The organism is Streptomyces sp. NPDC100445 (genome assembly GCF_044759735.1).
Classification (GTDB): Bacteria; Actinomycetota; Actinomycetes; order Streptomycetales; family Streptomycetaceae; genus Streptomyces.
In genome coordinates, this window is the sequence record NZ_JBIVZV010000001.1 from 793,135 (window position 1) to 1,023,820 (window position 230,686).

The window sequence follows — 230,686 nt, forward strand, 5'->3', positions numbered from 1 at the left end:
GTCGTGGGCGTCCGGGACCGTGCCCTCGCCCGCGCCGTCCTTGGGCCGCCACTGCTTGGCGCCGGCCGGGGACTCGGTCAGCTCCCACTCGTAGCCGAAGAGGTTGTCGAAGAAGCCGTTGCTCCAGCGGGTCGGCGTGGTGGTCCAGGTGACCTCCAGGCCGGAGGTGATGGTGTCGGCGCCCTTGCCGGTGCCGTAGGTGTTGCGCCAGCCCAGGCCCTGCGCCTCGAAGCCCGCGGCCTCGGGGTCGGCACCGACGTGGTCGGCGGGACCGGCGCCGTGGGTCTTGCCGAAGGTGTGGCCGCCGGCGATCAGGGCGACGGTCTCCTCGTCGTTCATCGCCATGCGCGCGAACGTCTCGCGGATGTCGCGGGCCGCGGCGAGCGGGTCCGGATTGCCGTTGGGGCCCTCGGGGTTGACGTAGATGAGGCCCATCTGGACGGCGCCGAGCGGGTTCTCCAGCTCACGGTCGCCGGTGTAGCGCTTGTCGTCGAGCCAGCTGGTCTCGGGACCCCAGTAGACGTCCTCCTCCGGCTCCCACACATCCTCGCGGCCGCCACCGAAGCCGAAGGTCTCGAAGCCCATGGACTCCAGCGCGACGTTGCCGGCCAGTATCAGCAGGTCGGCCCAGGAGATCCGGCGGCCGTACTTCTTCTTCACCGGCCACAGCAGGCGGCGCGCCTTGTCGAGGTTGGCGTTGTCGGGCCAGCTGTTCAGCGGGGCGAAGCGCTGCTGGCCGGCGCCGGCACCGCCACGGCCGTCACTGATGCGGTAGGTGCCCGCGCTGTGCCACGCCATACGGACGATCAGCGGACCGTAATGGCCGAAATCGGCCGGCCACCAGTCCTGGGAGGTGGTGAGCACCTCCTCGATGTCCCGCTTCACGGCCGGCAGGTCCAGACCGCGGAACGCCTCGGCGTAGTCGAAGTCCTCACCCAGCGGGTTGGCGACGGCCGGGTTCTTGGCAAGGATCTTCAGGTTGAGCCGCTCCGGCCACCACTGACGGTTGCCTCCGCCCTGGGTCGGGTGCAGGGCACGGTCGTGGGCGACGGGGCAGCCGCCGCCCGCCCCGTCCGCCTTCGCGTCTGTGACGATCGCGTCGTGGTTCTCAGTCATGGCAATCCTTCCGAACTGTGCGGAACGTGGTGCTCAGGAACTGCGGCCGGTGGAACAGTCGGGGCAGGTGCCCCAGTACACGACCTCGGCCTCGTCGATGGCGAAGCCGTGGCCGTCCGAGGCGGTCAGGCAGGGCGCGTCGCCGACGGCGCAGTCGACGTCGGCGACGGCGCCGCACGACCGGCACACGATGTGGTGGTGGTTGTCGCCCACGCGTCCCTCGAACCGGGCCGGGTGACCGGCCGGCTCGATCCGGCGCACCAGACCCGCCGCGGTCAGCGCGTGGAGAGCCTCGTAGACGGCTTGCAGGGAGATGTGGCCCACGCGCTCGCGGACTCCGGAGGCGATCGCCTCGGCGTCGAGGTGGTCACCGTCCCGGACGGTTTCCAGCAGCGCGACGCGGGCCGCCGTCACGCGCAGGCCGGCACCGCGGAGTTGTCCGGCGGTGGTCGGGGCCGGGGAGGCGGTCATGGCGCTGAACCTACCGGCACAAACACGAGGGATTCAAGGAAACGAACGATGCAATTCTGGCCGCGTACCGGCGCCGGAGCGTTCCCCCGCGGTCACTCGCGGGGCGGGGTGGCCGGGTCAGCGGGCGGGGCGGCCGGCGGGCCGCGCGGACCGGTGGCGGCGGGCCAGGGCGCGGAACGCCTCCTTCGGCTCCCAGTGCCAGTCGGAGGCGGGGTCGTCCGGCCGGTCCTTCACGGTCCGGGTGAGGGCGTAGCTCACCATGTCGAGGTCGTGGCGCGGGTCGTCCGCACGGTGCGGGGCGTCGGGTGTCACGAACTCGAAGGCCATCGCCGCGCACAGGTCCACCGAGTCGAACGCGTCGAGCAGGCGCACGAGCCAGTCCGCCTGGGTCCGTTCGCTGCGCACCAGGTCACCCTTGATCTCCTCGGGCTCCTTGTCGTGGTCCACGACGTCCCAGCCCATGCCGGCGGTCCGGGGCGCCCCGACGTGGGCGCAGGTGCCGAACTCGGTGACGACCAGCGGTTTCCCCCACCGCAGGTACCGCCTCGACTCCCGCACGTGATCGGGCCGGTGGGGGAAGTACGAGTAGTGGTCGATGCCCACGACGTCGAACAGGTCCCGGTCGACGCGGTCCTCCTGGGCGGCGGCGTAGCCCAGCCGGCCGCCGAAGACGGAGCGGCCGACCGCGGCGGCCTTCGCCGTGACCAAGGGCGCGAGCGGCGCGGGCGGCTGCGCCAAGCGGAGGCACTCGCGGGGAACAGCGGGCACGGGAGCGGCAACAGCACGCCGACCGAGCCACGCGCGAAACTCGACGCCGGAGCGCGTCAGCCACCGAACGGACGGAACCGGTCCGCGACGACTCACCCCCGGAGGGCGACGGGCGGGCCCGCTGTCGTAAGGCCGCAGGGGCGCGCGCTGGGGCACGGGCGGGAACGGCAGGCCGAACCGGGCCGCGCGCAAGGCCGGCACCGGGCCACGTCGGCCACCGAGCGGACGGACCAGGCCCGCGACGACCGGCCGCGGGCACCGGCAGCGGGCGCGGCTGTCGTACGGCCCCGAGGCGCGGGCTGCTGCCGCAGGCCGCGGCACGCGCCGGGGAACAGCAGGCACTCGAGCGGCAACGGCATGCCGACCGGGCGGCGCGAGGCCCGGCACCGGAGCGCGTCGGCAACCGAAGGACGGGACCGGCCCGCGACGACTGGGCCCGGCTGGGTCCACTGTCGTACGGCCCAGGGGCGCGAGCGGAACGGAAGCGTGGCGGCAACGCCAGGCCGACCGAGCCACGCGTGAAGCCCGCCGCCGGACCCACGTCAGCCACCGAACGGACCGGACCGGCCCCCCGATCGGCCCCCGGGCGGGACCGCGGCGGGCCCGGGTTCGTCGTCGTACGGCACCGCGGACGGCGTCCGGGACCCTGTTCACTCGTGCGGGCGCGACCCGGGCCGTCGGGCGTGGTCCGCACGGTGGGCCCTCGGTCGGCAGCCGTGTGAAGTTCGGTGTGCGGCGTGACGGTCCGGGGGTGGACGGGCAAAGGTCCCTTTCATGCCCCACGCGAATTCCCTGCGGCAGGTGATGTGATGACCACGGCGACGACCCGGACGCCCCGGACGCCGCCCGCCAGAAGCGGCGCCCCGACCGTCCGGCACTCCCCACCGGCCGGCCGGCCCTCCCTGCCGTCGCTCACCGGCCTGCGCTGGATGGCGGCGCTGCTCGTGTTCGGCCTGCACGTGCACAACTTCGGTTACTTCGGCGGTACCGGTGGCCGCCTGGTGGCCTGGGGCTTCGGCGCCGGCGCCAACGGGGTGTCGTTCTTCTTCCTGCTGTCCGGATTCGTGCTGACCTGGTCGGCGCGGCCCCGTGACCGCGCGCTCGCCTTCTGGCGGCGGCGGGTCGCCCGGGTCTACCCGGTGCACCTGGTCACCCTGGCCGTCGCCCTGGTCATGGCGTACACGTCGGCGCGGCTGGCGCGGCCGACCGCGCACCAGACCCTGGCCAACGCGCTGCTGCTGCACTCCTGGTGGCGCCCGTGGTGGCAGACGCTGAACCCGGTGAGCTGGTCGCTGGCCTGCGAGGCGTTCTTCTACGCGGCCTTCCCGGCGCTGATCCTGTTGCTGCGGCGGCTGGGGCCGCGCGGCTCGACGGCGCTGGGCGGGCTGTCGGTGGCCGCGGTGGTGGTGCTGGCCTGGGCCGACGCCCACCACTGGTGGGACCGGTCGGTGTACTCGTTCCCCGCCGCGCGGCTGCCCGAGTTCGTGCTGGGCGCGGTCACCGCGCGGCTGGTGCTGCTGGGCCGCTGGCGCGGGCCGGGGCTGGAGGCGTCGCTCGCTCTCGCGGTGATCGGTTACTTCCTGGTCGCGCAGGCCCCGCCCGGCTACTCCGCGACCGTGTGCACCGTCGTCGGGTTCGCCCTGCTGATCCCCGCGGCGGCCGTCGCGGACCTGCGCGGGCTGCCGTCCCTGTGGCGGCACCCGCGGATGGTGCGGCTCGGGGAGCTGTCGTTCGCCTTCTACATGATCCATCTGCTGGTGCTGCGGGCCGCCACGAGCGTGCTGGGTGCCAAGCCCCGCTTCGGCGTCCTGACCGGTGCGGCCGTCACCACGGCCGCGTTCGCCGTGGCGCTCGCCCTGTCATGGGCGCTGTACGAGGGGGTGGAGCGCCCCGCACGCCGGTTGCTGCTGCGCCGTCGGTCGGCCCGGCGCGCGCGGGCGGTCCCGGCGTCGGCGGAGGCGGCCCCCGTACGGCCGCCGGAGCCGGAGGGGGTGGCGGTACCCGGGCCGCAGCCGGAGGGGGTGGCGGCCCCGCCGGGAGGCCACGGCGCCGGCGCGTGACCGACGGGGTGCCCGGGGCGGGCCGGCGTGACCCGAGTCGTCCTGTTCCTGCGGGTCGGTGCCGTCCGGGCGGGCGGGGCGGATCGCACGCGCGGGTGACGTCGGCAACAGCGAGGAAAGTCCGGAGGGTTTCGGGGTAAGCGGCTCCAGACGCCGTCCCGGGGCACAGGCCGCCGGTGCGGCACCGCTCGACCACACCGAAGGAGCCGTGTCGACGTGCGCGGGAAACACACCGGGGTGAGCCGGGGGCCGGGTGCCGGCCCGTCCGCCGCCGCCCCCGCCCACCACCGGTCCGCGCTGTCGCCCGCCGGGATGCGCCCCGGTCACCGCTCGAGGTCCCGGCCGGGGGCGGGGGAAGGATCGCCGGTGCGCTGAGGGACGGCGCGACGGCGGCCGGGACGACGTTCCGCGACCGCCGCTGCCGGTGTCGTAGGGGGGCGTGGCCCGGGGGCTGTCCGAGGGTTTGGCCAGGTCGGACGCCGAGGGCTACGGTCGGCATTGTTCGGCTCAGGTGAGCCGGCCGACCGGCGTCGGCACCTGGCTGTGTGAGAGGAGAGGATGAGAGTGCCGGAGCAGGACGTGGCCGAGTCGGCGCCGCGGGTGGTGAGCGCCTTCCTGGAACGGCGCCGGGAGCAGATCGCCCAGCGCTGGGCCGACGCCCCGTTGTTCCGCTCGGTCTTCACCGTCTCCCGCGACGAGGCGGTCGAGGCGTGCAAGGCCGTCGTGGACGCGCTGTCCGAGGTGGCCGTCAGTGGCCGGCTGGAGGACGTCGAGGCACCCGGGTACGCGTCGGTGCGCGACCAGTTGGCCCGGATGACCCACACCCGTACGCGCGCCGGATCGACCCCGGCGCAGATCGCCGACGAGGTCGCCGTGCTGCGTGTGCCCGCGGTCGAGCTGCTGCGCGAGGAGTTCACCGACCCCGCCGGGCCACAGGTCCAGGAGAGCGTCCTGGCGCTGACCCTGCTCATGGGCACGCTGCGCCTGGTGGTGATGGAGACGGCGCTGGACGCCAACGCTGAGCTGATCGAGCGGCAGCGGCAGCAGCTGCTGGAGGTCGCCACCCCGGTCATCAACCTGTGGGAGGGCACGGTCGCCGTGCCGCTGATCGGGACGCTGGACAGCGCGCGCAGCCAGGTGGTGATGGAGTCGCTGCTGGAGGCCATCGTCGACCAGCGGGCCCGATACGCCATCCTGGACATCACCGGTGTGCCGACCGTCGACTCGCTCGTCGCGCAGCACCTGATGAAGACGGTCGCGGCGGCCCGCCTGATGGGCGCCGAGTGCATCGTCTCCGGGATCCGCCCGGCGATCGCGCAGACCATCGTGCAGCTCGGCATCGACCTCGGCTCGGTGCTGACCCGGGCGTCGCTGGCCGACGCGCTGGCCTACGCGCTGGGCCGGCAGGGCATAGAGGTCTCCCGTACGGACGCGGGTGCGAGCGTCCGGTGAACCAGCCCGCTTTCCGTCACTCCCCCCAGGTGCCGGTGCTCGCGCTGGGCGACGTCCTGCTGGTCTCCCTCCAGGGCGAGCTGCACGACGGCATGGCCGAACAGCTCCAGCACGACATCACCCACCGCATCTCCACGAGCCGGGTGACCGGTGTGGTGCTCGACATCTCCGGGGTGGACATCGTCGACTCCTTCCTCGGGCGGGTGCTCGCGGAGATCGCCTCCACGGCCCGGCTGCTGGCCGCCCGCACGGTGCTGGCCGGCATGCGGCCCGCCGTGGCGATCACCCTGGTCGAGCTGGGGCTGACGCTGCCCGGGCTGGTGACCGCCCTGGACGTCGACCGTGCCATGGAACTGCTGTCCCAGGAGGGGAGCTGATGCAGGTGTCCGGCCAGGCGCCGGCGACGAGTCTGCCCATCGGCTCGGACGCGGATCTGGCCTGGGTCCGGCAGGAGGTGCGGCAGTGCGCGGCGCAGCTCGGTTTCGGTCTGGTGCAGCAGACCAAGCTGGTCACGGCGGCGAGTGAGCTGGCCCGCAACACGCTGGTCCACGGCGGGGGCGGGCGGGTGGAGATCACTCCGCTGGACAACGGCCGCGGCCGGGGGCTGCGGATGCGGTTCATCGACAGCGGTCCCGGCATCCGCGACCTGGAGCTGGCCATGACCGACGGCTACACCTCGGGCGGCGGTCTGGGGCTGGGACTGAGTGGGGCGAAACGCCTGGTGCACGAGTTCGACGTCGACACCGAGCCCGGCCGGGGCACGACCGTCACGGCCGTCGCCTGGGTGGCGCAGGTCCCCACGTCCCGTCCGGTGACCGGATGAGCCGGGTGTGGGAGGTCCCGGTGCACGACTCCACGCGGGTCCGGGACGCCCGGACGGCGGCCCAGGAGGCGTGCGCTGAGGCGGGTTTCGCGCCGGCGCGCACCGCCGCCGCCGAGCTGGTCGCCACCGAGCTGGCCACCAACCTGCTCCGGCACGCGGGCGGCGGCCGGATGGTGGTGAACCTCGTGGCCGCGCCGGCCGGTACGGGCAGGTCGGTGCAGGTGTTCTCGCTCGACCACGGGCCGGGCTTCGCGGACGCCGACACGGCCCTGCGGGACGGCTACTCCACCGCCGCCGGTTCGCTCGGCGCGGGCCTGGGCAGCTGCCGGCGCAGCGCGAACGCGTTCCACCTGTACAGCGTGCCGGGCCGGGGCACGGTGGCGGCGGCCCGGATCGATCCGGAGCCCCGCCCGCGCGGCGGTGTGACGGAGCGGGTGCCGGCGGGCGGGATCACGACCGCGCTCGCCCAGGCGGAGCACTGCGGCGACGCCTGGGGCTGGGCACGCTCCGGCGGCCTGGTGACGCTGCTGCTCGCCGACGGTCTCGGGCACGGCCCGAAGGCCGCGCACGCCTCCACGGCGGCGGTGGCGGAGCTGCGGGGCGCGGCGCACCTGCCCCCGGCGGAGATCCTGCGCCGGCTGCACGTGGCACTGCGGCCCACCCGGGGCGCGGCGGTCACGGTGGCGCAGGTGGACACGGACCGGGCGGAACTGTCCCTGGCCGGCGTCGGCAACGTCGCCGCCCGGGTGCGGAACGGGGACGGCTGGCAGTCCCACGTCGCCCACCCGGGGATCGTCGGGGCCTACTTCCCGGCGCACGTCCCCGTGCGCCGGCTGCCGTGGCGCCGGGACAGTCTGCTGGTCATGCACAGTGACGGGCTGCCCAGCCGCTGGACGCCGCCGGAGGACCCCCGGCTGCTCGCCCACGACCCGTCGGTGGTGGCCGCGGCGATCCTGCGTGAAGCGGGCAGTCCCGCCCGCCCCGCACGCGACGACACCAGTGTGGCCGTACTGGCCCCCGACCGCCGGACCGACCCTCATGACAGCCGCCTCTGACTCCTGGACCATCGCCCGCGCCGCCGACGCGGCCCGCGTCCGCGCCCTGCTGGCGCGGCTCACGGCCGACGCCGGTGTGCCCGCGCTCGACCGTGCCCGCTTCCTGTCCGCGCTCGGCACCCGGCTGCGCCGCGCTGTCGGCGGCGGCCGCGCGGAACTGACGGTGACCACCGGGGAGGGCGGGGCGCTGCGGGTCGTGCTCGACGGGCCGGAGCCCTGGCAGCACACGCTCCCCTGCCCGGCGCCGCCCGTGACCGGGCCGCTGCCCGGACCCGGCGAGGCCGGGCTCGCCGAGGCGCTGCTGGACGCCGACGAGAGTGCCGCCGGCCTGCTGGCCCACCTGGACGAGACCGAGGAGCTGGTCCGGTTCCACCGGGAGGAGCTGCACCAGACCAACCAGGGTGTGCTGGCGCTCCACGCCGAGCTGGAGGCCGCCGCGCTGGCGCAGCGCGAGCACCTGGAGGCCGAGCGGGCGGCGCGCGCGGAGGCGGAGAACGCCCGTCGGCTGCTGACCTTCCTCGCCGACGCCAGCGCGGCCCTGAACGCCTCCCTCGATCATGAGGACATCCTGCGCCGGCTGCCCGGACTGCTGGTCCCGGAGCACGCCCGGCACGTCGACATCTGGCTGGTGGACGACGCGGCGATCCCGCCGGGGGCGCGGACGACGGCCACGGTGACCGCGGCCCGTACCGGCCGCCCGCAGCACGCGGGCCCCCACCCCGGCGGGCTGCCGGGCGTGGACGACCTGCCGGCCTCGCCGCTGTACCCGGACCGGCCGCTGCTGTGCCTGCCGCTCGGGGCGCGCACGGTGCGGGGTGTGCTGACGCTGGTCGCGCCGGGTGACCGCTTCGACGCCGACACCACCGTGATGCTGCTCGAACTGGCCCGGCGCGCGGGCATCGCCCTGGACAACGCCCGCGCCTACGAGCAGCACCGGGACGTCGCCGAGGCCCTCCAGCGGGCCCAGCTCACCGAGCTGCCCGACACCGCGGGGCTGGCGCTGGCCGCCCGGTACCTGCCGGCGACGTACGGGCTGAACATCGGCGGCGACTGGTACGACGCGTTCCCGCAGCCCGACGGCAGTGTGCTGACGGTGATAGGGGACGTCACGGGGCACGGGCTGCGCGCGGCGGTCATCATGGGCCAGCTGCGCACCGCGCTGCGCGCCTACGCCGTCGAGGGCAACGGGCCGGCGCGGATCCTGACCCTGCTGCACCGGATGCTGCGCCACCAGGAGCCGGAGCTGTACGCGACGTGCGCGATCGCCCGGTTCACCCCCGGCGAGAGCGGGGTGGTCTGGGCGGCGGCCGGGCACCCGCCCGCGGTGGCCCGCGACCCCGGCGGCGAGGTGCGGGTGCTGGACGCCCGCCCCGGGATCATGCTGGGCGTCCCGATGCCGTACGAGTACGAGGAGTACGCCCTCGACCTGCCGGTGGGCTCCACCCTGGCGCTGTACACGGACGGTCTGGTGGAGCGGCGCTCCGCGGGGATCGACGCGGGCATCGACCGGCTGGCCGGGGCGATGGGCGCGCTCGGCGCGGTGGAGCTGGAGGACCTGGACGCGGCGGCCGACTCCGTGCTCAAGCCGATGCTGTACGACTCCGAGCACGACGACGACATCTGTCTGCTGCTGTGCCGCACCACCGGGGGCGGCGCGCCGGAGTGACCGGCGCCGGGCCGCCGGGCACGGCCCCCCGGAGACCGGGGGGCCGGCACACGGTCAGGCGGCGGACGGGAAGCGTTCCCACACCCGGTGGCCGCCGAGCAGCTGGGTGAGCTGCTGGAGCACCGCGGAGGCGGAGTCGGCGACGACGACGCCGGGCGCGTCCAGCGGGATGCCGACCGCTTCCAGCGCGCCGCGGCCGGCGCTGGTGGCGCCGATGGCCTTGCCGTGCCGGTACGCCTCCGCCAGCAGCAGGCCGACCCGCGGGTCGGGGGTGGTCTGCTGGACGGTGGGCCGGCCCGCCTTGGCGTCGCGGGCGCCGTAGGCGTCGGCGCCGACCCCGGGGACGCCGGCCACCAGGAGAGCGTCGAACTCGACGGAGCGGGCGGTGGCGTAGGTCCGCTGGACCGTCACGGCGGAGTCGCCGTCACCGAGGGTGCCGCCGGCCGGTGCGACGACCAGCGGGACCATGCCGCCGTCCAGCACCTCCTGGCGCACGGCGCGCACGCCGTCGAGGTCGCCGTCGGGACCGGTGACGATGCCGATGATCCGGCCGTCGGCGGGCCAGGTCCGTCCCACCTGCGAGAGGGCGGGGCTGGGTTCGACGTCGGCCAGGGGCACGGTGGGTTCGGGGGCGGGCAGTCCGAGACCGGTGGCGACGCCCGCGCACAGCTCCGGGTCGATGTTCGCGAGGGTCTGGAGGGCCCGTTCCCGGATGGCCTGTTCGTAGCACTTGGCGAGTTCGAAGGTGTAGGCGCCGATGATGTGCTCGCGCTCGACCGGGCTCATGCTGAGCCAGAACCGGCGGGGCTGGCTGAAGTGGTCGTCGAACGACTCGGGGGCCTCGCGGACCTTGGTCGCCTCCGGCACCCGGACGGGCGTCTCGACGTACGCGCCCATGTCCGCGCCCGCGGTGAACGGGCAGCCGCCGTCCAGGGAGTTGGGCCGGTAGGGGGCGACACCCCGGTGCACGGCCGTCTGGTGGAAGCCGTCGCGCAGCATGTCGTTGACGGGGCTGTGCGGGCGGTTGATCGGCAGCTGCGGGAAGTTGGGGCCGCCCAGGCGGGTGATCTGGGTGTCGAGGTAGGAGAAGAGACGGCCGGCGAGCAGCGGGTCGTCGGTGACGTCGATGCCGGGGACGAGGTGGCCGACGTGGAAGGCGACCTGCTCGGTCTCGGCGAAGAAGTTCGTCGGGTTGCGGTTGAGCGTGAGGAGCCCGATGGGCTGCACGGGGGCGAGCTCCTCGGGCACGATGTTGGTCGGGTCGAGCAGGTCGATACCCTCGAAGGTCTGGTCGGGGGTGTCGGGGAAGGTCTGGATGCCGAACTCCCATTCGGGGTGGGCGCCCGCCTCGATGGCGTCGTACAGGTCACGACGGTGGAAGTCGGGGTCGACGCCGCCCGCGATCTGCGCCTCCTCCCACACCAGGGAGTGCACACCCAGCTTCGGCTTCCAGTGGAACTTCACGAGGGTCGTCTCGCCGGCCGCGTTCACCAGCCGGAACGTGTGGACGCCGAAGCCCTCCATCGTGCGGTACGAGCGCGGGATGCCCCGGTCCGACATGTTCCACAGGGTGTGGTGGGTGGCCTCGGTGTGCAGGGTGACGAAGTCCCAGAAGGTGTCGTGGGCGCTCTGGGCCTGCGGGATCTCCCGGTCGGGGTGCGGCTTGCCGGCGTGGATGACATCGGGGAACTTGATGGCGTCCTGGATGAAGAACACCGGGATGTTGTTGCCGACCAGGTCGAAGACGCCCTCGCTGGTGTAGAACTTCGTCGCGAAGCCGCGGGTGTCCCGGACGGTGTCCGCGGAGCCCCGGGAGCCGAGCACGGTGGAGAAGCGGACGAACACCGGCGTCTCGACGTCCTCGGCGAGGAACGCCGCCTTGGTCACGTTCGCCGCGGTGCCGTAGCTGCGGAACACGCCGTGCGCGCCGGCACCGCGGGCGTGGACGACGCGCTCCGGGATGCGCTCGTGGTCGAAGTGCATCACCTTCTCCCGCAGGTGGTGGTCCTGGAGAAGGACCGGGCCGCGGGGGCCCGCCTTGAGCGAGTGATCGGTGTCGTACAGCCGGGTGCCCTGGGCGTCGGTCAGGTAGCTGCCGCTCTGGGCCACCCGCGCCTGGTCGGCGCCGGTCGGCTGCCCGGTCGGCGACACGGTGGCCGGGGCGCCCTGGTCGGGCTTGGGGGGCAGCGGCTCGCGGGGCTCGGTCGGCTCGGCGACCGACGGCGACTCGGGGGCCGGCTTGCCGGGGACGCCGTCCTCCGGGCCCGTGGGCCCGCTCTGAAGGGCGTCGGTCACCTTGTCCGCCGCTCGCTTCAGGGGGTTCGTCTCGCTCATCAACACCAATTCCTTCACTGGTCACGGGTGGGCCCGCCCGGGGGGCGGTGTCCGTGCGCGGTGGTCGGGCCGGGACGTGCGGCCGGCAGCGGGTGCCGGCCGCAGGGCAGGTCGGGGCTGGAGCCTTGGCGGCCCGGGGACCGGGGTTCCCGGGCCGGGGCGTCCGAAACCGGTGATCGCGAGGATCTCCGGTCGGGGGGTGAAGTCGGGCCGTCTCTTGTCGAGTTGCCGGGACGGCGGCCCGCCGGACGCGCTTTCCCGGACCCGGGAACCGTCAGCGGGGCCATACGCCCGCCCACCGGCGACAGGTGCGCCGGCGGGGCGGGTGTCCCGGCCCCGGGTCGGGCGCGTACCGCTCCGCCCGCGTACGCCACCCTAGGCGCCGGTGCCGGTTCCCGCAGTGCGGGGCGGACCCGGGGGCGGGGGGTCAGGGGCGCGCCGTGACGCGCAGGGTCTCCAGCGACGGGTCCGCCGAGTCGGAGACGAGGAAGCCGTGGGCGATGCCGCTGCGCAGGTAGTCGAGGACCTCGGCGGTGATCACCTCGCCCGGCGCCACGACGGGCACGCCCGGCGGGTACGGGCTGATGGTCTCGGCGGCGATGCGGCCCACCGCCTGTTCGGCGGGCACCTGTTCGGCCGGGCCGAAGAAGGCGTCGCGGGGCAGGAGCGCCTGTTCCAGTTCGAGCTCGTGCGGCTCGGGCAGGTGCACGGCCGGCCGCCGCTCGATTGAGTCGGCGTGCTCGACCAGCGCGGCCACGGCCTCCAGGAGCACCTTCTCGGTGTCGTCGCCGTCGGCGTGGGTGATGGAGGCGCTGATGCGGCAGGTGTCGGAGCCGCCCACGTCGACGTGGCGGTGGGCGCGCAGCCACTCGGCCGCCTGCATGCCGCTGATGCCGAGTTCCCGTACGTCGACGACGATCTTGAGGGGGTCGAACTCGGCGGCCAGGCCCTGTTCGATGATTTCGCCACCCATCACCCGCAGGCCTGGCATGTCGCGCAGCTGGGCGCGGATGCGCTCGGCGCGGTGCCTGGCGTCGCCGAGGAGTTCGCGTCCCTGCTCGACCATCTGCCGCCGCCAGCCGTCGAGGCTGGCGTAGACGAGGCTGGAGGCGCTGGTCGTGCCGAGCAGGTCCTCGCGCTGCTTGAGCACGTCGGGCGAGACCCGGTCTCCCTGGAGGTGGAACACCGAGCTCTGCTCGATGGCGCCGCCCATCTTGTGCACGCTGGTGACGACCACGTCGGCGCCCGCGTCCATGCCCCAGGTGGGCAGGTCCGGGTGGAAGGGCAGGTGCGCGCCCCAGGCCTCGTCCACGATCAGCGGCACGTCGAACTCGTGGCAGGCGTCGGCCACCCCGCGGATGTCGGCGCAGGTGCCCCAGTCGGTCGGGGTGATGAGCAGCATGCCCTTGGCGTCCGGGTGCTCGCGGAGCCGGTTGCGGACGTCGTCGGCCTCCGGCGGATGGGCCAGGTGCCGCTCGGTGTCGAACTTGGGGTGCACCCAGATGGGCACCACGCCGTTGATGATCACCGCGGCGATGACCGACTTGTGCGCGTTGCGGGAGAGCAGCAGCTTCTCGCCGGGGCCGGCGACCGACAGCATCGCCGTCTTGACGGACAGGGAGCTGCCGCAGGTGGAGAAGAAGGCGTGTTCGGCGCCGACCGCGTCGGCCATCAGTTCCTGTGCCTGCGCCAGCACGCCCTGGGACAGGCGGCGGTCGTCCAGCCCGTTGAGGCTCAGCACGTCGGAGCGGAAGACGTCCATACCGAGGATCTCGGCGACCCGCGGGTCGGTCCCGCGGCCCTGCCTGTGCCCGGGTGGCCCGAACACCACGTCTCGACGTCGCCGGAACTCCTCCAGAGCTTCCAGGACGGGTACGCGCGAGTGGTCCATGGCTGTCCTCCCGAACTGTCGATCCGCATCCACCCTGTTGCACCCCTCGCCGTGCCCCAAACCCACCGGGCCGGTGTCAGGGGGCCGTTCGGTGGAACCCGGCCGCGGCACGGAGCACGCCCGCCGAGCCGCAGGAGGTCTTGTGTCGTCGTTGTACCAGCGGGTCCGGGAGGAGGTCGCACGGCGCGCGGAGGCGCTGTGGGCCGTGGCGTCGGCCCTGCACGCCGATCCGGAGACCGCGTTCGCCGAGCACCGGGCGGTGGCGCTGCTCACGGGTGAGCTGGAGCGCGCGGGTTTCGAGGTGCGACGGGGGACCGCGGGTCTGCCGACCGCGTTCACGGCACGCGCGGGCCGGGGCCGGCCGGTGGTGGCGTTCCCGCTGGAGTACGACGCCCTGCCCGGGCTGGGCCACGCCTGCGGGCACAACCTGATCGCGGCGGCCGGCCTCGGGGCGGCCCTGGTCACGGACGCGGTGCTGGGCGGTGCGGGGGGCACGGTGCTCGCGGTGGGCACGCCGGCCGAGGAGGGCGGCGGCGGGAAGGCCCTGGAGGTGGAGGCCGGGGTCTTCGACGGGGTGGACGCCGCGCTGATGTTCCACCCCGGGGTGTACGACTGGGCGCGGGCCACGCTGACCGCGCAGGAGCAGTACCTGGTGGCGTTCCGGGGCCGGGCCGCGCACCCGACGGGCAACCCGACGGAGGGGATCGACGCCCTCGCGGCGCTGATCGAGCTGTTCAACGTGGTCTCGGCGCTCGGCCGGCGGCTGCCGGAGGGGTCCCACGTCCAGGGCATCGTGACCCACGGCGGTACCGCCACCAACATCGTCCCGGAGTTCGCCGAGGGCCGGTTCGGGCTGCGCGCCCTGACGACGGCCGCCCTGGACGACCTGGCCGAGCGGCTGCGCACGGCCGCCGAGGGCGTGGCGCTGGCGACCGGCACGACGGTCACGGTGGAGCGGGCCGGCGTGCGCTACGAGCACTTCCGGGACAGTACCGTGCTGTCCGAGCGGTTCGCCGGGCACCTGGACCGTGCCGGGATCACCCTCACCCCGCCCGCTCCGGGCGTCTACCTGGGCTCGTCCGACATCGGCAACGTCAGCGGCCGGGTGCCCGCGATCCACCCGTTCGTCGCGGTCATGGGGGCCGACGGCTCCGACCACACCCCGGAGTTCGCGCGGGCGGCGGCGTCGGAGCGGGCCCGGCGTGTCCTGCCCGCGGTCGTGGAGGCGCTCGCGTGCACGGCCGTGGACGTACTGGGCGACGAGAATCTGCGCGGGCGCGCCTGGGAGGGCCTGCGCCGGACCGCGGCCTGAACCTCCCTCGCGCACCGGGCCGGCCCGCGGCGCGGCGGGCTCAGGGCGCGGCGGGGCTCACAAGGTGGGCGGGCTGACGGCTGCCCCGCTCAGGGCGTGGCCGACCGCACCTCGACCACGTCGCTCGGCCCGTCGGCGGCGCGCACCTGCCGTACGGCCGCGCCCAGCGCCCGGCGGATCGCCTCGGGCAGCCGGCCGGTGGAGGGCCACTCCACCAGGCAGCGGGCCACCTCCCGCATCTTGGTGTTGGTGTGCTGCGACACGTGCTTCAGCACGTCCCAGCCCTGCTGCGGGCGCAGCCCGGCCGCGGCGATGACGACGCCGATCGCCTGGTCGACCAGCTCGTGCGAGACGAGGGCCCGGCGCAGCTGGGCGACCTCCTCCCGGAGCGCGTCCAGCTGGTCCGCCTGCTCGTCACATCCGATCATGGGATCCCCCTGCGCAGCGGGCCCCCTCCCAAACGGCCACCCGGCGAACGACTTCGCGCGTCGCGGTACAGAAAACGAAAAAGGGCTGGTCAGCCGGGACATGCAGGGGCGTATCAGGGGCAAGTGGGCAGAATGGAATCGCTCACTTTCGACAGCGACGACCTGGATGTGACGGAGGACTTCCTCAGCCGGGCCTACGCCAGGATGCGCATCGCCAGTGCCACCCCCGGCGCCAACCACGCCCGGGTCCACCGCGCCGGACTGTCCTCGGTGAGCGTCGACGAGCTGGCGCTGGACTTCGAGATGCGCTACTCGGTGTCCCCGCTGGGCCGGATCTGCCTGTGCGTCGTGCACGAGGGCACCGTGCGGGACCACGGCTTCCGGGGGGTCGAGGACGCCTTCGGGCCGGGTGACGTGGTGCTGTTCGCGCCGCCGGACCTGCCGTACACCGGGCGGATCTGCAACGCCCGGTACAACATCACCATGCTGGACCCGGAGCTGCTCGCCCAGGTGGCCTCGGGTCCGGCCGGCTCGCCGCCGGTCCGGCTGACCGGCCACCGGCCCCGCTCGGCGGCGGCGGCCCGTCACCTGAGCGGGACCATCGCCCACCTGCGGGACCACGTGCTGTCCGACCCGCAGATCGCGGACCAGCCGCTGGTCGCCGCCACGGCCGCCCAGTACCTCGCGGCGAGCGTCCTGGCCGCCTTCCCCAGCACGGCGCTTGTGGAACCGACCGGGACCGATCGTCACGACGCGCACCCGGCGGTGCTGCGCCGCGCGCTCGCCTACATCGACGACCACGCCGACCAGCCCGTCACGGTGGCGGACATCGCCGGCGCGGCTCATGTGACGGTGCGCGCGCTCCAGTACGCCTTCCGCCGGCACCTGGACACGACACCGCTCGCCCATCTGCGCCGGGTGCGGCTCGCGCACGCCCACCGGGAGCTGGTGGAGGCCGACCCCGGCAGCGGGGTCACGGTGACCGCGATCGCGGCCCGCTGGGGTTTCCACCACCCGGGCCGCTTCGCCTCCCTGTACCGGCAGGCCTTCCGGCGCTCCCCGCACCAGTCGCTGTCCGGCTGACGGTCGTCCCGGGCGGGGCGCCCGCCCCGCCCGGGACGCGGGACGGCCTACGGGAAGGACGTCACCTTGGACGGTACGGTGCTGGTCCCGGAGGTGGGCGCGCCGGTGCTGTTGACGACGTGGGCGTACTGCCCCTGGCCGCCGAGGGAGATCACCAGCAGGTCGTGCATCCGGATGCCGGAGGTGGTGGGCACCTGGAAGCCGTGGGCCTGGACGATCGAGGGATCGGCCGTGAAGTTGCAGTAGCTGCCCAGGCCCCACGCCTCGTGCGTGCCGACCGTGTCGGCGACCTTGTAGGCCGCGTAGCCGACGATGCCGTCGTGGGTGACGGCGGCGGCGTTCGGGACGTCGTACGCCTTCTCGTTCTGGAAGAAGATCGTCCGGCCGCGTTCCCCGGCCCAGTAGACGTCGTACTTGTTGAAGTGTTCGACGAACAGGCCGGTGGCGAGCACGTCGTTGCCGTTCACGCGCAGCCCGTAGTCGGCGCGGTTGGTGTTCCAGCCGACGCCGCTGCCGTGGTCGGCGCGCCAGAGCCAGGTGTGGTCGATGACGACGTTGTTGCTGTTCACCACGACCGAGTTGGTGGCGAGGCCGGGTCCGGCGCCGCCGATGCGGACGAACACGTCCTGCATGGTGGTGGGGTCGGCGGAGTGGTCGGCGGTGGAGCCGGGCGTGCCGATCCGCAGGAGGATGTCAGAGTTGACCGAACCCGCGTCGATGAGGAAACCGGCGAGCCTGACGCCGTCCACGTCGGCGACGTGCACGGCGTCGACGCCGTTGTCCGGGACGAGGGTGGCGAGACCGAGTCCCAGGACGACCGTGTCGGCGCGGGTGACGTCGAGGGTCCGGTCGAGGTGGTAGACGCCGGGTGTGAACAGCAGGTTGAGGCCCTGGGCGAGGGCCGCGTTGATGGTGGTGGCCGTGGCGCCCGGCTTGACGACGTAGAACTGGTCGAGCGGGAGGGACGTGCCGGCGTTCGCGGGCCAGGAGACGCCCCGGGCGTTGGTCCGCTTGGCCGGGACGAACACCTTGTAGGCGGAGCCGTCCAGGTAGAGGAACGGCTTCTCGCGGGAGACGGGGGTGGTGTCCAGGGTGGTGTACGGGCCGTTGTCGAAGTTGGTCGCGGGGGCGCCCTGGACTCCGGAGAACGTCATGTTCCACACGCCGTTGCTCCATCCGCCGACCGAGCTGTCGCGGGTGTACCACTGCTGCTGGGAGTACGGGCCGACGGTGCCGTCGACCTTGGAGTCCGCGATGTAGCCGCCGGAGGCCCAGCCGTAGCCGTTCGGGGCGAGGTTGAGGCCGCCCTGGACGTGGATGCGGCGGAAGGGCGCGGCCTGGGCGACGGCCCAGCGGTCGGTGCCGTTGGACGGCTTGATCGCGAGGTTCTCCGCCGAACGCCAGAAGTTCTGGGTGGCGTTGCCGTTGAACCAGCCCGCGTCCACGGTGACGTCACCGTTGATCTGCGTGTCGTCGGGGTTCAGCCCGAGTCCGGAGATCGAGGTGTAGAAGCCGATCTGGGCGTTGATGCCGTTGTACGTGCCGGGCTTGAGCAGGAACTGGTAGCGGCCGCTGCCGAACTGGGCCGACTCCTGCTTGGCGAAGACGTCGTCGAACTTATGCTGGAGGTTGGGGGTGGAGGGGTCGACGACGATGACGTTGGGACCGAGGTCGCCGCCGCCCTGGACCGGCGGGACACCGGTGGAGCCGGTGTGCACGGCGACCTCCCACAGCGAGTAGCCGTATCCGGTGCCGCGCGCGGTGCCCAGGACGCGGACGTACCGGCCCGAACCGCTGACGTCGTACGAGGCGGTGCCGCCGGTGGCGCCGGTGACGGTCTTGAGGGTGTTCCAGCTCTGTCCGTCCGACGAGGCCTGGAGCTGGAAGTCCTTGCCGTAGGCGGCCTCCCAGTTCAGGTCGATCTTGCACAGGTCCTGGACGGAACCGAGGTCGACCTGGAGCCACTGCGGGTCGGCCGCCTGGCTGGACCAGCGGGTCGTGGTGCTGCCGTCGAAGGCGGCGGAGGCGGGGGTGCCGGCGTTCTCGGTGGAGGAGGCGGTGGCGGTCCGGCCCTGGGCGGCGTTGGCGGTGCCGCAGCCGGTCCCGCCGGTGCCCGCGGTGCCGAACACCTGGAACTCCCAGAGGGAGTAGCCGTACGAGGTGGCCCGGTGGACGCCGAGCATGCGTACGTAACGGCCCTGACCGGACACGTCGAGCGCGTCGACACCGCCGTCGGAGCCGGTGACGGACTTCAGGTCGGTCCAGGTGTTCCCGTCGGCGGAGATCTGGACCTTGTAGTCCTTGCCGTAGGCGGCCTCCCAGTTGAGGACCACCCGGCTGACGGCGGCGGTGCCGCCCAGGTCGACCTGGAACCACTGGTCGTCACCGGTGGCCGAGGACCAGCGGGTTCCGGTGTCGCCGTCGACGGCCAGGCCGGCGGCGGTGCCGTTGTTCTCCACGGACGACGCGGTGGCCGTCCTCCCCTGGGACAGGGGGGTTTCGGCCGCGGCGGCCGAGGGATGGGTGGCGGGAAGGGCGATCAGCGCTGCCACGGCGGACAGCGCTATGCCCAGGGATCTGAGTCTCATTGCGGCGGCTCCAGACGGCTCGAGGGTCAAGCGGCTGACCCCACGGCTTAGTTCATGTTTTGATTTAAGTGATGAGTCAAGCCGGCCACAAGCCTTGTGACGCCACATCCTTCAACTACCGCGCGGAGACCGCGGAGCCGGGCACCGCTGCGCGGAGCGGACGGAACGGATATCGGTACCGGCACCGGTACCCGTACTGGTACCGGCCGGGGACACCGGTCATGACAGCGGTTCCCGCCAGGACAGCAGGCGGACCAGTTCCGCGTCCGGGGTGCCGGGGCGGCCGGCGACGGCGGCAGGGCGGGAAGGGGCGCGGGTGCCGCGCGAAAGACCGCCGCTGACGGTGATGTTGTGCTCCACCCGGGGGCGGCGCAGCCGCTCGTACCCGGCCAGCGCGGCCGGCAGACCGGGCAGGTCACGCAGCGCCTTGGCGAGTACGACGGCGTCCTCCAGGGCCATCGAGGCACCCTGGCCGGTCGCCGGCGAGGCCGCGTGGGCGGCGTCACCGACGAGCAGGACGCGTTCCCCCCGCCAGACGGTGCCGAGCGGCAACTCCGTCGCGTCGGTGACCATGATGCTGTCGCCGGCCTCGACGAGACCGGCTGCGGGCGTGTCGTCCGCCCGCAGCAGCGGCAGCAGGTGCGCGCGCAGCACGGCGGACGGCCCGGCGGCCGCTCCGGCGGGCAGCGGGTCGCCGGCGGCGCGGGCGAACCAGTACGTCTCCCCCGTCGGCGAGACCGCGTACCCGAAGGCGGTCGAGCCGCCCCGCACCATGGTGATCGCCCCGGCTGCGGCGGACTCGGGCGCGGCGCCGGTGCGGCCGTAACCGTAGTAGACACGCTGGCCCGCGTACACGGGTCGGACGCTCGGCGCCAGGAGCCGGCGCACGGCCGAGTGCAGGCCGTCGGCTCCGACGAGCAGGTCCCCCGTGGCGGTGGTGCCGTCGGCGAAGCGGGCGGTGACGGCGTCCGGGCCGTCCGTCAGAGACACCAGCCGCGCGCCGTGGCGCAGCCGGATCCCGCGCCGGACCGCCTCGCCCTGGAGGGCCGCGCTCAACTCGCCGCGCCGCAGGCAGCGGTAGCGCAGCGCGGGGTCGTCGGCCTCGCCGAGCGGTCCGCGCGTCACCTCGGCGCCCCGGTCGTCGAGCAGCCGCAGGGAGGTCAGCGGGAAACCGACGGCGGTGACGGCGTCCGTGGCGTCCAACTCGGCCAGGGCGCGCATGCCGTTGCTCGCCAGCGTCAGGAAGGCGCCGATGTCCTCGGCCGTGTCCGGGTGGGCCTCGAACACCGTGACGTCGTGTCCCGCCTTGTGCAGGCCCAGCGCGGTCGCGGTACCCGCGATGCCGGCGCCCACCACCAGAACCTTCATCGTGTCCGCTCCCTCGCTCCCGGGTCGCCGCACCCGCTCACCGCGCCGGAGTCGCGGGGCCGGCCCCCTGGCGGCACCGTCCCGGGATGACCCAGGCTGACCGGCATGGACTGGTCGCCACTGCTCTCCACCCTCTCCGGGGCCGCGATCGGCATCGTCGCCACTCTCATCGCCGATCGGAACCGGTGGAGGCACGACAATGCCAACGAAGCGCTCCGGCTGCGGCTCGACATCTATACGCAGTACACCACCATCGTGAAGGTCCTCGGTGAGACCCTGCGGGCTTTGGCCGAGCGGGACCACCCTTCCGCCGACGAGCGGGCGCTGGCGCTGCGCGAGGCCTTCCGGGAGTCAGGCATAGGCATCGCGTCGGAACGGATGTGGCTCATCGCGCCCCAACCTGTGGTCAAGGCCTCCAACAGCGTGTTCCACTGCCTGCGACGCATCTGCGACGGCTACGTCGACGGCACCGCCGTCAGCGATCCGGAGGATCGCGCCCGCTGGGAGGCACGCGGCAGGGCAGCCGCCGAGATGCGCAAGCTCATGCGTGAGGACCTCGGTGTCGGTCCACTCACCGAACGCCACAGCCCCCTTCTCGACGACCACGACAACCCGGCCGCGCGGTGAACCGATGATCACCTCCCCCTGGTCGGAGTGCTCTCCAGGAGGGGGAGCAGGCGATCCCAGTGACGCTTCAGCCCGGAGGCGCTGAAAGCATCGGTGTCGGACATGGTGAAGCCGTGGACGGTGCCGGGGTAGATCTCGGAGGTGTAGGCGATACCCGCGGCGTCCAGGGCCTGATTGAGTTCGCCGAGTCGCTCAGGCGTCATGTCGCCTTCGGCGTGGCCGAGGTGGACCCGGGCGGTGAGCTTCGAGAAGAGGTGGGGCCCGTCGACGCCGACGGGGCCGTGGAATGCGGCGACGGCGGCCACCTGGTCCGGATGGGCCGCGGCGGTGCGCATCGCGTAGAGACCGCCTACGCAGTAGCCGGTCACCGCGACCGGACCGGTGCCGACCTGGGGCTGGCTGGTGAGGAACCTGAGGTAGGCGTCGGCGTCGCTCAGAACCCGTTCGACGGTGTGCGCCTCGATCAAGGGCATCAGCCGGGCGAGGACGGCGGGTCGGTCCTCCTCTCCGATGTGCGCGGGAAGCTCGACCACCGGTGCCGGGCCGTGCCGGTGGAAGAGGTTGGGAACGAGCACGTAGTAGCCGTGCCCCGCCAGTTCGCGGGCCATCTCCCGCAGCACGGGCCGGATGCCGAAGCCGTCCGCGTACATCAGCACCCCCGGGTGCCGCGCGCCACGGTCTGGGAAGGCGGCGAACGCATCCGCCTGACCGTCAGCGGTGGGGATGTGCAGCGGCAACGTCTTGATGGGCATGGACTCTCCTGTCGTGGTTGATGTGCCGAGCCTGTGATCAACACGACGGAGGAGGAGCTCGCGCACCAGCGGAGGCTCCTCGGTCCAGCAGCGGGCCCGCACCGGCCCGTACGGCGCTCAGAGAGGCACCGGGTCACCGATCCGTGTGTGGCGCGAGGCCGTCCCGGTCATCATGGTCGCGCAGCGTAGTCCACCGGTCCGAGCGGACGCCAGCACGCGACTCCGCAATGCGGCAGGTCGACCGCGGCACAACTCAGCAGCCGGGAGTGCCCGTTGTCATCCGTCACCGCCGCCTCACCGAGTGCCCTGGCGGAGAGCCGCCGTGCCGCCCTCCCCCTCCTGGTGGCTCGGTCCGGCCGCGTATGCCAGCGGAGGGGCGATCGCCTGGGCGTCCACTCCCTCGCCGACCCATAGCGCGATGAACAGCGCAGCGGTCGCTTCCAGGAGTCCCGCACGTTCGAGACCGCCGCCGGCCACGGCTTCACAGCCCAGGTCCCGTACCAGCTCACGCACGCGCGCGAGGGCGCTCTCATCGTCTCCGCAGACCGGGACGGCCAGTGGCCGCCCGTCGAAGACCGGCGACCGCATGCGCCACACGTCCTCGTGGCAGAGGTTGAAAGCCTTGATCACATGGGCTTCCGGTGCCGCCGCGGCCAGTTGCTGCGCGGCCGAGGGGCCTCCTTCCGTCAGCAGCCGGAAGCCCGGCCCGACCGGGTTGGAGCAGTCGAGCAGCACCTTGCTCTCCAGGGCCGCGCGCACGTCCCGTACCACCTCCGCTCCCGCCCCGAAGGGCAGCGCGGCCAGCACCACTTGACCGAACTCGGCCGCCGCGCGCAGAGAGGCGGGCCTGGCGCTGCCTCCGATGCGCGTCGCGAGTCGTTCCGCCTTGTGTGTGTCCCGTCCCCCGATGGTGACGTCGTGCCCGGCCCGCGCCCAGTGGGTGGCGAGCGCGTCGGCCATGTTGCCCGTTCCCAGTACGCCGATTCTCATCACGTGGTCCCTTTCCGTGCCTGGTTCGATCGTTCACACCGACGCTAGACAGCCGTTCGGGCACCATTCGGTACGTGACGACCGATGCCTTCCTCGCCGACTGCCGCGCCCGCCTCGCCTTCGACCTGTTCTCCAACACCTGGAACGCCGTGGTGCTCTGGGCACTGCGCGACGGTCCCTGGCGTCCGGTCGAACTACGGGAACGGATCGGGGGCATCAGTTCCAAGGTCCTCACCGAGACTCTGCGCCGACTCCAGTTCAACGGACTGGTCGACCGGCAGGCGGCCCCCGACGCACCGTCACGGGTCGAGTACCGACTCACAGCTCTGGGCCGGACGTTGTTGGTGCCCATCGACGCCGTCGGCGCCTGGGCCTTCGAGTACGGCGATGAGGTCATGGCGGCCCAGGAAGCGGCGTGCGCCCCTGATCCACAGTCCCCGCCCCCTGCACGCTAGTGGCTCGTCCCGGACCCTTGGTCGGGAATCCACAGGCTGCCGGGATGGCGACGATCACCGCTCCGGACGTGCGGTTCGCTGCTGCGGAGAGGCACGCGCCGCGACCTCCGTGCACCGGCACGCCCCCCTGGGGGACGGATGACCGGCCGTCGAACGGGTACGTGCCGGCCATGCGGGTGAGCGTGGTGGACGCGGGATCGAACACGGTGCGACTGGTGATCGCGGACGTGGTGGGCGGCGTTCCGCTGCCGGTGCACACCGTCAAGTGGAAGCTGCGCCTGTGCGAGCACGCCGGCACGGACGGCACCATCGCCGACGAGGCCGTGGACCGGCTGGTGAAGGCGGTGGCGTCGGCCGGCGCCACGGCCCGCAGGTGGCGGGCGGCCGGGCCGCTGGCCTTCGCCACCACGGTGGTGCGCAACGCCCCGAACCGGGCGGACGTCCTCGGGCGGGTGGCGTCCGGGACCGGCATCCGCATGTGCACGATGCCGGGTGAGACCGAGGCCGAGCTGACCTTCCTCGCGGCCCGCCGCTGGCTGGGCTGGAAGGCCGGCCCGCTCGCACTGCTCGACATCGGCGGGGGCTCGCTGGAGGTCGCGTTCGGCCGGGGGCGGCTGCCCGACTTCGCCGCGTCCCTGCCGCTCGGCGCGAGCCGGCTGACCCGGGAGCACCTGGGCGTCCAGGACCCGCCGGGACCGGGCGAGCTGAAGGAGCTGCGCCGCCGCATCCGTCACGAGCTGCGGGACGTCGCCTCGCGGATCCGCTGGGAGCGGCCGCGCACCGCCGCCGTCAGCTCCCGTACGTTCCAGCAGCTGGCCCGGTTGTGCGGGGCCGCGCCCGGGCGGTACGGCCCGTTCGTCGAGCGGGAACTGGCCTGCCGGGACCTGCGCGAGGCGGTGCGCTCGCTCGCCTCGCTGCCCGCCGCCGAGCGGTCCCGGCTGCCCGGGATCTCCGCACCGCGCGCCGCGCAGAGCCTGGCCGGGGCGGTCGTCGGGCACACGGCGCTGAAGCTGATGGGCCTGCCCCGGGCCGTCGTCTGCCCCTGGGCGATCCGCGAGGGCGTCCTGCTGCGCTACGCCGAGGACGGCGTCGACTGGTGGACGGACATCACCGACACCGGCGACCCCACGGCCCCGCCCCCGGCGACGACCCTGCGCATCGCGGCACCACCCGCGTGACACTGCGCCGGCCGCGTGACACCGCGCCGCCCGCGCCGGCGCACGCGAAACCGGCCGCGACGCAAGGCACCCGTGCCGGTGCCCGGCGATCAGCGGGCGCGGGTGCGGAGGGTGCCGGCCGTTCTCAGCAGGCGGTCGGCGGGGACGCGCAGCCCCGGGTGGGCCAGCACCGTGTTCCGCAGGCCGCGCACCGGGCGTCGCCACAGGCGCCGGGCCAGCGCGACGGGGTGGGGGCGGGCCGCGAAGCCCTCACCGACGCGGAGTTCACGGGTCTTGAGCCAGTCCTTGTACTCCTTGTCGCCGCGCCCCAGGTCCACCAGGGCCACCCCGTGCCGGGCGGCGGCCTCGGCGGTCCGCAGGTGCATCATCAACCCGGGCGAGTAGGCAGGGAGTTCCGGGTCGTAGGCGGTGAACCAGGCGGCCAGCACGGTGCCCGACCGGGGGCCGAAGTGGGCCGCGACCGGCCGGTCGCCGGCGTACAGCACGGACAGCACTCCCGTGAGGTGGTCCTCCCGGACGTGGAACAGGTGGTCCACCAGGCCGACGATCCAGGGCCGGGAGAAGCGGTCCATGCGGCCGGTCCTGCGGTACTGCGCGGACTTCCACCGCATGAGGGTGCGCAGCGCCTCCGGGTCGCGTTCGTCGAAGACGAACCGCACCTCGCCGACGTCCCGGCCGAGCCGGCGTTCCTTCTTCAGCGTCGTCTTGGCCAGTTTGGGGTATGTCGCGCGCAGCCACTGCGCGTAGGTGCCGTCGCCGGGTTCCACGTCGATCACCGGTGAGGCGAAGGTGCCGGTGACGTGGGGCCCGAACGGCGCCTGTTCCCGGACGAGATGGTCGAACTCGAAGACACTGAGGCCGCAGGCGCGCAGCAACTGTCCCACGTCCCAGGTGACTCCGGGCAGGTGCACGAGGGCCTGGCAGTCGGAGAGGCCGAGTCCGACGGCCCGGCCGGTGCCCAGCGGCCCCCGCTCGTAGGGCAGGAAGCCGACCGGTTCCCCGCCGTCGCGCAGTACCGCCACCTGTACCCCGGGCCGGAACCGGCCGACCCCGGCGGCGAACTCCGGGGCCAGGAACGGATTGGCGTACTCGGGCGACTCGTCCATCGCCCGGTGCCACGCTCCGCGCAGGGCGGGCGTCAGGTCGCCGGGCCGGTGGACGGTGATCTCCACGTCAGTGATCCCCCCGTGCGCGCGTCCGTCCCCAGGGCGGCGGCGTGCCGGGGGCCGCACCGCCCGGTGCGGCGTGCGGACCGTGGTTGGTGCACCCCATGCGCCCCCTCCCCCGTGCCTTCATGAGCGCGCCGGACGCGCCACCGGAGCCCAGTCCCCCGCGCATGGCTCGAACCTGGCGAAACAGTACGCCGCCTGTCAAGGGTGCCCCGGGTGCCCGGCGGCCCGGCCGGGGGTGGGGCACGGCACCGCGGTATTGACATGAACCTGGAACGACCTCGACGCTGCGTGCGTGAAGTTGCTCGTTCGACGCCCTTTCCGAGCGTCTCCGAGCAACATCGCGTACGAACAGTCGGTCCGCGAAGATGCGAGAGGAGCTGTTCCGCCGTGCGAAGACTCCGACACCGTGTGCCGTGGCCGGCCCGGATACCGCTGGGGCTGGTCACCGTCCTGGCCGGGACCGCGCTGGCCGTCCCGGCGCCCGCCCGGGCCACCACCGCCCCGTCCGGCGCGGCGCTCGACCCGGCCCACACCAGCGTCACCTGGCACAGCCCGGTCTACGCCAGGGGCACCGGCGCCGGGCCGGAGAAGTGCCCCGGCGCCGCCGACGACCCCGGCGGCGAGGTCTGCGGCCGCTTCGACCTCACCGTCTCGGTGCCGGACGGCTACTGGGACGACAATCCTGAGGGCGGTGTCCCGCTGTCGGTCGGCTGGGAGCACCCCTCGGACGACTTCGACCTGTACGTCTACGACGACCACGGCAAGCAGGTGGCGTCCGGCGCGGGCACCGCCGACCCCGAGGCCACGGTGATCCCACGGGCGTCGGGGACGTACCACGTCGTGGTGGTGCCGTACGACGTGCACGACAACTCCTTCACCGGCACCGCCTATCTCCCGGCCACCGAGGACGCCGGTGACCTCACCTCCTTCTCGGGCGGCGCCGGCCGCTACACCATCGGCGCCGGCCGGCTCACGGCCCGCGCCGACTTCCTGGTGGACGGACAACTGCGGCTCCGGGCGGACCCGTCGGGCACGCCGAGCGACCCGGCCGGTACCGCGATCGTGCGCCGGCAGCCGGCTCGGCAGTGGCACACCTCGTCCTTCGACGCGGGCGCGTACTACGGCATCCGGTCTCCGCAGGCGGTGCTGCGCGTGTACAAGAAGCCGCTGCGGTTCGGGCTGTACGAGCCGGACGACCGCACCCGGATCTGGCAGGAGGACAAGCCGCTGCGCTGGTCGACCGGCGGGATGCGGCAGAGCCTGCTGCGGGGCGCGGACGAGCAGTTCTTCGGCGGCGGCGAGCAGAACGGCGGCTTCTCGCACCGCGGGCGCACCGTCCACGTGGCGAACAGCTTCGACTGGAACGAGGGCGGCTACAACAACTCGCAGCCGTTCTACCTCTCCAGTGCGGGCTACGGCGTCTTCCGCAACACCTTCGCACCGGGCGTGTACACCTTCGGCTCGCCGGTCACCACGGGCCAGCAGGAACGGCGCCTGGACGCCTACTACTTCCTCGGCGACGCCAAGCATGTCATCGGCCGGTACACCGCGTTGGTGGGCAGACCCTTCATGCCGCCGGTGTACGGCCTGGAGCCGGGTGACTCGGACTGCTACCTGCACAACGCCAACCGCGGCGAGCGGCACACCCTGGACGCGCTGAGGACCGCCGACGGGTACACCGCCAACGGCATGCCGCTCGGCTGGATGCTCGTCAACGACGGGTACGGCTGCGGCTACGAGGACCTGGAACGGACCGGGAAGGGCCTGCGCGACCACCACGCCCAGCTCGGCCTGTGGACCCAGGACGGCATCGGGAAGCTGGCCGAGCAGGTGCGGGCCGGGCAGCGGGTCGCCAAGCTGGACGTGGCGTGGGTCGGCAACGGCTACCGGTTCGCGCTGGACGCCTGCGACGCGGCGAAGCGGGGGATCGAGGACAACAGCGACGCCCGCGGTTTCGTGTGGCTGCCGGTCTCCTGGGCCGGCGCACAGCGCTGCGGGGTGCTGTGGAGCGGCGACCAGAAACTTTCCTGGGACTACATCCGCTGGCAGATCCCGACGTACGCCGGGGCTACCCTGTCCGGGATCGCCTACGACACCGGTGACGTGGGCAGCATCTACGGTCACGACGCCGCCATGTACACCCGTGACCTCCAGTGGAAGACGTTCCTGCCGGCCGTCATGACGATGGACGGCTGGGCCACCGACCTCACCACCGGCAGGCCCGCCGACCAGCAGCCCTGGCGCGACGGCGAGCCGTACACCTCCGTCAACCGCAGGTACCTCCAGCTGAAGGAGCGGCTGCTGCCGTACATGTACACCCTGTCCGCCGGGGCGGCGCGGACCGGAGTGGGCGCGGTGCGCCCGCTGTGGCTGGAGTACCCGGACGACCCCGGCACGCTCGGCGCCGGTGCGGCGTACGAGTTCCTGTCCGGACCGGACTTCCTGGTCGCGCCGGTCTACCGGGACGCGGACACCCGCGACGGGATCTACCTGCCGAAGGGCACCTGGACCGACTACTGGTCGGGCCGTACCTACCGGGGCCCGACCACGGTCGACGGCTACCACGCGCCGCTGGACACCCTTCCGCTGTTCGTCCGCGAGGGCGCGATCGTGCCCATGTGGCCGAAGGGGACGACGAGTTGGCAGACCCGCGACCGGCACGAGCTGGACTGGGACCTCTACCCGGCCGCGCACGGCACCAGCCACTACACGCTGTACGAGGACGACGGCGTCACCCGTGACTTCGCCCGGGGCTCCGCGGCCCGCCAGCGGGTGTCGCTGCGCCGGGACGCCCGGGGCACCACCGCGGTGGTCGGGGCGAGCCGGGGCCACTACGCGGGCAAGGTGGCCGCCCGGTCGTACCGATTCACCGTGCACGGCGGCACGGCGCCCGTGCGCGTCCTGCTCGACGGCCGCCGACTGCCCCGCCACGCCTGGTCGTACGACGCCGACCGCCGGGTCACGACCGTCACCACGGCGCGGCTGCCGCTCGACCGCGGTTTCACGGTCCGCTTGGTCGACGAAAGGTAAAGAGATCGTATGGTCTAGTCCAAAGAGCAAGTTGGTCTAGTCCAACTTATTGACGTGATCGCGACCACTCCCGGAGGGTGGGGCTCCCCGTTCCCGGGTCCCCACCCTCTGGAGGCACGCATGAGACGTCTTCGGGCATGTCTGGGCGCGGCGGCAGCCGTCACGCTCGCCGCCGCCGGCAGCACCGCACTGGTCGCGGGCAGCGCCTCGGGCGCGACGACCGCGCTCAGCAACCGCTGGTACGCCGCCGCCCCTTACCTGATGCCGCTGGACAACGAACCGCCGGACCCGGCCGCCATCATGGACGCCACCGGCCTGAAGGCGTTCCAGCTCGCCTTCATCCTCGCCCCCAACGGCGGTGGCTGCGCGCCCACTTGGGGCGGCACGTCGTCCGTCTCCTCCGACACGGCCGTGCAGTCGGTCATCAACACCATCCGCGCCAAGGGCGGCGACGTCTCGGTCTCCATCGGCGGCTACGGCGGCACCAAGCTCGGCCAGGCCTGCGCGGACCCGGCCTCGACGGCCGCGGCCTACCAGCAGGTCATCACCAAGTACGGGCTGCACGCCATCGACTTCGACCTGGAGGAGCCGGAGTACGAGAACACCGCGGCGATCAGGAACGAGATCGGCGCCGCCAAGATCCTCCAGCAGAACAACCCGGGACTGTACGTCTCCGTGACCACGGCCGGCACCGCGGACGGCACCGGCTGGTTCGGCAAGCAGATGCTGCTGGAGGCCAAGTCCCAGGGCTTCACCCCGAACAACTTCTCCATCATGCCGTTCGACGGCGGCTTCAACGGCGCGGCGAGCCAGACCAGCGCGCTCACCAACTTCAACTCCATCCTCCAGTCCACGTTCGGTTGGAGCCAGGCGACCGCCTACGCCCACGAGGGCTTCTCGGGCATGAACGGCCGCAGCGACACCGGCGAGTACTTCACCCAGGCCGACTTCCAGACGGTGCTGGACTACGCGACGAGCCACAACATGGACCGGTTCACGTTCTGGTCGCTCAACCGCGACCGGCAGTGCACCCCGGCCGACAACGGCGGCCGTACGTCCGGGACCTGCTCCAGCGTGGCCCAGAACTCCTGGGACTTCGCCAAGTACTCGGTGAAGTTCGCGGGCGCCACCCCGCCGAGCACCACCCCCACCCCCACCCCGACGCCCACGCCCACCCCGACGCCCACGCCCACCCCGACACCCACCCCGGGCGCGTGCAAGACCGCCTGGAACGCGACGACGGCCTACACGAGCGGCAACGAGGTCTCGTACAACAAGCACAACTGGAAGGCCAAGTGGTGGACCCAGAACGAGGTGCCCGGCGCCTCGGAGTGGGGCGCCTGGCAGGACGAGGGCGCCTGCTGAGCTCCCGGCCGGCCGTGACCTCTCGCGGACGGTGACCTGACGTGACCGCGTGTGACCGCTCGTGCCACTGTCCGTACGACCGCTGGGGACGGAGCGCCGGAACACCACCGGCACCCGTCCCCACCTGCGGGACTGGTGGAAACGGCGCGACGGTCGTAGCGTCGAGGGCACGCGGTCGGACACAGCACGACGGGTGGGAGCGGCCATGCGCGGATCATTGGTGGGAACGACGGTCTCCCTTGCGGCGGGCGTCCTGCTGACAGCGGCGATGACGACGGCCTCGGCCAGTCCGCCGCCCCCGACGCACCGGACGGCCCCGCCGCCGCGGCCGATCCTCGTCGACTGCCTGTGGCACCGCACCGTGCGCCCCGCCGACTTCATCCTGGCCTGCGGCGACGGCAACAGCCGCCTCACCGCGATGCACTGGTCGCGGTGGAACGGCCGGGCGGCGACCGCGGCGGGCGTGAACCTGCTCAACGACTGCAAGCCGTACTGCGCGGCCGGCACCTTCCGCCGCTACCCGGTGACCGTGCGGCTGGACGGCGCCCAGCCCTGGAAGAAGGACCCCGGCGTCCGGCACTACACCCGGATGAGCCTGACCTACACCGGCGCCCTGCCGGAGGGCTTCCAGCGGGTCATGACCTACCCGCTCTGGGACTGAGCCGGCCGGCCGTCACCCGGGCGCGCCGCGTCCGGGGCCGGCAGGTGGGCCGCGCGGGCGACGTCCCGGCCCCGGCTCCCGCCACCGGCCGCCCGCGTCCCCCCATGGTGGTGTGACCCCGCACGTCGGCGCCCCGCGCGCCGACCGAAAAGAGGTCACATGCCCCCGCTCCTCCGCCTGGCCGCTGCCGCCACGGCCGTGCTCGCGCTCGGCGTGGTCGCCGCGGCGCCCGCACCCGGCACCGACCCGGTCGTCACCGCCGCGCGCGTCCTCACCCACTTCGACCCGGCCGGCCGGCAGACGCCCGAGAACATCGCCCTGGAACCCGACGGCTCCGCCGACCTGACCCTCGCCCTCGCCGGTCAGATCGCCCGCGTCACCCCCGACGGACGGACCCGCGTCCTCGCCACCCTGCCCGCCGTGGCGGATCCCGCCACACCGCTCGTCCACAGCGCCGTCGTCACCGGCATCGCCCGCGCCCACGACGGCACGCTGTACGTCGACTACGCCACCGGCACCGGCGCCACCGGCATCTGGCGCCTCTCCCCCACCGGCGGAGCACCCGAGTTCATCGCGGCGCTGCCCGCCGACGGGCTGCCCAACGGGCTCGCCCTCGACGAGCGACGGGGCGTGCTGTACGCGGCCGACTCGGTGCACGGCACCGTCTGGAGCGTCCCGCAGGCCGGTGGCACGGCCACGAACTGGGCGACGGGCACGGCGCTCGCTCCCCTCTCCACGCCGTCCGCCTCGGGTTTCGGCGCCAACGGCGTCAAGGTGCACCGCGGCGCGGTCTGGGTGTCCAACACCGACCGGGGCACGCTGCTGCGCCTCCCCGTCGGCGCGGACGGCGCCGCGGGCCCGGTCGAGACGCGCGCCACCGGCCTCGACGGCATCGACGACTTCGCCTTCCCCGGCCAGGGCAGGAGCGTGCTGGCCGCGCTGAACGCCGGCAGCAAGGTCGTCCTGGTCCAGCCGGACGGCACCGCCACGACCGTGCTCACCGCGCGGGACGGGCTCTCCAACCCGACCGCCGTCGCCGTGCTCGGCCGGACCGTGTACGTGCCGAGCGGCGCGTACGTCACCCGGCGCGACCCCAACCTGCTCGTCGCCCGCCTGCGCCACCTCGTCGACCACCGGTGACGGGCGGCGCGCACACGCGCCGTCCCGGCCGGCCGGGTGGTGGCCGGCCGGGACGGCGCCGCGACCGGGTCAGGCGAGTTCGGCGAGGAGGTCGCCGCCCTCGACCTGCTGGATGCGGTTGATCGCGAGGCGTGACACCCGGCCCGCCTTCTGGGCGGTGATCGTGGCCTCCATCTTCATCGCCTCGATGGTGGCGATCGTGGCACCGGCCGCCACCTCGTCGCCCTCGGCGACCGCGAGGGTCACCACACCGGCGAAGGGCGCCGCGACATGCCCGGGGTCACCGCGGTCGGCCTTCTCGGTAGCGGGGATGTCGGAGGCGGCGGCCCGGTCGCGGACCTGGATGGGCCGCAGCTGGCCGTTGAGCGAGGACATCACGGTCCGCAGCCCGCGCTCGTCGGCCTCGCCGACCGCCTGGAGTTCGATCAGCAGCCGGACGCCGGGCTCCAGGTCGACGGCGTACTCCTTGCCCGGGCGCAGGCCGTAGAAGAACGCCTTGCTGTCCAGCACACTGGTGTCGCCGAAGGACTGCCGGTGGGTGTCGAACTCGCGGGTCGGTCCGGGGAACAGCAGCCGGTTGAGGGTGGCCCTGCGGTCCTTGGCCAGCCCGTCGCGGTCCTCGGCGGACAGCTCGGGCACGGGCCTGGCCGCGGCCCGGCCCTGGAGCGCCTTGGTGCGGAACGGCTCCGGCCAGCCGCCGGGCGGGGTGCCCAGCTCGCCGCGGAGGAAGCCGATCACCGAATCGGGGATGTCGAACCGGTCCGGGGTGTCCTCGAATGCCTCCGGGGAGACACCGGCGCCGACCAGGTGCAGGGCCAGGTCGCCGACCACCTTGGAGGACGGGGTGACCTTGACCAGCCGGCCGAGGATCCGGTCGGCGGCGGCGTACATCGCCTCGATGTCCTCGAAGCGGTCGCCGAGCCCGAGCGCGACGGCCTGGGTGCGCAGGTTGGAGAGCTGGCCGCCGGGGATCTCGTGGTGGTAGACGCGGCCGGTCGGGGACGCGAGGCCCGCCTCGAAGGGGGCGTAGATCCTGCGGACGCCCTCCCAGTACGGCTCCAGGTCACCGACGGCCTGGAGGTCCAGGCCGGTGGGCCGCTCGGAGTGGTCCGTGGCCGCGACGATCGCGGACAGCGACGGCTGGGAGGTCGTGCCGGCCATGGAGGCCACGGCCCCGTCCACCGCGTCGGCACCCGCCTGGATCGCGGCGAGGTAGGTGGCGAGCTGGCCGCCCGCCGTGTCGTGGGTGTGCAGGTGCACGGGCAGGTCGAACTCCCGGCGCAGCGCCGAGACCAGCTTGGCGGCGGCCGGCGCGCGCAACAGGCCGGCCATGTCCTTGACGGCGAGGACGTGGGCGCCGGCGTCCACGATCTGCTCGGCGAGGCGCAGGTAGTAGTCGAGGGTGTAGAGCCGCTCGGCCGGGTCGCTGAGGTCGGCGGTGTAGCAGAGGGCGACCTCGGCGACGGCCGTGCCCGTCTCCCGTACGGCCTCGATGGCGGGCCGCATCTGGCCGACGTCGTTGAGGGCGTCGAAGATGCGGAAGATGTCGATGCCGGTGGCGGCGGCCTCCTGCACGAAGGCGTCCGTCACCTCGGTCGGGTACGGGGTGTAGCCGACGGTGTTGCGGCCGCGCAGCAGCATCTGGAGGCAGATGTTGGGGACGGCCTCGCGCAGGGCGGCCAGCCGTTCCCAGGGGTCCTCGGCGAGGAAGCGCAGCGCGACGTCGTAGGTGGCGCCGCCCCAGCACTCCACGGAGAGCAGCTCGGGCAGGGTGCGGGCGACGGCCGGGGCGACGGCCAGCAGGTCCTTGGTGCGCACCCGGGTGGCCAGCAGCGACTGGTGGGCGTCGCGGAAGGTGGTGTCGGTGACGCCGATGGTCGGCGAATCGCGCAGGTGCCGGGCGAAGCCCTCGGGGCCCAGTTCCACCAGCCGCTGCCGTGATCCGGCGGGCGGTTCGCCGGCGGGCAGCGGCGGCAGCTTGGTCAGCGGGTCGAGCACGTCGGGCCGGGCGCCGTGTGGCTTGTTGACGGTGACGTCGGCGAGGTACGTGAGCAGCTTGGTGCCCCGGTCGGCGGAGGAACGGGACGTCAGGAGGTGCGGGCGCTCTTCGATGAAGGAGGTGGTTACCCGGCCCGCCTGGAAGTCGGCGTCGTCCAGGACGGCCTGGAGGAAGGGGATGTTGGTCGCCACGCCCCGGATGCGGAACTCGGCGACCGCGCGCCGGGCCCGGCCGATCGCGGCCTGGAAGTCCCGGCCCCGGCAGGTCAGCTTGACCAGCATCGAGTCGAAGTGCGCGCTGATCTCCGTACCGGCGTGGGTGGTGCCGCCGTCGAGCCGGATGCCCGAGCCGCCGGGCGAGCGGTAGGCGCTGATCCGGCCGGTGTCCGGCCGGAAGCCGTTGGCGGGGTCCTCGGTGGTGATGCGGCACTGGAGGGCGGCGCCGCGCAGGGTGACCGTGTCCTGGGACAGGCCGAGGTCGGCGAGGGTCTCGCCGGAGGCGATCCGGAGCTGGGCCTGGACCAGGTCGACGTCGGTGACCTCCTCGGTCACGGTGTGCTCGACCTGGATGCGCGGGTTCATCTCGATGAAGACGTGGTTGCCGTCGCGGTCGAGGAGGAACTCCACGGTGCCGGCGTTGCGGTACCCGATCTCGCGGGCGAAGCGGACCGCGTCGGCGCAGATCCGGTCGCGCAGGGCCGGGTCCAGGTTGGGGGCGGGCGCCAGCTCGATGACCTTCTGGTGGCGGCGCTGCACCGAGCAGTCCCGCTCGTACAGGTGGATGACGTCGCCCGCGCCGTCGGCGAGGATCTGCACCTCGATGTGGCGCGGGTCCACGACGGCCTTCTCCAGGAAGACCGTCGGGTCGCCGAACGCGGAGGCGGCCTCGCGGGAGGCGGCCTCGATGGACTCGCGCAGCTGGGCCGGGTCCGCGACGCGGCGCATGCCGCGTCCGCCGCCGCCCGCGACCGCCTTGACGAAGAGGGGGAAGCCGATGTCGTCGGCGGCGCGCACCAGTTCGTCCACGTCGTTGGAGGGCGCGGAGGAGCCGAGCACGGGCACTCCGGCGGCGCGGGCGGCGGCGACCGCGCGGGCCTTGTTGCCGGTCAGCTCCAGCGTGGCCGCGTCCGGGCCGACGAAGGTGATGCCCGCCTCGGCGCAGGCGCGGGCCAGTTCGGGGTTCTCCGACAGGAAGCCGTATCCCGGGTAGACGGCGTCGGCGCCGGCCCGTCGGGCGGCGGCCACGATCTCCGCCACGGACAGGTAGGCCCGTACGGGGTGTCCGGGCTGCCCGATCTCGTACGCCTCGTCGGCCTTCAGCCGGTGCAGCGAGTTGCGGTCCTCGTGCGGGAAGACGGCGACGGTACGCGCGCCCAGTTCGTAGCCCGCCCGGAACGCGCGGATGGCGATCTCTCCACGGTTGGCGACCAGCACCTTTCGGAACATCCTGGATTCCCTTCAGCTGCCTGCCGGCGACGAACACCCTGGTGTCGGCCACGCCTGCCGTATCTCGCGGCCACCCTAGGGGGTGACCGCGCGGGTCGAGGTGCGAAAACCGTCACACCGGCGGGGTGGGCGACGCCACACGCGAGCGCCGGCCCGACCCGACGGAGGGCGGTCACCACGTCACCAGTACAGCAGCCCACGCCCCGGCACGGCAGCCGACGACCCACCCTGCCGGGCGCGGGGTCCCGGGGCGGTCGGCGGGGACGGGCAGGGCGCGGGTCGGCAGGGGTGGCGGAACCCGGACGTCCGCCGGGCCGGGGCACGCGGGGTGTCGGGGTGCGGCGGCCGGGGCCGTCGGGGTGTGGGGGCCGGGGGTCCCTCGCGGCCAGCTACGACCCGACCGAGGCCGAGAGCATCAGGAACCGCGCCGGAACCTTCGGCCGGTCCCGGGGCGGTCGGCGGTGGTAGGCGGAGGCCGGCGCGGGGCCGGGCCCGGACGTCCGCCGGGCCTGCGCGCGCGGGGTGTCGGAGGCGGCGGCCGGGGGCCCCTCGCGGACAGCTACGACCGGACCGAGGCCGGGAACCGGCCACCGCGGTGACGCGGCAGCCGGCCGCGCCGGTTCAGGAACCGCGCCGGAACCCCCGGCCGGTCCAGGGCGGTCGGCGGAGACCGGCGCGGGTCCGCGCGGGGCTGGGCCCGGGCGTCCGCCGGGTCCGGGCGCGCGGTGTGTGGGGGGCGGCGGCCGGGGGTCCCTCGCGGTCAGTTACGACCCGTACGGAGGCAGAGAGCTGGTCACCCGGTGGCGGCAATCGGCCGCATCTGTCCAGGTACCACGCCGGAACTTTCGGCCCGTGCGAGGGCGGTCGGCGGTGGCGGGCGGAGGCCGGCGCGAGGCCGGGCGCCGGGAGCCGGGCCGCGGTGGGGCGGCAGACGGTGGACGGCCCTACCGGGCGCGGTGCGGCGGCGCCCCTGGGCGGGCGGTTCCTGACGCTGTGCGAGGCTGCCGCCCCGCCCCGCTCCGGCGGCCGGTCCGGCGGCCGGTCCGACTACGGCATCCGGGCCGTCGGACTCGACGGCGCCCGACCGCCCGCGTCGGACGCGGCGTCCATGGGCGCTTCCTGATCCCGGGACCGCGCCGGGACCTCCGGCCGGGTCACGGGCCGGCGGCGCGGGGCCGGAAGTCGGGCCGGCGGCGCGGGGCCGGAAGTCGGGCCGGCGGCGCGGGGCCGGAAGTCGGGCCGGCGGCGCGGGGCCGGAAGTCGGCCCGGCGGCGCGGGGCCGGAAGTCGGCCGGCCTTCCCGGGCACAGGTACGGCCGCGCGGCGGCCGGTGGACGGCCTACCGGTCGAGGGACCGCGCCGGGACCCTCGGCCGGCTGCCGGGGCGGTCCGCGGTGGCGGGCGAGGGTGTGGGGGACGGCACGGTGCGGGTCGGCGCGGGACCGGGGCGCGGGTGGGCGACGGGGCCGGCCGTAGGGGGCGCGGTGGGGCGCGGGACGGCAGCCGGGACCGTCGAAATCCGGGGTGCCGGGCGGGTGGGCCACCGCGCCGACAGCCAGGACCGTGCGGCGGCGCGGAGCCGGGCGCCTCGTCCGTGCAGGAGCCCGAGGACGATCGCGCCGGCCACCGCGACCAGGTGCTCGCGGCCGGCCAGGTTGGGCACGGCGACGGACTCCCACACCATCGAGCCGCCGGTCATGGTGAACACCACCGGCGCCCGCCGGATCACCGCGAGATAGGTGAACAGGCCGACGACGGCCGCCGAGGGCCCGGTGTCGAGGATGTGCCCGGCCTCGGGCGGCAGCCCGAACCCCCACCAGCCGGGACCCAGCGCGATCATCAGGCGGGCGGTGAGGGTACCGGCCAGGGTGGTGGCGTAGGCGATCGCCAGCGTCCGGGCCCGGCCGAGGGTCAGCTCGGCCCAGGCGAAGGCGAGGAAGAGCTGGGTGATGCCCGCCCACACCGGCAGGTCGAGGGCGGGGACGTACAGCGACACGGGGGTGCGCAGCAGGGACAGCCACAGCGGCAGGTCGGCCTGGACACCGCCGAGGCGCCGCACCCACACCGCTCCGGTGGGGTGCTGGGCGATGTCGTGGAAGAAGACGACGCCGAACGCGGCGACGAACGCCAGCAGCAGCCCGGACAGTCCGCGCCGCGCGAACCGCCGTACGGGATCGACGACGATGGCCCGCCACTCGCCGCGCAGGGTGCGCCCCGTGAACCGGGCGAGCCGCACGAGGCGGGAACGGTACCGGCCGGCGCGCGGTTCAGTGGTCATGAGGCACGGCAGCCCATCGCCTTCGCTTCCCCCGTCATCTCCATCGCCCCTTTCACCTCGCTCCCGGTGGTCCGGCGGGGCGAGGCGTTTGTCCGTCCTGCGTCCGTTTTCAGGCGCCATCGTATAGACGTACGAAGCTCCCCCGGCCGACGGCTCCCGAGCCGGGCCGGCCCCTCCCGGCTCGTCTACCCCGTGTCCCCCGGGATGCGGCCACCGACAGTCCAGCGAGCGGCGGGAGGGGCGTCAAGGGCCGCAGGGAGCGGACCCCGGGCGGGCGGCCGGAAACCGTGCGAACCGTCCCGTTCCCGGCGAAGACACCGTTGTGACAGCCCAGTTGCCGGAACAGACAAGGAACCTTTCTGTTTCGATCACGAATTCTCGTATAGTGACCGCCAGTTCACCACCGGTGTCACCGCACATCGGCCGTACGCTTCCCGACCGCACGTTTCCAGCCCCACTGCCCGCATCTGCCGCGAGGACCAGACCGGACCGATGACCGCGCCCACCCATCCCGGCGAACGACCTTCCCTCCGCACGTTCGTGTCCGCCCTCGCCGTGACGGGAGTGCTGTCGGCGCTCGTGGTCTGCGCGGCCGTGGCGGTGGCCCCCGGTCCGGTGCGCGCGCCGCTCGCCTGGGGCGCCGGCACGGCGGCGGTCGTGCTCAGCGCGGTGGTGGCCACGGCCGCGCACGCCCTGCGGACCGCGCGGGACACCCGGCGCAGGCTGGAGGGCGCCACCCAGGACATCGGCCGGCTGCTCCAGCAGCAGGCCCGCGCGACCGAGGAGGCACGCCGGGAACAGCAGCGCCTCATCGACGAACTGGCCCGGCAGCGAGCCGAGTTCACGGAGTCGTTCACGGCCCGGCAGGCACGCCGCGAGGAGGAGGCCGCGCGGGAGCTGGACCGGCTCGGCCTGGAGAACGCGAGGCTGTCGGCCGAGTTGGACCGTGCCCGCCGGGAGCGGGCCGCCGCGGTTTCCGCGACCTCCAACGCCGCCGCGCGGATGCAGGCGCTCGCCACGGCCACGCTCGCCGACCTGCGGGCGATGGAGGAACGCCACTCCGACGAGGACGTACTGGCCGACCTCCTCCACCTCGATCACCGCACCGCGCAGGCCGGCCGGCTCGCCGACTCCGTCGCCGTCCTCACCGGGGCCCGTTCGGGCCGCCGTTGGGCCCGGCCGATCGGCATGGAGTCCATCCTGCGCGGGGCGATGGGCCGGATCGCCGGGTACCGCCGGGTGCGGGTGCACTCGGTCAGCGAGGCCGCCGTCGCCGGGCACGCCGCCGAGGGCGTGATGCACGCCCTCGCCGAACTGCTCGACAACGCCGCGAACTTCTCGCCGCCCAACGCGGAGGTCCACGTCTACGTCGAGGAGGTGCCGGCCGGCGCCATCGTCTCCGTCGAGGACAGCGGGCTGGTGATGGGCGAGGTGCAGCTGCGCCGCGCCGAGCGGGCGGTCTCCGGTGACGTCTCGGAGCTGGGCGGCCTGACCGGCACCCGGCTCGGGCTCGCCGTGGTCGGCCGACTCGCCCGCAAACACGGCTTGAAAGTGTCGTTCCGCCCGTCGGCGCGGGGCGGCACGGGCGTCCTGCTGCTCATCCCGCAGGACATCCTCACCGGCCCCGCCCCGGCCGCACCGGCCGTGACGGCCGCACCGGCCCCGCGCCAGAGCACCGGCGGACCCGTCCGGGCGCAGGCGCCGGCCGCCGTCGACGCCTCCCCCGTCCACGAGTCCGCCGCGCCGCCGCCGGAGGGCCCGACCGGGCTGCCCAAGCGGCGCCGGGGCCGTACCCTCGCCGAGGCCGAACGCGCCCGGTCCGCGCACGCCGCCCCCGCGGCCGGCACCGCACCGGGCGCCGACGAGGCCAGGACCCGCGCCGCCCGCTTCAGCAGCTTCCGCCAGGCGGTACGGCCGTCCGCACCGGGCACCGCACGGCCCGGCCCCGCGCACGGAGGCCCGGCGGGGGACTACGGCTCCGGAACCGCGCCGCAGGACCGCGACACCACCGGCGCCGCACACTCCGCCGCACCGGACGACCGGGCCGCGGACTCCCCGCGGGGCGCCGCCCACCACGGCTCCCCCGCCACCCCGTCAGACCCGCACCAGCACCAGCACCAGCACCAGCACCCGGAAGGCGACTCCCCCTCATGACCGGCCCGACCACCGCCGACGACAACCTCACCTGGCTCCTGGAAGGCCTGCTGGAGCGGACCCCGGGTGCCCGGCACGCGCTCGTGCTGTCCCGGGACGGGCTGAAGCTGTGCCGGACGCCCGAGCTGAGCGTCGACCAGGCCGACCAGCTCGCGGCGATCGCGGCCGGCATCCAATCGCTCTCCCACGGCGCGTCCGTGGAGTTCGGCGACGGGAGCGGGGGCGTGCGCTCGGCGATGGCGGAGTTCTACGGCGGTGTGCTGTTCATCGTGGAGGCGGGCGCGGGCGCCCATCTGGCCGTGATCGCCACGGAGGACGCGGACGCCGGTGTCGTCGGCCACAACATGAGCGAACTGGTCGAGCAGCTCGGCGCCTACCTGACCGCTCCGCCCCGTACCTCATGAGCCGTCCGGGCATGAACCGGCCGGGCCGGGACGACGCCCCCGACCGGCTGTACACCCTCACCCAGGGACGCAGCGGGACCGGCCCCGACACACCGTTCGACCTGGTCACCCTCGTGGTGGCCGAATCGGGCCCGGTGGCCGGGATGCAGTCGGAGCACGTGGCGATCCTCGAACTGACCCGGTCCCCCACGGCGGTGGTGGAGATCGCCGCCGAACTGCGCCTGCCCGTGAGCATCACCCGGGTGCTGCTCTGCGACCTGCTCGCGGCGGGCCGCGTCAGCGCCCGTCATCCGCACCGGCCGGCCATCACCGACCCCGACATCCTGGAACAGGTGCTCGTTGGACTCCGCAACCTCTGACGCCCGCGCCCCGCTGGGTGCCTCCGCCGACCAGGGTTTCAAAATCGTGGTCGTGGGCGGATTCGGCGTCGGCAAGACCACGCTGGTCCGCTCGGTCAGCGAGATACGTCCCCTCACCACCGAGGAGACGATGACCCAGGCCGGTGAGGCGGTCGACGACATCCGCCAGGTGCGCGGCAAGACCGCCACCACGGTCGCCTTCGACTTCGGCCGCATCAGCCTGGACGCCCGCAACGTGCTGTACCTGTTCGGCGCGCCGGGCCAGGAGCGGTTCTGGTTCCTGTGGGACCGGCTGTTCTCCGGCACGCTCGGCGCGGTCGTGCTGGTCGACACGCGCCGCATCGACGACTCCTGGTACGCGATCGACCGGCTGGAGCACCACGGCACGCCGTTCATCGTGGCCTGCAACGACTTCGGCGGTCCGGTGCACGCCGGGGCGGACGTCCGCGAGGCCCTCGACCTTGATCCGCGGGTGCCGCTGATCGACTGCGACGCCCGTTCCCGGGAGTCGGGCAAGCAGGTGCTGATCACCCTGGTGCAGCACGTGAAGAACCGGTACGCCGACCCGTCCGCGCGGGTCGGCCTGCCCCGACAGGAGCTCGTGTGACCACCCCCGACGCCGTCCCCCTCAGCGGACCCCGGTTCCAGACCGAACCCGCCCGTCTGTACCGGGAGATGCGGCGCGACCACGGCGCCGTCGTACCGGTGCTGCTAGACGGCGACGTACCGGCCTGGCTGGTCCTCGGCTATCGCGAACTGCACCAGGTCACCGGAGATCCGGTGCTGTTCAGCCGGGACTCGGACCTGTGGAACCAGTGGGACGACATCCCCGCGGACTGGCCGCTGCTGCCGATGATCGGCCGCAAGCAGCCGTCGATCCTCTACACCGTCGGTGAACGGCACCGGCAGCGGGCGGCGATGGTCGGCGACGCGCTGGAGGCCGTCGACCCGTCCGAACTGCGGCGCCACGCCGAGCGGTTCGCGGACGAGCTGATCGACGCGCTGTGCGCCGAGGGCGAGGCCGACCTGATCGCGCAGTACGCGATGCTGCTGCCGGTGCGTGTCCTGGCGCGGCTGTACGGCTTCCCCGACGAGGACGGCCCGGGACTGGTCACCGCCCTGAACGACATGATCGACGGGCGGGAGCGGGCCCTGGCCGGACAGGCCCATCTGGCCGATTCCATGGGCCGGTTGCTCGCGGACCGGACGAAGGAACCCGCCGACGACGTGGTCTCCCGGATGCTCGCCGACGGCAGCGGGTTCAGCGGCGAGGAGATCGCGCAGGACCTGATGGTGATGATGGCGGCCGGCCATCAGCCGACGGCCGACTGGATCGGGAACTCGCTGCGGCTGATGCTGACCGACGACCGGTTCGCCGCCTCGCTGTTCGGCGGCCGGCACAGCGTCGCCGAGGCGATGAACGAGGTGCTGTGGGAGGACACGCCCACCCAGAACGTGGCGGGCCGCTGGGCCGCCCGGGACACACACCTCGGCGGCCGGCGGATCCGCGCCGGCGACCTGCTGCTCCTCGGCCTCCAGGGCGCCAACTCCGATCCGCTGGTGCGCACCGACGCCTCCGCGCTGACCGGCGGCAACAACGCCCACTTCTCCTTCGGCCATGGTGAGCACCGCTGCCCGTTCCCCGCGCAGGAGGTCGCCGAGGTGATCGCGCGGACCGGCATCGAGGTGGTCCTGGACCGGCTGCCCGACATCGACCTGGCGGTGCCCGCCGAGTCCCTCACCCGCCGGCCCTCGCCCTGGCTCGGCGGCCTGACCCGGCTGCCCGTCCGGTTCACGCCCGTACCCGCCCTGTGAGCGGACGGGCGCTGTACCCCGACCCCGCCCTGGGAGGCACGTCACGATGACGACCGGTACCGAAGCACCCCGTATCGCCCTCGACCCCTTCGTGGGCGACCTGGACGCCGAGAGCGCGGCGCTGCGCGCGGCCGGCCCGCTGGCCGCCGTCGAACTTCCCGGCGGCGTCCCGGTGTGGGCCGTCACCCACCACGCCGAGGCGAAGGCGCTGCTCACCGACGCGCGGCTGGTGAAGGACATCAACGTGTGGGGGGCCTGGCAGCGGGGCGAGATCCCCCCGGACTGGCCGCTGATCGGCCTGGCCAACCCGGGCCGCTCCATGCTCACGGTGGACGGCGCCGACCACCGCCGCCTGCGCACCCTGGTCGCGCAGGCGCTCACCCCGCGCCGGGTCGAGCACATGCGCGGGCGGATCGAGAAGCTGACCGAGGGCCTGCTGGACGCGCTGCCCACGGACGGCTCGACCGTCGACCTGAAGGCGGCGTTCGCCTACCCGCTGCCCATGTACGTCGTCGCCGACCTCATGGGCATCGAGGAGGCCCGGCTGCCCCGGCTGAAGGTGTTGTTCGAGAAGTTCTTCTCCACGCAGACCCCGCCGCAGGAGGTCGTGGCGACCCTCACCGAGCTGGCCGGGATCATGGCGGAGACGGTCGCGGCGAAGCGGGCCGAGCCGGGTGACGACCTGACCAGCGCGCTGATCCTCGCCTCCGAGGACGGTGACCGCCTCACCGACGAGGAGATCGTCTCCACCCTCCAGCTGATGGTGGCGGCGGGCCACGAGACGACCATCTCGCTGATCGTCAACGCCGTCGTCGCCCTCTCCACCCACCCCGAGCAGCGGGCCCTGGTGCTGTCCGGCGGGGTCGGCTGGCCGGCGGTGATCGAGGAGACCCTGCGCCACGCCACCCCTACCTCGCACGTCCTGATCCGGTTCGCCACGGAGGACGTACCGGTCGGCGACCGGGTCATCCCGGCCGGGGACGCGCTCATCGTGTCGTACGGCGCGATCGGCCGGGACGAGCGGGCGCACGGGCCGACCGCCGGGGAGTTCGACATCACCCGCGAGTCACCGGCCCGTCACATCTCCTTCGGGCACGGCCCGCACGTCTGTCCGGGCGCCGCGCTGTCCCGCCTGGAGGCCGCGGTCGCCCTGCCGGCCCTCTACGCCCGCTTCCCCGACCTGGACCTGGCGGTACCCGCGACGGACCTGCGCAACAAGCCGGTGGTCACCCAGAACGACCTCTTCGAACTCCCCGTACGCCTCAACCCGTAACCCGGCGCGGAGCGCGCTCGCCTCCCGAGCGCGCTCCAGCTGGTGACACTGCGAGGCCCCGCCGTCCGTCACGGGCGAGCGGACGAGCGGGGCCGCTCAGGCGCTACCTGGCCGCGGCTACGACCGGCGTCATGCTCCCCTCCTTTCCGTGGGCCGGGAGCCCGGCGTCTCGACCACTTGACCTTCGCGAGAGTGAGGGTGGTCGGGCGTCGGTCCGCGTAGTGGGGACAGGCGGTCGGCTTGGGCGCGATCTGCTCATCGGTGAGCATCGGCACAGGCCTGGGCGGTGATCCACTTGGCCTTCTCCGTCTCGGTGTCCCTTTCGCGGCAGCACCGGTCGACGATCTGCCACAGCTTGCGCCACGAGACGCCGGGCAGGGGAGCAGCGGCCGGGGTTCTTGGTGGTGCGCCATCGGCTACGGCAGCCGGGCGATGCTCTTCGGCTGTCCGGGTGTGCCTGCCGTCTCGCTCTCCTGCTGGAAGGCCACCAGTTTCCCCGCCAGTCCGCTGACCTCTACGTCGCGGCCGGCTACCTGTGCGGGTTGCTCGCCTGGATGTCCTCCGATCTCGGACAGCCACGGGATGCCGACACCCAGGGCCGCACCGCATGGCTCTGCGCGGAATTGTCCGGTCACAACGACCTGCGTGCCTGGGTGCTTGCAACGCGGTCGAAGGTGGCGTTCTGGGACGGCAGGCTGCGCGAGGCCATCAACTTCGCCCGCCGCGGGACCGCCTACCGAACAACAGGTTCCGTCGCTGTCCTGCTGGCCTGCCAGGAGGCCGATGCTTGGTCGGAACTCGGCGCCGCCGGTGAAGCGATGGGAGCGCTCACCCGCGCCGTGGACGCTCGGGAGGCTGAGACGGGCCACGACGAGGTGGGGGGCATCTTCGCCTGTCAGCCCGCCCGCCAGGAGAACTACGCCGCGGCGGTGCGGCTGCGGGTGGGCCGCCCGGCCGATGCCCTGCACGCCGCGGACAATGCTCTGTCAATGCTCTCCATGCAACGGATCCGGGCATACGGCACCGAGGCGCAGATCCGTATCGTCCAGGCGGCAGCACATCTCGCGACGGGCGAGGCGGCGGGCGCGCTCGAAGCCCTCGCGCCGGTCCTCGCCCTCCCGCCGGATCACCGCCTGGCCCCCGTCACGCGCCGTCTCAGCGAACTGCTTTCGGATATGGGCCGGTGGCACGACTGCACCGGCACTGCGGCGACCGGACTACGCGCGGCCATCGAGAGTTTCTGTGTGGACTCGGCGCCTCGTCAGCTCGCGCTCTCGCCAGGGAGCGGGTCCCACTGATTGGATCGAGAGCTATGAGGACTCCGTTCGACAGCATGCGCAACCACTGGTGGTGGCGACCCGGCTGGAGTGTGGGCCGCCGCTTCTACACCTGGCATCTGACCTTCGAGGGGCAGGAGGACGTGCACCGTCTCGCCGCCCAGTACCGGGACGCGCTCGCTCCCCTCGGCGACGCTCTGACGCCCATCCCGGACCAGTGGCTGCACCTGACCATGCAGGGCATCGGTTTCGTCGGTGAAGTGCAGGAGCAGGACGTCCACGCCATCGTCGACGCGGCCAAGCTCAGGCTCGCCTCCGTACCCGCCTTCGACGTCCAGATCGGCCCTCACGTCCCTGACCCCGAAGCCATTTTGATGCACGTCCACCCCGACGGTCCCGTACATGCCGTCCGCAGCGCGATCCGCAGCGCCATCGGTGATGTTCTCGACGAGGTGCCGGAGAACACTGACGGCTTCACACCGCACGTCTCCGTCGCCTACAGCGCGAACGACGGCCCCACCGAGCCGATCACCCGAGCGCTGAGCGGTCTGGACCTCACTCCGGCCTACGCCCGGATCTCCAGCGCGGAGCTCATCGTGATCCACCGCGACAACCAGATGTACGAGTGGGATTCCCTCGCAACCGTGCCCTTGGGGTAGGTGGGCACTTGGGGCCCCTGCCGCCCCGCAGGAACGGCAGGGGCCCACGCCGCTTCTTGCACCTGCCAGCGCAAGGACGGCACGTCACCGCCTCCGGGCGGCGCCGGATCACAAGAGCTCCGGTGAGGCGATGGGCACGGGCCCGGATATGCCAGAGCTCGGCCCCGCAGAGACGGCGGGGGTCATGTAACTGTTCAGGCGTACTGACGGCGTTGCGGGTCGAATCCGAGGGCCTTCGGTGCAGTCGGTGAGCCCCTGTCGCTGGGCTGCGGTGTGTCGTCCTTCCGGCAGACCAGGGCGTTCGGGTCGCCCGGGGGCGCCGAGCGCGGTCATAGGCGACGATCGCCGCCGAGAAAGCCCGGGACGGCGTCCCGCGCCTGCGGGTCTGCGGGGCCCCGGTCGTGGCGCAGACGGACCGGATCAACTCCGAGTGTATCGGCGACCGTTCGGAGGGGGCCGTCCGTACGCCTTCCTGCCACGCTCGATCTTGCGGATGTGCCCAGTGAGACGCAGGCGGCATCGGCCAGTTCCTGCTAGGAGGATTCAACGGAGCCTAGACAGGTCCGGCGGACACCGTGGGAATGACGGTCTGTTCGGCCCGGACCAGGTCGCGGTGAGCGTCCGTCGACGCCGCGCGGGTGCGTCGAGGAGATCGTCGTCGCGCTCGTCGGCCGGGAGAGGCTGACGCTCGCCGCGGGCCTGGAGGTGCTGCCGCTGATCACCCAGGACTGGCAGATATATTTCGTAGCTCGATATATGCTCGGTGCATGACCAGACAGAATCCGCCCTTGACGGAACCGCAGTACTTCATCCTCGCTGCACTCATGGATGGTCCGTTGCACGGTTACGGCATCATCAAGGCTGCCGAGCAGGCCACCGACGGGAGGCTGCGGATCGCTGTCGGCACTCTCTACGGCGCGTTGGAGCGGATGGAGCGGGCCGGGCTGGTGGCCGCCGGCCATGAGGAGATCGTGGACGGGCGGGCGCGGCGCTACTACCGGCTCACCGAGGACGGCACCGAGGCACTCGGCCGGGAGGCGCTGCGGATGCAGCAGGCGGCGGCCGTCGTCATCGGACGCTCGCGGGACGCCGGAGCGGCCCCGGCATGAATCGTCTGCTGCTTGCGGTCTATCCCGAGTCCTACCGTTCCCGGCAGGGAGAGGAGGTGCTGGCCTGTCTGTCCGAGGCGTATCCCGGCCGCTCCTGGCCCCCGCCGCGGGAAGTCGCCGCCCTGGTGCGCGCCGGGGTGCAGGCCCGCGCCCGTGCCGTCGTCGACGACACGGCCCGGCCGTGGTGGCTGGACGGCATCCATCTGGCCGCCCTGGCCCTCGCCGCGCTGGCACTGGTTCCGTACTTGCAGGATGTGTGGCACTGGGCACTGCACATCGACCCCGGACAGCACGCCATCGCCTTCCACTTCTCCGGCTGGTACCCGTGGGCCGAAGGTCCCACGCGGATACGGCTGCTGCCCTACGGGCTGCTCCCGCTGGGCTGCCTGATCGCCCTGCTGCGCGGCAGACCGTGGATCGCGTTGCCGGCCGCGGCAGTCATGATGTGGGCCGGCGCCACGTCCCACGGCCGCGCCCTCTTCGGCGACGAGGGCAAGGCGGGTCTGGGCTACTACGGTCTCGGCGCCCCGATAACGGCCCGTGACCTGGTGCTGTCGGGGGCACTGTGCGCCGCGTGCGCCGTGTTGGCGCTCTGCCGTCCCAGCCGTCCGCGACGCCGCTCGTACCGCTGGCTGGCCCCCGTCGTGCTCGCCATGTTCGTGGCCGGGGGCCTGCACATCACCTCCGTCAGTCCGGCTTTCCAGCGCGGTCTGTTCGTCCTGGAAGTCGCCGCGCTGATCGCCGCGTGGGTGGCGACGGCCGCCACCGGCGACCACCGGTGGCTGATACCCGTCGCGGCGTTCGCGATCGTCCGCACGCAGGCGATCGTCGTCCGTCCGGACGCGTTCATGCAGTCCTTTCCGGACCTGGTCGTCCTCGTCCTGCTGATCGCACCCCTCCCCGCCCTGGTGATCGCCGCCCAGCGCCGACAGAGGCAGGCACTCGCCGAATAGGAGCGGCCCTCCGGTGGGCCGGCCGAGCCCGGCGGCCCACGTCGTGCCGGAAGACGTGCGTGACCCAACTCCCCCCGACGGAAGAAACCGAGCGATGACTCAGCACGATTCTCAGTCCCTGCCCGCGCACCGTCCGGGGGCCTCAAGGCAGGCCCCCGAGGCTCTTGAGGCCCCCGACGACCCCAGCTCGTCGCGTACGACACGGCCGTGGATGCCGGTTCTGCTGTACACCCTGGGGTTCCTGACGGTCTACCTGCTCGCCATCTGCACCCCGTGGGGGCAACGAGCTGAGAACGCCCTGTTCGGTCTCGGTGAACAGGGCGGCGAAGAAGCATGGATCTACCCCCTGTCAGGAGCGGCCTACGGCTCGACGCCCCTGCCGCCGATGGAACTGAGCGCCAAGCCCACCCTGATGGTGGGCCTGGCCGTCATCGTGGTCCTCACCCTGGTGCGGCGGTGCTGGCGGCAGGGGTGCGCGGCGCTCGGGGTCGTCATTCTCACGACCGGAGGCAAGGAGGTGCTCAGATCGACCGTCCTGCCCCGCCCCGATCTGGTGGGCGCGCCGGAGAATCTCCTCGATCAGGGGTTCCCCAGCGGGCACACGGCCATCCCCGCCGCGCTGACCCTCGCCGCCGTCCTCGTGGTCTCCCCCCGCGTCCGCCCCTACGTCGCCATGGCCGGTGTGCTGTGGCTCGCCTGCATCGCCGCCGCCAGCGCGACCATGGGCGGCCACCGGCCCAGCGAAGTGCTGGGAGCCACACTGTTGGCCTGTGCCTGTTACGGCCTCGCGACCTGGCTGCTGCCGCCGGCCGCCGTGCCAGGCGCCACGCGGAGCCCCCGTGCGCTGCCCGTCATCACCCTGACGCTGGCACTGGCCGTCGCCCTCGTTTCCGGCGCACGGAACGACACCCTCACAAGGTCACTGGTCTCCGCGGCGACGGCCTTCATCTGTGCGGCCGTGGTCTGGTACGCCGCAGTCGGGCGGCCCGCACACACCGCACGCCGCACACGACCCGCCCTGGACTGATCACCGGCCGGCTCCGGGCGGGAACCGTGTTCGCCTTCGGCCCCGGTCCGATACCTCGCGGGCTTGACTTCGAGCGCGCTCCAGCTCGTAGCGTCGCGGACAGCCGGTGCGGGAGGGACCGTTCGCACCCGGGGTCCCGTACGGGATGCCGGGGGGCGGAATCCGTCGCTAGATGGAGGGAGGCCCTCGTGCCGGGCGGAAATGACGATCGAGTGTGGAGGAAGGGATCTCGCATGCGGAAGCGCAGGCTAGGGGAGCTCGAGGTATCGGCCATCGGGCTCGGGTGCATGGGGATGTCCGCCTTCTACGGCTCCGCCGACCGGGAGGAGGGCATCGCGACCATCCGGCGCGCCCTCGACGTCGGTGTGAACTTCCTGGACACCGCGCAGATGTACGGGCCGCTCACCAACGAGTCGCTCGTCGGCGAGGCGGTCCGGGGCAACCGTGACGCGTACGTGATCGCCACGAAGTTCAACTACCGGATGGACGACGCCGTCCCCGGCGACATGAGCACGGTCGGCCCGCAGGACGGCTCGGCCGAGCACGTCCGCAGCTCGGTCCACGGCTCGCTCCAGCGGCTCGGTACCGACCACATCGACCTGTACTACCAGCACCGGGTCGACCCGAACGTGCCCATCGAGGAGACGGCCGGGGCGCTGGGCGAGCTGGTCGCCGAGGGCAAGGTGCGCTACATCGGGCTGAGCGAGGCGAGCGCGGAGACCATCCGGCGGGCTCACGCGGTGCACCCGGTCACCGCGGTGCAGAGCGAGTACTCGCTGTGGTCGCGGGACGTGGAGGCCGAGGTGCTGCCCGCCTGCCGGGAGCTGGGCATCGGCTTCGTGCCGTACTCGCCGCTGGGCCGCGGCTTCCTCGCGGGCCGCTTCTCCTCGCCGGAGGAGCTGGACGAGAACGACTTCCGCCGCACCAACCCGCGGTTCACCGACGCCAACCTGGAGGCCAACCTGCGGCTGGCGGCCAAGGTGAAGGAGATCGCCGCCGAGAAGGACGTGACCCCGGCCCAGCTGGCCATCGCCTGGGTGCTGGCCCAGGGCGAGCACCTGGTGCCCATCCCGGGCACCAAGCGGCGCTCCTACCTGGAGCAGAACGCCGCCGCGGCCGATATCGAGCTGACGGAGGAGGACCTGTCCCGCATCGACGCCGAACTGCCGGAGGTGGCGGGCGAGCGGTACGACGAGGCGGGGATGCGGACGGTCAACCGCTGACCGCCCGAGGGAGCGGGGCGCCCGCGGTGCGGGGTGGTGCGCGTGCGGGGTGGTGCGCGTGCGGGACACACGCCTTCCCCGGCCGCCGCCCCGGCCGTCGTGTGGCGGGCACGCTCGGTCGTCTGTGAGCAAACCCACCCGGCGGCGCAACGCTGCCTGGCGGCCCGCCGTTTGACGCGGGGAGGCGGGCGGCGGCCGGACGCGGTGGTGCGAGGCCACCCGTGGCGTCTGCCAGCATGGTCGACGCCCTGACCAGGCGGCCCGGCCGTGCAACGCAGTCGGACCGACGGGATCCGCCGGTCTCCTCCCCGCCACCTGGTTGTCGAGTACCCCGCCGTGTCCCGTGTCTCCGCCCTGCCCGCTTCCCCGTCCCCCACCGCCTCCCCGCGTTCACCGTGGCGGTCCCTGCGCCATCGGGGCATGCGCTGGTGGTCGGCCGCGAACTTCGTCTCCAACGCCGGTACGTGGATGCAGCTCACGGTGCAGAACCTGCTCGTGCTGCACCTCACCGGCTCGGCCGCGGCGACCGGTCTGTCGATCTCCGTCCAGGCGGCGCCCGCGCTGTTCGTGAGCCTGTTCGGCGGTGCGGCCGTCGACCGCTGGCCCCGGAAGCTGACGGTCACCGTGAGCCAGGCCCTGCTGGGCGCGGTCGCCTTCACCACGGCGCTGCTCGTCGCGCTGGACCGGATCGACCTGACGGCGCTGCTGGTACTGGCCGCCGTGACCGGTGTCGTCGCCACCGTCGACGGCCCGGCGTGCGCGCTGCTCGGCAACGACCTGGTGCCCGTGGAGGACGTGCCGTCCGCGATCGGGGTGGGCGCGCTCGTGCACAGCGCGGGTCGGCTGGCCGGCACCGGTCTGGCCGGGATCACCGTCGGTTTCTTCGGCACGGCCGCCGCGTACGCAGCCAACGGACTGTCGTTCCTGTTCGTCGCCTCGGTCGTGCCGCTGCTGCGGCCGGTCGCCGGGACCGCGGTGGCCCGGCCGGCGGCCAAGGTCCGGGCCGTCCCGGCGCGCGCGGAGCTGACCGTCCGGGAGGGGCTGGCCTTCTTCGCGCGCCGTCCGCGTCTGGTCGCCCTCGCGGGCATCACCGGGATCAGCTCCGTCTTCGGCCGCAACTACAGCCTGACCCTCGCCGTCCTCGTCGCCGGGCCGCTCGCGGGCGGCGCCGGCACGTTCGGCACGGTCTCGTCGGTGCTGGCCGTCGGCGGCATCCTGGGGGCGGTGCTGGGCGCGCGGCTGCGTAGGCCGTCCGTGCGGACCGTAGGCCTGCTCGCGGCGGCGGGCGGGCTGCTCCAGGTGGTGGCGGGTCTCGCGCCGTCGGTGGCCGTACTGCTGGTGCTGGTGCTGCCGATGGCGGTCGTGGAGTCCGTCTCGGACACCGCCGGGACGGCCGTGCTCCAGACCGATCCGCCGCCGCACCTGCGGGGCCGGGTGCTCGGCGTGTGGAGCAGTGTCGGCACGGTGTGGAGTCTCGGCGGACCCCCGCTGCTGGGCCTGCTGATGGAGTGGGCCGGCGCGCGCGGCGCCCTGGTCGCCGGCGGGCTGATCGTGGCCGGTTCGATCGGCGCGGGCCTGCTGGTGCGCCGGCGCGGCGGGCTTGCGCCGGTGAAGCCGGCGGTCGCGCGGCACCGTGACGTGACCGGCCCGGAGGCGCGGCACCTCGACGTGACCGGCCGGGAGGCGCTGGGCACCGCCGCCTGAGGCGCCGCCCGCACCGCCCCGCCCCGGACTCCGTCGGCACCGCCCCGGACCCCGTCGGCAGCGGCTCGACGGCCCTGCGGGTGCCCGGCCCGGTTCAGGTCTGCCGGCCGGGCAGGTGGTACACGTGGAAGGCCTGCCCGATCACCGGCTGGGCGACGTTGCGCACGCGGACGCCGCCGCTGGTCATCCCGTGCTCGGTGCCGGCGTGGGCGTGGCCGTGGACGGCGAGGTCGGCGCCGCCGGTGTCGACGGCCTCCGCGAGCAGGTAGCTGCCGAGGAACGGGTAGATCTCCAGCGGCTCCCCGGCGAGGGTGTCCGGGACGGGCGAGAAGTGGGTGAGCGCGACGCGTACGTCGCAGTCCCGCTGTTCCAGGTCCTTCAGGGCGCCGTGCAGGCCGTCGGCGCACCGGCGGCTGTAGCGCACGAACTCCTTCATGAGCGGTTCGCCGAACTCCCCGGCGCAGCGCCCGACGAAGCCGCCGCCGAAGCCCTTGGTCCCGGCGACCCCGATCCGGGCGCCGTCGGCGCCGGTGACGACGGTGGCCTCGCCCTCCAGGACGTGCGCGCCCGCGTCGCGCAGGATCGCGGTGACCTCCTCGGGGCGCTCGTCGTGGTGGTCGTGGTTGCCGAGCACGGCGACGACGGGCACTCCGAGGTCCTTGATCTCCCGGGCGACGACGGCGGCCTCCTCGGGGGTGCCGTGCCGGGTGAGGTCGCCGGCGAGCAGCAGGACGTCGGCGCACTCGGGCAGCGTCTCGAAGGAGGGGCGCAGGGTGCCCTGGCTCTCGGGGCCCATGTGGATGTCCCCGACGGCCGCGACGCGGATCATGTCAGGTCCTCTCCGTGGTCGGGGGAGGTCGTGCCGGCGACGAGCAGGTCGCAGTGGACCGGGTGCCCCGCCAGTTCCTCGCGGGCCGTCCGGAGGATCTCGTCCCGGCACTGGGTGGACGGCACGGTGCCGGTCAGCAGGACGGCGTCGCCGCGCATCTCGAGCCGGACACCGAGTTCCCCCAAGGTTCCGGAGGCCAGGTGTTCGGCGAGGTGGGCGACGCGGTAGTCGAGGCTCCCCGCGGTGGGCGAGGGCGGGCCGGTGTCGGTCATTGCTGGTCCTCCTGGGCGTCGATGACGTTCAGCCGTTCGAGGAGGAAGAGGAACGCGGCCGCCATGGGCTGGTCGCCGCAGGCGGCGCGGACGTCCTCCCAGTCGACCTTCTCGCGGACTGCCCGGGCCACCGGGAGGACCGAGCCGAAGTCGCAGTAGTGCTCGGAGAACGCGCTGATCAGACTGCGGATCAGGTCGGTCGGGGACAGCACGGGCATGAGCACCGAGTCGACCGGCAGCACGTGGGCCCGGTCGAGCATCTCCCGGGTGACGGGCCGGTGGGCCAGCGAGAAGATGATGTCGACGTTCTGCCCGTGGCACGTGGTCTTCAGCAGCCAGTCCTCCGGCGGGGTGAGCACCGCGAGGCCGGCCTCCCGGATGGTGGCGGCCACCGCGTCGGCGTCGTCGGGCAGTACGCAGAAGTCGGCGTCGTGCTGGAGGTAGCGGCTGCCGCCGTGGGCATAGACGGCGACGCTCCCGGCCAGCGCGAACGGGTGGCCCGCGCGTTTGAGGAGGGCGCCGATCTGTTTGGCGGCCTCGAGGATCGCCTGGCTACGGTCGTGCGGCAGGTCCGCGGGTTCCGCGGCGGGCCCGGCCTGCCGGTCCGGTCCGTCCGTGGCGAGGCGGATACCGGAGGCCTCCGGTCGCCGGACGGGCACGGCTTCCTCCCCGTTGTGCGTCATGACCTCTCCATTCGGCACCTTTCGCCCCGGGCCGGCCTGATCGGTTCCGGGAGCCGTACGGGTACCCTGCGGGCCGCCACCGACACCGCGCCACCGCGAGGACCGGCCGTCTTGCGCGGTGGCCGCCCGACCGGCCCGGGAGCAGGCTGGTAGGCATGGCATCCCGGCTCGGGCGCGCGGGGACGTGGCGACCGTGGCAGTCGGTTCCCGTACTGCTGCTGTTCCCGGTCCTGCTCATCGTGGTGATCACGCTGGTGGACATGCGGGCCCCCTACGACGTGCACTTGGGGCCGGCACTGGTGATCGCGCCCGCGCTGACCCCGTCGTTCGCCGGGCCCCGGACGACCGCCGCGGTCGGGGGGCTCGCGGTGGCCGCCCAGATCCTCATCGGGATCACCCACGGCGGACTCGGCACCACCAACCACATCGTGCAGATCATCACGCTCGCGGTCCTCGTGGTGCTCACCGTTCTCTACAGCGCCCTACGGGAGCGCCGGCAGGCCCAGCTGGCCCAGGTCCGCACGGTCTCGGAGGCCGCGCAGCACGTCCTGATGTGGCCGCTGCCCGAGCGGATCGGCCCGCTGCGGATCGCCTCGCTGTACCTGGCCGCGGAGGACGAGGCGCAGATCGGCGGGGACCTGTACGCGGCCAGCCGGTCGGGGGACGCGGTCCGCGTCCTGATCGGCGACGTCCGCGGCAAGGGCCTGTCCGCCATCGGGGAGGCGGCGCTACTGCTCAGCGCCTTCCGGGAGAGCGCGCACCGGCATGTCGCGCTGGCCGGGCTGGCCGGCGCCCTGGACCAGAGCGTCACCCGGTACGCGGCCGAGCTGGACGCGCCGGACGAGGTCGGCGAACGGTTCGCCACCGCGCTGCTCGTGGAGATCCCGGACCGGGATCACGTGACCCGGATGACCAGCTGCGGCCACCCGCCGCCGCTGCTGCTGAGCCCCGGTCACGTCGTCACGGTGCCGAGCCTTCACCCGTCGCCGCCGCTCGGCGTGCAGGCCGGTGACGAACCCACCCTGGACGTGTTCTCCTTCGAGCCGGGAGACACCCTGCTGCTGTACACGGACGGGGTCGTGGAGGCGCGGGACGACCGTGGCCGGTTCTACCCGCTCACCGACCGGGTCGCGCGCTGGACCGACGACAGTCCCGAGGCGCTGCTGCACCATCTGCGACGCGATCTGCTCGCCCATGCCGGCGGGCGTCTGGGCGACGACGCCGCGCTCATCGCCCTGCACCGCACCGCCGACGACGGCCAGCACGGCCACGGCCACGGCCACGGCCACGGCGGTACGGTCCGGCACGGGTGAGGGCGCGCGTTCATCTCCTGCGGACCGCGGTGGCCGGCGCGGACGGCCACGGCGGGGAGGTGCGGGGGGCATGGGGCCCGCCCCGAATGGGGCGGGGCGGGGCCGCACGCCCGGTGCCGCCGGTCAGGCGACCGGCTTCAGGCCGGTGATCTTCAGGGTCTTCAGGTCCGACCGGACGTCGATCCGGCTGACGGTGGGGTGCGGTCCGTCGTTCCAGGTGAGCGTGACGCGGCTGGTGGCATGGCCCGCGCCGGACCCGGTGTAGGCGACCTTCCACTTCACCGGCACGTTCTGCGCGAAGAGGATGCCGTCGGCGTGTTCCTTCTTCTCGTAGGCGGCGACCGCCTTCTTGGCGGCCGCGGAGAGGTAGAAGCCGCGCAGGGCCTTCGCGCTCGCACCGGCGGTGGAGTCGTCGGTGGCCCAGACGGCGTCGATGTAGGCGCCGTAGAAGTCGGTCACGTGCTGGGTGACGTTGCGCGGGTCACCCTGGGCGGACGACACGGCGGCGGCGCGGGTGGTGTGGCTCGCGCCCGCCCCGGCGAGGGCGGGCGTCACGGCGGCCAGTGTGAGGCCCGCGGTGAGCGCCGTGGCGGTGAGCAGGGTCTTGCGGCTGCGTACGGACATGTGTCTTCTTCCCCCGGTTTCTTCGCGACCGGCCCGGTCCCGGCCGTCGACAGAGGCTAAGACCGCTTCTCGCGCGGCTTGGTTCCGCCGCTCCCCCGTCGGTTTCCGGTCGTTCGCCGCCGGCCGTGGCCGACCGTCCCCGGCACTCGCGCGCGGGGCCGCGCGGGTGCCCGCGGGACGGGCGACGGGGTCTCATGGTGTCGGCCGTCCGGCCGTGGTGCGGGCAGGGCGGGGCCGGGGTCCGGGAGGTGGGGCGGACCCCGGCCCCTGGTCCGTCAGGGCTTGCGGGCGACCGCGCCGTACATGGCGATGTCCTCGTCCCGGACGTCCTTCTCCCCGGTGCCGTCGGGATGCCACTTGTGCACCTGGACGACGCCGGGCTCGACCAGCTCCAGGCCGTCGAAGAACGCGTGGGCCTCGTCGAGGGTGCGCAGCCGCATCGGCATGTTCCGGGCCGCGTACTCGCGGGCGACGCGGCCCACCTCCGCGGGCGCGAAGTCGGCGGTGCCGATGGACATCGCCAGGTAGCTGCCGGACGGCAGCGGTTCCAGCAGCCGGCGGACGACACCGACCGCGTCGTCCTCGTCCAGCATGAAGTGGACGATCGCGATGACGGTGAGCGCGACGGGCCGGCTCAGGTCGAGGGTCTCGCGCAGCTGTGGGGCGTCCAGGATGGCGGACGGGTCACGGAAGTCGGCCTCGACGTACGAGGTCCGGCCCTCGGGGGCGCTCGCGAGCAGGCCCTGGGAGAGGGTGAGGACGATCGGGTCGTTGTCGGCGTACACGACCCGGGACCCGGGGGCGACGGCCTGGGCGATCTCGTGCAGGTTGGGCGAGGTGGGGATGCCGGTGCCGATGTCCAGGAACTGGCGCACGCCCGCCTCCTCGGCGAGCCAGCGCACGGCGCGGTTCATGAAGTCGCGGTTGGCGCGCATGTGCACCGGGAGCGCGGGCCACTCCCGTGACATGGCGTCACCGGCCTCCTGGTCGGCGGGGTAGAAGTCCTTGCCGCCGAGTATGTAGTCGTAGATCCGGGCGGAGTGGGCGTTCTCGGTGTCGATGCGGTCGGCCGGCCATCCGTTGTCGGGCAACGCCGTGTCTCCCATTCGGTCGGGGTTCTGCGGGACGGGGGTTCGCGTCACGGGTGCGGTCACAGCTCCTCGCGCAGCGCGCCGAGCAGCGCCTCGGTCTTGTGCGCGGGTGCGGCCTGGGCACTCAGCCGGTCCAGGGCCTCCCGGTACACCACGACCTCCTCGGCCTTGTCGAGGTAGCCCGCCCCGACCAGTCCGCCGAGGTAGGCGATGTCGGGGAGTTCGCGGGCCCGGAAGCGGAACAGGTCGAAGGCGCCGGCCCGCAGGGCGGGATGGGGGCCGTTGCGGAACGGCATGAGCTGCACGGTGACGTGGGGCAGCCGGCCGACCTCGATGAGGTGGTCGATCTGCGCGCGCATCACCTCGGCGCCGCCGACCGGCCAGCGCAGCACGGTCTCGTCCATCACGACCCACAGCCGCGGCGGGGCCGGCCGGGCGAGGAGTTCCTGGCGGCGCATGCGCAGCGCGACCCGGCGTCCGGTGGCCTCGGCGGAGGCGTGCGGGTCGGTCGCGGTGAGCAGGGCGCGCGCGTAGTCCTCGGTCTGGAGCAGGCCGTGCACGAACTGGTTGTCGTACCCGCGGATGTGGAGGGCGGCCTGTTCCAGGCTCAGGTAGGCGGCGAACCCGTCGGGCATGACGTCGCGGTAGGTGTGCCACCAGCCGCGCTGGTTGGCCTCCCGCACGGACCGCAGGAAGGTGTCGATCTCGTCCTGGTCGGTGACGCCGTAGACCTGGAGGAGTTTCTCGGCGTCCGCCAGCCGCAGCCGGGCCACCTTCGCGGCCTCCATGCGGCGGATCGTGGAGTGGCTGACCCCGATCGCCGCGCCGGCCTCGGCGTACCCGAGTCCGGCCCGGGTGCGCAGTTTCTCCAGCTGCCGGCCGAGGATCATGCGCAGTACGGACGGGGCGCCGCCCCAGTCGGTCTCCGCGGTCACGCCCACCCCCTCGTCCGGTACCCGCGTCACTTTCCTCCGGGACCGGTTCGTCCGCGACCGGTTTCCCCACCCATTCGATCACGATCTGGCCGATGCAGCATGCACTTGGCCACTTGCAAATTTCAACTTGCTGGTTGCGAGGTGTTGTTGGCAGGTGCCAGAGTGGGCCCACCGCTCCGGTCGGCCGAGGAGCGGGCGGCGCGGCCGGCTTGGGGGAGACGGACCGCACCACGGCCTCCAGGGAGGCGGTGTGCCGCCCACCGCTCCGCGGCCCGGCCGACAGTGCCCCCGACACGCGAGGCCAGGAAAGGCGCACGGCGATGGCTCCGCCCTCTCTCCCCCGGCCGTCCGAGGACCGGGGACCCGACCGGGTTCCCCGGGCGCAGGCGCCGTCGCTCCTGTCCGCCGCGCCACCGGTTCACCGGCCGGCGGACACCGAGGCACCCCCCTGCCGGACACCGGACGGCGGGCAGTCACTGTGCCGACTGCCCGCCCCGGCCGGCATCCCCGGCCCCGGAGGTGAGCACACCGGTCGACTCCCCGGGCCCGACGGCCCCGACCGGTTCACCTCCGGGGCTCACCTCCCCGGCACCGCCGCCTTCGACCTGCCGGCCCTGCCGTCGGCCGTGGGTACCGCCCGTCATGTCGTACGGGACCTGCTCACCGCCTGGGGGCTGCCCGGCGACGCCCGGGACGACGTGGTCCTGGTGGTCTCCGAGCTGGTCACCAACGCCCTGGTGCACTCGGCGGGCCGGCGGATCGGCTGCCGGCTGCGCTCCACCGCGGACCGGATACGCGTGGAGGTCGAGGACCAGGCCGGCGGCCCGGCCCTGCCGGTCGCCCGCCGTCCCGGCCCCGACGACCCGCACGGGCGCGGCCTCCTCCTGGTCGGCACCCTGAGCCGCGACTGGGGGGTGACCGCCGTCCCCGGCGGGGGCTCCCGCGTCGTCTGGGCGGAACTGCCCGCCGGCCCCGCCTGACCCCTCCTCCCCCGCACCCCGCCTGACTCCCTCCTCCCCCGCAGACACGCCCAAGGACCGTCCCCCACTCGTCCGAAGGACCCCCCATGCGCCACACGTCACCCCTCCCCTCCCCCGCCCCGGCCGCCGACCCGTCCTGGACCCGGACCCGCCCGGGCCCCGGCTCCCAGGAGCAGCCCGCCTGAGCCGCGTCCCGCTGCCCGCGGACGCGACCACCGGGCCGCCGCACACCCCACCGGCACGGCAACCGCCCCCGGACCCGCTAGATTCACCGCCGGTGCGGATCGCCCGCGCCGGCGGCGGCGCGCGGCCCGTACCGGGTCCGGGTCCGCCGTGTGTGCCGTCGCGCCGGGGGTCCCATGGTCTGGTCGCTGTTCCGCCGGGGCCCGGCCGCCGGCGGGCTGCCCGTGCCGGGACGGTGCGCGCCCGGCCGGCACGTCCTGGCCACCGAGCGCCTGCTGCTGTTCACGCCCCGGACCCGGCTGGACGTGGTGGCCGCGCTCGCCGCCGGCGCGGACGCCGAGGCACAGCGGTGGCTCGGCACCCAGGCGGACCAGGTGGTGCCCGGCCCCGACGCCCGCCGTCGTCTGCTGGCGTGGCGGCCCGCCGGGGACGACGGCCGCCGCATCCCCCGCCACCTGGCCGAGCCGTACGCGGCCGGGCCGGACGACCCGCTGCTGCTGGTGTGCGTGCGCAGGTCCGACCTGACGTACGCCGGCGCCCTCGAACTGGAGCACCGGGCGGGCGAGATGGGAGGCTGGCTGGCGCCGGCCTGCCGCGGCCAGGGCCTGGGCGCGGAACTGTTCCGCGCGGGCGCCCGCCTGGCCCACACCCACGCCGGGCTGGCCACGGTGCGGGCCGGGGCGGAGACCGGGAACACCGCGAGCCGCCGCGCCCTGGCCCGCGCCGGCTTCGTCCCCGACCAGGGGCCGCCCCGGCACACACTCCCCGACGGCCGCGTGGTCACCATCGTCTGGCACCGACACGACACCCCGACCCCCTCCCACTGCCACTGCCACTGCCACTGACCGGACGGACACGACGCCGGGCGGGCCCGATCAGCAGGACCTCGGGGCCGCTGCCGGACCGCGCCGGCCCACCAGGGCCCGCCCCGGCACACACTCCCCGACGGCCGCGCGGTCACCATCGTCTGGCACCGACACGACACCCCGACCCCCTCGCATGGCCACTGACACGCCGGACAGCCGGGCGAGCGCGATGAGCACGGCCACGGAGCCGGTGCCCGGGCCGTCCCGCCGTGGCCGCCGTGCCCGGCCGCCGCGGCGGATCTATGCTGCGAGATGCCGCCCCGCGAAGGGAAGCCCCCATGGCCGACGCCCCCACCGACCCCCCGCCCTCCCGGGGCACGCCCCCCGGTCGGCCCGCCGGTCCGCCGGCCGCCCCCGGTGCGCGTCCCGGCTCCGGGGACGTGGCCCCCGCCCCCGAGCCGGTGCTCCGGCCGCTCGGGTTCGAGCACCTGGCCGCCGTCCTGGAGCTGGGCCACCGGGTGTACGACACCGACGCGATGCCCTACACCGGCTGGTCGCTGTCGGCCGTCGCGCGGCACCTGGACGCGGCCGACCCGGCCTGTCTGGTGATGCTCGACGGCGACCGGGTCGCCGGGTTCGTGCTCGGTTCGCTGGAGTTCGAGCAGCGCGCCGACTGGGGCTACCTGGAGTGGATCGCCGTCGACCCCGCCGACCAAGGGCGCGGGGTCGCCTCCCGGCTGGTGACGGAATGCTGTGCGCTGCTGGCCGCGGCCGGCGCGACGTGCGTGGTCACGGACGTGGAGCGCGGCAACACCGCCTCGGCCGGGCTGATGCGGCGCAACGGGTTCACGGAGGAGGCCACCGTCAGCCTCTTCGTACGGCCGCTCACCGACGTGCCCGCGGCCGGCGCCGACCGGGGCCGGGGCACCTCCGCGCCGCGCCGCCACCTCACCCGCGCGGCGGCCGAGCGCGTCCGCTGAGCCACTGAGGCGTACGCCGGGCCCGCTCCCCCGGCTCGCGCCGCGCCGTGGTCCGGCGGGGCCGGGCCAGCGCACGTCGTAGCCCCAGCCGAGCCGTTCGAACCAGCGGATCAGCCGGACGCCGGCGTCCAGCTGGCCGGTGAGCACACCGTGCCGGGCGCTGGTGGGGTGGGTCGCGTGGCAGATGGAGTCGATGGACCAGGTCACGTGGTGGACCAGCGAGACCCGGACCGGTCCCGCCCGGAAGAACGCGGTGAGCGCGCCCTGCCAGGACCGGGTCTGGGCGGTGCCCAGCACGGCGGGCAGGGCGAACGAGGCGAGACCAGGAGGCCGAAGCGCCGGGAGACGAGCATCAGGGCGCGGTCGCGGACGAGGTCGGGCGCGTAGCGGCGGGGTGAGGCGTGCTCGGTCTCGAACAACCGGCCGACGTGGGCGTGGAGCATGCCCTTGGCGAGGGCGCGGGGCGAGTGGCCGTACCGCCAGGGCGAGTGCGGGTCCCCGTCGCGGTCGGAGTACCGGTGGTGTTTGCGGTGGTCGGCCACCCAGGTGAGGAGCGGTCCCTGCCCGGCGAGGCCGCCGGCCAGGGCGAGCAGGAGGCGCGGCGGCCGGCTGGCCTTGAACGAGCCGTGGGTGAAGTGCCGGTGGAAGCCGACGGTGATGCCGAGACCGCTGACCAGGTAGAAGGCGAGCGCGAGGGCGGTGGGGCTGAGGCCGTGCCGCCAGGCCAGCGGTACGGCGGCGAGCAGGGCGAGGAACGGTACGGCGACGAAAACGCCGATCAGCATCTGTTCGCCGGTCGGCAGGGACCGCCGGCCGGTCACCGTGGCGGGCGCGTCGAAGATCTCCGTGGACATGGCGACCCTTCTCGGCCGGGGGCCGGGCTAGTCGACGGCGGTGAAGGCGAGGACGGCGTTCTGCCCGCCGAAGCCGAAGGAGTTGCTCACGGCGGCTCGCATGCGGTGCGGGCGGGGTGCCTTGGCGACGACGTCCAGGTCCATCGCCGGGTCGAGGGTGTCCAGGTTGGCGGTGGGCGGGATCAACTGGTGGCGCAGGGTGAGGACGGTGGAGGCCGCCTCGATGGCCCCGGCGCCGCCGATGGCGTGCCCGATGGTGCCCTTGAGGGCGGTGACCGGCGGGGGCCGGCGGAAGACCCGGTGCAGCGCGTTGTGCTCGGCGGCGTCACCCTGCGGGGTGGCGGTGCCGTGCGCGTTGACGTGGTCGATGTCCTCGGGGGCCAGTCCGGCGTCGGCGAGGGCGGCGCGCACGGCGCGGGCGGCGCCGTCGCCGTCGGGGCGCGGGGCGGTGAAGTGGTGGGCGTCGCAGGAGGATCCGAATCCGGCGAGCAGCGCCGCGGGCCGAGCGGCGCGGGCGCGGGCGTCCTCGGTGCGTTCCAGCACGAGGACGGCGGCGCCCTCGCCGAGGACGAAGCCGTCCCGGTCCCGGTCGAAGGGGCGGGAGGCGGCGTGCGGGGCGGCACAGCGGCGGGAGAGGGCGCGCATCTGGGCGAAGCAGGCGGCGGTCATCCGCAGCCGGGCGGACTCGCTGCCGCCGGCGAGGACGAGGTCGCACCGGCCGGAGAGCAGCCAGTCCCGGGCGAGGCCGATCGCGCTGGTGCCGGAGGCGCAGGGGGTGCTGACGACCATGTTGGGGCCGAGCGCGCCGAGGTCGAGGGCGATCTCGGCGGCGGCCATGTTGGGCACGCTGCGGGGCAGCGCGAGCGGGGAGACGCGTTCGGGGGTGTGGTCGGCGAGCCGGTCGAACTCGGCCTGCCAGCCCTGCATGGAACCGGTGCCGACTCCCATCACCACGCCGACGCGGGTCCCGTCCCAGCCGTCCGGGGCGAGCCGGGCGTCGGCGACGGCCTCGCGGGCGGCGAGCAGCGCGAAGGTCGTGAACCGGTCGAGGCGGCGGGCGAGCCGGTGCCCGAGCACACCGGCCGCGTCCAGGCCGGGCACCTGACAGGAGAAGGCCACGGGCAGTCCGTCCAGCGCGGGGTCGGCCGCGGCGGTGGACTGCCCGGCGCACAGGCCCGCCCAGGCCGCCTCCCTGCCGATGCCCGCCGGGGTGACCAGGCCCAGCCCGGTGACGGCGACCGGGGCCCGTCGTACGCCTGCTCTCGCCTGCTGCATGAGGCGTGATTATCCGGGCCGTACGGGGCCGGCACGGACCGCGGCAACTCGATCGGCCCAGGACGGCGGCCGCTACCACCCGGATGCGCGAATCGGGGCCGGCCGGCCGGCGCCGGCGCGGGTCCCCGAGGTCAGTGCCGCCCGGCGGGCAGACGCTCGTCCCCCTCGGGCGTGCCGTCCCCGCCGGGCCCGCCGTCCAGGGCGTGGACGGCGCCGGCCCAGGCCCGGGCCAGCGCGGTCTCCAGGTCGTCCAGCGGGCTGGCGGAGGTGTCCAGGCGGACGGCGGGACCGAAGTGCACGTGGACGCGGGGGCGGCGCACCGGGGCGGTCGCCCAGCCCGCGAGCTGTTTCCCGCGGCCGCCGGAGGAGACGCGGCGGGCGCCCGCGTGCCCGACGGGGACGCCGGTGGACAGGGCGAGCCGGACGACACCGGACTTCAGGCGCCCGGGCGGGCGGTCCTGGGATGCGCGGTAGCGGGGCAGTCCGCCCTCGGGGTAGACGAGCACCCCGCGGCCGGCGGAGAGGGCGTCGGCGGCGTGCCGCAGGGAGTCGGCGGCGCGGCGGCTGCCCCGGTGCACCGGCACGTACCCCTCCCTGGTGAGGGCTGGGCCCAGCAGGGGCACCCGCCACAGTCCGGCGGTGGCGAGTACGGCGGGGCGCAGGCCGAGCCGGTGCAGGGTGCCCACGAGGAGCACCGGGTCGAAGAAGGAGGTGTGGTTGGCGGCGAGGACGTAACCGGTGCCGGCCGGCTCCGGCAGGTGGCCGGTGCCGCTCACGGTCGTGTCGCTGAGGACGGGCACCAGGGCCCCGGCCCACGCGGACAGCATCGGCCGCTCCTCTCCGTCGTACGGTGCTGGGACGATCATGCCGAATCCGGGGGCGGGGCGCACGCGCGGGATGCCCCGAACGCCCGCCCGGGGTGCGGGGGCCGCCGGCCGGTGGCTGAATGGCCGTCATGGACTTTCTCGCCGCGTACGACGCGATCGCGGAGGACGACGTCCCGCAGCGGGTGGCCCTGCTGCGGCGGGCCATGGCGACCGGCAGGGCGGAACTCTTCGCCGAGCTGCGCGCCCACCGGCCGGTGTTCAGCACCCCGGCCGGGGTGTTCGTCACCCGGCACCCCGACGTCCTGGAGGTGCTGTCGGCGCCCGGGACGTTCACCGTGGGGGTGTTCGGACCGGCGCTGGAGGACGTCCTCGGAGCGCCCTTCGTCCTCGCCCGGGACGGCGACGACGTGTACTGGCGCGAGCGCGGGTACGGGCAGGTGATGCTGGCCGCCGAGGACGCGCCGCGGGTGCGGGAGCTGACCGCGCGGATCGCCGACGCGGTGCTGGATGAGGCGATGGCCGGTGACGCGGACACCTTCGACCTCGTCCAGGACTACGCCCGGGTCGCCGCCGCCCGGGTCGCCGCCGCCTACCTGGGTTTCACGGGCATCGAGGAGGACACGCTGCACTCCTGCACCCGCCGGATGCAGTGGGCGTTCGCCGTGAACCCCGACCGGGACCCGGAGGTGCACGCGGCCGGTGTGGCCGCCGGACGGGAACTGCACGACCGGGTAGCCGAGTTGATCGCGCACCGCCGGAGGGGGGAGGTCGGGGACGGCCCCGACGACGTCCTCGGCCGGATGCTGCGCACCCGGCTGCCCGCCGAGTACGGCTTCGACGACGAGCGCGTCAACGCCAACCTGATCGGATACCTGGCGGGCTATCAGCAGAACGCCACCCAGTGCACGGTCACCGCGCTGAAGGAGCTGGCCGTGCGGCCCGGCGTGCTGGCCGAGGCGGAGCGGGCGGCGGGCGCGGGCGACCCGGCTCCCTTCGACGCCTATGTGTGGGAGGCGCTGCGGTTCCACCCGTTCGTGCCGGTGACGCCCCGGTTGTGCGTGCGCGAGCACGTGCTGGCGGCGGGCACCCCGCGGCAGACGGTGATCCCGGCCAAGAGCGTGGTGCTGGCCTGCTTCGCGTCGGCGATGTTCGACGAGGAGGTGGTGGACGCGCCGGCCGAGTTCCGCCCCGGACGCCCGCCCGCGCACAACCTGGTCCTGGGCTACGGCGCCCACGACTGCCTCGGCCGGTACGCGGCACGGGTGATCGTGCCGGAGCTGGTGCGGCGGGTGCTGCTGCGCCCCGGCGTGCGCCCGCTGCCCGGCGCGGAACGCGACCTGGACCACGCGGGCACCCCGTTCCCGCAGCACTACCGGGTGCGGTCCGGACGTACCGCCGTGTCCACGGCCTGACACCGGGAGCCGCACCGCACGCCGGAGCCCCACCCCGGGAGCCGGCCCGGCTCCCGCACCCCGCGAACCAGCCCCGCGACCGACCGGAGGACCCATGACCGTCACGCCCCGCCCGGCCCGCGCCCGCGCCCGGACCGTGCCGTGGTCCGGGGTCAGGGACAGGTCCCGGGACGGCGTGCGCAACCGCTTCGAGACGCATCTGCTGACCCATTACGGCCCGGTCTGGCAGGCCGCCCAGCGCAGCAGGTGGCTGCACCGCAGGCTCAACTCCACCCTCACCGACCTGGCCGTGCTCAAGGTGCCACCGCGCCCCAACCCCCTGAGCACCAAGGCTCCTTACACCTCCTGGGATTCCTTGACCGACCGCTCCTGGGTGGGCCGGCACCTGCCGCCGGTGACCGCCGCGCGCCCGGACCTGCCCGAGCCCGAGAAGGTCGCGGAGCTGTTCCGGCGGGAGGGCGCAGGCCGCCCCTGCACCCGGTCCAGCGCGCTGCTGCCGGCGTTCGCCCAGTGGTTCACCGACGGTTTCCTGCGCGGTCACGCCTCCACCGGAGACCCGCGCCGCACCGATTCGCCGCACACCCTGGACATGTCCCAGCTGTACGGCGACCGCGAGGAGGTCACGGCCTGCCTGCGCTCCTTCGAGGGCGGCCGGCTGAAGAGCCGGATCATCGGCGGGGCCGAGTTCCCGCCCGCCCTGTGCGAGGGCGGGCGGATCACGGAGGAGTTCCGCGCGATCAGGCCGGTCCGGTTCGACGAGGTGCCCGAGGGTTACGTGGACACCCTGTTCGCGTGGGGCGGGGAACGCGCGCACGCGCACATCGGGCCGATGGCGATGAACGTCCTGTTCCTGCGCGAGCACAACCGGGTCGCCGGCATCCTGGCCGACGCGCATCCCGGCTGGGACGACGAGCGCGTCTTCCAGACCACCCGCAACACGCTGATCGTGACGATGATCCGGGTGATGCTGGAGGAGTACATCAACCACATCACGCCGTACCACTTCGGGTTCGTCCTCGACCCGGTCCGCACCGACCGCGGGGTGTGGCACCGGGAGAACTGGGCGACGATCGAGTTCAGCCTGGTGTACCGCTGGCACAGCCTCGTCCCGTCGGCCTACGTCCTCGGCGGACGGGAGGTGCCGCTCGCGCACACCGTCGCCAACGGGCAACTGGTCCTGGACCGGGGACTCGGCCCGCTCTTCGACGACCTGTCCCGGCAACCGGCGGGCCGGGTGGGCCTGTTCAACACCGACGAGCTGCTGCTGCCGCTGGAGGCGCACAGCGTCGCCGTGGGCCGCGACCTGCGGCTGGCCTCGTACAACGACTACCGCGCCCATTACGGGTTCCCCCGGGTCACCGACGTGCGGCAGATCTCCGGCGACCCCGTGGTGCGGGAGGCGCTGCTGGACATGTACGGCGACGTCGACGCGATCGACCTGTACGTCGGGCTGTTCGCGGAGGAGCCGGAGCCCGGTGCCGTCTTCGGGCGGCTGCTGGAACGCGTCATCTCCGTCGACGCGTTCTCCGAGGCGCTGAACAACCCGCTGCTGGCGCCGCGCCTGTTCACGTCCGAGACCTTCTCCCCCGAGGGTCTGCGGGTCGTCCGGGAGACGCGCGGTTTCTCCGATCTGGTGCACCGCAACCTGCCGGAGTCGAAGACGCGTCCCCTGGTGTCCCTCGGCAGGGCCGCCTCGGACACCCGGACCGCACTCCGCTGAACGCGATCCGGCCGCCGGTTCCGCCGGTTCAGTCGCCGGGCCGCGCGTGCGTGTCCAACGCCTCGGCGGCGGTGCGGAGTTGATCCGCCGCCGTGACGCAGGCGGCGGCCTGCCGCTCCAGGGTGGGGCGGCTCCACTCCGGCGCCGCCCGGCAGCCGCCGAGCGTGGCGGCGGTGGCGCGCAGCCGCCTCGCGTACTCCTCCATCAGCACGGCGTCCGACCGCAGCGTCTCGGCGCGGTCGAGCAGCGCGGTGTCGTACGTCGTCATTCCGGGGGACTCGGTCACCATGGCGTGCTCCTGCTCTGCGGGGTGTGCGGGGCGGGGGGTCAGCGGGGAAGGAGGGCGCCGGCGCTGCGGTGCAGCATGAACTGCGGGCAGGTCAGGACGAACAGCGGCCGGGCCGTGTCGATGCCGAGCCGGCGCAGTTGCCCGGCGAAGGGTTCGGCCGCCGCCGTGTCCAGCCGCAGCCCGATCCCGGAGCCGCGGTGCAGCCGGAGCCTGCCGTGCGCGCGGACCAGGGTGCGGACCGTGCTCCGGCCCCGGCGGCCGTAGAGGATCCAGTCGGCCTCGGGGCAGGGCACGCCCCGGCCGAGACGGCCGGTGACGGTGATGCCGAGGTCCGGTGAGCCCACGCGGATGTCCCGGCCCATCAGGTCGGCGTCGGCGGTCACGCGCAGCGCGGGCTGGCCCCAGATCTCCTGGGCGACGACACGGGCGTCCTCGCTGGTGACGGCGAGGGAGAGGACGTGACGGCCGGTGCGGCGCAGGTCGACGCGGCGCAGCAGGTCCAGGGCGACGTCGTAGGGGCTCGGCCGCCACAGGTCGTCCACCAGCACGGACAGCGCGATCTCGGTGTACGGGCCGATCGTGGTGCAGCGGTGCTCGTACACCGAGAGGACCGCGACGGCCCGCCGGCCCAGCCGGCTCGGCGTCAGCCAGGTGACGTCGGGCAGCAGGGTCCGGGCCGTACCGGCGTCGACGGCGAAGCACAGGTGCGCGGCGGAGGAGTCGTAGTAGCGCACGGGTACGTCGACAGGACCGGCCGCGGTGGGCACGGAGGCGGTGGGCAGGGTGAGGAACGGGTAGCCCTCGGGCGGGTTGGCGCGGTCCTTGAGCTGGTAGGCCTGGCTGCGTACGACGGGACCCCGGTAGGGGGTGAGCGCGTCGTCGATGCGTTCACGGGCGTCGGGGATCACGGTCCTGAGGTGCTCGATGTACTCGTGGATCATGTGGCAGAGCGGGAACTCGTGGCCGGGGCCGATGTAGTCGACCTCGTACCAGGAGGGGTGCGGGTCGAACGCGGTGCCGGCGCCGCGGCCGTCGAGGACGGGCACGATGTCGTGCTGGTTGGTGACGCTGGCCACCCAGGTGCGCGGGTCGGCGGGTCTCTTGCTGTCGACCGGTGAGCCGACGGCGACGACGTGGGTGACCCGGTAGGTGCGGCAGAACTCCTCGTCCTGGGCGAGGTTCATCAGGGCGATCCCGCCCTCGCTGTGCCCGATCAGCGCGAGTTCGGCGCCGCGCGGGATGCCGTAGTCGTCCAGGGCGAGGAGGATCGAGCGGGTGTACGGCGAGTCCGTCAGGAAGAGGTTGCGCCAAGCGCCGACGAAGTCCTGCGGGGAGTCGTTGCGGGGGCGGCCCGGCGCCATGCCGGGCGCCTGGACGACGTAGCGGACCACGCCGTCCGGACCGCGCACGTTCTGCACGAGGATCCGGCCGTCGGTGGAGAGCATCTCGATGTTGCGCAGGAAACCGAGGAAGGAACCCTCCGGCGCGACGACCTGCCGCTCCTGGTCGGTCAGTTCGACGGCCTCGGCGGCGCCCTCGCCCTTGTCCAGGCCGGCGATGCGGGCGGCGCTGACGCCGTGCAGCGGGTCGGCGGACAGGGTCCGGCCGGCGGCCAGCGCCCAGCCGGTCTCGTCGTTCTGCGGGTCCTCGTCCAGCAGGGCGCGGATGGCGAGGAGTTCGGCCATCAGCGGGGCCAGCCCGGACAGGGCGCGCTGGGCCCCCTGGTCCCGGAACAGCGCGCGCAGGGCCCGCACCGACTCCAGGTCACGGTCGGCGGTGACGGCCTCCGTCAGCCGGCGCATGCCCGGGTCGCGCTCGAACTCGGGGTGGTCGACCAGCACGGCGGCGATCCGCAGCCGCAGTGAGCCGACGGCCACCAGCGCGGCCAGGCTCTCCCGGCCCAGCACCTCCCCGGCCGCGCCCAGCACATGGCCCATGCCCTTCGGGGCCGTGATGGCCGAGCCGCCCAGCCCCTGCTTGGTGGTGAGGGCGCGCAGCAGCGTCCACCGGGCGGTGAGGCCGGTGCGGGGGCGCCGGCGCGTGGACGCGGCCAGCTCCGGGGAGAACAGGGCGGCGCTGGTCCGCGCGGACACCGCGCGGATGCCCTCGGCGACGTCCACCACCTCCCGCGCGCAGCGGCGCAGCAGTTCCTGGACCTCCTGGCCGTCCGGCACGGGCCGTCCGGGTGCGGTGCCGTCCGCTCGCATCCGACGCTCCCTCGATTCGAGGACGTGGGGACAGGGTGGGGCCGCGTCCGCGGGCGCGGCTCCGCCCCCATCGTCGGCCAGGGCGGGCGGGCCCGCACCTTCATCCATCCAGGTGGAGGATGCCCGTGGGTGCCGTGCGGTCCGCCGAGCCTGGGCCGCCGGGCCGTACGGCTGCCGCATAATCGCCGCACATGACCCCCTGCACCGCCCCGACGCCACCGATCCCCCAACTGGCGGAGGGCGCGTCGTGACCACGTCCGCCGAACACCCGGAGGGCCTGCGGTCCCCGCTCCCCGACACCGTCCCGGTCGGCCGGCCGCTGCGCACCGGTTACCTGCTCACCCTCGTCCTCGGCCCCCTCGCCGTCCTGGCGCTGACGGTGCCGGCCGCCGTGGCGGGCGGCTGGGGGCCACGCTGGTACGACGCGGTCCTCGGCGCCGGGATGTACGCGCTGTCCATCATGGGCGTCACCGCCGGCTACCACCGGCACTTCACCCACCTGTCGTTCCGCGCGAAACGGCCGTTGCGGATCGCCCTCGGCATCGCCGGCGGCCTCGCCCTGGAGGGGCCGGTGACCCTGTGGGTCGCCGAACACCGCCGCCACCACCAGTACGCCGACCAGGAGGGCGACCCGCACTCGCCGTGGCGGTACGGCACCACCCGGCGGGCCCTGGCCAAAGGGCTGTGGCACGCCCAGGTCGGCTGGTTCTCCTCCTCCGCCGTCCGCTCCCACCACCCGCGCTACGCGCCCGACCTGCTCGCCGACCCCGACGTGCGCCGTCTCGACCGCTGCTACCCGCTGACCGTCGCCCTCTCCCTCGGGCTGCCGCCCGCCGTGGTCCTGGCGGTCTGCCACGACTGGCACGGCGCGCTGGTCACGTTCTTCTGGGCGAGCCTCGTCCGGTACGCCGTCGTGCACCACGTCACCTGGTCGGTCAACTCCGTCGCGCACGCCTTCGGTCCCCGGCACTACCGCACCCGCGACCAGTCCCGGGACGTGCCGTGGGTGGCGCTGCTGACCTTCGGCGAGGGCTGGCACAACCTGCACCACGCCGACCCCGGCAGCGCCCGGCACGGCGGCCTGGCGGGCCAGCCGGACCTCACGGCCTGGCTCATCGCCCGTTTCGAACGGTGGGGCTGGGCGTACGGCGTGCGCTGGCCGGACGAACGGCGGATCACCGCCCGGCTGACCCCCGAGGCGGCGGGGCGGCGGGCACCGCGGCGGCGCGGCCGGACGGCGGCTCCCGGGCGGGCCGCGGGTCAGGCGCCGGGGAAGTAGCGGGAGAAGGGGGTGGAGTCGACGGCGAACATGCCGTTGAAGGGGTGGTTGAGCAGGTAGACGAGCAGCACGGTGAAGGTGATGAGTCCCGTCAGGCCCATCACCATCACCACATGCGTGAAGCTCCGGCGCACCCCGAACATGAACATGAAGGCGACCGTGAGCACACCGCCGACGATCAGCCCGAACCACAGCACCGGCGACAGGCTGTTGCCCACGTCGGCCTCCCGGCCGCGCCGGGCGTCGTCCAGGGTGCTGAGCTGGGCCAGGGACTCCTGGAGGGTGGCCTGCTGGGCGGGGGTCGCGTCGACGGGCACCTGGCTCGCGGCCCGCAGGTCGTCCAGCAGGTCCCAGCCGCGCCGGCCCGGCTGCTGCCCGTTCGTCATGGCGGGCCACTCGGCGGACACGACGGTGTGCACGTACATGTCGACGGCCCCGCGCGTCTGTTCGGCCTGCGCGGCGGGGAGCCCGGCGGCCAGCAGACGGATCTGGTGGGCGGCGCTCGCCTCCGCCTGCACATGGCCCTCGGCGCCCGACCGGGACTCCCACACGGACACCATCGACAGACCCAGCACCAGCGCGTAGAGCACGCCGACCATCATGGAGATGTACTCGGCGACGTCCTCGCGCGGTTCCGCGTCCGGGGCCGGGGGCCAGTAGTGGTGCCGGATCACCACGACGCCGGCGGCGACCACGGCGATCCCCAGCACGACGGCGAAGGTCTCGATCATCGGCTCGGTCTCCTGTCGGTGTTCTGCGGCGGATGCGGGACGAGGGGTGTGCGGGCCGGGGGTGCGGGCCGAGGGCTGCCGGGGGCGGGGCCCCGGCGGTGGCCGGTCACGGGCCGATGCGCCGGGAGCCCAGGAGGGCGGCGGCCAGGGCGGCGGGGATCAGCATCAGGAACAGCACGGCGAGCAGGCCGAGCCCGGTCGGACCACCGCCGGGACGGACGAAGCGGGACAGGATGGACGGGCTGCGTGGCCGCCGGGCCGGGGTCCGCGAGGAGGCCCCCGGGGGCCGGCCGGGCGCCGTCGCCTGACCGGTGGTCCCGGTGGTCCCGGTGGTCCCGGTGGTCCCCTGGCTGGTGGTTCCCAGGCCGCCGGTGCCCTGGCCGGTGGTGGACTGGCCGGTGGTTCCCTGGCCGCCGGTGGGCTGGCCTTCCGTGGCCTGGCCACCTGTGGACTGGCCGCCGGCTGCTTCGCCTTCCGTCGCCGCTCCGCCCGTGGCGCCACCACCGGCACCCTCACCGCCGGTGGTCCCGCCCCCACCGGCCGTGGCCCCCGTCCCCGCCCCGGCCGCACCACCACCGGTGGCGCCTCCGCCCCCGGCCGCCGCCGCTCCCCCGGCCGCTGCCGCTGCGCCTGCGGCGGCTGCCGCGCCCGCGCCCGCTCCGGCGGCGCCGCCACCGGCCGCACCAGCGCCGGCTGCGGGAGCCCCGCCACCGGCACCCGCAGCACCAGCCGCTCCACCTCCGGCTCCCGCACCCGCCGCCGCAGCACCCGTGCCGGCACCCGCCGCGGCACCTCCGGCTCCCGCACCCGCCGCGGCACCGCCCGCGCCGGCACCCGCAGCGCCGCCGGCCCCCGCAGCGCCACCGGCTCCCGCTCCGGCTGCGGCACCCGCGCCCGCAGCGACACCGGCACCGGCACCTGCTGCCGCTCCCGCCCCGGCATCGGCGCCCGCTGCCGCGCCTCCCACCCCGGCACCAGCACCGGCGCCCGCACCGGCGCCACCCGCCCCAGCGCCCGCGCCCACGCCTCCTGCTCCAGCGGCTGCCGCCCCGGCGGCTGCTCCAGCCCCAGCAGCCGTGCCCGCACCCGCAGCCGCGCCCGCTCCGGCCCCAGCAGCCGCACCCCCACCCGCCCCTCCCGCTCCCGCTCCCGCCGCCGCTCCAGCGGCTGCCGCCCCCGCGGCGGCTCCTCCGGCCACGCCTCCCGCGGCCGTGCCCGCGGCGGGGGCCGGTCCACCGGGGGCCGTACCCGGCACCTCGGCGGGAGGGAGGACGCCGGGTACGGGGGCCGGTCCGCCGGGGAGCGGCAGCGGCAGGGGCGGCGGGAAGGCCACGCCGGGGGGCACGGGCAGGACCGGGGGCGGCGCCGGCGGGGGCGGGGCGGGGACGGCGGGCGGCGGCGCGGCGGGCGGCACCGGCGGGACCGGAGGGGGGACGGGAGGAGGGACCGCCGGGGGCGGGGAGGGGGCCGGTGGTACGGGGACGGGGGGCGGCGGGGGCGGGTACAGGGTGAACGAGCCGGACGCGTCGGCCTTCAGCAGCGGTGGCGGCTTCGGGCAGCCGTCGGGCCGCAGGGTGCGGAGCCGGTCGGTCCCGGTGACGTGGCCCTCGCTGAAGTACTGGCCCGCCGGCCGCTCGACGGTGGCCCGGCAGCGTTCGGAGTCCCCCGGTTCGAGGCTCGCGACGGTGTCGTCTCCCGAGGGGCAGACGATGGCGGGTGGCTGGAGCACCGGATCGGTGACGTGGAGGTCGTACACCGTGCGGTTGCCGGTGTTGGACACGTCGTAGAGGACGGTGACCGGGCCGGGGGCCAGGGGCTGGCCCGGGACCCCCACCTCGGTGTCGACCGTCTCGAACAGTTCCAGCCGGCCGCCGACGCCGGCGTATCCGGAGCGGGCGGCGGCCCAGGACTCCCGGCCGAGGGAGGGGATGCGGCCGACGGCCGTGACGTCGGCGGTCCAGATCCCCTCGCGCGCGGTGGCCCAGGCGGTGCAGGTGGCCGAGTCCAGGCCGCGGAGCATGGGGAGGTGGTCGTCGCCGCCTGGGCAGCGGATCCTGGCGCCCGGCAGCCCCGGGTCGTTCACCCGGACGTCGTAGAGGTCGGCCCCGGTGCGGTTGCTCAGCCGGTACGTCCTCAGCAGGGGGTCGCCGACGCGGATGCCGGGGTTCATCGCCCCGGTGCCCGGCCGGGTGTCGGTGTCGACCTCCAGGGCGAGGCCGTGGCTTCCCGCGCCGTCGCCGACGGCGCGGTCGACCGGTCCGCCGGACACGGCCGCGAGCAGCGGCAGGACCACGGCGAGACGTGCCCCGAGGGCCACGCCAGCACCTCCCTGTTAGTCCTATGAACAGATAAATAGGACTAACAGGGAGGTGTGGTGGCGTGCTTCTGCCCACGCCGGTCGCGGCGCACAACCGTACGAGGATCACTCCGGTGGCGGTGGCGGCGAGGCGGACGACTCCCAGCTGTCCGGCATCAGGCCCGCCGCGAGCGTGGCCCCCAGTTCCCAGCAGGCCTCGGTGTCGGCCTTGCCCGGCTCACCGGTGACGGTCACCGGGTCGGCCGCGCGGCGCCAGGCGAGCCCCGTGGTGACGGCCTCGACGGCGCGGACGGCACCGGTGACGTCGTTGCCGCCGTGGACGTAGTAGCCGAACGGCCGGCCACGGGTCTCGTCCAGGCAGGGGTAGTAGACCTGGTCGAAGAAGTGTTTCAGGGCGCCGGACATGTAGCCGAGGTTCGCGGGCGTGCCGAGCAGGTAGCCGTCGGCGGCGAGCACGTCGGAGGCGGTGGCGGCGAGGGCCGCCCGGCGCACGACGCGGACGCCCTCGATCTCGGGTGCCGTCGCGCCGGACACGACGGCTTCGAGCAACGCCTGGCAGTTCGGCGACGGTGTGTGGTGGACGATCAGCAGGGTAGGCACGCACCGCACCCTGCCGTGCGTCTGCCGCCGCCCGCAAACGCGCGGTCCCGGCAGGCGTCGCGCGCGCCCGCCGGGGGTAGGACGGTGTCCGGCAGTGCGTACCCGGTGACGGAGGGGGACATGGTGGCGGACGACGAGCGTCGGGCACCGGCGGCCGAGCTGTTCGACGCGCTGGGAGCCGCCTACGAGGACGCGTTCGCCGGGTCCGAGCCGCACCGGGCGTCGCTGCGCTGGCTGCTGGAGCGGCTGGCGCCCGGCAGCAGGGTGCTGGACGTGGGCAGCGGGACGGGACGGCCGACCGCGCGGACCCTCGCCGACGCCGGACACCGGGTGCTGGGCGTGGACGTCTCGCCGGTGATGACGGAGCTGGCCGCCCGGCAGGTCCCCGAGGCGGAGTTCCGCCTCGCCGACATCCGCGAACTGCCGCTCGAGGAAGCCTCGTTCGACGCCGTCTGCGCGTACTTCCCGCTGCTCCAGATGGACCGCGCGGAACAGGCCGCCGTCGTGGTGAAGCTGGCCCGCGCCGTGCGGCCCGGCGGACCCGCCGTGCTGGCCACCGTGCCCCTCGACGTGGAGGACGCCGAGGGGGTCTTCCTGGGGCAGCCGGTACGGGTCACGAGCTTCTCCGCCGGCGCCTTCACGGACCTGGTGACCGGGGCGGGCCTGACGGTACTGGCCGAGGACCGCGCCGTGTTCACCCCGGCCCGGCCCGACGCCGTACCGGAGCCGCACCTGTTCCTGTGCGCGCGGCGCGATACGCCGTGACGCCGGTCAGGGCTGGAGGGGCAGCAGTGCGCAGGTGGAGCCGGCGGGACGGCCCGCGAACCGGTCGGTGAGCCAGTCCACGGCGTTGCCCTGGTCGGCGAGGAGCGGTGCTACGTGGTTGAGCAGCGCCCGGCCCAACGGCAGCGCGACGACCGGCACATAGGTGACGTCGGCGCCCCTGCGGCACCAGTCGACGGCCAGCCGGCGGGCCTGCGCGTGCGGGACGAGGTCGTCGTTGATCCCCGTTGCCACGCGGACCGGACCGGCCGGCTTCCCGGTACCGATGCGCTGCCGGTCGAGGAAGTCCCGCAGGGCGGGTTCGGCCGCGACGACATCGGCGAGGGAGGAGCCGTCGGTCGTCCAGGCGGTGCTGTGCGCGGAGTTGTAGGAGAGGATCGCGTCGCCGACGCACATGGTGGACAGGTCGGCCAGCGCGGCCTTGCCCGCCGCGTTCAGGTGTCTGTCGGCGATCGGCACCAGCGCGGGGTCGGACTCCAGGAAGCCGTTGACGGCCCAGCCGAGGGCGCCGGCCAGATCGGTTCCGTCGATCGCCTCCGTCACCTTGGCGAGGTCGGCGGGCGGGGCCCCGGAGTAGGTCCCGGCCAGGGTGACGTCGGGGGCGTAGGAGGGCTGGAGTTCGGCCGCGGCGGCGGTCGCACCGCCTCCTTGGCTGTATCCGTACAGCCCGACGGGCGAGGCCGCCGTGACCGAGGCGCCCGCCAGGTTCCGGGCCGCGCGGACCGCGTCCAGCACGGCGTGGGCGCCGTCGAGCCGGTTGACGTAGGTGTGCAGCCGGTCGGTCGCGCCGAGTCCGGCGTAGTCGGTGACGACGACGGCGACGCCCTCGGCGAGGAGGCGGTAGATCGCCAGGTCCTCGTAACCGACGGAGACGGTACGGCCGTTGAGGGTCAGTGGGTGTTGGAGGCCGAGCGAGGCGGCGCACTGGTCGCCCTGCCCCATGGTGCCGGGGGCCAGCGCGACCAGTGGGCGTGGTCCGCCGTGCCTCCAGGCGGCGGCCGGTTCCAGGTAGGCGCCGGTCACCGCGACCGGTTGCCCGGTGGAGTCGGTCGACTTGTACATCAGCCGGGTGGCCCGGCCGGGCAGGGGACCGCCGAGACTCGGCAGGCTCAGCGCGAGCGGCAGCCGTTCGCTGCGGACGAGGGCGCCGTCGGCGGCGGGCAGCGTGGTGGGCGGGGTGTAGAAGGCGGGGATGGTGACACCACGGGACACGACGGCGTCCGTGGCTGCGGCGGGGAGGGCGGCGGCGGTCTGGGCGCCGAGACAGGCGGCGACGGCGATCGCGAGGGCGGCGGGCACACGGGTGCGCACGGGCATGGCGGACCTCCTGGGGCGAGGTGGGGCAGGGGTCTCCGGAGCGGCTGGCAGGGACCTTACTTGCGGGTAAGTTACTGGCGGTAGTCCCGAGGAGGTCACGGTTGGGTAATGTTGACCTGTTGTCCGTACTGGTTCCGGCGTTTGACGGCCGGGCGGCTGTCCACCCGCTCCGCTACCGTGGCCCGCCGGACGAAGGACAGCCGGAGACGCAGGTCAGAACGGGAATCGTGGGGTCGTGGGGGTCGCGGGGGTCGTGGAAATGACACGGAGGACGGCGGCGGGCGTGGCGGTGGTGGTGGCCCTGCTGACGGGGGCGCTCGGCGGATGCGCCGGGTCGGACGGGAGGGGCGCGACGGGCAGGGCGGGCGGCGAGGACCGGCCGGGCGCGTCCGGCACGCGGACGCCGGCCGGCGCGAGTCCGGGCGGCGACACGATCGGCGCCGCCGGGTCCCCCTGCGAACTGCCCGTCAGGTTCGCCGTCGCCCGGCACTGGAAGGCCGAGCCGGTCCAGGCCGGGAAGGAATCGTCCGGGGCGTCACCGAAACCCGGCGACGGCCTCGGCGGGGACCTCGCCGACAGTCCGCTCCGGCAGGGCCCGGTCACCGCGGTCTGCGAGATCGACGCCAAGCCCGCCGGGAACATCGGCTTCCTGCGCGTGTGGAAGGGCAGGACGGGCGACGCCGACGCGGGGGGCGTGCTGCGCGCGTTCGTCGCCGCCGAGGGCAACGTCAGCAAGGCGGAGTACCACCGCTTCACGACCGGCGGCGGCGTCCCCGCCGTGGAGGTGGAGTACCTCCGCACGAGCGAACTCCTGGAGGAGACCGAGAAGGAGAGCGCCTTCGCCGTCAGCACGCCCGACGGGCCGGTCGTCCTGCATCTCGGCGGCATGGACACCGAGGAGCACGAGGAGATGCGGCCCGCCTTCGACCTCGCCAAGCACACCCTCGAACCGGCCTGAGGGCCACGTCGCCCCGCGACGTGCTCGGTCCACGGCCGCCTCCCGGCCCAGACAGGTGAGCGGGCCGGCGTCCGCGACCAGGATCACCCGGAAGCCGAGCCGGTCGTAGAACGCACGGGCGGCCGTGTTGGCGGTGACCATGCCCCCGGATCCGCTCAACACCCGCGGACACCGACCCGCCCTCGAAAAGGCGCCCTGCCCCTTGCGGGCCGCCAAGCTTCTTCCGCTCCGTGACCCGGACCCTGGCCCGCCGGCTGGCGACCGGGTCATAGGAGCCGTGACGTTCGACGTCACCGACGGCAGGATCGAAACCGTGCGCGGTATCGCCGTCCCCACCCGCCTCGTCCGACTCACCGAAGCCTGGCGGCAGCACGGACCGGCAACCCCGCTCATCAGCCAGTGGTGACCCGTGGATCACCGGGCCGGGGTGCGCGGGAAGATGCGCCGTGGCGCCATCCCGGCCGCCACGGAGCGCTCCCTCGCGTGGATTCGGTGGTCAGTGGGGCAGTCGGCGGGCGCGGATCAGCATGAACAGGCCCGACAGCGCCAGCAGCGTGCCGAGGGCCGCCGGCCACAGGCGGGCCCCGGTCTCCGCCAGGCGGCCCCCGGACGCCTGCGGTCGGGTCTGCCCGGCTACGGGCGGGAGGTATCCGGCGGCGGTGGCCTGGGCCGACGCCGGCGCCGAGGACACGGACACGGGCGCCGGCGCGGGCGCGGAGGCGGGCGGTGCCGTGAGGGACGGCGTGGCGCTCGGCGGTGCGGCACCGGTGGGGGCGGCCTTGTCCGCCCCGTCCCGCCCGGAGGTAGCGGACGGGGCGGGGGTACGGGCCGGTGCGGTCGTCGCCTCGGTCCTCGACACCGCGGCGGTGCGGGACGCCGACGGCCGCGGCACGGAGGTCGCACCCGTACCCGGCGCGGAGGTCGCACCCGGACCGGGCTCCGTGGCGGCGTCTCCGCCGGGCCGGGTGGTGGCGGCCGGACCGGGCTCCGCCGACGCCGGACCGCCGGGGGTGACGGTCGCCTCGGGACGGGAGGTGGCCGTGGGAGTGGCGGTCGCCGTACCGGCACCGCCGGCTCCGCCACCCTTGCCGCCGTCGTCACCGTGGCCGCCGGACGGGCGGCAGCTGCGGCCGGAGTTGATGCAGTCCACCATCCGGCGCATCAGGTCCTCGTCGAAGACGTTGATGAAGTCGCCGTGGTCGGTGACGGGCTTGTGCAGCTGCTCGGGGAAGGAGTCCACCGCGAACAGCGGGACGGTACGGCCGCCGTCCACGAGGCTCGGCGCGGCGACGTCGTACACGATGCGCTGCACCAGCTGCGGTATGGGCCGGAAGCCGGCCGGACAGGAGCCGTCGACGGTGGCGAAGGCGACGTGGGTGCGGTGGTTGGCGCTGTCGATGTTGCGGCCGTCCCAGCAGCTCTGGAACCGGAAGGTGCGCACCACGTCGCTGCCGCGCGGGCACAGCGGGTACTTGTCCTTCAGCTGCCGGTTCTCGTAACCGGTGCAGCTCCAGGACGCGTTGGCGTTGCCGGGGCCGTTGACGAAGGCCTTGGCGTCGCCGGTGATGATGCGCAGCAGGCGCGGCATGGCGGTGACCTTGCCGCGCGGGTTGCCGACGAACGTGAGGGTCACCGCCGCGGGGGTGACGATCTGGCCGGCGTTGCCCTCCGTACCGCCGCCCGGAGCGCCGGCGTCCCGTTCCTGCCTGCCGTTCTGTAGGCGCAGCACCGGCCAGTAGTAGGTGGACCTGTCGCCCTGGTCGACGCAGCTCGTGGCGGCCTTCGCCAGGTCGTCGTCGCCGGCGAAGGCGTTGTTGCCCTGGTTGCCGACGTAGTCGTGGAAGTGGTGGGCGCCGTTGGAGACGCCGGGGGCCACGATGACGTTGTCCGAGTTGAACAGGCCGTTCGCGTTGACGCCGCAGTCGGAGGTGAAGGTGCCGCGCGAGGCGTCGGGGCCCAGGGGCGGGGCCGGCGCGTCGGGCTGTACGGCGGTGATGTCCGCGTAGTCGGAGACGACCGGCCCGTTCCCGGCCTGCCCCGCCCCGTTCTGGCCCTGGCCGGTGCCGCCCTGCTCCTGACCGGTGCCGCTCGGGGCGGCCGTGGGGCTTCCGGTGTCGCCGGGGCGCAGGGTGCAGGCGGCCAGACCGTCCAGGCCCCGCGGGTGCTCCCCGGCCCGGGCGAGGGCGTCGGTGATGCGGCCGATGGAGGCGGACCGTTCCCCCTTCAGCGGGCCCGTGACGGCGTCGGCGGTGGTTCCGGTGCCCCCCTGTCCCCCCTGCTGGAGTCGGCGGTAGGCCGCGGCGGTCCGCTGGTCCAGCAGGGCGAGTTCACGGTCGACGTCGGGCCGGGCGGCGGCCGGTACCGCGGTCAGCCGGCTGCCGACGTCGGGGCAGTCGATCGTCGCCATGCCCGTGGACAGCACACGTGCCGTGGTGCCCGTGCCGGAGCCGTCTCCCCAGCCCTCGTCGGCCGAGGCGTAGACGTTCGCCGCCGCCAGACCGGTCCCGCCCAGCATCAGGGCGACCGCCGCGAGGGTCGCGCGTCGTGCGCCGGTCGGGCGTCTGCGCCTGCTGCGTACCAAGGTCGTCCCCTGTGTGTGCTCGCCGGTCGGACATGGAGTTCCCCGGCCCCATACGGAGGGCGGAGCCGTCGCGTTCAACGGAATCGCGAATTCACCGGAGTCTCACAGGAAATCATGGGCCGCGCCTCTTCCCACTCGAACTCCGTCACGAACATCACGAATATGTATCGGACATTCCACACCTCAACCTTCACACGAGGTACACACGTTGGTTAGGTTGACGCTCGGTCCGGCCGGCCCAGCGCCGTTCCGTGGCCCAACTGCCCCCGTGGGGCGAGGAAGGAGCACGTCTTCCATGGCGCCGGAGAGCCGCGACGAGGTCCGCCGACGGATCGAGTCCCTCTATGACCAGGCCGAGAACGCGACCGGCAACTTCAACGCCACCCGGGCCATGGCCGCCCAACGGCGTTCGCGAGGCGTTCCGTTGGCCAAGCGGACGGGTCGGCGCGCGGAACCGGTGCTGGACACGATGGCCCGGCAGTGGTTCGACGCGGCCCGCGCGAAGTTCGGCCCGACCGTCCCCGCCGTACTGCCCCCCGACCGCCGGACCGCGCCGGTGCCCTTCCCGGGCCGTGACGAGGGCGGTGACCCGGCAGGCGGCACCCGCGAGGCCCTGCCCCCGGGGCCCTCGGCACGCGCACCCCTGGCGTTGGAGGGGGGCACGGGCGGTGCGAGCGGCGCGCTGGGCGAGTTGCCGCCCGGCACCACCGGGGCCCTGCCGGGCATCGGACAGGTGACGGGCGAGGCGGTCTCGGCTCGGGCGGCGGAGTGGGCGCCGGAGCGGCCGATGGCGATCCCGGAGGCCGGGCGGGCGGCCCTGACCGGTACCGCGGCTCCTCGACTCGCGTCCGACTCGCTCGCCTCGGTCACCGCCGATCCGGCCGGCCGGGGCATGCCCGAACCCGTGGTGGCGGGCGGCTCGGCGAGCTCGCCCGGTCTCGGGGAGCGGGTGTCGACCGGTGTCGGCGTCGCCGAGCCGACCCTGCTCCCGGCCGCCGTGCCGCCCACCGCGCGGGCGAACCGGGTCCTCGCACCCAGGGCACTGCCCGGTGCCGCGCCCGGCCGCCCCTCGCCCACCGTGGCCAAGGGGGACAGCCGGCGCGAGCTCACCGCGGCCCGCGATCTGCTCGCCCGGTACACCGGTCGCCCCACGTCACCTGCCGCCCCCGCCCAGCACCCGCTTCCGTGGACGGCGTCCCCGCTCACCGGTGTTCCCGCCACGGCGACGGCGGCGCCCGTGATGACGCAGTCCGCCGAAACGCTGTTCACCATCACACCCTCGGCGCCCGACACGGGAGGTCACCCGGTCGTCGCGCCACCCGTCACGACGCCCCCGGGCTCCGTCACGGACACGGGCGCGTACGCCGACCTCGCCACCCCGACCACCCCGACCACCTCGGTCATCTCGGTCACGGACACCGGCTCGTACAGCCACCCGACCGCACCAGCCAGCACCGCCGTCACGGACACCGGCTCGTTCAGCCACCCCGCCGCCGCAGCCACCCCAGTCACGGACACCGGCTCGTTCAGCTACCCGACCGGTTCCCCGCTGCCGCCGTCGGTCGCGGCCGTCGCCGCGCCCCTCCCCCCGCTCTCCCCTTTGCCCGCTGCCGACTCCCGGGCGCTGCGGGCCGCGAAGGCGATCGCGTTCGCCCGGGCGCAGGTCGGGAGACCGTGCGTGTGGGGCGCGACCGGGCCGGGCTCGTACGACTGCTCCAGCCTCGTGCAGGCCGCGTGGCGGGCCGCCGGGGTCACGTTGCCGCGCGCCGCGCACGAGCAGGCGCTGGCGGGCGCGCCGGTGACGCCGGCGGACGCGGAACCCGGTGACCTCGTCCTCTTCTTCGACGACGACCGGCACGTGGGTCTCTACGTCGGCGACGGGATGATGGTGCACGCGCCGGGACCGGGGTCGACCATCCGCGAGGAGTCGGTGTACGGGGCCGGGGAGGCGGCGATCCGTCGCGTCGTGCGGCCCGCGTGAGCCGGTGGCACCGCGGGGACCGGGACGGGCCGCGCCGGGCTCATAAGCCCGCCCAAGAGAGCCCATAAGGTCGACTTATGAGGTCATAGCCCGGACCCCCGTACCTACTTAGGGCTGCCTTAGCTTAGGCTTCCTGTTCGAGTCGCCGTTCACGCTCGAAGGGAACTGATCATGCCGCGCCCCCTGCGGGTAGCCATCGTCGGAGCCGGCCCCGCCGGGATCTACGCCGCCGATGCCCTGCTCAAGTCCGAGGTGGCCGCCGACCCCGGTGTGTCCATCGACCTCTTCGAGCGGATGCCCGCGCCGTTCGGCCTGATCCGGTACGGGGTCGCGCCCGACCACCCGCGCATCAAGGGCATCGTCACCGCCCTGCACCAGGTGCTCGACAAGCCGCAGGTCCGGCTGTTCGGCAACGTCGACTACCCGACCGACATCAGCCTGGACGACCTGCGGGCCTTCTATGACGCGGTGATCTTCTCCACCGGCGCGATGGCCGACCGTGACCTGGCGATACCCGGCATCGAGCTGGACGGCTCCTACGGTGCCGCCGACTTCGTGTCCTGGTACGACGGCCACCCGGACGTGCCGCGCACCTGGCCGCTGGAGGCGGAGAAGGTCGCCGTGCTGGGAGTCGGCAACGTCGCCCTCGACGTCGCGCGCGTCCTGGCCAAGACCGCCGACGAGCTGCTGCCCACCGAGATCCCGCCGAACGTCCACGACGGCCTCAAGGCCAACAAGGCCGTCGAGATCCACGTCTTCGGCCGCCGTGGCCCGGCGCAGGCGAAGTTCAGCCCGATGGAACTGCGCGAGCTGGACCACTCCCCCAACATCGAGGTCATCGTCGACCCGGAGGACATCGACTACGACGCGGGCTCGATCGAGACCCGGCGGGGCAACAAGCAGGCCGACATGGTCGCCAAGACCCTGGAGAACTGGGCGATCCGGGACGTCGGCGACCGCCCGCACAAGCTGTTCCTGCACTTCTTCGAGTCGCCCGCGGAGATCCTCGGCGAGGACGGCAAGGTCGTCGGCCTGCGCACCGAGCGCACCGCCCTGGACGGCACCGGCAACGTCAAGGGGACCGGCGAGTTCAAGGACTGGGACGTCACCGCGGTCTACCGCGCGGTCGGCTACCTCTCCGCGAAGCTGCCCAAGCTGCCGTGGGACATCGACTCCGGCACCGTCCCGGACAAGGGCGGCCGGGTGATCCAGGAGAGCGGCACCCCCCTGCCGTCCGCCTACGTCACCGGCTGGATCCGGCGCGGCCCCGTCGGCCTGATCGGCCACACCAAGGGCGACGCGAACGAGACGGTGGCCAACCTCCTGGACGACTACGCGAACGGCCGCCTGGACACTCCGGGCGCGCCCGAGCCGGAGGCCGTGGACGTCTTCCTCGGTGAGCGCGGCGTCCGCTTCACCACCTGGGACGGCTGGTACCGGCTGGACGCCGCCGAGCGCGCCCTGGGTGAGCCGCAGGGCCGCGAGCGGGTGAAGATCGTCGAGCGCGAGGACATGCTGCGATCCAGCGGGGCGTGAGTCCCGGACCCGGTCGGTTTCGCGTGGGCCGGCGGCGGTCGCGCGCCGAGCCCGGCCGGGTGGACGGGGCCCGCCCCGCAGCGGATGGACGGACGGGCCCCGTCCGCCGGACCATCGTGGGCGTCGTGCGCAGCGGCGCGGCACGGGTGTTGCCACGGTCGGGTGACGCGCACCGCGTGCGTTCCGGGCGCGCGGCGCGCACCCCGTGCGCGGGCGCACACCCATCCGTGGCGCGTGGCGTCGGGCCCCGGCCGACGAGTCGCGCCGGCCGGCGGTGATACTGGGAGGCGCACCCGCCCCCATCAGCAGATTGGCCTATGTCGAACTCCGCCGGCGACCGCGCCACCATCCCGCAGACCGTCTGGGCGGCCCGGGGCCGCCACACCGGCCCCGACCCCGAGGACGTCGTCCGCCGCATCCTCCACCGGCGCAAGGAGAGCGGGGACATCGACGACTTCGCCGAGCCGCCCGTGGGCGAGGATCCGGCCCGACGGGTCTTCGAGGCGCGCTGGCGGGCCGCCGGCACGGTGACCGTACGGGCCCGGCTCACCCTCGTACCGGATCCGGAACGGCCGCCGGAACACGAGTGGCGGCTCGTCGCGGAGGCGGAGAGCCCGTGGGACGACACGTGGCCCTCGCCCGCGACGCTGTTCTGGCCCGCGGGCGGCGCGGACGGGACGGACGGCTCCTGGGACCATCACGCCACCGTCCCCGGCCTGCGCTTCCGGCAGGCCAACGCGCTCCCGGCGGACGACAAGGAGATGCGGCGCCGGCTGCGGGACGCGGCCCGTGAGCCCTGGTGCGTCGACGTGGTCGTGCACGAGGCGATGACGCCGGACGAGCGGGGCCGGCTGTCCCTGACCCGGCTGCTGCCGCCCGGTCTGCGGCACCGCGTGGTGGAACACCGGGCGGCGCCGCAGCAGCTGCGGGCCGTCAACTGGGCGCTGAAGGACCTCGGTGTGGAGGTGCCGCGCGGCGGCGCCGTGGTGCTGCCCCCCGATCCGGCGCCCAAGGGCCACGACGGCCGGGAACACAGCGTGCGCAACGTCTTCCTGGACGGCTCGGAACCGGTGGAACTCGTCGCGGCGTTGCGGAGCTTCGTCGCGGCGCCCCGGCCCCTGCCCCAGGGCGCCGAGGAGGCGCTGGCGGACCTGCGCGAGAACTGGACCCTGAGGACCCTCGCGGAGGAGCTGGAGCGCGAGCGGCGGCTCGTCGCCATGTACGCCGAGGCGCTGGAGGCGATGACGACGTCCCGGGACCTGTACAAGCAGGCCGCCGAACAGGCACTGGAGGCGCTGGCCGCCTACCGTGACGTCCCCGCCCCCACCCTGCCGCACCAGCAGCGGCCCACCGCCCGCACGCCGGTCGCCCTGCACCAGCTGACCCGGACGTTCGAGCGGCTCAGGCTCACGGCCAAGGGCCGGCAGCGACCGGGAACCACCGAGCCCACCTCCCCGGACGACACTCCCGGTGTCTCCCCGGCCGGCGACACGACGCCGGGCGCCGCCGGGCTCGCCGACGAGCGGCCGGCGTAGTCCCCGGGAAGCGGGGGCAGAAGGGCGGCAGGACGGGACGACGGAAGGGATGCGCATGCACACGCACGTGCACATGACCGGCACCGTGCTCGTGGTCGCGGCCGTCGTCGCGGTGGCGCTGCTCGCCCTCGCCGTCGGGCTGCTCCTGCGGCTGGTGCGGACCCGGCGGACGCTGCGGCGGGCCGGTCTGCCGACGGGGCCCCGCTGGGTGTTCTGGGGCGCGGTCGCGTATCTCGTCCTCCCCACCGACCTGCTGCCCGACCCCGTCTACCTGGACGACATCGGCGTCCTCCTCCTGGCGCTGCGCAGCCTGCGCACGCCCCGGCCGCTGCCTCCCGGCCCGTCGGAACCCTGACCGGCCGCCGCACCCGGCCGGGGCGGAACCACCACGCACCCCTCCCGCAGCGGTCAGCGGCTTCCGCTCGCCGGGCGGATGAGGCTCGCGGTCAGCGTGGTCAGCACGACGGTCAGTGCCGCGAAGGCGGCGATCACGGCCGTCATGCCGGCGATCCCGGGCGGCGCCAGCGTGACCGCCTCCCAGCGGGCCGGATCGGGGAGGCCGAAGCGTCCGCCGAGTGCCTGTCCCGCCGCGAGGACGGCGGTGACACCGGCCGTGGCCGCGACGAGCCGGGCCTGCGTCGCCCGCGCGGTCATGGCCAGCGCCAGCAGTCCGCACAGCGCCGAGGTGAGCAGGGTGGCCCCGAGCATGCCCTGGGGCAGTCCGAGCCAGTAGCGCGGGGCGTGTGCCGCGCCGCACAGCAGCACCAGTGGTGCGGCGCCCCGAGCGGCCCACGCCTGGGAACCCGGACCCCGGCCGTCCTCGGCACGCTTCCCGTCCCGGAGGCCTTTGGCCCGCCGTTCACCGTCGTCGCGTTCACCCCCGCCGCGTTCACCGGGCCGCCGTTCCCCGGTCGCCCGCTTCCCTGCCGGGTCCGCCTTCGTGAGCCGGTCCGTCACGGCGCGCGTCCCGACCGGCCGGCCGCCGGCGGGCCGGCCCGTGTCCCCGGAGCCGGTCTCCGATGCCCCGGCACCGGCCGTGGCCCGTGGGTCGACGGCCCCGGCGTCACCGACGGGCACCGGTTCGGACCCGAGCTCGGGGAGCGGGTGCTCACGCCTCCTGCGGTCAGCGGCGAGGCGGCCGATCAGCTCGGCGAGTTCCTCGACGGGCCGGTGCTCGGCCACCGCCCGCACGGCCGCCTCCCCGCAGTGCGGTTCCACCGGGGTGCGGTGCAGCAGCTCCATCAGTCGGGACACCTCTTCGAGCGGCCGGTGCTCGGCGGCGGCCCGGATCACCTCGTCCGCGCTGTCACTCCCCCGGGGCGGCTCGGTCAGCAGCGCCACCAGCCGGGTGACGTCCTCCACGGACCGGTCCACGCCGACCGCGCGGAGCGCGTCGGCCGTGGTCCGGGCGTGCTCGGGCGAGGCTTCCAGCAGGGTGATGAGCCGGACGACGTCCTCCAGCGGACGCTCGGCGACGGCCGCGTGGACCAGGTCGCGCAGGGGGTCGCCGTGCACCGGGTCGTCCGCCGGCACCTTCACGGCGGCCGGCACGGGAGGCTCGGGAGGCCCCACCGGCTCCGGCGGTGCGACCGGCTCCTCCGGCAGCCGCGGGGGTCGCGTCACGACATGCGGGGTGGGCGTGGGGAAGCCGCCGGTGGTGGCCGGTGCCGGAGGTATCGACGAGTCGTCGGGTCGGGAGGACGAAGAGCGGGTGGTCATCTCGGCTCCAGGAGAAGGGCCCGACCGCGCACCTGGCCCCGTGCGCGGTCGCGGCGTCACGGAGTCCATTACTAGGAGCGGCTGTCCGACGCCGCCACCCGGGCGGGGCGCAGGTGTGACGGGCTCCCCCGTCCGCCCGGGCGCGTACCGCGTGTCCCCTCGCGCGGTGGAGCGGCTGGTGGTACGGCCGAGACCCGACCTCCTCGACGACGGCAGCACCGCGCTCCGGCGGGCGGTCGCCGAGCGGGGCCGCCGTGCTGTGTCGCCGACCGGCTGGCGGCGACCACCCGGCACGCCACCGGCCGCCCCGGCGACGTGGCCCTCCTGCTCGCCGCCCACCGCCCGGCCGCCGCCCCGCCGGGCGCGCCTACCGGCGGCCCGCGCACGGGCGCGCCGGGGCGCTCACCTCCCCGTCCTCGGCGGGCGGTCCGGCCGACGGTCTCGCCTTGAGGACGCCGAGCAGTGTAGACATGGGCACATGGTGCGACTGCCCGGCCGGCCCGCGACTCGGCCGTCCCCCTTCTCCGGGCACCCGCACGCAGCGCAGGGCCCGCGGCGGAACGGGGACGACACCGGCGGCGGACGGCCGGGGATGCTGCGCTCGACGGTGTCGGGGCGCAGTGTGGCGGGTCAGGTGTTCCTGCTCCAGGTGGCGATCGTGCTGCTGCTGGTCGTCTCGGCCGTGGTGGCGCAGGTGCTCCAGGTGCGGCGCGACAGCGACCTGGAGGCGACCAACCGCTCCCTCGCGGTGGCCGAGACGTTCGCGAACGCGCCGGGTACGGCCGCCGCCCTGCGCTCCCCCGACCCCACGGCCCTGCTCCAGCCGCGTGCCGAGGCCACCCGCAAGGCGACCGGCGTGGACTTCGTCGTCGTGATGGACACCGACGGCATCCGCTACACCCATCCCGAGACCGACCGCATCGGCAAGAAGTTCGTCGGCACGATCGCCCCGGCCGTCGCCGGCGGCACGGTCACCGAACACGTCACCGGCACCATCGGGCCGCTGGTGCAGGTGGTGGTCCCGGTCGAGGACAAGGCGGGCAAGGTGGTCGGCCTGGTGTCCGCCGGGATCACCACCGCGCACGTCGGCGGGGCCGCCGACCAGCAGCTGCCCCTGCTGCTCGCGGCGGCGGCAGCGGCACTCGCGCTGGCCACCGCGGGCACCGCCCTGGTCAGCAGGCGGCTGCTGCGCCAGACGCGTGGTCTCGGACCGTACGAGATGACCCGGATGTACGAACACCACGACGCGGTGCTGCACGCGGTCCGGGAGGGTGTGCTGATCGTCGGCGGGGACGGGCGGCTGCTGCTCGCCAACGACGAGGCGCACCGCCTGCTGGACCTGCCCGACGACGCGGAGCGCCGGCACGTGCTGGAGCTGGGCCTCGACGACGAGACGGCGGGGCTGCTGGCCTCCGGGCGGATCGCCACGGACGAGGTGCACCTGGTGAAGGACCGGCTGCTGGCGGTCAACCAGCGACCCACCGACCTGCGCGGCGGCCCGGCCGGGAGCGTGACCACGCTGCGCGACTCCACCGAGCTGCGGGCCGTGTCCGGTCGCGCGGAGGTCGCCCGGGAGCGGCTGAACATGCTGTACGACGCCGGGGTGGGCATCGGCACCAGCCTGGACGTGACCCGTACCGCGGAAGAGCTGGCGCGGCTGGCGGTGCCCCGGTTCGCGGACTTCGCGACGGTCGACCTGTTCGACGCGGTGCTGGACGGGGAGGAGCCCCGGCCGGGGACGGCGCTGCGCCGCGCGGCCTGCGTCGGTGTCCGCGAGGACGCCCCGCTGTACCCGGTCGGTGAGCGGATCCGGTTCGTGCCGACCTCGCCGCAGGCCCGCAGCCTGGTCACCGGCCGGTCGGTGGTGGCGCCGCGGCTGCGCGCGTCGTCCGGCTGGCGCGCGCAGGACCTGGAGCGCACCGACCACGTCCTGGCGTACGGCATCCACTCGCTGATCACCGTGCCGCTGCGGGCGGGCAGCCTGGTCCTCGGGGTGGCCAACTTCTGGCGGGCCGAGAAGCCGCAGCCGTTCGACACCGAGGAGCTGGCGCTCGCCGAGGAGCTGGTGGCGCGGGCGGCGGTGTCGATCGACAACGCCCGCCGGTACACCCGTGAGCACAGCATGGCGGTCACCCTCCAGCGCAGCCTGCTGCCGCGGACCCTGCCGGAGCAGGACGCGCTGGACATCGCCTACCGCTATCTGCCCGCCCAGTCCGGGGTGGGCGGCGACTGGTTCGACGTGCTGCCGCTGTCCGGGGCGCGGGTCGCGCTGGTCGTCGGTGACGTGGTGGGGCACGGGCTGCACGCGGCGGCGACCATGGGCCGGCTGCGTACGGCCGTGCACAACTTCTCCTCGCTGGACCTGCCGCCGGACGAACTCCTCGTGCTCCTCGACGAACTGGTCGGGCGGATCGACCAGGACGAGACCCCGGCGACGGGCGCGGCAGCGGTCACGGGCGCGACCTGCCTGTACGCGATCTACGACCCGGTGTCCCGGCGCTGCGCCATGGCGCGGGCCGGTCATCCGCCGCCCGCGCTGGCGCGCCCGGACGGCACGGTGGACTTCCTCGACCTGCCCGCGGGTCCGCCGCTGGGCCTGGGCGGGCTGCCGTTCGAGACGGCCGAGGTGGAGCTGCCGGAGGGCAGCAGGCTGGTGCTGTACACCGACGGTCTGGTGGAGGACCGGGAACGGGACATCGACGAGGGCCTCGGCCTGCTCCGCGACGCCCTGCTGCGCACGCCGGCCGCGTCTCCGGAGGACACCTGCCGCACGGTGCTGGAGCGGCTGCCGGCCCGGCCGAGCGACGACGTGGCGCTGATCGTGGCCCGCACCCGGGCGCTGGGCGACGACCGGGTCGCGCGGTGGCAGGTGCCGTCCGATCCGGCGGCCGTGTCCGAGACGCGGGCCGCGGTGACCCGGCAGCTGGCCGACTGGGGTCTGGAGGAGCTGGCGTTCACGACGGAGCTGGTCCTCAGCGAGCTGGTGACCAATGCCATCCGGTACGGGCGCGGTCCGATCGGGGTACGGCTGCTGCGCGACCGGACGCTGATCTGCGAGGTGTCCGACCGCAGCACGACCTCCCCGCACCTGCGGTACGCGGGGAGCGCCGACGAGGGCGGCCGGGGCCTGTTCCTGGTCGCCCAGCTCGCCGAGCGGTGGGGCACCCGCTACACCCCGGACGGCAAGGTCATCTGGGCGGAACAGCCCCTGCCCTGAGCGGGCGGGGCCGGCCGGGCCGGGGGCCGACGGACGCGGACGGCGCCGGGGCCGGCACGGCCGTCAGGGTCCGTGCCGGCCGCGGCGCCGTGGCGGGACGGCGGGACGGCGGCGGTCAGCCGGCGTCCAGGCGGGAGCGCAGCAGCCGCTTGCCCAGCTCGGCGCCCTTGCGGCTGTCGGCCTGGGCCTTGCGGAAGAGGTCGGCGACCTCGTCGTCGTTCTTCCGCTCGGCGTCCTGGATGTACTGCTCCAGGCGCAGGGCGTTGCTCAGGCACGCCTCGACGTACCAGATCAGGTTGTAGTCCTTGTCGGGGGTGCCGGTGACGTCGCCGGTCTCGCTGGTGCTGGTCATCCGGGGTTTCCTCCCTCTGTAGACCGTGTGGCGGCTGCCGGGTACCCGTGGCGCGTGGTGGACACACCCGTCAGCCGAGGGCGCGGTCCAGGTTGAAGGCGGCGCTGATCAGGGAGAGATGGGTGAACGCCTGCGGGAAGTTGCCCTGTTGGCGGCCGGTGCGGCCGATCTCCTCGGCGTACAGGCCGAGATGGTTGGCGTAGGTGAGCATCTTCTCGAAGGCGAGGCGGGCCTCGTCGACGCGGCCGGCCCGGACGAGCGCCTCGACGTACCAGAAGGAGCAGATGGAGAACGTGCCCTCGTCGCCGCGCAGCCCGTCGGGGCTGGCCTGCGGGTCGTAGCGGTAGACGAGGGAGTCGGAGACGAGGTCCTCGGTGAGCGCGTCCAGGGTGGACAGCCACTTGGGGTCGGTGGGGGCGATGAACTTGGCGAGCGGCATCATCAGCAGCGACGCGTCGAGTACGTCGCCGCCCTCGTACTGCACGAAGGCGCCCCGGCGCCGGGACCAGCCCTGGTCCATGATCCGCCGGTAGATCGTGTCGCGGGCCTCGCGCCAGCGCCGGTGGTCGGCGGGCAGTCCGCGGTGGGTGGCGAGCCGGATGGCCCGCTCGATGGCGACCCAGCACATCAGCCGTGAGTACAGGAAGTTCTTGCGCCCGCCCCGGGTCTCCCAGACCCCCTCGTCGGGCTGGTCCCAGTGGGCGCAGACCCAGTCGACCAGCTGGCACACGTCGTCCCACTGGTCGCTGGAGATGGGCTGGGCCCACTTGTCGTAGAGGTAGATGGAGTCGATCAGCGCGCCGTAGATGTCCAACTGGAGCTGGCCCGCGGCGGCGTTGCCGACGCGGACCGGCGCGGAGCCCTGGTGGCCCTCCAGGTGCGGCAGCTCGCGTTCGGGCAGGTCGGCGCGGCCGTCGATGCCGTACATGATCTGGAGGGGTCCGGAGCCGTCGTCGCAGCCGGGACTGATGTGCGTGGTGAGGAACCGCATGAAGGCCTCGGCCTCGCCGCTGAAGCCGAGCCGCAGCAGCGCGTACACGCAGAACGCGGCGTCCCGCACCCACACGTACCGGTAGTCCCAGTTGCGCTCGCCGCCGAGCTGTTCGGGCAGGCTGGTGGTGGGGGCGGCGATGATGGCGCCGGTGGGGGCGTAGGTGAGGAGCTTGAGGGTGAGCGCGGAGCGGTGCACCATCTCCCGCCAGCGGCCCCGGTAGCGGGACTGGTGCAGCCAGCGCCGCCAGTAGGCGACGGTGGCGGTGAACTCGTGCTCGGCCTCGGCGTGGGCGCAGTCGCGCGGGGCGATCCGGTCGCCGGCCTGGTCCAGGGCGAGCACCGCGGACTCGCCCTCGTCGAGCTTGAAGTCGGCCCACACGTCCCGGTCGTCGTGTTCCAGGGCGACGGTGGAGGTGAGCGTCAGGGACAGGGCGGGCGACTCGAACAGGACCATGCCGTCCAGGAGGCGCAGGGTGTGCGGTGCGCTGCCGTAGTCGAAACGCGGGGCGACCAGCGCGCGGAAGGGCACGGTGCCGCGTACGCAGATCACGCGCCGGATGAGGCGGTGCCGGCCGTTCTCGCCGGAGCGCTCCGTCCCGACGGGCATGAAGTCCTGCACCTCGCCGACGCCGTCCTCGGTGAAGAACCGGGTGATCAGCACGTTGGTGTCGGGGAAGTAGAACTGTTTCGTGCGGGCGGGCACGGTCGCGGCCAGCTCGAACCGGCCGCCGCGCTCGGCGTCCAGGATCGCCGCGAACACGCTGGGGGCGTCGAAGGACGGGCAGCAGTACCAGTCGATCGTGCCGTCGGTGCCGACCAGGGCCACGCTGCGCAGGTCGCCGATGAGTCCGTGGTCGGCGATGGGGAGATAGCGGCGGTCGGGGCCGGGGTCCTCGTGGAACGGCGTCTCGGCCATCTGCGGCCTCCCGGTTCGGTGCGGGTTGTCGCACCCGCGGTGCGGGTTGTCGCACCCGCGGTGCGGGGGCCTGCCCCGGTGCGCGGGTGTCACCCCGGGCGCGGACGGTTCCCGCTCAGGGGTGATTCCCAGCTTAGGAGCGAGTGGGCCCGCGTGGCGTGGGCAGGCGCCTCACCGATGCCGTCGGCGCCTCCGGATGCAGGCTGCGCCGCGGCGGGCAATGGTGAGAGGGTGCCCCGTTCGGCGGCACCGGCACGGATGCGGTCATCCGGACCGAGGAGGAGGCATCATGTCGACATCCACACCCGAAGAGTCCCGGTCGTCGTCGGACGACGTCCGCACCCCGGACGCCCTGCTCCACTCCGCTCCCCCGAGCGACGTCACCCCCGAGGACCTGGTGATGGCGGCGGGCAGGGACGTCACGCCGAAGAACCTCGACTGGGCACGGCAGAAGCTGGCGTCCGAGGGCCCGGCGGCCGTCGAGAAGCTGCTGCCCTAGGGCGGTCCGGGGAACACGACGGACGACGGCACCGGCCGGACGGGGAACGTCCGGCCGGTGCCGTCGTCCGGTGTGCGGGGCGGCGGCCGGTCCGGGGCGCCCGCGGCGGCGGGCGCCGGCGGTCACTCCGGCAGGGCGGTCTCGTCGGGGATCACGTGGACGGCCGCCTCCTCGGCGCCCGCCGCTCCGCCGTCGATGCCCACGTCCTCGGCGACCTCCTCCTTGACCGTGTCGGTGTGGGCGCCCTCGTCCGGGGCGACCAGCCGGCCCGCCCTGGACTCCCCGGCCTCGGAGTCGACCGGTTCGCCCTCGCCGCCCGGCAGGTCGCCGATCTCGTCGCCGGCCGGCGGGGTCACGTCCGGGACCTCCTGGCCGAGCCGCTCGTCCAGGGTCTCGCCCTCGTGCTGCTCGGCGGCGGTGATGCCGTGCTTGGTGACGCCCAGGGGGCGTTCCGGCGGGGAGTAGCCCTCGTCGAGGATGTCGTCGTAGGAGCGCTCGTCCACCGCGTCCTGGAGGTCCAGGGGAGCGGCGTCCTGCTGTTCCTCGTTGCTTCCGGTGGGCTGGTAGGCGTCGTCCGCCATGGGGGTCTGCTCGGACTGGTCGCTCATGGTCGCCTCCTTCGCGGTTCGCGGGATTCCAGCACCGCGTAACCCGCGAACGGATCATTAACCCCACCGTCACCCGGGCCGTGCCGAGCCGCCCCGGATCCGCTCCTGCCGCGTCGGGAGCCATGGACGCGGTGCCGGGCCGAGGGCTGGGTCTCGGCGGGGCGGGGAGGGGCGGAGCGGACCGGGGGCGGTCACCACCCAGCCTTGTGCCATGCCGGACGCATATGCAACCCATGTGCGGTAAAACGTCACCCCTGTGGCGGGGGTACGACGTGGAACAGCTGTACGCCGCCCAGCGGCACGGACGTCCAGCCGCGGGCGTACCCGGGCGGCCGGGACCCCGGCCGCACCAGCGTGGCGACCGGCAGGTGCCGGGCGGTGCGGGAGATGCTGTCGGCGGTGGCGTTGGCGTTGGGGCCGGCGGTGGCCGCCGAGGCGCAGCCGGCCAGGAAGGCGACCGGGAGGGCGTCCTCTCCCGTGACGAGACAGGGCGCCCGGACGCCCAGCCGGTTCAGCTCGGTCCCGGTGCGGGACCAGGCCCGGTGGGCGGCGGCCGTGCCGCGGGCCGTGTGCACGACGACCGCCAGCTGCACGGCGAGGTGGGCGGCGAGCCCGGCGCAGACCAGCGCCAGGACGACCGGGCGACGCGCGGGGCGGGCGGCCGTCACCAGGTGGACCAGCGCGTCGGCGACCGGGACGGCGAGCAGGGCGTAGGCGGGCAGCAGGAAGCGGGGTGCCGCGTAGCCGATCAGGAACAGGTAGGGGAAGGCGGCCGTCGCCGCGCAGGCGAGCGGGAGGGCCGTGGCCGCCGTGCGCCGGGCCCGGACGGCGACGACCAGGCCGAGCGCGGCGAGCAGCGGCAGCGCGAACCACCACGCGGTGAGGGCGGGGTGGGGCGCGGCGCTGTCGCACGGCCGGCACAGGGTCCGGCCGCCGAGGCTGCGCACCTGGTCGACGACGGCGAGGTGCCAGCCGAGGCCGCCCTGGATCGCCGAGCCGTCGGCCAGCCGCCGGGCCAGGCCGCCGTAGCGCGCGTATGCCTCGATCACCCACTCGGCCGCGCCCGCGGCGAGCCCGGCGAGCAGTACGAGCAGCGGCCGCCAGCGGCGCCGGGCCGCACCGAGGACGAGCAGCGGGACGGCCGCCCAGACGGCGTCCGTCGGCCGCATCCACGCCATGAGCGCCGCGCTCGCGGCCAGCCCCGCCAGAGCGGCCCGGTCGGACCCGGCGCGCAGGAAGCAAGCCACGGCGGTGAGCGCGCCCACGGCGACCCAGTAGTTGGGCATGGCCTGCGGGCCGTAGAACAGCGTCACCCACAGGGAGGCGAAGAGGGCACCGGCCAGGGCGAGCACCCGTACCGGGAACAGGTCCCGCCAGGCGCGCAGCGCGAGGTACAGGGCGAGGCCGGAGAGGACCGCGAGGTAGCTCCGCAGCAGGACGGTGGAGGACGACCAGGCGGCGACGGGGGCCACCAGCAGGGAGACGCCCCGGGCACGCGGTGCGCTGAAGAACGAGGCCGGGGCGTGGGCGGAGACCTGGCTGACGTACACCGTCTCGTCCCAGCCGAGGCCCGTGCCGGGACCGACGAGGAACAGCTGGGCGAGGGCGAAGACGGCGGCGACGGCGGCGAGCGGAAGGCGGGCGCCGGTGCGGACGGTGGCGCCGGGGGTCTCGGGGGGCGCGGTGCGGCGCGCGCCGGCGTGCGGGGTGTCCGTTCCGCCGGTCATGGGTAACCGCCTCCCGCCTACAGGACCCGCTGGGCAGCTCCCCTCACGGGCCGGGACCGGAGCCGGGGAGCCACCGCCAAGCTAGCCCGGCCCGCCCACCCACGCGGACCGATACGACCATCCGGCCGACCCCCTGGGCGCGAGCGCCCCCGCACCCCACGACCTACCCGAGCCCCAACCCCCCAGGGGCGCGAGGAACTGCGCGACCAGCCACGACACCACCCGCACCCGGCAGAGGCACCCCACCCCGCCACCCCCGGCGGCGGCCGCCCGTGGGGTCACCCCCCGTTCGGCGCCCGATGGGCCGGCTGCTCGGGCGCGGCCCGCCGCGCCATCGGCGGTATGGCCCGCACGGCCGGTTCGTCGGTGCTGATCGTCAGGGACTCCCCGTGGTGGCCGATGGTCAGCGGCGGCCCGTCCAGCAGCGCGTACGTCGCCTTGTCCGCCCCGATCTCCACCCGCAGCCGGCGCCCGCGGAACTGGACGTGGAAGGCCAGACGGCTCAGCCGCTCGGGCAGCCGGGGCGCGAACCGCGGCCCGTCCCCGTCGCGGCGCATCCCGCCGAAGCCCGCGACGAGCGCCATCCAGGTGCCCGCGAGGGAGGCGATGTGCAGCCCGTCCCGGGTGTTGTGCTCCAGATCGTGCAGGTCCATCAGCGCGGCCTCGGTGGTGTAGGCGTACGCGAGGTCCAGGTGGCCGGTCCGGGCGGCGATCACGGCCTGGCAGCACGCCGACAGTGAGGAGTCCCGTACGGTGAGCGGCTCGTAGTAGGCGAAGTTCCGGGCGATCTGCTCCTCGTCGTACTCCTGCTCGAAGTAGTCCGCGCAGGTGTACATGGCCAGCACGAGGTCGGCCTGCTTGACGACCTGTTTGCGGTACAGGTCGAAGTAGGGGAAGTGGAGCAGCAGCGGGTACTGGTCGGCGCGGGTGCCGGCGAAGTCCCAGCGCTGGTAGCGGGTGAATCCGGCGTGCTGCTCGTGGACGGCGAGTTCGTCGTTGTAGGGCAGGTGCATGGCGTCGGCGGCGTCCCGCCAGGCCGCGCTCTCCTCGTCGTCCACGCCGAGCCGCCGGGCCTCGCGCGGGTGGCGCTCGACGGCGTCGGCGGCGGCGCGCAGGTTCTGCCGGGCCATGAGGTTGGTGTAGATGTTGTCGTCGGCGACCGCGCTGTACTCGTCGGGACCGGTGACGCCGTCGAGGTGGAAGACGCCGTGCCGGTCGTGGTGGCCGAGGGACCGCCACAGCCGGGCCGTCTCCACCAGCAGTTCCACGCCGGTCTCCCGCTCGAAGGCGGTGTCGCCGGTGGCCTCGACGTACCGGACGACGGCGTCGGCGACGTCCGCGTTGACGTGGAAGGCGGCGGTGCCGGCCGGCCAGTACGCGGAGCCCTCGGGGCCGGCGATGGTCCGCCAGGGGAAGGCGGCCCCGGCGAGCCCGAGCTGGGCGGCGCGTTCCCGGGCCTCGTCCAGGGTGTTGTACCGCCAGCGCAGTGCCTCGGCGACGGCGGCGGGCGCGGTGTGGGTGAGCACGGGCAGCACGAACATCTCCGTGTCCCAGAAGGCGTGCCCGTCGTACCCGGAACCGGTCAGCCCCTTGGCGGGGATCGCGCGCTGTTCGGCGCGGGCCCCGGCCTGGAGGACGTGGAAGAGGGCGAAGCGGACGGCCTGCTGGATCTCCTCGTCGCCCTCCACCTCGACGTCGGCGCGGCCCCAGAAGTCGTCCAGGCAGGCCCGCTGGTCGCTCAGCAGGCCCTGCCAGCCGTCGTGCCCGGCCGCGGCGAGCGCGGCGTCGACCTGGTCGGCCATCGCGGGCAGTGAGCGGTTGCCGGACCAGCCGTGGGCGACGAGCTTCTCCACCCGCAGGGTCTGCCCGGGCTCCAGCACGGAGGTGACGGTCAGCCGGGCGACGTCGATGCCGCTCTCGCTGCGGGTGGTGGTGCGGTCGGGGCCGGCGACGACGTGGTCGGCGGCGACGGCGACCCTGAGGCCGCTGCGCCGGGTGCGGTGCACCAGCCGCAGCCGGTTGCCGGCGGCGAAGCCGTCCTCCTGTTCGAGCGGCGACTTCAGTGCCCGGGCGGCGCGCGGGTCGCCGTCGGACTGCGGCAGGCTCTCGTTGGCGACCAGTTCCGACTGGATCACCACCCGGCTGCGGCTGTCGACGGCCTCCACCTCGTAGGCGACCGCGGCGACCGCCCGCTGGGTGAGCGACACCAGCCGGGTGGAGCGCACCCGGACGGTGGAACCGGCCGGCGAGGTCCATTCGCAGGTCCGCTCCAGCACCCCGCGCCGCAGGTCGAGCACGCGTTCGTGGGAGACGAGCCGGCCGTAGCGCAGGTCGAACGGCTCGTCGTCGACCAGCAGCCGCAGCACCTTGCCGTTGGTGACGTTGATGACGGTCTGCCCGGACTCGGGGTAGCCGTAGCCGGCCTCCGCGTAGGGCAGCGGGTGCACCTCGTGGACGCCGTTGAGGTAGCTGCCGGGCAGGCCGTGGGGTTCGCCCTCGTCGAGGTTGCCGCGCCAGCCCACGTGCCCGTTGGACAGGGCGAACACCGACTCGCTCTGCGCGAGGACGTCGAGGTCGAGCGTGGTCTCCCGGACGGTCCACGGTTCGACGGCGTACGACCGCTCGGTGATCACTGCCGGCCTCCCAGCTCGGCGAGGTCCTGTACGACGGTGTCGGCGCCGTGCCGGTAGAGCGCGTCGGTCTGGCCCACCCGGTCGACGCCGACGACGTACCCGAAGCCGCCGGCGCGGCCCGCGTCCATGCCGGCCAGGGCGTCCTCGAAGACGGCCGCGCGGGACGCCTCGACGCCGAGGTCGCGGGCGGCGGCCAGGAACGTGTCGGGGTGCGGCTTGCCCGGCAGCTTCCGCTCGGCGGCGACCACGCCGTCGACGCGCGTGTCGAAGAGGTGCTCGGCTCCGACGGCGCGGAGCACGTCCCGGCAGTTGGCGCTGGAGGAGACGATCGCGGTGCGCAGCCCGTGCGCGCGGACCGCCTCCAGGTAGCGCAGGGTGCCGTCGTAGGCCTCGACGCCGCCGGTGCGGATCTTCTCCAGCAGCAGTTCGTTCTTGCGGTTGCCGACGCCGTGGACGGTGCGGGCGTCGGGCGGATCGTCGGGGCCGCCCTCGGGCAGGTGGATGCCGCGCGAGTCGAGGAAGGCGCGCACGCCGTCGGCGCGCGGGCGGCCGTCGACGTACTCGTCGTAGTCGGCGTCGGAGAACGGCCTTCCCTGCTCGCCGTCGTAGGCGCGCAGCAACGCGTCGAACGTCTCCTTCCAGGCCGCCGCGTGCACGACGGCCGTCTTGGTGACGACCCCGTCGAGGTCGAAGAGACAGGCCTGGATGGTGTCGGGCAGACCGAGCTGAGTCATACCCAGCACTGTTCCCCGTAGGAGGCGCTCCAGTGGGTGGCGCACGCCACATGTTCGGCGAACGGGCGATGTCACACTTGCCGGCATGTCCCCGACCTTCGACGATCTCCTGCGCCGCGCCCGTGCCCTGCCCCGGGACGGCCGGCGTGCCCTGCTCGGCATCGCGGGAAGTCCGGGCTCGGGCAAGACGACCCTCGCCGCCCGCCTGGTGGACGCCCTGAACGGTGACGGTCCGCCGTGGGCGGCGCACGTGCCCATGGACGGCTTCCATCTGGCCGACGTCGAGCTGGACCGGCTGGGCCGCCGGGACCGCAAGGGGGCGCCGGACACCTTCGACGCGGCCGGGTACGCGGCGTTGCTGCGGCGGCTGCGCGAGGAGACCGGCGAGGTGGTGTACGCGCCGGCGTTCGAGCGGGTGCTGGAGCAGCCGGTCGCGGGCGCGATCCCGGTGCCGCCCGCCGCCCGGCTGGTGGTGACCGAGGGCAACTACCTGCTGGTGCGCGAGGGGGCGTGGGGGCGGGTGCGGCCCTGCCTGGACGAGGTGTGGTTCTGCGAGAGCGACGAGGAGGAGCGGGTGCGCCGGCTGATCGCCCGGCACGAGGAGTTCGGCAAGGACCACGCGGCGGCGGTGGCCTGGGTGCGGGGCACGGACCAGCGCAACGCCGACCTGGTGGCGGCCACCCGTGACCGGGCGGACCTGGTCTGGGCGCCCGCCGTCCCGCCCGCCCCGCGGCCCCCGACGGCCTGAGGACCGGCCGGCCCCCGGTCGCGCGGGACCGGTTCCGGCCGGGCGGGTGAACCGCGGCGGGCCGCGGTCCGTACCCGTGGACACGGCAGAGGGTCTGCCGGTACGACTCGTGCAGCGGTGGCGGGAGGCGGTGCGCCGGCGGGACCGTGACCCCGGAGGCGCGGCGCCGGTGCCGCGCTGCCCGGGTGCCACCGTGGGGCGGACGATGACGCGCGAACAGCACCTGGTCCTCACTCCGGGGGCGCCGGCCGCCGGGCCGGTGGTCCGGCCGGAACCCGGGGCCGGCCGGTACGCCGCGCTGCGCCGGTACGGACGCCGGCTGACGCCACTCCTTGTGGTGCTGCTGCTGGCGCAGATGGCCGCGGCGATGGTCACCACGGCGGTCCGGCAGACCCCCACCATCGACGAGCCCGTGTACGTGGCGACGGCCGCTGACTACCTGCACGCGCACCGGGTGCGCTACAACCCCGAGCACCCGCCGCTCGGGAAGCTCCTGATCGCGGCCGGGGTCGCGGTGGCGGACCCGCACTACGACCCGGCGTACCCCGGTGACCAGGGGCGGGCGGGCCGGCACCTGCTGTACGAGTCGGGCAACGATCCCTGGCGGGTGATGCTGTGGGCGCGGCTGCCGGTGATCGCGCTGACCCTGCTGTGCGGACTGGTCGCCTTCGCGTTCGCGCGGGAGGTGGTGGGTCCGGCGGGCGGACTCGTGGCGCTCGTCCTGTACGCCTTCTCCCCCGACCTGATCGCCCACGGTTCGCTGGCCACGCTGGACGCGCCGGCGGCCGGGTTCGTGCTGACGTCGGCCTGGCTGGTGTGGCGGGCGCGGCGGCGGCCCGTGCCGTACCTGCCGGCGGCCGGGGCCGCGCTCGGGGCGGCCGTGGCGACGAAGATGAGTGCCCTGCCGGCCGTGCCGGTGCTGACGGCGCTGGCGGCGGTGTCCGTGGTGGCCGCCCGCCGCTCGACCCTCCCGGCGGCGGGGCCCGGCCCGGACCGGTCGCGGCTCCCGTGGGCCGGGAAGCGGCGGACCGCGGGGGCGGCGCTCGCGGGCGCCGCGGTCGTGGCGCTGGTGGCGCTCGCCGTCGTCTGGGCCGCGTACCTGGCCGTCGACCCCCGGCTGCGGTTCACGCCCACCGGGCCCGTGCCGGCCGTCCACGGGCTGCGCGGGCGGCTGGTCGACCTGCTGCCGGTGCCCGAGGCGTACCGGGTGGGGATGCGGGTGCAGTTCGGGCTGGAGGACTACCCCTGGCAGGGCTTCCTGTTCGGACACGTGTACACCGGGTCGCTCTGGTACTACCTGCCGGTCGCGCTGCTGGTGAAGACGCCGCTCGGGCTGATGGCGCTGGGCGTGGCCGGGGCGGTGGCGGTCGTGGCGGCGCGGCGGCTGCGGCCGGCGGCGCCGTACCTGCTGCTGCCGCCGCTCGTCCTGCTGGCGGTGGCGATGACCGGGGCGCGGGACTTCGGGACCCGGTACGCGCTGTTCGTGCCGATGTTCCTGGCGGTGGCGGCGGGCTGCCTGCCCGTGCCGCGGCTGCGGAAGGGTCGACGGCACCTCGGTGGTCTCCTGGCCGGCGTGCTCGTGCTGTCCGTGGCGGTGAGTTCGCTGCGGGCGTTCCCGTACTACCTGCCGTACGCGAACGAGGCCTTCGGCGGCCCCGCGCACACCCACCGCCTGCTCCACGACTCCAACGTGGACTGGGGGCAGGACCTCGGCCGCCTCGCCGACCTGCTCCGGCAGCGGTACCCGGGCGAGCGGGTGTGGCTGGTCTACAAGGGCAGCGGGGTGCCGTCGTACTACGGCATCCACGCCGCCGATCCGCGCCGGGTGCCGCCGGAGCGGGTGCACGGACTGCTGGTGGTGTCCGACTCCGCGGTCGCCAAGGCGCGCGGCAGGCTCGCCGAGCTGATCGCCGGCAGTCGCCCGGCCGGTGAAGTGGGCCATTCCATCAGCCTCTTCCGGCGGTGAGCTGGCCCCCTCAACGCCCTGGTCACGGCGGTCGGTGAGCTATGTTGAGTGCTCGTGGGAGACAAAGGAGGCCGACCGGTGCCCTCGTCGCAGCAGGCACGCGCACAGGCGTCAGCGATCACGTCGGGCAAGACCCTGCCCGAGGCCGAGGCCTCCCCGACCTCCCGGCTCCGGGAACTGTTCGACGGGCCGCGCCTGTCGCCGGGCCAGCGGCGCATCGCCCAGTACCTGATCGAGCACATCACCGAGGCCGCGTTCCTGCCGATCACCGAGCTGGCGGACCGGGTCGGTGTCAGCCAGCCCTCCGTCACCCGGTTCGCCGCCGCCGTCGGTTTCAGCGGCTATCCCGCGCTGCGGGAGAGGCTCCAGTCGATCGCGCTCAGCGGCCTGGCCGGCGGCCCCGGCGAGGAGGACCGGGCCAACGAGCTCCAGGCGGCCGTCGACGCCGAGATCCAGAACCTGGAGAACCTGCGGCGCGACTTCGCCGATCCCGACCGGGTGATCCACGTCGGCCGCGAGCTGTCCCGGTCCACCCCGCTGACCGTGCTGGGTCTGCGCATCTCGGTGTCGCTCGCCGAGTACTTCGGCTACGCCGCCCGCCGCGTCCACCCCGACGTGCGGCTGGTGACGCGGGGCGGCAGCGTGGCCTACGACGCGCTGCTCCAGGCCCGCGAGGCCGGCGGCACCTGGGTGCTGGCCTTCGCGATGCCCCGGCACTCGCAGGAGACGCTCAACGCCCTCAGGGTGGCGCGCGGGGCCGGGCTGCGGGTCGCCCTGGTGACCGACCTGGCGCTCGGGCCGCTGGCCGACGAGGCCGACGTCGCCTTCGCCACCGGCACCGGTTCCCGGCTGGTGTTCGACTCCTACTCGGCGCCCGGGGTGCTGGCCGCCGCGCTGCTCCAGGCCATGACCGACGCCGATCCGGAGCGCACCCAGGCCCGGCTGGAGAAGTACGAGCAGCTCTCGGACCACCACCAGTTCTTCCTGCGGGACTGAACCGGGCCCCGGGACGGGGCCGACTCGGGACGGGGCCGACCCCGGGAGCGGACCGGGCCCCGGGCGGCCGGTGACGGCGGCCGATCCTTCCGCGCCGAGGGCACACACGTGAAGATCTTGCGGTCCCCCACCCCGTGAACGGGGATGATTCACCACAGACCGCGCATGAATGTTTTCATACGTCTTGCAAACTGGACCGCATATATAAATACTGCTCACGGATCGCGCCCGGCCGGCTCCGGGCACGGCCAGCACCCCGCGGACCACCCGGCACCCGGGGTCCCCGCACGGACGCCGCCGGCCGCCGTCGCCCACCCCGTCGGCCACCGGGGCGTTCCGGGGCGCGTCGCCCGCGCGAGGCGCCCGGGGCGGCCCGGCCATCCCCTGGACCAGGCCGCCCCGAACCCGTCGACCACCTCCCGACGCCGCACACCGGAAGCGATGGAACATGCCTCTGACCAGCACGCGCATCAGCCATGACTGGCCCTGTCAGGTCAAGACGCCCGGGTCCTACGACTGGGAACGCTCGGCGGCCAAGTGGTTGCGCGAGCTGATCCCCGCCCGTTACTCCAGCTATCCGGCCTTCCTCCGCCACCCCGTCCTGCTCGCCCGGCACGCGCAGATCCAGGTGCAGCAGGAGATCCGGGTGGCGCGGACCGCGCTCCAGACGGCGCGGGCGGAACTGCCGATGCTCGGGCTGCCCGAAGCGGTGATCGAACACACGATCAAGATGTACGCGGCCGAGGTGCTCCAGCTCCAGCACATCGCCCGCAGCGTCCGTGTGGTGAGCGAGGCCCTGGCGGGCCGCGGCACGAGCCGCTGACACCCCGGCACCCGTCCTCTCCCCCGTGCTGCCACGGGTGCGCCCGCGTGCGGCGCCCCAGGCGGCCCGTGTCTCCGGGGCCGTCCCGGCCGGCCCGTCCCCCGGCTCCCCGTCCGCCCCTCACGGCCGGCCGGCGCGCTTCCCGCCGTCCCCCTCCCGGCCCTGTCCGTCCCCGTCCGCCCGGCCGACTCCACGGTCGAAAATCTCCTACGACGGTCATATGAACCTGGACCCGGCAGACGAGTGATCGGACGGCCCCACATGTGCAATGCTCGTCGCGTGACGAGCGAGCCCGTGCCCCCGGTGGACCCCGGCACCAGCGCCGATGTGGCGGCGCTGGCCAAGGTCGTGGCCCGGCAGCGTGCCGAGCTGGAGCGGCTGCGGGACCGGGCGGCGACCTCCGCCGTGCTGGAGCGGGCCAAGGGCGCGCTGATGGCCCTCACCGGGTGCACGCCGGACGCCGCGCAGACGGAGCTGACGAGACGGGCCGAGGCCGGCCACCGCACCCTCCTCGAGGAGTGCTGGCTCACCCTGGGCGGCCTGCCGCGCCCGGACCGGTCCGGCGACGCGGCACCGGCCGGTCCCCCGGACCCCGCCCCGCCGGCCGGCGCCGGATCATGGACGGTCCCGACCGCCGGCACGGCGGACCTGGCGGAGGTGCTCGGGCACACCGGCCGGGACCTGGTCCGCGTCGGCTCGCCGCACGAACTGGCCCAGTGCCTCCTGGAACACCTCGCGCCCGAGCTGGGCGCCGACGCGGTGATGCTCTACGAGCGGCTGCCCGAGGGCGGCCTCGCGCTGGCCGGGCACGCCGGCGTCGACGCCACCCTCGCCGCCCAGTGGCGCCACGTACCGCCGGTGACCGGGGTCGCCGCGCTGGACGTCCTGCGGTCCGGGGAACCGCGCTGGCTGGAGGACCCCGCCGCGGACGGCGAGCGGTACCAGCTCATCGGCGACCCCCCGGAGCGCTGGCCCTCCCGGGCCTGGCTCCCGGTCCCGCCCGGGGACGCGGCCTCCGTCGCGCTCGGCGTGCTGCGCCGGCACCACGGACCGTTCACCGCACGCCAGCGGGAGCTGCTGCGCGCCGTGGCCCGGCTGAGCGCGGGCCGGCTGCGCGCCTTCGACGGCCCGCGGGAGCGCGCGGCCGACGACCTCTCCCAGACCGTGCAGGCGGTGTTCGACGCGCTGCCGGGCGCGATCACCCTGCTGACCCCGCTGCGGAACGGCTCCGGCGAGGTGGAGGACTACCGCATCGACGCCGCGACCCCCGGGGCGGTCGACGTGTTCGGCCGGACCGGCCGGGCCATGGTCGGCAGCCACATCCTGGAGAGCTACCCGTCGGTCGCCGGGGAACCGCTGTGGCAGGGCTACCTCCAGGCCCTCGGCACCGGCGTGCCGTTCGAGGGGGAGCCCTTCGCCTACCAGGACGTCGTCGACGGCGTGCCGGTCACCGCCACCTACTCGGTACGGGCGGCCCCGCTGGGCGACGGCCTGGTGGTGACCTGGCTGCGGCACGACGGGGCGGACCGGCAGGAGCAGCGCCTCGCCGACGTGCAGCGGCTCGGCAACCTCGGCTGGGCCAACTGGAACCTCGTCACCCAGGAGACCTCCTGGGCGGCGCAGACGTACACCGTGCTGGGCCGCCCGCCCGGACGGCCGCCGGTCCGGCTGGTGGAGCTGCCCGACCTGGCCGTGTCCGAGGACGCGGGCCCGCTGGCCCACGCCATCGCCGGACTGGTCCGCCACGCGCGCCCGTTCGACGTGCCGTTCCGCATCGAGACGGCCGCGGGCGTCCGGCACCTGCGGATGGTCGCGGAGGCCGTCACGGCACCCGACGGCACCCCGGTCGAGGTGCACGGCTTCGTGCAGGACCTCACCGCGCAGCGCAGCGCGGAGCTGGCGCTGGTGGAGAGCGAGCGCGCGATGCTGCTCCAGCGCGGCGTCCTCCAGGCCGAACGGGCGCTGGCGGCCCGGCTCCAGCACGCCCTGCTGCCGCTGCCCAGCAAGCCGGTCCAGCTGGCGGGGCTGCGCGTCGAGGTCGCCTACCTGCCCGCGCAGGCCGGGATCCACGTCGGCGGCGACTGGTTCAGCGCCATCGAACTCAGCGGCTCCGACGCGCTCTTCGTGGTCGGCGACGTGGCGGGCCACGGCATCGGCGCCGTGGCCACCATGGCACAGCTCCGGTTCACCGCGAAGGGCATGGTCAGCACCGGTTCCTCGCTGACCGGGGCGCTGGCCCGGCTCAACCGGCTGCTGCTGCACTCCCGGGACAGCCAGACCACCGCCACGATGGTCCTGGCCCGCTACCACCCCGGGGAGCGCGTCCTGGCCTGGGCCCAGGCGGGGCACCCGCCGCCGCTGCTGGTGCGCCGGGGCGAGGTGCGCTACCTCGACCGGCCCGGCGGCATGCTGCTCGGCGCGACCGGCACCCCCGTCTACGAGTCGGCGGAGCTGCGCCTGGAACCCGGTGACCGGCTGCTGCTGTACACCGACGGGTTGGTGGAACGCCCCGGTGAGGGGCTCGACGCCGGCTTCGAGCGGCTGGCCGAGGCGGTGCGCTCCCACGGCCGCGGGGAGTCCGGCTCCCTGGAGGCGCTGCTCGCCAGCATGCTGGCGGACGAGCGACGGGACGACGTGTGCGTCCTGGACATCCGCATGCCGGCGGAGGACGAGCGGGAGGCGGCGGCCGGTTAGCGGTGCGCCGGCCGCGCGGCCCGTGGGGACGCGGCCGCGGTCGTCGCCGCGCGCCCGGGGTGCCGCTCGTCAGCCGTCGCCCTCGCCGGTCCGGGACTCCAGCGCGCGCCGGGTGTCATCGCCGTAGACGCCCCTCTCGTCGCCGGTGACGCCGTACCAGAGCTGGAAGCGGGCCACGGCCTCGGTGAGCGAGGCGTCGTAGCTGCCGTCGGCGCTGCCGTCGCGGTAGACGTCCGGGACGCGCAGCAGGCGCCGCTGGAGTGCGGTGACCGGCGGGCCGCTGTCGCCCTGGCGGAGGGTGCCGGGGCCGTCGGGGTCGGGCGCGGTGGCGGCGGGCGGGGCGGACGCGGTGGCGGGCGGGGCGGCCGTGTGCGGCGGGGTGGCCGGCGGGGCCGCGGCGGCCTGCGGGTGGCCGGTCAGGAGCAGGGCGCAGCCGAAGCCGGCGAGCGCGGCGGCCGCGACGGCCACGGCGACGGCGGTCCGGCGCGGTCCCGGCCCGGGCGCGTCCCGGACGGGCGCTCCAGGCGCCCGGGCGGCGGCGGGCACCGGCGGGAGTTCCCGGGTGTCCTCCTCGGCGGAAGGCGGGTGCGGGCCGGGTGCCGTGCCGGCGGGCCGGTACGGCACCGGGTCCGGACGGAACTCCCGCATCAGCTCGGCGAGGGCGTCGAAGCGGCGGAGCCGCAGCACCCGGATGGGTTCCGACACCGTTGGGGGCGGCGGCCGTTCTGGTTCGGGCGAGGTCGGCACCTGACGCTCCTTCCGTCCCCGGGTACGGGGCTCGCGCGGTTCCGTACGGGGATACGGCGCCCGCGGCGGACCCGTTCACGGCGCCGCGTCACCCCGCGGCCGGACCGGGCACCCCCCGCACGAAACGGTTCAGGGACGCCGTGAACGCCGTGACGAACGCGTCCCGGGCCTCCTCGGGCAGCGCGTCCAGGGACAGGTACGGGTTGAGGTCCTCCAGCTCGACCAGGAGCAGAGCGCCGTCCAGGGTGCGGCAGGCGTCGACGCGCTGGATGCCGTGCCCCAGGTCGTTCCAGTCGACGAAGCGCCGGGCGAACTCCAGGTCGGCGGCGGTCGCCGCGTAGGGCCGCAACTCCCAGCGGCGCCGGGGGTCGGGGGCGTAGAGGGCGTACTGGAAGTCGTCGTCGACGAAGTAGAACGACACCTCGTGGACGAAGTCGACGTGCGGCTGGATGAGTACGTCGCCGGCCGTGGCGGCGGCGAGCCGGCTGCCGGGGACGATCCGCAGCCCGAGGGAGTCCGCGCCGAGCCGGGGCTTGACCACGTACCGCGTGGCCGGCGGCAGCCGGTGCACGTCCCCGGCGCTGTCGACGGTGGGGATGACGGGGAAGCCGGCGGCGGTCAGGTCGAGGAGGTACTGCTTGCCGGCCATGTCCGCCTTGCCGGTGAGCGGGTTGTAGACGCGGACGCCGGTGGCCAGCGCCCGGGCGCGGAACGCCTCGTACTCGCGCGGGTAGCCGAGGACGGGGCCGCTGTTGCGGACGACGACGGCGTCGTGGCCGGCCATCAGCGCCGCGGCGTCCAGCGGGTGACACAGTGCCAGGTCGAAGTGGGCGCGCAGCCGGGAGGTGAGGAGGATGTCCTCGTCGCAGTAGCGGCGCCCGCGGGCCCCGTACGCCAGGTCGGTGACGTAGAGCAGACGGGGGCGGGCGGCGGGCATGGGTGGTCTCCTCGGGGCGGCGCGCGGCCGGTGCCGGCGGGGTGGAGAAAGGTTACGCCGCAGGCCACGGGCGTCCGTGGCCGCCCCCGGCGGTCCCCTGGGGCCGGACGCCCGGGCAGCGGTCGCCCACCAGAGGAAGCACTCAGTTCCCCCAGGAAGGCGCTGCCGCTGCACTGAGTGTCAGCGGAACCCTCCGGGTGCTACGTTCCCGTTCATGAGCTCCAGCAGCGCGGCGCCGGCCGCGAAGCCGCCGATGCGGGACGCCCTGGTCGCGGCGGCCTTCCGGCTCTTCCTGGAACGCGGGTACGAGCAGACCACGGTGGACGACATCGTGGCCCTGGCCGGTGTCGGCCGGCGCTCGTTCTTCCGCTACTTCCCCTCCAAGGAGGACGTGGTCTTCCCCGACCACGAGCGCTGCCTGGCCGACATGACCGCCTTCCTCGGCGCGGGCGGCCCGCAGCACGACCCGGTGCGGCGGGTGTGCGACGCGGCCCGGCTGGTCCTGCGGATGTACGCCGAGAACCCGACCTTCTCCGTGCAGCGGTACCGCCTCACCCGTCAGGTGCCGGGCCTGCGCGCCTACGAGCTGTCGGTGGTGTGGCGCTACGAGCGGGCGCTCGCCGCCTACCTGCGCGGGGTGTTCGCCGGGCGGCCCGACGGAACGCTGCGGGCGGACGTGATCGCGGCGGCGGTGGTCGCCGCGCACAACAACGCGCTGCGCTGCTGGCTGCGGTCCGACGGCGCGGGCGATCCGGGCGCGGCGGTCGACCACGCGCTGGGCTACGTGCACCGGACGTACGGCCGGCCGGCGGAAGCCCCGGCGGTGTCCGCACTCCCCGGCCCGACGGATCGCGGGGAGGGGGCCGGCCGGTCCGGCGAGGTGGTGGTGCTGGTCTCCCGGCGGGACGCCCCGCTGTGGCGGGTGGTGCAGGAACTGGAGACCGCGCTCGGCCGCGGCTGACCCGCCGGCGCCCCGGCTCCCCGATTTCTGGGTACGGAGTGCCTTTACGCGTGACACTGAGTGCCATACTCTGTCGGCGTGCGCGGTGGCACGGCGACCGCGCACCCGTGTGTGCGGTCCGCCCCGGGCACACGGGATTCCGGCCGAGCGCAGGGAGTTGACCAGCGTGTACCACCACTCAGCAAGCACCGTGCATCCGGCGGCCGGATCCGCGGCGGGCGTCCTCGACCCCGTCCCCGCGGACTCCCAGGACGCCATCCTCTTCCAGCGCTGCGCCTGGTGCGCAACGGCGACGTACCACCGGCTGCTGTGTCCGGTGTGCCAGGGCAGCGAACTGCGCACCGAGCGCAGCGAGGGCGTCGGCACGGTCCGCCACTCCACCGTGGTCCACCGCAACACACCGGCGGCGCGCAACGTGTCGCTGATCGAGATGGCGGAGGGGTTCGTCGTGCGGGGCCGGGTCATGGGGCCGCCGGTCGGCATCCACAGCGGCGACCGCGTCCGGCTGTCCACCGCGAAGGACCCGGTGCGCGGTGAGCCGGTCTTCCAGCTGCTGGACGAGCCCTACCGCGCCTGGACCTGACGACCCCCCGACCCCCCGGCGCGCACCCCCGCGCACCCCGCCGACCGGCGATGTGATCCACCACCTCCCGCACACAGGCAACCCACAGCCTCCGTCGTCCATCCTCCCGGGGCGAGGGGCGTCCCGGCGAAGCCGGGCGCCCGAGGTCGGGGTTCGAGGAGGAACAGTGGTCCGTGCCCGGCACATATGGGTGGCCGCCGCCGCGTTGCTCGCGGTGGCGGGGGCATCCCCGGGGGTGGCGGTCGCCCATCCCCAACGAGGACTGCCAGGAGGGGAGTCGGCGGTCACGGACGGCGGGCCGCTGCCGCCGGGATGGCGGCTGACCGGCCGGGACCCGGCGTCGCCGCAGCTGGTGTGGCGGTCGGACCGGCCGGTGCCCATGGGTGACGCCCGCGTCGAATTCCGTTCCTCCGGGCGCCTGTTGGGCGTACCACGGCCGGGCACGGACGGGCGCACCTTCCGGCTGCCGCTCGACGGACGGCGGTCACCGGCGCCGAGCGCTCTCGAAGTGTGGTCCGGCGGACGGCGGTTGGACGCCCCGGACCGCGCCGTGAACACGCCGGCGGTCCGGCCACCGGCCCCGCTCCCCGCGAACGGCGTGGACCCGGGCAAGCCCGGCTCGTACCGCACCAGGACGGGCGAGTACGCGCTGAAGTCGGTGCGCCTGCCGGGCTTCCCAAAGCCGGTGGAGATGCGCGCGGTGGTGGTCGCGCCGGTCGGCGCGGCCGGCAAGCGCCCGCTCGCGCTGTTCCTGCACGGCCGTCACTCCGTCTGCTACAAGGGCCATGACGACACCGTCGGCGACTGGCCGTGTCCGGCCGGCACCAAGCCGGTGCCCAGCCACCGCGGTTACCTGCGCGACCAGCGGCTCCTCGCCTCCCAGGGCTACCTGACCGTGTCGATCGCCGCCAACGGCGTCAACGGGCAGGACTTCGCCGCCGAGGACGGTGGCGCGCAGGCCCGCTCCTCCCTCGTGCGGCTGCACCTGGCCCGCTGGGCCGACTGGGGCGAACACCCGGCGACCGCGCCGGCCGTGGTGCGCGAGGCACCCCGCGCCGACCTGTCCCGGGTGCTGCTGGTCGGTCACTCGCGGGGCGGCGAGGGCGTCAACAGGGCCGCCCTGGACAGCATCACGCCGCCGCCCGCCGACCAGGACGGCTACCACGGGCCGGTGCGCTGGAAGATCCGCGGCACCGTCCTCATCGGCCCGACCGTCTTCGGACAGAACCCCGTGCCCGACGTGCCGTCGCTGACGATCCTGCCGGGCTGCGACGGTGACGTCTCCGACCTCCAGGGCGAGGTGTACGTCGACGGCACGCGCGCGGTCGGCAACGGCACCGCCCTGCACAGCGCCGTGTACGTGATCGGCGCCAACCACAACTTCTTCAACACCGAGTGGACGCCCGGCCAGGCCGCGGCGCCCGCCGAGGACGACTTCGCCGACGACCCCGGACGGCACGACCCGGTGTGCGGCAAGGGTGCCGCCACCCGGCTGACCGCCGACCAGCAGCACCGGGCCGGTTCGACCTACATCGCCGCCGCCGCGCGGCTGTTCCTCGCCGGGGACGACCGGGTGCGGCCGCTGCTGGACGGCTCCGGGAAGCGGGCGCCGTCGGCGGACCCGGCGCGGGTGCTGAGCCACGCGGTGGGCGCCCGCCGCGGCGGCGGCCTCCTGCCGGACGCCGGTGTGTCGGTGACCGGTGGCCGGCTGTGCGACGCGGTGTCGCCCACCCCGGCCAAGGCCTGCCTGGGGGCGGGCGCGCACGGGCAGTCGCCGCACTTCGCGCAGTGGGCGACGGACCGGGAGGCCGGCCGGCACGCGGTCGCGCTGCACTGGACGCGCGCCGGCACCCCGGTGCGCGTCCAGGCGGCGTCCCCGGTGTCCCTGTCCGGGGCAAAGTCGCTGGCGCTGCGGCTGTTCGTGCCCCCGAACTCCCGGGGCACGCAGCTGGACGTGTCCCTCACCGACGCCTCCGGCCACAGGGCGAAGCTCGGCCGGGTCCGCGTCGACGGGCTGCCCGGCAGCGAGCGGACCGCGTCCTACTGGGCGCGGGAGATCCGGGTGCCGCTGACCGCGGCGACCCGCGCCGGACTCCTGATGGGCTCGGTCAAGTCCATGGAACTGACGCCGCGTTCGCCGTCCGGGCGGGCCTGGCTGATGGACGCGTGGGGCTGGCGGCCCGGGACGCCGGCGGTGCGCACCGACGCGCTGCCGCGCGTGGACGTCGGCCGGACGACCGTGGACGAGGGTGACGCGGGCGTGCACACCTACCGGGTGCCGGTCCGGGTCACGGGCACGGGCGGCGCCGGACAGGTCCGGGTGTACGTCGTCGACCCCGCCGACGGCAAGGTCACGGCCCGCCTGGTGACGGTGCGTCCGGGCGGCCCGGACGTCGACGTACCGATCGCGGTGAAGGGCAACACGCGCTACGGCACCGACGTGTCGTACGACGTGCTGGTCAAGGCGGTGCGGGGCGCGGTCGTCGGCTCGTACGAGGGCGGGCTCACCGTCCACGACGACGACCCGGCGCCCAAGATGACCGTCACACCCGTCGCCGGCAAGGTGACCGAGGGCAAGACGCTGAAGTGGCGGGTGTCCCTGTCCGAGGCGGTCGACGTGGACATGAGCGTGTACTTCGCCGTCGCGCCGGCGACCGCGCCCGAGCTGTCCACCAAGGACGTCCCGGCGCGCTGGCTGCGGGACACAGCGGGCGCGTCGCCCGATCCCGCGCGCCCGCTGTCCCGGGTCGACGGGCTGTACCTGTGGGCGGACATCGCGCCCGGACGGACCAGCGCCGACATCACCGTGCCCACGGTGAAGGACCGGGTCCGTGAACCGGCGGAGTCGGTGCTCTTCGGGCAGGTCGACCCCGAGAGCGGCAAGCCCCGGCCCGACGGCCTCCGGCTGTCGGGCTCGGTGCTGGACGCGTCGTAGGGCGCGGGCACCGGCACCTTCCGGGTGGCCCTCAGGGAGCGAGGGTCACCCGGATGCCGACGGTCCCGTCCCGCCCGCGCCGCAGCCGGCTGCCCAGCAGGGTGAGCCGGCCGAGGACGCCGTACTTGCGGGCGATGAGCCCGCGGTAGCGGTCGGTGGCCTGCGGGTCTGCGATCTCGGCGGTGGCCGGCAGCTGGTCCCCGGTGGGGTTGCCGCGCACGTCGCAGGGCCCGGCGAGGATGTCGGAGCGGCGCCTGATCCGCTTGACCTTCCCGCTGTCGGCGGCCGTCCACACGCCGAGCGTGTCGCCGTCCCGCACCACCCACACCGGGGTGGCGACCGGGGTGCCGTTCTTGCGGTAGCTGGTCATCAGCAGGTACTTGCCGGAGCCGAGCCGGTCGAGCCGCGTCTGGTCCATGCCCGGCAGTCTAGGAGCCGGTCCGCCGTCCGGGGAGGCCGCGGGTACCGGGACCGGCCGGCCGTGCCCGGTCAGCGCGAGGACGCCGCCATCCGCCGTACCGCCTCGGTGAGGACGGCGGGCGCGGTCGCCAGGTTGAGCCGGGCGTGCCCGGCGCCGCCGGGGCCGAAGGGCGGACCGGGGCTGAGGGCGACCCGGCCGCGGTCGAGGAAGACCCGCGCGGGGTCGTCGCCCAGGCCGAGGGCCCGGCAGTCGAGCCAGGCGAGGTAGGTCGCCTCGGCGGGGTGGACGCGGACCGCGGGCAGGTGCTCGGCGAGCAGACCGGTGAGCAGCCGCCGGTTGTCCAGCACGCCGGCCAGCAGGGCGTCCAGCCAGGCGGTTCCCTCCCGCAGGGCGGCGGTGTGCGCGATGACGCCGAGGTGGCTGGGGCCGTGGCCCACCTCCTCGGGCAGGCGCGCCAGGTCGGCCGCGGCCTCCGGTCCGGCGACGGCGAGCGCGGCCTTGAGACCGGCCAGGTTCCACCCCTTGGTCGCCGACATCAGGGACAGGCCGCGGCCGGCGCCGGGCACGCTGAGATAGGGCACGAAGGTGACCCCGGGGGCGACGAGCGGGGCGTGGATCTCGTCCGCGACGACCCGGACGCCGTACCGCTCGGCGAGGGCGGCGACGGCCGTCAGCTCGGCCGCGGTGTGCACGGTACCGGTGGGGTTGTGCGGGCTGCACAGCAGGAAGGCGGCGCGGCCGGGCCCGGCCGCCGCCGCCCGGAAGGTCTCCTCCAGAGCGGGCAGGTCGATGCGCAGACCGGCGTCGAGCGGGGCCGGCACCACCCGGCGGTCCAGGTTGCCGACGAACTGGAAGAACGGCGGGTACACCGGCGGGTTGACGATCACCGGGTCGCCGGGCCCGGTGACCAGCTTGAGCATCTCGACCACACCGAGCATCACGTCCGGCACGATCGCGGTGCGCCCGACGGCGAGCCCGTCCCAGCCCCACCGCTCGGCGGCGAAGGCGGCGAGGGCCTCGGCGTAGGCGGTGCCGGCCGGATATCCGGTGTCGCCGAGGGCGAGCGCGTCGGTGACGGCGCGGACGACGGGCTCGGCGAGCGGTACGTCCATCTCGGCCACCCACAGCGGCAGCACGTCGTCGGGGTAGGTGCGCCACTTCATGCTCGTACGGCGTCGCAGTCGCTCCAGGCCGAGCGCGCGCAGCGGGTCCGGTTCACCGGGGGTGCCGTGCGGGATGCTGGTCATGAGGCTCAAGATAGGGGGTCGGGGCGTGCGCGGGAACGGGACGGGCGGGGGGCGCGGGGCGGTGGCGGGGGTGCGCACGCCGGAGATCGCCTGTGACGAGTCGGGGTCGGACGGGGAGAACCTGGTCGGCGGGAACACCGAGGTGTTCGCGCACGCCAGTGTGGCGCTGCCGCTGGAGTCGGCCGCGGAGTGCGTCCGGGAGATCCGGCACCGCGTTCGCTCGCCCGCCGAGGAGTACAAGGCGAACCACCTGCTGCGGGAGAAGCACCGGGCGGTGCTGGAGTGGCTGCTGGCGCCCGGCGGGCCGGTCCACGGGCAGGCCCACGTGCATCTGACGCACAAGGCGTTCCTCGTGGTGGACCGGACCGTGGACCTGCTGCTGGGGGACGCGGCGGACGCCGTCCCGCTGTTCCGGCAGGGACCGGGCGCGTTCGGGCCGGACGGGTGGCGGGAGTTCCTGGTGGCCGCCAACGGGCTGCTGCGGGTGCGCACCGCCCGGGTGCCCGGCGACGACGGCGAGCCGTTCTTCCGGACCGTGGACGCCCTGGCGCGGGCCCGCCCGGAGACGGAGGCGGCGCTGATCCTGCGGCGGCTCGGGGCGGCCCGGCCGCGCGCGGACGACTACCTGGACCGCATGCGGACGGCACCGGCCCTGTTCCCGGTGCTCAATCCGCTGTTCCCGGCGATCCGGCGCACGGCGGCCCACTGGAGCGCCGGCGGGCGGACGGTCACGCTGGTCCACGACCGGCAGAACGCGCTGACGCCCGGGCGGATCGCCCGGCTGGTGCAGGCCGCCCGGGGGGAGGGGACCGGGCTCGGCGGGCTGCGGCTGGTCGCCTCCCGGGACGACGCGCGGGTGCAGATCGCCGACTTCCTGGCCGGGATCGCCCGCCGCATCGCCTCCGACGAGCTGGCCGGCCGCGGGGACCCGGATCTCACCGGCGCCTTGCGGCCCTACGTGGGCGAGGACTCGCTGTGGGGCGACGAGCACAGCTGGTCCCGGTTGGTGCCGGCGCCGCCCGGCCCGGCTCCCCGCGACGCGCGGTGAACGCCGTGGCCCCCGGCGCCGTATGGGAGAGCGGGCCCCCGACCACACGGGTGCCCCGCGCTGCCGGCAGGGGTGGCGTGCGTTCGGGTTCGGGAGCCATGCATGCGGCACGCACGACGACGGGTCGTCCGGCGACTGACACGGCTGGCGGCGGTCGGCGGACTCCTCCTGGGGGGCGCGATGGTCACCCAGGCCGCCCTGGCGAGCGAGACACCGTCCGGCTCCGCCGCGGTGCTGCGCTCAGCCGGAGGCACCTCAGGTGCCGGGGATGCCGGGGCCGCCCTGGTGGCGCGGCTCGGCACCGCCCGTACCGCCGGTGACTGGGTAGGCGCCGACGGGCGTCCGGTCGTGGCGGTGACGGACGACGGGGCGGCGCGGGAGGTGCGGCGGGCCGGGGCCGTGGCGAAGGTCGTGCCGCACAGCATGGACGAGCTGAGGTCGGCCACCGCGTCGCTCGGTTCGGCGCCCCGGGTGCCGGGCACGGCGTGGGCGGTGGACTACCGGACCAACCGGGTCGTGGTGCGGGCGGACCGCACGGTGTCCGCCGGCGACTGGTCCCGGCTGAGCCGGGTGGCCGCGGGGATCGGGGGCTTCGTGCACATGGAACGGACGCGGGGCGCGTTCACCACGCGGCTGAACGGCGCCCTGCCGATCCTGTCGACCGGCGGTCGCTGCTCGGCGGGGTTCAACGTCACCAACGGGCAGTCCGACTTCATCCTCACGGCCGGCCACTGCGGGCCCGCCGGGTCGACCTGGTTCGCCGACAGCCAGGGCGACCGGCAGCTGGGCAACACGGTGAACAGCGTCTTCCCCGGCAGCGACTTCTCGCTCGTGCAGTACGCCTCGGGCAAGGCCGGCGCGGGTGCCGGCGTCGTCGCGGTCGGCGGCGGCAAGGGCGTGCGGATCACCGGGGTCGCCGATCCGGCGGTGGGGCAGCGGGTGTTCCGCAGCGGCAGCACCAGCGGCCTGCACGACGGCCGGGTCACCGCGCTGAACGCCACGGTCAACTACCCGGAGGGCACGGTCACCGGGCTGGTGGAGACCACGGTGTGCGCCGAGCCGGGCGACAGCGGCGGTCCCCTGTTCTCGGAGGGGATCGCGCTCGGCGTCACCTCGGGCGGCAACGGGGACTGCACGGCGGGCGGGACGACGTTCTTCCAGCCGGTGACCAAGGCGCTGTCGGCGCTCGGGGTGCGGCTGCTGGTGTCGCCGCCGGAGGCGGGCGGCGCGGCCGGCGGTGCGAGCGCGGCGCCCTCCCCCGCGCCGTCGGCGTCCGCCGCGCGGGGCGCGATGGCTCCGAACGCGGCCTCGCCGGGCTCGTCGGCGCCGGTCACCGGCGCTTCGGAGGGCAGCACCCTGCTGGCGCGGCTGACGGACACCCGGAACCTCGGTCCCGGGCTGCTGGTGGTGGCGGGGAGTCTGATCGCGTTGGTCGCGACCCGGTTCATCCGGTCCGAGCAGGACCGCAAGGCCTACCGGCGGCACTACTCGGCGATGTGGGGCTGACGGACGGGCCCGGAGGTGGTTGCGGGAAGGCACCCGTGGGTTCACGGGTGCCGGGGGCGGTACGGCGCGGTGCGCGGGGTCGGTCAGGCCGCCCGGTGCGACCGCGGGGCCGCGGCGGCCCACTCCAACACGAGGCGCTGGTACTCGGCGCGCTGCTCGGTGTTCAGTGTCCCGCCCGACCGGCGCCACAGGGCCCGGATCTCCTCGTTGACCTCCGCGGCCGATCGCTCGGAGGCGGTTGCAACAGTGGTGGACATGCTGTGAAGCATATGCCGAACGACGTGAAGGCGATGTGAGTAAGCGCCTCGAATACGGACATTACGGACCGTGTTGCTCATCACGTCAAGAGGCCGACCGCAAGGGGTACTTCCTATCGGTTTCCGAAACGAGACCCCCGAACACGACGGCGGGCCCGCTCGCCGGGGTCCGGGGGCGCGCCCGCCGCGGTGCGGTCGGTCCGGGCTCAGGTGCCGGGCTTGCGGCCGTAGACGAAGACGTCGTCGCCGTTCCTCAGCAGCGACCAGTACGCCTTGGCCTCCTTCGGCGTCATGTTCACGCAGCCGTGCGAGCCCGGCGGGTTCCACATGCTGAGGCCCACCGAGTGGAAGGCCTGACCGCCGTTGAAGAACTGGCTGTAGGGCATCGGCACGTCGTACAGGTTGGAGACGTGGTCGATGTCCCGCCAGTAGATCTTCTTCAGGCCGGTGCGGGTCTCGTAGCCGTCACGGCCGGTGCGCACCGGCACCGGGCCGTGGACGAGCTTCGCGCCGTCCTGGATCCAGCTGAGCTGGAGCGTGAGGTTCACGCAGGCGATGCGGCCCTTGTCCACCGGGCACCTGCCGTCCTTGTTCGGCTTGTTCCCGACGGCCTTCTGTTTGTTCATGAGGTCCATCACACCCCAGGTGACGGACCCGGCGTAGCCGATGTTCGGCGTGATGCCGTGCTTGGTCTGGAAGGCCTGGACGGCCTTGCAGTCGGCGGCGGACTGCTTGCCGTCGACCGGCCGGCCGAGGAACCTCTCCACCTGCTTCTGGTACGGACCCGTGCGCGAGGTGCAGCTCGCGGCCTGGGCCGGTGCCGCGGTGAACGCGAGCGCCAGCGGAGCCACCAGTCCGGTGACGCCGAGCGCGACGACGCCTCGTCTGCGTATGTCCCCCATGACGGCCTACCCTTCTCCCCATGATCGTCCGGGGTCTCCACCGGGTCCTTCCCAGCGCGATTCCCACAGTCACGCACTACTAGACCCGCGCGGGCGGGCGAGGGTTGTGTTTCCGGTCAGCCCGTGACGAAATGGTTAACTTCGTCACCGCGCGGCCCTACCGGGGTGCGGGACGGCGACCAGGGGCGGGTCAGGGCCGGTGGACGGCCGCGTGGAAACCGGTGTGGACGGCGGTGAGGCCGCCGTCGACCACGAGGGTGGTCCCGGTGATCCAGGCGGCGTCGCGCGAGGCCAGGAAGGCGACCGCGGCGGCGATGTCCTCCGGCTCCCCGACCCGGCCCAGCGGGTACAGGCCGCGCACGGCGTCGAGTTCGCCGTCGCGTCCCTCCCACGCCGAGGTGCGGACCGTGCCCGGTGCCACGAGGTTGACCCGTACGCCCCGGGCGGCGGCGTGGCCGGCGAGGGTCCGGGTGAGGGAGCCCAGGCCGGCCTTGGCGGCGCTGTAGGCGTGGTTGCCGAAGTCCTGGAGGCCGTTGACGGAGCCGATGTTCACGATCGCCCCGCGGCCGGAGGCGGCGAGGTGGGGCAGCGCGGCCCGGCAGCAGCGGTAGGCGCCGGTGAGGGTGATGTCGAGGTCACGCCTCCACGCCTCGTCCGGGTCGTCCTCGAACAGTGGGACGTCCGGGGTGCAGTGGGCGGCGCTGCCGACCAGCACGTCGAGGGAGCCGAACACGGTGACGGCGCGGTCGACGGCCGCCTCGACGGCGTGGCGGTCGGCCACGTCGCAGGCGAACGCCTCGGCTGCCAGGCCCCGCCCGCGCAACGCGGCCGCGGTCCGCTCGGCCTCGGGCAGGTCCCGGTCGGTCACCAGGACCCGGCCGCCCTCCTCGGCGAGCCGCCGGGCCACGGCGGCTCCGATACCGCGGGCGGCGCCCGTCACGAGGATCCCGTGTCCCGCGAAGCGGGTCGCATCGGTCATGGACCGACAGTACGGCCGCCGCGGGCGCCTTTTCACCGGTACCGTCTATCCGCCCAGGCGGGTTCCCAGTTCCGCGGCGTCCGCGAGGAACCACAACTGCCGCCCCTGGTTGGACTCGTACACGAAGTCGCGCAGGGCCGTGCTCCGCGCGACGTGCCCGGAGATGTCACCGAGGACGGCGAGGCGCAGCCGGTAGTTCACGAACTTCTGGACGACGGCACCGGCGACCCCGGAGCCCAGCCGGAAGAAGTCCTCGGCGATCCGCTCCACGGGCACCGCGACCAACTCCGCCTCGTGCCCGAACGCGTCACCGATCAGGTCGAGCGCCGCGCTCTCCCCGTCGAGGACCGGGCCGTCGGGAGCGCAGTGCAGGACCCGTACGCCGTGGAGGGTGTCGATCGTCTGTGCGGTCATGGGGTGATCCTAGGATCACCCCGGGTGCCGCGTCCGCGATTTTTGTCCGGAATCCGTCAGTGCCCGCGCGCGATCCACTCCTCCAGGTGCGACGCCTCGGCCCCGATGGTCGTGGCGTCCCCGTGGCCCGTGAGCACCTTCGTCTCCGGCGGGAGGGTGAGGAGCCGGTCCCGGATGGAGTCGATGATCGTCGGGAAGTGCGAGTAGGAGCGCCCGGTGGCGCCCGGACCGCCCTGGAACAGGGTGTCGCCGGTGAACACGGCGCCGAGGCCCGGGTCGTACAGGCAGACGGCGCCCGGGGCGTGTCCGGGGGTGTGCAGGACGGTCAGGTCGGCGCCGGCGGCCTCGATGACCTGGCCGTCCGTGAGGTGCCGGTCGGGCTCGCGGTCGGGGTGGGTGAGGTGCCACAGCGGCAGGTCGTCGGGGTGGAGCCAGATCACCGCGCCGGTGCGGTCGGCCAGTTCCGGCGCCGCGTCGATGTGGTCGTTGTGCGCGTGGGTGCACACGATCGCGGTGAGCCGGCGGTCGCCGACGGCGCGGATCACGGCCTCGGCGTCGTGGGCGGCGTCGATGACGATCACCTCGTGATCGTCGCCGACGAGCCACACGTTGTTCTCGACGTCCCAGGTGCCGCCGTCCAGGGTGAACCGGCCGGCGGTGACGAGGCGCTCGACGCGGGCGGCCATCACAGCACCACCACCGAGCGCAGCACGTCGCCGTGGTGCATCCGGTCGAACGCCTTCTCCACCTCGTCGAGCCGGATGGTCTCGGTGACGAACGCGTCGAGCGGGAGACGGCCCTGGAGGTGGAGGTCGATCAGCATGGGGAAGTCCCGGGAGGGCAGGCAGTCGCCGTACCAGGACGACTTCAGGGCACCGCCGCGGCCGAAGACGTCGAGCAGGGGCAGTTCGAGCTTCATCTCGGGGGTGGGGACGCCGACGAGGACGACCGTGCCGGCGAGGTCGCGGGCGTAGAACGCCTGCTGGTAGGTCTCGGGCCGGCCGACGGCGTCGATGACCACGTCGGCGCCGAACCCGCCGGTCAGTTCGCGGATCGCCTCGACCGGGTCGGTGCTCCGGGAGTTGACGGTGTGGGTGGCGCCGAGGGTGCGGGCCTTGTCCAGCTTGCGGTCGTCGATGTCCACGGCGATGACCTTCGAGGCCCCCGCCAGGTACGCTCCGGCGACGGCCGCGCCGCCGACACCGCCGCAGCCGATGACGGCGACCGAGTCGCCGCGGCCGACGTTCCCGGTGTTGACGGCGGCGCCGATGCCGGCCATCACCCCGCAGCCCAGCAGCCCGGCGACCGCCGGGGAGACGGCCGGGTCCACCTTGGTGCACTGGCCGGCCGCCACCAGCGTCTTCTCGGCGAACGCGCCGATCCCCAGTGCCGGGGAGAGTTCCTGCCCGGTCGCGGCGAGGGTCATCCTCTGCCGCGCGTTGTGGGTGTCGAAGCAGTACCAGGGCCGACCGCGCAGACAGGCCCGGCAATGCCCGCACACGGCACGCCAGTTCAGGACGACGAAGTCGCCGGGGGCGACATCGGTGACACCGGCGCCGACCGACTCCACGACACCGGCGGCCTCGTGGCCGAGCAGGAACGGGAAGTCGTCCGAGATGCCGCCCTGTTTGTAGTGCAGATCGGTGTGGCAGACCCCGCAGGCCTGGACGCGCACGACGGCCTCACCGGGTCCCGGGTCCGGGATGACGATCGTCTCGAGCCGTACGGGCTCGTCCTTCCCCGGTGCGATCACGCCGCGTACTTCCTGCGCCATGGCCTGGCCCCTTCCTTCGAAAACCTTCGCTGCCGACCCTACGCGCCGCCGCTCGGCGACGGGACGCTCCACGAGGGCGGCGGTGGATCCTTCCGGGCCCCGTACCCCGGGCGGCACCGCGCGCCGCCGGACGGGGCCCGGCAGCGCGGAGGGCCGCCCCGGCCCGGGACGGCCCTCTTGTCGGGGAGCGGACTCAGTGGATGGCGGAGACCAGGCCCAGCACGGGCGCGGCGGGCGCGAGGACCTGCTCCACCTGGTTCAGCTGGTTCAGCTCCTTGAGATGCTGGAGCGCCCCGAGCTGGTCGGTGACCCGCGGCACCCGCTCCTGCTCCGCCGCGGGGAGGCCGGCGCCGGGCAGGGAGTCCAGCGTGGACAGCGCGCCGAGCTTCTCGACGAGCGGTGCGCCGGCGCTTGCCGCGTTCGCCGACGGAACGGCGAGGCCGGCGATCCCGGCGGCCAGACCGACGGCGGCGGCGATACGTCGTGTTGAGATCATGCCCTCACCAACGGGCGCGGGCCCCGGCCGGACACGGGCGGTGGGCCCAGCTCACCCGTGAGGCGGAGCCGGCCGCCGCACTTGCCGTGGCCGTCCGGGCGGAGGAGCCTCGGAGGTGGGGTCCGTGCGGCCCGCCCTCGTCGGGCCGCGGGCGCCTGAAGGAGGTCACCATGGGCACCGCGACGGGGTCCTCGTTCGACTCCGAGACACTGCGCCGGGCCATAGAGGGGAACACCGGGAACACCCTTCTGTCGCTCTACACGGACGACGCGGAGATCCGCATCGTCGACCACCAGCATCAGCCCAGCAGCCCCACCGTCCTGCACGGCCGGGGCCAGATCGCCGAGTTGCTGGACGACGTCTACAGCCGTGACATGACCCACCGGCTCGAACGGTGCGTCGTGGAGGGCGAACACGCCGCCTACAGCGAGGCCTGCGAGTACGCGGACGGCACCCGCGTGCTCTCCGAGTCGATGATCACCCTGCGGGACGGGAAGATCGCCGACCAGCTCATGGTGCAGGCCTGGGACGAGTAGCCCCCGGCCCGGCACGTCCGGCACGTCCGGCAGCATCCCGAGGAGGAACACGCGGAGCCGGGCGTCGTACGCACACTCGGTTACCCTGTACGCGGGCCGTGACTGGCGCTGAGGTGGAGAACCACCGGGGAGCGGCCCGTGGTGGATGCCGCGCGCCTGGGCGAGAGACTCGATCCCAGCCCAGGAGTGTGCAGCATGACCCAGGCCCGCCTCATGGACGGTACCGCGCTCGCCCGCCGCGTCGTCGCGGACGCCGCGCAGAAGGCCGCCGCGATCACCGGCCGCACCGGCACCGCGCCCTGTCTCGCGACCGTGCTGGTCGGCGAGGACCCTGCCTCGGTGACATACGTTCGCATGAAGCGCAACCGCTGCCGGGAAGCCGGTGTGGAATCCCGGCACGTGGCGCTGCCCGCCGACACGACCACCGCCGAACTCGTGGCGAAGCTGCGGGAGTTGTCGGCGGACCCGGAGGTGCACGGCATCCTGCTCCAGCACCCGGTGGGCGAGCACGTCGACGAGCGGGCCGCGTTCGAGGCGATCGCCCCGGAGAAGGACGTCGACGGCGTCACCTTCGCCTCGTTCGCCGCGATGAGCTTCGGCCTGCCGGGATTCGTCTCCTGCACGCCCGGCGGCATCATGCGGCTGCTGGACGGGTACGGCGTCGACCCGGCCGGCAAGCGGGCCGTCGTGGTCGGCCGCAGCGCGATCCTCGGCAAGCCGGTGGGGATGCTGCTGCTGGCCCGGGACGCGACCGTGACGTACTGCCACTCGCGCACCCGGGACCTGTCTGCGGCGGTCCGCGAGGCCGACATCGTCGTCGCCGCCGTCGGCCGTCCGCGGCTCATCCGCGGGCAGGACGTCAAGCCCGGGGCGGTCGTGGTCGACGCGGGCTACAACCCGGGGAACGTCGGCGACGTCGACTTCGACTCTGCCGTGGAGCGGGCCGCGCTGATCACGCCGGTACCGGGCGGCGTCGGTCCCATGACCATCGCCACGCTGCTGGAGCAGACCGTGGACGCCGCCGCCCGGCAGCTCGGCGTGTGACGGAGCGGGCCCGCACGGGGGCCGGCGCCGGGCCGACCCCCCGTGGTCAGCGCATCCACACCCGGTAGTCCATCACGTCCCCCGCCTTCACCCCGTACTCCTCGTCGTCCCGGGTGAAGGTGGTCTCCAGGCCGAGGACGGCACCGGTGCGCGGGTCGAGGATCAGCATCCGCCGGCCGCCCTCGCCCGCGCCCCCGTACACGTACGCCTGCCCCGGCCGGCCCAGGCGGTCCGTCACCCGTCCGGCAGGCCGCAGCCCGTGGGCGTCCTCCAGTACCCGGACCAGCGCCGCGGACTCGCGGCCGCCCAGCGTCCAGTGGCTCAGCAACTCCTGCACGCCCTCGAACAATTCGGGGGTGTCCAAGGAGTCCGTGTGCACGGTCTCGGCCAGGTAGGCGCGCAGGGCGGCCGGCGTGTGCGGCGGGGGCGCCTCGGGCGGGGCGTCGCTCCAGCTCGGCGGATACGTGACCCGGCTGAGGACGTGGCCGTCGGCCACCAGGCGCGGATCGTCACCCTCGTCGGTGAGGACCGGGCGGCCCGGACGGCGCGGATCGGTCGCCACGACCAGCTCGGTGTGACTGTCGTCCGCGCGCCAGCGCACGACCCGCTCCTCGGGCAGGGTGACGGGCGGCCTGCTGTCGGCCATGCCGAGGCTCCACGACTGCATGTGCGTGCCCTTGCGCAGGCCCGGCGAGCCGTCGGCCGCGGCGGCCTCGGCCATCTCCGCCAGTTCCGCCAGCGGTACGGGCGTGGACCGGGCGTGGACGGCCAGGGGACGGGGCGCGGCGACGGCGGACTGGCCGTCCAGGCCGCCGAGCAGCGCGGCCGACGCCGTCGCCAGGACGACACCGGAGGCGGCCAGGCCCCACAGCAGCCGGACGCGCGGGGCGCGTCGCGCCGGTGCGGGCCGGTGCAACAGCCGCTCCAGCTGCCGCTCGGCACGGTGGCCCAGCGGACCGTCGGCGAAATCGGGACCGTCCGCCGGGACCGGGTTGGCGTGGCGGAGGAGATCGAGTTCGTCAGGCATGTCGGGGGTCCTCGCACGGGCATGCGTCGGCGATGGGCACGGGGTACGCCGAGGCGACGGACGGCGCCGCCCCGGCGAGGGCCGACCCCGGAACAGCCACACCGGCGGGCAGCGGGGCCGCGATGCGGTCGGGATCGGTGGGCTGGGAGTTCAGGTCGGCCCCGGCTGCGGGGTTGGGCGGCGCGACCCGGACCGGGCCCGTGGCCTGGCGGTGCGCGCCCGCCCCGCCGGCAGGCTTCGGCGGGGTTGGGTGGTCGGTGGGCGGCGTCGGGGTGGCCGGGTCGGCGGGGCCCGGGGCCCGGGTGCCGACGAAGCGCGGCGCCGTGGTCCGGGCGGGGCCCGAGGGGGTGGGCGGGGTCTCGGTGGGCCGGGACGCGGGCCGCGGGCCCGGACGCGGTGGGGCGTCCGGGGGTGTCAGGCGGTCTATCTCGGCGCGGAGCCGGCGGCGGGCACGGTGCAGGCGCATCACCGCCGCGCGGTGGCCGCAGCCGAGGGCGACCGCGATCTCCTCGGCGCCGAGTTCCTCCCAGGCGGCGAGGCGCAGCACCTCCCGGTCGGCCGGGGAGAGCCGGTCGAGGGCGTCGTGCACCCAGGCGCCCGGCGCCTCCGCGTCGGGGCCGGCCGTGATGTGCCGGCCGTGCGCGGCCTCGTCGTTGCCGAGCCGGTCCACCAGCCGGCGCCGCCGCCCGTAGCCGCGTACCGCGTTGGCCAGGCAGTTGCGGGCCACCCCGTACAGCCAGGGCAGCGACGCGGCCGGCAGGTCGGCCCGGCGCCGCCAGGCGACCGTGAACACCTCCGCCACCACTTCCTCCACCTCGCCGGTCCGCCCCTGAAGTCGCCGCGCGACATAGCGGCTGACCGCCCAGTAGTGCTCGCGATAGGCAGCGGCGAAGATCTCGTCGTTGCTCATGCTCGGTTCGTGTCCGGCAGTCCCCGGATCGTCACACCCTTCTTCCGTGATGCTCCTCGCGTCCCGCGAGTGTGACCGGCGCCGCCGCCGCGGACACAGGCGGGGCGTGAAGAGGATCAGAGACACCAGAGCCGTACAGTGGCTCACCAGCACCGATCACAAGACGATCGGCACGCTCTACTTGGTCACCGCGTTCGCGTTCTTCCTGGTCGGCGGCGTGATGGCGCTGCTCATGCGCGCCGAGCTGGCCCGGCCGGGCCTTCAGATCATGTCGAACGAGCAGTACAACCAGTTGTTCACGATGCACGGCACCGTGATGCTGCTGATGTTCGCCACCCCGCTGTTCGCGGGCTTCGCGAACTGGATCATGCCGCTCCAGATCGGCGCGCCCGACGTGGCGTTCCCGCGGCTGAACATGCTGGCCTACTGGCTGTACCTGTTCGGCTCGCTCGTCGCGGTGGCCGGCTTCCTCACCCCGCAGGGTGCCGCCGACTTCGGCTGGTTCGCATACGCCCCGCTGTCCGACGTGGTCCGGTCGCCGGGGGTGGGTTCGGACATGTGGATCATGGGTCTGGCCTTCTCCGGCTTCGGCACGATCCTCGGCTCGGTCAACTTCATCACCACGATCATCTGCATGCGCGCCCCCGGCATGACCATGTTCCGCATGCCGATCTTCGTGTGGAACGTGCTGCTGACCGGTGTGCTGGTCCTGCTGGCCTTCCCGGTGCTGGCCGCCGCGCTGTTCGCCCTGGAGGCGGACCGCAAGTTCGGCGCGCACGTCTTCGACGCCGCCAACGGCGGAGCTCTGCTGTGGCAACACCTCTTCTGGTTCTTCGGCCATCCGGAGGTGTACATCATCGCGCTGCCGTTCTTCGGGATCATCTCCGAAGTGATCCCGGTGTTCAGCCGCAAGCCGATGTTCGGCTACCTGGGGCTGATCGCCGCGACGATCGCGATCGCCGGCCTGTCCGTGACCGTGTGGGCCCACCACATGTACGTCACCGGCGGGGTCCTGCTGCCGTTCTTCTCCTTCATGACCTTCCTGATCGCCGTCCCGACCGGTGTGAAGGTCTTCAACTGGATCGGCACGATGTGGAGGGGCAGTCTCTCCTTCGAGACACCGATGCTGTGGGCCACCGGCTTCCTGATCACGTTCCTCTTCGGCGGGCTGACCGGCGTCATGCTCGCCTCGCCGCCCATCGACTTCCACATCTCCGACAGCTACTTCGTGGTGGCGCACTTCCACTACGTCGTGTTCGGCACGGTCGTCTTCGCGATGTTCTCCGGCTTCCACTTCTGGTGGCCCAAGTTCACCGGCAAGATGCTGGACGAGCGCCTCGGCAAGATCACCTTCTGGACGCTGTTCATCGGTTTCCACGGCACCTTCCTGGTCCAGCACTGGCTGGGCGCCGAGGGCATGCAGCGCCGGATCCCCGACTACCTCGCCGTGGAGGGGCTCACCACACTCAACACGGTGTCGTCCGTCTTCTCGTTCCTGCTCGGCTCGTCGCTGCTGCCGTTCCTGTACAACGTGTGGAAGACCGCCAGGTACGGCGAACCGGTCGGCGTGGACGACCCGTGGGGCTACGGCCGTTCACTGGAGTGGGCGACCTCCTGCCCGCCGCCGCGGCACAACTTCCGCACCCTGCCGCGGATCCGCAGCGAGTCCCCGGCGTTCGACCTGCACCACCCCGAAGTGACGGCGGCGGAGGAGGAGTTGGTGGCGCGGTGACGACCCACGACGAGCGCGCCCTCGTCCGGCAGGTCGAGGGACATCTGCTGCTGGCCGCCGCCCGGGAGGAGGGCCGTACCGCCGCGGTGCGGCTCAGCTCCCGGTTGGGCTGGCTCACCGACAGCCAGCGGGAGGACGTGGAGCGACGGTTCGAGGAGGAGTACCTGGCGCTGGCCCGGCTCTCGTGGTGCCGCACGGCGGAGCGTGCGGAGGAGCTGCGGCTGACGTACGAGGCGCGGTACCGGGCGCTGTGCGCGCGGTTGCTGGCCTGCTGCGTGCTGGGTTGCGCGGTGCTGGCGGCGACGGCCCTGCTGGCACTGGCCGCCACCGGGTAGCGCGGCGGGCGACGGGGCGGGCCGGCCGGTGCGTCAGACGGCGCGCGGCCGCCAGCCCTCCGGCCGGAGCATCCCGAGCAGCAGCCGGACCAGTTCGTCCACCACCTCGTCCAGGGTGGCCTCCACCCAGCCGGCGGTCCAGTCGTGCAGGAGGCCGTTGACGCTGCCGATGAAGGCGGTGGCGGCGAGGTGGTAGTCGCGCGGCGCCGCTTCCCCACGGGCGACGGCCGCGTCGGCCTCGGCGCGGATGAGGCCGATCCAGCGGGCCCGGCGGGCCAGGCGCTGCTCCTCCAGGCGGGGGCTGACGCCGACGATCTCCACGAAGGTGATGCGGATGCGGCGCGGGTCGCAGGTGACGCCGCGGGCGTAGGCCCGGAAGAGCGCGGTGGCACGCTCGGCCAGCGGCAGGCCCTGGGCGGTGGCCAGGGCGTCCAGGACGGCTTGTTCGGCCCAGTCGTTGACCTGGAGGTGGAGGGCGGCGAGGACGTCCTCCAGGGTGCGGAACTCCTCGTAGAACTGGCGCGTGGACAGCCCGGCGGCCTGGCTGAGCGCGGCGACCGTCGTCCCCCGGTAGCCGGGGGTGCCGCCGAACAGCCGCAGTGCCGCGTCCAGGAAGCGGCGGCGGCGCTCGGCCTGCCGCTCCTGCGCGGAGCGACCGCCGTAGCGTCCCGTCGGCGCCCTGAGCCTGCCCTCCACGTGTCCCCCTCCGTCGTACCGGCGCTCGCTCAATCTTGTCGTGCACACCTCTTGTCGAGAAGGCGGGCCCTTCCTTACTTTTCAGTAAGTCCACTGTGAAAGCACGCGTGTTCAGATTCCCCCACCGAGGAGAGAGAGCCGTCATGCCTGCTCCGAGAACCAGGCACCTGTGCTCCGTGGCCGCCGCCCTCGTCCTGGCCGCGGCCGGTCCCGCGACCGCCGCCGCCGCGGCGCCCGCCGCCCCCGACGACCTGCGCGAGGTGCTGTTCGTCGGCAACAACTGGGACGGCACCGCCGACGTCATCAGGTCCACCGGTGACTTCGCGAAGATCGCCCGCGTCGACGTCGTCCCCGACAAGGAGGCGCGGATGAAGGAGATCAACGCGGACCCCATCAAGTGGATCTACTTCCAGGCGATCCGCAACAGCGTCGGCGAGGGCCACGACCAGTTCGCCGACGACATGTACTCCACCCCGGACGGCGGTTCGGTCGTGGTGTCCCGGCCCAGCTTCGCCGACGTGGTCTCGATCGACCTGGCCACCGGGAAGGTCAACTGGCGTTTCCCCGTGTCGGGTTACCGCGCCGACCACATGGCGGTCTCCCCCGACGGCACCCGGGTCGCCGTCTCCGCCTCGACCGCGAACACCGTGCACGTCCTGGACATCACCACCGGCCGCCAGCTCGGGTCCTTCGCCACCGGTGACAAGCCGCACGAGAACATCTTCACCCGGGACGGCAAGTACATCTGGAACATGGCCATCGGCGACGTCAACACCGCTCTGGACGACCCGGGCTGGGACTGGACGAAGGGCGACCGGCACATCACGGTCGTGGACGCCCACACGTACAAGCAGGTCAAGGTCATCGACATGCGGCAGCGGCTGGACGCCTTCGGGCTGAAGGACTTCTCCGACGCGGTACGCCCGGCGGTCTTCTCCCCCGACGAGTCCAAGCTGTACTTCCAGGTGTCGTTCTTCAACGGCTTCCTGGAGTACGACATCGCCACCGACCGGATCACCCGGATGAAGACCCTGCCGAAGAACCCGGCCACCAGCGAGGACCGTACGACCTGGGTCAACGACTCCCGCCACCACGGCATCTCGATGAACCCGGAGGGCACCGCCCTGTGCGTGGCGGGCACCATGGACGACTACGCGACCGTGATCGACCGCGCGACGCTCCAGGAAGGCCCGCTGGTCCCGGTCTCCAAACCGTACTGGGCGACGGTCAGCGGTGACGGCAAGGACTGCATCGTCTCCGAGAGCGGCGCGGACCAGGTGACGGCGATCGACTTCGCCACCGGCCGGAAGGTGACCTCGGTCGCGGTCGGCGACCATCCGCAGCGGGTGCGCCTCGGCCACGTCCGGGCCGGCTGGACGGGCCCGGGCGGCGGCTGACCGGCGCCCGTCCCGGCGCGCCGGGACGGGCGCCCCCGGACGGTGGTCTCCGGGCTGCCCCACTCACCCGGAGGCCACCTCGCCGGCCGGCACCACCGGGCCGGCGCACTCCTCGGGGTCGCCGGCCAGGCGCGCGTGCAGGTGCTGGTCGTGCCAGCCGTCGGCGTGCAGCAGGGCGCCGCGCTGGGTGCCCTCGTAGCCGAAGCCGGCCCTCGCGGCCACCCGGCAGGACGCGGGGTTGGCCGTGGAGTGGCACAACCGCAGCCGGTGCAGGCCCAGGTCGTCCAGGGCCCAGCGGGCGAGCCGACGGGTGGCCCGCACGGCGGCTCCGGCGCCGCGGGCGCCGGGCAGCAGCCAGTAGACGACCTCGGCGGTGCCGCCCGCGAGGTCGATGTCGTTCAGGCCGGCGAGACCGGTGGCCTGCCCGCCGGGCCGGGCGACGGCCCACACGGCGCCGGTCTCGGCCCGCCACCGCTCGTGCATGCGGGCGATCCGGGCGCGGGCGTCCGCGGTGTCGGCGACGGTGAACAGGTTCCACCGCCGGATCGCCGGGTCCCGGGCCGCGCCGAGCAGCGCGCCCGCGTCGTCCGCCCGCCAGGGGCGCAGCTCCAGTCCGGGGTGGAGTGCGAGCACGGGCTGGGCGCGGCCGGCCATGCGGCCCGCGGGGACGACGTCGGGTATGCCGGCACTGTGGGTCATCGCGGCATCCTCGCACGCCGGCCCCGGTCATCCGCGGGGTAGCCGGTGCAGGGTGACCTCGGTCAGGGCCGCGTCGGCGACCGTCGCCGTGAGGTAGGTGCAGTGGGGCTGGCGGCGGCGGTCCGTCGGGGAGCCGGGGTTGAGCAGGCGCGGGCCACCGGGGGCGGTGGTGTCCCAGGGGATGTGGCTGTGCCCGAAGACCAGGACGTCCACGTCGGGGAAGCGGGCGGCGCAGCGGGCCTCGCGGCCCTGGGCGGGGCCGGTCTCGTGCACGACGGCGAAGCGCAGTCCGCCCAGTTCCGCGTACGCCACCTCGGGGAGCCGGGCGCGCAGCTCGGGGCCGTCGTTGTTGCCGTACACGCCGATCAGCCGGCGGCTGCGGCTCTCCAGCAGGTCGAGGGTGGCGGTGTCGACCCAGTCGCCGGCGTGCAGGACGGCGTCCGCGTGCGGGAGTTCGGCGAGCAGCTGCTCCGGGAGCCGTTTGGCCCGCCGGGGCAGGTGCGTGTCGGAGACGAGCAGGAGGCGCATGTCGTCGGCCTAGGCGGAGCGTGCGGTGAGGCGGCGGACACCGCGCACGGTGCCGAGCAGGGCGGCGCCCGCGCCGAGGGCGGTGACGGCCGGGTGGCGGACCAGTGCCTCCTGCCACGAGTGGGCGTGGGAGCTGTCGTCGAAGGCACCGTGGGCGCCCTGGTCGTCGGCGCGTTCCCGGTCCACCGGTTCGAAGAGGTTGTCCAGGTCGGCGGGCGGGATGCGGTCGGTCTGCTGGGAGTCGAAGCCGGTGCGGGCCAGGTAGCGGTCGAGCAGGGCCGGGGCGAGCCGGTTGGCCCAGATGGTGGCGACGGTGGAGGCGCCGACGTAGTACTGCTTGCGGCGCGGGTGCCGGGCCGCGTACAGCACGCTGCGCGCGGCGACCTCGGGCTGGTAGATCGGCGCGACCGGCATGGGGTGCCCGGGCAGCCGGGAGCGGACCCACTGGAACTGGGGGGTGTTCACCGCGGGCATCTGGGCGACGGTGACGTGGACGTTGCTGCCGCGGTGCAGCAGTTCGGTGCGCAGGGCGGAGGTGAAGCCGTTGATGGCGTGCTTGGCGCCGCAGTAGGCCGACTGGAGCGGGATCGACCGCTCCCCGAGCGCGGAGCCGACCTGCACGATCGTGCCCCGGTCGCGGGGCAGCATGCGCTTCAGGGCCGTACGGGTGCCGTTGACGAAGCCGAGGTAGGTCACGTCGGTGACCCGCTGGAACTCCTCGGCGGTGATCTCGTCGAACGGCGCGAACACGGTGGAGAACGCGCAGTTGATCCACACGTCGATGGGGCCGAACGCCTGCTCCGCGGCGTCGGCGACGGCCTCCACCCGCGCCGCGTCGCTCACGTCGGCCACCTGCACCAGGGGCCGGCCGCCGAGCGCGGCGACCTCGTCGGCCGCCTCCTTCAGGCCGCCCTCGCCGCGCGCGACCAGGACGACGGCGGCGCCGTGCCGGGCGTACAGGCGGGCGGTGGCGCGCCCGATGCCGGCGCTGGCACCCGTGATGACGACGGTGGGGGGCATGGTCCTCCTCTTTCGACGGTGTCTGCGGGCAGGGGTTCCCCGCAGCGGTGCCCGTCACTCCACCCGGTGGGGTGCGGCCCGCTCCGCGGCGCGGGCCGGATGCCGCGTCGGTGCCCGGGCCGACACGGCCGCTCGGTCGGGAGCCCCTTCGAGGCGGAGCCGCTCGACGCGGACGTGTTCCGGCCCGTCCCGGCGGCCGCCGGTGTCCGCCACTCATGATCTGGGTACGGCAGCTGAAGCCGTCGACGAGGACCAGGCCGTCCGGGGCGGTCGCGCGGACGGCGGGCAGGCGCCCAGCTCGCCGGCGGCCGTGGACACGTTGTGGTGGCCGTGGCGTGCTGGTGGCAGTGGGTCTGTCCGGTCGCCGGCCGGGCCAGGCTCGGGGCTGCCTGTCGGGTCTGCTCGGCCAGCCGCCGCACGTCCGTACAGGGGACGACGCCCCCCAGCGGAAGCTGCCGTCCACCTCGACGCGCAGGGCCGCCCCCAGCCCGGACGTGTCCGGGCTGGGTCATCTGTGCTCCCTGGGTCCACCCGTGTGCCGCCCTGTCCGGACGGCGAGTATCCGACCAGAACGACAGGTAAAACTGAACAGTCTGGACTGGACAGTTGAGCCTGTCGGTCCTAGTCTGGCGCCATGGCCGACATCTCCGACTCCGCCGCCCGGGCCGCACGCGACCTGCGCGTGGTCTTCAGCAGGCTGCGGCGCCGCATCCGCGAGGTGGCGCGGGACGCCGACCTCAGCCCCTCCCAGGAGTCGGCGCTCACCCTCGCCGGCAAGCACGGCGCGGCCACCGCCAGCGCCCTGGCCGCCGCCGAGGGGGTGCGCCCGCAGTCCATGGCCGCCACACTGGCCGCCCTGGAACAGCACGGACTGGTCCGGCGCGCCCCCGACCCCGACGACGGGCGCCGCCAGCTGGTCACCCTGACCGACGGCGGCCGGGCCCGCGTGGAGGGCAACCGGCAGGTGCGGGAGGAATGGCTCGCCCGCGCCTTCCAGGACCGCTACACCGAGGAGGAGCGGCGCACCGTCCTCACCGCCCTGGAGCTGCTGGAACGGCTGTCGCGGCCGTGATACCGAGGCTGCGGACCCGCGCCGGGAGGACCGGCCCCTCCCCCGGCGGATTCGACCGCCGGCTGATCGCACCGATGGTCCTCGGCTCGGTCCTGAACCCCGTCAACTCCTCGATGATCGCCGTGGCGCTGGTGCCGATCGGCGTCGCCTTCGGGGCCCCGCCGGCGCGGACGGTGTGGCTGGTCTCCGCGCTGTACCTGGCGACCGCCGTCGGCCAGCCCGTCATGGGCCGTCTGGTGGACATGTACGGCCCGCGCGTGCTGTACCTGACCGGCACGGCGCTGGTCGGCGTCGCCGGGCTGCTGGGTGCTTCCGCCCCCTCGCTGGGGGCGCTGATCGCCGCCCGGGTGCTGCTGGGCCTGGGCACCTCGGCGGCGTACCCGGCGGCGATGCGGCTGACCCGGAGCGAGGCCGAACGCACCGGGCGGGACAGCCCCGCGGGCGTGCTGGCCGTGCTGGCCGTCGCCAACCAGACGGTGGCCGTCGTCGGACCCGCGCTCGGCGGGCTCCTGATCGGCCTGGGCGGCTGGCGGACCGTGTTCACCGTCAACGTGCCGCTGTCCGCCGCCTGTCTGGTGCTGGGCGCCCTGCGGCTGCCGCGCACCCCGGGGCGGCGGCAGCGAGGGGTCGACCTGCCCGGCATGGCGCTGTTCGCGGTCCTGCTGGTCGCGCTGATGCTGTTCCTGACCGACCCGCGCCCGGACCGCTGGTACCTGCCCGTCCTGTCCGCCGTCGCCGCCACCGGCTTCGCGGTGCGCGAGCTGCGGGTCCCCGACCCCTTCATCGACCTGCGGGTCCTCGGCGGGAACGGGCCGCTGCTCACCACCTACCTGCGCCAGTTCCTCGGCTACACCACCGCCTACGCCTTCATGTACGGCTACACGCAGTGGCTGGAACAGGGCCGCGGGCTGAGCCCCTCGACGGCCGGCCTCGCGCTGCTGCCGCTGTCGGTGGCCGCGCTCACCGCCTCCGCGCTCACCGGGCGCCGCGAGGCGGTGCGGGCCAAGCTACTCACCGGCTCGCTCCTCCAGATCGCCGGCTCCGCCGCCCTGCTGCTGGTCGGCACGGACAGCCCGCTGTGGCTGCTGCCGGCGGTCGGCGCCCTGCTCGGCGTCCCGCAGGGCCTGATCGGCCTCGCCACGCAGAACGCCCTGTACCGCCAGGCGGACCCGGAGCGGATCGCCTCGGCCGCCGGGCTGCTGCGCACCTTCATGTACCTCGGCGCGCTCGGCGCCTCCGCCGCCACCGCGGCGTTCTACCCGCGCCGCGCCGACACCGCCGGCCTGCACGACCTGGCCCTCTTCATGCTGACCGGATCAGTGCTGCTGCTGGCGACGACCCTGCCGGACCGTTCCCTCGGCCGGCTCACCTCCCGCACCCCCCGAAAGGCCTGACCGACCCATGTCGCTCACCACGCTCGACCCCCGCACCGCTCTGGTCGCCATCGACCTCCAGAACGGCATCGTGGCCATGCCCACCCAGCCGTACCCGGGCCCCGAGGTCGTCTCCCGCACCGCCGAGCTCGCCGACGCGTTCCGCGCCCACGGGCTGCCCGTGGTCCTCGTCCGGGTCTCCTTCGCGGCCGACTGGGCGGACGCCGTTCCCGGCCGCACCGAGAACCAGCCGCGCGGCCTCGCCTTCCCGGAGGGCTGGGACGTCGTCGTGGACGAACTCGCCGGGCACCCCGGGGACGTCCGGGTCACCAAGCACAACTGGAGCGCCTTCCACGGCACCGACCTGGACGTGCAGCTGCGCCGCCGGGGCATCACCCAGATCGTCCTCACCGGCATCGCCACCAGCATCGGCGTCGAGTCCACCGCCCGGGACGCCTACGCCCACGGCTACCACGTCACCCTCGCCACCGACGCCATGGCCGACGCGGACCCGGAGGCGCACCTCAACAGCGTCGAGCGGATCTTCCCGCGGCTGGGCGAGAGCGGCACCAGCGCCGAGATCCTGGAACTGCTCGACAAGACCCGCGGCTGACCCGCCGGCCGGCTGCTCGATCACGCGGGCGGCGGGTCAGTCCTCGCCGCGCACGATGTTGTCCTCGGCCTCGCCCGGCGCGGGGGCCTCGCCACGGTCCAGGACGGCGGGGAGACAGGTGCGCACCCCGCGCTCCCGCCCGGCGGCGGGCCGTCACCCGGCCCGTTCCCGCGTCGCCGCCGACAACCGGTTCCTCACTCGTGTGCGCGCCCACCGCGTTCATCTTCTTCCTGGGCCCCGCGGTCCGCGGGGCCGGTCGGCCGGACCCGCCCGGGTCCGGGTACGTCGCGTACTTCTACGTCGCGTACCCGGCCGGGTTCCCGGACCGCGGGCCCGCACACACCGGCGGGCCCGAAGCCGGGTCAGGTGCGGCCGCCACCACCGCCGCCGAAGGACCCGCTGGAACCCGACGACCAGCGCGAACGGCTCTGGTCGTCGGCACGCCGGGTGCCGGAGTTGCCCAGCTCGTGCGGGGTGAGTCGCTCGCCGTCCGCGGCGCGGGGCACCTCGTCGGGCTCACGGACCTCATGGGTCTCGCGGACCGGCCCGGACGGCGGCATCTTCGGCTGCTCGTCGGGGCGCGGCGGCGCGGGCTCCCGCTCGCGCACCTTGAAGCCCAGCCGGAACGCCCAGATGATGCCCGCGACCACGGCCACCCCGGCGACGAGGATGAGGGCGTACCCGAAGACCTGGGGGCCCGAGGCTGCTTCGTACATGGCAGTGTTCATGGTCGGCGGGTACCCGGCGGACCGCGCGGGATGCGCGGAGCGGGGCCGGTCAGCCGGTCGGCCCCCGCACCGCGCGGCGCCCGGCGGACTCAGGTACCTTCGCCCGCCGCCCGCTCCACCTCGGCCTCGATCTCCCGGCGCGGCCGGCCCGTCTCCTTGGCGTACTCGCTGACCGCGGTCTGCACGTCACGGGCCAGGTCCCGCCAGGCGCGCAGGGCGGTCTCGTAGGTGCCCGACTGGACGCCCGTCATCCCCCGCTCGGCCGGCGGGCCGTAGGCGTCCCGGAGGTCCTCGACCATGGCGCGGGCCGCGTCGGCCGCGCACTGCTTCTGCACCAGTTCTTCGAAGGTGTGTGCCACACCTACCGACCCTAGGCACCGGTCGCCGCGCGCGCCTCCCCAACCTGTCCGAACGGCTGCCCCCGCCGCCGCCCGGCCGGCGGTTCAGCCGCCCGGCACCAGGTCCGCCCAGACCTGTTTGCCGCCGCTGACCGGGATGGTGCCCCAGGCCTCCGACACGGCCTCCACCAGGAGGATGCCCCGGCCCCCGGTGGCCTCCCAGCCGATGCTGGCCGGTTTGGCGGGGCTGCGCGGCGAGGAGTCGGCCACGGCGAGCCGCAGCCGGTGGTTGACCAGGCCGAGGTCGAGGCGGACCGGGCCCCCGGTGTGCACCAGGGCGTTGGTGACCAGCTCGGAGACGACCAGCAGCGCGGCGTCCACGGTCTCCCGGGGGATCTCCCAGGTCCGCAGGGTGCGCCGGGTGAAGCGGCGGGCGTGCCGAACCGCCTCCGGCACCCGCCACACCGTCCAGCTCTCCCGCAGCGGCCGTACGGCCATGCCGTCGAAGCGCATCAGCAGCAGGGCCACGTCGTCGCCGCGGTGTGCGCCGGCGAGCAGGGCGTCGGCGACCGAACCGAGGTGGGCGGGGTCGGCGGCGGCCAGCGCCCGGGCGAGGCGGTCCATGCCGTCGTCGAGGTCGGTGTGGGCGGACTCCACCAGCCCGTCGGTGGTCAGCGCGATCACCGCGCCGGGCTGGAGCCGCAGCGGGGTCATCGGGAACTCGGCCTGTCCGAGCACGCCGAGCGGCGGGCCGCCCTCCGCCCGCACGATCTCGGTGGAGCCGTCCGGGTGGCGCAGCACGGGCTGCACGTGGCCGGCGCGCACGCACCATGCGGTGCCCTGCTCGACGTCGACGTCGACGTAGGCGCAGGTCGCGAACAGGTCGGTCTCCATGTCCAGCAGCAGCCGGTTGGCGTGGGCGACGACGACGTCCGGGCTGTGGCCCTCGACGGCGTAGGCGCGCAGCGCGGTGCGCATCTGCCCCATCAGGGTGGCGGCGCCCGCGTTGTGGCCCTGGACGTCCCCGATGACCAGCGCGACGTGGTTGTCGGCGAGCGGGATCACGTCGTACCAGTCGCCGCCGACCTCCAGGCCCGCCGTGGTCGGCAGGTACCGGGCGACGGCCACCGCGCCGGGCAGCCGGGGCAGGCGGCGCGGCAGCAGGGTGCGCTGGAGCATGCCGACGAGTTCGTGCTCGGCGTCGAAGGCGTGGGCGCGCAGCAGGGCCTGGCCGGTCAGGGCGGCGCAGGCGGTGAGCAGGGCGCGTTCGTCGGGGGCGAAGTCGTGCGGGCGGTCCCAGCCGATCAGGCAGGCCCCCGCCATGCGGCCGCCGGCGGGCAGGGGCAGCACGGCGAGGCCGCCGCGGCCGACGTCGGCGAGGGCCGGTTCCAGCGCCGAACCGGCCGACCAGATCCGGGTGCGGCCCTCGCGCAGCGCCGCGGCCAGCGTGGGCATGGCCCGCACCGGCGCGTCGGGCCACTCGGTGCGCCACTCGCTGCGCCACACGTCGGGCCAGGCCTCCGGCTGGGGCGGGTCCAGGACGGTGACCACGAGCCGGTCGTTCTCCAGCTCGGCGAGGGCGATCCGATCGGCCTGGAGCGGCTTGCGCAACGCGGCGACGACGGCCCGGCCGACGTCCTTCACGGTGCCGGCGGTGGCCAGCGCGGCGGCCAGTCGCTGCACCCGGGCCACGTCGGTGACACCGGAACGCTCCGTGGAGGCGTCGGTGACGGTGCCGACCAGCCGGGCCGAGCGGCCCCTGCCGCCGGGCAGCAGCCGGCCGCGCAGCCGCAGCCACCGGGGCGCGCCGGCGGGCTGGAGGATGCGGAACTCCAGCTCGCGGTCGCCGATGGACATGTGGTCGGCCTCCACCACGGACATCATCGCGGGCAGGTCCTCGGGCACGGTGCGGCCGAGCAGGGACTCCACCCGGCCGTCGAACTCCTCCCGGCCGATCCCGAACAGCCGCAGGATCGCGTCGCCGACCTCCGCCCGGCCGGTGTCCATGGCCAGGCTGAACGCGTTGTCGGGCAGCTCACCGGAGTCGCCCGTGACGTCCGGCACGGGTACGGCGACCGTGTGGGCGATCAGTTCCAGGCAGGCCCGCTCGTCGGCGCCGAAGCCGCCGGGGTGCTCGCCGACGGCCAGCAGGCAGCCGCCGCCGGCCGGGCCGAGCGGCAGGGCGGCCAGGGAGAAGTCCGGGGACGGGGTGCGGCGCGCGTCCGGGCAGCCGGCCAGTTCGGCGGGGCCGAGCCACTGCGGCCGGCCGGTGCGGTGCACCTCGGCGACGGGGGACGCGCCGGTGGCCGCGTAGCCGTCCCGGAGGCCGTACAGGGTGCGGGGCAGACCGACCGACTCGGCGAGGAGCAGCTGTACCGGTTCGTCGCCGGGCATGTACACCCCGGCGAAGGACGCCCCGGCGAACACCAGGGCCTGCTCCAGGACCCGGCGGAGCCGGTCGGGGGTGGGCGGGGACGCCAGTAGTGAGGCGAGGGCGGCCCCGGCGCGCTCCGGCACCGTTCTGGTCGCGCTGACGGCAGCGCCCTCACTCACCACTTCGCCATTACAGCGCGTATCGGCCGCGCGCGCAGCCCCGGTGACGCGCCTCAGGCCGGCATCGTCCGGATGCCCCGGCTGAAGGTGGCCGTCACCGCGGCGACGGCCACCAGTGCCGGGAAGACGAGCAGGGCCGTTCCCGGCGCCCACCGGGCCAGCAGTGCCCCGGCGAGGGCGGGGGCGAGGGCGCTGGCCGAGCCGGCGGCGAGCAGCAGCCCGCCGACGACACGGCCCTGGAGGTGGTCCGGGGTGACGGCGGCCTGATGTCCGAAGAGCGCGGCGTTGGCGGTGGGCCCGAGGAACACCGCGGCCGCCAGCGGTACGGCGGCCCAGACGGTCGTGGCCAGCAGGGTGCCGACCGTCATGAGCGCGGCGGTCACCCAGCACAGCACGGTGATCAGGACCGGCAGCCGCAGCCGCCGCTGGAGCGCCGGGGCGGCGAAGGCACCGAGGAACCCGCCCAGCGCGAAGATCGTGCCGGCCAGGCCGACGGTGAACGGGGACAGGCCGGCGCGCCGGAGCGAGAGGGTCATCGCGAAGACCATCCCGGTGAAGGCCATGTTGAGCGGGGCGGCGATCAGCAGCAGGGCCCGCAGGAACGGATGGCCCAGCAGGAACCGCACGCCCTGCGTCGCCGACGCGACCGCGGCCTGCGGCGCCTCCCGGCGGGGCTCCTGGAGCGGCCGGCGGATGAACAGGACGGCCGCCAGGGACAGCACGAAGCTCAGCGCGTTGCCGAGGAAGGGCAGCGCGCGGCCGAGCCCGAACAGCAGGCCGCCCAGCGGTGGTCCGGCCAGCGAGACGCCGTAGGCGCGCGCCTCGTTGCGCGCCACGGCGGTGGTCAGCTGGTCGGTGCGGACGAGGTTGCGGACCGCGGCGTGCTCGGCGGTGCTGAAGACGGCGGTCGCGGCGGCGCCCGCCACCACCGCCGCGAGGATCAGCGGCATGGAGGCCCTGTCCGTGACGACCGCGCAACCGAGGAGCGCGTACACGGTGATCCGCAGGACATCGCAGACGATCATCAGCCGGCGGCGGTCGAAGCGGTCGGCGAGGACGCCGGCCGGCAGCCGGCACACCATCGTGGTGACGAGGCCGGCGGTGCCGACGAGTCCGGCCCGCGCCGGGGACCCGGTCCACTGGAGGACCAGCAGCGGCAGCGCCAGGTCCATCATGGCGCCGCCCAGGTCGGACAGGCACTGACCGGACCACAGCAGGTTGAAGTCGCGGTTGCGCCACAGGCTCGGCGGCCGGCCGGTGTCCGCGCGCCCGGCGTCCCCCTCGGTGAGCGACGGCCGCGTCACACGGGATCCTTGGCATCCGAGGTCGCCGGAAACCTGGCACCGGTGTCGGCGCCGGGTGACACGGACGCGGGTGGGGCGGGCGCGGGTGGCGCGGTGAGCGGTGGTGCCGGGATGGCGCCGGCCCCGGGTACGGCCGCGAGCGGCGCGGCGCCCGCGGGGACGGCCGGAGGGGCGGCGGAGGCGTTTGGGACGCCGGTGGTGGCAGGGGCTTCGGCCGAGGCCGGGATGCCTGCCGTGCCAGGGGCGCCGGCCGTGGCGGGAACGGCCGAGGTGGCCGACGTGTCGGCGGGGGCCGGGGTGCCGGTGGCGATCAAGGCCTTCGGCGTGGCCGGGACGCCGGCGGCGGCCGGTGCGTCGGTGGAGGCCGGGACATCGGCCGTGGCAGGAACGTCGGTGGTGGCCGCCGCGTCGGCCGTACCCGGGGCTTCGGCCGTAACCGGAACCCCGGCCGGGGCGGGGGCGCCGGTGGTGCCTGATGCGTCGGCCAAGACCGGGACTTCGGCCGCAGCGGGGACGGCCGTGGTGGTCGGTGTGTCGGCCGTGGTGGCCGGGGTGGTGGTCTTGGTTTCGGGGGTGGTGGGGATGACCAGGAGGTGGGTCACGGAGCCGTCGTCCGCGACGACGTCCCGGACGGGGCGGAAGCCCAGGCGGCGGCACATGGCGAGGCTGGCGGTGTTCTCGGCGCCCACCATGCCGTACGCCTCGGTGAGCCCGAGGTCTTCGGCGGCGTACCGGAGCAGCCCGCGCACCACCTCGCCGCCCAGTCCGCGCCCCCAGTAGCCGGGGGCGAGCGCGGTGACGAGTTCGTGCCCGTCCACGTTGCCGGTGGGCTTCACCTCGGCGTGGCCGACGTACGTGCCGGCCAGCCACAGGCCCCACACGTCGAAGCGGCGGTTCGGGTACACCTCGGCCAGGATGGCGCGGAACAGTTCGCGGAGTTCCGGTTCGGGGACGAGTTCCTGGCCCATCCAGCGGCACACCTCCTCGTCGCGCAGCAGGCCGACGAAGGCGTCCTCGTGCTCGGGCCGGTACGGCAGGAATTCCAGGCGTTCGGTGCGCAGGACGGGGGTCATGGCGGCTCCTCGGGAGTAGTGCGGTGCGGTGCGTGGGGGCCGAGGGCGGTGGGGCGCCGGGCAGGAAGGGGACGGGCGGGGGGTGCCGGGCCGGCCCGGTGGGGCCGGCCCGGCGTGCCGGTGTCGCGGCCGGGTCAGGCGCCGGCGTTCTCCATGCGCTCGCGCAGGCTCTTGGGCCGCATGTCGGTCCAGACCTCGTCGACGTAGGCGGTGCACTCGGCCTCGGTGCCCTCCTTGCCGACGGGCTGCCAGCCGGCGGGGACCTCGATGTCGGCGGGCCAGAGGGAGTACTGCTCCTCGTCGTTGCGCAGGACCTGGTAGCGGGTGTTCTCGTCCATGTCGGGTTCCTTCGTCGTGTGGTCCGGCCGGTCGGCCGGGGCGGGCTGGTCGGGAGCGGGGGGACGGGTCGGGGCGCGGGGTGAGCGGGGGCCGTGCCGGACGGTCCGCCGGCGCGGCGCCCCACGGAGGTTCAGGATCGTCACCGGCCTCCCCTGGCGTGCCGGGCGAGCCGGCGCAGGGCCTCGGCGAACTCCTCGGCCACCCGGCGCACGGTCGCCGTGTCGTGGACGCCCGGCCGGTGGTGCCAGGTGAAGGCGAGCCGGCCGTGCTGCACCGCGCCCACCACCTCCACGAGGTGTGAGCCGGGGTCCCGGGGGTCGTGGTCCTGTCCGAAGGAGCCGTGTTCGGCGCGGATCAGGCCGCCGTCGGCGGTGTCGGAGCGGGCGTCCCACTGGCCGAGGTAGTTGAACACCACCTGGCTGTGCGCGCTGCCGCCGAGGCGTTCGCGGACCTCGGGGGGCCCGAAGGTGCGCAGGGCGCCGAAGCCGATGCCGTTGCCGGGTACGGCCCGCAGCTGGCGGCGCACGGACTTGACCAGGGAACGCCAGTCGCGGTCCGGGCCGAGGTCACCGGGGTCGGGCACCTGGAGGGCGACCGGGTAGACGGTGGTGAACCAGCCGACCGTGCGGGAGAGGTCGACGCCGTCGAGGAGATCCTCACGGCCGTGGCCCTCCAGGTCCAGGCGGACCCGGTCCTGGCCGGTCCAGCGGGCCAGCGCCAGGGCGAGGGCGGCGAGCAGGACGTCGTTGACCCGGGTGCGGTAGGCGGTGGGCGCGGAGCGCAGCAGGGCCTCGGTGTCCTCCTCGTCGAGTTCCACCTCCACCACGGCGGCCGGTCCGGGCCGGGCCGCCGGGGCGGGGTCCTCCGGTGCGGTCTCGGCGCGTACCGCCTGTTCCCAGTGCGGGAGTTCGTCGTCGAGGCCGCCGTCGGCGACGTACGCGGCGAGCCCGCGCGACCAGGCGCGGAAGCTGGTGCCGCGTTCCCCCAGCGTGACCGGGGCGCCCTGGAGCGCCTGCCGGTAGGCGGTCTCCAGGTCGTCGCGGAGGATGCGCCAGGAGACGGCGTCGACGACCAGGTGGTGGGCGACGAGGAGGAGGAAGACGGGCCGGTCCGGCTCGCCGGTGAACAGTGCCGCGCGCAGCTGCGGGCCGTGGGCGAGGTCGAAGCTCGCGTGGAGTTCGTCGGCGGCCTTCGCCATGGCGGCGTCTGCGTCGTCGGCGGACATCCCGGTGAGGTCGTGGTGGGTGAGGATGTCGTGGCCGGTGGCGGGCGGCGGGTTGAACTGCCGCCAGCCGTCCGCCTCCCGGGTGAACCGCATGCGCAGGGCGTCGTGGTGTTCCAGCAGCGCGTCGAGGGCGGCCCGCAGTGCCCGCGGGTCGGGGCTGCCGTCGAGTTCCAGCAGCGCCGACTGGTTGAAGTGGTGGTGGGCGGCGCGCGGACCGGTGAGGAACCAGTGCTGGATGGGGGTGAGCGGCACCTCGCCCGTCACCGGTCCCTCCCCGGGGCGCTGGGGGGCGCTGCGGACGACGGTGGCGAGTTCGGCGACGGTCTGGTGGGTGAACAGGTCGCGGGTGGCGACGTGCAGGCCGTCGCGGCGCAGCCGGGAGACGACCTGCATGCTCAGCACGGAGTCGCCGCCGAGCGCGAAGAAGTTGTCGTCGGCGCCGACCTCGTCGATGCCCAGCACGTCGGCCCAGATGCGGGCGACGCGGCGTTCGGTCTCGGTGCGGGGCGCGGTGCGCGGTCCGTCGTCGGCCCGGGCGGGCCCGGGTGCGGGCAGGGCCCGCCGGTCGGTCTTGCCGTTCGGGGTGAGCGGCAGCCGGTCGAGGGGGACGAACACGGACGGCACCATGTGCGGCGGCAGCAGCCCGCCGAGGTGCAGGCGCAGTTCGCCGAGGGGCAGCGCGGCGGACGGGTCGGTCTGGACGACGTAGGCCACGAGCCGGGCGGGGCCGCCGGGCGTGTCCGCCTCGCGTACGGTCACGACCGCGTCGCGCACCAGCGGGCTGCGGCGCAGCGCGCTCTCGATCTCGCCGGGCTCGATGCGGAAGCCGCGCAGTTTGACCTGGTCGTCGGCGCGGCCGGCGAAGCGGAGGAGTCCGTCGGCGGTCCAGCGGACCAGGTCCCCGGTGCGGTACATCCGGTCCCCCGGCGCGCCGAACGGGTCGGCGACGAACCGCTGGGCGGTCAGTCCGGGCCGGCCCCGGTAGCCGCGGGCGAGTCCGGGCCCGGCGACGTACAGCTCGCCGGTGACGCCGGGCGGGACGGGGCGCAGCGCGGCGTCGAGGACGTGGACGCGGGTGTTGCCGGCGGGGCGGCCGATGGAGGGGGCGCCGGTGCCGGGGGTCAGCGGGCCGGTCCAGGTGGCGACGACGGTGGCCTCGGTGGGGCCGTAGGAGTTGATCATCCGGCGGCCGGGTGCCCAGGTCTCCACCAGGTCGGCGGGGCAGGCCTCGGCTCCGACGATCAGGGTGCGCAGGGCGGGCAGGGCGGCGGCGGTCTCCGGTGCCACGGTGGCCAGCGCGGCCGGCGGGATCAGGGTGTGGGTGATGCGGCGCTCGGCGAGCACCTCCGCCAGCCGTTCCCCGACCAGTGGTCCCTCCTCGCCGGTGACCAGCGTGGCCCCGGCGAGCAGGGAGACGCACAGTTCCAGGACGGAGGCGTCGAAGCTGGGCGAGGCGAACTGGAGCACCCGGTCGCCGGGGCCCGCCGCGTACTGTTCGGCGGCGGACGCGGCGAAGGCGGCCAGGCCCCGGTGGGTGACCGTCACGCCCTTGGGGGTGCCGGTGGAGCCGGAGGTGTAGATGACGTAGGCGGGGTGGGCGGGGGTGAGCGCGGTGGGGCGGTCGGCGTCCGTGGGCGCGGTCCGCGGCCCGTCCGCGGCCCACACCTCGTCGGGGTCGCCGAGCACCAGGTGGGCGCCCGCGTCCCGGATCATGAACTCGCGTCGCTGGGGCGGGTAGTCGGGGTCGACGGGCAGGAAGGCACCGCCGGCCTTGGCGACGGCGAGCTGGGCCACGACCGTCGCCGCCGAGCGGGGCAGGGCCAGGGCGACGATCCGCTCCGGTCCGACGCCGTCCCGCAGCAGCCGGTGGGCGAGCCGGTTGGCCGCCCGGTCGACGTCGGCGTAGGTCAGTTCCCGGTCGCCGTCCAGCAGGGCCACCGCGTCGGGGGTGCGGGCCGCCTGCCGTTCGAACAGCTCGGGCAGGGTGGCCTCGGGCATCGGCCGGAAGGTGCCGCGGCCCTGGCCGAGCAGGACCTCCAGCTCCTCGTCACAGGCCAGTGGCAGGGCGCCCAGCGGGCGGTCGGGGTCCTCGGCGACGGCGTCCAGCAGGGTGCCGAGCTGCCTGGCCATCCGTTCGGCGGTGTCCGCGTCGAAGAGGTCGGTGTTGTAGGTGAGCAGGCCGTGCAGGCCGCCGGAGCCGGTCTCGGCGAACTCCAGGGTGAGGTCGAACGCGGCCTGCTCCGACTCGGGTTCGACGTCGGTGACGTCCAGTCCCGGCAGGTCCAGGTCGGCCGACGGGGTGTTCTGGAGGACGACCATCACCTGGAAGAGCGGGCTGCGGCTGGTGTCGCGGACCGGCTGGACCTCGTCCACGACCCGTTCGAAGGGCACGTCCTGGTGGGCGAAGGCGTCGAGGACGGTCTGTCGTACCTCGCCGAGGAAGGCGGTGAACGGCTGGTCGGCGGCGGCCCGGGACCGCAGCACCAGGGTGTTCACGAAGAACCCGACCAGGGCCTGGGTCTCGGCGCGGTCGCGGCCGGAGGTGACGGTGCCGACGGCTATGTCGTCGGTGCCGGAGAGTCGGGCCAGGTAGGCCTGGGCCGCGGCGACGAGCGTGGTGAACAGGGTGGTCCCCCGGTCCCGGGCCAGTCCGGTCAGCCGGTCGGCGGTCCGGGCGGGCACGACCAGGCGGGTGGTGGCGCCGGCGCTGGTGCGCACCGGCGGCCGGGGCCGGTCGGTGGGCAGGTCCAGCGGCGCGACGCCGGCCAGGTGCCGCTTCCAGTGGGCGAGTTGCCCGTCCGCGGCGGCGGCGCCGGCCGTGCGCTGCCAGTGCGCGTAGTCGGCGTACTGCACCGGCAGCGGCGGCAGGTCCTCCGCCACGACGCCCAGTTCGCGCCGGTAGAGGTGGGCGAGGTCGCCGAGCAGGACGGAGGTGGACCAGCCGTCGGTGACGATGTGGTGCAGGGTGAGGGTGAGGACGTGGTCGTGGCCGGCGAGGCGGACCAGCCCGGCGCGCAGCAGCGGGCCCTCCCGCAGGTCGAAGGGGCGGGAGCGTTCCCCGGCGAGCAGGGCCCGCAGCGCGGGTTCCCGTTCGCCGTCGCCGAGGTGGGACAGGTCGTGCACGGGGAGCGGGACCTCCCGGGGCGGGTGGACGCGCTGTACGCCGTGTCCGTCGACGCTGTCGAAGGTGGTGCGCAGCGACTCGTGCCGGGCGACCAGGGCGCCGAGGGCCGCGGTGAGGGCGCCGGTGTCGAGGGTGCCGTGCAGGCGCAGGGCGAGCGCGGTCACGTACTCGGCGCCGCCGGGGGCGAACTCCTCCAGGAACCAGAGGCGTTGCTGGGCGTACGACATCGGCGCGGCTCCCTGGCGGGCGGCCGGGACGATCTCCGGCCGGCCGCTGCCCCGCCGGGTGCCGAGCAGCCGGGCCAGGCCCGCGGGCGTGGGGTTGCCGAACACCGCGCGGGGGGTGAGGTCGGTGTCGAAGTCCTCGGCGAGGCGGGAGGCGAGCCGGATGGAGAGGATGGAGTCGCCGCCGAGCCGGAAGAAGTCGTCCTCGACGCCGGGCGGTTCGATGCCCAGCACCTCGCCGAAGACGTCCGCCGTGCGGCGTTCGGCCTCGGTGCGCGGCTCCACCCGCCCGGCCGGTGCCGTGGCCCGCGGGGCGGGCAGGGCCGCCCGGTCGACCTTGCCGTTGCCGCTCAGCGGGAGGGCGTCCAGCGGGACGAACGCGCCGGGGACGAGGTACTCGGGCAGGACGCGGGCGGCGAAGGCCCGCAGCTCCTCGGTGTCGCGGCCGGCCGGGCCCACGACGTAGGCCACGAGCCGCCGGGCGCCGGGCCGGTCCTCGCGGGCGAGCACGGCCACGTCCGCGACGCCGGGGTGGGCGGCGAGCGCCGCCTCGACCTCGCCGGGCTCCACCCGGAAGCCGCGGATCTTGACCTGGTCGTCGGCGCGGCCCAGGAACTCGACGGTGCCGTCCGGCCGCCGCCGGGCCAGGTCGCCCGTGCGGTACATCCGGCTTCCGGGCGGACCGCAGGGGTCGGCGAGGAAGCGGGCCGCGGTGTCGCCGGGGCGGCCCAGGTAGCCGCGGGCGACGCCCTCTCCGGCGACGTACAGCTCGCCCGCGCAGCCCGGCGGCACCGGCCGCAGCCGGGCGTCCAGGACGTGGACGCGCATGTCGTCCAGGGGGTGGCCGACGGGGACGGTGTCGGGTACCGCCGCCGGGTCGGTGAGCGGGTAGGAGGTCGCGAAGGTGGTGGTCTCGGTGGGGCCGTAGCCGTCCACGACGGTCAGGCCGGGGCAGGCGGCCAGGACCCGGCGCACGGCCGGGGCGGGGACGACGTCACCGCCGGTCCACACCTGGCGCAGTCCGCGGAAGCAGTCCGGCGCGTCCTGGGCGAGCAGCCGGAACAGGCCGGCGGTCAGCCACAGCGCGCTCAGCCCGGCACCGCCGGCCAGCCGGCGGACGAGGGCCGCGTCCACGCCGTCGCCGGGGGCCACGACCACGCGGCCGCCGTTGAGGAGGGGCGCCCACACCTCGAAGGTGGCCGCGTCGAAGGCGACCGGCGAGTGCAGCAGCACCCGGTCGGCCACCCCGCCGGCGAACCGGCTGTCGGTGGCGAACGCCGCGACGTCACGGTGGCGTACGGCTACCGCCTTGGGCCGGCCGGTGGAGCCGGAGGTGAACATCACGTACGCCAGCCGGTCGGGGTCGGCGGGCGGCGCCTGCCGCCCCGCGCCGGCCGCGGGCGCCGCCCCGGAGCGGGCGGCGGCCACGTCCTCGGCGGTGAGCCGGACGGTGGCGCCCGCCTGGGCGAGGAGGGCGCTGCGGCGCTCCTCGGGGGCGCGGGTGTCGACGGGCAGGTAGGCGCCGCCCGCCATGAGGACCGCGAGCTGGGCGACGACGAGTTCGGCGGAGCGGTCCATCAGCAGCGCCACCCGGTCCTCGGCGGCGAGTCCGGCGGCGAGGAGCCGGGCGGACAGGGCGCCGGCCCACTCGGCGAGTTCCCGGTAGCTGACCGTGCGGTCGCCGTCGGACACCGCGGTGGCGTCCGGGGCGCGGCGGGCCTGCTCGGCGAAGAGGTCCACCGGGCTGCGCGGGGCGGCCGGGCGGGCGGGGGTGTTCCAGGCGGCCAGCAGGGCGCGGTCGGCGCCGGTGAGCAGGTCGAGGTCGGCCAGGGTGGTGCCGGCTCCGTCGGCGAGGGTGGTGAGCAGGGCGGCGAAGCGGTCCGCGGCGCGTTCGGCGGTGCCGGCGTCGAACAGGGCGGGGTCGTAGGAGAGGTCGAAGCCGAGGCGGTCGGCCAGGTGGGCGCGCAGGCACCAGGGGAAGGTGGTGGCGTCGTCGGCGCGCACCTCCTCGACGCGGACGCCGGTGCGGGCCGTGGCGGCCTCGTCCACGGGGTAGTTCTCGAACACCACCATGCTGTCGAACAGCGGTTCCCCGGCCGGGATCGCGGTGCCGGCCTGGATGCGGGGCAGGGCGAGGTGGTCGAAGCGGCGGGCGTCGCTCTGCCGTTCCTGGAGGGCGCGCAGCCAGGGCAGCACGGGTCCGGACGGGACGCGGACGCGGGTCGGCACGGTGTTGATGAACATGCCGATCATGGCCTCGACGCCGGGCAGTTCGGCGGGGCGGCCGGAGACGATGGTGCCGAACACCACGTCGTCCCGGCCGCTGTAGCGGGCCAGCAGCAGCGCCCAGGCGCCCTCGATCACGGTGTTGACGGTGAGTCCGGCACGGGCGGCACTCTCCCGCAGCCGCCGCGAGACACCGGTGTCCAGCTCGTGGTGGACGGCCGCCGCGGACCGAGCCCGGTGGGCCTCGGCGGGCGTGCGGTCGTACGGCAGCGGGGTGCGGGCGGTGAACCCGGCCAGCGCGTCCGCCCAGTGCCGTTCGGCGGCCGCCTCGTCCTGCTCGCCCAGCCAGTGCAGGAAGTCGGCGAACGGCCGCCGTACCGGGGGCGGTGTGTGCGGGCCGCCGGTCAGCTCGGCGTAGCGCGCGCAGACCTCGGTGAGCAGTTGTCCGGTGCTCCAGCCGTCGAGGACGATGTGGTGGGTGGACCACAGCAGCAGCACCTCGTCGCCGGGCAGGGCGGCCAGGGTGAGGCGGGTCAGCGGGGCGGCGGTGAGGTCCATGCCCGCCGCCCGGTCCTCGGCGAGGAGCCGCTCGGTGGCCTCGGCGCGCTGTCCGGGGGTGAGGGTGCGCCAGTCGAGGTGGGTGACGGGCAGTTCGGCGTGCCGGTGGACGATCTGGACGGGGTGGGGCAGGCCCTGCCAGTGGACGCTCGTGCGCAGCGCCGGGGTGCGGTCGGTGACCTGCTGCCAGGCGGTGGCGAAGGCGCCGGGGTCGGCCACGCCGGACAGGCGTACGGCCGTGCGGTCGAAGTAGGCGTGCTCGGTGTCGACGAGGCCGTGGAAGAGCATGCCGGACTGGAGCGGGGTGAGCGGCAGGACGTCCTCGACGTGCCGTCCGTCGCCGACGAGCCGGTCCAGCCGGTCCTGGGTGAGGCCGGCGAGGGGGAAGTCGGAGGGGGTGCGGCCGCCGGCGCCGGGGCGGGCGCAGTGCGCGACGAGGTCGCGCAGGGCGGCGGCGGTCTCCTCGGCGAGCCCGTCGACGGTGGCCCGGTCGTAGATCTCCGCCGGGTAGGTCCAGCCCAGTTCGAGGCGGCCCTCCTGGACGACTCCGGTGATGTCCAGGAGGTAGGGGCGGGGCTCGTCGGGGTCGGTGTCCCGGCCGGCCGGCGGCAGGGAGCCGCGGATCAGGCCGTCGGCGGTGGCGGTGCCGGTGTCCCACTGGCCGTGGTAGTTGAAGCCGACCAGCGGGGCGGGGGCGGAGGCGAGCGGGCTGTCGGGCCGCAGGTGGCGCAGGGCGCCGTGGCTCAGGCCGTGCAGCGGTACCGCGCGCAGCTGCTCCTTGACGGAGCGGAGGGTGTCGTGCCAGCCGGCGTCGGGGTCGACGCGCAGGGCGAGGGGGAACTCGGCGGTGAACCAGCCGACGGTGCGTGACAGGTCGACGTCCTCGAACAGGTCCTCGCGGCCGTGGCCCTCGACGCCGAGCAGCACGGTGTCGCGCCCGCACCAGCGGGCCAGGGTGCGGCCGAGGGCGCTGAGCAGGACGTCGTTGACCTGGGTGCGGTAGACCTCGGGGACCTGCCGCAGCAGGGCGTCGGTGGTGGCCGCGTCCAGGGTGACGGTGACGGTGGCGGCGGTGCCGTGGGTGTTGGCGCCGGGCCGTCCGGCGGGGAGCCCGGCCGGGGCGGCGCCGGCGGCCGTCCAGTGGGGCAGGTCCGCGTCCAGGCCGCCGGAGCGGGTGTGCCGCTCCAGGCGGGTGGCCCAGTGGCCGTAGGAGGTGCCCGGGGCGGGCAGTGCGATCGGCTGGCCGGCCGCGGCGGCCCGGTGGGCGGCCTCCAGGTCCGCCAGCAGGATGCGCCAGGAGACGCCGTCGATGACCAGGTGGTGGGCGGTGAGGACGAGTTGCGCCGGCCGGTGCGGGCCGAGGTCGAGGAGCAGGACACGCACGACCCGGCCCGCGGCGGGGTCGAGGGCGGCCTGCGCCTCGTCCGTGAGCCGCTGTGCCTCCGCCTCCGCCGCCCCGTCGTCCAGGCCGGCCAGGTCGTGCCGGGTGAAGACGGCGTCCGGTGCCTCGTCCAGCACCTCCTGGCGCCAGCCGTCGGCGGTGCGGCCGAACCGCGTCCGCAGGGCCGCGTGGTGGCGGACGAGGGCGTCGGCGGCCTGCCGCACCGGCTCGGCGTCGGTGTCCGGGGCGAGGGCGAGGCGCTGGGTCATGGTGAAGCGCAGCCGCTGCCCGGGGTTGCGCCCGTCCAGGTACCAGTGCTGGATGGGGGTGAGCGGCGCCTGGGCCGGGGTGTCCTCGGCGGTTGCCGCGGGTGGCGCCGACTCGCCGGTGCGCAGGGCGAGTTCGACGATCGTCTGGTGGCGGAAGACGTCCTTGGTGGTGAGGGCGAGGCCGGCCTGCCGGGCGCGGGAGACGATCTGGATGCTGAGGATGGAGTCGCCGCCGAGCGCGAAGAAGTTGTCCCGGGTGCCGACCCGTTCGACGCCGAGGACCTCGGCCCAGATCGCCGCGAGACGCTCCTCGGTCGCGGTGCCAGGGGCGGTGTACGGGGTGGCGCTGTCGGGCTGCGCGGGCGGGGCGGGCAGGGCACGCCGGTCGGTCTTGCCGCTGGTGGTGCGCGGGATGCCGGCGAGCGTGACGAACGCGGCGGGCACCATGTGGTCGGGCAAGGTACGGCGCAGGGCGACCCGCAGGGCGTCGGCGGAGGGGGTCCGGCCGGCGGCGGGCACCACGTAGGCGACCAGCATGAGCCGGCCGGCGTGCTCGCGGGCGGTCACCGCCGCGTCGGTGACGTCGGGGTGGCCGAGGAGCGCGGCCTCCACCTCGCCGGGTTCGATGCGGAACCCGCGGATCTTGACCTGTTCGTCGACGCGTCCGAGGAACTCCAGCAGGCCGTCCCCGTCCCAGCGGGCCCGGTCCCCGGTGCGGTACATGCGCTCGCCCGGCGCGCCGAACGGGTCGGCGAGGAAGCGGGCGGCGGTCAGTCCGGGCCGGCCGAGGTAGCCGCGGGCCACCTGCGCCCCGGCGAGGTACAGCTCGCCGGGGGTCCCGGGCGGCACCGGGCGCAGCGCGCCGTCGAGGACGTACGCCCGCAGGTTGCCGCCGGGACGGCCGAGGACCGGGCGGCCGGGCCGGTCGGCGCAGCGGCCGTAGACGGCGTCGACGGTGCACTCGGTGGGCCCGTACATGTTGTACACGGCCACGCCCAGCTCGCGTTCGGCGCGCACGAGGTCCTGCCAGGCGTCCGTGGTGACGGCCTCGCCGCCGACGAGCAGCAGCCGCGGGTGGTGGCGGCCGGGGGCGAGCAGGCCGGCGGAGGTCAGCTCGCGGAGGAAGGAGGGGGTGACGTTGACCAGGTCGATGCGGTGGGCGGCGACCTGGGCGCAGAACGCCTCCGGGTCCAGGCGCACGTCCTCGTCGACGAGGTGCACCTCGTGGCCGAGGGCGAGGAGCAGCGGTCCTTCCCAGGAGGTGTCGAAGGAGAAGGAGGCGCTGAGCGCGGCCCGCAGCCGCCGTCCGCCGGCGGTGTGCGGGGCGAGCAGGTGCTCGCGGTGGTCGTGGCAGAGGTTGGCCAGCTGCCGGTGTTCGACGGCGACGCCCTTGGGGCGGCCGGTGGAGCCGGAGGTGTGGATGATGTAGGCGGTGTGTCCGGGCAGCAGCGGCCGGACCCGGTCGGTGTCGGCCGGGTCGTGGGCGGGCAGCCGGTCCCAGTCCACCGCGTCGAGGCCGGTGAGCACGGTGTGCGGCCGGACGTCGTCGAGGAGGAACGCGACGCGGTCCTCGGGCAGCGCGGGGTCCAGGCAGACCAGGGTGGCGCCCGCCTTGAGGACCGCGAGGACCGCCACGACCAGGTCGGAGGTGCGCGGCAGGCGCACCGCGACGACGTCCTCGGGGCCGGCGCCGCCCGCGACGAGGTGGTGGGCGAGCCGGTTGGCCCGCCGGTTCAGGGCGGCGAAATCCAGGGTGGCGTCCCGCGCCACCAGGGCGGTGTCGTGCGGGGTGCGGGCGGCCTGCGCCTCGAAGAGGGCCGGGAAGGTGGTCTCCGGCTCGGACAGGAGGGCGCCCGTGCCGTGGCGGAGCACCTGCCCCCGCTCCTCGTCGGTCATCAGCGGCAGGGCGCCCACGGCCCGCCCGGGGTCCTCGGCGGCGGCCTCCAGCAGGATCCGCAGCCGGCCGGCGAGCCGCTCGGCGGTGCCGGCGTCGAAGAGCCCGGTGTTGTACTCCAGGTAGCCGGTGAGGCCGTCGTCACCCTCCACGAAGTCGAAGGCGAGGTCGAAGGTGGCGTTGCGGACCGGCGGGGTCACCGGTTCCACCGTGAGGCCGGGCAGCCGGGGTGTCTCGGCGCCCAGGTTGTGCAGCGCGACCATCACCTGGAACAACGGGGTGCGGCTGGTGTCGCGTTCGGGCTGGAGGGCGTCCACCACCCGCTCGAAGGGGACGTCCTGGTGGGCGAAGGCCTCCAGCACGGTGGCGCGCACCTCGGTGAGCAGCTCCCGGAACGACAGGTCGGGGCGGACCCGGGCGCGCAGCACGAGGGTGTTGACGAACATGCCGACCACGTCGTGCAGTTCGGGACGCTCACGGCCGGCGGTGACGGTGCCGACGGTGACGTCCTCCTGGCCGGCCCAGCGGGCGAGCAGCACCTGGCAGGCCGCCACCAGGGTCATGTAGAGGGTGGCGTCGGCCTCGCGGCCGCGTGCGCGGAGCCGCCCGGTCAGCGCGGCGGGCAGGGTGAAGGTCACCAGGGCGCCGTCGCGGGTGCGGACGGCCGGACGGGGCCGGTCGGTGGGCAGTTCCAGCGGCGTCACGCCGCCCAGGGCCCGGCGCCAGTGCGCGAGGTCGGCGTCGGCCCGGTCGGTGCGTCCGCGCTGCCAGGCGGCGTAGTCGGTGTAGCGGACGGGCAGTTCGGGCAGGTCGGGGCGGCGGCCGTCCAGGGCGGCGGCGTACAGCTCGCCCAGGTCGCGGCCGAGGACGCCGACGGACCAGCCGTCGGTGGCGATGTGGTGCACGGCGAGGACGAGGACGTGCTCGTCGGCGGTGAGCCGGGCCAGGCGGGCGCGCAGCAGCGGTCCGGTGGCCAGGTCGAAGGGGGTGGCGGCCTCGTGCTCGACGAGGGCGTCCAGGGCGGCGGGGTCCGCGAGGTCCTCCACGGTGAGCCCGACGGGCCGCGGCGGGTGGACGACCTGCCGTGCCTGGCCGTCGTGTTCGGCGAAGGTGGTGCGCAGGGTCCCGTGCCGGGCGACCAGGCCGTCCAGGGCGGTGCCCAGCGCGGCGGTGTCCAGCGGGCCGCGCAGGCGCAGCACGGACAGGGTGGTGTACTCGGTGCTGCCCGGCTCGAACCGGTCGAGGAACCACAGCCGTTGCTGGGCGTACGACAGCGGGGCGGGGGTGTCCGTGCCGCTGGCGGGGACCGCGTCGTCGGTGCCGTCGGTGCCGGGGGTGTCCAGGGCCGCGGCGAGGGCGGACAGCGTGGGGTGGGTGAACAGCAGCCGGGGTGAGACGTCGGTGCCGAACGCGGCCCGCAGCCGGGAGGTGACGCGGACGGCGAGGATGGAGTCGCCGCCGAGGGCGAAGAAGTCGTCGTCGGCGCCGACCTCGCCGGTGTCCAGGACGTCGGTCCAGGCGGCGGCGACCAGCCGTTCGGCGTGGGTGCGCGGCGCGGTCCGCGCGGCGCCGGCGGCGAAGCCGTCGGGGCCGGGGGCGGGCAGGGCGCGCCGGTCGAGCTTGCCGTTGACGGTGAGCGGCAGGGCGGGCATCGGCACGTAGGCCGCGGGCACCATGTGGGCGGGCAGCAACCGTTCCAGGTGGGCACGGAGTTCGGTGGCGGCGGGGGGCGGCACGGTGCGGTCGCCGGTGCCGGTGCCGACGACGTGGGCCACCAGCCGGCGTGTCCCGGCGGTGTCCTCGTACACGCCGACGGTCGCCGCGCCCACGCCCGGGTGGGCGTGCAGGGCGGCCTCGATCTCGCCGGGTTCGATGCGGTAGCCGCGGATCTTGACCTGCTGGTCGGCGCGGCCCAGGTACTCCAGGGTGCCGTCGGCGCGCCGGCGGGCCCGGTCCCCGGTGCGGTACATGCGGGTGCCGGGCCGCCCGAACGGGTCGGCGGGGAACCGGGCCGCGGTGAGGCCGGGCCGGTTCAGGTAGCCGCGCGCCAGGCCCTCGCCGGCGACGAACAGCTCCCCCACCGCGCCGGGCGGTACGGGGTTCATGGTGTCGTCGAGGACGTGGACCCGCAGGTCGGGGATGCCGGTGCCGATCGGGCTCGCGGTACCGCCGCGGGCGCATCCGCGGTCCAGGGCCGCGTAGGTGACGTGCACGGTGGTCTCGGTGATGCCGTACATGTTGACCAGGCGCGGCTCGGTGTCCGGGTGGCGGGTGTACCAGTCGGCGAGGCGGGTCACGTCCAGCGCCTCGCCGCCGAATATGACCGTGCGCAGCGCCAGCCGGTCGCCGGTGGCGGGGAGTTCGGCGTCCGCGCGGATCAGCGGGTAGAACGCGGAGGGGGTCTGGTTGAGGACGGTGACCTGTTCGTCGGCGAGCAGCCGCAGGAAGTCCTCGGGGGAGCGCGCGATGTCCTCGGGGACGACGACGAGCCGGCCGCCGTGCAGCAGCGGGCCCCACAGCTCCCACACGGAGAAGTCGAAGGCGTAGGAGTGGAACAGGGTCCACACGTCGTCGGGTCCGAAGCCGAACCACTGCCGGGTGTGGGAGAACAGCCGGACCACGTTGGCGTGCGGGACGACGACGCCCTTGGGGCGGCCGGTGGAGCCGGAGGTGTAGATGGCGTAGGCGGGGCTGTCGGGCAGCGGGCGGCGGGCCGGGTCGTCGGGGGCGGTGGCCGGGCGCCGGGCCAGGTCCTCCCGTACGGCGGGGTCGTCGAGCGCAAGGACGGGCACACCGGTTCCGGCGTCGGCCGGGCCGGTGGTGACCAGGGCCACCGGGCGGGCGTCGGCGAGGATGCCCCGGACGCGTTCCGCGGGCAGCGCCGGGTCGACGGGCAGGTAGGCGGCGCCGGCCTTCAGCACGGCGAGGACGGCCACCACCAGGTCGGTGGAGCGCGGCAGGGCGAGCGCCACGAACTTCTCGGGTCCGGCGCCGAGTTCGGTGAGCCGGTGGGCGAGACGGTTGGCGCGGGCGTCCAGGGTGGCGTAGTCGAGGCGGTCGTCGCCGCAGCCGACGGCCTCGGCGTGCGGGGTACGGGCGGCCTGGGCCGCGAACAGGGCGGGCAGGGTCTCCTCGGGCCGGCCCTCGGCGGTGCCGTTCCACTCGGTGAGCAGCCGGTGCCGTTCCCCGGCCGTGGTCCAGGCGAGGGCGCGCAGCGGGCGGTCGGGGTCGTCGGCGAGTTCGGTGAGGAGCAGGCACAGCCGGTCGGCGAGCGCCCGGACGGTCGCGGCGTCGAACAGTTGCGGGTCGTAGGCGAGGTCGAAGCCGAACCGCTCGCCCTGGTAGGCCCGCAGCACCAGGGGGTAGTTGGTGGCGTCCCGGGAGGAGACGTCCGTCAGGCGGATCCCGGAGCCGGCCGCGCCCGTGTCGTCGAAGGGGTAGTTCTCGAAGGCGATCATGCTGTCGAACAGCGGGCTGCCGGCGGGCACGTCGCTCAGGGCGGTCAGCTCGGCGAGGGACACCGCGGCGAACCGCCGCGCCTCGGCCTGCGCCTCCTGGAGTTCCCGGAGCCAGGCGGCGGCGGTACGTCCGCCGTCCACCCGGACGCGGGTGGGCAGGGTGTTGATGAACATGCCGACCATCGACTCGACGCCGGGCAGGTCGTCGGGGCGGCCGGAGACGGTGGTGCCGAACAGCACGTCGGGTTCGGCGCTGTAGCGGGACAGCAGCAGCGCCCAGGCGCCCTGCACCACGGTGCCGAGGGTGAGTCCGGCGGACCGGGCGGTGCGGGCCAGCCGTGCGGAGACGTCCTCGGACAGCCCGGCGGTGTGCACGTCGGCGGAGCGGGTCTCGTGCCCCGGGCGCCGGACGCGGTCGGCGGGCAGCGGGGTGGGGGTGGCGAAGCCGTCGAGGACGGTCCGCCAGTGCGCGTGCGCGGCGTCGGTGTCCTGCCCGGCCAGCCAGCGCACGTAGTCGCCGAACGGCCGCCGTACCGGGGGCCGCGGCTCGGTGCCGGCGGTGAGGGCCGCGTACTCCTCGAACACCTCGGTGAGCACCTGGGCGAGGCTCCAGCCGTCCAGGATCAGGTGGTGGGAGGTCCACAGCAGGTGCAGCCGGGCGTCGGGCAGCCGGACCAACGTCAGCCGCATCAGGGGCGCGGCGTCGAGGTCGAGGCCGCGCGCGAGGTCGTCGGCGCGGAGCCGGTCGAGCCGGTCGGCCCGCTCCGCCGCGTCCACGTCCCGCCAGTCGTACCGCTCCACCGGTACGGTGACGCGGCGGTGCACGACCTGGAGCGGTGCCGGCACACCCTCCCAGACCACGCTGGTGCGCAGGGCGGGGGTGCGGTCGGTGACCCGCTGCCAGGCCACGGCGAGGGCGTCCGGGTCGCCGACGCCCTCCAGCAGCAGCGCGGCCTGGTCGACGTACACGTCGTCCGGTCCGCCGACGAGCCGGTGGAAGAGCATGCCCTCCTGGAGCGGGGTGAGCGGCAGCAGGTCCTCCACGTCCCGGCCGTCGCCGGCGAGCCGGTCCACACCGGCCTGGTCCAGGTGGGCGAGCGGGAAGTCGGACGGGGTGCGGCCGCCCGCGCCGGGGCGGGCGCAGTGTTCGGCGATGGCGGCGAGCGCGTCCGCCATGTCGTCGGCCAGCTGCTGGACGGTGCCGGCCCGGTGCACCTGGTCGCTGTAGTGCCAGGTGATCTCCAGCTCGCCGTCGGAGACCACGGCGGAGACGTCCAACAGGTGGTCGAGGGGCCGGGTGGGGTCCACGTCCCGGCCGGGCACGCCGGCGGCGGGCGCGAAGTCCCGTCCGGGGGCAGCCTCCCACTGGCCGTGGTAGGTGAAGCAGACGGCGGGCAGCGGGAGTTCGCCGAGGGCGCGGGCCTCCGGCCGGGGTGAGCCGAGGTGGCCGAGCGCCTGGTAGGTCAGCCCGCGCCGGGGTACGGCCCGCAACCGCTCCTTGACGGCCTTGAGGGTGGCGCCCCAGTCGCCGGGGCCCGCCGGGGTGAGGGTCACCGGGTACTGGGTGGTGAACCAGCCGACCGTGCGGGACAGGTCGACGCCCTCGGCCAGGTCCTCCTCGCGTCCGTGGCCCTCCAGGGCGACGGTGACCCGGTCGGTGCCCGTCCAGTCGGCGAGGACCCGGCCCAGCGCGCTCAGCAGCACGTCGTTGACCTGGGTGCGGTACACGCCCGGCACGCGGCGCAGCAGGGCGTCGGTGGTGGCGCGGTCGACGCGGGTGCGCACGGTGCGTACCGAGCCGGCGAACGGGGTGCCGGGGAGGTCGACGGGCAGCTCGGCGCGGGGCTGAGCGGCCTCCTCGGTCCAGTACGGCAGGTCGTCGTCCAGGTCGCCGGCCCGGACCCGGTCGGCGAGCCGGCGTGCCCAGTCGGTGAACGGCGTGTGCTCGGGTTCGAGCCGGGGCTCCTCCCCCGCCGCGGCCTGCCGGTAGGCCGCCTCCAGGTCGGCGAGCAGCACCCGCCAGGAGACGCTGTCCACCGCCAGGTGGTGGGCGGTGAGGAACAGCTGGGGGCGGTCGCCGCCGGTCAGCAGGGCGGCGCGCACGAGGGCGCCGGTGGCCGGGTCCAGGGCGGCGCGGGCGGCGTCGGCGGCCTCGGCGGGCGGGGTCGCGGGGGCGGGGCGGGTCAGCAGCGCGGTGCCCGAGCCGGTGCCGGGGTGCTGCCGCCAGGTCCGCTCCGTGCGGGTGAAGCGGGCGCGCAGCGCCGGGTGGTGGGCCACGACGGCTTCCAGCGCCCGTTCCAGGGCGTCCGGGTCGAGGTCGCGGGGCAGGTCGAGCAGCATCGACATGCTGAAGTGCCGCAGCGGGCCGTGGGTGGCGAGGAACCACTCCTGGACGGGGGTGAGCGGGGCGGGCCCGTCCTCGTGCGGGCGCCGGGGCGCGGGCACGGGGGCGGTGCGGTGGGACGCGGCGGCGGCCAGGTCGGCGACGGTCTGGTGGCGGAAGACGTCCTGGGAGCCGATCCGCAGGCCCGCGGCGCGGGCCCGGGCGACGGCCTGGATGCTGAGGATCGAGTCGCCGCCCAGCTCGAAGAAGTTGTCCGTGACGCCGACCCGGGGCACGCCGAGCACCTCGGCCCAGATCCCGGCCAGCGTCTCCTCGTCCGGGGTGCGGGGGGCGGCGAACTCGCGGCGGCCCTCGGTGGGCGCGGGGGCGGGCAGGGCGCGGCGGTCCAGCTTGCCGCTGGTGGTCAGCGGCAGCGCGTCGAGCGGGGTGAAGGAGGACGGCACAAGCGGGTCCGGCAGGGTACGGCGCAGGGCCGCCCGCAGGTCGGCGGTGACGGGCCGGGGCGCGCCGGGCGCGGGGACGACGTAGGCGGCGAGGCGGGTGTGGCCGTGCGCGTCGGGCGCGGCGACGACCGCGGCGGCGCCGATGCCGGGCAGGGCGAGCAGGGCGGCCTCGATCTCGCCGGGCTCGATCCGGTGGCCGCGCACCTTCACCTGGTCGTCGGCGCGGCCGAGGTAGTCCAGGCGGCCGTCGGCGGTCCAGCGGGCCAGGTCGCCGGTGCGGTACATGCGGGTGCCGGGCGGGCCGTAGGGGTCGGCGGGGAAGCGGGCCGCGGTGAGGCCGGGGCGGCCGGTGTAGCCGCGGGCCAGCTGGTCACCGGCGAGGTACAGCTCGCCGCCGACGCCGGGCGGCACCGGCTGGAGCCGGTCGTCCAGGACGTAGGCGCGGACGCCGGGCAGGGGGCGGCCCACGAGCGGGCGGTCGCCGCCGTCGATGCGGCAGGACAGGGCGTCGACCGTGCACTCGGTGGGGCCGTAGAAGTTGTGGGCCCGCACGTCCGGGTGGGCGGCCAGCTCGCGCCACAGGGCCGGGCCGACGGCCTCGCCGCCGAGCATGAGGACGCGGGGGTGGTGCCGGGGGTCGGTGAGCAGTCCGGCGGGCAGCAGCTGCCGCAGGTAGGACGGGGTGACGTCGAGGAAGTCGACGCGGTGTTCGACCACGTACTCGACCAGGGCGGCCGGGTCCATCCGGGTGACCTCGTCGACGAGGTGCAGCGGATGGCCGTCGGCCATCAGCAGCACACCCTCCAAGGAGGTGTCGAAGGAGAAGGACGCGGTGAGCGCCACCCGCAGCGGGCCGCCGCCGGCGTCGGCGACGAAGCCGTCGCGGTGGGCGGCGAGCAGGCGCACGGCCGAGCGGTGGGAGACGGCGACGCCCTTGGGGCGGCCGGTGGAGCCGGAGGTGTGGATGACGTAGGCGGTGTTCAGCGGGTGCAGCGGGGCGCGCCGGTCGGCGTCGGTGGGGTCGGTGTCCGGGGCGGTCGCGGGCACCGCGCGCAGCGCGGCCTCGTCCAGGACCAGGGCGGGGCTGGTGTCGTCCAGGAGGTAGCGGACGCGTTCCTCGGGCAGGGCCGGGTCCAGCGGCAGGTAGCCGGCGCCGGACTTCCAGGTCGCGAGGATCCCCACGATCATGTCGGCGGTGCGCGGCAGCCGCAGCGCGACCAGTCGTTCGGGGCCGGCGCCGAGGGCGATGAGGTGGTGGGCGAGCCGGTTGGCGCGGGCGTTGAGGTCGGCGTAGCCGAGCCGTTCGCCGCCGGCGACGAGGGCGAGGGCGTCGGGGGTGCGGGCGGCGCGCCGCTCGAAGAGGGCGGGGTAGGTGGTGTCGTCCACCGGCGGCGCGGCGGGGTTCCAGTCGTGGAGGACCTGGCGGGTCTCCGCCCCGGACAGCAGGGGCAGGCTGCCCAGGGGCCGGTCGGGGGCGTCGGTGGCGCCCGCCAGGAGGCGCAGCAGCTGTCCGGTCATGCGCTCGGCGGTGGCCGCGTCGAACAGGTCGGTGCGGTACTCCAGCAGACCGGTCAGGTGGTCGCCGTCGGGGACGAACTCCACGCTCAGGTCGAAGGTGGCCGCCTGCCGGGGCACGGTGACCGGTTCGGTGGCGAGGCCCTGCGGGGCGGTCGCGGCGGGCGGGTCGGGGTGCAGCAGGACGAGCACGTCGAACAGCGGGTTGCGGCCCGCCTCACGGGGTGCGCCCACCGCTTCCACGATCCGCTCGAACGGCGTGTCGCCGTGCGCGAACGCGCCGTTGACCGTGTCGGCCGCCTCCGTGAGCAGGGAGCGGAAGGTGGCGGAGGGGTCCACGGTGGTGCGCAGCACGACCGTGTTCACGAAGAAGCCGACGGTCCGTTCCAGGTCGGTGCGGGACCGGCCGGGGGTGAGGGAGCCGACGGTGATGTCGTCCTGGCCGGACCAGCGGGCCAGCAGGGCCTGGGTGGCGGCGACCAAGGTGGTGTGCAGGGTGGTGCGGTGGTCGCGGGCGAGGTCGCGCAGCCGGGCCGTGAGACGGGCGGGGACGGTGAAGGTGTGGACGGCGCCCGCGCCCGCCTCCTCGCCGCGCCGCGGCCGGTCCAGGGGCAGCTCGGGGGCGACCGCGCCGGCCAGCCGGTCCTTCCAGTACGCCAGGTGCTTCTCCAGACGGGGTCCGGAGAGCTGCTCGCGCTGCCACACCGCGAAGTCCGGGTACTGGGTGGCGACCGGGGGCAGGCCGGGTTCGGCGCCCCGGGCCAGGGCGTCGTAGGTGGTGCAGAGTTCGTCCAGGACCAGGCCCATCGACCAGCCGTCGGTGACGATGTGGTGGGCCGTCAGCAGCAGCACGTGGGAGGTGGCGGACTCGCGCAGCAACAGCGCCCGCAGCAGGGGGCCCCGCCGCAGGTCGAAGGGGCGGGAGTACTCGGCCCGCAGGTCCGCGTCCAGGTCACCGGTGTCGTGGACCGGCAGCGGCACCGGGCCCGCCGGGTGCACGGTCTGCGCGGGTCGGCCGTCGGTCTCGGTGAACGTGGTGCGCAGCGCCTCGTGCCGGGCCACCACGGCGGTCAGCGCCGCACGCAGCGCGTCGTGGTCGGGGGTGCCGGTGAGGCGGACGGCGACCGCGCTGTTGTAGCGCGCGTCACCCGGGCGCAGGCGGTCCAGGAACCACAGGCGTTGCTGGGCGAAGGACAGCGGCAGCGGCCGGTCCCGGCGGGCGCGCGGGACGCCCTGCCGGGCGGCGCCGGGGGCCGCGGCCCCGGCCCGTCCGGCGAGGCGTCGGCGCAGCGCCTCCCTGAGGTCGGCGGGGAGGGCCTCGGCGCGGTCCTGCCGGGCGGACGCCGGGGTGCCGGGGCGGTTGTCGGGGCTGGACGGGGTCGAAGACGTCATGGTCGTCGGATCCTCACCGTTCGTCTTGGTCGGGGCCGCCGTACGCGGCGTCTTCGTCGTCGGGGGCGGGGTGGGTGTGCCCCGCGGGCGGGCCGTCCCCGCCGTCGTGGCCGTACGCGGCGGCCTCGAGTTCGCTCAGCACCTGGTCCTCCACGAGCTCCGCCAGGGCGGCGACGGTGCGGGAGACGAGGATGTCGCGGGGGGTGAGGGTGACGCCGAACGCGTCGTTGGCGCGGGAGGCGATCAGCAGGGCGCGCATGGAGTCGCCGCCCAGCAGGTAGTAGTCGTCCTCGGCGCCCACGGGCGTCCCGAGGGTCTCCTCCCAGATGGCTGCCACGGCCTCCTCGGTGGGCGTGCGCGGTGCCACGTACCCGGCCTGTTCCTCCCGCTCCTCGGCCGGGGCCGGGGCGGGCAGGGCGGCGCGGTCGGTCTTGCCGTTCTCGGTCACCGGGAAGCGGTCGAGGACCACGAACGCCGTGGGGACCATGTGGGCCGGCAGGAAGCGGGCGGCCAGCGTCCGCAGCGCGGCGGCGGTGGGCGGTTCGGCGCCGGGTGCCGTGAGCAGGTGGGCGACCAGGCGCGGCAGGCCCGGTTCGTCCTCGCGGACGCTCACCACGGCGTCCAGCACGCCCGGGTCCCGGGCGAGGACGGCCTCCACCTCGCCCGCCTCGATGCGGTGGCCGCGCAGTTTGAGCTGGTGGTCGGTGCGGCCCAGGTAGTGCAGCTCGCCGTGGGCGTCGCGGCGCACCAGGTCGCCGGTGCGGTACATGCGGGTGCCGGGCGGGCCGAACGGGTCGGCGGTGAAGCGGGCGGCGGTCAGTCCGGGCCGGCCGAGGTAGCCGCGGGCCAGCGCGGGCCCGGACAGCCACAGTTCGCCGGTGACGCCGTCGGGGACCGGCCGCAGCCGGGCGTCGAGGACGTAGGCGCCGGTGGCGGGCAGCGGCCGGCCGATGGGCGGGGCGGCGCCGTCCGGCCGCAGGGGCGCGGACCAGGTGGCGACGACGGTGGCCTCGGTGGGCCCGTAGGAGTTGACCATGCGGTGGTGCGGGGCCCAGCGGCCGACGAGTTCGGCGCCGCACGCGTCGGCCCCGACGGTCAGCGTCTTGAGGTCGGGGAGGGTGCCGGGGGTGTCGGGCGGCAGGGTGGCGAGCGCGGCCGGCGGCAGCAGGGTGTGGGTGACGCGTTCGGCGCGCAGTACGTCGGCGAGCTGGGCGCCGAGCAGCGGTCCGGGCGGGGGGACGACCAGGCGGGCGCCGTGCGGCAGGGACATGCACAGCTCCAGGACGCAGGCGTCGAAGCTGGGCGTGGCGAAGGCCAGCACCCGGTCGCCGGGGGCCACCTGGTAGTGGGCGGCCTCGGCGGCGGAGAACGCGGCGAGCCCGCGGTGGGTGACGACGACTCCCTTGGGGGTGCCGGTGGAGCCCGAGGTGTAGATGACGTACGCCGGGTCGTCCAGGTCGAGCGGGCGGGTCCGGTCGGCGTCGGTGGGCCGGTGCCCGGGCGTGTCGTGCGGCGGTGCTGCGAGCAGTCCGGCGATCTCCTTGGCGTCGAGGGTGAGGGCGGGGGCCGCGTCGCGCAGCATGAGGGCGATCCGCTCCTCGGGGTAGGCCGGGTCGACGGGCAGGAACGCGGCACCCGCCTTGGCCACCGCGAGCTGGGCCAGCACCATGTCCACCGAGCGCGGCAGGAGCAGGGCGACCAGGTCGCCGGGGCCCGCGCCGCGGGCCATGAGCGCGTGCGCCAGCCGGTCGGCCGCCGCGTCGGCCTGCGTGAACGTGAGCAGGGTGCCGGGTCCGGCGAGGGCGGGGGCGGTCGGCCACCTGTCGACGGCGGCCTCCACGAGGGCCGGCAGGGTGGCGGCGGGCACGGGTGTGCGGTCGGGGCGGGCCGGCGGGTTCAGCAGCCGGTCCCGCTGGGCGGGCGGGAGCACGTCGATGTCGTCGAGGCGGGTGGTGCCGTCGGTGGCGGCCAGGGCGTGCAGGGTGTGCAGCAGCTGGCCGGCCAGGGAGCCGGCGGTGGCCGCGTCGAAGCAGCGCGGGTCGTAGCCGAGTTCGACGGCGAGCCGGTCGCCGGGCGAGACGACGACGGTGAGCGGGTAGTTGGTGGCCTCCCGGGCGTCCAGGTCCCGCACGGTCAGGCCGTGCGCGCCGGCGGTCGCGTCACCGACGGGGTAGTTCTCGAAGACGACCAGGCTGTCGAACAGCTCGGTGCCGGCCGGCAGCCCGGTCAGTCCGTGCAGCTCGTTGAGGGGCATGTGGTCGTGCCGGCGGTCCTCGGCCCGGGCCTCCTGCACCGCGCGCAGCCAGTCGGCGCAGGGCGCGCCGCCGTCGACGGCGGTCCGGGCGGGCAGGGTGGTGATGAACAGGCCGGTGATGGTGTCGGCGCCGGGCAGGTCGGCGGGCCGGCCGGAGACGGTGGTGCCGAAGCACACCTCCGGCTCCCCGCTCCACCGCGCCAGCAGCAGCGCCCAGGCGCCCTGCACCAGCGTGTTGAGGGTGAGGCGGTGGCGGCGGGCGAACTCCTGGAGCCGGCCGGTCTCCTCGGTGCCGAGCCGCTGGGACAGCCAGGTGCCGGAGCGGGCCGTGGTGCCCGGCGCGGGCCGGCGGTCGTAGGGCAGCGGGGTGGGACCGCTCAGGCCGGCGAGGACGTCGCGCCAGTGCTCCGCCGCCCGGCCGGTGTCGCGGGCGGCCAGCCAGCCGGCGTAGTCCGCGAACGGCCGGCGTTCGGGCAGCCGGGGCGGCTCGCCGCGAACCAGGGCGGCGTGCGCGGCCATGACGTCGGACAGGACGTGGAAGACGCTCCAGCCGTCCAGCAGGACGTGGTGGAAGGTCCACACCACCCGTACGGCGTCCGGGCCGAGCCGGACCAGGGCGAGCCGCAGCAGCGGGGCCCGGTCCAGGGCGAGGCCCTCGGCGCGTTCGGCGGCGAGCAGCCGCTCCAGCTCGGCGTCCCGCCGGTCGGCGGGCAGCCCGCTCCAGTCGTGCTCGGTGACCGGCAGGGTCACGTCGCGGTGGACGACCTGGAGGGGCACGGGTACGCCGTGCAGGGCGACGGAGGTGCGCAGCACGGGGGTGCGGTCGACGACGTGCCGCCATGCGGCCGCCAGTAGGCCGGGGTCCCGGGCGCCGTCCGCCACGAAGGTGATCTGCTCGACGTACAGGCCGTGTCCGGCCTCGTCCAGGCCGTGCACCACCATGCCGGTCTGGGTGGGGGTGAGCGGATAGACGTCCACGACGTCCCCGCCGGTGCCGACGAGTCGGTCCACGGCCGCTTGGTCGAGCGGGGCGAGCGGGAAGTCGGAGGGGGTGCGGCCGCCGGCGCCGGGCTCGGCGCAGTGCCGGACGATCTCCTCCAGTTCGGCGGTCAGTTCGGCCGCCAGCCGGGCGACGGTCTCCCGCCGGTGCAGCTCGCGGGAGTAGGACCAGGTGAACTCGAGGCGGCCGTCGGCGACCCGGCCCAGCACGTCGAGGAGGTGCGGGCGCTGGGCGGTGGTGTCCATGCCGCCGCCGAGGGCGCCGTGCGGCGCGTGCAGCAGGCCGCCCGGGGCGGGCGTCCGGTCCTGCTGGCCCAGGTAGTTGAAGCAGACCTGGGGCAGGCCGGGCAGGCCGGCGCCGGCCGTGGGGTGCAGGTGGCGCAGCGCGCCGTAGCCCAATCCGCCGTGCGGGACGGCGCGCAGGTTCTCCTTGACGGCCTTGAGGACGGTGCCGGTGTCCGCGTGGCGGGGCACGTCCAGGGCGACCGGGTACATCGCGGTGAACCAGCCGGCGGTGCGGGCGAGGTCGGTGTCGTCGAACAGCTCCTCGCGGCCGTGTCCTTCGAGGGTCACCGCGACCCGGTCCCGGCCGGTCCAACGGGCCAGGACCCGGCCGAGCGCCGAGAGCAGGACATCGTTGACGCGGGTGCGGTACGCCTCGGGCACGTCCTGGAGCAGCCGGCGGGTGTCCTCGGCGCCGAGGACGGTGGTGACGCTCTCCTCGACGGCGACGGTGTTCGCGCCGTCGGCGTGGTCGGTGGGCAGGGCGGCGGTGGTGTCCAGGTCACGCCAGTGGGCGAGTTCGGTGTCGAAGCCGCCCGCCGCGGTGTGCTCGGCGAGCCGCCGGGCCCAGGCCGCGAACGAGGTGCTCTTGGCGCCGAGGGCCGGCCGCTCGCCGTCGCGCAGGGCACGGTGGGCGGTGTCCAGGTCCTCCAGGATCAGCCGCCAGGACACGGCGTCCACGACGAGGTGGTGCGCGGCGAGCAGCAGCACCGGCCGGCCGCCGTCCCCGGGGCGGCACAGCGCGGCCCGCAGCAGCGGCCCGGCGGCCAGGTCGAAGCCCGCGCCGAGCGCGGCGGCCACCTCGGGCACGGCCGCCCGGTCGTGCACCTCCAGGTGCGGGGCCTGGCCGGGCGGCGTGCCGTGCTGGCGCCAGGTCCCGTCCCCGGCCGGCTCGAACCGCATCCGCAGCGCGTCGTGGTGCTCCAGCACGGCTGCCAGGGCGGCGCGCAGCAGCGTCTCGCCGGGGTCCTCGGCCAGCTCGAAGGCGACCGTCTGGCTGAAGTGGGCGGGGTCACCGGTCAGGGTGTCGAACAGCCAGTGCTGTACGGGGGTGAGCGGGGCGTCGCCGACCACGGGACCCTGTTCGGCGGTGACCGCGGCCGCGTGGAACTCCGTGGCCGCCGCCGCGAGTTCGGCGAGGGTCTGGTGGGTGAACAGGTGGCGGGGGGTCAGGGCGAGACCGGCGCGGCGGGCGGCCGAGACGATCTGGATGCCGAGGATGGAGTCGCCGCCCAGCGTGAAGTAGTTGTCGTCGGCGCCGACCTCGGGCACACCGAGCACCTCGCGCCAGATCGCCGCGAGGGTCCGCTCCGCCTCGGTGCGCGGCGGCCGGGCGGTGCCGCCGGTGGCCGTGGCCTCCCACCGGGGCGCGGGCAGGGCCCGCCGGTCCAGCTTGCCGGTGGCGCCGAGCGGCAGCCGGTCCAGCGGCACGACGAGGGCCGGCACGAGGTGGTCGGGGAGGCTCCGGCCGAGGAAGGCGCGCAGGTCGGCGGGGTCCGGCAGGGCCGCCCCGCGGGGTACCGCGTAGCCGACCAGCCGGCGGTGGCCGGCGTGCTCGACCACCCGGGCCGCCGCGGCGGCGACGTCCGGGTGCCGGGTCAGCGCGGCCTCCAGCTCGCCGAGTTCGATGCGGAAGCCGCGCACCTTGACCTGGTCGTCGCCGCGGCCGAGGTAGCGCAGGTCGCCGTCGGGTGTCCAGCGGACCAGGTCGCCGGTGCGGTACATGCGGGCGCCGGGCGGGCCGAACGGGTCGGGCAGGAAGCGTGACGCGGTCAGGCCGGGCCGGCCGAGGTAGCCGCGGGCCACACCGGTGCCGGCGAGGAACAGCTCGCCGGGCGCGCCGACGGGCACCGGGCGCAGGTGGGCGTCCAGGACGTAGGCGCGGGCGCCGCCGACGGGGCGGCCGATCGGCGGGTCGCGGTCGGGGTCGGCCGGGTCGCAGGTGAAGGCGGTGGCGTAGACGGTGGCCTCGGTGGGGCCGTAGATGTTCATGACCCGGCAGCCGGGGACGGCCTCGCGGACCCGGCGTACGGTGCGGGCGGGCAGCCCCTCCCCCGCGAGGACCACGGTGTCCGCGGTGACCTGTACGGCGTCCTCGGCGAGCAGCCGGTCCAGGGCGGAGGGCACCGCGCTGAGCAGTCCGGCCCGCCAAAGCCCGGGGCGTTCGGCCAGCGCCAGCAGGTCGCGGACGATCTCCACGCAGCCGCCGGACAGCAGCGGGGAGAAGATCTCGAAGACGGACACGTCGAAGTTGAGCGAGGTGGAGGCGACCACGTGGGCCGCTCCCCGGCCGGTGAACTCGGCCGCGGCCCAGTCGGTGAGCGCCAGCACCGACGCGTGGGTGACGACGACTCCCTTGGGTCGGCCGGTGGAGCCGGAGGTGTGGATGACGTAGGCCGGGTGGCCGGGCAGCAGGGGTTCGCGGCGCTCGCCGTCGCCGCCGGGCGTGTCCGGGAGGGCCGCGGCACGGTCCTGGTCCAGCAGGATGCGGGTGTACAGGCCCTCGGGCAGCCGGCCGGCTGTCTCCGTACTGGTGATGACGGCGTCGGGCCGTACGTCCTCGAACAGGAAGGCGACGCGCTCGGCCGGGTACTGCGGGTCGACCGGCAGGTAGGCGGCGCCGCTCCGGAGCACGGCCAGGAGCGCCACGACCAGGTCGGCGGTGCGGGGCAGGCACAGGGCGACGAACCGCTCGGGTCCGGCGCCGGCGGCGACGAGCCGTCGGGCCAGGGCGCCGGAGCGGGCGTCGAGTTCCTGGTAGGTCAGGCAGGTGTCGCCGTGGCGGACGGCGGGGGCGTGCGGGGTGCGCTCGGCCTGCCGGCGGAACGCCTCGGGCAAGGTGTCCCGCGGTGCCTCCCGCACCGCTCCGCCGAACCGGGCGACGAGGTCGCGGCCGCCCGCCGGGTCCAGCAGGGGCAGGTCGGCGAGGCGACGGTCGGGGTCGGCGGCCATCCCGGTCAGCAGGGTGCGCAGGCTCTCGCCGAGCGCCTCCACCGTGGCCGGGTCGAAGGCGCCGGGATCGTAGTCCAGGTTCACGGCCAGGCTGTCCCCGGGCGCGACGACCACGCTGAGCGGGTAGTTCGTCGGCTCCAGGTCCCGCTCCTGCTCCATGGCGAGGCCGTGCCGGGCGAGCGAGCCCTCGTCGAACGGGTAGTTCTCGAACACCACGATGGAGTCGAACAGGCTGGTGCCGCCGGGCACCTCGCTCCAGGACTGCACCTGGGCCAGCGAGACGAAGTCGTGGCGCCGGGCCTCGGACTGGGCGGCCTGGAGTTCGCCCAGCCACTCCGGCAGCGGGCGCCGTCCGTCGACGCGCACCCGGGTGGGCAGGGTGTTGATGAACAGGCCGACCATCGAGGTGACGCCCGGCAGGCCCGCGGGCCGGCCGGAGACGGTGGTGCCGAACACCACGTCGTCGCCACCGCCGTAGCGGGCGAGCAACAGCGCCCACGCGCCCTGGAGGACGGTGTTGAGGGTCAGCCCCGCCCGCTGGGCGGTCTCCCGCAGCCGCGCCGTGACGTCCCGGCCGAGGGTCACCCGCACCGTCCCGGAGGAGGCGTCGCGGTGGGCCTGGGCGGGGCGCCGGTCGCGGGGCAGCTCGGTGGGGGCCTGGAAACCGGCGAGCGTCTCGCGCCAGTACCGTTCGGCCCGGCCGGTGTCCTGCCCGGCCAGCCAGTGCAGGTAGTCGGCGAAGGGCCGGCGGCGCGGCGGCTCGGGGCGGCGTCCCGAGGTCAGGGCCGCGTACCGCTCGCACACCTCGTCGAAGACCTGGGCCGCGCTCCAGCCGTCCAGCAGGACGTGGTGGAAGGTCCACACCAGGCGGACCCGGTCCGGGGCCAGCCGGATCAGCATCAGCCGCATCAGGGGGGCGGTGCCGAGATCGATGCCCGCCCGCCGGTCCTCGGCCAGCAGCCGGTCCAGGTCGCGGGCACCGCCGCCGTCGGGCCGCGCCGTCCAGTCGTGGTGGGTGACGGGCACGGTGGCCCGGTGCCGGACGACCTGGAGCGGTTCGGGCGTCTCCTGCCAGACGAGGCCGGTGCGCAGGACCGGGTTGGCGTCCGCGGTCTGCTGCCAGGCCGTGGCCAGGGCGTGGGGGTCGGTGACGCCGGACAGCACCAGCTGCACCTGGTTGACGTAGGTGCTGCCCTCGGGGTCCAGCAGGCTGTGGAAGAGCATGCCCGCCTGCATCGGTGTCAGCGGGTACACGTCCGCGACCTCGCGCCCGTCGCCGGCGATCCGGTCCACGGCCGCCTGGTCCAGCCGGGCCAGCGGGAAGTCGGAGGGGGTACGGCCGCCCGCGCCGGGGCGGACGCAGTGGGCGACGAGGTCCTCCAGCGCCCGCAGCATGCCCCCGGCGAGCGCGGCGACGGTGTCCTCTCGGTGCCGTCCGGGGCTGTAGTGCCAGGTGATCTCCAGCTCGTCGTCCTCGACGCGGGCGACCACGTCCAGCAGGTGCGGCCGTTCGGTGCCGGGTGCCTCCGCGCCGCCGAGGCCGCCGGGCACCGCGCCGACCAGGGTGCCGCCGCCGGCGGACCAGTCGAACCGTCCGAGGTAGTTGAAGCTGATGCCGGGCATGGGGGTGCCGGTGAGGGCGGCGTCACGGGCGAGGTGGCGCAGGACGCCGTGGCCGAGACCGCGCTCGGGTACGGCCCGCAGCTGCTCCTTGACCGCTTTGAGCGCGGTCCCCCAGTCGCCCGCCGGGACGGTGAGGGCGACCGGGTACAGGGAGGTGAACCAGCCGACCGTGCGGGACAGGTCGACGTCCTCGAACAGCTGGTCCTCGCGGCCGTGGCCCTCCAGGCCGACGGCGACGGTGGCGCGCCCGGTCCAATCGGCCAGGACCCGGCCCAGCGCGGTGAGCAGGACGTCGTCGATCCGGGTGCGGTAGGCGCCGGGAACGCGGCGCAGCAGGTCGTCGGTGCGGTCGCGGTCCAGGCGCACGGTGACCTCGCGGACGCCGGCCGTGGTGGCGTCGCCGTCGCCGTCGGCGGGCAGCGGCTCCGCGCAGTGCCGGGCGGTCCGCGCCCAGTGGTCGCGCGCGGCGGCGAACCCGGTCGCCGCGCGGGCGCGCAGCCGGTCCGCCCACTCGCGCACGGAGGTGGTGCGGGCGGGCAGGCGTACGGGTTCGCCCGCCGCGGCCTGCCGGTAGGCGGTCTCCAGGTCCTCCAGCAGGATGCGCCAGGAGACGCCGTCGACGACCAGGTGGTGGACGACGAGCAGCAGCCGGGCGGGCCGGGTGCCGTCGGCGGTGAACAGGCGGGCGGCGCACAGCGGCCCGGTGCCGAGGTCCAGCCCGGCGTGGGTGGCCGCCGTGACCGCCTCCTCGTCCTCCGGGGCGTGGACCCGGAGCAGTTCGGGGGCCGGGTCGTCGGCGGCGGGTATGTGCTGGTGCCAGGTGCCGTCGGCCTCGAGGCGGAACCGGGCGCGCAGGGCGTCGTGGTGGGTCCACAGGGCGGTGAGGGCACGGCGCAGGGCGTCCTCGTCGACCGGGCCGGCCGTCTCGACGACGACGGACTGGTTGAAGAACGCGGGCTGTTCTGGCCGCGGGTCGAGGAACCAGTGCTGGATGGGGGTCAGGCCGGCCTCGCCGCTGACCGGCGCGGTGCCGGCGACGGCGGGCGCGGCGGCCCCGGCGGCGGCCAGCGCGGCGACGGTGGGGCGCCGGAACAGGTCGCGCGGGGTGAGGGTGAGGCCCGCGGCCCGGGCGCGGGAGACGACCTGGATGCTGAGGATGGAGTCGCCGCCCAGCATGAAGAAGTTGTCGTCCACGCCGACGCGTTCGACACCGAGCAGGTCGGCCCAGATCCCGGCGAGGAGCCGCTCGGACTCGGTGCGCGGGGCCCGGTAGGCGCCCTCGGCGCCCGCCGACCAGTCGGGGGCGGGCAGCCGCCGCCGGTCGACCTTGCCGTTGGCGGTCAGCGGCAGCGCGGGGACGGTGACGAACGCGGCGGGGAGCATGTAGTCGGGCAGTCCGGCCGCCAGGTGGTCGCGCAGCGCGGCGGCGGCGGGCACCTCGGCGCCCTCGGCCGGGACGAGGTGGGCGGCCAGCCGCTTGCGGCCCCCGTCCTCGTACAGGGAGACGACGGCCTCGGCGACGGCGGGGTGGGCGGTCAGCCGGGCCTCGATCTCGGCGGGCTCGACCCGGAAACCGCGGATCTTGATCTGGTCGTCGGCACGGCCGACGAAGTGGAGTTCGCCGTCGGCGCTCCAGCGCACGACGTCACCGGTGCGGTACATCCGCCCGCCGGCCGGCCCGAAGGGGTCGGCGAGGTAGCGGGCGGCCGTCGCGCCGGGCCGGCCGGCGTAGCCGCGGGCGAGTCCCGCGCCGGCGATGTACAGCTCGCCGGGGACGCCCGGCGGCTGGGGCTGGAGGGCGCCGTCCAGGACGTACACGCGGGTGTTGTCCAGCGGCCGTCCGATGGGCAGGACGGCGGGCAGCGGGTCCCCGGCGCGGAAGACGCGGCGGGTGGCGAACGTGGTGGTCTCGGTGGGGCCGTAGCCGTCCACGACGGTCAGGCCGGGGCAGGCGTCCAGCACCCGGCGCACGACCGCGCCCGGCACGGCCTCGCCGCCCGTCCACACCTCCCGGGCGCCGCGCAGGCAGCCCGGGTCCTCCTGGGCGAGCAGGCGGAACAGTCCGGCGGTCAGCCACAGGCAGCCGACGCCCTGCTCGGTGACGGCGCGGCGGACCGCGGCGGCGTCCAGGTCGGCCGGCGGGGCGAGGACGGCCGTGCCGCCGCGCAGCAGCGGCACCCACACCTCGTAGGTGGCGGCGTCGAAGGCGTGCGGGGAGTGCACGAGGACCCGGTCGTGCCCGGCGAACGCCCGGTCCAGGGCGAGCGCGGCCACGTCGCGCTGGCGCACCGCGACGCCCTTGGGGACGCCGGTGGAGCCGGAGGTGAACATCAGGTACTGCACGTTGTCGGGGTGGACGGCGTGGGCGGGCGCGGGGTGGTCCGCGGGCGCGGGGCCGTCGATCCTGAGGACGCGGTCGCCCGGCAGCAGGTCGTGGGCGGTCTCCTCCCGGGCTGCGTCGGTGAGCAGCAGGTCGGCCCCGGCCTCGGCGAGCATCCGGCGCAGCCGTTCGCGCGGCGCCCGGCCGTCCAGCGGGACGTACACGCCGCCGGTGCGGACGAGCGCGAGCTGGGCGACGACCAGCTCCACGGAGCGGTCCACGAGCACACCGACCGGGCGTTCCGGCCGTATGCCGAGCGCGGCCAGCCGGGCCGCCCAGCGCGCCGACCGCGCGTCGAGCTCGCGGTAGGTGACGCGTTCGGTCCCGGCCTCCACGGCCACCGCGTCGGGGGTGCGGCGCGCCTGCTCGGCGAAGAGGGCGGCGACGGTGGTGTCGGGCAGGTCGGTGGCGGTGTCGTTCCAGGTGCGCAGCACCTGTGTACGGCGGTCCGGGCCGAGCAGCGGCAGCCGGGCGGGCGGACGCGGGGACCCGCCGGGCATGCCGGTGAGCAGCACGGCCAGGTACTCGGCCAGCCGTTCGGCGGTGGCGGTGTCGAACAGCTCCGGGTCGTAGCCGACGCGCAGGGTCAGCTCCGTGCCCGGGTACGCGGTCAGGCTGAGCGGGTAGTTGGTGGTCTCGATGCCCTCCAGGCCGCTCAGGGACAGTCCGTGGGCGGCGGCGAGGCCGTCGTCCACCGGGTAGTTCTCGAAGACGACGATGCTGTCGAACAGGCCGACCCGCTCCGGGAGCGCGGTGAACGTCCGGATCCGGGTGAGCGGGACGTGGTCGAAGCGCCGGTCGTCGCTCTGGTCGCGCTGGAGGGCGCGCAGCCAGTCCACGAGGGTGCCGTGGGCGGGGACGGTGACGCGGGTGGGCAGGGTGGTGATGAACAGGCCCGTCATGACGTCGGAGCCGGGCAGCTCGGGCGGCCGGCCGGACACGGTGGTGCCGAACACCACTTCGTCGCGGCCCGCCTGACGGCCCAGCAGCAGCGCCCAGGCGCCCTGCACCAGGGTGTTGAGGGTGAGGCCCGAGGTCCGTGCCAGCTCCTCCAGTGCGCGGGTCGCGGCGGCGGGCAGCGTGGCCCGCACCTCGTGCGTGGACTCCGCGCGGTGGCTCTCGCGCGGTTCCCGGTCGTACGGCAGCGGGGTCGCCTCGGTCAGGCCGGACAGGCGGCGCCGCCAGTGCGCCTCGGCCTCGGCCGTGTCGCGTCCGCCCAGCCAGGCGAGGTAGTCGCGGTAGGGCGGGCGGTCCCGGCCGGCCTCCGGGTCGGTCCCGGCGTGCCGGGCGAAGACGTCGGTGAGGACCTGGAACAGGCTCCAGCCGTCCAGGAGCAGGTGGTGGAAGGACCACACCACACGCACGGCGGTGTCGGACACCCGGGCGAGGAGCAGGCGCTGGAGCGGGGCCCGGGTCAGGTCGATGCCGTCGGCGCGGTCGCGGGCGAGGACGTCGTCCAGCCGGGTGCGGCGCTCGTCCTCGGTGAGGTCGCGCCAGTCGAGGTGGGTGACGGGCAGGGCGGCGTGGCGCTGCACCACCAGCAGCGGCTCGGGCATGTCCTGCCAGACGACCCGGCCGCGCAGCACCTCGGTGCGGTCGGTGACGTGCTGCCAGGCGGCGGCGAGGGCGTCCGGGTCCGGGACGCCGTCCAGGACGAACGTCAGCTGCTGGAAGTAGACGCCGCGGTCGTCCTGGGAGAGCCCGTGGAAGAGCATGCCCGCCTGTGTCGGCGTCAGGGGCAGGACGTCCGCCACGGCGGCGGGATCGGCGCCGGTGACGCGGTCCACGGCGGCCTGGTCGAGCCGGGCCAGCGGGAAGTCGGACGGGGTGCGGCCGGCGGCGCCCGGCGACGCGGCGAAACGGGCGAGGTCGGCCAGCGCGCCGGCGAAGCCCTCCGCGAGAGCGGTGACCGTCTCCCGCCGGTGCAGCCGGTCGGAGTAGAACCAGGTGAACTCCAGGCGGTCGCCGTCGAGCAGGCCGACGACCTCCAGGGCGTGCGGGCGCTCGGCGGCCGGGTCGGCGTCCAGCTCCAGCGGCCGGACGGTGCCCCGGTACAGTCCGTCGCCGCCGTCGGGCAGCCCCATCCGGCCGAGGTAGTTGAAGCTGATCTGCGCGTGCGGGGTGCCGGGCGCGGCGCCGGGCGCGGCCAGGTGGCGCAGCGCGTCGTGGCCGAGGCCGTGCCGGGGTACGGCGCGCAGCCGCTCCTTGACCCGCTTCAGCACGGTGTCCCAGCCGGCGTCGCCGGGGACGGCGAGGGCGACGGGGTAGCGGGTGGTGAACCAGCCGACCGTGCGGCTGAGGTCCAGGTCGGGGAAGAGTTCCTCGCGGCCGTGGCCCTCGACGTCGACCACCACCCGCTCCCGCCCGGTCCCGGCGCACAGGGCGCGGCCGAGGGCGCCGAGCAGTACGTCGTTGACCTGGGTGCGGTAGGTCTCGGGCAGGGTGCGCAGCAGGACGGCGGTGTCCTCGGGGCTCAGCCGGACGGTGACCGCGCGCTGGGAGGCGTAGGTGTTGGGGCCGTCCGCCTCCTCGGGCACGGCGGGCGCGGTGTCCGGGACCTCCCGGGCCCAGTACTCCCGCTCGTCGTCGAAGCCGCCGTCCACCGCGTGCGCGCGCAGCCGGCGCGCCCACTGCCGTACGGGGGTGGACTTCGCGGGCAGGGCCGCCGCGCCGTCGTCGCCCGCGCGGCGGGCCCGGTAGGCGCGGTCGAGGTCGTCCAGCAGGATGCGCCAGGACACCCCGTCGACCACCAGGTGGTGCACGGAGAGGTGCAGGACCCCGGGCAGGCCGGGGCCGCGGTCGTGGAGCACCGCCCGCAGCAGCGGTCCCCCGGCGAGGTCGAAGGGCCCGAAGTGGGGGGTGTCCGTGCCGGGGCCGGTGTGCCGGGCGAGGACGATCCGGGGCGTCCGGTCCGCGACGGACCAGCTGACCCGCGCGTCGCCGTCGCCGGCGGTGAACCGGGAGCGCAGCGCGTCGTGGTGGGCGGCCAGGTCGTTCAGCGCATCCTCGAGCGCCGCCGGGTCCAGCTCGTCGGGGACCTGGACGGAGAGCGCCTGCGCGAAGTGGCCGGCCCGCTCGGCGGCCGTGCCGAAGAGCCAGTGCTGGATCGGCGTCAGGGGGGCCGCCCCGGTGGCCGCCTCCGGTGCCGCGGCCGACGCGGCCGGGGTCCCGGCGGCGTCCGCGCGGCGGGCGAGGGCGGCGACGGTCTGGTGCTGGTAGAGGTCCCGGGAGGTCAGCATCAGGCCCTCCTGCCGGGCCCGGGCCACCACCTGGATGCTGAGGATGGAGTCGCCGCCGAGTTCGAAGAAGTTGTCGTCGACACCGATCCGCTCCAGGTGCAGCACGTCCGCCCAGATCGCGGCGAGGGCGTGCTCGGTGGGGGTGCGGGGGGCGACGTGCCGTACGGTCCGCACGGCGGGGCCCGGGTCGGGGAGGCGCCCGCGGTCGATCTTGCCGTTGGCGTTCAGCGGCAGGGCGTCGAGTACGACGACGACCGCCGGGACCATGTAGTCGGGCAGCGTGCGGCCGAGTTCCCGGCGTACGGCCTCGGGGTCGATCCGCTCCCCGGCGGCCGGGACGACGTAGCCGGCGAGGCGCCGGTGGCCGTCGGTGGCGGCCGCGGTGGCGGCCGCCTCGGCCACGCCGGCGCAGTGGCGCAGCGCCTCCTCCACCTCGCCCAGTTCGATGCGGAAGCCGCGCACCTTGACCTGCTGGTCGATCCGGCCGAGGTACTCCAGCCGGCCGTCGGCCCGCCGGCGCACCAGGTCGCCGGTGCGGTACATGCGCTCGCCCGGCGCGCCGAACGGATCGGCGACGAAGCGGGCGGCGGACAGCCCCGGACGGTTGAGGTAGCCGCGCGCCAGGCCGCCGCCCCCGAGGTACAGCTCGCCCGTGACACCGGGCGGCTGGGGACGCAGGGCGCCGTCCAGGACGTAGGCCCGGGTGACGGCGACGGGCTCGCCGATGGGCGGCGCCTGCTCCGGCAGCCGGGCGTCGGCGAACCAGGCGGTGGCGTAGACGGTGGCCTCGGTGGGGCCGTAGATGTTGGCGATCCGGGCCGCGGGCATGGCGGCGCGCACGTCCTGCACGGTCTGCGCGGGCAGGGCCTCACCGGCCAGGACGACGGTGTCCGCGGTCACGGGTGCCGCACCGCCGGCGACCAGGCGGGAGACGACGGAGGGCACCCCGCTGAGCAGTCCGGCGCTGCGCGGGGCCGACGTGTCGGCCAGGGCCGGCAGGTCGGCGACCACCTCGACGGAGCCGCCGGCCAGCAGCGGGCACAGCAGCTCGAAGACCGAGACGTCGAAGTTGAGGGAGGTGGAGGCGATGACGTGGGCGAGCCCGTCGGGTCCGAACCGCTCCCCCGCCCAGGCGGCCAGCGCGGCGACGCTGCGGTGGGTGACCACGACGCCCTTGGGGCGGCCGGTCGAGCCCGAGGTGTAGATGACGTAGGCGGGATGGTCCGCCAGCAGCGGCCGGGTCCGGTCGGCGTCGGTCAGGTCGGCGTCGGACCCGTCCGCACCGGCGCACTCCTCCAGGAGCAGCGGCTCGCAGCCCTCGGGCAGGGCGGAGGCGGTGTCCCGGGTGGCGAGGACCAGGGCGGGCCGGGCGTCGTCGAGCATGAGACGGATCCGCTCGGCGGGATAACCGGGGTCCACCGGCAGGTAGCCCGCGCCCGACTTGAGCACCGCCCACAGCACCGGCACCAGGTCGGCGGAGCGCGGCAGGCACAGCGCGACCAGGGTCTCCGGGCCGGCGCCGCGCGCGACGAGCAGCCGCGCCAGCCGGTTGGCGCGCCGGTCGGTCTCGGCGTAGTCGAGCCGGTCGGCGCCGCAGACGACGGCGGTCCGGTCCGGGGTGCGGGCCACCTGGGCGCCGAACAGCCCGGGCAGCGTGACGTGACCGGTGTCCCGGCTCCGGCGCGCGGGCGGGTTCCAGGCGTCCACCAGGTCGTGCTGCTCGGCGGCCGACAGCATGGGCAGTTCGGCCAAGGTGCGGCCGGGTCCGTCCGCCATGCCCGCCAGCAGGCGGTGCAGATGACCGGTCAGGCGGGCCACGGTCGCGGCCTCGAACAGGTCGGTGTTGTACTCCACGGTGAGCGCGCAGCCGCCGTCGGTGTCCGGGGCGAACTCCAGGACGAGGTCGAAGCGGGCGGCCGGGCGGGGCAGCGGATGCTCCGTCAGGCGCAGGCCGCCGGCCACGGGCGGCACGCCCAGCGGGCTCTGCTGGACGACGAGCGCCTGGACCAGCGGGGTGCGGCTGGGGTCGCGGGTGGGTGCCAGCTCCTCCACCACCCGGTCGAACGGCACACCGTCGTGGGCGAAGGCGTCCAGCACCGTGGTGCGCAGGCCCTCCACGAACCGGTCGACGGTCACCCGCTCGTCCACGTCCGTGCGCAGCACCACCGTGTTGGCGAAGAAGCCCGGCACGTCCTCCAGTTCCCGGCGGCCCCGCCCGTTGGTGACGGTGCCGAACGCCACGTCCCGCTGCCCCGAGTAGCGCGCGAACAGCAGCGCCGCGGCCCCCGCGAACAGGGTGAACACGGTCGTGCCGCGGCCCGTGGCGAGGTTCCGCAACCGGGTGGTCAGCTCCGCGGGGAGACGGTGGCGGTGCGCGGCTCCGGCGGTGGTGCGCACCGCCGGGCGCGGCCGGTCGGTGGGCAGCTCCAGGTGCTGGAGGTCCGACAGGTGCCGTCTCCAGTACGCGAGGTCGGCGGTGTCGGTGTTCCCGGGGGCATCGGGGTCCCCGGCCCGCCGCCGCTGCTCCCACACGGCGAAGTCCGGGTACTGCACGGCGGGCCGGGGCAGCCCGTCGGGCTCGCCGGTGGCCTCGGCGCGGTACAGGGCCGCGAGTTCGCGGGTCAGGACGCCCACCGACCAGCCGTCGGTGACGATGTGGTGCTGGGCCAGCAGGAGCAGGTGGTCGTCGTCGGCGAGCCGGACGAGCAGCGCGCGGGTGAGCGGGCCGGTCACCAGGTCGAACGGGCGGCACAGCTCCCCGGTGAGCAGTTCCTCGGCCGCGCCGGCCCGGTCCGCTCCCGGTACGTCGGTGAGGTCGGCCGTCCGCAGCGGCAGGTCGGGGTCGGCGGCGACGCGCTGGGCGCCCTGCCCGTCGACGGTGGTGAACGTGGTGCGCAGCGAGGCGTGCCGGGCGGCGAGGCGGCGCAGGGACCGGCGCAGCGCGTCCGTGTCCAGGGCGCCGCGCAGCCGCAGGGACACGCCGGTGTTGTACTCGGTGCCGCCGTCGCTCAGGTCGTCCAGGAACCACAGCCGGCGCTGCGCGTTGGACAGCGGCAGGACTCCCTCGGCGGGGGCCGGCGGGATGGGGTCCGCCGGGGCGGCGGCGGACGGGTCGCCGAGCAGGGGCGCGAGGGCGGCGACCGTACGGGCGGTGAAGACGTCCCGTACGGTCAGTCGCACGCCCAGCTCGTCGCGGATGCGGGACAGGGCGCGCGCGGCGAGCAGCGAGTCGCCGCCGAGGTCCAGGAAGTCGTCCGTCACGCCGATCTCGCCGGTGCCGAGGACGTCGGCCCAGATGGCGGCGAGGGCGCGCTCGCCGGCGGAGCGGGGCGGTACCCGGTCCGGCGTGGAGACCCGCTCGGGGGCGGGCAGGGCCCGCCGGTCGATCTTGTGCTGCGGGGTGAGCGGCATCCGCTCCAGCACGACGACGGCGGCCGGCACCATGTGCCCCGGCAGCACGGCGGCGAGCGCGGCCCGCAGCGCGGCGGGGTCGAGGGGGCGGGCGGGGGTGGAGTCGGCGGTCGGGTCGTCGCCTGCGGCGCCCTCTCTTGTGCCGGCCCCGGTGGTCCCGTCGGTCGCGCCGGACTCGTCGGTCCCGGCGGTCCTGCCGGGGAGCGTCTGCCCGGCAGCCTCCGCCGGGACGGCCCCCGCGTCCGTGGAGCCGGTTGCTGTCCCGGAGGACACGGGACCGGGGACAGGACCGGGCACGGGACCGGCGGCTCCGGCGGGACCCGGCGTGTCCAGCGTGTCCGCCGTCCCGGTCGTCCCCCGCGGGTCGGCCGGGGTGACGTAGGCGACGAGACGGCGGTGGCCCGGCTCGTCCTCGCGGACGACGACCACGGCCTCGCCGACGGCACCCGCGGCCAGCCGGCGCAGGGCCGCCTCGATCTCGCCGGGTTCGATCCGGAAGCCGCGGATCTTCACCTGGCGGTCCAGCCGGCCCAGGTACTCCAGCTCCCCGTCGGCGGTCCGGCGCACCCGGTCGCCGGTGCGGTACAGGCGCGCCCCGGGCGGGCCGAACGGGTCGGCGACGAAGCGGGCGGCGGTCAGCCCGGGCCGGCCCAGGTAGCCCCGGGCGACCGCGTCGCCGCCCACGAACAGCTCGCCGTCCGTGCCGGGCGCCACGGGCCGCATCGCGGCGTCCAGGACGTACACCCGGGTGTGCGGCAGGGCGTCGCCGATGGTCGGGGTGCCCCGGCCGGCGGTGAGCGGCCCGGTCCAGGTGGCGACGACGGTGGCCTCGGTCGGGCCGTACGAGTTGATCATGCGGCGGCCGGGCGCCCAGCGGTCGACGAGCCCGGCCGGGCAGGCCTCGGCGCCCACGATCAGGGTGCGCAGCGTTCTCGCGGTGCCCTCCGCGGGGTCGGGCAGGGTGGCCAGCGCGGCCGGCGGGATCAGCGCGTGGCTGATGCGGTGCTCGTCGAGGACGGCGGCGAGTTCGTCGCCGAGCCACGGGCCGTGCGGCGGTACGACGAGGGTGGCGCCGGACAGGACGGAGGCGCACAGCTCCAGGACGGAGGCGTCGAAGCTGGGTGAGGAGAACTGGAGCACGCGGTCGCCGGGGCCGACGGCGTACTGCTCGGCGGCGGCCGCCGCGAAGCCGCCGATGCCGCGATGGGTGACGGTCACGCCCTTGGGGGTGCCGGTGGAACCCGAGGTGTAGATGACGTACGCGGCGTGGTCGGCGCCGGTCCGGGGCGCGCCCTCCCCGTCCTCCGGGCCCTCCGCCGTGTCGAGCAGCTCGGCGGTCCGCCGCGGGTCGTCGAGGACGACCGCGGGCGCCGCGTCGGTGAGCATCAGCGTCCGACGGTCCGCGGGGTAGGCGGGGTCCACGGGCAGGAAGGCGGCGCCGGCCCGGGCGACGGCCAGTTCGGCCGCTATCAGCTCCATGGACCGCGGCAGCACGAGCGCCACCACCCGGTCGGGGCCCGCCCCCTGCCGCGTCAGGTACCCGGCCAGGCGGTCGGCGCGGGCGGACAGTTCGCGGTAGCTCCAGGTCCGCCGGCCGTCGGTGAGGGCCGGCGCGTCCGGGGTGCGGGTCACCCACGTGCGGAACAGCTCGCCGAGCGTCGGGTGCGCCGGGGCCGCGGCGCTCTCCGGGGCTCCGGCGGTGTCGCCGGCCCGCGGCAGGGAGGACGCCGGCGCGGGCTTGTCGTGCAGGTCCGTCATGGGTGAAGTCCTTAGGAGGGCGGGACGGTACGGCGCGGGCAGCGGAGGCGGACGCGGGCAGGGCCGCGCCCCACCGTGGGGCGGTGCGGCGGGTCACGGCGGCACGGCGGGCGTGCGCGGCGGTGCGGGATCTCGCGGACCGGCGGCGGTGGTCCGGCATCCGCGGCGGGTGCGGGGCGGCGGTACGGGCCACCGCCGGTGCCGCCGGGCCGGCCGGCGCGGGGACGCCGGCCATCCGGCGGTCAAGGGGCCGCCGGTCGGGGGGTGCGCGCGGCTCAGCCGTCGTCGGTACGGCGCGCCGTGCGCCCGGATATCTGGACCCGGTCGATCCGCCCGGTTGCGGGGTCGCGGTGGAAGCGTCCGCCGGGTTCCGGGCGACCGGTGGCCGGGTCGACCAGGTCGCAGGAGAGGTCGGCGTAGCAGATCAGCGGGAGGGCCAGGTCGCCGTCGACGGACAGGGCGGGCGTGCCGTCCGGCCCGGGGGCGACGCGGTACGTCGTGGTGCCGTTGCGGTACGTGCCCAGGCACTCGGGCAGGGCCACGGACCGGCCCCGGTCGGTGGCCTGGGCGGCGGCGGGCACCCGGACGCCGGTGAGCTGGGCCAGTTCGCCGGTGAGGTCGCGCCACAGGGCGGTGGCGCTCGCGGCGTTGCCGGTGAAGGCGACGACGATGCCGCTCTCCGGGTCCACCCGCAGGTGGCAGGAGGTGCCCTGGGCGTTGCCGTCGTGGCCGCACCACACGCGGTCGTCCCGCCGGTACAGGGCGAGGCCGGGGCCCCAGCCGTCGGCCAGCGCGCCCGGGCGGGCGGCTCTCTCGGGGCGGCGCATCTCCTTGGTGACGGCGGGCGGCAGGACGTCGGAGCGTCCGGTGAGGGCGTTGCCGAACGCGGCCAGGTCCAGGGCGCTGGCCAGCAGGGCACCGGCCGGTGCCTCCAGCGGGGCCAGGTTCTGCCGGGCGGGGCGGGCCCGGCCGGTCGCGGTGTTGACGGCGTGTCCGGCGGCGACGGGCCGACGCGGCGGCGCGCCGTCACCTATGAACGCCGGTACGGTGGCGAGCGGTTCGAGGAGCAGCGCGCTCACCGCCTCCTGCCACGGCATGCCGGTGACGGTCTCGGCGAGCCGGCCGGCGGCGACGTAGCCGGCGTTGGAGTAGGAGAAGTCGGTGCCCGGCGGGAACAGCAGGTCGCGGGCGGTGCAGACGGCCGCGAGGCAGCGCGCGGCGGTGGTCTCGGCCGCGGTGTCGGAGTCGGGGCCGGTGGGCAGGCCGCCGGTGTGGCTGAGCAGCTGGCGGATCGTCACCCCCGGCGTGTCTCTCAGCTCCGGGAGGTGTTCGGCGGCGGGCTCGTCGAGGTCGAGGTCGCCGTCGTCGGCCAGCAGCATGACGAGGGCGGCGGTGTAGGGCTTGGTGAGCGAGCCCAGGGGGACGGCCGTGTCCGCGGTGAAGGGGGTGCCGGTGCCCGCGTCGGCGGTGCCGGTGTGCACGGATATGAGGTCGGTGCCGGTGTCCAGGACGAGTTGGGCGCCGGGCACCCGGTGGGTCCGGGCGAGGGCGTCGAGGCGGTCCTGTAGTTCCGCCCGTAACAGGGAGGGCGTCCAGGACGCGGCCGGAGCGGTGGGGACGGTGTACGGCATGAGAAGGGGACTCCCGTTGGGTGGGTCTCATGTGCGGGTGTGCCGGTGCGGCCCTGATGAGCGGAGCAGGGGCCGGCCGGGGTGGCGTGCGTGCTGGGGTTACGGCCTGCGGACCTCGACCGGCAGGTGCCGTACGCCGATGATGACGGCCGGGTTCTGGAAGACGATGTCCTCGTGGGAGGGGACCGCCAGCATGCGGAATCGTTTATGCAACATGTGAAGGGCGATCCGGGCTTCCAGCCGGGCCAGCGGCGCCCCGAAACAGAAGTGGATGCCGTGCCCGAACGTCAGGTGCGGGTTGGGGTCCCGCGTCAGGTCCAGGGTGTCGGGGCGGTCGAAGCGGGCGGGGTCCCGGTTCGCGGCTCCCAGGTGTGTCATCAGCAGGGCGTCCGCCGGGATGTCCTGGCCGCCGAGGACGACCGGGCGGGTGACCCGGCGGCCCAGCTCCGGGAAGGGGGGCAGCCAGCGCAGCACCTCCTCGACGGCGGTCGGGACGCCCGCGGGGTCGGCGCGCAGGGCGGCGTCCGTCCCGGGGTGCAGGTCGAAGGTGAGGACGGCGTTGCCGAGCAGAGCGGTGGTGGTGATGTGCCCGGCGACCAGCAGGAGGGCCACGAATCCGACCATCTCCTGGTCGGCGAGGCGGACCCCGTCGACCTCGGCGGCGATGAGCCTGCTGGTGAGGTCGTCACCCGGGTCCGCGCGGCGGGCGCGGATGTGGTCCAGCATGTAGCCGTTCATCTCGCGCACCGTGGGGGCGATGGCTTCCAGGGCCCGCTCCAGGTCGGCCATGTCGGGCGCCTCGCCGAGCTGGTCGCCGCCGAAGAGGACGCTGGCCCACTCCTGGAAGAGGAGGTGTTCCTCGGCCGGGATGCCGAGCAGTTCGGCGATCACGATGATGGGGAGCGGGTAGGCCAGCGCCTCCACCAGGTCGAAGCGGTCGCGGTCCGCGACGGCGTCCAGCAGCCGGGCGCAGACGGCTTCGATGCGGGGCTCGAGTCCCCGCACGACCCGCGGGGTGAACGCCTGGCTCACCAGGGTGCGCAGCTTGCGGTGTTCCGGGGGGTCCATGCCGACGAAGTTGCCCTGCGTGAAGGTCTCGAAGTCGGCCTGGGTGGGGGCCAGGGAGGACAGGTCGGAGGAGTACGTCGCCGAATCGGCGAGCACGGTCGCGACGCTCGCGTGGTCGAGGACCTGCCACACCCCCTGCGCCTCGTCGTAGCGCACCGGCCCCTTCTCGCGTAAGCCCCGCCAGCGGTCGGGTAACACCTCCAACAGGAGTTGCTCGCCCGTCGGTTGCTCACTTGTCACCATGTCTCCTTGGTAGCGGCGCGCGCGGCACGGAGGAGTCGCGCGGACAGGGTGGTACGGGGCCGGCGACGCGGGGGGCCGGGACGGCCCGGGCACGGCTCGACCACCACCACTGGAACGTGTTCCGGGCGGGAAGAGCGCGTGACCCGCGTAGCTTCCTCGGAGCGCGGACCCGGCGGCCGGCCGCCGTCAGTCCGGTGCGGGGACGGACCTGAGGCCCTCAGCGGGCCCGGTGCGGGACACGGCGGCTTCGCGGCCGGCCACGGCCCCGCGTCGAACACCGGCGTGCGGCAGACCAACCCGACATGACTCATCCCCTCGGCGATACCTCCCGCGCGCTCAGCGCGCGGGCCCTCCCGGCTCGTGGACGGACAGCGGAGCACCCGACTCCGACTGCCCGAAACGCGATGTGAGAATACGCAGCTTCAGCCCATGCCGCCCCACGATTGGCATGATGCGTACTCCGCATCACCTTCGTTTCGATGGAACTCGGCCACAGTCTTCACGGTGAGTCACGTTGAAGCAACCCCCTGAAGCTTAACCCAGAGTGTTCAAGCGGTGCTTTTGCGTCACCATTCGGCAACTTCGGCGGACCTTCGCCGCAGTGTGGACTACGGCCGGATCGCCGCTGGCGCGTGTGCCCCCGCCGCTCCCCCGCAAACCCGGCCCGCCGGAAAAAGATGCCGCCGAACGCTCGTCCGGGCCCTCGTGAGCCGGCCCGCACGCCCTCCGGGACCTGCGGCCTGCTCCCGAACGACCGGCCGGATCCGCCCGCTGATCAGGTACGACGATCCGGCCGGCGGGCGCGGCCCGGTCCGGTGCCCGGCCGGGGACCGCATCACGCCACCGGTGGCTCCGGCGGGCCACCGGCGGGATCCGGCCGCCCCGGCCGACCGTCGCCGTCGGGTACCGGCCGGACCCGGACGCGCCGCGGCGCAAGCCGGCCGCGCCGAACGGAATCAGCCATTGAGGCGCGGCAGGGGCGCACACATCTGACACGTACACCACCTCGTGCTCCGCCGCGGCACGCCGCGCCCCCCGGCCGGTGTCCCCGGCATCGGGGAAGGGAGACACGCGGCGCCGCGTGCCCGACCAGGGTGCGGCCCCTGCCGAGGCCCGGCGCCCGCCGTCGCGCGCGGGGTCACCGGGCGCCCGGGGCCGCCCGGCGCGCCGCCCTCGCGGGCGGTGGCCGTTTTACGCCGTCGACCCGTCGGCCGTCCCGCCCGAGCCGTCCCCGCCCGGCGCGCCCGGGCATGCCGAGCGGTTCCGCGGGGTATGCGGAGCTGTCCGCTGCGGGGGCGCGTCCCGGACGCGCCGGGGCGCTCGCCCGTGCGCGGGGCGCCGCCGCGAGGGAGTCTGGTCCCCGGGTGCGACGCGCGGCCGTACGAGGGAGGTGGTCGGCGTGTCCGACGGGCCGGAGCCGCGACGCGAGCCGGCGGCCGACGGGGCACCGGCCGGCCGGTGCTGTCGCTCGCGCCGGCCGAGATGCTGGAGGATGTCGGCGCCCACTCCGGCGCCGTCTACCTGCCCCGGTCCGACGAGCCGGTTTTGGAGATGGCGGTCATGGCCGGCATGCCGCGGGCGTTCGCGGCGCCCTGGGAGCGGGGGGCTGAGCGCGCCGATCCCGGTGGCGGACGCGGCGCGCGAGCGGCGGCTGGTTTGGGTGGGCGGCGAGGACGAGATGGCCCTCCGCTACCCCCGGATCTCGGTGGTGCTGCCGTACCCCTTCGCGCTGGCCGCGGCTCCCCTGGCGACCTCGCGCGCGGTGCCAGCTGTCTGTACCTGCGGCTCGATCCGGCGCGCGGACGGGCCGTCATGGCGCGGGCGGGTCATCCGCCGCCGCTGCTGAGACGGCCGGACGGGCGGGTGCGGGTGCTGGACCTGGCGGGCGGGCCGCTGCTGGGGATCGACCCGTCGGCGGTGTACCCGAAGACCGAGGTGTCCCTGGCGCCCGGTTCGATGCTCGTGCTGTACACCGACGGTCCGGTGGAGTCCCCGGGGGTGGACATCGAGGACGCGCTGGCCGATCTCGGCGGGCTGCTCGCCGAGGCCGGCGACCGGCCGCTGGAGGAACTGGCGGACGAGGTGGTCGGGCACAGCGCGGCCGCGCGGAAGGGGGCGGACGACGTGGCGGTGCTGCTGCGGGCACGGGCCGACGGCTGACGCGCCGGCGTGTACGGCCGTGATCCGGCCCTCCCGCCGGAGGGCCGGACCGCTCCCCGCCGGCCGGAACCGTGGGGGGAACCGGGCGGGGAGTCAGGGGGGCTGCCGGTCCGCTCAGCGGGTGCCGGTCAGGGAGGTGTGACCGGCACCGGACGCGTCACCCGCGCCTGCCTGGTCGCCCGCGCCGGACTGGTCCCCGGCACCTGCTCCTGAAGCGTCACCGGCACCGGACTGATCGCCCGCACCGGACTGATCCCCGGCACCCGACTGGTCCCCGGCACCCGACTGGTCACCCGCACCCGACTGGTCACCCGCACCGGACTGATCCCCGGCACCCGACTGGTCACCCGCACCCGACTGATCGCCGGCACCGGACTGGTCCCCGGCACCAGCCTGATCACCCGCACCAGCCTGGTCACCCGCTCCGTTGCCGGCGTTGGCCCCGTTGGCCCCGTTGGCCCCGTTGCCGCCGTTGCCGCCGTTGCCGCCGTTGCCGCCGTTGCCGAGGGTGGCGCCGGTGGCCTGGAGGGCGGCGGTGACGGGCTGGAAGAAGGTCTCGCCGCCGTTGGTGCAGTCGCCGCTGCCGCCGGAGGTCAGACCGAGGGCGCTGCCGTCCTGGGTGAACAGGGAGCCGCCGCTGTCGCCCGCTTCCGCGCAGACGTCGGTCTGGATCAGGCCGTTGACGGTGTCGACGCCGTTCGGGTCGGTCTCGCTCTGGAAGTTGACGGTGGCGTCGAGGCCGGTGACCTTGCCGTCGTGCAGACCGGTGGTGGACCCCATCCGGAACACGGTGGCACCGACGGTGGCGTCGGCGGCCTGGTTGATCTGCACGGTCTGCCCGTTGCCGGTGTTGACCTCGCTGGGCGCCTGTGTGGCGGGGTCGTTGTACTTGACCAGCGAGAAGTCGTTGCCCGGGAAGGTGGCCTGGTCGACGGTGGCGAGGGGCTGTCCCGTCTGGGAGTCGGACCAGTCCTTCGCGGCGACCCCGCAGTGACCCGCCGTCAGGAAGGCGGGGCTGCCGTCGGACGCCGTGACGTTGAAGCCGAGGGAGCAGCGCACGTTGCCGCCCTGCACCTGCGAGAAGATGGCGTCGCCGCCGGACAGGAAGGTCTTGAAGGTGCCGGAGGACCGTTTCACGGTCGCCATGCCGGAGCCGAGGCCGCGCACGGTGGAGTTCAGCCGGTTCCACCGGGCGCCGGTGACGGTGCTGTCGGCGGTGACGAGGACCTTGTCGGTGCGCGGGTCGACGGCCCAGGAGGTGCCGGGAATGGTCGCCCGGGCCTTCAGCTTCCGTGCGGCGGACTTGAGTTCGGCGGCGCTGTTGGGTACCTCGCGGACGACCGCGCCCGCCTTCTCCGCCTGGGCGGCCATGCTGTCGTTCTTGCCGTCGCCGCCGGCCATGTTGACGACGAGCCGCTGCTTGGCGCCGTCGTAGTAGGACCCGGCGAAGGCGTCGCCGAGGATCTTTCGCACCTGGTCGCTGAGGTGCGAGGCGTCCGTGGCCTTCAGGGTCTTCGCGGTGCCGGCCGCGCTCGACGCCCGGTCCTTGTCCTGGGAGGCGTTGGCGTTGGGCAGCAGGAGGGCCGCCGCCCCGAGTGCCGCTACACCGCCCACCGCTATCGCGGCCTTGCGCTTGGGCATTCGCTTGTGACTCAACCTTCTCGACCTCCTGGGGGGACGGGAGTCTGCCGCTGACGGGCAGTTGGTTCGGGGGGAACACCTGGGCGCCTGGATGGCCCTGAGTACGCGCGGGCCGCGCGGTGCGTTCAATTCCGTTTCCAGGCGGTCGCGTCGCGCGGCGATTCGGCCACGTGATCCGCCCCGTTGGCCGGTACCTGACGGCGGGCCACCCATCGGCACGTCAGGTCATCGAACGATCACTCCCCGTATCGAACAGGAAGCGGAATCTCCTCTTCAGGGAATCTGCACATCCCACACCCAGGCGCCTCACCGGCGCCGGGAGTTCTGCACATCCGCGCGCCCGGCGACACACCTTTGGTGCCGAGTGCCCATTTCGCCGCCCGCCGGCCGGGCGCCCGGTGCGGTGATGCCGTGCGGCATGTGAAGGAGTCGCCGACACGGCGTGCGCACACCTGCACGGTTGAGCCGCCCGACGAGGCAAGTGCGCAGGTGGGAGCCCTGGTTGAGTGGAAGCGCAGCCGCCGTGCGTGCTTTGATCCAACGCACCGCGGGGGTCCGCCGGGCTCCCGGGGACGGGCGCCCGGCGCCCGCGGTCGCGGCCGTCCGTCTGTCCCCAGAGGGGGCCGCTCCCCCCTTGTGAAAACCCATACGAAGGGAAGTTCCCCCATGAACTCCACCCCCCAGGTCCAGACCGTCGAGATCTCCGACGCCGAGCTGGACAACGTCTCCGGCGGCCTGTCCGTGAACGCCCTGAACACCGTGACCGGCACCGTCAACGGCATCGCCCCGGTCTCCGGCCTGGTCGACACGGTCGTCGGCACCGTCGAGGGCGTCACCGGCCTGCACACGCAGCCGGTCACCAACCTGGTCGCCGGTCTCTGACCGCACCCCGGTGTCACCGCGAGTCCCGGAGCCGTCCCTCGGCTCCGGGACTCTCGGGTGCCCCGGTACACCGCCGTTCCGCCGTCTCCCCCCGGGTGAGGGAAGTCCCGTGCAGTTCCGCCAACAGGCCCTCGCCAAGCTCCAGTCACCGGAGGAGCTGGACCTTCCGGTGCGGCTCGCCCGCCCGCAGGGCTGGATCGCGCTCGCCGTCAGCGTCGTCGTCCTGGCAGCGGCCTCCGTCTGGGCGGTGACCGGATCGGTCGCCTCCACGGTCGGCGCGCCCGCCATCCTCACGCACGGGCAGGGCAGTTACCTGCTCCAGAGCCCGGTCGCCGGACAGGTGACGGCCGTCATCGCCCGGCAGGGCCAGCGCCTGCCCGCCGGCGCGCCCGTCGTGAAGGTCCGTACGGATCGGGGCGACGCGGTGGTCCGCACCGTCGCCGCCGGCCGCGTCACCACACTCGCCGCCACCATCGGCCAGATCATCCGGACCGGCAGCGGTGTCGCCGCCGTCGAGCGGACCGCCCACGCCTCCGACCCGCTGTACGCGACCGTCTACGTGCCCGCGGAGAACGCCGCCGCCATCCCGGCGCACGCCCCGGTCGATCTGACCCTGTCCTCCGTACCGGCACAGCGGTACGGGGTGCTGCGCGGCGAGGTGAGGTCGGTGGACCGCGGCGCGCAGTCCGCCCAGTCCATCGCCGCGTTCCTCGGCGACAGCCAGCTCGGTGAGCAGTTCACCCGCGCCGGCCGACCGGTGGCCGTCCTGGTCGAACTGGAGACCTCCCGGACCACGAAGAGCGGTTACCGGTGGTCCACCGCCGACGGCCCGCCGTTCCGGCCGGACTCCATGACCCTCGCCACCGCCTCCGTCCGGCTCGCCGACCAGCACCCCGTCGATTGGCTGCTCCCGTGACCACCGCCCAGGAATCCCGTGGCCGCAGACGGGCGGCTCCCGCGAAGCGTCCGGCCCCCGCCTCCCGTACCGGCACGGTCCGCACTCCCACCGTGCTCCAGATGGAGGCCGTCGAATGCGGCGCCGCCTCCCTCGCGATGGTCCTCGGCCACTACGGCCGGCACGTCCCGCTGGAGGAACTGCGCATCGCCTGCGGTGTCTCCCGCGACGGCTCACGCGCCTCCAACCTGCTGAAGGCGGCGCGCGGTTACGGACTGACCGCCAAGGGCATGCAGATGGACCTGGCCGCCCTCGCCGAGGTCCGGGCACCGGCCGTCCTCTTCTGGGAGTTCAACCACTACGTGGTCTACGACGGCATGGGCCGCCGCTTCGGCCGGCGCGGCGTCCACATCAACGATCCCGCCAAGGGCCGCCGTTTCGTGCCCATGGAGGAGTTCGACAGCGGCTTCACCGGTGTGGTGCTGGTGCTGGAGCCGGGTGACGGCTTCACCCGGGGCGGGCGCCGGCCGGGCGTGCTCGGCGCCATGCCCGCCCGGCTGCGCGGCACCGCGGGCACCCTGCCCGCCGCTGTCCTCGCCAGCCTCCTGCTGGTCGCCGTCGGCGCCGCCGTCCCCGCGCTCGGCCGCACCTACATCGACACCTTCCTCATCGGCGGACAGACCTCGCTGCTCGGCGTGCTGTTCGCCTCCATGGCCGCCTGCGTCCTGCTCACCGTGGTGCTCACCTGGCTCCAGCAGGCCAACCTGCTGCACGGCCGGATCATCTCCTCCACCCTCTCCAGCGCCCGCTTCCTGCGCCATCTGCTGCGCCTGCCGGTGACGTTCTTCGCCCAGCGCTCCCCCGCCGACCTGGTGCAGCGCCTCCAGTCCAACGACCAGGTCGCCGAGACCCTCGCCCGCGATCTCGCGGCGGCGGGCGTGGACGCGGTCGTGGTCGTGCTGTACGCGGTGCTCCTGTACACCTACGACCCGCAGCTGACGTGCGTCGGCATCGGCGTGGCCCTGCTGAACGTGGTCGCCATGCGGCTGGTCGTACGGCTGCGCGCGACCCGTACGGCGAAGCTGCGCGCGGACAGCGCACGGCTCACCAACACCGCCTACACCGGGCTCCAGCTGATCGAGACGATGAAGGCGACCGGCGGCGAGGACGGGTACTTCCGCAAGTGGGCGGGGCAGCACGCCACCACCCTGGAGGAGCAGCAGCGGCTCGGCGTGCCGAGCGCCTGGCTGGGCGTGGTCGCGCCCACGCTCGCCACCGTCAACAGCGCGCTGATCATGTGGATCGGCGGACTGCGCGCGGTCGAGGGGCACCTCTCGATCGGCCTGCTGGTCGCCTTCCAGGCGCTGGTCACCCGCTTCACCGCGCCGCTGACCCGGCTCAACGGCGTGGCGGGCCGCATCCAGGACTTCGCGGCCGACGTGGCACGGCTGAAGGACGTGGAGAACTTCCAGGCCGACCCGCTGTACGCCCGCCCCGGCGGCGCCGACTGCACCCGCCGGCTGCACGGGCACGTGGAGCTGGAGAACATCACCTTCGGCTACAGCCCGCTGGACAAGCCGCTGCTGTCCGGCTTCGACCTGACCGTCGGCCCCGGGCGGCAGGTGGCGCTGGTCGGTGGCTCCGGTAGCGGCAAGTCCACGGTCTCCCGGCTGATCTCGGGCCTCTACACGCCGTGGGACGGGGTCATCCGCATCGACGGCCGGCGGCTGGAGGACATCCCGCGCGGGGCGCTCGCCGCCTCCGTCTCCTTCGTCGACCAGGACGTGTTCCTCTTCGAGGGCTCGGTCCGCGACAACGTGGCCCTGTGGGATCCGTCGATCCCCGACGAGGCCGTGGTGGAGGCGCTGACGGACGCGGCCCTGTACGACGTGGTGACGCGCCGGCCCGGCGGCATCCACAGCCGGGTCGAGCAGGACGGCCGGAACTTCTCCGGCGGGCAGCGCCAGCGCCTGGAGATCGCGCGGGCGCTGGTGCGCCGTCCGAGCATCCTCGTGCTGGACGAGGTGACCAGCGCGCTGGACGCGGAGACCGAGCAGGTCGTGATGGACAACCTGCGCCGGCGCGGCTGCGCCTGCGTGGTGATCGCGCACCGGCTGAGCACGGTCCGCGACAGTGACGAGATCGTCGTGCTCCAGCACGGCACGGTGGTGGAACGCGGGCGGCACGAGGAACTGGTGGCGCGCGGCGGGGCGTACGCGGCACTGGTCAGGGAGCGGTGAGATGACGTCCGTGCACGAAGACGACCTCGTCCTCGGGGCGCTCGGCGCGCTGGGCACGCGCCTGGACTGCGCCGGCCTCGGCCGCCTGGACCTGGCGGGCCCGCAGGTGCTGTGGCTGGTCGCGTCCGGTGCCCTGGACCTGTTCGCGGTGGACGCCGCCGAGCAGGGCCACTGGCACCATCTGGGCCGGCTGGAGGCGGGCACGCTGCTGCTCGGCCCGGTCACGGGGCCCCAGCACACCCTGGTGGCCCGCCCGGTCCGCGACTGTGTGGTGCACCGCGTCGGCCTGCGCGAGCTGTACCAGCCGGCGCACACGCAGACCTGGTCCTACGACGCGGACGGCAACCCCCAGTACGTCCCGCCGGCGTCGAGTCCGCTGGAGTACGCGGTCGCCCTGGGCGTCGGCCGGGGCCTGTCGGTCCTGTTCCAGGCGCCGATGGCCCAGGAGCGGGCCGCGGCACCGGCGGACGACGACGTCTTCTGGATGCAGGTGCCGCCGGGCAGCGTGCAGTACGGCTCGCTGTACGGCGCCGAGGCCGCCGCCGACCTGCTGATGGACCCGGCGCTGTGGCAGAGCGTGGTCGACCAGCAGTACCGGCTGCTGACCGCGCTCGACCGGTGGATCGAGCAGCTGGAGCGCACCCACGAGACCCGCGCCGCGGCCGGGATCAAGGCCGGTGAGGCCGTGCGCGCCCAGGCCGACCGGACCCTGCTGGCCTCCATCGGCGGGCACTCCTCCCGCCGTACGACCACCGCCGACGCCGACGCCACCCACGCGGCGTGCAGGCTGGTCGCCGAGGCGGCCGGGATAATCCTCGCCGAGCCCGCGCAGAGCGGTGCCGGCAGCGACGACCGGCTGGACCCGGTGGAACGGATCGCGCTGGCGTCCCGGGTGCGCACCCGTGCGGTCCGCCTGGACGGGCGCTGGTGGCGGGAGGACGTCGGTCCGCTCGTCGGCCACCGGGCGCTGTCCGGCGCGCCGGTCGCGCTGCTGTGGCGGCGCGGCGGCTATGTGGCCGTCCACCCCGGGACGGGGCGCGAGACGCCGGTGGAGAAGGCGAACGCGGCGGAGTTCGAACCGCGCGCGGTGATGTTCTACCGGCCGCTGCCCGACCGGCGGCTCGGGCCGCTCGGGCTGCTGCGGTTCAGCCTGCGCGGTACCCGGGGCGACCTGCTGCGGCTGCTCCTCGCCGGGCTGGTGACGGTGGCGATCGGCGCGCTGGTGCCGATCGCGACCGGCAAGGTGCTCGGCGAGTACGTGCCCGAGGCCCGGACGGGGCTGATCGTGCAGGTGTCCTTGGCGGTCATGGTCAGCGCCGTCGTCGCGGCGGCGTTCACGCTGCTGGAGAACCTGTCCATCCTGCGGCTGGAGGGCCGTATCGAGGCGGCGCTCCAGCCGGCCGTCTGGGACCGGCTGCTGCGGCTGCCCACCCGCTTCTTCACCCAGCGCTCCACGGGCGAACTGGCCAGCGCGGCCATGGGCATCAGCGCGGTGCGGCGGATGCTCGCGGGTGTCGGCCCGGTGGTCGCCCAGTCGGTGACGGTCGGCGCGATGAACCTCGGCCTGCTCCTCTGGTACAGCGTGCCGATGGCGATGGCCGCGCTCGGCATGCTCGTCGTCATCGCGGCGGTGTTCCTGGGGCTCGGGCTGTGGCAGGTGCGCTGGCAGCGGCGGCTCGTGGTGCTCGGCAACAAGCTGAACAACCAGGCGTTCCAGACCCTGCGCGGCCTGCCCAAGCTGCGCGTGGCGGCGGCCGAGAACTACGCGTACGCGGCGTGGGCGCGGGAGTTCGCGCGCAGCCGGGAACTCCAGCAGCGGGTCGGCCGGATCAAGAACCTCACCACGGTCCTCGGCGCCGTGTACCTGCCGGTGTGCACCCTGCTGATGTTCATGCTGCTGGCGGGGCCGGCGAAGGGCGCCATGTCGGCGGCGGACTTCCTGGCCTTCAACACCTCGGTGACCATGCTGCTCACCTCGGTGACCCAGCTGACGGGCGCGTTCGTGTCGGCGGTGGCGGCGCTGCCGCTGTTCGAGGAGATCAAGCCGGTGCTGGAGGCCACGCCCGAGGTGCGCGCGGCGAGCACCCGCCCGGGCCCGCTGTCGGGTGCGCTGGAGGCCCGCAGGCTGTCGTTCCGCTACGCCGACGACGGCCCGCTCGTCCTGGACGACGTGTCGTTCGCCGTAGGGCCGGGCGAGTTCGTCGCGGTCGTCGGGCCGAGCGGCTGCGGCAAGTCCACGCTGCTGCGCCTGCTCATCGGCTTCGACCGGCCGGTCTCGGGCAGCGTCCTCTACGACGGCCAGGATCTCGCGGCCCTGGATCAGTCCGCGGTGCGCCGCCAGTGCGGTGTGGTCCTCCAGCACGCGCAGCCGTTCAGCGGTTCGATCCTGGACGTCATCTGCGGCACCGGGGCGTACACGCCGGAGGAGGCGATGGCGGCGGCCGAGCTGGCGGGGCTCGCGGAGGACATCCAGCGGATGCCGATGGGGCTGCACACGATCGTCGCGGGCAACGGCGCGATCTCCGGCGGACAGCGGCAGCGTCTGATGATCGCGCAGGCGCTCGTCCGGCGCCCGCGGATCCTCTTCTTCGACGAGGCGACCAGCGCCCTGGACAACGACACCCAGCGCATCGTCATCGACAGCACCCGCAAGCTGAACGCCACCCGGATCGTCATCGCCCACCGCCTGTCGACCGTCCTGGACGCCGACCGGGTGATCGTGATGGAGGACGGCAAGGTCGTCCAGCAGGGCGCCCCGGCCGACCTCCTCGCCGACACCACGGGCCGCCTGCACGAACTGGTGCGCCGCCAGCTGGCCTAGCCGCGCTCCCCCGGGGTCCCGGGCGGGCCGTCCGAGGACCCCGGCAGCTCGCCCGGCGCGCCCGGCGCGCCCGGCAGACGGTCCAGCGGCTCCGGCCCCTCGTCGTCGCCGTACTCCGGCCCGTCGTAGTGGGACGGCATCCAGTGGTGCCGGCAGAACCAGTGGCCGAACAGGGCGCCGCCGTAGATGACGAAACCCACCCCGATCAGCCACGACTCGACCACGAGCACGGTGCCGACGGCGCCGTAGCTGAGCGCGTTGGTGACGATGAGCGGGGTGAAGACGAGGGAGGAGAACACCCTGAGACCGGCCAGGCCGATCATCGTGGCCAGCGCCCCCGGCAGCAGGGCGCGCCAGCGGACCTGGCCGCCCAGCAGGAACCGCTGCCCCCACCAGAAGAACAGCACACCGCTGATCGCCGAGAGCGCGATCCGCTGGCCGCCGTGCAGCGCCGCCTTGGTCGTCACCTCCTGGTAGAGGTACGCCGTCAGCACCACCAGCCAGGTCGCCTGCCGCCAGACCCGGTGCCAGGGGCCCGCCGTGAGCCGCCAGATCCGCTCGTAGGCGTTCTGCACGCTGCCGCCGAAGGACACCCCGAACACGGCGAGCAGGACCGCGCTCCAGACGCTGGTGGTGCCGATCACCTTGCGGGGTGGGCTGATGACGTCGGTGAGCACGCGGGCGGAGCGTCCCGACAGTCCCATGCCGTCGGTGAGCCACGAGGCGAATCCGCCCCGCACCAGGGGGTCCGCCGCGGCCACCACGATCAGCAGCGGCGCGAGCGTCACCAGGGCCAGGGTGGCGAACCCCATGGCCCGGTGCATCAGCTCCAGCTCACGGCCGTGCGCGAACAGCGCCCGGACCCCGACCCACTCCCACGCGCGGTGCAGGCCGCGCCGCCACCGCCTCACGGCTCCTCCCGTGCTCGCCGCCCACACGCCTCCTGTGCCGATTCATCCACCCCGGCCCGCGCCGGGCAACTCGCGGCCGGACCCCGGACACCCGCACGGCACCACCGCGACACGGCCGGGCGTCCGGCGTTTACGCTCCGCGCCACCCCAGAATCGGGAGCCGTGCCTACCACGGACCATCATGCGCCGGACGGCCGGCGGCGGACGCTGATCCTGAGCGCGGGCATGGGCGCCGGTCACGACACCGTGGCCGCGGAGCTCGCGCGGCGTACCACCGCGGCCGGGCACGAGGCGTACGTCGTCGACGTCCTGCGGCTGCTGCCCCGCGGACTCGGCACGGGCCTGCGCCGTGGCTACCAGGCGTCGGTACGGCACCTGCCCTGGGTGTACGCCGCTCTGTACGCCGCGTTGCTGCGCGAGGGGCCGGGCCGGCGTCCGAGCGGGGTGCCGCTGGCGCGGCTCGCCGGGGACCGGCTGACCGCCCTGGTGGACCGTACCGGCGCCGACGTGGTGCTGTCCGTCTTCCACCTGGCGGCGCAGCTCACCGGACATCTGCGGGCCCGGGGCCGGCTGCGGGTGCCGAGCGCCGTCTTCCTGCTCGACTTCGCGGTGCACCGGCAGTGGCTGCATCCGGGCAACGACCGGTACCTGTGCCTCACCGACGCGGCGGCGGCCGACGTGCGCCGCCGCCTGGCCACGCCCGTGGTCACCACCGGGCCGGTCGTCGCCCCCGCGTTCCGCGCGCCGGCCCCGGGGGCGGCGCGGTGGCGGGAGCGCTTCGACCGCCGGGCGCCCGGTCGGCCGGCGGTCGTGCTGTCGGCCGGCGCCTGGGGCGCGGCGTCCCGCCCCGCCGCCACGGCCGCGCTGCTGGCGTCCGCCGGATACCTGCCGGTGGCGCTGTGCGGCCGCAACGACCGACTGCGGGCGCGGGTGGCCCGGGAGCCCGGGGCGCTCGCCCTGGACTGGGTCGACGACATGCCCGGTCTGCTGACCGCGGCCCACGCCCTGGTGGACAACGCCGCCGGTCAGACCGCCGTCCAGGCCCTCGCCGTGGGACTGCCCGTGATCGGCCACCGCCCGCTGCCCGGCCACGGCGCGGACGGCGTGCGCCGCATGGCCGGCCTCGGGCTGTCCGAACTCGCCCCGGACGGGCCCGCCCTGCTCGCGGCCCTCGGCCGGCTCACGGCCGACTCACCGCACCGCGCCGAACAGGTGACCCGAGGCCAGGCCCTCTTCCGAACTGACCCCTTGGACCACCTACCCCCCGATGACTGACCACCCCAGCGACCGAACGGGCCCACCGGACCATCCCGGCCGGCCGGGCTCACCCGGCGACCGGCCCCGGCCTGCCCGAACCCACCCCGCCCTGCTCACGGCTCCCCCGACCGGCTCACCGCACCGCGCCCAGCGGGTGACCCGAGGCCACGTTCTCTCCCGTTGCCCCGGGTGGAAACGGGCGGTGGCCGTGGTCGTGGAGTGGGCCGACCGTCAGGCCCGCCTCCCGGCAGTCCCGGACGAGGCCGGGCAGGGCGCCCAGGGCCGCGTGCCAGGAGCCGGGGGCCGCGTGCCGGTCGGAGTCGTGCAGCAGGACGGTGCCGCCGCCGCGCAGGTCCGCCGCGATCAGGGCCCGTACGGACGCCGGTGTGGCGTCGGCCGTCCAGTCCCTGCCCCACGCGGACCACAGCACCGTCCGCAGTCCGGCGCGCCGTGCCGCGCACCAGCGGCTGGTGGTGAGGATGCCGTACGGGGGCCGGTACCAGCGCGGGCGGCGGCCGGTGACGTCGTGCACCGCGCACACGCTCCGGCCGATCTCCTGGGCGTTCCGGGCGAACGCGGGAAGCCACGGGCGGTCGTGGGTCCAGCCGTGCACCCCGAGTTCGTGTCCGCGTCGTACCGTCTCGCGGGCCAGCGCGGGATGGCGGACCACCCGCTCGCCGAGGACGAAGAACGTAGCCCGGACGCCCAGCGCGTCCAGCGCGTCGAGGAAGCGCGGCGTCGAGTCCGGGTCCGGCCCGTCGTCGAAGGTGAGCGCGACGTGGTGGCGGTGGCCGGTGCCGGACAGCCCGGGGAACAGCGGCAGCCGTACGCCGGGCAGCCAGGTGGCCGCCGGTGCGATGTGCGCCGCGGCGGCCCCCGCCGGCAGCAGGACGGCGGCCGTCCGCCAGGCGCGGCCCGATCCGAGGGACATCGGTGACCACCTTCCGTGGGTGTGCTGGGCCGGTGCGGATCAGTGTCCGCGTGGGGTCGGCGTCCGGGTGCCGTCGCGGTCCGGCGGGTGCTCCGGCCGGGCCGTGTCCCACTGGCCGCCGACGGCCTGGGCGTGCGCGAGGCCGAGGCTGCCCGCGCCGATGAGCACCGCGCCGATCGCCTCCGGGATCAGGCTCAGGCCCAGGTGGATCGTCTCGGCGAACAGCACCCAGCCGAGGACGACGCTGGTGAGCGCGTCGCCGAGGGTGAGGGCGGGCTGCGAGGCCGTCAGCGAGCCGGCGCCGAGCGCGCCCTGGAGCAGCAGGAAGGCGACGAGTCCGGCGACCCCGGTGGCGTACAGCGTCCAGTGCCCGAACAGCGCCGCGGGGCCGTCCCCGAGCCGTCCCACGGCCTCCTTCAGCAGTGCCGCCGTGGTGGCGAAGGACACGGCGGAGGCGAGGCCGAGCAGCGCGGCCCGGGACGCGCCCCGCGCCGCGCGGGCGGCCAGGGCGAGCAGGACGACGACCACGAGGGCCCCGCCCCCGCCCAGCAGCCAGGCGCGGGGCGGCGCGCTGGTCCGGCCGGCCGTCGGCGCCGCCGCGAGGAGGAACAGGGCCAGCCCCACCGCGAGCGCGGCGAACGCCAGCCAGGTCCGCCGGTCCGGCCGGCGCCGGAAGACGACGCTTCCGACGGCCAGCGTGAACAGCAGCTCGGCGGCGAGGAGCGGCTGGACCAGGGACAGGCTGCCGACGGCCAGTGCCCCGGCCTGGAGCAGGCCGGACAGCGCGAGCAGGCCGACCCCGGCCAGCCAGGAGCGGCGCCGCAGCACGTGCCGGAACCGGCGGACGACGGACCGCGCGCCGTCGCCGTCGTCCGGTTCCTGCACGGCGGCCCGGCGCTGGAGCACCGAGGCGGACGCGTTGGACAGGGCGGCGAGCAGGGCGAGCAGGACCGTGACGGCGGTCATGGCCGTTCACCCGAAGCGGCCGGCGAGCCGCCGGTACAGTCCGGGGGCGGCGCCGCGTACCCGGGCGGGCAGCCGCAGCCAGCCGGGGACGTACACCTCGTCCCTGCCGTGGGCGACGGCGGACCACACCGCGTCCGCCACCCGCTCGGCGGGCACCGGCCGCGGCCAGGACCGCGCGTACGGGGTGCCCCGTCGGTCGAAGAAGGGCGTGTCGACCACGCCGGGGATGACGTGGCTGACGCCGACGCCGGTGCCGTCCAGCTCGTAGCGCAGGGCGTCGGCGAAGGCGGCGAGGGCGGCCTTCGCCGCGGAGTAGACGGCCTCGCCGCGCACGCCCACGCTGCCGGCGAAGGAACCGACGAGGACGACGCGGCCCGAGCCGGCCGCGACCATGTGGGGCAGCAGGGCGCGCACCAGGTGGAGGGTGGCGAGCAGGTCGACACCGACGATCTCGTCGACGCGCGCGGCGGGCATCTCGGCGAAGTCCCCGGCCCAGCCGACGCCGGCACCTGCCACCAGCACGTCGATCCGGCCGAGGTGGTCCAGGGCGAGGTCGGTGAGCCGGCGGGGCGCGCCGGGCCGGGTGAGGTCGGCGGGGAGGGCCACGGCACCGGTCCGGGCGGCCGTCTGCTCCAGTCGGGTGACGTCACGCCCGTTCAGGACCAGCCGCCAGTCCCCCTCGGCGGCCAGCCGGCGGGCCACCGCGGCACCGATGCCGGAGGAGGCGCCCGTCACCAGTGCGGTGCCGCCAGGGCCGGCCGGGGACCGGGCGGCGCGGGGGGCGGAACCGGCCTGCGGGGCGAGGTCCCGCACCGGCCGGGCGCGGTCCGACGGTCCTGCGGGGGGCGGGGCGTGGGACATGGTGACGACCTCACTGCGACGGTTGCACGGGCGCGCGGGCTGCCGGTACCGAGCCCTCGCGGTGTATCCAGGGCGCCACATCCTGAAACACCGCGCACGGCGGGGCCCGCGCGCCGATCGCTCCCGCACCCGTCCGGGGCACCGGCGCGACGCTTGGGACGGCGCGGGCGGGTAACCCGCAGGGAAGATCCGCAGGACGACGGAAGGAGACACGATGACCGGCGGCGGCGACGACCGTGAGAAGAAGCCCGGTACGGCGGTGGAGGAGGTCCTCCGGGAGGTCGAGGAGGCCGGCGGGCCCGAGGCGGACGAGGAGCACTCGGGCGAGGCCGGGGACGCCACCAGCCCGAACACGGGGGCGCAGGAGCAGGCCCGGGGCGAGTAGCGCGCCCCCGGCCGGGGGCGGCTCCGGCCGGGCGGTGGTCGTGCATCGCCGCCGGCCGGGTACCCGGGTCCCATGAACCACCACCACCTGCGAGGACCCCAGCTGCCCCCGCCCCGGGGCCCGCTCTCCGCCGCCGTCGGCGCGTACCTGCGCGGCACGGGCCCCCTCCCCCGTCCGGAGGACGCCGCGGCGGCGGACCCGTACGGCGACGACCCGCAGCTCGCCCTGTACCTGTGCTACGAACTGCACTACCGCGGTTTCGCCGGTGTCCCCCCGGAGACCGAGTGGGACCCGGACCTGCTGCGGGTCCGCGCAGCACTGGAGGGGGCCTTCCTGTCCGCGCTGCGGGCCGACGCGCCCGCCCACGACAACCTGGACGACGCGCTGGACGCGCTGCTGGTCGAGCCCGTCGAGGGCAGCGGGGTCAGCCACTTCCTGTGCGACGAGGGCGAGCTGTGGCAGGTGCGCGAGTACGCCGCCCAGCGTTCGCTGTACCACCTGAAGGAGGCCGACCCGCACGCCTGGGTGCTGCCGCGGCTGTGGGGCCGGGCCAAGGCGGGCATGGCCGCCGTGGAGTTCGACGAGTTCGGCGGCGGCCGCGCGGACCGGGTGCACGCCGCCCTGTTCGCCGACCTGATGACGGACCTCGGCCTGGACACGGCGTACGGCCGCTACCTGGACGCGGTGCCCGCGGAGATGCTGGCCGTGGTCAACCTGATGTCCCTGTTCGGCCTGCACCGCCGGCTGCGCGGCGCCCTCGTGGGCCACTTCGCCGAGGTGGAGATCACCTCCTCCCCCGGCTCCCGCCGGCTCGCCGCGGCGATGCGCCGCACCGGGGCCGGACCGGCCGCCGAGTTCTTCTACGACGAGCACGTGGAGGCGGACGCGGTGCACGAGCAGGTCGTCCGGCAGGAGGTCGTGGCGGGACTGCTGGAGGAGGAACCGGAGCTGGCGCCGGACGTGACCTTCGGGATCGACGCGACCGAGTTCCTGGAGGACCGGCTGGGCCGGCGGCTGCTCGCGGACTGGCGGGCGGGCCGGTCGTCACTGCGGACACCCCTGGACCCGGACCCGCGCCGGTCCGTGGCGGCGGACCGGACGGCACCCCGGGAACAGGAGATGTCTCATACATCCTGATCCTCTGGGTACCCGGCCGACGTGATCGCTTTGGTACTTCCGGGCGTGTACGCCCCACAGGACGACACGGAGCTGCTGGCCGAGGTGCTCCGCGAGGAGGATCCCCCGCCCGGCGCCCAGGTGCTGGACGTGGGCACCGGCAGCGGCGCGCTGGCCCTGGAGGCGGCCCGGCGCGGCGCCCGTGTCACCGCGGTCGACGTGTCCCGGCGTGCGGTGTGGACGGCCCGGCTCAACGCCTGGCTGACCCGGCTGCCGGTGCACATCCGGCGCGGCAACCTGTTCACGCCGGTCCGCGGCCGCACCTACGACATCATCCTGGCCAACCCGCCGTACGTGCCGGCGCCCGACGCCGGGGCCGGGCCGCGCGGCCGGGCCCGGGCCTGGGACGCGGGGCTCGACGGGCGGCTGCTGCTGGACCGGATCTGCCGGGACGCGCCGCCGCTGCTGCGCCCCGGCGGGGTGCTGCTGCTGGTGCACTCCGCGCTGAGCGGTCCCGAACGGACCCTGGAGCTGCTGGAGGCGGCGGGCCTGAAGGCCACGGTCGTCCGGCGCCGCTGGATCGCCTTCGGTCCGGTGCTGCGCTCCCGGGAGGAGTGGCTGCGCCGGCGCGGGCTGCTGGCGGCGGCCGACGACAGGGAGGAACTGGTGGTCATCCGTGCCGAACGACCCTGCTGACGACGCCCGCAGGATCACCATGTCGCGGCGTGGGCCGCTGCTGGTGGAGGGACCCGTCGAGATCGAGCTGGAGGACGGGACGACGGTCTCCTCGGACCGCTTCCGCGTCGCTCTGTGTACCTGCCGGCGCAGCCGCCGCTACCCGTGGTGCGACACGAGTCACCGGCGCAAGGCCTGAGCCGCTGGTTGAAACCGGTGGTTTTTCGCCGCTCCCCGGACGGCCCCCCACGGACCGGCCGGGGAGCGGCTGTGTGCCCGGTGCCGGCGGGCGGCCCCACTCCGCCCGCCTGCTCCGGTACGAGATCGCGGGTTCCCCGCTCCAGAGGCCGCACTCCCCAGTTGCGGGCCTGTTCCGGCGTCCACGGGGGACTCACGATCCCGGTCTCAGAAGGCGAAGAGGCTGCCGCCGACGGCGTCCTTCACGCACATGTTGCCGAAGGTCCGCTCGTAGGCGACGCGCTTGCCCTGCCAGACGCCCTGGACGGTCACGACCACCGGGTCGTAGACCTTGGTGCACATGACGTCACCCGCGGGCTTCAGGGCGTCGAAGTCACCGCCGACTCCCCGCAGCTCGGCACAGGCCTGGGCGGCGGCCGGGTGGGTGCCCGACGCCGAGGGCGCGCAGTTCAGGGTGACGGCGCGCTCCGGAGTGGCCGTGGCCGCGTCGGCGCCGTGGCCGGTGGTGAGCACCAGGGCCGAGGGGGCGTAGAGCGACGACGGGGCGGCGCCCGGTGCGGCGGCGGCGGCCCCGATCAGGGGTCCGCAGACGGTGGCGGCCGTGAGGCCGAGGGCCGCTGCCCAGCGCGCGGTGTTCCGCATTGTGTGCATCCTTCCGCTCGAACGATGACAGGGAGCCGGCTCCGGATCCGGTCGGGCTCCGGGAGCGGCGAGCGCCACTCTGCCGAGTCCGCCAGCGAAATACACATCGACCCCACAGGTTTCAGTAACCTTTCGTGTTGAATCAGTGGCGTGAAGTCACGGAATCCGACCGGCGCGGGCCCGGAACTGAGCGGTTCCCCCGTCTCCGACGCGGCCCGGTGGCTGAAAATAAGCTGTTCGTTAATCGTCCTGAAACATAACGGCCGCGAACTCGGCGCGCCGCTTGATGACTCCCCGTGTTCACCGAGTGATCACCAGGAGCCGGGCCCTCCGCCATCCCGCGCGGCCGGCGCCGGCCCGGATGCCGCCTCCCCACCGACTTACCGGTCGGTATCGTCGGGCGGGCAGGCGGCCGACGACGCGGGAGGGACGATGGCGAAGCACTGGGCGGACTTCCAGTACGAGATCTATCTGAACGGCATGACCGGGGCGGTGCCCCGGCTTCCCACCGACCTCACCCGACTGGAGGACCTGGCCGAACACCGGCTCGGACCCGGCCCGGTGGGCTACGTGGCGGGCAGCGCCGGGGACGGCGGCACGGCCCGCGCCAACCGCGCGGCCCTCGACCGGCGGCGCATCGTGCCGCGCATGCTGCGGGACGTGTCCGCGCGCGACCTGACGACGGAGGTGCTGGGCCGGACCCTGCCGGCGCCGCTGGCCCTGGCGCCCGTCGGAGTGCTGTCGATCATGCATCCGGACGCCGAGGCCGGCGCCGCCCGGGCCGCCGCCGCGCAGGGCGTGCCGTTCGTGCTGTCGTCGGCGTCGAGCACCCCGCTGGAGCAGGTGGCCGAGGCGATGGGGGACGCCGAGCGGTGGTTCCAGCTGTACTGGGGCCGGGACCGCGAGGTGAACCTGAGTTTCCTCGCCCGGGCCCGGACGGCCGGCTTCTCGGTGCTGGTCGTCACCCTGGACACCCCGCTGCTGGCGTGGCGCCCCCGCGACCTGGACCAGGCCTACCTGCCGTTCCTGCACGGCGTGGGCACCGCCAACTACTTCACCGACCCGGCGTTCCTCGCGGGCCTGGACAAGCCGGTGCACGAGGACCCGAACGCGGCGGTGCTGCGCTTCCTCGGGCTGTTCGGGGACCCCGGCCACACCTGGCCGGACCTGACCCTGCTGCGCGAGCACTGGGACGGGCCGATCGTCCTCAAGGGCGTCCTGCACCCGGACGACGCCCGGCTGGCCGCGGACGCCGGGATGGACGGTGTGGTGGTCTCCAACCACGGCGGCCGTCAGGTGGCCGGCTCGATCGCCGCGGCCGACGCGCTGCCCGGGGTCGTGGACGCGGCCGGCGACCGGTTGGAGGTGCTCTTCGACAGCGGGGTGCGCACCGGCGCCGACGTGTTCAAGGCGCTCGCCCTGGGCGCGCGGGCGGTCCTCCTGGGCCGCCCGTACGTCTACGGGCTCGGCCTGGACGGCCGGCCGGGCGTGGAGCACGTGATCCGCTGCGTGCTGGCGGAGCTGGACCTCACCCTCGCCCTCTGCGGACACGCCGGGCCGGCGACCGTGACGGGGGCCGACCTGACCGAGGCCCCGGCCTGAGGCGCCGTCACGCGCCCCTGCTGTGATCCGCGGCGACCGGGTCAGATCTGCCAGGAGCGCAGGCGGTCCGCGGCGCCGTAGACGTCGGCCTTGCCGGAGATCAGGTCGCGGGCGAGGTCGACGAGGGCGCCGTAGGGCGGGTCGATGCCGACGCCGCTGACGAACATGTAGGCCACGGCGGTCGCGCAGGCGAAGCGGGCGTTGGCGGCGGGCAGCGGCTTGAGCACGGCGAGGGTGTGCAGCAGCGCGGCGGCGCGCCAGGCGGCGTCGGAGTCCACGCCGAGCCGGGGCGGGTCCACGCGGTGGCGGGCCACGGCGGCGACGAGCGCGGAGAAGTCGTCCACGGCGGGCTGGTCGGGCAGGACCTCCTCGTGGCGCTGGAGCAGCCAGGGGACGTCGACATGGATCGGGGAGGGCATCGGTCAGGCGGCCTCGCCCCGGACGGGCGGTTCGTCGTCCGGGAAGGCCGCCGCGAACTCCTCGGCGTGGGTGGCGAAGAAGCGGCGGAAGGCCTCCGCGCCCTCCCGCAGCGCCCGGTGGCGGGCGATGTCGGCGGCGGCGGCCTCCCGCACGAGGGCCTTCATCGACGTGCCGCGTTCCTTGGCGATCTGCCGCAGGTCCTCGAGTTCCCGTTCGCTGAACTCCACGTTGAGAGCTGGCATGTCATTCACGGTACCGCGCGGGTACTCACGGGTAAATACCCGCAGATGGGAGGTGGTGCGGGAGGGTACCGGCGGGGCGGAGGGCCATGTCCGATTCCCGCCGGTCGGGTGGTGCCCGGTACGACAGACTGGGCGGGAGGCGACGATGGCGACGATACGGAGGAATCCCATGACCACGCACACCGCCCGTCCGGTGCACACCGTCCACCCGAGCCCCGTGGGCGACCTGTTGCTGACCGGCACGGTCACGCCGGCCGGTCTCGCTCTCACCTCCCTCTGCCTGCCGGGGCAGCGCGGCACCCCGGCCGTCCGCCCGGAGGACCGCGACGACCGCCCGTTCGCCGAGGCGATCCGGCAGCTCGACGCGTACTTCGCCGGCCGGCTGACCCGCTTCGACCTGCCGTTCTCCCCCGCCGGCAACGCCTTCCGGCAGGCGGTGTGGCAGGCCATGGACGAGGTGCCCTACGGCCGGACGACGACGTACGGCGAGCTGGCCGCCCGCCTCGGCCTGTCCCGCGCCGAGGTCCGCTCGGTGGGCCAGGCCCTCGGCGCCAACCCACTGCTGCTGGTCCGGCCCTGTCACCGGGTGATCGGCGCGGACGGTTCGCTGCGCGGCTACGCGGGCGGGCTGGAGACCAAGCGGTGGCTGCTCACGCACGAGGGCGCGCTCCAGCCGACGCTGCTGTGAGCCGGACCGGCTCGACCGCCAGGGGGACGCGGGCGACCGGAGCAACGGGCCGTGCCACGGCACGAGTTCACGGGCGTCGGTCCACCGGCCGGGCCACCGCCCGCAACTCGCCCGGCCGGCGAGAGGCTTTCCGGGGCGGGGACACCCGGTGCTCGGCCCGACGCCGCACACGGGATCCCATAAGCACTCACAACTGATCGTGACCGAACAGATGGTGACGGCCGACCGCGCGCGATCGTCCAGGGGCCGGCGTGCCGCGGTCGCCCCAGGACGTTTTCCGGCCGGAGTTCCCCGCCCCGACCACGCCCCCGGCCGGTCGGCCAGGTGGCCGCGACCGACGTCCACGGGCGCGCCGGAAGCACTACGCTGGAACACGAGTGGTGCCACCTGTTCACTGTGAGTGTGCGCTTGGGAGCGGCGACGATGAGCCGGGTCTATCCGTTCGACGACGCGGCGACGGCCCGGGCTGTCATCGATGACGACGGAACGCTGGTGGAGTGGAACGAGGGCGCGCGGCGTCTGCTCGGCCACCCCGCCGACGCCGTCATGGGCCGCCCCGCCGCCCAGCTGCTGGCCGGTGCCCGCCCGAGGACGGCCCCTTCGGGCCCGCGCTGGGAGGGCACGGTCGGGCTGCGCCACCGGGACGGCCGCACGGTCCCGGTGTGGCTCCTCGCCCACCGCCGCCCGCCCGAGGACGGCCGGCCCGGCGACTGGCTCGTGGTCACCCCGCTCACCGGCCCGGAACCGCCCGGGGCCGGCGACCCGCTGATCGAGGCGGGCCTGCTCCAGTCGCCGTGCCCGATCGCGCTGTACGACGACGCGCTCAGGCTGCGCCGGATGAACGCGGCGATGGCCGCCATCGTCGGCCTGCCGGAGGAGCGGGTACGGGGTCTCAGGGTCCCGGAGATCGGCGGCAAACCGCAGAGCGACGATCTGGAGCAGGGCATGCTCCGGGTGCTGGCCTCGGGCCGGCAGCTGGACGTGCAGACCTTCCTGCGCACCGGCGGCGAGGACCGGGCGCACGCCTGGCTGGCCCGGATGGCGCCGGTGCGGGACACCGCGGGCCGGGTGCTCGGCGTGTGCCTGGCCGCGCACGACGTCACCGACAACCAGCGGGCCCGCCAGCGGCTCCAGCTGGTCAACGAGGCGAGCGTGCGCATCGGGAGCACGCTCGACGTCACCCGCACGGCACAGGAACTGGCGGACATGTGCGTGCCCGCGCTGGCCGACTTCGTCACCATCGACCTGCTGGACCTGCGCGAACACGGCAGCGAGCCGCCGGCCCGCATCACCGCGCCGGTGCTGCTGCGCCGCACCGCCCACCAGTCGGTGCTGGCGGGCGTGCCGGAGGCGGTGATCGAGCCGGGGCAGGCGGACGCCTACCCGGGGTTCTCCCCGCAGGCCGACGCGCTGACCGCCGGCCGCACGATCACCACGTCGGTGGCCACCGGTGACCTGGACCGGTGGTACTCCTGGCACCGGGCGCGCGGCGAACGGGTGCGCGCCTTCGGCATCCACTCCTCGATGTCGGTGCCGATCCAGGCCCGCGGGCTGACCCTCGGGGTGGCGGTGCTCACCCGGCACCGGCGCCCGGACGGATTCACCCCGGACGACGTGCTGCTGGCGGAGGAGATCACCGCCAGGGCCGCCGTCTGCATCGACAACGCCCGCCGCTACTCCCGGGAACGGGAGACCGCGCTCGCCCTCCAGCGCAGCCTGCTGCCCCGCTCGCTGCCGCGCACGGCCGCGCTGGACGCCTCCTCCCGGTACCTGCCGGCCGCGCGGGCCGGGGTGGGCGGGGACTGGTTCGACGTGATCCCGCTGTCCGGGCTGCGGGTCGCGATGGTCGTCGGCGACGTCGTCGGGCACGGCATCCAAGCGTCGGCGACGATGGGCCGGCTGCGCACCGCCGTCCGCACCCTCGCCGACATCGACCTGGCCCCGGACGAGCTGCTCACCCACCTGGACGACCTGGTGCTGCGGCTGTCGGAGGAGTCCGGCGTCGAGGGCAGTCCGGGCGAGGTCGGCGCGACCTGTCTGTACGCCGTCTACGACCCGGTGTCCCGGCGCTGCACGCTGGCCCGGGCGGGGCACCCGCCGCCCGTGCTGCTGCGGCCCGGCGGCCGGCCCGCGGTGCTCGACCTGCCCGCCGGCCCCCCGCTGGGCCTGGGCGGGCTGCCCTTCGAGTCCGCCGAGGTCGAGCTGGACGAGGGCACCGTCCTCGCGCTGTACACGGACGGCCTGGTGCAGTCCCGGGAGCGGGACGTGGACGCCAGCCGCGAGCTGCTGCTGCGGGCGCTCGGGCGGGACGCGGGCTCCCTGGAGGTCACCTGCGACCGCGTCCTGCACGGGCTGCTGCCGTCCGGCGGCGCCGCCGACGACGTGGCGCTGCTGCTGGCCCGCACCCGGGGCCTGCCCGCGTCGCAGGTGGCGACCTGGGACATCCCGGCCGACCCGGCGCTGGTCGCGCCGATCCGCAAACAGGTGGTGGAACAGCTGGCCTCCTGGTCACTGAGCGAGGCGTCGTTCACGGCGGAACTGGTGGTCAGCGAGCTGGTCACCAACGCCATCCGGTACGGCTCCCACCCGATCCGGCTGCGGCTGATCCACGACGCGACCACCCTGATCTGCGAGGTGTCCGACACCAGCCACACCGCCCCGCACCTGCGCCGGGCCAAGACCTTCGACGAGGGCGGCCGGGGCCTGCTGCTGGTCGCCCAGCTCACCCAGCGCTGGGGCAGCCGGCACACCACGGAGGGCAAGACCATCTGGGCGGAGCTGCCCCTGTTCGAGGTGGACCGGTAGCGGTCAGGACGCCGACAGCCAGGGCCGCACGTGCTTGCGGGCCTCGTGCAGCCGGGACTTGAGGGTGCCGAGCGGAATGCCGACGCGCTCGGCGGCCTCCGCGTACCCCAGCTGGCAGATGTCCCGGTAGACCAGCGGCGCGACGAGGTGCGGGTGCTCGCGCTCCAGCCGCTCCAGGGCCTCCAGCAGGTCGACCCGGGAACCGGCGATGACGCTGGTGGTGCGCGGGTCGACGACGTGCGCGGGCTCGATCGCGGCGGGCTGTTCGGCGGCCCGCCGCTTCAGCTCCCGGTACTTCTGCCGGCAGCAGTTGGCGACCACCGTGTAGAGCCAGGTGCCGAAGCGGCTGCGGCCCTCGAATCCGCCGATGTGCCGGGCCACCTGGAGCAGCACGTCCTGGGCGGCCTCCTCGGCGTCCTCCCGGCAGGGCAGGAAGCGCGCGCAGCGGCGCAGGACCTCCGGCCGTATCTCCGTCAACAGCCGGTCGAGAGCGGCCGCGTCGCCGGCGGCGGCACGCCGGGCGGACTCCTCCATCGGCGCCTGGTCCCGCACGAAGGCCTCCCCCTGGAAGTGGATCTCAGGGCAGGCATGATAGTCGTATGCACCCCCTGGAGCGGATCGGCCGCCACCGCCTCGAACGGCCGCTGGGCAGCGGCGCTTTCGCCACGGTGTGGCTCGCCCACGACCCGGAGCTGCACGCCCCGGTGGCGGTGAAGGTGCTCGCCGAGAACTGGGCGCACCGGCTCGACATCAGGGAGCGTTTCCTGTCCGAGGCACGGCTGCTGCGGCAGGCCGGCTCCAGCCGGGTGGTGCAGGTCTACGACATCGGTGAACTCCCCGACGGCAGACCGTACTTCGTGATGGAGTACGCCGCCGGCGGTACCCTCGCCGATCTGCTGGCGGACGGTGCGCTGCCGGTGCGGGACGCGCTCGCGCTGACGGCACAGGCCGCGCGGGGCGCCGCCGCGCTGCACGAGGCGGGCATCGTGCACCGCGACATCAAGCCGACCAACGTGCTGCTGCACACCGCCCCGGACGGCACCCGGCGGGTGCTGCTGGCCGACCTGGGGCTCGCCAAGAGCCTCGCGCAGGCCTCGGTGCTGACCCTGGCCGCGGGCTCGGCGGGCTACCAGCCGCCGGAGCAGGCCGAGCCGGGCGAGGGCATCGACGAGCGGGCCGACGTCTACAGCCTCGGCGCGGTCGGCTACGAACTGCTCACCGGGACGGTGCCGGGACCACCGGGCAAGGTGGTGCCGCCGGGCCGGTCGCGGCCGGGGCTGGCCGGGGGCGTGGAGCGGGCGGTGCTGCGGGCGCTGGAGCCGGACCGGGAGCGGCGCTGGCCGGGCGCCCTGGCCTTCGCCGACGAGCTGGACCGGCTGGCGGCGGACCCGGCGGCGCGGCCCGCGCGGCGGCTGGACCGGATGCGCGGCCGGCTCGGCACGGTGACCCTCGCCCTCGCCGCGGCCCTCGCCGCGACGGCCGCCGCGGTCACGGTGACCGTCCTCCTCCAGCATCGTGGCGCCCCGGCGGACGACGGGGTGCGGATCGCGGACGCCACCGGGCGGGTGACGCTGCGGGTGCCGGCCGGCTGGGGCCGCGAGTTGCGCGGCTCCGGCTGGGACCCGCACACGCTCGGGCTGGCCGCGGGACACGAGCCGGGACTGGTGGTGGCCGACGACCTGGCCCGGTGGCCCGATCTGACGGACGCCGTGGACGGGGTGTTCGTCGGGGTCAGCGCGCACGGCGACGTCGGCGCCGGGGTGCGGGCGCTCACCCACTCCGGCTGCCGCCACGCCGACTCCCGCGCGTTCACCGGCGGCACCTGGCACGGCGTGGTCCGGGCCTGGAGCGGCTGCCCGGGCGGCGGCTCGATCACCGAGTCCGCGCTGGTCCCGGCGGGCGGCCGGGACCAACCGCAGGTGTACGTGCAGGTGCGCCAGCACGGGGACGACGACGCGACCGACGGGATACTGCGCTCGCTGCGGGTGGCCTGAAAACACCGGTCGCGACCGGGACGGGGGGAAAATACCGGTGTGCCCCGAACTTTTCCGGTGACCCGTGCATCGGACGGTGATGACGGCGCATCCGGCGCCTACGGCGCGCGTCCCGCGCGTGCCGGGACGATCCTGGAGTGGTGAGCGACATGGTGAACACCCCCCGGCCCGCGCGGCGCGTTGCCCTGCTGCCGGTCACGGCCGCCGTGCTGGGGCTGCTGACCTCCTGCGGCAACGGCACCGACGTCCACAGCGACCCGCCGGTCACGGCCTCCGGTCCGGCCGCGCCCGCCCGGGAGAGCACGCGGGGCCCCGCCTCCCCGGCGGCCTCCTCCGCCACCGGCGCGCCGGCCCCGTCGCGGACGGCCGGGTCCCCGGGCGGCGGCAGGACCGGAGCGCCCCCGGCGACGGCCACGGCGGCCCCGCGCACGACCGCGCCGGCCGCGACGGGCGAACGCTGCCACACCGGTGAACTGCGGGCTGCCGTGGGCCGCGTCGATCCGGGTGCCGGTCAGGAGAACTTCCCCGTCGTGCTCACCAACACCTCCGCCCGGACCTGCACCCTGCACGGCTATCCGGGCGCCGCCTTCGTGAACGGCTCCGGCACCCAGCTCGGCCCCGACCCGACGCGGACGCCGGGCTCCCCGGCCACCGTCACGCTCCGGCCCGGACAGAGCGCCTGGGCCGGGCTGACCTTCTCCAACCCGGCGATCAGCGAGGCCCGAACGGCCACCCCGGTGGCCCTGCTGGTCACCCCGCCGGACGAGCACGACCCGCTGAGGGCCACCTGGCGGGGCGGTCCGGTGCCGGTCTCCGGCAACTCCTCGTCCGTCCGTCTGACCGTGCTCAGCCCGGGCACCGGCCCCTGACCGACCCCGCTCCCCCGCACCCCGCCGTCTCCCCCGGGACGGCGGGGTGCGTCGTGCGGGTGCCACGACTGTCACAGGACGGCAACAGCCGCCGTCCGCCGCGATCTTTCCCCGCCCGCCCGCCATCGAACCCGGTCGACCGCACGACGAACGGGCCCGCCAGGGGCCCTGACCAGGGATTCGGGGACGACGATGAGCGGGATACCACGCAGGCGGATACTGACGGCGGGGGCGGCGGCGGGCGCCCTCGGGGCACTGGCCGCCTGCTCCTCCGGCACCGGCCTCCGGGTCGGCGGGCCGGAACCGGCGGACGGCCGGGGCACCGCGCAGGCCCGGCCCGTGCGGCCGATCGGCGACGGCTCCACCGCCGACACCGGCGCCCAGCCGCGCCGGCCGAAGCCGGTACGGCTGCGGCCGGGGGCGCGGCCCCCGCAGTTCGTGGTGTTCTCCTGGGACGGCGCCGGGGAACTGAGCAATCGCCTGTTCTCCCGGTTCCGCAAGGTGGCCGCCGACCACGACGCGTGCATGACCTTCTTCCTCAGCGGCATCTACACGCTGCCCGAGTCCCGCAAGCACCTCTACCGGCCGCCCCAGCACCCGGTGGGCGCCTCCGCCATCGGCTACCTCTCCGACCGTCACATCCACGCCACCCTCCAACAGGTCCGCGCGGCCTGGCTGGAGGGCCATGAGATCGGCACCCACTTCAACGGGCACTTCTGCGGTCCCACCGGCGTGAGCCGCTGGTCCCCGGCCGACTGGCGCAGTGAGATCGAGCAGGCGGTGGGGTTCGTGACCGCCTGGCGGACCAACACCGGCTTCACCGACCTCGACCCGCTGCCCTTCGACTACCGCAAGGAGCTGACCGGCGGCCGCACCCCGTGCCTGGAGGGCCGCACGGCCCTGCTGCCCACCGCCGCCGCGCTCGGCTGGACCTACGACGCCAGCTCCCCCGGCGGGCTCCAGGTGTGGCCCGGCAAGATCCAGGGCGGGCGGATCTGGGACCTGCCGCTCCAGTCCCTGCCGTTCGCCGGCCACTCCACCCAGGTCCTCTCGATGGACTACAACCTGATGTTCAACCAGTCCGGCGGCAACCCCCTCGGGGACCGCGCGCGCTACGACGTCTGGCGCGCCCAGGCCCGCGACACCTACCTGGCGGGTTTCCGGCGGGCGTACGAGAGCAACCGCGCCCCCCTCTTCATCGGCAACCACTTCGAACGCTGGAACGGCGGCATCTACATGGACGCCGTGGAGGAGGCCATCGGCGAGATGGCCGCGCACGAGGACGTGCGGTTCGTGTCGTTCAAACAGCTCGTGGCGTGGCTGGAGGCGCAGGACCCGGCGGTGCTGCGCCTGTTGCGCACCCTGCCGCCCGGGCAGGCGCCGGCGGGCGGCTGGGCGGAGTTCCTGGGCGCGGCGGGCACCCGGTCGTCCTAGCCGGTCGGAGCGGTCTGTTTTCATGGGCGGGCACCCCCCGTGACCCGTGTCGGAAGGATCCGCCCTGAACACCGCGCTCGCCGAGGCCCTGTCCGTCGTCCTCCTCGTGGCCGTGCTCGCCTGGGCGGTCGTACGGCCGTTCGGGCGCACGGAGGCGGTGATGGCGGTGCCCGCCGCCGCGATCGCGATCGCGTCCGGCGCGATCTCCCTCGACCACGCCCGGGCCGAGGCGGAGCGGCTCGGGCCCGTGGTGGGGTTCCTGGCGGCGGTGCTGGTCCTCGCCCACTTCTGTGACGTGGAGGGGCTGTTCCAGGCGTGCGGGGCGTGGACGGCCCGGTGGGCGGCGGGCCGTCCGGTGCGCCTGCTGACCGCGGTGTTCGCGCTGGCGTCCGCCATCACGGCGGTCCTCAGCCTGGACGCGACCGTCGTGCTGCTCACCCCGGTGGTGTTCGCCACGGCCGCCCGCACGGGCGTACGGCCCAAACCGCACGTCTACGCCTGCACCCACCTGTCCAACACGGCGTCGCTGCTGCTGCCGGTGTCCAACCTGACGAACCTGCTCGCGTTCGCGGCGAGCGGGCTGGCGTTCACCCGGTTCGCGGCGCTGATGGCGCTGCCGTGGCTGGCGGCGATCGGCGTCGAGTACCTGGTGTTCCGGCGGTTCTTCGCCCGGGACCTCGCGGCGGCGGCCCCGGCGGACCGCGATCCGGGCGCGACGCCGCGGCTGCCCCTGTTCGCGCTGGTGACCGTGGCGGGCACGCTGGCCGGGTTCGTGGTGGCGTCGGCGTTCGGCGTGGAGCCGGCCTGGGTGGCCGCCGCGGGCGCGCTGGTGCTGGCCGGTCGGTCGCTGCTGCGGGGGCGGGCGACCGCGCCCGAGGTGGTACGGGCGGCGGCCCCGGCCTTCCTCGTGTTCGTCCTGGCGCTCGGCATCGTGGTGCGGGCGGTCGTCGACAACGGGCTCGCCGACGTGCTCGGGCGTGTGGTGCCGGACGGCACCGGACTGGTGGCACTGCTGGGGACCGCCGCGCTGGCCGCCGTACTGGCCAATGTGATCAACAACCTGCCCGCCGTGCTGGTGCTGCTGCCGCTGGCGGCGCCGGCCGGGCCGGGCGCGGTCCTCGCCGTGCTGCTCGGTGTGAACATCGGGCCGAACCTCACCTACGCCGGGTCGCTGGCGACGCTGCTGTGGCGGCGGATCGTGCACCAGCACGAGCACGACGTGGACCTGGGCGAGTTCACCCGGCTCGGGCTGATCGCCGTGCCGTCCTCCCTCGCCGTCGCGGTGGTGGCACTGTGGGGGTCGCTCCAGGTTCTCTGAGGGGCGCGGACCGAGCCGAGGGAGAGGACGACCGGATGCGTGTGATCGCCTGGCTCGTCGAGGGGACCTGGCCCTCCTGCGTGGACGCCGTGCGCACCCACGCGCCGGACGGCTGCGAGGTGGTGCTGCTCCATGTGAGCGGACCGGACGTGCCCGCGGTGGCGCACGGGGCCTTCGCCGGGCTGCTCGGACGCGGCGGGCGGCGGGGGCACCGCCCGGCCGGAAGCTGGGAGAGCGATCCCGGTGACCGGCTGGAGGCGCTCGGCGGCACGTCGGCGGCGGCGCTCCTCGACGCGGCGGCCGAGCGCCTCGGCCGGCCCTGTACGCGTGCGGAGCGGTCGGGGCGGGTCGAGCGGGAGGTGGTGGCCGCCGCGGAGGGGGCCGGTCTGCTGGTACTGGCCCGGGACGGGGACCGGTCCCGGCTCGGCCCGGGGAGCATCGGCCCGGCGGCCCGGTTCGTCGTCGACCACGCGCCCTGCCCCGTCCTGCTGGTGTGGCCGGGACCGGCTCCGGAGCTGGGGACGATCCCGCCCCCGCCGCCCGGGCCGTAGGGTCTTTCGTTCGGATCGGGCCGGATCAGAGACCCCGCGAGCCCGGCATGATCCGAACGAGAGGCCCTGGTCCTCAGGGTGTCGGACCGGGCGTGCCCACGGGCCCCGCGGGCGGTGTGGCCGGGACCGGTACGGTGTCGCCGTCCCAGCTGACGTTCTCCATGCGCAGATCCGGCCGGGGGGTGTCGATGGACCAGCGCTGTCCGGCGCCCGCGGCGGCGCGGGTCTTCAGCACGAGGGCGCCGGAGCCGTCGGTGGCGGCCGGGGTGAGGGCCAGCTCCTGGTCGGAGCGGGGCACCAGGGCGCCCCGGAGGGTGAAGTCGTACCGGATGGTGCGGGCCGCCCGGCCGGTGGCGGCGCAGGGGGCGAGGCGGACGGAGTAGCCGAGGCCGGAGTCCAGGCACAGGTCGGGGGCGGCCGCGTTGCGCAGCAGCCCGTCCGTCTCGTACGTCCACTGCTGGGCCGGGGCGGCGGAGCAGGTGGTGAGTTCGGTCTCGGCGCCCCGCACGGCCTTCTTGCCGACGATGCCGACACACAGGCCGGAGGCGAGGTTGTGCAGCCTGCCGTGGAGCGCGCCCTGTCCGGCGCCGCCGCCCCCGCCGGCCCAGGACGCGCCCGGCGAGGGGGTCTTCCCGCCCGGTGTCCCGGACGGCGTGCCCGCGGCCCGGGGGCCGGGGGTGCCTCCGGAGCCGTGGACCGCCCAGAGCACCAGGGGGAGCGCGACCAGTCCGCCGGCGACGAGCACGGCCACCCCGAGCTGCCGGCGCCGCGCGCGCCGGACGGCGCGGTGCAGGGAACGGGGGGACCGGGGGAAACCAGTGGCCTTGGGGTCGTCCGGGCCGGTACGTGCCCCGGGGCCCGCGGGGGCGGGGTGTCCCGTGGGCGCCGCGTGGGGGTGCCGTGCGGGGCGCCGGGTGCCGCCGGCCCCGGGCGCGCCGGGGGGAGCGGTGGCGGCGCGGAGTCCGGCCGCCCGCCTGAGGGCGCCCGGTATCCGGCGGGCCGCCCGCCGGGGACCGGCGGCGGGGCCCGGCGCGGCCGGGCCGGCGGGTGCCGCGGGCGCTCCGGCTCGCTCGGGTCCCGCCGGTCGCCCGGGCTCGGCTCCGGTGAAGGACTCGCCGGCCGGCGGGGCGGCGTACCCGGCGCCCGACGGGACGGCGGGCTCCTCCGCGGCCACGACGGCGGCGGCCGGGGGCGGCACGGCGGCGCGGGTCGTGCGGGACTCCAGGTAGCCGTGGGCGCCCCAGCCGAGGACCGCTTCGGCCAGCGCCGGGCCGAGCCCGGCGTTGAACGCGTCGAGCTGGTCGGCGGTGCTGGTGCAGTGGGAACAGTGGGCCAGGTGCTGTCCCAGGTCGGGGTCGACGTCCGTGCCGCCGCGCCGGAAGGTCACGTCGAGCATGCGCAGATAACGCCGGCACTCGTCCTCGGGGGCGAGTTCGCGGTGCGCCTGGAGGCATTCGTCGCGGAGCCGTTCGCGGGCCCGGCGGAGTTCGACGCGGGCGCCCTCCTCGTCCAGGCCGAGCAGGGCGGCGGGCACGGCCAGGGGTTCGGCCTCCACCTCGGTGTGCCAGAGCACGGCGCGCGAGGTCTCGGGCACCCGCTGGAACGCGCGGGACAGCAGCCGCCGGTCGGCGGGCGGCAGCATCCGGGCCGCGACGCGCTCGCCCGTGCCGTCGTCCGGGCGCAGGGCGGGGTGGAGGAGGTCGCGGCGCTCGTCGGTGTCCCACTCGGCCGCGATCCGGCGGACCGCGACGAGCAGGTGGGGCCGCCAGGCGGAGGTCGGCCCGGTCTGCCGGAGGGAGGCGCCGAAGAGCCGGGTGAACGCGGCGGTGGTGAGCATCCCGGCGGCGCGCGGACCGTCGGTGCACAGCCGGGCGTAGGCGAAGGCGGCCGTCCAGTGCCGGTCGAGGAGTTCGCCGACCGGATGCAGCGCGGGCGAGGTTCCCGTCCATTTCCTCAGTGCGGCACCGAGCTGCTCGTCCGACGGGCCTGCCTCATGCACGGCTGCATTCCTCCAGACACGAAAACGGGAATAGGTACGTACCAACGAGTACGGAAAGAGGGCCGGGGCAGCTCGAAAGAGACCGGAATGTGGGTACCCGCGCGCCGACAGCCCACACTTTTACACGGCCCAACACACCCGAACAAGAGATCTTCCCGTTAACGGTATTCCCTTTTCCGCATTTCCTTGTTGACGCACCGTCGAAGAAAGGCTTCTCCTTCCTTTTCCCCGCCCGTGCCCGTGCGGCGCGCGGCGCCCGCCGCACGGGAGCGCCGCGACGGTCAGTGGCCGCTCACGGCGTGCGCGGTGTAGGGCCGCTCCAGTTCCTCCGCCTCCTCGTCGCTCAGTTCGAGGTCGACGGCCGCCACCGCGTCCTCCAGGTGCCGTGCCTTGGAGGCGCCGACGATGGGGGCCGCCACCGTGTCCTGCCGCAGCAGCCAGGCGAGGGCCACCTGGGCGCGCGGGACGCCCCGGTCGGCCGCGATGCGGGTGACGGCCTCGACGATCGCGCGGTCGCCCTCCTGGTACAGCCGGCTGCCGAACTCGTCGGTGGTGCTGCGGCCGGTGACCGTGCCCCAGTCCCGGGTGAGCCGGCCGCGGGCCAGCGGGCTCCACGGCAGCACGCCGACACCCTGGTCCGCGCACAGGGGCAGCATCTCCCGCTCCTCCTCGCGGTAGAGCAGGTTGTAGTGGTTCTGCATGGACACGAACTTCGTCCAGCCGTGCCGCTCGGCGGTGTACTGCGCCTTGGAGAACTCCCACGCGTACATCGAACTGGCGCCGATGTAGCGCACCTTGCCCGCCTTGACCAGGTCGTGCAGGGCCTCCATCGTCTCCTCGACGGGCGTGGAGTGGTCGTAACGGTGGATCTGGTAGAGGTCGACGTAGTCGGTGCCGAGGCGGCGCAGGCTGTGGTCGATCTCGCTCATGACCGCCTTGCGGGACAGACCGGCCCCATTGGGTCCCGGCCGCATCCGGCCGTTGAGCTTGGTGGCCAGCACGACCTCGTCACGGTCGGCGAAGTCGCGCAGCGCCTTGCCGACGATCTCCTCACTGGTCCCGTCGGAATAGATGTTGGCGGTGTCGAAGAAGTTGACGCCCGCCTCCAGCGCCTGCCGGATGAGCGGGCGGGACGCCTCCTCGTCGAGGGTCCACTCGTGCGTGCCGCGGTCAGGTACCCCGTAGGTCATGCAGCCCAGAGAGATCCGCGAGACGTCCAGGCCGGTCGAACCGAGCTTCACATACTGCATCGTTGCTGCTCCTGCCGTCTGATGGATGATCACCCACGAGCCTACGACGGTGGCCTGGGGCCGACTTGACGGCGCCGGTGCGAGGGCGATTTGATCCTGAGCGTGCCGCGCCGCCCGGCGTGGGCAGGATGGAGCGGACTTGCCCACGGGTGTTCTGCGCGCCGCCGGTCCCCTGCCGGCCCTGGGCGCCTTGTCGGCGGCCCTGATCGTCGCGGTGACGGCCCTGGCCGGTTGCGCCCCCGGCCACCGGGGCGGCGGGGAGGGCGGTGCGGCGAAGCCGGCCGCGCCGCGGCTGCCCCCGCGCGCCGCCGGGTTCGACTACCAGATCGGCGGCGCCTATCCCCCGCCGAAGGGCGTGCGGATCGTCAGCCGCGACCGGTCCGACTCCCCCGCGCCCGGCCTGTACAACATCTGCTACGTCAACGCCTTCCAGTCCCAGCCCGCCGAGCGCGCCTCGTGGCCGGCGGACCTGCTGCTGCGCGACGCCCGCGGCGCCGTCGTCATCGACGAGGACTGGCACGAGCCGCTGCTGGACCTGCGCACCCCCGGTCGGCGCGAGCGGGTGGCGCGGCGGGTGAACACATGGATCGACGAGTGCGCCCGCAAGGGCTTCGACGCCGTCGAGCCCGACAACTACGACAGCTACACCCGCTCCCACCGGCTGCTCACCGCCGACGACGCCACCGCGTTCATGGCCCTGATCTCCCGGCACGCGCACGCCCGGCACCTGGCCGTCGCCCAGAAGAACACCGCGGAGCTGGCCGGCCGGCGCCGACGGGCCGGGCTGGACTTCGCGGTGTCGGAGGAGTGCGGGCAGTACGACGAGTGCGGGGTGTACGCCAAGGCGTTCGACGGCCGGGTGGTGGACATCGAGTACACCGACGCCGGGCTGCGCGCGGCCCGTGCCCGGTGGGGGGGCCGGATCAGCATCGTCCGCCGCGACCGGGACGTGTCCACCCCGGGCAGCGCCGCGTACGTCCGCAGGGTGCGGTAGGCCCCGTCCGGCGGTTCGCGTCTGCCGCGCGACGCCATGCACGCACTGGGTTCCGCCGCCGCGCGTCCCCGGTCCGCCCCGGGACGCCGGGGCGGCCGGGCGCGGTGTCAGGGGGTGACGGTGATGGCGCTCACCGGGCAGGCGCGGGCCGCCTCCCGGACCATCGGGTCGCCCGAGCCGTCCTCCCGGCCCGGGACGAGGGTGCTGTAGCCGTCGTCGTCCTGGGTGAAGACGCCCGGCGCGGTCAGCGCGCACTGCCCGGCGCCGATACAGGTGTCCTTGTCGATGTCGATGTGCATGGGTGCAGCCTCTTACCAGGTCACGGGGAGTTCCAGCATCCCCTGGATCGTGTCGCCGGGTTTGAAGGGGATCTCCTCGGCGGGGGCGGCCAGCCGCAGACCGGGCAGGCGCGCGAACAGGCTGCCGAGGGCGATCTCCAGTTCGGCGCGGGCCAGGTTCTGGCCCAGGCACTGGTGGATGCCGAAGCCGAACGCCATGTGGTGGCGGGAGGAGCGGTGCAGGTCCAGGGCGTCGGGGTCGTCGTACACGGCCGGGTCCCGGTTGATCACCGAGGTGGCGAAGAGCACCGCCTCACCGGCCCGGATCGTGGTGCCGGCGACCTCGATGTCCTCGACCGCCACCCGCTGTAGCCCCTCGGCGATGGACAGCATCCGCAGCAGTTCCTCCACGGCGGCGGGCAGCAGCGCGGGGTCCGCGCCCAGCTCGGCGGCCCGGCCGGGCTGCCGCAGCAGCGTGAAGGTACCCAGGGAGATCATGTTGGCGGTCGTCTCGTGCCCGGCGACCAGCAGGATGATGGCCAGCGAGACGGCCTCGGAGCGCTCCAGCTCCCCCGTGCGCAGCCGCTGGTGGACCAGCTCGTCGAGGATGCCGTCGCCGGGTTCGGCCTCCTTCGCCTTGGCGTCGATCAGCCCGCCGAGGTACTCCTCCAGGCGCCGGCGGGCCTCCTCGGTGTCCTCGCCGGTCGGACCGCGCAGCAGCCTGCGGGACTGCTCCTCGAAGAACTCGTGGTCGGCGTAGGGCACTCCGAGCAGCCCGCAGATCACCATGGACGGCACGGGCAGCGCGAAGGCGGTGACCAGTTCGGCGGGCGGCCCCTGCGCGATCATCGCGTCGAGCAGTCCGTCCACGATCCGCTGGATCCAGGGCCGCAGTTCGGCCGCGCGCCGGACGGTGAACGACGAGATCATCATCCGCCGCTGCCGCTGGTGCTCGGGGTCGTCCTCGCCGAGCAGGGCCACCCGGCGGTTGCGGGCGGCCGCGAACCGGGCGGTGACCTCGGGGAAGCCGGGGCGGCGGCGGTCGGCGGACAGGCGGGGGTCGGCGAGCAGGCTGCGGGCGGTGGCGTGCGCGGTGACCAGCCAGACCTCGCGGCCGTCGTAGAGGGTGACGCGGGACAGGGGGCGCCCGTCGCGCAGCGGGTCGTATCCGGTGGGCGGGTGGTAGGGGCAGGTGCGGTCCTGGGGGAAGGCGACGGGTTCGGCCGGGACGGCCGGGCCGGTGGTGTCCGTCAGTTCCGTCATGGAAGAGACCTCGCAGACGAAGGGGAGCGTCGTGCCGATCTTCATTAGATGCCCAGGGCATCTATAGGTCGACGCCAAGTTCGGCCACTTGGGCGCGGTGCGTGATCTGGCCGGATCCGAGGGGTCCGGGGGACGGGGACCGGACACGGTCCCATACTCCCCCGGACGGCGCCCGCTGTCCGCTCAGGGCAGTGGCGCGGTCTCCGTGCCGGGGGCGAAGGCACGGGCGACGGCGAGGCTGTCCTCGTACACGTGGTGCCGTACGACCAGGCCGTCCCGGACCGTCAGGTGCAGGGCGAAGCGGGCGGTGTAGGAGCGGCCGGTCGGTGCGGCGGTCTGCCGGACGACACCCATTACGACCGCGTCCTCGCCGTCGGCCAGGATCTGCCCGACGGTGGTGGCGGCCTGCTCCGGGACGTGGTGGGCGGCCAGTTCCCGGTAGTGCGCGGCGGCGTCGGCGCGGCCGGAACGGTGCCGGATCCACGGGGTCTCGGCCCGGCCGTGCTCCTCCTCCGGCCAGTCCAGCCGCCAGTCGCAGTCGTCGGCGTACAGGGCGGCGACGGCCTGCGGGTCGCCCTCGCCGATCCTGCGCAGGAGTTCCAGGACGACGGAACGGGTCGCTGCGGTGCGGTCGTCGGACATGGGCGGCTGCCTCCCCGGACGGGTGGTGGTCGGGACGGGGACCACTGTGCCCCGGGGGGCGCGGCGGCGCGATGACCTCCGAGGTAATCCGCGTCGACGGCGGCCGCGCGAGGTAGGGATGAAGAACGCGATCACCGGTGTTGTGCCGGTGACGGACATCCGTTGGACCGACGAAGAGGACAGGTATCCCATGCCACTTGAGGGCGAGTACGAGCCCAGCCCGACCCAGTGGGTGCGCGAGCAGGTGGAGCTGTACGAGAGGTCCGGGGGCACCGAGGGCACGACGCTGCGCGACACCGGGTTGCCGGTGATCGTGCTGACCACCCGGGGTGCGAAGAGCGGGAAGATCCGCAAGACGCCGCTGATGCGGGTCGAACACGACGGCCGGTACGCGGCGGTCGCCTCGGTCGGCGGCGCGCCCCGGCACCCGGTCTGGTACTTCAACGTGGTCTCGGACCCGCGCGTCGAGCTCCAGGACGGCCCGGTCAAGCGGGACATGCGGGCCCGCGAGGTCACCGGGGCGGAGAAGTCCGAGTGGTGGGAGCGGGCGGTGGCCGCGTTCCCGCCCTACGCCGAGTACCAGGAGAAGACGTCGCGGGAGATCCCGGTCTTCGTGCTGGAGCCGGTGGACGGCGATTGACGGGAGGGTGCCGGCGGGGTACCGGTTCCGGCCGGGAAGCGGCCCGATCCAGAAAAATCTGTTCCGGGAAGTGTGGACGCGTTTCCCGCCGGGCACCCGCTCGTCAGGCCCCGCCGCGCTCCCCCGTCGCGGCGGGGCTTTCGTGTGCCTGGCCCGCCGGCCGGTCGGTGACGTCGAGGAAGATCTGGTCGGCGTCCGGGAACGTGTGGGTCAGAGACCGCTTGATGCGCACCGAGACCTCCTCCACGCGCTCGCTGTCCAGGCCCGGCACCAGGTCGATCCGGGCGGCGACCAGCATGGAGTCGAGGCCCATCTTCATGGTGAACAGCCCCTCGACACTGTCGATCTCCGGCTGGGCCCGCAGCAGCGCCCGGATCCTGCCGCTCAGTTCCGGGTCGGCGGCCTCACCGATCAGCTGGTCGCGGGCGTCCCGGCCGAGCCGGTAGGCCACGTAGACCAGCAGCACGCCGATGGCCAGCGAGGCGGACGCCTCCCAGACGACCTGCCCGGTCACCATGTGCAGGGCCATCCCGACCAGCGCCAGGGTGACACCGAGGACCGCCGTGGCGTCCTCGGCGACCACCGTGCGCAGCGCGGGGTCGCGCAGCCCGGCCAGTCCGCCGCCCTGCGCGCGCACCTGGTGCAGCGCGCGCATCAGGGAGACGCCCTCGGCGATCAGGGCCACGCCGAGGACGGCGAGACCGACCACGTAGCCGCTGAACTCCTCGTCGGCGCCGTTGCGCAGGGCCTCGACGCCCTGGAAGAAGGAGAAGCAGCCGCCCATGACGAAGATGCCGACGGCGGCGAGCAGCGACCAGAAGAAGCGCTCCTTGCCGTAACCGAAGGGGTGCCGGGTGTCGGCGGGGCGGCGGCTGCGGCGCAGCGCGGCCAGCAGGAAGACCTCGTTGAGGCTGTCGGCGACGGAGTGCGCGGCCTCCGAGAGCAGCGCGGGCGAGCCCGCGATGACGCCGCCGACCGCCTTGGCGACGGCGATGACCAGGTTGGCGGCGAGCGCCACCAGGACGGTGACCTTGGTGTGGTGGTCGTCCTCGGACTCGCCACCGCTGTCCGCGTGGTCGCTGCCGGACGTGCCGTCGCCGGATGTGCCGTCGCCGTCCGCACGGCCGGTTCCGGGTGCGCCGTCACCGTCCACGCGGCCGGTCGCGGACCCGTCGCCGCCGTCGGCGCGGCCGTCCGCGCCGTCGTCCGGTGGGCTGCCGGAGCCGCCGCCGGACCGGGCGTCCGGCCGGCCGGAGCCCTGGTCACGTCCGGGTGGCGCGCCGTCGTCGATGGCGCGCGCCGGTGCCGTGTCGCTGTCGCTGTCCACGGCCGCGCGTGCGGCCGTCTCCCGTTCCGAGGATGTCCCAGTCACCTATCGCCGACTGCCCCCGACCCGGGCGGCTCACACCGTGCGGGGCGCGCCGAACGGGGAACGCGGTGGCCCGGGGCCCCGGCGAACGGGTGGCCCGGCGAGGGCGGCCCGCATGAGGAACGCCTGACGAGGAAGTAGTCACCCATGGCCAAGAACAAGAAGAAGAAGCTCCCACTCGCTTATCAGCCGGTCGGATTCGTGCTCAGCTGGGCAGGCGGCGCGCTGGCCGGCATGGCGTTCCGCAAGGCCTGGATGGCGATCCGGCACGAGGACGACGCGCCCGACGCCCTGGACCCGGACCGCGGCTGGGGCGAGATCCTGCTGGCCGCGGCGGTCCAGGGCGCCATCTTCGCGGTGGTGCGCAGCGCCGTCGACCGTACCGGCGCGAAGGCCATCGCACGGTCGACCGGCGTCTGGCCGTCGACCGACAAGGGCGGCCGGGACTGAGCCTGCCGGTCAGCCCTGCTTCGGGGCCGTCGAGGGTTGCAGCCGCAGGGTGAAGGAGTGCCCGGCGGGGTCGGAGTAACCGCGTTCCTCGTACGGCCCCGCCGCGTCCCTCGTCTCGATCGGCCGCCCGCCCAGCCCCACCACCCGGCGTTCGGCCTCGTCCAGGTCCTCGACCAGGAAGTCGAGGTGGGCCTGGAGGGAGTTCTCCGGGCGCGGCCAGCTGGGCGGCGTGGCGTTGACGTCCCGGCGGAAGGCGAGCCGGACGCCGTCGGCGCCCCGGATCTCGACCAGGTTGGCGGACGCGGCGGTCTGTTCCCCTTCCAGGAACTCCCGATAGAACTCGGCGAGTTTCTCGGGCTCGGCGCAGTCCAGCACCATGACGCCCGCTTTGACCAGTGCCATGCTTCCTCCCGGCGGATTCCCTGTGTCTGTCCCCCTGCGCATATCCCCGGCCGCCGGAATCAGTCGGCGGGCGCGGCGTGTCCCGCCCGGCGGCCGGCCGTACCCCGTCTGCCGCGGCCGCCCCGAAGTCGCCTGCCGGGCAAGGTCGTTGCCGTGGTCCGCCGTGCGGCCGACGGGCATCAGTCGCAGCCGGCGGCTTCCCTCGTCCGCGGCCACGCCTCCACGCCGTGGGAGGTGCGGACGTAGACCGTGTCCGGGTCGTCCGTGAGCCACAGCCGCCGGTCCCCGTGGTGGTACCCGGTGTCGTGAGCGGTGGCGGGCATGCGCGCGTCCCCGCGGTACGGCGCCCGCAGCAGACCGTCCCGGCCGAGGACCCCCTCGGGGTCGCGGGCGTACGTGCGGCCGTCGAGCCGCAGGAGACGGACCGACTGCCGGTCGCAGTGCGCGGAGCCGGCGGAGCCGCTGATCCGGGCCACCGGCAGCCGCCCGCCGCGGCCGTCGGTCCACACCTCCCAGCCCCAGGCGGCGGCGTACCGGGCGGGTAGTTCGGCCGGGTCGCAGGAGGCGTCGGTCTCCGGTCCCCGGCCGGGCCGGTCCTTCTGGTCCCTGGCCACGACGACCGCCACCTTGGCGCGCCCGGCCTCGTCGAAGGAGTGCGGCACCCGGTCCGCGGACCGGGCCTCCACGCGGTAGCCACGCGCGGGCTCCTGCGGCTGGACCATGTCGAAGTAGTGGGCCAGCCCCTCCTCCGGGGTGTCACCGCCGTCGGCGGCGCTCCAGGCGTCCGGGCCGGAGCCGTCGAAGATCTCCGCGTCGCACTCCAGCGGCCGCCCGGCCGTGCCGGAGGCGGGACGCAGGGGCCCGGGGCCGGTGCCCCCGGTGTTCCTGGTGGGCAGGTACAGCGGGCCGGCGTACGGGGAGGCCGGGGGCGTGCCCGTCACCACCAGGCCGCGCGGGGATCCGTGGCCGCACCCCGTCGCCGATGCCGCCGTCAGCACCGCCACCGTCACCGCCGGCGCAACCCGTCCTCCGCGCATGTCCGCCCCTCGCTCGCCCGTGTGCTCCGTGCGCCCTGTGACGCCGGGGCGGGCCGGAACGTTCGGCCGCACCCGACCGGGCCGCGGGCGCGCCTGGCACGATCCTGTCGGAGGATGGCCGTCGCGCCATGTTCCGAAGGGCCGGACTCCGGCAGGCTGGGTCACCATGAGCGATGTGGACACCATGCGAGCCATCAGCCAGGACGTCCTCGGCGGCCCCGAGGTGCTGAAGTACGTGCAGGTCGAGCGGCCGAAGCCGGGCCCGAACCAGGTGCTGGTCCGGATGCGGGCGGCCGGCGTGAACCCCACCGACTGGAAGCACCGGGCCACCGGCGGGTTCCTCGGCCGGCCCCCGTTCGTCCTCGGTTGGGACGTGTCCGGTGAGGTCGTCGAGAACGGGATCGGCGCCGCCGCCTTCGAGCCCGGCGACGAGGTGTTCGGCATGCTGCCGTACCCGTTCGGCCACGGCTCGCACGCCGAGTACGTGATCGCCCCGGTCCGCGCCCTGACCCGCAAGCCGGCCTCGCTCGACCACGTCCGGGCGGGCGCGCTGCCGCTGGTCTCCCTCACCGCCTGGCAGGCGCTGACCGAGCACGCGGACGTGCGGCCCGGGCAGCGGGTGCTGATCCACGCGGCGGCCGGCGGGGTGGGGCACGTGGCCGTGCAGATCGCCAAGGCTCGCGGCGCGCACGTGATCGGCACCGCGAGCGCGGCCAAGCACGGCTTCCTGCGGGAGATCGGCGTGGACGAGCCCGTCGACTACCACGCCACCGACGTCACGGAGACGGTGCGGGACGTGGACGTCGTCCTGGACACGCTCGGCGGCGACACGGCCGTGGGCTCCCTGCGGACGCTGCGGCCGGGCGGTGTCGTGGTCTCGATCCTGCCGGGCGGCTCACAGGAGTTCCACGACGAGGCGCGGCGGCTCGGCGTGCGCGGGGTGCGGATGCTGGTCGACGCCGACCGCGCCGGGATGCGGGCGGTCGCGGAGCTGGCGGAGTCCGGGAAGCTGGCGCCGGCCGTCGCCGGGACGTTCCCGCTGTCCGACGCCGCGAAGGCGCACGAGCTGGGTGACACCGGGCGGACCACGGGCAAGCTGGTGCTGCTGGCGGAGTGAGCCCCGCCCGGCATCGGGCACACGCCAAACTCGAAGACATATGTCAATCGAACATGCTCAAATTCCTTCCATCGAGGGTAACTTGACGATCGGGATCCGACGTCCGGGCACGGGTGGGAGGTGGTGCCGAGTGCGACACGAGCCCGAACCCCTCACCCGGCAACTGGGCGCGTACGACTGGCGTGGGCACACGGTCCTGGAGTTCCGGGGTGAGATCGACATCGTCGCGGCTACGGAGATCGGACCGCACCTCGACCGCGTGACCGGCCGGCCCGGTGCGCGGGTGGTGATCGACCTCCGGCCGGTGGAGTTCTTCGACTGTTCCGGGCTGCGGCTGCTCTACCGGGCCCGCGCACGGGTGCTGGAGCGCGGCGGACAGCTGCGACTGGTGTGCACGCACCCGCTGACCCTGCGCGTGCTGCGGGTCACCGGTCTGGCCCGGCTGCTGCCCGCGCACCCGGACCTGGCGTCGGCCCTGGCCCGCCCGGAGGCCGCCTCCGGCTCGCTGTGAGCGGCAACGGCCTTGTCTGATCAGGCCGTTGGCGGGAATGCGGTCAGCAGGAAGGAGGGCCGTCGCCATGACGACTCCCGTCAGACGCATGCCCGGCTGGGCCAAGGCCGTGGCCGCGCTCGTCCTGGTGCTCGCCGTGCTGTTCGCCGGCATCCGGCTGGCCGTACTGCCGGGCATCAAGGACCTGTTCGGCACCGAGACACACGATCGCTCCGGTCCCGCGCTCCTGAAGTCCGTGCGGGACATGAGCCGTTACGACGCCGCGTCCGGCACCTTCCAGGTCGTCGTGGACCTGGAGAAGGACGCGAAGTTCCTGCCGGACGCGATCCGCGGCACCCGCACCCTCTACGTGGGCGCGGGCACCGTGGACGCCTACGTGGACCTCGGCCGGCTCGGCGAGAAGGACGTCACGGTCGACGCCGACCGCACGTCCGCCACGCTCCGGTTGCCGCACGCACGGCTCGGCACGCCCGCCCTCGACCCCCGTCACTCCTACGCCGTCTCCAAGCAGCGCGGGCTGCTGGACCGGCTGGGCGACCTGTTCTCGGACAATCCCAACAGCGAGCAGGCCGTGCAGAAACTGGCCGTCCGCCACATCGGCGACGCGGCCCGGACCAGCGGGCTGACCGCCCGCGCCGAGCACAACACCACCGGCATGCTCCAGGGCCTGCTGCGCTCCCTCGGCTTCGAGGAGGTGCGCGTCACCTACCGCGACTGACCGCCGGCCTCGGGATGCCCCCGCCCCCGCGCGTACCGCGGCGGACGGGGGCATCCCGGGGCGAGGCGCGGGTAAGCGGCTTGTGCCACGCGGAGCTTGACGACCTGGAGGACCCGATGGACCGTACCGCCCTGCGCCTGCCCGCGGTGCTGCGCACCGGAAGGAAGCGGCCCGAGGTCGAGGAGCGGTCCCGTCCGCCGGCCGCGCGGCGGCACGCCCTGCCGCTTCCCGTCCGGCTGCTGGCGGTCCTGGTCGCGTTCGCGTTCATGGTGGCGTTCGCCGTGGTGCTGGCGAAGATCACGCTCCAGCCGTCCCCCGCGTCGGTGTCGCTGACGCACAGCAACCTGCACCCGGGCAGCTCACTGCGGGCCTACCTGGAGCACGCGCCGATACGGGAGGCGCTCAAGCAGGTCGGCGGGAACGTACTGCTCGGCGTGCCGTTCGGAGTGCTCGTGCCGGTCCTCGCGCCGCGCGCCCGGGGGGCGCTGCACGTCCTGGTGCTGACCGCGCTGGTGATGCTGATGGTGGAGCTGGTCCAGGGGGCGCTGGTCACCGGGCGGGCCTTCGACATCGACGACGTCATCCTCAACACGACCGGGGCGCTGCTGGGTTGGCTGCTGCTCGGACGGCGGCTCGGGCGCGGCGTGCACCGCCGGGTGCCGGAGCCCGCGGCCGAGTGATCTCGCGCAAGAGGTCCGTACCAGAGTATTGACGACCCCTTATCTCACTTCTTAAATCAAGAGGCATCGCATTCGCTCCCCCCACCTGGAACGGAGAGCCATGGCCTCCCCGCGTCTGCTCCGCAGATGTCTCCTCGCCGCCCTGTCCGCAGCGCTGATCGGCTCCGCCGCCGTCGGCCCCGCGCGGGCGCAGACCGCCACGCCCGCGGCAGCGGCCGCCGCCACCTTCTCGGACACCTTCGACGGACCCGCGGGCGCCGCGGTCGACTCCTCGAAGTGGACCCTGGAGACCGGCGACAACGTCAACAACCACGAGCGGCAGTACTACACGTCGGGCACGAAGAACGCGGCCCTGGACGGCCAGGGCCACCTGGTGATCACGGCCCGGAAGGAGAACCCGGCCGGCTACCAGTGCTGGTACGGCAGCTGCCAGTACACCTCGGCCCGGCTGAACACCGCCGGCAAGTTCCAGGCGACGTACGGCCACGTCGAGGCCCGGATGAAGATCCCGCGCGGGCAGGGCATGTGGCCCGCGTTCTGGATGCTCGGCACGCCGGTCAACTGGCCGGACTCGGGCGAGATCGACGTGATGGAGAACGTCGGCTTCGAGCCCTCGACCGTGCACGGCACCATCCACGGTCCCGGCTACTCCGGCTCGGGCGGCATAGGCGCCGGCTACACCCTGCCGGGCGGACAGGCCTTCGCGGACGCCTTCCACACCTTCGCCGTCGACTGGGCGCCCGGCTCCATCACCTGGTCGGTGGACGGCACCGTCTACGAGCGGCGCACCCCCGCCGACCTGGGCGGCAAGACCTGGGTGTACGACAACAAGCCGTTCTTCCTGATCCTGAACCTGGCGGTGGGCGGGTACTGGCCCGGCGACCCGGACGGCTCGACCCAGTTCCCGCAGCAGCTGGTGGTGGACTCGGTGTCGGTGACGACCGCCGACAGCCCCTCCGGTGTGCCGGTGCGGGGGCTCGCCGGCAAGTGCGCCGACGTCGCCGGCGCGAACAGCGCCAACGGCACGCCGGTCCAGCTCTACGACTGCAACGGCACCCCGGCGCAGCAGTGGACCCTCGGCTCGGACGGCACGCTGCGGGCGCTCGGCAAGTGCCTGGACGTGACGGGCAACGGCACCGCCGACGGGACGGCCGTCCAGCTGTGGGACTGCACCGGCGGGCCCAACCAGAAGTGGACCGTCAGCGGGGCGCACGACATCGTCAACCCGCAGGCGAACAAGTGCCTCGACGTCACCGGCAACAGCTCCGCCAACGGCACCCGGCTCCAGATCTGGACCTGCTCGGGCGGCGCCAACCAGAAGTGGACCCTCGGCTGAGCCGTCGGCTCAGTGCAGCCTCCAGGTGTACTTGTCGCCGCCCACGAAGCGCACCACGTCCGGGTCGTCCAGGTCGTGGATGGGAAGCCCGTGGGCGGCGGCGGCCTCCAGCACGTCGGTGACGGTCCGCGCCTCACCGATCACCTCACCGTCGATCTCCATGATCCGGAACGGCGGCTCGCCCGGCCTGCCCGGGCACACACCGAGAACCAGGATCCGCGGACGGGACATGTGCGGAACTGCTTGTTCGGTCATGTCATCGAGGGTAGAACGCAACCCGTCCGGGCGGGTCATCCACCGGAGCCGTCCAGGAGATCGAGGACCGCGGCCTCGACCGGCCCCTGCGTGGCCGGGCGCCCGAAGTCCCCGTGCTCGCCCAGCCGGGTGAGCGCGGGGGCGACGGTCACCCCCTGCTCGAACAGTTCGAAGACCTTCGGGTCGATGTACGACGCCCGGCAGACGGCCGGGGTGTTGCCCAGGTAGTGGCTCACCTCGCGGACGGCCCGGGCGATCTGCCGGCGCCGGGCCGCCTCGGTGGCGCGGGCCTGGCCCGCGGTCACGGCGACCGCGACGGAGGCCAGCACGGTGGCGTGCCAGGTGCGGAAGTCCTTGGCGGTCACGTCGGTGCCGGTCAGCCTGCGCAGTGCCTCGTTCAGGTCGTCGCCGTGCAGGTCGTGCCAGGCGCCGCGCTCGTGGAAGGCCAGGAAGCGGTCGCCGCCGCGCGGCCGGCGCAGCAGGGCGAGGGCGACGGTGCGCACCTGGTCGTCGACGAGGGCGCGCACCATCTCGACACCGCCCTTCGCCGGGAAGTTGAAGGTGATCTCGCCCTGCCCGCAGGTGACGTGCTCCCGCAGCATGGTCGTCAGGCCGTAGGTCTCGCTGGTGCGGGTGTGCCGGTCGCTGCCGATGCGGAAGAAGCCCAGGTCGAGCAGGCGGACCGCGCAGGCGGTGACCCGGTCCCGGTTCAGCCGGCGCCCGGCCAGGTCCAGGGCCACCTTGGCGCGCAGCTCGGGCAGGGCCCGCGCGACCTGCCGTACGTGCTCGTGCTTGGCCCGGTCCTGCTCCGCCCGGAACTGCTCGTGGTACAGGTACTGGCGGCGTCCGGCGGCGTCGGTGCCGACGGCCTGGAGGTGGCCGTTGGGCCAGGGGCAGATCCACACGTCGCGCCAGGCGGGCGGGATGGTCAGCGCGCGGATGCGGTCGAGGTGGCCCGGGTCGGCCAGGCGCTCGCCGTCACTGTCCACGTAGCGGAAGCCTTGGCCGCAGCGGATGCGCCGGTAGCCGGGGCCGTCGCAGGAGCTGGTGCGCAGCCTCATCGGCGTCTCAGGGCCGGCGCCAGTCGTCGTCGGGCAGGTGGGAGCCGGCCTGCGGGCCCATGCGGAGCATGCCGCCGTCCACGCTCCAGGAGGCGCCGGTGACGTAGGAGGCGTCCGGGCTCGCCAGGAAGGCGATGACGGCGGCGACCTCGCGGGCGTCGCCGGGGCGGCCGAGCGGGACACCGGGGCGGCGCACGGTGTGCACGTCGGTGTCCTCCTGGCCCGTCATCGGGGTGGCGATCTCACCCGGCGCGACGGCGTTCACGGTGATGCCGTGCTCGGCCAGCTCCAGGGCCATCACCTGGGTGAGCAGGCCGAGGCCGCCCTTGGCCGCGCAGTAGGGCGCCGCGCCGACCCGGGGCTGGTGCTCGTGGACGGAGGTGACGTTGACGATCCGGCCGCCGTCACCCTGCCGGATCATGCGCCGGGCGGCCCGCTGGCCGAGCAGGAACGGGCCGACGAGGTCGACGTCCAGGACGTGGCGCACGTCCGCCAGCTCCAGGTCCAGGAAGGGGGTCATGGTGCCCGTACCGGCGTTGTTGACCAGCACGTCGACGCGGCCGAGTTCCTCGAAGAGCCCGTCCACGACGTCGGCGGCCTCGGGCAGCCGGGTGAGGTCGAGCTGGGCCACGGCGGCCCGGCGGCCGTGGGCGCGGATCTCCCGGGCGGTCGCCTCGGCGCCCTCCTCGTCGGAGTGCCAGGTGAAGCCGATGTCGAGGCCGGCCTCGGCCAGCCGGACGGCGGTGGCGCGGCCGATTCCGCTGTCTGCGCCGGTGATCACGGCCGTGCGGCGCGGTGCGGCGGGCTCGGGCATGACGACCTCCTCACGTGCGGGGTGATCACCGCAGTACCCGGGGGCTGTGCGGGCAAACCGGATGCGCCGGGCCGTGGCCGCGCGGGACGTGCCGGGCGGTTCGCCGTGCCGCCGCCGGGTGTCCGGTGTGAACCTGGGGTGCATGGAACCCGTCGCCGCGCTGGACCGGATCGCGTTTCTGCTGGAGCGCGCGCTCGCGCCCACCTACCGGGTACGGGCCTTCCGTACCGCCGCCCGGGTGCTCGCCGCGCTGCCCGGCGAGGAGGTGGCACAGCGGGCGGCGGCCGGGACGCTGGAGGCGCTGAAGGGCGTCGGGCCGAAGACGGCCCAGGTGGTGCGGGAGGCGCTGGCCGGCGGCGTGCCCGGCTATCTGCGCACGCTGGAGGAGGAGGCCGGGGCGCCGGTCGCGGCCGACGGGCCCGGTGCCGCGCTGCGGGCGCTGATCCGCGGTGACTGCCACACGCACTCGGACTGGTCCGACGGGGGCAGCCCGATCGAGGAGATGGGGCGGGCGGCGGCCGGGCTGGGGCACGACTGGGCCGTGCTCACCGACCACTCGCCGCGGCTGACCGTGGCCCGCGGGCTGTCACCGGACCGGCTGCGGGAGCAGTTGGAGGTGGTGGCGGGGCTGAACGCGCGCTGGGCGCCGTTCCGGCTGCTCACCGGCATCGAGTGCGACATCCTGGAGGACGGCTCGCTGGACCAGGAGCCGGACCTGCTGGAGCGGCTGGACGTGGTCGTGGTGTCGGTCCACTCCAAGCTGCGGATGGACGCCCGGTCGATGACCCGCCGCATGGTGGCCGCCGTCCGCAACCCGCACGCCGACGTCCTCGGTCACTGCACCGGGCGTCTGGTGACGGGCCGGGGGCGGCCGGAGTCGGAGTTCGACGCGGCGGAGGTCTTCGCCGCGTGCGCCGCGTCGTCCACGGCCGTGGAGATCAACAGCCGCCCCGAACGCCTGGACCCGCCGCGGCGGCTGCTGCGGGCGGCGGTCGAGGCGGGGGTGCTGTTCGCGGTGGACACCGACGCGCACGCACCGGGCCAGCTGGACTGGCAGATCCTCGGCTGCGCCCGCGCCGAGGAGTGCGGGGTGCCGCCCGAACGGGTGGTGACGACCTGGTCGGCCGGGGAGCTGCTGGGCTGGACGCGCGAAGGCCGGCTGCCGGCACGCGTGGCCGGGTCCGGACGTGGTACCCGGTCGGGGAGCTGAGACGAAAGGACCCCCATGGAGCGCGCCGCCGTGTTCGACGTCGACGGAACCCTGGTCGACACCAATCACCTGCACGTCGTGACCTGGTGGGAGGCGTTCCGGCAGGCGGGTCACGACGTGCCCATGCACGCCGTGCACCGGGCCGTCGGGCTGGGCTCGGACGACCTGGTCGCCCATCTGCTCGGCGACGACCGGGACAAGGACCAGGACGCCGCGCTGAGCGCCGCGCACAAGGCGCTGTACGGCCAGTACTTCGACCGGCTGCCCGCCCTGCCGGGGGCCGCGGAGCTGCTGCGGCGGCTGAGCGGGGACGGCTGGACGGTGGTCCTCGCCACCTCGGCGAGCGGTGCCGAGCTGGGCGCGCTGCGCCGGGCGATCGGCGCGGACGACGCCATCAAGGACACGGCGAGCGCCGACGACGTGCGGGAGGGCAAGCCGGCGCCGGAGCCCGTGGAACACGCGCTGGAGCTGGCCGGGGTGCCGGCCTCCCGGGCGGTGTTCGTCGGGGACACCGTCTGGGACATGCAGGCGGGCAGCAAGGCGGGCGTCCGCTGTGTGGGGGTGCTGTGCGGCGGGATCGCCCGGGCCGACCTGGAGGAGGCGGGCGCCGGGGCGGTGTACGCCGACCCGGCCGACCTGCTGGACCGGCTGGCGCAGAGCCCGTTCGGCGGGGAGTGACGCAGGTCATGCCGGGAGGGTGGAACACTCCGGGATGGTTGCCCGTTGAACCAGCTGTGGGTGCGGACGGGACAG

At 74.9% G+C, this 230,686-nt stretch carries 170 protein-coding genes, 4 pseudogenes and 1 riboswitch (1 of these 175 cut by a window edge); of the genes and pseudogenes, 90 read left to right on the plus strand and 84 right to left on the minus strand.

Going from position 1 to position 230,686, the window contains the following annotated elements; genetic code table 11:
• The 3 genes and pseudogenes from katG to ACIQVT_RS03555 form a co-directional block, all read right to left on the minus strand.
• Positions 1-1,116, minus strand: partial view of a catalase/peroxidase HPI gene (katG, locus tag ACIQVT_RS03545; protein ID WP_403746836.1) — the 5' end (the start) only. The gene continues 1,116 nt to the left of window position 1, outside the view; the window shows 1,116 of its 2,232 coding nt (coding positions 1-1,116); the start codon lies at positions 1,114-1,116; its stop codon lies off the left edge, out of view.
• A 33-nt stretch (positions 1,117-1,149) separates the two neighbouring features.
• Positions 1,150-1,587 carry a Fur family transcriptional regulator gene (locus tag ACIQVT_RS03550; RefSeq protein WP_403746838.1) on the minus strand — a complete coding sequence of 146 codons (438 nt, stop codon included), beginning with the start codon at positions 1,585-1,587 and terminating at the stop codon, positions 1,150-1,152.
• A 117-nt stretch (positions 1,588-1,704) separates the two neighbouring features.
• Positions 1,705-2,289, minus strand: a pseudogene (locus tag ACIQVT_RS03555) (abortive phage infection protein); the annotation flags it as partial.
• Between the two features lie 875 nt (positions 2,290-3,164).
• Here ACIQVT_RS03555 and ACIQVT_RS03560 point away from each other — a divergent pair.
• The 6 genes from ACIQVT_RS03560 to ACIQVT_RS03585 all read left to right on the plus strand — a co-directional run bounded on the left by ACIQVT_RS03560 (position 3,165) and on the right by ACIQVT_RS03585 (position 9,411).
• Complete coding sequence (locus ACIQVT_RS03560; RefSeq protein WP_403746840.1) at positions 3,165-4,415, plus strand: acyltransferase family protein; 1,251 nt, start codon at positions 3,165-3,167, stop codon at positions 4,413-4,415.
• 558 nt (positions 4,416-4,973) lie between these two features.
• Positions 4,974-5,867 (plus strand): STAS domain-containing protein, encoded by an 894-nt coding sequence (locus ACIQVT_RS03565; RefSeq protein ID WP_403746842.1) that lies wholly within the window; start codon positions 4,974-4,976, stop codon positions 5,865-5,867.
• The gene (locus tag ACIQVT_RS03570) at positions 5,864-6,244 is read left to right on the plus strand and encodes an STAS domain-containing protein (protein ID WP_403746844.1); all 381 of its coding nucleotides are present in this window, start codon (positions 5,864-5,866) and stop codon (positions 6,242-6,244) included. The genes ACIQVT_RS03565 and ACIQVT_RS03570 overlap by 4 nt, the downstream gene beginning before the upstream one ends.
• Positions 6,244-6,690, plus strand: a complete 447-nt coding sequence (locus ACIQVT_RS03575; protein ID WP_403746846.1) for an anti-sigma regulatory factor — start codon at positions 6,244-6,246, stop codon at positions 6,688-6,690. The genes ACIQVT_RS03570 and ACIQVT_RS03575 overlap by 1 nt, the downstream gene beginning before the upstream one ends.
• Positions 6,687-7,745 (plus strand): SpoIIE family protein phosphatase, encoded by a 1,059-nt coding sequence (locus tag ACIQVT_RS03580; protein WP_403746849.1) that lies wholly within the window; start codon positions 6,687-6,689, stop codon positions 7,743-7,745. Before ACIQVT_RS03575 ends, ACIQVT_RS03580 begins: the two co-directional genes overlap by 4 nt.
• Positions 7,729-9,411, plus strand: coding sequence for a PP2C family protein-serine/threonine phosphatase (locus ACIQVT_RS03585; protein WP_403746851.1), 1,683 nt, complete (start codon positions 7,729-7,731; stop codon positions 9,409-9,411). Before ACIQVT_RS03580 ends, ACIQVT_RS03585 begins: the two co-directional genes overlap by 17 nt.
• A 54-nt stretch (positions 9,412-9,465) precedes the next feature.
• Here the strand turns inward: ACIQVT_RS03585 and ACIQVT_RS03590 are convergent, their stop codons facing one another.
• Positions 9,466-11,745, minus strand: coding sequence for a catalase (locus tag ACIQVT_RS03590; RefSeq protein WP_403746853.1), 2,280 nt, complete (start codon positions 11,743-11,745; stop codon positions 9,466-9,468).
• Between the two features lie 427 nt (positions 11,746-12,172).
• Positions 12,173-13,636, minus strand: a complete 1,464-nt coding sequence (locus ACIQVT_RS03595) for an aminotransferase class I/II-fold pyridoxal phosphate-dependent enzyme (protein ID WP_403746856.1) — start codon at positions 13,634-13,636, stop codon at positions 12,173-12,175.
• A gap of 142 nt (positions 13,637-13,778) precedes the next feature.
• Between ACIQVT_RS03595 and ACIQVT_RS03600 the strand changes: the two genes are divergently transcribed.
• Entirely contained in the window at positions 13,779-14,948 is a 1,170-nt protein-coding gene (locus ACIQVT_RS03600) for an amidohydrolase (protein WP_403746858.1), read from the plus strand.
• Positions 14,949-15,037: 89 nt separating this feature from the next.
• Here ACIQVT_RS03600 and ACIQVT_RS03605 read toward each other — a convergent pair whose 3' ends face one another.
• Positions 15,038-15,376, minus strand: coding sequence for an ANTAR domain-containing protein (locus tag ACIQVT_RS03605; protein WP_403746860.1), 339 nt, complete (start codon positions 15,374-15,376; stop codon positions 15,038-15,040).
• A 132-nt stretch (positions 15,377-15,508) separates the two neighbouring features.
• Between ACIQVT_RS03605 and ACIQVT_RS03610 the strand changes: the two genes are divergently transcribed.
• The gene (locus ACIQVT_RS03610) at positions 15,509-16,459 is read left to right on the plus strand and encodes a helix-turn-helix transcriptional regulator (protein ID WP_403746863.1); all 951 of its coding nucleotides are present in this window, start codon (positions 15,509-15,511) and stop codon (positions 16,457-16,459) included.
• Between the two features lie 47 nt (positions 16,460-16,506).
• Here the strand turns inward: ACIQVT_RS03610 and ACIQVT_RS03615 are convergent, their stop codons facing one another.
• Positions 16,507-19,047, minus strand: coding sequence for a discoidin domain-containing protein (locus tag ACIQVT_RS03615; protein WP_403746865.1), 2,541 nt, complete (start codon positions 19,045-19,047; stop codon positions 16,507-16,509).
• Positions 19,048-19,266: 219 nt separating this feature from the next.
• A complete protein-coding gene (locus ACIQVT_RS03620) occupies positions 19,267-20,415 on the minus strand; it encodes an FAD-dependent oxidoreductase (RefSeq protein WP_403746867.1) in 1,149 nt (382 codons plus the stop codon).
• Positions 20,416-20,520: 105 nt separating this feature from the next.
• On the opposite strand from ACIQVT_RS03620, the gene ACIQVT_RS03625 reads away from it, so the two are divergent.
• On the plus strand, positions 20,521-21,042 hold the full coding sequence (locus tag ACIQVT_RS03625) for a hypothetical protein (RefSeq protein ID WP_403746870.1): 522 nt from the start codon (positions 20,521-20,523) through the stop codon (positions 21,040-21,042).
• Between the two features lie 8 nt (positions 21,043-21,050).
• Here the strand turns inward: ACIQVT_RS03625 and ACIQVT_RS03630 are convergent, their stop codons facing one another.
• Positions 21,051-21,794, minus strand: a complete 744-nt coding sequence (locus ACIQVT_RS03630; protein ID WP_403746871.1) for a dienelactone hydrolase family protein — start codon at positions 21,792-21,794, stop codon at positions 21,051-21,053.
• A 294-nt stretch (positions 21,795-22,088) separates the two neighbouring features.
• Complete coding sequence (locus ACIQVT_RS03635) at positions 22,089-22,784, minus strand: NADPH-dependent F420 reductase (RefSeq protein WP_403746874.1); 696 nt, start codon at positions 22,782-22,784, stop codon at positions 22,089-22,091.
• Between the two features lie 74 nt (positions 22,785-22,858).
• Here ACIQVT_RS03635 and ACIQVT_RS03640 point away from each other — a divergent pair, with 74 nt between their 5' ends.
• Positions 22,859-23,239 (plus strand): winged helix-turn-helix transcriptional regulator, encoded by a 381-nt coding sequence (locus ACIQVT_RS03640; protein WP_403746876.1) that lies wholly within the window; start codon positions 22,859-22,861, stop codon positions 23,237-23,239.
• 170 nt (positions 23,240-23,409) lie between these two features.
• Positions 23,410-24,417, plus strand: coding sequence for a Ppx/GppA family phosphatase (locus ACIQVT_RS03645; protein ID WP_403746878.1), 1,008 nt, complete (start codon positions 23,410-23,412; stop codon positions 24,415-24,417).
• An 89-nt stretch (positions 24,418-24,506) separates the two neighbouring features.
• Here the strand turns inward: ACIQVT_RS03645 and ACIQVT_RS03650 are convergent, their stop codons facing one another.
• On the minus strand, positions 24,507-25,589 hold the full coding sequence (locus ACIQVT_RS03650; RefSeq protein ID WP_403746880.1) for a GNAT family N-acetyltransferase: 1,083 nt from the start codon (positions 25,587-25,589) through the stop codon (positions 24,507-24,509).
• 858 nt (positions 25,590-26,447) lie between these two features.
• On the opposite strand from ACIQVT_RS03650, the gene ACIQVT_RS03655 reads away from it, so the two are divergent.
• The 4 genes from ACIQVT_RS03655 (at position 26,448) to ACIQVT_RS03670 (ending at position 31,785) form a co-directional block, all read left to right on the plus strand.
• On the plus strand, positions 26,448-28,619 hold the full coding sequence (locus ACIQVT_RS03655; RefSeq protein WP_403747886.1) for a TIM-barrel domain-containing protein: 2,172 nt from the start codon (positions 26,448-26,450) through the stop codon (positions 28,617-28,619).
• A 120-nt stretch (positions 28,620-28,739) separates the two neighbouring features.
• Positions 28,740-29,984, plus strand: coding sequence for a chitinase (locus ACIQVT_RS03660; RefSeq protein ID WP_403746883.1), 1,245 nt, complete (start codon positions 28,740-28,742; stop codon positions 29,982-29,984).
• Between the two features lie 205 nt (positions 29,985-30,189).
• A complete protein-coding gene (locus ACIQVT_RS03665) occupies positions 30,190-30,645 on the plus strand; it encodes a hypothetical protein (RefSeq protein ID WP_403746885.1) in 456 nt (151 codons plus the stop codon).
• Positions 30,646-30,804: 159 nt separating this feature from the next.
• Positions 30,805-31,785 carry a hypothetical protein gene (locus ACIQVT_RS03670; protein ID WP_403746888.1) on the plus strand — a complete coding sequence of 327 codons (981 nt, stop codon included), beginning with the start codon at positions 30,805-30,807 and terminating at the stop codon, positions 31,783-31,785.
• A gap of 69 nt (positions 31,786-31,854) precedes the next feature.
• On the opposite strand, the gene ACIQVT_RS03675 is transcribed toward ACIQVT_RS03670, so the two are convergent.
• Positions 31,855-35,229, minus strand: coding sequence for a pyruvate carboxylase (locus ACIQVT_RS03675; protein WP_403746890.1), 3,375 nt, complete (start codon positions 35,227-35,229; stop codon positions 31,855-31,857).
• 1,338 nt (positions 35,230-36,567) lie between these two features.
• Positions 36,568-37,506 carry a hypothetical protein gene (locus tag ACIQVT_RS03680; RefSeq protein ID WP_403746893.1) on the minus strand — a complete coding sequence of 313 codons (939 nt, stop codon included), beginning with the start codon at positions 37,504-37,506 and terminating at the stop codon, positions 36,568-36,570.
• 492 nt (positions 37,507-37,998) lie between these two features.
• Between ACIQVT_RS03680 and ACIQVT_RS03685 the strand changes: the two genes are divergently transcribed.
• From ACIQVT_RS03685 to ACIQVT_RS03745, 13 genes are all read left to right on the plus strand, one after another.
• Positions 37,999-39,660 (plus strand): ATP-binding protein, encoded by a 1,662-nt coding sequence (locus tag ACIQVT_RS03685; RefSeq protein ID WP_403746895.1) that lies wholly within the window; start codon positions 37,999-38,001, stop codon positions 39,658-39,660.
• On the plus strand, positions 39,657-40,064 hold the full coding sequence (locus ACIQVT_RS03690) for a roadblock/LC7 domain-containing protein (protein WP_403746896.1): 408 nt from the start codon (positions 39,657-39,659) through the stop codon (positions 40,062-40,064). Before ACIQVT_RS03685 ends, ACIQVT_RS03690 begins: the two co-directional genes overlap by 4 nt.
• Positions 40,065-40,075: 11 nt before the next feature.
• On the plus strand, positions 40,076-40,423 hold the full coding sequence (locus ACIQVT_RS03695) for a DUF742 domain-containing protein (protein ID WP_403746898.1): 348 nt from the start codon (positions 40,076-40,078) through the stop codon (positions 40,421-40,423).
• Complete coding sequence (locus tag ACIQVT_RS03700) at positions 40,404-41,030, plus strand: GTP-binding protein (RefSeq protein ID WP_403746900.1); 627 nt, start codon at positions 40,404-40,406, stop codon at positions 41,028-41,030. Before ACIQVT_RS03695 ends, ACIQVT_RS03700 begins: the two co-directional genes overlap by 20 nt.
• The gene (locus tag ACIQVT_RS03705; protein WP_403746904.1) at positions 41,027-42,238 is read left to right on the plus strand and encodes a cytochrome P450; all 1,212 of its coding nucleotides are present in this window, start codon (positions 41,027-41,029) and stop codon (positions 42,236-42,238) included. Before ACIQVT_RS03700 ends, ACIQVT_RS03705 begins: the two co-directional genes overlap by 4 nt.
• Positions 42,239-42,284: 46 nt before the next feature.
• Entirely contained in the window at positions 42,285-43,511 is a 1,227-nt protein-coding gene (locus tag ACIQVT_RS03710) for a cytochrome P450 (protein ID WP_403746906.1), read from the plus strand.
• 404 nt (positions 43,512-43,915) lie between these two features.
• Positions 43,916-44,809 (plus strand): XRE family transcriptional regulator, encoded by an 894-nt coding sequence (locus tag ACIQVT_RS03715; protein WP_403746908.1) that lies wholly within the window; start codon positions 43,916-43,918, stop codon positions 44,807-44,809.
• Positions 44,810-44,823: 14 nt separating this feature from the next.
• The gene (locus tag ACIQVT_RS03720; protein ID WP_403746910.1) at positions 44,824-45,447 is read left to right on the plus strand and encodes a 2'-5' RNA ligase family protein; all 624 of its coding nucleotides are present in this window, start codon (positions 44,824-44,826) and stop codon (positions 45,445-45,447) included.
• Positions 45,448-46,214: 767 nt separating this feature from the next.
• Positions 46,215-46,556, plus strand: coding sequence for a PadR family transcriptional regulator (locus tag ACIQVT_RS03725; RefSeq protein WP_037689838.1), 342 nt, complete (start codon positions 46,215-46,217; stop codon positions 46,554-46,556).
• Positions 46,553-47,509, plus strand: a complete 957-nt coding sequence (locus ACIQVT_RS03730) for a hypothetical protein (protein ID WP_403746912.1) — start codon at positions 46,553-46,555, stop codon at positions 47,507-47,509. The genes ACIQVT_RS03725 and ACIQVT_RS03730 overlap by 4 nt, the downstream gene beginning before the upstream one ends.
• A 211-nt stretch (positions 47,510-47,720) precedes the next feature.
• Positions 47,721-48,536 (plus strand): phosphatase PAP2 family protein, encoded by an 816-nt coding sequence (locus tag ACIQVT_RS03735; RefSeq protein WP_403746914.1) that lies wholly within the window; start codon positions 47,721-47,723, stop codon positions 48,534-48,536.
• Between the two features lie 233 nt (positions 48,537-48,769).
• Complete coding sequence (locus ACIQVT_RS03740; RefSeq protein ID WP_403746919.1) at positions 48,770-49,759, plus strand: aldo/keto reductase; 990 nt, start codon at positions 48,770-48,772, stop codon at positions 49,757-49,759.
• Between the two features lie 420 nt (positions 49,760-50,179).
• A complete protein-coding gene (locus ACIQVT_RS03745) occupies positions 50,180-51,463 on the plus strand; it encodes an MFS transporter (RefSeq protein WP_403746921.1) in 1,284 nt (427 codons plus the stop codon).
• Between the two features lie 94 nt (positions 51,464-51,557).
• Here ACIQVT_RS03745 and ACIQVT_RS03750 read toward each other — a convergent pair whose 3' ends face one another.
• Genes ACIQVT_RS03750 through ACIQVT_RS03760 form a run of 3 tightly spaced genes read right to left on the minus strand, consistent with a single transcriptional unit; the run spans position 51,558 to position 53,247 of the window.
• Positions 51,558-52,292 (minus strand): metallophosphoesterase, encoded by a 735-nt coding sequence (locus ACIQVT_RS03750; RefSeq protein WP_403746923.1) that lies wholly within the window; start codon positions 52,290-52,292, stop codon positions 51,558-51,560.
• Entirely contained in the window at positions 52,289-52,564 is a 276-nt protein-coding gene (locus ACIQVT_RS03755; protein ID WP_403746926.1) for a BON domain-containing protein, read from the minus strand. Before ACIQVT_RS03755 ends, ACIQVT_RS03750 begins: the two co-directional genes overlap by 4 nt.
• Positions 52,561-53,247, minus strand: a complete 687-nt coding sequence (locus ACIQVT_RS03760) for a hypothetical protein (RefSeq protein WP_403746930.1) — start codon at positions 53,245-53,247, stop codon at positions 52,561-52,563. The genes ACIQVT_RS03755 and ACIQVT_RS03760 overlap by 4 nt, the downstream gene beginning before the upstream one ends.
• A gap of 155 nt (positions 53,248-53,402) precedes the next feature.
• Between ACIQVT_RS03760 and ACIQVT_RS03765 the strand changes: the two genes are divergently transcribed.
• Positions 53,403-54,560, plus strand: a complete 1,158-nt coding sequence (locus tag ACIQVT_RS03765; protein ID WP_403746933.1) for a PP2C family protein-serine/threonine phosphatase — start codon at positions 53,403-53,405, stop codon at positions 54,558-54,560.
• 123 nt (positions 54,561-54,683) lie between these two features.
• Here ACIQVT_RS03765 and ACIQVT_RS03770 read toward each other — a convergent pair whose 3' ends face one another.
• From ACIQVT_RS03770 to ACIQVT_RS03780, 3 genes are all read right to left on the minus strand, one after another.
• A complete protein-coding gene (locus tag ACIQVT_RS03770) occupies positions 54,684-55,184 on the minus strand; it encodes a hypothetical protein (RefSeq protein WP_403746935.1) in 501 nt (166 codons plus the stop codon).
• Between the two features lie 275 nt (positions 55,185-55,459).
• The gene (locus ACIQVT_RS03775; protein ID WP_403746938.1) at positions 55,460-56,275 is read right to left on the minus strand and encodes an SAM-dependent methyltransferase; all 816 of its coding nucleotides are present in this window, start codon (positions 56,273-56,275) and stop codon (positions 55,460-55,462) included.
• A gap of 59 nt (positions 56,276-56,334) precedes the next feature.
• A complete protein-coding gene (locus ACIQVT_RS03780) occupies positions 56,335-57,210 on the minus strand; it encodes a helix-turn-helix domain-containing protein (RefSeq protein ID WP_403746943.1) in 876 nt (291 codons plus the stop codon).
• Between the two features lie 320 nt (positions 57,211-57,530).
• On the opposite strand from ACIQVT_RS03780, the gene ACIQVT_RS03785 reads away from it, so the two are divergent.
• The 3 genes from ACIQVT_RS03785 (at position 57,531) to ACIQVT_RS03795 (ending at position 60,159) form a co-directional block, all read left to right on the plus strand.
• Positions 57,531-58,190: an ATP-binding protein gene (locus ACIQVT_RS03785; protein WP_403746945.1), complete on the plus strand. Its 660-nt coding sequence runs from the start codon at positions 57,531-57,533 to the stop codon at positions 58,188-58,190.
• 359 nt (positions 58,191-58,549) lie between these two features.
• Positions 58,550-59,218: a GNAT family N-acetyltransferase gene (locus tag ACIQVT_RS03790; protein WP_403746947.1), complete on the plus strand. Its 669-nt coding sequence runs from the start codon at positions 58,550-58,552 to the stop codon at positions 59,216-59,218.
• 299 nt (positions 59,219-59,517) lie between these two features.
• Positions 59,518-60,159: a GNAT family N-acetyltransferase gene (locus tag ACIQVT_RS03795; RefSeq protein WP_403746949.1), complete on the plus strand. Its 642-nt coding sequence runs from the start codon at positions 59,518-59,520 to the stop codon at positions 60,157-60,159.
• A gap of 203 nt (positions 60,160-60,362) precedes the next feature.
• Here ACIQVT_RS03795 and ACIQVT_RS03800 read toward each other — a convergent pair whose 3' ends face one another.
• The 3 genes from ACIQVT_RS03800 to ACIQVT_RS03810 all read right to left on the minus strand — a co-directional run bounded on the left by ACIQVT_RS03800 (position 60,363) and on the right by ACIQVT_RS03810 (position 63,154).
• Positions 60,363-61,013, minus strand: a complete 651-nt coding sequence (locus tag ACIQVT_RS03800; protein WP_403746952.1) for a fatty acid desaturase — start codon at positions 61,011-61,013, stop codon at positions 60,363-60,365.
• Positions 61,014-61,040: 27 nt separating this feature from the next.
• A complete protein-coding gene (locus ACIQVT_RS03805; RefSeq protein ID WP_403746954.1) occupies positions 61,041-62,288 on the minus strand; it encodes a beta-ketoacyl-[acyl-carrier-protein] synthase family protein in 1,248 nt (415 codons plus the stop codon).
• A gap of 131 nt (positions 62,289-62,419) precedes the next feature.
• Positions 62,420-63,154: a lysophospholipid acyltransferase family protein gene (locus ACIQVT_RS03810; RefSeq protein WP_403746957.1), complete on the minus strand. Its 735-nt coding sequence runs from the start codon at positions 63,152-63,154 to the stop codon at positions 62,420-62,422.
• An 89-nt stretch (positions 63,155-63,243) separates the two neighbouring features.
• On the opposite strand from ACIQVT_RS03810, the gene ACIQVT_RS03815 reads away from it, so the two are divergent.
• Together ACIQVT_RS03815 and ACIQVT_RS03820 are read left to right on the plus strand one after the other, a co-directional pair.
• Positions 63,244-64,527, plus strand: a complete 1,284-nt coding sequence (locus tag ACIQVT_RS03815; RefSeq protein WP_403746962.1) for a cytochrome P450 — start codon at positions 63,244-63,246, stop codon at positions 64,525-64,527.
• A gap of 94 nt (positions 64,528-64,621) precedes the next feature.
• Positions 64,622-66,247 carry a peroxidase family protein gene (locus ACIQVT_RS03820; RefSeq protein ID WP_403746964.1) on the plus strand — a complete coding sequence of 542 codons (1,626 nt, stop codon included), beginning with the start codon at positions 64,622-64,624 and terminating at the stop codon, positions 66,245-66,247.
• A gap of 28 nt (positions 66,248-66,275) precedes the next feature.
• Here ACIQVT_RS03820 and ACIQVT_RS03825 read toward each other — a convergent pair whose 3' ends face one another.
• Together ACIQVT_RS03825 and ACIQVT_RS03830 are read right to left on the minus strand one after the other, a co-directional pair.
• Complete coding sequence (locus tag ACIQVT_RS03825) at positions 66,276-66,536, minus strand: hypothetical protein (protein ID WP_403746967.1); 261 nt, start codon at positions 66,534-66,536, stop codon at positions 66,276-66,278.
• Between the two features lie 38 nt (positions 66,537-66,574).
• Positions 66,575-68,743 (minus strand): hypothetical protein, encoded by a 2,169-nt coding sequence (locus ACIQVT_RS03830; RefSeq protein WP_403746970.1) that lies wholly within the window; start codon positions 68,741-68,743, stop codon positions 66,575-66,577.
• Between the two features lie 247 nt (positions 68,744-68,990).
• Between ACIQVT_RS03830 and ACIQVT_RS03835 the strand changes: the two genes are divergently transcribed.
• Positions 68,991-70,022 (plus strand): acyl-CoA desaturase, encoded by a 1,032-nt coding sequence (locus tag ACIQVT_RS03835; protein WP_403746972.1) that lies wholly within the window; start codon positions 68,991-68,993, stop codon positions 70,020-70,022.
• On the opposite strand, the gene ACIQVT_RS03840 is transcribed toward ACIQVT_RS03835, so the two are convergent.
• The 3 genes from ACIQVT_RS03840 to ACIQVT_RS03850 form a co-directional block, all read right to left on the minus strand.
• Complete coding sequence (locus tag ACIQVT_RS03840) at positions 70,004-70,753, minus strand: hypothetical protein (RefSeq protein WP_403746974.1); 750 nt, start codon at positions 70,751-70,753, stop codon at positions 70,004-70,006. The genes ACIQVT_RS03835 and ACIQVT_RS03840 overlap by 19 nt on opposite strands.
• A 106-nt stretch (positions 70,754-70,859) precedes the next feature.
• Positions 70,860-73,070 carry a hypothetical protein gene (locus ACIQVT_RS03845; RefSeq protein ID WP_403746977.1) on the minus strand — a complete coding sequence of 737 codons (2,211 nt, stop codon included), beginning with the start codon at positions 73,068-73,070 and terminating at the stop codon, positions 70,860-70,862.
• Positions 73,071-73,175: 105 nt separating this feature from the next.
• Positions 73,176-73,670 (minus strand): flavodoxin family protein, encoded by a 495-nt coding sequence (locus ACIQVT_RS03850; protein WP_403746980.1) that lies wholly within the window; start codon positions 73,668-73,670, stop codon positions 73,176-73,178.
• 120 nt (positions 73,671-73,790) lie between these two features.
• On the opposite strand from ACIQVT_RS03850, the gene ACIQVT_RS03855 reads away from it, so the two are divergent.
• Positions 73,791-74,435, plus strand: coding sequence for a class I SAM-dependent methyltransferase (locus ACIQVT_RS03855; protein ID WP_403746984.1), 645 nt, complete (start codon positions 73,791-73,793; stop codon positions 74,433-74,435).
• Between the two features lie 6 nt (positions 74,436-74,441).
• Here the strand turns inward: ACIQVT_RS03855 and ACIQVT_RS03860 are convergent, their stop codons facing one another.
• Positions 74,442-75,770 carry a lipase family protein gene (locus ACIQVT_RS03860; protein WP_403746986.1) on the minus strand — a complete coding sequence of 443 codons (1,329 nt, stop codon included), beginning with the start codon at positions 75,768-75,770 and terminating at the stop codon, positions 74,442-74,444.
• Between the two features lie 259 nt (positions 75,771-76,029).
• Between ACIQVT_RS03860 and ACIQVT_RS03865 the strand changes: the two genes are divergently transcribed.
• Complete coding sequence (locus ACIQVT_RS03865) at positions 76,030-76,728, plus strand: lipoprotein (protein ID WP_403746989.1); 699 nt, start codon at positions 76,030-76,032, stop codon at positions 76,726-76,728.
• A 33-nt stretch (positions 76,729-76,761) separates the two neighbouring features.
• Here ACIQVT_RS03865 and ACIQVT_RS03870 read toward each other — a convergent pair.
• Positions 76,762-76,872: pseudogene (locus tag ACIQVT_RS03870) on the minus strand (GNAT family N-acetyltransferase); the annotation flags it as partial.
• Between the two features lie 133 nt (positions 76,873-77,005).
• Between ACIQVT_RS03870 and ACIQVT_RS03875 the strand changes: the two are divergent.
• On the plus strand, positions 77,006-77,134 hold the full coding sequence (locus ACIQVT_RS03875; protein WP_403746992.1) for a hypothetical protein: 129 nt from the start codon (positions 77,006-77,008) through the stop codon (positions 77,132-77,134).
• Between the two features lie 90 nt (positions 77,135-77,224).
• On the opposite strand, the gene ACIQVT_RS03880 is transcribed toward ACIQVT_RS03875, so the two are convergent.
• Complete coding sequence (locus ACIQVT_RS03880; RefSeq protein ID WP_403747888.1) at positions 77,225-79,243, minus strand: DUF1996 domain-containing protein; 2,019 nt, start codon at positions 79,241-79,243, stop codon at positions 77,225-77,227.
• A 361-nt stretch (positions 79,244-79,604) separates the two neighbouring features.
• On the opposite strand from ACIQVT_RS03880, the gene ACIQVT_RS03885 reads away from it, so the two are divergent.
• The 4 genes from ACIQVT_RS03885 to ACIQVT_RS03900 all read left to right on the plus strand — a co-directional run bounded on the left by ACIQVT_RS03885 (position 79,605) and on the right by ACIQVT_RS03900 (position 84,716).
• A complete protein-coding gene (locus ACIQVT_RS03885) occupies positions 79,605-81,290 on the plus strand; it encodes an NlpC/P60 family protein (RefSeq protein WP_403746996.1) in 1,686 nt (561 codons plus the stop codon).
• Positions 81,291-81,461: 171 nt separating this feature from the next.
• A complete protein-coding gene (locus ACIQVT_RS03890; protein WP_403747001.1) occupies positions 81,462-82,826 on the plus strand; it encodes an FAD-dependent oxidoreductase in 1,365 nt (454 codons plus the stop codon).
• A 317-nt stretch (positions 82,827-83,143) separates the two neighbouring features.
• Positions 83,144-84,361, plus strand: coding sequence for a hypothetical protein (locus ACIQVT_RS03895; protein WP_403747004.1), 1,218 nt, complete (start codon positions 83,144-83,146; stop codon positions 84,359-84,361).
• Positions 84,362-84,416: 55 nt separating this feature from the next.
• Complete coding sequence (locus ACIQVT_RS03900; RefSeq protein ID WP_403747006.1) at positions 84,417-84,716, plus strand: YkvA family protein; 300 nt, start codon at positions 84,417-84,419, stop codon at positions 84,714-84,716.
• Positions 84,717-84,769: 53 nt separating this feature from the next.
• Here the strand turns inward: ACIQVT_RS03900 and ACIQVT_RS03905 are convergent, their stop codons facing one another.
• The gene (locus ACIQVT_RS03905) at positions 84,770-86,080 is read right to left on the minus strand and encodes a hypothetical protein (protein ID WP_403747008.1); all 1,311 of its coding nucleotides are present in this window, start codon (positions 86,078-86,080) and stop codon (positions 84,770-84,772) included.
• A 592-nt stretch (positions 86,081-86,672) separates the two neighbouring features.
• On the opposite strand from ACIQVT_RS03905, the gene ACIQVT_RS03910 reads away from it, so the two are divergent.
• Positions 86,673-89,297, plus strand: coding sequence for a SpoIIE family protein phosphatase (locus tag ACIQVT_RS03910; protein ID WP_403747011.1), 2,625 nt, complete (start codon positions 86,673-86,675; stop codon positions 89,295-89,297).
• Between the two features lie 115 nt (positions 89,298-89,412).
• Here the strand turns inward: ACIQVT_RS03910 and ACIQVT_RS03915 are convergent, their stop codons facing one another.
• Together ACIQVT_RS03915 and ACIQVT_RS03920 are read right to left on the minus strand one after the other, a co-directional pair.
• Entirely contained in the window at positions 89,413-89,649 is a 237-nt protein-coding gene (locus tag ACIQVT_RS03915) for a hypothetical protein (RefSeq protein ID WP_403747014.1), read from the minus strand.
• A gap of 70 nt (positions 89,650-89,719) precedes the next feature.
• On the minus strand, positions 89,720-91,558 hold the full coding sequence (locus ACIQVT_RS03920) for a glycoside hydrolase family 15 protein (RefSeq protein WP_403747017.1): 1,839 nt from the start codon (positions 91,556-91,558) through the stop codon (positions 89,720-89,722).
• A 289-nt stretch (positions 91,559-91,847) separates the two neighbouring features.
• Between ACIQVT_RS03920 and ACIQVT_RS03925 the strand changes: the two genes are divergently transcribed.
• Entirely contained in the window at positions 91,848-92,057 is a 210-nt protein-coding gene (locus tag ACIQVT_RS03925) for a hypothetical protein (protein ID WP_403747019.1), read from the plus strand.
• Positions 92,058-92,179: 122 nt separating this feature from the next.
• On the opposite strand, the gene ACIQVT_RS03930 is transcribed toward ACIQVT_RS03925, so the two are convergent.
• From ACIQVT_RS03930 to ACIQVT_RS03945, 4 genes are all read right to left on the minus strand, one after another.
• Positions 92,180-92,665, minus strand: a complete 486-nt coding sequence (locus tag ACIQVT_RS03930; RefSeq protein ID WP_403747022.1) for a DUF5709 domain-containing protein — start codon at positions 92,663-92,665, stop codon at positions 92,180-92,182.
• Between the two features lie 248 nt (positions 92,666-92,913).
• A complete protein-coding gene (locus tag ACIQVT_RS03935) occupies positions 92,914-94,392 on the minus strand; it encodes a hypothetical protein (protein WP_403747024.1) in 1,479 nt (492 codons plus the stop codon).
• A gap of 278 nt (positions 94,393-94,670) precedes the next feature.
• Positions 94,671-97,025, minus strand: coding sequence for a glycoside hydrolase family 65 protein (locus tag ACIQVT_RS03940; protein ID WP_403747026.1), 2,355 nt, complete (start codon positions 97,023-97,025; stop codon positions 94,671-94,673).
• Entirely contained in the window at positions 97,022-97,759 is a 738-nt protein-coding gene (locus ACIQVT_RS03945) for an HAD family hydrolase (RefSeq protein ID WP_403747030.1), read from the minus strand. The genes ACIQVT_RS03940 and ACIQVT_RS03945 overlap by 4 nt, the downstream gene beginning before the upstream one ends.
• A gap of 85 nt (positions 97,760-97,844) precedes the next feature.
• Here ACIQVT_RS03945 and ACIQVT_RS03950 point away from each other — a divergent pair, with 85 nt between their 5' ends.
• From ACIQVT_RS03950 to ACIQVT_RS03970, 5 genes are all read left to right on the plus strand, one after another.
• Positions 97,845-98,507: a nucleoside/nucleotide kinase family protein gene (locus tag ACIQVT_RS03950; RefSeq protein ID WP_403747033.1), complete on the plus strand. Its 663-nt coding sequence runs from the start codon at positions 97,845-97,847 to the stop codon at positions 98,505-98,507.
• Positions 98,508-98,712: 205 nt separating this feature from the next.
• Positions 98,713-100,473 (plus strand): phospholipid carrier-dependent glycosyltransferase, encoded by a 1,761-nt coding sequence (locus tag ACIQVT_RS03955; RefSeq protein WP_403747036.1) that lies wholly within the window; start codon positions 98,713-98,715, stop codon positions 100,471-100,473.
• A gap of 78 nt (positions 100,474-100,551) precedes the next feature.
• Positions 100,552-101,469, plus strand: coding sequence for a MurR/RpiR family transcriptional regulator (locus ACIQVT_RS03960; protein WP_403747040.1), 918 nt, complete (start codon positions 100,552-100,554; stop codon positions 101,467-101,469).
• A 448-nt stretch (positions 101,470-101,917) separates the two neighbouring features.
• Positions 101,918-102,292 carry a hypothetical protein gene (locus ACIQVT_RS03965; protein WP_403747044.1) on the plus strand — a complete coding sequence of 125 codons (375 nt, stop codon included), beginning with the start codon at positions 101,918-101,920 and terminating at the stop codon, positions 102,290-102,292.
• Between the two features lie 261 nt (positions 102,293-102,553).
• Positions 102,554-104,986, plus strand: coding sequence for a SpoIIE family protein phosphatase (locus tag ACIQVT_RS03970; protein WP_403747046.1), 2,433 nt, complete (start codon positions 102,554-102,556; stop codon positions 104,984-104,986).
• A 69-nt stretch (positions 104,987-105,055) separates the two neighbouring features.
• Here ACIQVT_RS03970 and ACIQVT_RS03975 read toward each other — a convergent pair whose 3' ends face one another.
• Complete coding sequence (locus ACIQVT_RS03975; protein ID WP_403747049.1) at positions 105,056-105,733, minus strand: peptidoglycan-binding protein; 678 nt, start codon at positions 105,731-105,733, stop codon at positions 105,056-105,058.
• A gap of 88 nt (positions 105,734-105,821) precedes the next feature.
• Positions 105,822-106,670, minus strand: a complete 849-nt coding sequence (locus ACIQVT_RS03980) for a hypothetical protein (RefSeq protein ID WP_403747051.1) — start codon at positions 106,668-106,670, stop codon at positions 105,822-105,824.
• A gap of 214 nt (positions 106,671-106,884) precedes the next feature.
• On the opposite strand from ACIQVT_RS03980, the gene ACIQVT_RS03985 reads away from it, so the two are divergent.
• The 3 genes from ACIQVT_RS03985 to ACIQVT_RS03995 all read left to right on the plus strand — a co-directional run bounded on the left by ACIQVT_RS03985 (position 106,885) and on the right by ACIQVT_RS03995 (position 111,149).
• Positions 106,885-107,631: a TetR family transcriptional regulator gene (locus ACIQVT_RS03985; RefSeq protein ID WP_403747054.1), complete on the plus strand. Its 747-nt coding sequence runs from the start codon at positions 106,885-106,887 to the stop codon at positions 107,629-107,631.
• Between the two features lie 166 nt (positions 107,632-107,797).
• Positions 107,798-108,214, plus strand: coding sequence for a Zn-ribbon domain-containing OB-fold protein (locus ACIQVT_RS03990; protein WP_403747056.1), 417 nt, complete (start codon positions 107,798-107,800; stop codon positions 108,212-108,214).
• A gap of 166 nt (positions 108,215-108,380) precedes the next feature.
• On the plus strand, positions 108,381-111,149 hold the full coding sequence (locus ACIQVT_RS03995; RefSeq protein ID WP_403747057.1) for a hypothetical protein: 2,769 nt from the start codon (positions 108,381-108,383) through the stop codon (positions 111,147-111,149).
• Between the two features lie 31 nt (positions 111,150-111,180).
• On the opposite strand, the gene ACIQVT_RS04000 is transcribed toward ACIQVT_RS03995, so the two are convergent.
• A complete protein-coding gene (locus tag ACIQVT_RS04000) occupies positions 111,181-111,567 on the minus strand; it encodes a PPOX class F420-dependent oxidoreductase (protein WP_403747062.1) in 387 nt (128 codons plus the stop codon).
• A 71-nt stretch (positions 111,568-111,638) separates the two neighbouring features.
• Positions 111,639-112,817: a MalY/PatB family protein gene (locus ACIQVT_RS04005; RefSeq protein ID WP_403747064.1), complete on the minus strand. Its 1,179-nt coding sequence runs from the start codon at positions 112,815-112,817 to the stop codon at positions 111,639-111,641.
• 25 nt (positions 112,818-112,842) lie between these two features.
• Between ACIQVT_RS04005 and ACIQVT_RS04010 the strand changes: the two genes are divergently transcribed.
• Entirely contained in the window at positions 112,843-113,865 is a 1,023-nt protein-coding gene (locus ACIQVT_RS04010) for a hypothetical protein (protein WP_403747891.1), read from the plus strand.
• Positions 113,866-113,967: 102 nt separating this feature from the next.
• Positions 113,968-115,371 carry a S1 family peptidase gene (locus ACIQVT_RS04015; RefSeq protein ID WP_403747066.1) on the plus strand — a complete coding sequence of 468 codons (1,404 nt, stop codon included), beginning with the start codon at positions 113,968-113,970 and terminating at the stop codon, positions 115,369-115,371.
• A gap of 83 nt (positions 115,372-115,454) precedes the next feature.
• Here ACIQVT_RS04015 and ACIQVT_RS04020 read toward each other — a convergent pair whose 3' ends face one another.
• From ACIQVT_RS04020 to ACIQVT_RS04050, 7 genes are all read right to left on the minus strand, one after another.
• Entirely contained in the window at positions 115,455-115,640 is a 186-nt protein-coding gene (locus ACIQVT_RS04020) for a hypothetical protein (RefSeq protein WP_121785534.1), read from the minus strand.
• Positions 115,641-115,834: 194 nt separating this feature from the next.
• On the minus strand, positions 115,835-116,530 hold the full coding sequence (locus tag ACIQVT_RS04025; RefSeq protein ID WP_403747070.1) for a L,D-transpeptidase family protein: 696 nt from the start codon (positions 116,528-116,530) through the stop codon (positions 115,835-115,837).
• A 190-nt stretch (positions 116,531-116,720) separates the two neighbouring features.
• Positions 116,721-117,509 carry an SDR family NAD(P)-dependent oxidoreductase gene (locus ACIQVT_RS04030; RefSeq protein WP_403747075.1) on the minus strand — a complete coding sequence of 263 codons (789 nt, stop codon included), beginning with the start codon at positions 117,507-117,509 and terminating at the stop codon, positions 116,721-116,723.
• A 45-nt stretch (positions 117,510-117,554) separates the two neighbouring features.
• The gene (locus tag ACIQVT_RS04035; RefSeq protein WP_403747077.1) at positions 117,555-117,923 is read right to left on the minus strand and encodes a DUF4180 domain-containing protein; all 369 of its coding nucleotides are present in this window, start codon (positions 117,921-117,923) and stop codon (positions 117,555-117,557) included.
• A gap of 56 nt (positions 117,924-117,979) precedes the next feature.
• On the minus strand, positions 117,980-118,609 hold the full coding sequence (locus ACIQVT_RS04040) for an MBL fold metallo-hydrolase (protein WP_403747079.1): 630 nt from the start codon (positions 118,607-118,609) through the stop codon (positions 117,980-117,982).
• Positions 118,609-119,697, minus strand: a complete 1,089-nt coding sequence (locus ACIQVT_RS04045) for an S-(hydroxymethyl)mycothiol dehydrogenase (RefSeq protein WP_403747081.1) — start codon at positions 119,695-119,697, stop codon at positions 118,609-118,611. Before ACIQVT_RS04045 ends, ACIQVT_RS04040 begins: the two co-directional genes overlap by 1 nt.
• Before the next feature lie 193 nt (positions 119,698-119,890).
• Positions 119,891-120,193, minus strand: a complete 303-nt coding sequence (locus ACIQVT_RS04050; protein ID WP_403747083.1) for a hypothetical protein — start codon at positions 120,191-120,193, stop codon at positions 119,891-119,893.
• A gap of 170 nt (positions 120,194-120,363) precedes the next feature.
• On the opposite strand from ACIQVT_RS04050, the gene ACIQVT_RS04055 reads away from it, so the two are divergent.
• A complete protein-coding gene (locus ACIQVT_RS04055) occupies positions 120,364-120,729 on the plus strand; it encodes a nuclear transport factor 2 family protein (protein ID WP_403747085.1) in 366 nt (121 codons plus the stop codon).
• A gap of 88 nt (positions 120,730-120,817) precedes the next feature.
• Positions 120,818-120,898: riboswitch (ZMP/ZTP riboswitch) on the plus strand.
• Positions 120,899-120,924: 26 nt separating this feature from the next.
• Positions 120,925-121,773, plus strand: coding sequence for a bifunctional 5,10-methylenetetrahydrofolate dehydrogenase/5,10-methenyltetrahydrofolate cyclohydrolase (locus ACIQVT_RS04060; RefSeq protein ID WP_403747086.1), 849 nt, complete (start codon positions 120,925-120,927; stop codon positions 121,771-121,773).
• A 46-nt stretch (positions 121,774-121,819) separates the two neighbouring features.
• Here ACIQVT_RS04060 and ACIQVT_RS04065 read toward each other — a convergent pair whose 3' ends face one another.
• Both ACIQVT_RS04065 and ACIQVT_RS04070 read right to left on the minus strand, forming a co-directional pair.
• Complete coding sequence (locus ACIQVT_RS04065; protein ID WP_403747088.1) at positions 121,820-122,800, minus strand: CU044_5270 family protein; 981 nt, start codon at positions 122,798-122,800, stop codon at positions 121,820-121,822.
• Between the two features lie 409 nt (positions 122,801-123,209).
• Positions 123,210-123,710 (minus strand): annotated as a pseudogene (locus ACIQVT_RS04070) (RNA polymerase sigma factor); the annotation flags it as partial.
• Positions 123,711-123,759: 49 nt separating this feature from the next.
• Here ACIQVT_RS04070 and ctaD point away from each other — a divergent pair.
• A complete protein-coding gene (gene ctaD / locus ACIQVT_RS04075; protein ID WP_403747894.1) occupies positions 123,760-125,442 on the plus strand; it encodes a cytochrome c oxidase subunit I in 1,683 nt (560 codons plus the stop codon).
• Positions 125,439-125,777, plus strand: a complete 339-nt coding sequence (locus tag ACIQVT_RS04080) for a hypothetical protein (RefSeq protein WP_403747090.1) — start codon at positions 125,439-125,441, stop codon at positions 125,775-125,777. The genes ctaD and ACIQVT_RS04080 overlap by 4 nt, the downstream gene beginning before the upstream one ends.
• Positions 125,778-125,810: 33 nt before the next feature.
• Here ACIQVT_RS04080 and ACIQVT_RS04085 read toward each other — a convergent pair whose 3' ends face one another.
• Positions 125,811-126,473, minus strand: coding sequence for a TetR/AcrR family transcriptional regulator (locus ACIQVT_RS04085; RefSeq protein WP_403747898.1), 663 nt, complete (start codon positions 126,471-126,473; stop codon positions 125,811-125,813).
• Between the two features lie 143 nt (positions 126,474-126,616).
• Here ACIQVT_RS04085 and ACIQVT_RS04090 point away from each other — a divergent pair, with 143 nt between their 5' ends.
• Positions 126,617-127,870: a YncE family protein gene (locus ACIQVT_RS04090; protein ID WP_403747095.1), complete on the plus strand. Its 1,254-nt coding sequence runs from the start codon at positions 126,617-126,619 to the stop codon at positions 127,868-127,870.
• Positions 127,871-127,933: 63 nt separating this feature from the next.
• Here ACIQVT_RS04090 and ACIQVT_RS04095 read toward each other — a convergent pair whose 3' ends face one another.
• The 3 genes from ACIQVT_RS04095 to ACIQVT_RS04105 are packed head-to-tail and all read right to left on the minus strand — an operon-like array spanning position 127,934 to position 130,117.
• Positions 127,934-128,569: a GNAT family N-acetyltransferase gene (locus tag ACIQVT_RS04095; protein ID WP_403747097.1), complete on the minus strand. Its 636-nt coding sequence runs from the start codon at positions 128,567-128,569 to the stop codon at positions 127,934-127,936.
• 27 nt (positions 128,570-128,596) lie between these two features.
• Positions 128,597-129,097: a metallophosphoesterase family protein gene (locus ACIQVT_RS04100; protein WP_403747099.1), complete on the minus strand. Its 501-nt coding sequence runs from the start codon at positions 129,095-129,097 to the stop codon at positions 128,597-128,599.
• A gap of 9 nt (positions 129,098-129,106) precedes the next feature.
• Entirely contained in the window at positions 129,107-130,117 is a 1,011-nt protein-coding gene (locus ACIQVT_RS04105; RefSeq protein ID WP_403747100.1) for an SDR family oxidoreductase, read from the minus strand.
• A gap of 634 nt (positions 130,118-130,751) precedes the next feature.
• Between ACIQVT_RS04105 and ACIQVT_RS04110 the strand changes: the two genes are divergently transcribed.
• From ACIQVT_RS04110 to ACIQVT_RS04120, 3 genes are read left to right on the plus strand one after another with little or no spacing between them, the layout of a single operon-like run.
• Positions 130,752-131,189, plus strand: a complete 438-nt coding sequence (locus ACIQVT_RS04110) for a MarR family winged helix-turn-helix transcriptional regulator (RefSeq protein ID WP_403747102.1) — start codon at positions 130,752-130,754, stop codon at positions 131,187-131,189.
• The gene (locus tag ACIQVT_RS04115) at positions 131,186-132,583 is read left to right on the plus strand and encodes an MFS transporter (RefSeq protein ID WP_403747104.1); all 1,398 of its coding nucleotides are present in this window, start codon (positions 131,186-131,188) and stop codon (positions 132,581-132,583) included. The genes ACIQVT_RS04110 and ACIQVT_RS04115 overlap by 4 nt, the downstream gene beginning before the upstream one ends.
• A gap of 7 nt (positions 132,584-132,590) precedes the next feature.
• On the plus strand, positions 132,591-133,175 hold the full coding sequence (locus ACIQVT_RS04120; protein WP_403747108.1) for a hydrolase: 585 nt from the start codon (positions 132,591-132,593) through the stop codon (positions 133,173-133,175).
• A gap of 362 nt (positions 133,176-133,537) precedes the next feature.
• On the opposite strand, the gene ACIQVT_RS04125 is transcribed toward ACIQVT_RS04120, so the two are convergent.
• The 10 genes from ACIQVT_RS04125 to ACIQVT_RS04170 form a co-directional block, all read right to left on the minus strand.
• Positions 133,538-133,903: a DUF6479 family protein gene (locus ACIQVT_RS04125; RefSeq protein ID WP_403747115.1), complete on the minus strand. Its 366-nt coding sequence runs from the start codon at positions 133,901-133,903 to the stop codon at positions 133,538-133,540.
• Between the two features lie 89 nt (positions 133,904-133,992).
• Positions 133,993-134,262 carry a hypothetical protein gene (locus ACIQVT_RS04130; protein ID WP_403747118.1) on the minus strand — a complete coding sequence of 90 codons (270 nt, stop codon included), beginning with the start codon at positions 134,260-134,262 and terminating at the stop codon, positions 133,993-133,995.
• A gap of 84 nt (positions 134,263-134,346) precedes the next feature.
• Entirely contained in the window at positions 134,347-136,794 is a 2,448-nt protein-coding gene (locus tag ACIQVT_RS04135) for a SpoIIE family protein phosphatase (RefSeq protein ID WP_403747120.1), read from the minus strand.
• Positions 136,795-136,847: 53 nt separating this feature from the next.
• Entirely contained in the window at positions 136,848-138,098 is a 1,251-nt protein-coding gene (locus tag ACIQVT_RS04140; RefSeq protein WP_403747121.1) for an MFS transporter, read from the minus strand.
• Positions 138,095-139,171, minus strand: coding sequence for a GNAT family N-acetyltransferase (locus ACIQVT_RS04145; RefSeq protein WP_403747124.1), 1,077 nt, complete (start codon positions 139,169-139,171; stop codon positions 138,095-138,097). Before ACIQVT_RS04145 ends, ACIQVT_RS04140 begins: the two co-directional genes overlap by 4 nt.
• A gap of 134 nt (positions 139,172-139,305) precedes the next feature.
• A complete protein-coding gene (locus ACIQVT_RS04150) occupies positions 139,306-139,509 on the minus strand; it encodes an MbtH family NRPS accessory protein (RefSeq protein ID WP_356822881.1) in 204 nt (67 codons plus the stop codon).
• A 140-nt stretch (positions 139,510-139,649) separates the two neighbouring features.
• The gene (locus ACIQVT_RS04155) at positions 139,650-159,563 is read right to left on the minus strand and encodes a non-ribosomal peptide synthase/polyketide synthase (RefSeq protein ID WP_403747129.1); all 19,914 of its coding nucleotides are present in this window, start codon (positions 159,561-159,563) and stop codon (positions 139,650-139,652) included.
• Between the two features lie 13 nt (positions 159,564-159,576).
• Complete coding sequence (locus tag ACIQVT_RS04160) at positions 159,577-178,461, minus strand: non-ribosomal peptide synthase/polyketide synthase (RefSeq protein WP_403747132.1); 18,885 nt, start codon at positions 178,459-178,461, stop codon at positions 159,577-159,579.
• A gap of 275 nt (positions 178,462-178,736) precedes the next feature.
• A complete protein-coding gene (locus tag ACIQVT_RS04165) occupies positions 178,737-180,092 on the minus strand; it encodes a serine hydrolase domain-containing protein (RefSeq protein ID WP_403747135.1) in 1,356 nt (451 codons plus the stop codon).
• A 99-nt stretch (positions 180,093-180,191) separates the two neighbouring features.
• Positions 180,192-181,403 (minus strand): cytochrome P450, encoded by a 1,212-nt coding sequence (locus tag ACIQVT_RS04170; RefSeq protein ID WP_403747138.1) that lies wholly within the window; start codon positions 181,401-181,403, stop codon positions 180,192-180,194.
• A gap of 1,764 nt (positions 181,404-183,167) precedes the next feature.
• Between ACIQVT_RS04170 and ACIQVT_RS04175 the strand changes: the two are divergent.
• Positions 183,168-183,563, plus strand: a pseudogene (locus ACIQVT_RS04175) (PP2C family protein-serine/threonine phosphatase); the annotation flags it as partial.
• A gap of 114 nt (positions 183,564-183,677) precedes the next feature.
• Here ACIQVT_RS04175 and ACIQVT_RS04180 read toward each other — a convergent pair.
• Entirely contained in the window at positions 183,678-185,204 is a 1,527-nt protein-coding gene (locus ACIQVT_RS04180) for a S1 family peptidase (protein ID WP_403747902.1), read from the minus strand.
• Between the two features lie 666 nt (positions 185,205-185,870).
• Between ACIQVT_RS04180 and ACIQVT_RS04185 the strand changes: the two genes are divergently transcribed.
• The 4 genes from ACIQVT_RS04185 to ACIQVT_RS04200 all read left to right on the plus strand — a co-directional run bounded on the left by ACIQVT_RS04185 (position 185,871) and on the right by ACIQVT_RS04200 (position 192,042).
• Positions 185,871-186,086 carry a type A2 lantipeptide gene (locus ACIQVT_RS04185; protein WP_403747141.1) on the plus strand — a complete coding sequence of 72 codons (216 nt, stop codon included), beginning with the start codon at positions 185,871-185,873 and terminating at the stop codon, positions 186,084-186,086.
• A 109-nt stretch (positions 186,087-186,195) separates the two neighbouring features.
• A complete protein-coding gene (locus ACIQVT_RS04190; protein ID WP_403747144.1) occupies positions 186,196-187,002 on the plus strand; it encodes an HlyD family efflux transporter periplasmic adaptor subunit in 807 nt (268 codons plus the stop codon).
• The gene (locus tag ACIQVT_RS04195) at positions 186,999-189,221 is read left to right on the plus strand and encodes an NHLP family bacteriocin export ABC transporter peptidase/permease/ATPase subunit (protein WP_403747147.1); all 2,223 of its coding nucleotides are present in this window, start codon (positions 186,999-187,001) and stop codon (positions 189,219-189,221) included. Before ACIQVT_RS04190 ends, ACIQVT_RS04195 begins: the two co-directional genes overlap by 4 nt.
• 1 nt (position 189,222) lies before the next feature.
• Complete coding sequence (locus tag ACIQVT_RS04200) at positions 189,223-192,042, plus strand: NHLP bacteriocin export ABC transporter permease/ATPase subunit (RefSeq protein WP_403747150.1); 2,820 nt, start codon at positions 189,223-189,225, stop codon at positions 192,040-192,042.
• On the opposite strand, the gene ACIQVT_RS04205 is transcribed toward ACIQVT_RS04200, so the two are convergent.
• Positions 192,039-192,953 (minus strand): ribonuclease BN, encoded by a 915-nt coding sequence (locus ACIQVT_RS04205; protein ID WP_403747152.1) that lies wholly within the window; start codon positions 192,951-192,953, stop codon positions 192,039-192,041. The two genes, ACIQVT_RS04200 and ACIQVT_RS04205, sit on opposite strands and share 4 nt — an antisense overlap.
• 162 nt (positions 192,954-193,115) lie before the next feature.
• Here ACIQVT_RS04205 and ACIQVT_RS04210 point away from each other — a divergent pair, with 162 nt between their 5' ends.
• Entirely contained in the window at positions 193,116-194,228 is a 1,113-nt protein-coding gene (locus ACIQVT_RS04210) for a galactosyldiacylglycerol synthase (protein WP_403747154.1), read from the plus strand.
• Positions 194,229-194,343: 115 nt separating this feature from the next.
• Here the strand turns inward: ACIQVT_RS04210 and ACIQVT_RS04215 are convergent, their stop codons facing one another.
• The 3 genes from ACIQVT_RS04215 to ACIQVT_RS04225 are packed head-to-tail and all read right to left on the minus strand — an operon-like array spanning position 194,344 to position 196,968.
• Positions 194,344-195,141: a polysaccharide deacetylase family protein gene (locus ACIQVT_RS04215; protein WP_403747157.1), complete on the minus strand. Its 798-nt coding sequence runs from the start codon at positions 195,139-195,141 to the stop codon at positions 194,344-194,346.
• Between the two features lie 39 nt (positions 195,142-195,180).
• Positions 195,181-196,107: a DMT family transporter gene (locus ACIQVT_RS04220; RefSeq protein ID WP_403747160.1), complete on the minus strand. Its 927-nt coding sequence runs from the start codon at positions 196,105-196,107 to the stop codon at positions 195,181-195,183.
• A 6-nt stretch (positions 196,108-196,113) separates the two neighbouring features.
• The gene (locus ACIQVT_RS04225; RefSeq protein WP_403747162.1) at positions 196,114-196,968 is read right to left on the minus strand and encodes an SDR family NAD(P)-dependent oxidoreductase; all 855 of its coding nucleotides are present in this window, start codon (positions 196,966-196,968) and stop codon (positions 196,114-196,116) included.
• 214 nt (positions 196,969-197,182) lie between these two features.
• On the opposite strand from ACIQVT_RS04225, the gene ACIQVT_RS04230 reads away from it, so the two are divergent.
• The 4 genes from ACIQVT_RS04230 (at position 197,183) to ACIQVT_RS04245 (ending at position 199,343) form a co-directional block, all read left to right on the plus strand.
• On the plus strand, positions 197,183-197,353 hold the full coding sequence (locus tag ACIQVT_RS04230) for a hypothetical protein (protein ID WP_403747165.1): 171 nt from the start codon (positions 197,183-197,185) through the stop codon (positions 197,351-197,353).
• Positions 197,354-197,425: 72 nt separating this feature from the next.
• Positions 197,426-198,490, plus strand: coding sequence for an iron-containing redox enzyme family protein (locus ACIQVT_RS04235; protein ID WP_403747171.1), 1,065 nt, complete (start codon positions 197,426-197,428; stop codon positions 198,488-198,490).
• Between the two features lie 45 nt (positions 198,491-198,535).
• Positions 198,536-199,165: a HemK2/MTQ2 family protein methyltransferase gene (locus ACIQVT_RS04240; protein ID WP_403747905.1), complete on the plus strand. Its 630-nt coding sequence runs from the start codon at positions 198,536-198,538 to the stop codon at positions 199,163-199,165.
• Complete coding sequence (locus tag ACIQVT_RS04245; RefSeq protein ID WP_403747173.1) at positions 199,146-199,343, plus strand: CDGSH iron-sulfur domain-containing protein; 198 nt, start codon at positions 199,146-199,148, stop codon at positions 199,341-199,343. The genes ACIQVT_RS04240 and ACIQVT_RS04245 overlap by 20 nt, the downstream gene beginning before the upstream one ends.
• A 206-nt stretch (positions 199,344-199,549) precedes the next feature.
• Here the strand turns inward: ACIQVT_RS04245 and ACIQVT_RS04250 are convergent, their stop codons facing one another.
• Entirely contained in the window at positions 199,550-199,984 is a 435-nt protein-coding gene (locus ACIQVT_RS04250) for a protease inhibitor (protein ID WP_403747179.1), read from the minus strand.
• Positions 199,985-200,416: 432 nt separating this feature from the next.
• On the opposite strand from ACIQVT_RS04250, the gene ACIQVT_RS04255 reads away from it, so the two are divergent.
• Entirely contained in the window at positions 200,417-201,586 is a 1,170-nt protein-coding gene (locus tag ACIQVT_RS04255; RefSeq protein WP_403747181.1) for a lactate 2-monooxygenase, read from the plus strand.
• Positions 201,587-201,627: 41 nt separating this feature from the next.
• Here ACIQVT_RS04255 and ACIQVT_RS04260 read toward each other — a convergent pair whose 3' ends face one another.
• Both ACIQVT_RS04260 and ACIQVT_RS04265 read right to left on the minus strand, forming a co-directional pair.
• Positions 201,628-202,005, minus strand: a complete 378-nt coding sequence (locus ACIQVT_RS04260) for a toxin Doc (protein ID WP_403747184.1) — start codon at positions 202,003-202,005, stop codon at positions 201,628-201,630.
• Positions 202,006-202,008: 3 nt separating this feature from the next.
• Positions 202,009-202,248 (minus strand): hypothetical protein, encoded by a 240-nt coding sequence (locus tag ACIQVT_RS04265; protein WP_403747186.1) that lies wholly within the window; start codon positions 202,246-202,248, stop codon positions 202,009-202,011.
• A 169-nt stretch (positions 202,249-202,417) separates the two neighbouring features.
• On the opposite strand from ACIQVT_RS04265, the gene ACIQVT_RS04270 reads away from it, so the two are divergent.
• Together ACIQVT_RS04270 and ACIQVT_RS04275 are read left to right on the plus strand one after the other, a co-directional pair.
• Entirely contained in the window at positions 202,418-202,936 is a 519-nt protein-coding gene (locus tag ACIQVT_RS04270; RefSeq protein WP_403747188.1) for a methylated-DNA--[protein]-cysteine S-methyltransferase, read from the plus strand.
• A gap of 423 nt (positions 202,937-203,359) precedes the next feature.
• Entirely contained in the window at positions 203,360-205,741 is a 2,382-nt protein-coding gene (locus ACIQVT_RS04275) for a SpoIIE family protein phosphatase (protein ID WP_403747192.1), read from the plus strand.
• Positions 205,742-205,744: 3 nt separating this feature from the next.
• On the opposite strand, the gene ACIQVT_RS04280 is transcribed toward ACIQVT_RS04275, so the two are convergent.
• On the minus strand, positions 205,745-206,275 hold the full coding sequence (locus ACIQVT_RS04280; RefSeq protein WP_403747909.1) for an RNA polymerase sigma factor: 531 nt from the start codon (positions 206,273-206,275) through the stop codon (positions 205,745-205,747).
• 65 nt (positions 206,276-206,340) lie between these two features.
• On the opposite strand from ACIQVT_RS04280, the gene ACIQVT_RS04285 reads away from it, so the two are divergent.
• From ACIQVT_RS04285 to ACIQVT_RS04305, 5 genes are all read left to right on the plus strand, one after another.
• Positions 206,341-207,735, plus strand: a complete 1,395-nt coding sequence (locus tag ACIQVT_RS04285; RefSeq protein ID WP_403747194.1) for a serine/threonine-protein kinase — start codon at positions 206,341-206,343, stop codon at positions 207,733-207,735.
• Positions 207,736-207,884: 149 nt separating this feature from the next.
• A complete protein-coding gene (locus ACIQVT_RS04290; RefSeq protein WP_403747913.1) occupies positions 207,885-208,604 on the plus strand; it encodes a DUF4232 domain-containing protein in 720 nt (239 codons plus the stop codon).
• A 192-nt stretch (positions 208,605-208,796) separates the two neighbouring features.
• Positions 208,797-210,038, plus strand: a complete 1,242-nt coding sequence (locus tag ACIQVT_RS04295; RefSeq protein ID WP_403747199.1) for a hypothetical protein — start codon at positions 208,797-208,799, stop codon at positions 210,036-210,038.
• 46 nt (positions 210,039-210,084) lie between these two features.
• On the plus strand, positions 210,085-211,356 hold the full coding sequence (locus ACIQVT_RS04300; protein ID WP_403747202.1) for an SLC13 family permease: 1,272 nt from the start codon (positions 210,085-210,087) through the stop codon (positions 211,354-211,356).
• A 35-nt stretch (positions 211,357-211,391) separates the two neighbouring features.
• A complete protein-coding gene (locus ACIQVT_RS04305) occupies positions 211,392-211,907 on the plus strand; it encodes a universal stress protein (protein WP_403747206.1) in 516 nt (171 codons plus the stop codon).
• 73 nt (positions 211,908-211,980) lie between these two features.
• Here the strand turns inward: ACIQVT_RS04305 and ACIQVT_RS04310 are convergent, their stop codons facing one another.
• Both ACIQVT_RS04310 and ACIQVT_RS04315 read right to left on the minus strand, forming a co-directional pair.
• Entirely contained in the window at positions 211,981-213,906 is a 1,926-nt protein-coding gene (locus tag ACIQVT_RS04310) for a ricin-type beta-trefoil lectin domain protein (protein WP_403747211.1), read from the minus strand.
• Between the two features lie 281 nt (positions 213,907-214,187).
• Complete coding sequence (locus ACIQVT_RS04315; protein WP_403747214.1) at positions 214,188-215,156, minus strand: aldo/keto reductase; 969 nt, start codon at positions 215,154-215,156, stop codon at positions 214,188-214,190.
• 172 nt (positions 215,157-215,328) lie between these two features.
• On the opposite strand from ACIQVT_RS04315, the gene ACIQVT_RS04320 reads away from it, so the two are divergent.
• The gene (locus tag ACIQVT_RS04320; protein WP_403747916.1) at positions 215,329-216,150 is read left to right on the plus strand and encodes an endo alpha-1,4 polygalactosaminidase; all 822 of its coding nucleotides are present in this window, start codon (positions 215,329-215,331) and stop codon (positions 216,148-216,150) included.
• Positions 216,151-216,257: 107 nt separating this feature from the next.
• Here the strand turns inward: ACIQVT_RS04320 and ACIQVT_RS04325 are convergent, their stop codons facing one another.
• The 3 genes from ACIQVT_RS04325 to ACIQVT_RS04335 form a co-directional block, all read right to left on the minus strand.
• The gene (locus ACIQVT_RS04325; protein ID WP_403747218.1) at positions 216,258-216,449 is read right to left on the minus strand and encodes a ferredoxin; all 192 of its coding nucleotides are present in this window, start codon (positions 216,447-216,449) and stop codon (positions 216,258-216,260) included.
• 12 nt (positions 216,450-216,461) lie between these two features.
• Complete coding sequence (locus ACIQVT_RS04330) at positions 216,462-217,691, minus strand: cytochrome P450 (protein WP_403747221.1); 1,230 nt, start codon at positions 217,689-217,691, stop codon at positions 216,462-216,464.
• Positions 217,692-217,874: 183 nt separating this feature from the next.
• Positions 217,875-218,333, minus strand: a complete 459-nt coding sequence (locus ACIQVT_RS04335) for a nuclear transport factor 2 family protein (RefSeq protein ID WP_403747224.1) — start codon at positions 218,331-218,333, stop codon at positions 217,875-217,877.
• 190 nt (positions 218,334-218,523) lie between these two features.
• On the opposite strand from ACIQVT_RS04335, the gene ACIQVT_RS04340 reads away from it, so the two are divergent.
• Complete coding sequence (locus tag ACIQVT_RS04340; protein WP_403747227.1) at positions 218,524-218,973, plus strand: nitroreductase family deazaflavin-dependent oxidoreductase; 450 nt, start codon at positions 218,524-218,526, stop codon at positions 218,971-218,973.
• A gap of 103 nt (positions 218,974-219,076) precedes the next feature.
• Here the strand turns inward: ACIQVT_RS04340 and ACIQVT_RS04345 are convergent, their stop codons facing one another.
• Complete coding sequence (locus tag ACIQVT_RS04345; RefSeq protein ID WP_403747925.1) at positions 219,077-219,994, minus strand: cation diffusion facilitator family transporter; 918 nt, start codon at positions 219,992-219,994, stop codon at positions 219,077-219,079.
• A gap of 495 nt (positions 219,995-220,489) precedes the next feature.
• On the opposite strand from ACIQVT_RS04345, the gene ACIQVT_RS04350 reads away from it, so the two are divergent.
• Complete coding sequence (locus tag ACIQVT_RS04350; protein WP_403747230.1) at positions 220,490-220,792, plus strand: DUF4235 domain-containing protein; 303 nt, start codon at positions 220,490-220,492, stop codon at positions 220,790-220,792.
• Positions 220,793-220,801: 9 nt separating this feature from the next.
• Here the strand turns inward: ACIQVT_RS04350 and ACIQVT_RS04355 are convergent, their stop codons facing one another.
• On the minus strand, positions 220,802-221,194 hold the full coding sequence (locus tag ACIQVT_RS04355; protein ID WP_403747233.1) for a VOC family protein: 393 nt from the start codon (positions 221,192-221,194) through the stop codon (positions 220,802-220,804).
• A 179-nt stretch (positions 221,195-221,373) separates the two neighbouring features.
• Entirely contained in the window at positions 221,374-222,231 is an 858-nt protein-coding gene (locus tag ACIQVT_RS04360; RefSeq protein ID WP_403747235.1) for a hypothetical protein, read from the minus strand.
• Between the two features lie 166 nt (positions 222,232-222,397).
• On the opposite strand from ACIQVT_RS04360, the gene ACIQVT_RS04365 reads away from it, so the two are divergent.
• From ACIQVT_RS04365 to ACIQVT_RS04385, 5 genes are all read left to right on the plus strand, one after another.
• Positions 222,398-223,348: an NADP-dependent oxidoreductase gene (locus ACIQVT_RS04365; RefSeq protein ID WP_403747238.1), complete on the plus strand. Its 951-nt coding sequence runs from the start codon at positions 222,398-222,400 to the stop codon at positions 223,346-223,348.
• 130 nt (positions 223,349-223,478) lie between these two features.
• Positions 223,479-223,859 (plus strand): anti-sigma factor antagonist, encoded by a 381-nt coding sequence (locus ACIQVT_RS04370; protein ID WP_403747241.1) that lies wholly within the window; start codon positions 223,479-223,481, stop codon positions 223,857-223,859.
• A gap of 67 nt (positions 223,860-223,926) precedes the next feature.
• The gene (locus ACIQVT_RS04375; protein WP_403747243.1) at positions 223,927-224,577 is read left to right on the plus strand and encodes a DUF4230 domain-containing protein; all 651 of its coding nucleotides are present in this window, start codon (positions 223,927-223,929) and stop codon (positions 224,575-224,577) included.
• Positions 224,578-224,693: 116 nt separating this feature from the next.
• A complete protein-coding gene (locus ACIQVT_RS04380) occupies positions 224,694-225,257 on the plus strand; it encodes a VanZ family protein (protein ID WP_403747245.1) in 564 nt (187 codons plus the stop codon).
• A gap of 100 nt (positions 225,258-225,357) precedes the next feature.
• Positions 225,358-226,593 carry an RICIN domain-containing protein gene (locus tag ACIQVT_RS04385; RefSeq protein WP_403747247.1) on the plus strand — a complete coding sequence of 412 codons (1,236 nt, stop codon included), beginning with the start codon at positions 225,358-225,360 and terminating at the stop codon, positions 226,591-226,593.
• A gap of 9 nt (positions 226,594-226,602) precedes the next feature.
• Here the strand turns inward: ACIQVT_RS04385 and ACIQVT_RS04390 are convergent, their stop codons facing one another.
• From ACIQVT_RS04390 to ACIQVT_RS04400, 3 genes are read right to left on the minus strand one after another with little or no spacing between them, the layout of a single operon-like run.
• Positions 226,603-226,848, minus strand: a complete 246-nt coding sequence (locus tag ACIQVT_RS04390; RefSeq protein WP_121790868.1) for a hypothetical protein — start codon at positions 226,846-226,848, stop codon at positions 226,603-226,605.
• 35 nt (positions 226,849-226,883) lie between these two features.
• Entirely contained in the window at positions 226,884-227,909 is a 1,026-nt protein-coding gene (locus ACIQVT_RS04395; protein WP_403747250.1) for a DNA topoisomerase IB, read from the minus strand.
• 7 nt (positions 227,910-227,916) lie between these two features.
• Positions 227,917-228,723 (minus strand): SDR family oxidoreductase, encoded by an 807-nt coding sequence (locus ACIQVT_RS04400; protein WP_403747252.1) that lies wholly within the window; start codon positions 228,721-228,723, stop codon positions 227,917-227,919.
• Between the two features lie 142 nt (positions 228,724-228,865).
• Here ACIQVT_RS04400 and ACIQVT_RS04405 point away from each other — a divergent pair, with 142 nt between their 5' ends.
• Both ACIQVT_RS04405 and ACIQVT_RS04410 read left to right on the plus strand, forming a co-directional pair.
• Positions 228,866-229,933 carry a PHP domain-containing protein gene (locus tag ACIQVT_RS04405; protein ID WP_403747253.1) on the plus strand — a complete coding sequence of 356 codons (1,068 nt, stop codon included), beginning with the start codon at positions 228,866-228,868 and terminating at the stop codon, positions 229,931-229,933.
• A gap of 15 nt (positions 229,934-229,948) precedes the next feature.
• Positions 229,949-230,611, plus strand: coding sequence for an HAD family hydrolase (locus ACIQVT_RS04410; RefSeq protein ID WP_403747259.1), 663 nt, complete (start codon positions 229,949-229,951; stop codon positions 230,609-230,611).
• Positions 230,612-230,686 lie beyond the last annotated feature (75 nt).

Coding starts and splice junctions, on each gene's coding strand:
- ACIQVT_RS03550 (WP_403746838.1), bottom strand. CDS start 1,587: ATGACCGCCTCCCCGGCCCCGACCACCGCCGGACAACTCCGCGGTGCC.
- ACIQVT_RS03560 (WP_403746840.1), top strand. CDS start 3,165: ATGACCACGGCGACGACCCGGACGCCCCGGACGCCGCCCGCCAGAAGC.
- ACIQVT_RS03565 (WP_403746842.1), top strand. CDS start 4,974: ATGAGAGTGCCGGAGCAGGACGTGGCCGAGTCGGCGCCGCGGGTGGTG.
- ACIQVT_RS03575 (WP_403746846.1), top strand. CDS start 6,244: ATGCAGGTGTCCGGCCAGGCGCCGGCGACGAGTCTGCCCATCGGCTCG.
- ACIQVT_RS03580 (WP_403746849.1), top strand. CDS start 6,687: ATGAGCCGGGTGTGGGAGGTCCCGGTGCACGACTCCACGCGGGTCCGG.
- ACIQVT_RS03585 (WP_403746851.1), top strand. CDS start 7,729: ATGACAGCCGCCTCTGACTCCTGGACCATCGCCCGCGCCGCCGACGCG.
- ACIQVT_RS03590 (WP_403746853.1), bottom strand. CDS start 11,745: ATGAGCGAGACGAACCCCCTGAAGCGAGCGGCGGACAAGGTGACCGAC.
- ACIQVT_RS03595 (WP_403746856.1), bottom strand. CDS start 13,636: ATGGACCACTCGCGCGTACCCGTCCTGGAAGCTCTGGAGGAGTTCCGG.
- ACIQVT_RS03605 (WP_403746860.1), bottom strand. CDS start 15,376: ATGATCGGATGTGACGAGCAGGCGGACCAGCTGGACGCGCTCCGGGAG.
- ACIQVT_RS03610 (WP_403746863.1), top strand. CDS start 15,509: ATGGAATCGCTCACTTTCGACAGCGACGACCTGGATGTGACGGAGGAC.
- ACIQVT_RS03615 (WP_403746865.1), bottom strand. CDS start 19,047: ATGAGACTCAGATCCCTGGGCATAGCGCTGTCCGCCGTGGCAGCGCTG.
- ACIQVT_RS03620 (WP_403746867.1), bottom strand. CDS start 20,415: ATGAAGGTTCTGGTGGTGGGCGCCGGCATCGCGGGTACCGCGACCGCG.
- ACIQVT_RS03625 (WP_403746870.1), top strand. CDS start 20,521: ATGGACTGGTCGCCACTGCTCTCCACCCTCTCCGGGGCCGCGATCGGC.
- ACIQVT_RS03630 (WP_403746871.1), bottom strand. CDS start 21,794: ATGCCCATCAAGACGTTGCCGCTGCACATCCCCACCGCTGACGGTCAG.
- ACIQVT_RS03635 (WP_403746874.1), bottom strand. CDS start 22,784: ATGAGAATCGGCGTACTGGGAACGGGCAACATGGCCGACGCGCTCGCC.
- ACIQVT_RS03645 (WP_403746878.1), top strand. CDS start 23,410: ATGCGGGTGAGCGTGGTGGACGCGGGATCGAACACGGTGCGACTGGTG.
- ACIQVT_RS03660 (WP_403746883.1), top strand. CDS start 28,740: ATGAGACGTCTTCGGGCATGTCTGGGCGCGGCGGCAGCCGTCACGCTC.
- ACIQVT_RS03665 (WP_403746885.1), top strand. CDS start 30,190: ATGCGCGGATCATTGGTGGGAACGACGGTCTCCCTTGCGGCGGGCGTC.
- ACIQVT_RS03670 (WP_403746888.1), top strand. CDS start 30,805: ATGCCCCCGCTCCTCCGCCTGGCCGCTGCCGCCACGGCCGTGCTCGCG.
- ACIQVT_RS03675 (WP_403746890.1), bottom strand. CDS start 35,229: ATGTTCCGAAAGGTGCTGGTCGCCAACCGTGGAGAGATCGCCATCCGC.
- ACIQVT_RS03680 (WP_403746893.1), bottom strand. CDS start 37,506: ATGACCACTGAACCGCGCGCCGGCCGGTACCGTTCCCGCCTCGTGCGG.
- ACIQVT_RS03685 (WP_403746895.1), top strand. CDS start 37,999: ATGACCGCGCCCACCCATCCCGGCGAACGACCTTCCCTCCGCACGTTC.
- ACIQVT_RS03690 (WP_403746896.1), top strand. CDS start 39,657: ATGACCGGCCCGACCACCGCCGACGACAACCTCACCTGGCTCCTGGAA.
- ACIQVT_RS03695 (WP_403746898.1), top strand. CDS start 40,076: ATGAACCGGCCGGGCCGGGACGACGCCCCCGACCGGCTGTACACCCTC.
- ACIQVT_RS03710 (WP_403746906.1), top strand. CDS start 42,285: ATGACGACCGGTACCGAAGCACCCCGTATCGCCCTCGACCCCTTCGTG.
- ACIQVT_RS03720 (WP_403746910.1), top strand. CDS start 44,824: ATGAGGACTCCGTTCGACAGCATGCGCAACCACTGGTGGTGGCGACCC.
- ACIQVT_RS03725 (WP_037689838.1), top strand. CDS start 46,215: ATGACCAGACAGAATCCGCCCTTGACGGAACCGCAGTACTTCATCCTC.
- ACIQVT_RS03730 (WP_403746912.1), top strand. CDS start 46,553: ATGAATCGTCTGCTGCTTGCGGTCTATCCCGAGTCCTACCGTTCCCGG.
- ACIQVT_RS03735 (WP_403746914.1), top strand. CDS start 47,721: ATGCCGGTTCTGCTGTACACCCTGGGGTTCCTGACGGTCTACCTGCTC.
- ACIQVT_RS03740 (WP_403746919.1), top strand. CDS start 48,770: ATGCGGAAGCGCAGGCTAGGGGAGCTCGAGGTATCGGCCATCGGGCTC.
- ACIQVT_RS03745 (WP_403746921.1), top strand. CDS start 50,180: ATGCGCTGGTGGTCGGCCGCGAACTTCGTCTCCAACGCCGGTACGTGG.
- ACIQVT_RS03750 (WP_403746923.1), bottom strand. CDS start 52,292: ATGATCCGCGTCGCGGCCGTCGGGGACATCCACATGGGCCCCGAGAGC.
- ACIQVT_RS03755 (WP_403746926.1), bottom strand. CDS start 52,564: ATGACCGACACCGGCCCGCCCTCGCCCACCGCGGGGAGCCTCGACTAC.
- ACIQVT_RS03760 (WP_403746930.1), bottom strand. CDS start 53,247: ATGACGCACAACGGGGAGGAAGCCGTGCCCGTCCGGCGACCGGAGGCC.
- ACIQVT_RS03765 (WP_403746933.1), top strand. CDS start 53,403: ATGGCATCCCGGCTCGGGCGCGCGGGGACGTGGCGACCGTGGCAGTCG.
- ACIQVT_RS03770 (WP_403746935.1), bottom strand. CDS start 55,184: ATGTCCGTACGCAGCCGCAAGACCCTGCTCACCGCCACGGCGCTCACC.
- ACIQVT_RS03785 (WP_403746945.1), top strand. CDS start 57,531: ATGGCTCCGCCCTCTCTCCCCCGGCCGTCCGAGGACCGGGGACCCGAC.
- ACIQVT_RS03790 (WP_403746947.1), top strand. CDS start 58,550: ATGGTCTGGTCGCTGTTCCGCCGGGGCCCGGCCGCCGGCGGGCTGCCC.
- ACIQVT_RS03795 (WP_403746949.1), top strand. CDS start 59,518: ATGGCCGACGCCCCCACCGACCCCCCGCCCTCCCGGGGCACGCCCCCC.
- ACIQVT_RS03800 (WP_403746952.1), bottom strand. CDS start 61,013: ATGTCCACGGAGATCTTCGACGCGCCCGCCACGGTGACCGGCCGGCGG.
- ACIQVT_RS03805 (WP_403746954.1), bottom strand. CDS start 62,288: ATGCAGCAGGCGAGAGCAGGCGTACGACGGGCCCCGGTCGCCGTCACC.
- ACIQVT_RS03810 (WP_403746957.1), bottom strand. CDS start 63,154: ATGATCGTCCCAGCACCGTACGACGGAGAGGAGCGGCCGATGCTGTCC.
- ACIQVT_RS03815 (WP_403746962.1), top strand. CDS start 63,244: ATGGACTTTCTCGCCGCGTACGACGCGATCGCGGAGGACGACGTCCCG.
- ACIQVT_RS03820 (WP_403746964.1), top strand. CDS start 64,622: ATGACCGTCACGCCCCGCCCGGCCCGCGCCCGCGCCCGGACCGTGCCG.
- ACIQVT_RS03825 (WP_403746967.1), bottom strand. CDS start 66,536: ATGGTGACCGAGTCCCCCGGAATGACGACGTACGACACCGCGCTGCTC.
- ACIQVT_RS03830 (WP_403746970.1), bottom strand. CDS start 68,743: ATGCGAGCGGACGGCACCGCACCCGGACGGCCCGTGCCGGACGGCCAG.
- ACIQVT_RS03840 (WP_403746974.1), bottom strand. CDS start 70,753: ATGATCGAGACCTTCGCCGTCGTGCTGGGGATCGCCGTGGTCGCCGCC.
- ACIQVT_RS03855 (WP_403746984.1), top strand. CDS start 73,791: ATGGTGGCGGACGACGAGCGTCGGGCACCGGCGGCCGAGCTGTTCGAC.
- ACIQVT_RS03860 (WP_403746986.1), bottom strand. CDS start 75,770: ATGCCCGTGCGCACCCGTGTGCCCGCCGCCCTCGCGATCGCCGTCGCC.
- ACIQVT_RS03865 (WP_403746989.1), top strand. CDS start 76,030: ATGACACGGAGGACGGCGGCGGGCGTGGCGGTGGTGGTGGCCCTGCTG.
- ACIQVT_RS03880 (WP_403747888.1), bottom strand. CDS start 79,243: ATGCTGGGCGGGACCGGTCTGGCGGCGGCGAACGTCTACGCCTCGGCC.
- ACIQVT_RS03885 (WP_403746996.1), top strand. CDS start 79,605: ATGGCGCCGGAGAGCCGCGACGAGGTCCGCCGACGGATCGAGTCCCTC.
- ACIQVT_RS03890 (WP_403747001.1), top strand. CDS start 81,462: ATGCCGCGCCCCCTGCGGGTAGCCATCGTCGGAGCCGGCCCCGCCGGG.
- ACIQVT_RS03895 (WP_403747004.1), top strand. CDS start 83,144: ATGTCGAACTCCGCCGGCGACCGCGCCACCATCCCGCAGACCGTCTGG.
- ACIQVT_RS03900 (WP_403747006.1), top strand. CDS start 84,417: ATGCACACGCACGTGCACATGACCGGCACCGTGCTCGTGGTCGCGGCC.
- ACIQVT_RS03905 (WP_403747008.1), bottom strand. CDS start 86,080: ATGACCACCCGCTCTTCGTCCTCCCGACCCGACGACTCGTCGATACCT.
- ACIQVT_RS03910 (WP_403747011.1), top strand. CDS start 86,673: ATGCTGCGCTCGACGGTGTCGGGGCGCAGTGTGGCGGGTCAGGTGTTC.
- ACIQVT_RS03915 (WP_403747014.1), bottom strand. CDS start 89,649: ATGACCAGCACCAGCGAGACCGGCGACGTCACCGGCACCCCCGACAAG.
- ACIQVT_RS03920 (WP_403747017.1), bottom strand. CDS start 91,558: ATGGCCGAGACGCCGTTCCACGAGGACCCCGGCCCCGACCGCCGCTAT.
- ACIQVT_RS03925 (WP_403747019.1), top strand. CDS start 91,848: ATGTCGACATCCACACCCGAAGAGTCCCGGTCGTCGTCGGACGACGTC.
- ACIQVT_RS03930 (WP_403747022.1), bottom strand. CDS start 92,665: ATGAGCGACCAGTCCGAGCAGACCCCCATGGCGGACGACGCCTACCAG.
- ACIQVT_RS03935 (WP_403747024.1), bottom strand. CDS start 94,392: ATGACCGGCGGAACGGACACCCCGCACGCCGGCGCGCGCCGCACCGCG.
- ACIQVT_RS03945 (WP_403747030.1), bottom strand. CDS start 97,759: ATGACTCAGCTCGGTCTGCCCGACACCATCCAGGCCTGTCTCTTCGAC.
- ACIQVT_RS03950 (WP_403747033.1), top strand. CDS start 97,845: ATGTCCCCGACCTTCGACGATCTCCTGCGCCGCGCCCGTGCCCTGCCC.
- ACIQVT_RS03955 (WP_403747036.1), top strand. CDS start 98,713: ATGACGCGCGAACAGCACCTGGTCCTCACTCCGGGGGCGCCGGCCGCC.
- ACIQVT_RS03965 (WP_403747044.1), top strand. CDS start 101,918: ATGCCTCTGACCAGCACGCGCATCAGCCATGACTGGCCCTGTCAGGTC.
- ACIQVT_RS03970 (WP_403747046.1), top strand. CDS start 102,554: ATGTGCAATGCTCGTCGCGTGACGAGCGAGCCCGTGCCCCCGGTGGAC.
- ACIQVT_RS03980 (WP_403747051.1), bottom strand. CDS start 106,670: ATGCCCGCCGCCCGCCCCCGTCTGCTCTACGTCACCGACCTGGCGTAC.
- ACIQVT_RS03985 (WP_403747054.1), top strand. CDS start 106,885: ATGAGCTCCAGCAGCGCGGCGCCGGCCGCGAAGCCGCCGATGCGGGAC.
- ACIQVT_RS04000 (WP_403747062.1), bottom strand. CDS start 111,567: ATGGACCAGACGCGGCTCGACCGGCTCGGCTCCGGCAAGTACCTGCTG.
- ACIQVT_RS04005 (WP_403747064.1), bottom strand. CDS start 112,817: ATGACCAGCATCCCGCACGGCACCCCCGGTGAACCGGACCCGCTGCGC.
- ACIQVT_RS04015 (WP_403747066.1), top strand. CDS start 113,968: ATGCGGCACGCACGACGACGGGTCGTCCGGCGACTGACACGGCTGGCG.
- ACIQVT_RS04020 (WP_121785534.1), bottom strand. CDS start 115,640: ATGCTTCACAGCATGTCCACCACTGTTGCAACCGCCTCCGAGCGATCG.
- ACIQVT_RS04025 (WP_403747070.1), bottom strand. CDS start 116,530: ATGGGGGACATACGCAGACGAGGCGTCGTCGCGCTCGGCGTCACCGGA.
- ACIQVT_RS04030 (WP_403747075.1), bottom strand. CDS start 117,509: ATGACCGATGCGACCCGCTTCGCGGGACACGGGATCCTCGTGACGGGC.
- ACIQVT_RS04035 (WP_403747077.1), bottom strand. CDS start 117,923: ATGACCGCACAGACGATCGACACCCTCCACGGCGTACGGGTCCTGCAC.
- ACIQVT_RS04040 (WP_403747079.1), bottom strand. CDS start 118,609: ATGGCCGCCCGCGTCGAGCGCCTCGTCACCGCCGGCCGGTTCACCCTG.
- ACIQVT_RS04045 (WP_403747081.1), bottom strand. CDS start 119,697: ATGGCGCAGGAAGTACGCGGCGTGATCGCACCGGGGAAGGACGAGCCC.
- ACIQVT_RS04050 (WP_403747083.1), bottom strand. CDS start 120,193: ATGATCTCAACACGACGTATCGCCGCCGCCGTCGGTCTGGCCGCCGGG.
- ACIQVT_RS04055 (WP_403747085.1), top strand. CDS start 120,364: ATGGGCACCGCGACGGGGTCCTCGTTCGACTCCGAGACACTGCGCCGG.
- ACIQVT_RS04060 (WP_403747086.1), top strand. CDS start 120,925: ATGACCCAGGCCCGCCTCATGGACGGTACCGCGCTCGCCCGCCGCGTC.
- ACIQVT_RS04065 (WP_403747088.1), bottom strand. CDS start 122,800: ATGCCTGACGAACTCGATCTCCTCCGCCACGCCAACCCGGTCCCGGCG.
- ctaD (WP_403747894.1), top strand. CDS start 123,760: ATGCTCCTCGCGTCCCGCGAGTGTGACCGGCGCCGCCGCCGCGGACAC.
- ACIQVT_RS04090 (WP_403747095.1), top strand. CDS start 126,617: ATGCCTGCTCCGAGAACCAGGCACCTGTGCTCCGTGGCCGCCGCCCTC.
- ACIQVT_RS04095 (WP_403747097.1), bottom strand. CDS start 128,569: ATGACCCACAGTGCCGGCATACCCGACGTCGTCCCCGCGGGCCGCATG.
- ACIQVT_RS04100 (WP_403747099.1), bottom strand. CDS start 129,097: ATGCGCCTCCTGCTCGTCTCCGACACGCACCTGCCCCGGCGGGCCAAA.
- ACIQVT_RS04105 (WP_403747100.1), bottom strand. CDS start 130,117: ATGCCCCCCACCGTCGTCATCACGGGTGCCAGCGCCGGCATCGGGCGC.
- ACIQVT_RS04110 (WP_403747102.1), top strand. CDS start 130,752: ATGGCCGACATCTCCGACTCCGCCGCCCGGGCCGCACGCGACCTGCGC.
- ACIQVT_RS04120 (WP_403747108.1), top strand. CDS start 132,591: ATGTCGCTCACCACGCTCGACCCCCGCACCGCTCTGGTCGCCATCGAC.
- ACIQVT_RS04125 (WP_403747115.1), bottom strand. CDS start 133,903: ATGAACACTGCCATGTACGAAGCAGCCTCGGGCCCCCAGGTCTTCGGG.
- ACIQVT_RS04145 (WP_403747124.1), bottom strand. CDS start 139,171: ATGACCCCCGTCCTGCGCACCGAACGCCTGGAATTCCTGCCGTACCGG.
- ACIQVT_RS04150 (WP_356822881.1), bottom strand. CDS start 139,509: ATGGACGAGAACACCCGCTACCAGGTCCTGCGCAACGACGAGGAGCAG.
- ACIQVT_RS04155 (WP_403747129.1), bottom strand. CDS start 159,563: ATGACGTCTTCGACCCCGTCCAGCCCCGACAACCGCCCCGGCACCCCG.
- ACIQVT_RS04160 (WP_403747132.1), bottom strand. CDS start 178,461: ATGACGGACCTGCACGACAAGCCCGCGCCGGCGTCCTCCCTGCCGCGG.
- ACIQVT_RS04165 (WP_403747135.1), bottom strand. CDS start 180,092: ATGCCGTACACCGTCCCCACCGCTCCGGCCGCGTCCTGGACGCCCTCC.
- ACIQVT_RS04170 (WP_403747138.1), bottom strand. CDS start 181,403: ATGGTGACAAGTGAGCAACCGACGGGCGAGCAACTCCTGTTGGAGGTG.
- ACIQVT_RS04180 (WP_403747902.1), bottom strand. CDS start 185,204: ATGCCCAAGCGCAAGGCCGCGATAGCGGTGGGCGGTGTAGCGGCACTC.
- ACIQVT_RS04185 (WP_403747141.1), top strand. CDS start 185,871: ATGAACTCCACCCCCCAGGTCCAGACCGTCGAGATCTCCGACGCCGAG.
- ACIQVT_RS04200 (WP_403747150.1), top strand. CDS start 189,223: ATGACGTCCGTGCACGAAGACGACCTCGTCCTCGGGGCGCTCGGCGCG.
- ACIQVT_RS04215 (WP_403747157.1), bottom strand. CDS start 195,141: ATGTCCCTCGGATCGGGCCGCGCCTGGCGGACGGCCGCCGTCCTGCTG.
- ACIQVT_RS04220 (WP_403747160.1), bottom strand. CDS start 196,107: ATGACCGCCGTCACGGTCCTGCTCGCCCTGCTCGCCGCCCTGTCCAAC.
- ACIQVT_RS04225 (WP_403747162.1), bottom strand. CDS start 196,968: ATGTCCCACGCCCCGCCCCCCGCAGGACCGTCGGACCGCGCCCGGCCG.
- ACIQVT_RS04230 (WP_403747165.1), top strand. CDS start 197,183: ATGACCGGCGGCGGCGACGACCGTGAGAAGAAGCCCGGTACGGCGGTG.
- ACIQVT_RS04235 (WP_403747171.1), top strand. CDS start 197,426: ATGAACCACCACCACCTGCGAGGACCCCAGCTGCCCCCGCCCCGGGGC.
- ACIQVT_RS04250 (WP_403747179.1), bottom strand. CDS start 199,984: ATGCGGAACACCGCGCGCTGGGCAGCGGCCCTCGGCCTCACGGCCGCC.
- ACIQVT_RS04255 (WP_403747181.1), top strand. CDS start 200,417: ATGGCGAAGCACTGGGCGGACTTCCAGTACGAGATCTATCTGAACGGC.
- ACIQVT_RS04260 (WP_403747184.1), bottom strand. CDS start 202,005: ATGCCCTCCCCGATCCATGTCGACGTCCCCTGGCTGCTCCAGCGCCAC.
- ACIQVT_RS04265 (WP_403747186.1), bottom strand. CDS start 202,248: ATGCCAGCTCTCAACGTGGAGTTCAGCGAACGGGAACTCGAGGACCTG.
- ACIQVT_RS04270 (WP_403747188.1), top strand. CDS start 202,418: ATGACCACGCACACCGCCCGTCCGGTGCACACCGTCCACCCGAGCCCC.
- ACIQVT_RS04275 (WP_403747192.1), top strand. CDS start 203,360: ATGAGCCGGGTCTATCCGTTCGACGACGCGGCGACGGCCCGGGCTGTC.
- ACIQVT_RS04280 (WP_403747909.1), bottom strand. CDS start 206,275: ATGGAGGAGTCCGCCCGGCGTGCCGCCGCCGGCGACGCGGCCGCTCTC.
- ACIQVT_RS04285 (WP_403747194.1), top strand. CDS start 206,341: ATGCACCCCCTGGAGCGGATCGGCCGCCACCGCCTCGAACGGCCGCTG.
- ACIQVT_RS04290 (WP_403747913.1), top strand. CDS start 207,885: ATGGTGAACACCCCCCGGCCCGCGCGGCGCGTTGCCCTGCTGCCGGTC.
- ACIQVT_RS04295 (WP_403747199.1), top strand. CDS start 208,797: ATGAGCGGGATACCACGCAGGCGGATACTGACGGCGGGGGCGGCGGCG.
- ACIQVT_RS04305 (WP_403747206.1), top strand. CDS start 211,392: ATGCGTGTGATCGCCTGGCTCGTCGAGGGGACCTGGCCCTCCTGCGTG.
- ACIQVT_RS04315 (WP_403747214.1), bottom strand. CDS start 215,156: ATGCAGTATGTGAAGCTCGGTTCGACCGGCCTGGACGTCTCGCGGATC.
- ACIQVT_RS04325 (WP_403747218.1), bottom strand. CDS start 216,449: ATGCACATCGACATCGACAAGGACACCTGTATCGGCGCCGGGCAGTGC.
- ACIQVT_RS04330 (WP_403747221.1), bottom strand. CDS start 217,691: ATGACGGAACTGACGGACACCACCGGCCCGGCCGTCCCGGCCGAACCC.
- ACIQVT_RS04335 (WP_403747224.1), bottom strand. CDS start 218,333: ATGTCCGACGACCGCACCGCAGCGACCCGTTCCGTCGTCCTGGAACTC.
- ACIQVT_RS04340 (WP_403747227.1), top strand. CDS start 218,524: ATGCCACTTGAGGGCGAGTACGAGCCCAGCCCGACCCAGTGGGTGCGC.
- ACIQVT_RS04350 (WP_403747230.1), top strand. CDS start 220,490: ATGGCCAAGAACAAGAAGAAGAAGCTCCCACTCGCTTATCAGCCGGTC.
- ACIQVT_RS04355 (WP_403747233.1), bottom strand. CDS start 221,194: ATGGCACTGGTCAAAGCGGGCGTCATGGTGCTGGACTGCGCCGAGCCC.
- ACIQVT_RS04360 (WP_403747235.1), bottom strand. CDS start 222,231: ATGCGCGGAGGACGGGTTGCGCCGGCGGTGACGGTGGCGGTGCTGACG.
- ACIQVT_RS04365 (WP_403747238.1), top strand. CDS start 222,398: ATGAGCGATGTGGACACCATGCGAGCCATCAGCCAGGACGTCCTCGGC.
- ACIQVT_RS04375 (WP_403747243.1), top strand. CDS start 223,927: ATGACGACTCCCGTCAGACGCATGCCCGGCTGGGCCAAGGCCGTGGCC.
- ACIQVT_RS04380 (WP_403747245.1), top strand. CDS start 224,694: ATGGACCGTACCGCCCTGCGCCTGCCCGCGGTGCTGCGCACCGGAAGG.
- ACIQVT_RS04385 (WP_403747247.1), top strand. CDS start 225,358: ATGGCCTCCCCGCGTCTGCTCCGCAGATGTCTCCTCGCCGCCCTGTCC.
- ACIQVT_RS04390 (WP_121790868.1), bottom strand. CDS start 226,848: ATGACCGAACAAGCAGTTCCGCACATGTCCCGTCCGCGGATCCTGGTT.
- ACIQVT_RS04395 (WP_403747250.1), bottom strand. CDS start 227,909: ATGAGGCTGCGCACCAGCTCCTGCGACGGCCCCGGCTACCGGCGCATC.
- ACIQVT_RS04400 (WP_403747252.1), bottom strand. CDS start 228,723: ATGCCCGAGCCCGCCGCACCGCGCCGCACGGCCGTGATCACCGGCGCA.
- ACIQVT_RS04405 (WP_403747253.1), top strand. CDS start 228,866: ATGGAACCCGTCGCCGCGCTGGACCGGATCGCGTTTCTGCTGGAGCGC.
- ACIQVT_RS04410 (WP_403747259.1), top strand. CDS start 229,949: ATGGAGCGCGCCGCCGTGTTCGACGTCGACGGAACCCTGGTCGACACC.